The organism is Pseudomonas sp. W17 (assembly GCF_040268305.1).
Taxonomy (GTDB): Bacteria; Pseudomonadota; Gammaproteobacteria; order Pseudomonadales; family Pseudomonadaceae; genus Aquipseudomonas; species Aquipseudomonas protegens.
Map to the genome: position 1 here is coordinate 580,760 of NZ_CP158490.1, position 228,596 is coordinate 809,355.

Genomic DNA, 228,596 nt, shown 5'->3' on the forward strand with positions numbered 1-228,596 from the left:
ATGGCCATCACCTGTGGCAACGGCCCTGGTTCAGGGCTGTGGCACCAGATGCACCTCCACGCCGGCTTTCTCCAGGGCCGCCAGCAGATCCGGGCCGGGCTGGCGGTCGATCACCAGGCGGTCTATGCGCTCCAGCGGGAACACCTTGAACAGGCCGCGGCGTTCCAGCTTCGAGGAATCGGCGATCACCGTCAGCTGGCGGGCCTGGGCAATCATCGCGCGGGCCACTTCGGCTTCTTCGATGGAGAAGTCCATGGCGCCGTCTTCATTCAGCGCGCCAATGGTGATCACCGCGTGCTCGGCGTTGAAACGGGTGATCTGTTCCAGGGCCAGGGTGCCGACGTTCTGTGTCGAGTCGGGGCGATATTCACCACCGATCATGAACACCCGATTGCCCGACTCGCCAATGCAGCCGGCAATCGGCAGGGAGTTGGTGATCACCGTCAGGCGGGTGTGCTGCGCCAGTTCCCGAGCGAAGAACAGGGTGGTGGTGCCGGTATCGATGAAGATGCTGTCGCCCGCGCAGAACAGGCCGGCGGCGTAGCGGCCGATGGCGCGCTTCTCCTGGGCGTGTTCGTTCATGCGGGTCTGGAAGGTGTTTTCGTGCTCGCCGGTAGGGGGCAGGGCCGCGCCACCGTGGAACTTGGTGACCAGGCCGCTTTCCGCCAGGTCGCTGAGGTCGCGGCGGATGGTTTCCTGGGACGTGGCAGTGATGCGCGCCAGCTCTTCCACAGAAATCCGCTCCCGTTGCCGCAGGAGTTCGAGAATGTGCTGTCGTCGTTCGTTGGGGCGCATGGTGTTTTCCGTTTAGTGGTACTTCGCCACACAAATGGGCATTTTTTGTTACTTACGCACACTCCTGGTTCAGGAATGTGCTGATTCGGTCAAATTCGATGGAAAAGTTAAGCATTTACTTGCACGTTTCACAATGGCCCGCAGTCATGGGGTTGGCTCATGACCCACGGCAGGTCGGGCCAATGTTGCGAAGGTGTATTGACCGAAATATGGTTGTTTTAAAGTAAAAGCCACAACTAATACACATTGTGGCACGGGATGTGCCCTGTGTTTCATCACCTGGTTCATCGTTCTCCTTGGCGATGAGTGACCAGAGCTGGCCTCGACAAGAACTTCCCCGGCGGGGGAAACCTATAAATGACGCTCAGAGAGATGAACCCACATGGCTGAATTTGGAAACTACGTCATTTACCTGATCATGCTCGGCGCCGTGATCGGCGCCCTGTCATCCATCATCAAGCCCGAGAGCGGGCTGGGTAAGGAGTTCGTCAACGGTATCCACTCCATCGGCCCGGTGTTCCTGGCCCAGGCCGGGATCATGGTGGCGATTCCCTACCTGTCCCAGGGCATTTCCCACGCCCTGGGGCCGTTCTTCAACGCCCTGGGTTCGGATGTCTCCATCGCGGCGCTGTCGATCATTGCCGTGGACATGGGCGGCTACCAGCTGGCCAACGCCCTGACCGCCAACCGTGACCTGTGGATTACCGCAATGCTGGTGGGCTACACCTCCGGGGCGACCATCGTCTACCTGATCCCGGTGGGCCTGACCATGCTCGAGCGCAAGGACCACAAGTACCTGGCCCTGGGTGCCATGGCCGGGCTGATCAGCATTCCGTTCGCGGTGCTGATGTCGCTGCTGATCATCACCGCTACCCACTTGCCGGTGCGGGACATCGTTTCCACCAACTCCGAGGCGCTGTACTACCTGTCCCTGGGCTTCGTCGACATGCTCAAGCTGCTGGCGCCGCTGTTCGTGTTCTGCTTCCTGCTGGCGGCGGGGCTGCGCTACCGGCCGCAGATGATGGTCAGGGGCTTCCTGGTGTTCGGCAAGATCATGGACGCGGCGATCAAGCTGATCCTGGCCCTGAGCATCGTCGAGCACTTCACCAAGTTCTTCAGCATCAACTTCGGCGGCTGGGGCTTCGACCCGATGTTCGCCGACGAAAAGGAGCTGTTCCGGGCGATCGAGATCGCCGGCTACATCGGCATCATGCTCGCCGGTACCTTCCCCATCTGCTACCTGTTCCAGCGCTACTGCAAGAAGCCCATGGAGCTGCTGGGACGCCATCTGAACCTGTCCAGCACCGGTGCCGCGGGGTTCATCATGGTGTTTGCCAACATCATCGCCACCTTCCACCTGTTCAAGCACATGACCGCCCGCGACAAGGTGCTGTGCGTGGCCCTGGGGGTCTGCGCCCAGGCACTGATCGGCGACCACCTGGCCTTCACTGCGAACTTCCAGCCAAGCCTGATCCTGCCGATTCTGCTCGGCAAACTGTTTGGCGGCCTGCTGGCGGTGGCGATCGCCATCCGCATCTCGGTGCCAGCCGCCCAGCGCTATGAGCTGCAAGAGCAGGAACAGGCGGCCGCCTTTGCCCTGCAACCTGCGCGGGCCTGACGGCCCGCATCACCTATCACTGAAATCGAGGTAACGATGCGCAAGATTTTCCTGGCCTGCCCCTACAGCCATTCCGAGCCGGCCGTCATCAACGAGCGTTTTCTCCAATGCAACCAGGTCGCGGCGCAGATACTGGAAGCCGGCCATGCGGTGTTCAGCCAGGTGAGCATGTCCCACCCGATCAACCTGTGCCTGGCGGGCAAGGACAATGCCGCCATCGGCAAGCTCTGGGCGCCGGTGGATGCGCTGTACATGGCGATGATGGAGGAGCTGATCGTGCTCGACCTGCCGGGCTGGAAGGACAGCGGCGGGATCAAGCGCGAGATCGAGGTGTTCGAAACGTCCGGGCGGCGGGTCAGCCTGTGGTCGCAAGTCAGCCACGAGTTTGTCTGAAACCCTCCCCGTGCCCGTCGTCGCCTGCGCCGGGTACGGCCCGGCTCTGAACTGACGACAGCCTGCGCACAGGGTAAACTTGCCCCCCTGCGCAGGAGCAACCATGAACTATCGTCACGCCTTCCACGCCGGCAATCACGCCGACGTCTTCAAACACCTGACCCTGACCCGCCTCATCGCCCTGATGTCGCGCAAGGAGCAGCCGTTCGCCTACCTCGACAGCCACGCCGGTATCGGCCTGTATGACCTCAAGGGCGACCAGGCCACGCGCACCGGCGAGTACCTGGAAGGCATCGCCCGCCTGTGGGGCGACGAGGACCTGCCGGCGCTGACCGCCGATTACATGCAGGTGCTGCGCAAGATGAACCCCGATGGCGAGTTGCGTTACTACCCGGGCTCGCCGGAACTGGCTCGGCGCCTGACCCGTTCCCAGGATCGGGTGCTGCTCAACGAGAAACACCCGGAAGACGGCCTGCTGCTCAAGGACAACATGAAGGGTGACCGGCGGGTAGCGGTGCACCTGGGCGAGGGCTGGCACGTGGCCCGGGCCCTGCTGCCGGTGGCGGAAAAACGCGCGGTGATGCTCATCGACCCGCCTTTCGAGCAACTGGACGAGATGCAGCGCTGTGCGGCATCGCTGAAGGAAGCCATTGGCCGCATGCGCCAGACCGTGGCGGCCATCTGGTACCCGGTCAAGGACCAGCGCGCCCTGCGACGCTTCTACCAGGACCTGGCCGGTACCGGTGCGCCGAAGCTGCTGCGGGTGGAGTTGCTGGTGCATCCGCTGGACACGCCCAACAGCCTCAACGGCTCGGGCCTGGCGATCGCCAACCCGCCTTGGGGCCTGGAAGAGGAATTGCGCGAGTTGCTGCCCTGGCTGTCGAAGAAGCTCGGCCAGACCCAGGGCGGCTGGCAGATGGACTGGTTGATCGCAGAGTAAAGGGTCGCTGGCCAGCCAGCTCCTGCGCAAGGTTGCAGGAGCCGGCTGGCCGGCCCAAGGACTCAGATCGGGCAGGTCACGCCGGTGCCGCCGATCCCGCAATAGCCTTCAGGGTTCTTCGCCAGGTACTGCTGGTGGTAAGCCTCGGCGAAGTACACGGTCGGCGCTTCTTCGATTTCCGTGGTGATGGTGCCCAGGCCGGCCTTGGTCAGCTCCGCCTGGAACACGTCCCTGCTGTGCAGCGCCTGCTCCAGCTGGGTCGGATTGGTGGCGTAGATCACCGAGCGGTACTGGGTGCCGATATCATTGCCCTGGCGCATGCCCTGGGTCGGGTTGTGCAGCTCCCAGAACATTGCCAGCAGTTCTTTGTAGCTGACCTTGGCCTTGTCATACACCACGAGCACCACTTCGGTGTGGCCGGTTAAGCCCGAGCAGACCTCTTCATAGGTCGGGTTCGGGGTGAAGCCGCCGGCGTAACCGACCACGGTGCTGACCACGCCCTCGCGCTGCCAGAAGCGGCGTTCGGCGCCCCAGAAACAGCCCAGGCCGAAGATCGCGAAGTCGACGTCCTGGAAGAACGGGCCAAGCAGCGGGGTGTCTTCGAAGACAAAGTGCTTTTCAGGCAGAGTCATCGGGGTTTCGCGGCCAGGCAGAGCTTGTTCTTTGGTCGGTAGCACGTTTTTGTTCACCAGAATTTCCGAGCGCAGAACCATGATCAGTCCTCTCAGTCAGGGTGGGATCGAGTAATTAATCAGACACGCAGTTTGCCCAAGTGTTACAGCGCTGTCAGGCAATCGGGCCACGAGGATAACGCTTGAGCTTGGCAATTAGCTCGGAGCCGGGAATCGGCCGGTCGAACAGGTAGCCCTGGCCCACGTCGCAGCGGTGGCGGCGCAGGAAGGCCAGTTGCTCGGCGGTCTCGATGCCTTCGGCGACCACCTTGATCTTCAGGTTGTGGGCCATGGCGATCACCGCGGAGGTGATTTCCATGTCGTCCTGGTTGTCGGGGATCTCGTGGATGAAGCTGCGATCGATCTTGATGATATCGATGGGGAATTTCTTCAGGTAACTCAGGGACGAATAGCCGGTGCCGAAGTCGTCCATGGCCAGGGTCAGGCCGAGTTTTTTCAGTTGTTCCAGCTGCTGGTGGGTGTCGTCGGTGGCTTCCAGCAGCAGGCCCTCTGTTAGCTCAAGCTCCAGCAGCGAGGAGGGCAGCTGTTCTTCCTTGAGGATGCTGGCGATGGAGGCCACCAGGTCCGGGTCGGAAAACTGCTTGGGCGACAGGTTGATGGCCACGTGCAGGTTGCCCATGCCGGCGGCGGTCAGTTGCTTGCTCATGCGGCAGGCCTGGCGGGCGATCCACTTGCCGATGGGGATGATCAGGCCGGTTTCTTCCGCCACGCTGATGAACTGGTCGGGGCGGATCATGCCCTTTTCCGGATGGTTCCAGCGCAGCAGCGCCTCCATGCCCAGCAGGCGGCCGCTGCGCAGGCACAGCTTGGGCTGGTAGAACACGTCCAGCTCGTTCTGGGTCAGGGCGCGGCGCAGGTTGTTCTCGACGAACAGTTTGTAGCTGGCCTCGGCGTTCAGCGCCTCGGTGAACACCTGCACCTGGTGCTTGCCGTTGGCCTTGGCCTTGTGCAGGGCCAGGCCGGCGTTGCGCATCAGGGTCTGCGGGTCACGGCCGTGCAGCGGCGCACTGGCCAGGCCCACGGAGCCGGTGACGCTGATCAACTGGTTGTCGACGAACATCGGCTTGTCCAGGGTCATCAGCAACTGGCTGGCGATCTGTTGCCCGGTTTCCAGGTCGGTGTTGTCCAGCAGCACGGCGAATTCGTTGCTGGCGAAGCGCGCCAGGCTGCCGCTGGGGCTCAGGCTGTTGCGCAGGCGCCGGGCCAGGCTGATCAGCAGTTTGTCGCCGGTCTGGTGGCCGAGGCTGTCGTTGATCCGCTTGAAATTGTCGATGTCCACCAGCAGCAGGCTGATCGGGGTATCGCTGTCTCGGGCAAAGCGTTCATCGAGGTTGCGGATGAAGGCGGGGCGGTTGCCCAGGTTGGTCAGGTTGTCGGTGTAGGCCAGGCGCTCGATGCGCTGCTGGGCGAGCTTGGTCTGGGTGATGTCTTCATAGATGCCGATGTAGTGGGTCAGCTCGCGGTTGTCGCCATACACCTTGGAGATCGACAGCTGGCCCCAGTAAGGCTCCAGGTTCTTGCGCCGGCTTTTGAACTCGCCCTGCCAGCTGTTGCTCTTGGCCAGGCTGGACGGAGCGTCGAACAGCAGCTCGCTGAGGTTTTCCAGGGCCGGCAGTTCGGACAGGCGGTGGCCATGGACCTCTTCGGTGCTGTATTGGGTGATCGCCGTGAAGCTGGGGTTGACGTACTCCACCACGCCGTCGCAATTGACCAGCAGGAAGGCGTTGGCGCTCTGTTCCACGGCGCGCTGGAACAGGTGCAGGGCGCTGGTAGCGGCCCGCCGGTTGTGATTGTTGATGACCTGGGCGAACTGGTCTGCCAGTTCGCCGGCGAAGGCGATCTCGTCGGACTGCCAGGCCCGGGTCATGCCGGTCTGTTCCAGGCACAGCACCCCGACCACCTGGCCGTCGATGCGGATGCTGGCGTCGAGCATGGCGTTGACGTCCCGCGGGCGCAGGCTCTCGGCCATCTCCCGGGTTCGCGGGTCGCGCATGGCGTTCTGCGCGTCGATGGCGCGGCAGCTGTGCAGGGCTTCCAGGTAGTCGGGAAAGCTGCTGGCGTCGATGGGCTCCGGCATGCGGTATTCCTGGGGGCCGCGGTGATAGGCGGCAATCGGCACCAGTTGCTGGTCTTCCAGGTTCCAGATGCTGGCGCAGTCGATCTGGTAGATGTCGCAGGCGCTGCGGGTAATCAGTTCGGCAGCTTCCTTCAACGAATTGCCGGTGCTGTAGCGCTGGCGGGTCAGGAGCAGGATCAAATCCTGCTGCGCACGCACCCGTTCCAGGTGCTGCAATTGCTCCTGCTGGGCCCGCTGGTTGAGTTCCAGGGCGATCTGCAGGCGGGTGTTCTGGGTTTCCAGATCCAGTGCCGGCAGCGCCGAAGCATCGCTGAACAGCCCTTCGACCACCAACAGGTAGCCGCGCAGCAGGTGCCGGTTGTGCTGTTTGTAGGCTTCGCCCAGCTCGAGGATGCTCAAGGGCCCCTGGGCGGTGTGCAGGGTATAGCGGATCAGGTAATGGGAGCTGTTGCTCAGTTGCTGCTGGATGGTGTCGTGCAACTGATAGCGGGCTTCGGGCTCCATCAGGCTGGCATAGGGCGAGCCGACCAGGGCGCAGAGTTCGACGGCGGGCAGGCCGAACTGGCGTTCGCAATTGGGATCGAGAAACAGCAGCGCCCAGCTCGCTTCATTCAGCCGTTCGAAACGCAACATGCCGAGCCGCGAGGGCACAGGCAACTGCGTCACTACCTCGGCCGCCATACGGCTGGCGGCATCGGGTTGGCTTTTCATGGGGAAACTCGCTTCGAAATTGCTGATCGCGCCGGGCTCACGCCCTCTTTACTGTTGCCTGCGGCAAGGTTGCATCATGGCGCATCGACTGACAAGTAAGATGAAGGCTAAGTGCTATAAACCTGTATCGGCAGGCAGAAGGATTTCTGCAAAGTAACTTTTTTGCTGTTTAACGTCGTGCACTGACGGGCAATTGGCGACGTTTTTCTGGCAAAAAAAGCCCCGCCAAATTGACGGGGTTGAGGTACGAGCGTGGCGCTCGGAAAGCGTGCGCTACCGGCCCGCCCATGACAGGAGGGCCGGTACGCGGGTTACAGCAGAATGGTGCGGATGTCCGCCAGCAGGTCGCTCAGGCGCTTGGTGAAGCGTGCGGCGGCCGCGCCGTTGATCACACGGTGATCGTAGGACAGGGACAGTGGCAGCATCAGTTTCGGCTGGAAGGTCTTGCCGTCCCAGACTGGCTGGATGGTGGCCTTGGAAACACCGAGGATCGCCACTTCCGGCGCGTTGACGATCGGCGTGAAACCGGTGCCGCCAATGTGCCCGAGGCTGGAGATGGTGAAGCAGGCGCCTTGCATCTCGTCCGCGGAGAGCTTCTTGGTGCGGGCTTTTTCCGCCAGGGAAGCCGCCTCGGCCGCCAGTTGCAGCAGGCTCTTCTGGTCGACGTCCTTGATCACCGGTACCAGCAGGCCATCCGGAGTGTCCACGGCGAAGCCGATGTTCACGTACTTTTTGCGGATGATCGCCTTGCCGCTTGGCGCCAGGGAGCTGTTGAAGTCCGGCAGTTCCTTGAGCAGGTGGGCACAGGACTTGAGCAGCAGCGGCAGGATGGTCAGCTTGACGCCGGCCTTCTCGGCCACGGCCTTCTGTGCAACGCGGAAAGCTTCCAGCTCGGTGATGTCGGCCGAGTCGAACTGAGTCACGTGTGGCACGTTCAGCCAGCTGCGGTGCAGGTTGGCGGCGCCGGCCTGCATCAGGCGGGTCATCGGCACTTCTTCGATTTCACCGAAGCGGCTGAAGTCCACGACCGGAATCGGCGGGATGCCCGCGCCACCGGTTGCGCCGCCAGCAGCTGGCGCTTCCTTGGCCTTCTGCATCATGGCCTTGACGTAGACCTGCACGTCTTCTTTCAGGATGCGACCGTGCGGGCCGCTGGCGCCGACAGCGCTCAACTCGACGCCGAATTCACGGGCCAGTTGACGCACGGCCGGGCCGGCGTGAACTTTCGCGCCTGGCTTGGCAGGTGCGGCGGCCGGGGCGACAGCAGGTGCAGCGGCAGCCGGGGCAGCAGCGGCGGCTGGAGCCGGAGCGCTTGGCGCGGCAGCCGCAGCCGGAGCAGCAGCAGGCGCTGCGCCTTTGACTTTCAGCTTGAGGATCAGATCGCCGGTGCCGACTTCGTCGTCCAACTTGATGGAAACGCTTTCCACCACGCCAGCGGCAGGCGATGGAATTTCCATGCTCGCCTTGTCGGATTCCAGGGTAATCAGCGACTGGTCGGCTTCAACGCTGTCGCCAGCCTTGACCAGCACTTCGATGATCTTGGCCTTGCCGGCCGAACCGATGTCCGGAACGTGGATGTCCTGAACACTGTCAGCCACTGGAGCAGCCGGGGCTGCTGCAGGAGCAGGCGCAGCGGCAGCGGCTGGAGCCGCAGCCTGGGCCGGAGCGGCAGCAGGAGCCGCAGCACCCGCCACTTCCAGGTCCAGGATCAGGTCGCCGGTGCCGACTTCGTCGTTGAGCTTGACGCTGATGGCCTTGACCACGCCAGCGGCAGGCGACGGGATTTCCATGCTTGCCTTGTCGGATTCCAGGGTGATCAGCGATTGATCAGCCTCGACCTTGTCGCCGACCTTGACCTGGATCTCGATGATCTGGGCCTTGCCCGACGAACCGATGTCCGGCACGTGCACTTGCTGAACCGAAGCGGCAGCAGGGGCTGGGGCTGCGGCAGGAGCAGCCGCCGGTTTGGCTTCAGCTTTTGCCGCAGGAGCAGCCGCCGGGGCCGCAGTAGCGGCGCCCTCGACTTCCAGTTCGAGCAGTTCGTCGCCTTCTTTCAGACGGTCGCCCAGCTTCACCTTGAGGCTCTTGATGACGCCGGCTTTCGGGGCCGGCACTTCCATGCTGGCCTTGTCCGATTCCAGGGTCAGGATGCTCTGGTCGGCTTCGATACGGTCGCCGACCTTCACAAACAGTTCGATTACTTCACCTTCACCGCTGCCGATGTCAGGTACGCGAATGAGTTCGCTCACAGAAAGTCTCCTCAGCAGTCCAGTGGGTTGCGTTTTTCCGGGTTGATACCGAACTTGGTGATGGCTTCAGCCACGACCTTAGGTTCGATGTCACCACGGTCAGCCAAGGCTTCCAGGGCTGCCAACACCACGAAATGACGGTCTACTTCGAAGAAGTGACGCAGTTTCTTGCGGCTGTCGCTGCGGCCGAAACCGTCGGTGCCCAGGACTTTGAACTCCTTGGATGGGACCCACTGGCGGATCTGTTCGGCGAACAGCTTCATGTAGTCGGTGGAGGCGATGACCGGACCCTTGCGGCCGTTCAGGCACTCTTCGACGTAGCTCAGCTTCGGCTTCTGGCCAGGGTGCAGGCGGTTGCTGCGTTCCACGGCCAGGCCGTCGCGGCGCAGTTCGTTGAAGCTGGTCACGCTCCAGACGTCGGCAGCGACGTTGAACTCGTCACGCAGGATCTTCGCGGCTTCGCGAACTTCGCGCAGGATGGTGCCGGAGCCCATCAGTTGCACGTGGTGCGCGGCCTCGCGGGTGTCTTCTTCCAGCAGGTACATGCCCTTGATGATGCCTTCCTCGACACCGGCCGGCATGGCTGGCTGCTGGTAGGACTCGTTCATCACGGTGATGTAGTAGAAGACGTCCTGTTGCTCTTCGGTCATCTTCTTCATGCCGTCCTGGATGATCACCGCCAGCTCGTAGCCGTAGGTCGGATCAAAGGTGCGGCAGTTCGGGATGGTCCCGGCCAGCATGTGGCTGTGACCGTCTTCGTGCTGCAGGCCTTCCCCGTTGAGGGTGGTGCGCCCGGCAGTACCGCCGATCAGGAAGCCGCGGGTACGGCTGTCGCCGGCAGCCCAGGCCAGGTCGCCGATACGCTGGAAGCCGAACATCGAATAGAAGATGTAGAACGGCAGCATTGGCTGGTTGTGGCTGGAGTACGAAGTACCGGCAGCGATGAAGGAGCTCATGGCGCCCGCTTCGTTGATGCCTTCTTCGAGGATCTGGCCCTTCTTGTCTTCGCGGTAGAACATCACCTGGTCTTTATCGACTGGCTCGTAGAGCTGGCCGACGGAGGAGTAGATGCCTAACTGGCGGAACATGCCTTCCATACCGAAGGTACGGGCTTCGTCCGGGATGATCGGCACGATGCGCTGGCCGATTTCCTTGTCCTTGACCAGCTGCGCGAGGATCCGCACGAAGGCCATGGTGGTGGAGATTTCACGGTCGCCCGAGCCGTCGAGGATGGCCTTGAGGGTATCCAATGGCGGAGTCGGGACGCTGAAGCTCTTGGCGCGACGCTGCGGCACGAAACCGCCCAGTGCGGCACGACGCTCGCTCAGGTAGCGGGCTTCGGCGCTGCCTTCTTCTGGTTTGAAGAACGGCAGGTTCTCGATGTCGTCGTCTTTCACCGGAATGTCGAAACGGTCGCGGAACAGCTTCAGGCTGTCGACGTCGACTTTTTTGGTGTTGTGCGCGGTGTTCTTCGCTTCGCCGGCGCCGGTGCCATAACCCTTGATGGTCTTGGCCAGGATGACGGTCGGCTGCTCTTTGTGGTTGACCGCCTCGTGGTAGGCCGCATAGACCTTGTACGGGTCATGGCCGCCACGGTTGAGTTTCCAGATCTCGTCGTCGGACAGATCGGCAACCATCGCCTTGAGTTCAGGGGTGTTGAAGAAGTGCTCGCGGACGAACGCGCCGTCCTTGGCCTTGTAGTTCTGGTACTCGCCGTCGATGACTTCGTCCATGCGGCGCTGCAGGATGCCGTCGACGTCCTTGGCCAGCAGTGGGTCCCAGAAACGGCCCCAGACCACCTTGTTGACGTTCCACTGGGCGCCACGGAACACGCCTTCGAGTTCCTGGATGATCTTGCCGTTGCCGCGAACCGGGCCGTCGAGGCGCTGCAGGTTGCAGTTGATGACGAAGATCAGGTTGTCCAGCTTCTCGCGGCCGGCCAGGGAGATCGCGCCCAGGGATTCCGGCTCGTCGCACTCGCCGTCGCCCATGAAGCACCAGACTTTCTGTTTGCCGGCAGGGATGAAGCCACGGGCTTCCAGGTACTTCATGAAGCGCGCCTGGTAGATCGCCTGGATCGGGCCCAGACCCATGGAAACGGTCGGGAACTGCCAGAAGTCAGGCATCAGCCAAGGGTGCGGGTAGGACGACAGGCCATTGCCATCGACTTCCTGGCGGAAGTTGTTCATCTGGTCTTCGGTGATGCGGCCTTCCATGAACGCACGGGCGTAGACGCCAGGCGATGCGTGACCCTGGAAGTAGATCAGGTCGCCGCCGTGTTCGTCGGTCGGGGCCTGGAAGAAGTAGTTGAAGCCGATGTCATACAAGGTGGCGCTGGAGGCGAAGCTGGAGATGTGACCGCCCAGGTCAGAATCTTTCAGGTTCGTACGCATGACCATGGCCAACGCGTTCCAACGTACCAGCGAGCGAATGCGGCGTTCCATGAACAGGTCGCCAGGCATGCGTGCTTCGTGGGTGACGGGAATCGTGTTGCGGTACGGCGTGGTGATGGCGTAGGGCAGTTGCGAGCCGCTGCGGGTCGCGAGTTCGCCCATACGGGTCATCAGATAGTGAGCACGGTCTTCGCCTTCTTTGTCGAGAACCGATTCCAGGGCGTCCAGCCATTCCTGGGTTTCGACGGGATCGAGGTCTTGCATGGCTTGCTCCAGGGCGGAAAGGCTTCCAGAATCGGTTGCCTGAGTTTGCGACTGGCCTTGTGGGCAGACGATTATAAATTCTTGGATTGCCGGAGGTTGATCCGGCGGCGTGTAGTTTTACTACAAATCGTCGGCCATTTCAGCCTTTCGAATGTATATACGAGTAGTAAAACTACAGAAGAGCGGCTTATGGCCTCCTGCTGCGTTGTGAGAATAATCGTTACTGTTGGTCGGTGACTAACGGGAATAGGTAAAAAATTAATGCCGGCTGCCAAAAAAAACCTATTTTCAGCTATTTCTAACTTTTGTTCGACAGTCCATCAGGCGACCTGCCCGCGACATCCGTCCCCGCCCGCATTTTCCACGCCGATCAAGGATAGCCCATGAGCCTGCCCGCGCTTGCCCCCGTTCCCGCGATTCTCTTGCCATTGGTCAGCCGCGCAGAGCAGTCGTTGCGTGGCGCCGTCGCGGCCCTGGAAGGCGATCCCGGGTTGGCCGACTGGAGCGCCGAACGCTGGGCGGAGTTCGCCCGGGTGGGCGCCGCCAGCGACTTTGTCATTGAACAGAGCCTGCGTGACCCTTTGATGTTGCTGGAGCTGGTGCGCAGCGGCGAGCTGGACCGCCCATTCGCGCCTGGGGAGTTGTGCGCGCAAATCGCCGCCGCGGTGCGGGCGGCCGAGAGCGAGGATCAATTGGGGCGCGTGCTGCGGCGCCAGCGCACCCGTCAGCAGGTGCGGATCATCTGGCGCGACCTGACCCGCCAGGCGGATCTGGTGCAGACCTGCCGCGACCTTTCCGATCTGGCCGACGCCTGCATCGACCAGGCCTATCAATGGTTGTATCTGCGTCACACCCAGCAGTTCGGCGTGCCCACCGGCGGGCGCAGCGGCGAGCCGCAGCAGATGGTGATCCTCGGCATGGGAAAGCTGGGGGCGGTGGAACTCAACCTGTCGTCGGACATCGACCTGATCTTCGCCTACCCCGAAGGCGGCGAGACCGTCGGCGTCAAGCGGCCCCTGGATAATCAGGAGTTCTTCATCCGCCTCGGGCAGCGCCTGATCAAGGCCCTGGACCCGATGACCGTCGACGGGTTCGTGTTCCGCGTCGACATGCGCCTGCGGCCCTATGGTTCTGCCGGTGCCCTGGTGTTGAGCTTCAATGCGCTGGAGCAGTACTACCAGGATCAGGGGCGCGACTGGGAGCGCTACGCCATGATCAAGGCCCGGGTGGTGGCAGGGGATCAGGCCGCCGGTGCGCAGTTACTGGACATGCTGCGGCCTTTCGTCTATCGCCGTTACCTGGACTTTTCCGCCATCGAGGCGCTGCGCACCATGAAGCAGCTGATCCAGCAGGAAGTCCGGCGCAAGGGCATGGCCGACAATATCAAGCTGGGCTCGGGGGGGATCCGCGAGGTCGAGTTCATCGCCCAGGCTTTCCAGCTGATCCATGGCGGACGCGACCTGAGCCTGCAGCAGCGTCCTCTATTAAAGGTGCTGGGCACTCTGGAAGGGCAGGGCTACCTGCCGCCTGCCGTGATCAGCGAGCTGCGCGAAGGCTATGAGTTCCTGCGCTATACCGAGCACGCGATTCAGGCCATCGCCGATCGCCAGACGCAGATGCTTCCGGACAATCCCCAGGATCAGGCGCGGATCGCCTTCATGCTGGGCTTTGCCGATTGGAACGCCTTCCATGAACAGTTGATGCACTGGCGCGGCCGGGTAGATTGGCACTTCCGTCAGGTCATCGCCGACCCGGATGAGGATGAAGGCGCCGAAAGCGAAGTGGTGGTGGGTGGCGAATGGCTGCCGCTGTGGGAGGAAGCCCAGGACGAGGAGGCCGCCTGCCGCCAGTTGCAGGAGGGCGGCTTCGTCGATGCGCCCAAGGCCCTGCGAGCCCTGGCCGGTCTGCGGGGCAGCCCGCAGCTGCGTGCCATGCAACGCCTGGGACGCGAACGTCTGGATGCCTTTATTCCGCGGTTGCTGGCCCAGGCGGTGGAGCACGCCAATCCGGACCTGGTGCTGGAGCGAGTGCTGCCGCTGGTGGAAGCCGTGGCGCGGCGTTCGGCCTATCTGGTGCTGCTCACCGAGAACCCTGGGGCTCTACGTCGTCTGCTGACCTTATGCGCCGCCAGCCCGTGGATCGCCGAGCAAATCACCCGCTTCCCCCTGCTGCTGGATGAACTGCTCAACGAGGGGCGTCTGTTCAAGCCGCCCCTGGCGCCGGAACTGGCTGCCGAGTTGCGCGAGCGCCTGACGCGCATTCCCGAGGATGACCTGGAGCAGCAGATGGAAGCCCTGCGCCACTTCAAGCTGGCCCACCGCCTGCGAGTGGCCGCCTCGGAGATCGCCGGCAGCCTGCCTTTAATGAAAGTCAGCGATTACCTGACCTGGCTCGCCGAAGCGATCCTGGAGCAGGTGCTGGCCCTGGCCTGGCGCCAGACGGTGTCCAAGCATGGTGCACCGCTGCGTACCGATGGCACCTTGTGCGACCCGGGCTTCATCATTGTCGGTTACGGCAAGGTCGGCGGCATCGAGCTGGGCCACGGTTCCGACCTGGACCTGGTGTTCATCCATGATGGCGACCCCCAGGCGGAAACCGACGGGCCCAAACCCATAGACGGTGCGCAGTTCTTCACCCGGCTGGGGCAGCGCATCATTCACCTGCTGACCACCCAGACCAACTCCGGCCAGCTCTATGAGGTGGATATGCGCCTGCGGCCTTCCGGCGCTTCGGGGTTGCTGGTGAGTTCCCTGGGGGCCTTTGCCCGCTATCAGGAGAACGAGGCCTGGACCTGGGAGCACCAGGCGCTGGTGCGGGCGCGGGTGCTGGTGGGCAGCCAGGATGTGGGCCAGGCCTTTGAAAAGGTCAGGGCCGCGGTGCTGGGGAAAAAACGCGACCTGCCCAAGCTGCGCCAGGAAGTCAGCGAGATGCGGGCCAAGATGCGCGACAACCTGGGCAGCCGCCTGACCGCCGCCGGAACCGCAGCCAATGCCTTCGAAGCCACGGCGCCGTTCGACCTCAAGCAGGACGCCGGAGGTATCGTCGATATCGAATTTATGGTGCAATACGCGGCCCTGGCGTGGTCCGAAGAGCACCCGTCACTGCTGCGCTATACCGATAACATCCGCATCCTGGAAGGTCTGGAGCAAGTCGGGCTGATGCCCGCGAGCGATGCCAGCCTGCTGCGCGAGGTCTACAAGGCCTACCGTTCCGCGGCTCACCGGCAGGCGTTGCAGAATGAGGCCGGAATCATTACCGGTGATCAATTTGTGACCGAACGACGGGAAGTGTTACGAATTTGGCGTGAGCTGGGGCTAAGCTAAGCGGCCTGAGAAGGCCAACCATGTATTCGGCGGGCCTTGCCGGCTCGCCCAAACTGAACCGGCGGTGAAGGCCGCGGTGCTGGATTCTCGAGGCGGGGAGGCGTATGCCTCCCCGGTTCGTTTATGGAAACCACATGAATATTCTGATCGTTGGGCCCAGTTGGGTCGGTGACATGGTGATGGCGCAGACACTCTTCGAGTGCCTGAAACAGCGTCATCCACAATGCGAGATCGACGTGCTGGCCCCCGAGTGGAGCCGGCCGATCCTCGAACGCATGCCCCAGGTGCGTCGGGCCCTGAGCTTTCCCCTGGGCCATGGCGCCCTGGAACTGGCGACCCGCCGGCGGATCGGCAAGTCCCTGGCTGGCCAGTACGATCAGGCGATCCTGCTGCCCAACTCGCTGAAGTCGGCGCTGGTGCCGTTTTTTGCCGGCATTCCCAAGCGCACCGGCTGGCGCGGCGAGTTCCGCTACGGCCTGCTCAATGACGTGCGCAAGCTCGACAAAGAACGTTATCCGCTGATGATCGAGCGTTTCATGGCCCTGGCCTATGAGCCGGGGACCGAGCTGCCCAAGCCTTATCCGCGCCCGAGCCTGCAGATCGATCCGCAAAGCCGGGACGCGGCCCTGGCCAAGTTCGGCCTGAGCCTGGACCGCCCGGTGCTGGCACTGTGCCCGGGGGCGGAGTTCGGCGAAGCCAAGCGCTGGCCGTCCGAGCACTACGCCCAGGTCGCCGAGGCGAAGATCCGCGAAGGCTGGCAGGTCTGGCTGTTCGGCTCGAAGAATGACCATGCTGTGGGCGAAGAGATTCGCGGGCGGCTGATTCCCGGCCTGCGCGAGGAATCGAGCAACCTCAGTGGCGAAACGTCCCTGGCCGAGGCCATCGATCTGCTGTCCTGCGCCGACTCGGTGGTGTCCAACGATTCCGGGTTGATGCACGTGGCTGCGGCGCTCAATCGCCCGCTGGTGGCGGTGTACGGCTCCACTTCGCCGGGCTTCACCCCGCCCCTGGCCGATCGGGTCGAGGTAGTACGGCTGGGGATCGAATGCAGCCCGTGCTTTGACCGCACCTGCCGCTTCGGCCATTACAACTGCCTGCGCCAGTTGTTGCCGCAGCCGGTGAACGAAGCCCTGCAGCGGTTGCAGGGCACCGTGGTCGAGGTTCAATAAGTTGCGGGTACTGTTGATCAAGACCTCGTCCCTGGGGGATGTGATCCATGCATTGCCGGCGCTGACCGATGCCGCGCGAGCCATCCCCGGGATCAAGTTCGACTGGGTGGTGGAAGAAGGCTTTGCCGAAATTCCCACCTGGCATCCGGCGGTCGGCAAGGTGATACCGGTGGCGATCCGTCGCTGGCGCAAGAACATCTGGCAGACCATCAAGAGTGGCGAGTGGCGGCGCTTCAAGCAGAGCGTGCGCTCGACCAAGTACGACCTGGTGATCGATGCCCAGGGCCTGCTCAAGAGTGCCTGGCTGACGCGTTACGTGCGTGCCCCGGTGGCTGGGCTGGACAAGAACTCGGCCCGCGAGCCTCTGGCTTCACGCTTCTATTCCCGGCGCCTGGCGGTGGCCCGTGGGCAGCACGCGGTGGAGCGCGTGCGCCAACTGTTCGCCGTGGCCCTGGGCTACGACCTGCCCCAGGGCCTGGGCGACTATGGCCTGAACGTCGAAAAACTCGTGGAGTTGCCGCGCAAGAAGCCCTTCGTGCTGTTCCTGCATGGCACCACCTGGGACACCAAGCACTGGCCCGAGGCCTACTGGCGCGAGCTGACCGAACGCATGGGCATGCTCGGCGTCGAGGTCAAGCTGCCCTGGGGCAACCCCGCGGAAAAGGCTCGAGCCGAGCGCATCGCCAGCGGCCTGAAAAACGCCACGGTGCTGCCGAAGCTAAACCTGGCCGGGGTCGCCAAGGTGCTGGCCGATGCCCAGGCCTGCGTGGCCGTGGACACCGGGCTGGGCCACCTCGCCGCGGCACTGGATGTACCGACCATCTCACTGTTTGGGCCGACCAACCCGGGGCTGACCGGCGCCTATGGCCGGGTGCAGATCCACCTGGGCAGCAACTTCCCGTGCGCGCCGTGCCTGCAGAAGAAATGCACCTATCAGCCCACCGCTGTGGACCAGCAGCGTTATGACCTCAAACGCGAGTGGCCGCTGTGCTTCACTCGCCTGAATCCCGAGCGTGTCGCCAGCCGACTGAGCACCCTGTTACTGGCTGAGGAGCCGCGCTGATGCAATTGGCTTTTGTCCTTTATAAGTATTTCCCCTTCGGCGGCCTGCAGCGCGATTTCATGCGCATCGCCCTGGAGTGCCAGCGGCGCGGGCATCAGATCCGTGTCTACACCCTGATCTGGGAAGGCGATATCCCTCCCGGTTTCGAAGTGCTGGTGGCGCCGGTCAAGGCGCTGTTCAACCATCGTCGCAATGAAAAGCTCAGCGCCTGGATGGAGGCCGACCTGGCCAAGCGCCCGGTGGACCGGCTGGTGGGTTTCAACAAGATGCCGGGGCTGGACGTGTACTACGCCGCCGATGGCTGTTTCGAGGACAAGGCACAGAACCTGCGGCACTCCCTGTACCGGCGCTGGGGCCGTTACCGGCACTTTGCCGAGTACGAGCGCGCGGTGTTCGCCAAGGACGCCAAGACCGAGATCCTGATGATCTCCGAGGTCCAGCAGCCGCTGTTCATCAAGCACTACGACACCCCGCTGGAGCGCTTCCATCTGCTGCCGCCGGGGATCGCCCAGGACCGCCGGGCACCGGCCAACGCCGCCGAGATCCGGGCGGATTTTCGTCGCGAATTCAAGCTCAAGGATGACGACCTGCTGCTGGTGCAGATCGGTTCCGGGTTCAAGACCAAGGGTGTGGACCGCAGCCTCAAGGCCCTGGCGGCATTGCCCTCGGCGCTGAAAAAACGCACCCGGCTGTTTGTAATCGGCCAGGACGACCCCAAGGTATTCCAGGTACAAAGTGCTGCGCTGGGGTTGAGCGACCAGGTGCAGTTCATGAAGGGCCGCAGCGATATCCCGCGGTTCTTGCTGGGCGCCGACCTGCTGATTCACCCGGCCTACAACGAAAACACCGGCACCGTATTGCTGGAGGCCCTGGTGGCCGGCCTGCCGGTGCTGGTCAGCGCGGTCTGCGGTTATGCCCATTACATTGCCGAGGCCCAGAGCGGCCTGGTGCTGGATGAGCCGCTGGAACAGGCGCAGCTCAATCAATACCTCACCACCATGTTGACCGACGACGCTGCACGCGCGACCTGGAGCCGAAATGGCCTGGCGTTCGCCGAGACGGCCGACCTTTACAGCATGCCGCAGCACGCTGCGGATGTGATTCTGGCGGAGCAACACCGATGAAGTTGATGCTTGCCGAACCCTTCAAGAGCCTCTGGGCCGGACGCGATGCGTTCGACGCTGTCGAGGGCCTGAAGGGCCAGGTCTACCGTGAGCTGGAAGCGCGCCGTACCTTGCGTACGGAAGTCGACGGCCGCGGTTATTTCGTGAAGATCCATCGTGGGATCGGCTGGGGCGAGATCGTCAAGAACCTGGTCACCGCCAAACTGCCGGTGCTCGGCGCCGGCCAGGAATGGCGCGCCCTGGAGCGCCTGCATCAGGTGGGCGTGCCCACCATGACCGCCGTGGCCTACGGCGAGCGTGGGGCCAATCCGGCAGACCAGCATTCGTTCATCGTCACCGAGGAACTGGCGCCGACCGTCAGCCTCGAAGATTTCAGCATCGGCTGGGTCAAGCAGCCGCCGGCGCCTGCGCTCAAGCGCGCGCTGATCGCCGAAGTAGCGCGCATGACCGGCATGATGCATCGCGCCGGGGTCAACCACCGCGACTGCTATATCTGCCACTTCCTGCTGCACACCGATCGGCCTGTCACTCCCGAAGGGCTCAAGCTCTCGGTGATCGACCTGCACCGGGCCCAGACCCGGCCGAAGATCACTCAGCGCTGGCGCAACAAGGATCTGGCGGCGCTGTATTTCTCGGCCCTGGATATCGGCCTGACGCGCCGCGACAAGCTGCGCTTTCTCAAGGGCTACTTCCAGCAGCCGTTGCGGCAGATTCTGGCCGAGGAGGCCGCACTGCTGGCCTGGCTCGAAGGCAAGGCGGAAAAGCTCTACGCCCGCAAGCAACGGTACGGAGATGCACTCTGATGGCGAGCTGGAACCTGGACCCGGCCTATCAGGCGTTGGCGGAGGATTTCGGCAGTCTGGAAGCGGTGTTTGCCCTGCAGGGCGAGCACCTGACCCGGGATCCGTTGTCCGAAGTCATCCGCGTCGAGCGTGGTGGCGTCAACTATTACGTCAAGCGCTATACCGGCGCCGGCAAGAATCTGCGGCGCTACCTGGGCAAGCCCCGGGTCAAGTTCGAGTGGCAGAACCTCAAGCGCTTCGCCAAATGGGGCATTCCCACCGCCGATGTGGTGGCCTGGGGCCTGGAGCGTCGCTGCCTGGCCTATTCCCGGGGGGCGATGATCACCCGGGAGCTGCCGCGTACCGAGGATCTCTCGGTGCTGGCCGAACGCAACGACCCGCGTCTGCAGGACCGTCGTTGGGTGGATGGCGTCAGCCGTCAGTTGGCCGCTTACACCCGGGTCATGCATGACCACCGCTTTACCCACAATGATTTGAAGTGGCGCAACCTGCTGGTCGACGACCAGGACCGGTTGTACCTGATCGATTGCCCGAACGGCGATTTCTGGCGTGGTTTCTGGCTCAAGTACCGGATCACCAAGGACCTGGCCTGTCTGGATAAGGTGGCCAAATACCATCTGTCGGCCACCCAGCGCCTGCGTTTCTACCTGCAATACCGTCAGCGTGATCACTTGAGTGCCGCCGACAAGGAGCGTATTCGCCACGTGGTGAGATTTTTCGAGGGGCGTGAATGACTGATTTTCTGGCGTCCGAGGAGCGTGCGCTGCTGGAGCGCAATGGCCTCGGCACTTTCGACCAGCTCTGGGCCACCCAATTGGAAGCGGTGGATGAACCCAATACCGGTCGTGGCGGCAGCAGCAGTGTGTTTCGCCTGGATGTGGAAGGGCAGGGGTTCTACCTCAAGCGCCAGACCAACTACCTGACCCGGACCCTGCACCGGCCCTTTGGCGAGCCGAGTTTCGCCCGTGAATTTCGCAATATCCGCCGCTACCAGCAGTTGGGCATTCCGGCCTTGCAAGCGGTGTTCTTCGGTATGCGCAAGGTCGATGGCGAGTCCCGGGCGATCCTTGTGACCCGGGCCCTGGATGGCTGGGATGACCTGGATGCGCTGCTGTTGCAGTGGGACCGGCTCAGCGAGCATCAGCGGCAGGCGGTGCTCCAGGCTTGCGGGCAACTGGCCCGGCAGCTGCACGGCTTGCGCCAGGTGCATGGCTGTTTCTATCCCAAGCATATTTTCCTGCGGGCCGCGGGCGATGGGTATCAGGCGCAGTTGATCGACCTGGAAAAGACCCGGCCCCTGCTGTTTGGCCAGCGTGATCGGGTCAAGGATCTGGAACCCTTGCTGCGCCGGGCTGCGGTGTGGAGTAGCGATGAGGTGCGCAGCCTGCTGGCGGCCTATGTGGGCCAGCCTCAGGACAGCTCCCTGGTGGATGCCTGGGTGGCGCGGCTCAGTGCTCGGCGTAGCCACAAGGGGGCACGCTGATGCGCCTGTCCGAACTGAAGAACAGCGGGCGCAGCCCGACGCTGCCCTTGAGCCTTGAATTGGCGGACGCCGCCGGCCCGGCACAGTTGCAGTTGCTGAGCCTGTTGCGGGTGCTACCGGGGCAGCGTTACGTGGGGGCCGGGGTCTGGCGCGGGCGTCCGGTGCTGGCCAAGCTGCTGGTGGGCTCCAAGGCCGCTCGGCATTTCCAGCGAGAATTGCAGGGTGTGCGCCTGCTGGCAGGACAAGGGCTGACGACGCCCTTGCTGCTGGCGGACGGTTTGCAGGAAGGTGAGGGCGGCTGGCTGCTGTTCGAGTTACTGCAGGGCGCACAAAGCCTGGGCGACGCCTGGAAGCAAGTGGAAGCTCTGCCGGTGCTGGCCGACGAGCAGGCTGAGGTGCTGGCCGAGGCCCTCGGGGCTATTGGCCAGTTGCACGCCAAGGGCCTCTGGCAGTCGGACCTGCACCTGGACAATCTGCTGCGCCATGATGGCCGGCTGTATTTGATCGATGGGGCGGGGATCTGTGTCGAAGAGGCGGGCAAGCCCCTGTCCCGGCAGAAGGTCCTGGAGAACCTCGGGGTATTCTTCGCCCAGTTGCCCAAGAGCCTGGAGCCGTTCACCGAAGAGTTGCTGGTGCACTACCTGTTGAGCAACGCCGAACATGCCTTGCCCCTGGAAGCCCTGCAGAAGCAGGTGAACAAGGTCCGGGGCTGGCGCCTGCGGGACTTTCTCAACAAGGTCGGCCGCGAGTGCACGCTGTTCAGCGTGCAGCGCGGCCCGTTCGCCTTGCGCGCGATCCGCCGTGAGGAAGAGGCGGCGATGCTGCCGGTGCTGGAGCAGGCCGACGCCCTGCTGGATCAGGGCCATCTGTACAAGACCGGTGGCGCGGCCAGTGTGGGGCGGGTCGAGGTTGCGGGCCGGCCGCTGGTGATCAAGCGCTACAACATCAAGGGCTTTGCTCACTGGCTCAAGCGCTTTTGGCGCCCGAGCCGGGCCTGGCATTCCTGGCGCGAAGGCAATCGCCTGGCGTTCCTGGGCATTGCCACGCCCAAGCCTCTGGCCTTGCTGGAGCGGCGTTTCCTGTGGCTGCGGCGCAGCGCCTACCTGGTGACCGAGCATCTGCCAGGGCCGGACATCATCGAGCGCTTTGCACCCTTCGTGGACAGCGGGCAAGCCCCGGAGCCGGAATTGCTGGCGCTGGACCAGCTGTTTGCCGAGCTGATCAAGGAGCGCATCAGCCATGGTGACTTCAAGGGCCACAACCTGTTCTGGCAAGAGGGTCGCTGGGCGCTGATAGACCTCGACTCCATGTGCCAGCACTCCAGCCTGAGCAGCTTTGCCCCGGCTTATGCCCGTGATCGCGCGCGATTCATGCGCAATTGGCCACAAGACAGCAATTTGTATCAAGTGATTGACCAGCGCCTGCCCAAGACGGCCCAGGGCACCGAGGCCTGACCTGCGACCCATGGCCGCTGCCTGCGCCGCGGCCACGGCGCGCGGCGGGTGCCAACCCAGGCTTGGCGCTCGCCGCTAGAGGCTTGCACCTGCTTTTACGTTATAATCCCGCCCTTTCGTTGTTTCTCGCCCCTTGCGAGCACACTTCATTTTCAAGGCGCATCGCGCCCGCATGCAGACTAAACGAGGCTAGACCCCTGTGGCATTGACGATTCTTGGCCTGTCCGGCGCCCTTAGCCATGATCCTTCAGCGGCCCTGTATATCGACGGCAAGCTGATTGCCGCCGCTGAAGAAGAGCGTTTCGTGCGCGACAAACATGCAAAGAACCGCATGCCCTACGAGTCGGCGAAATTCTGCCTGGAGCAGGCCGGGATCAAGCCTTCCGACGTTGACGTAGTCGCGATTCCGTTTGCCCCGATCAGCCTCTTCGGCAAGGCTCGCTGGCACTACGCCAAGCGCTACTGGTACGCCCCGGACCGCGCCCTGGACGCGATCCTGATGGGTAACCGTCGCTACAAGCGCTACCGCAATAAGATCGTCTGGTGCCTGGAGCAGCTGGGCTTCGACCCGAAAAAGGTCAAGATCGAGCCGGTGGAACACCACCTGGCCCACGCCTCCAGTGCCTACCACTGCTCGGGCTTCAAGGAGAAGACCGCGATCCTCGGGATCGACGGCAAGGGTGAGTACGCCACCACCTTCTTCGGCTACGGCGAAAACGGCAAGATCCACAAGATCAAGGAATTCTTCGACCCGGACTCCCTGGGCGGCCTCTATGGCGCGATCACCGAGTTCCTCGGCTTCGAGATGCTCGACGGCGAGTTCAAGGTCATGGGCATGGCGCCGTACGGCGATGCCAGCAAATACGATTTCTCGCGCCTGGCCAGTTTTGAAAACGGCGAGCTGGTGATCAACACCGATTACGCCAACGTCATCGGCCTGCGTCGCTACAAAGAGAAGGGCAAGGGTTTCTACTTCTCGCCAAAACTCATCGAGTGGCTGGGTCCCAAGCGCGAAGGCGACATCGCCGACGAGCCGTACATCCACTACGCGGCGAGCATGCAGGCGCTGTTCGAGAAGCTGGCCCTGCAGATGATCGACCATTACCTGGGCGACATCCTCAAGGAAACCGGCAAGCTGGCCTTCGCCGGCGGCTGTGCGCTGAACGTCAAGCTGAACCAGAAGATCATTGCCCGTCCCGAGGTCAAGGAGCTGTTCGTGCAGCCGGCTTCCGGCGACGCCGGTACCGCCGTTGGTGCCGCGGCGTACGTTTCCCATGCCCGTGGGGTGCCGGTAGAGAAGATGGAGCATGTCTATCTCGGCCCGTCCTACAGCAATGAAGACGTGATCGCGGCCTGTGCCCGCCACCCGAACAAGCCAGCCTGGCGGCAGATCGACAACACCCCGGAGCGTATCGCCAAGATCATGGTGGATGGCAACCCGGTGGCATGGTTCCAGGGCCGCATGGAGTTCGGTCCGCGTGCCCTGGGCGGCCGTTCGATCATCGGTTGCCCGAGCGCCACTGGCGTGGCCGACCGGATCAACGAACAGATCAAGTTCCGCGAGCGCTGGAGGCCTTTCTGCCCGTCGATGCTCGACACCGTCGGCCCGCAGATGATCAAGGTCGATCACCCGGCGCCGTTCATGACCTTCACCTTCGAAGTGGCTGAAGAGTGGAAGACCCGGGTACCGGAAGTGGTCCACGAGGACGGCACGTCCCGGGCCCAGGTGCTCAAGCGCGAATACAACCCGCGCTACTACGACATGATGAAGGCCCTGGAAGTACTGACCGGCAACGGCGTGTCGCTGAACACCTCGTTGAACCGCCGTGGCGAACCGATGATCTGTTCGCCCACCGATGCCCTGAACATGTTCTACGGGTCCGACCTGCAGTACCTGATCATGGAAGACATTCTGGTGGTCAAAGACGGCGTGGACCCTTATGACACGCTCGGCTGAACGCCATGTGCTGCAGTTCTGCCACGGCTATGACGGGCCGTTCCTGGACTGTGCCCGGCAATACGCCAACCTGTTCGCGGGCAGCGGCTATCGAGTGACCACGGTGTTTCTCACCGGGGCCGCCGATGCCGATGTCGCCGCGGGCTGTGCGTCTGATGAAGTGCTGTTCATGGAATACAGCTCCAAGGCCATCCGCGGCCTGAAGCTGGGCGCCATCCGCGACCTGCGCAAGATCGCCGCGTCACGCAATTTCAGCTTCTGCATCGCTCACCGCTTCAAGCCGATCTATATCGCCTTGCTCGGTACCGGCTTGCCGGTGATCGGTGTCCATCATGCGTTTTCCGATTACAAGCGCGGCAGCCGCAAGCTCTTCGCCCAACTGTTCCGTAAGCGCCTGAGCCTGCTCGGGGTGTCCGATGCGGTGCGTGACGACATGCGTGCCTGCCTACCGAAATGGCCGGCGCAGCGCATTCAGACCCTGTACAACCGTATCGACCTTGAGGCACTGCAGGCCGAGCAACTGAGCGCTGCCCAGGCGCGCAGCGAGCTGGGCCTGTCCGCCGATGCCTGGATTGTCGGCAACGTCGGGCGCCTGCATCCGGACAAGGACCAGGCCACCTTGCTGCGTGGCTTTGCCGCGGCTTTGCCGCAATTGCCGCCGCACAGCCAACTGGCGATTCTCGGAACCGGGCGTCTGGAAAAAGACCTGAAGTCCCTGGCCCGCGAGCTGGGGATTGCCGATCGCGTGCTGTTCCTCGGGCAGGTGCCTCAGGCCCGACGCTATTTCCGCGCCTTCGATGTGTTTGCCTTGAGCTCCGACCACGAGCCTTTTGGCATGGTCCTGCTGGAGGCCATGGCCGCCGGCGTGCCGCTGCTGGCCACCGCCTGTGGCGGTGCCCGGGAAGTGGTCGAGGGGGTGGGCATCCTGTTCCCCCTGGGCGACGTTGAACATATGGCCCAGGGGCTTCAACATCTGGCCGCGATGGACGATCACCAGCGCCGGGTCTGTGCCGAGCTGATGCTCGATCGCCTGCGCGAGCGCTTCTCCGACCGTGCTGTACGCGACGTATTCTGGCGTTTGCCGCAAGTCACCGATCTGACCGCGAGGGGCTGATGCTCAATCGATTTCAAGGCTGGCGCGAACGTGGCTGGTCAGTCATTGACGCATCGACCTACGCCGATGCCTGGCAGCGGTTCGGTGGCAGTGTGGCAACCCATCCCCTGGTGGTGGAGCAGTTGGCGGACCTGGCGCAGATCCCGGTGCGCTACCTGGCCTGGGAACGCAACGGCCAATTACAGGCGGCCATTGCCACCTGGGGGCGCGACCTGGCGCTGTCCAAGGACGTGCTCAAGCGGGCCGGCAAGAAGGGCCTGTTCGATATCGGCAATGCCGAGCTGATCCTGCCCGCCGCTGCCGATGCTCAGGCGATGTTGCGTCATCGTGGGCGTTACCTGTCCGCATTGAACGAGGGGCGCCTGACCGGCCTCAAGCCCCAGGCTGAACAGCTGGCCATGGCCAGGACGCCGGAAGAGCTGTCGAAGAAGTTTCGTTACAACCAGCGTCGTGAGCTGCGCCTGCTGGAAGAGGCGGGCGGGGTTGTACGCCCGGTCAGTGATTTCAGCAGCCCCGAGCTGGCGGCGATCTACTGCGACCTGTTCCAGCGCCGCTGGGGCTTTGCCGCCACCGGTGCCGAACGTATGGCCGAGGTGCTGGAGCGCCTGCGCGAGCTGCTGATCGGTTCGGTGATCTTCCTCAACGACGCGCCGATTGCCGTGCAACTGATCTACCGGGTCGAAGCGCCGGAGTGGATCAGCGTCGAGTACGTGAACGGTGGGGTAGACCCCGAGACTCGTGAGTTCAGCCCCGGCAGCGTGCTGAGTTTTCTCAACACCCAGAGTGCCTGGGAACAGGCCCGTGCCCTGAACAAGCCACTGCGTTTCTCCTTCGGTCGTGCCGATCGTGAATACAAGGACCGTTGGTGCAATCCTGTGCCGGTTTTCCAGGTGTGAGTCAGCCCATGAGTCGCAAACAACAACTGCTCAAGCGCCACCGGCGCAATAAACGAATCGCTCTGTTGATCGGGCTGGTGCTGCTATTGGTGGTCGGCATCCTGGTGGCTTGGTGGGTGCCGGTATTGCTGGCGGTATTGGCCTGGCTGGCCCATGAAGCCTGGTTTGCCGATCATCTGTTCTATTCGCCCAAGGATGATTACTGCTACGACTTCGGCAGCGATGCCCAGCAGGCCGCTGTGCGCCTTGAAGCGGGGCGCCTGTTGCTGGAGGCGCCGCTGGCGCTGGCCGGGGATGAAACCCTGGTTTTGGGCGTGCACGTCAAGAGCTCGTGGCTGGGACGTTTTCTCGACCCGGCTGTTGAGGTGTCGGGCGGTCCGCTTGCCGATCGTCAGGTGTTCGAGCGCGGGGTCAATGGCCTGCGCTACCTCAACCTCAGCGGCGTGGCCAGTTCCCTGGTCAGTGGCGAGCTGAGGTTGCGCGGGCGCTTCTGTCGGCTCCGCATCCAGCCGCAACTGATGTTCTGGCGGGATCCCGACTACCGGCGCCAGCGGGTGATGGTGATCGCTCCCCATGCCGACGATGCCGAGTTGGCAGCCTTCGGTCTGTACAGCCAGGCCGACGAGGCCTGGATCGTGACCCTGACCGCAGGCGAAATCGAGGCTGAGCATTACCAGGCCATGGGCATGAACCCGGCAGAGGCGGCGCGGATCAAGGGGCGCTTGCGGGCCTGGGACAGTATTACTGTGCCGCGCTGGGCCGGGGTGCCTGAATCCCATTGTGTGCAGTTGGGCTATTTCTGCCTGCAGCTGCCTGCCATGCAGGCCTCCCCTGAACAGCCGCTGGCCTCTCGCGAGGCGCAACTGAGCGATACCCGCTTGTTCCGCCAGTTCAATCCATTCCCGCTGCCCGCCGACCAGGACGGGTTGCCGACCTGGAACAATCTCCTGGCCGACCTGCGCGAGCTGCTGCTCAAGGCGCGCCCTCAAGTAATAGTACTGCCGCACCCGACGCTGGACCCTCATCCCGACCACATCTGTGCTCGTGAGGCGGTCATGCAAGCCCTGGAAGGGCTGGCCTGGCAGCCGACCACTATCCTCGGCTACGCCAATCACCTGCATGACAACGACCGCTGGCCCATGGGGGATTCGGGCGCAGGCATTGCATTGCCGCCGGTGTTCGAGTCGACGGCGGTGTTGCGTCCCTGGTGCTTGTCACTGTCCCAGAGCGAGCAGTATGACAAGGCCATGGCCTTGGGCATGATGCATGACCTGCAACCGAAAATGCCGTTCAAGCGACGCCTGCGCAGGTCGATACAGTGGCTTATGGCCGGTAGGGTGCCTTCAGCGCTGGGGGAGAATGAGTTCTTTCGCAAGGCGGTCAGACGCCATGAGCTGTTCTGGCTATTGCAACAGCGATAAACCGACATAACCATGGGGGCGTTTTGTAGCCCCAATCCGACAGTGAGTCCTTTGTGATCAATCCTCGCCCGCGAATCTTGTTTCTCATGCCCTACTTCGGGCGTTGGCCATTCTGGATGCCGTTTTTTCTCGAAAGCTGCCGGCGGAATCCGGATATCGATTGGCTCTTTTTCAGCGACTGCGGGACCCCGGACAATCTGCCGCCGAACGTCAAGCTTGAAAGCATGAGCTTTGCGGAGTACTGCGCCTTGGCCTCCCGGCGCCTGGGCATCGATTTTGCGCCCAATGCTGCCTACAAGCTCTGTGATATCAGGCCCGCCATGGGGTACATCCATATTGATCGTCTGGAGGGCTACGACTTCTGGGCCTTCGGCGATATCGACCTGGTCTACGGTGACTTGCGGGCCTATTTCACCGCGGAGCGCCTGGCGAAGTACGACCTGTTTTCTACCCATGAACGGCGAGTCGCCGGGCACTTGTGCCTGATACGCAACAGCCCCCGTCAGCTTGAGCTGTTCCGCAAGATCAAGAACTGGCAGGTGCGCTTCACTGATCAGCAGCACCATGCACTGGATGAAGGAGCCTTCAGCCGGATTTTCCTCTGGCGCAAGAACTTTCCGGAACCGCTGTTCAAGCTGGTGGGCAAGTTCAATCCATGGCGCCGCCGCAGTGAGTTCACCGAGGCCTTCAGCACGCCGGGGGGCGTCATCAAGTGGCATGACGGCAGCCGTGATTTTCCGACATGCTGGTACTGGAAGGATGGGCATCTGACCAATGACCGCGACGGCGACCGCAGTTTCCCGTATTTCCACTTTGTGTGCTGGAAGCGCAATGAGTGGTCGCAGTTGCCGGAGCAGGATGCGCAGTCGCTCCAAGCCCTGGCCAGTGAGCCGTCCTGGATCATCGATGCTGCAGGTTTTCACCGGGGATAGTTATGAATCAGCGCTTCAAGGTCCTGCAGTTGCAGCCGGACTACAACGTCAAATCCCACGACTTCGCCGACCTCGCCGAGCAGATCGTCAAGGCCTTGCCGGCTGAGCGTTACGAAGTCACCGCAGCGTTCCTGCGGGGGCGCCCCGGGCCGAACGATCCGGTGAGTCGCGCCGCGCATTCGGTGTATTTCGAGTTTTCCGACAAATCCCTCAAGGGCATGCGCCTGCGGGCCATGTGGCGGTTGTATCAGTTTTGCCGCAAGGAACAGTTCGATGTGGTGATCTGCAACCGCTTCAAGCCGGTGAACATGATGCTGACCCTCAACCGCTGGTTGAAGGTGCCGTTGTGCATCGGAATTTCCCACGGTTTTGGTGAGTACGACCGGCTTTACCGCCGTCGCCAGACCCAGCGCCTGATCGACCGGCACTGGCGCTTTGTCGGTGTGTCCCCGGCCGTCAAGCAGTACCTGCTCGATTGCCAATGTGGTTTCACCGACCAGAATACCTGGGCGATCACCAACGCCATCGATATCGAACAGGCAGAGGCCTTGCAGCATTCCCGCGAGCGCTCCCGGGAGTTGCTGGGGCTGGCCCCCGATGTGCGGCTGATTGGAGCCTTGGGCCGCCTGGTGCCGGTCAAGGGTCATACCTATCTGCTGCAGGCCTTTGCTCAACTCAAGGACAAGTACCCGCAAACTCAGTTGGCAATCATTGGTGCCGGTCGTGAAGAAGCCAATCTGCGCGCTGAAATCGAGCGCCTGGGGCTGCAGGGCCGGGCTCACCTGCTGGGGTTCAAGGAGAACGCCCTGCAATACGTGCGGGCCTTCGATATCTGGACCATGCCATCGCTGGCCGAGGGGCTGGGCTTGGCTTTGCTTGAAGGCATGAGCGGGCAGTTGCCGGTGATCGCCTCGAACGTGCCGGCCATGCTGCCCCTGATTGAGGGGGCTGGCGGCCTGGCCGTGGAGCCGGCCAATGTATCGGCGCTGGTCACCGCGCTGGATGCCTATCTCGGGCTGTCCGACGAGGAACTGGCCGCCAAGGGCCAGCAGGCCTACGCCTATCTGCAGAAAGAACACGATATCGAGGTGTTCCGCGAGGAGTACCGGCAATTGATCGACTCCGGTTTGAGTCAAGCGGGCAAGAGGCAGTAATGGCAGACCAGCAACCTGTGGTGACGGTGATTATCGCCTCCTACAACCACGCGCCCTACATTGAGCAAAGCATTCTCAGTGTGCTCAATCAGACCTATCCGAACATCGAGCTGCTGGTGGTGGATGACGGCTCCAGCGATGACAGTGTCGAGCGTATCCGGCGCCTGCAGGAGCAGCATGGCTTCGACTTCCGGGTTCAGCAGAATCAGGGCCTGACCAACACTCTCAATGGTGCCATTGCACGGTCCAGGGGCAGCCTGATCGTGCCTTTCGGCTCCGACGACATCATGCTGCCCGAGCGCATTGCGACTCAGGTGGCCTACATGGATGGCAAGCCTGAGGTAGGGATCTGCGCGGGCAATATCGAGCTGATCGACAGCGACGGCAACCTGTTTCCCGAGAAGCGCCAGCGCCGTGACGTGCCGTTCCGGCGCCTGGACTTCGACGACATGTTCCTTGAGCGCAAGCCCTATCCACCGGCTCCGACCCTGATGATTCGTCGTGAGGCCCTGGAAAAGGTCGGCGGTTTCGATCCGAATATCCGTCTTGAAGACCTGCTGATCGAGTTGAAGATCACCCGGGCCGGCTATTTCATCGATGGCTTGAACGTGTTGATGGCGCGGTATCGCAAGCACGCCACCAACTCCTACAAGAACCACCGGTTCATGATCGACAACATCCTGCGTTCCTACGCCCTGTTCAGCGACCACCCGCTGTATGACGAGGTGCGCTACAAGTTCCTCAGTTCGATGTTCCTCAAAGTCTCCAATCGGGATCGCAAACTGGCACGCGAGCTGCTGGCACAGATTCCGTTCAAGGCCTGGAACAAGAAAACCTGGCGTGGATTGGGCCGCCTTTATTTTTCTCCACTGGAAAAAGACTGAAGAGACGCCGGAGCATGGGCTGGATTCAACGTTTTCTGGAGAAGCGCGCCAAGCGTGCGATCCGCAAGCTGCCGAAAATCGAGCGCGGCGTGGTGCGTTTCCAGCAGAGATATCCAGGTTACAGCATCGGGCGTGGCAGCTATGGCTTGCCCGAGGTGCATGACTGGCAGGAGGGCTCGACCCTGAGCATCGGGGCGTACTGCTCGATTGCCGAAGGGGTGCAGATATTCCTCGGTGGCCACCACCGAGCGGATTGGGTCACCACTTATCCCTTCCCGGCCATGCTGCCTCAGGCCGCGCACATCAGTGGCTACGCCGGGACCAATGGCGATGTCCGGGTGGGCAGTGATGTGTGGCTGTGTTCCAACAGCACGCTGTTATCCGGTGTGACCATTGGTCATGGTGCGATTGTCGCGGCGGGGGCGCTGGTCACCAAGGACGTCGAGCCTTATGCGGTGGTCGGTGGCAACCCGGCGCGTTTCCTGCGCTGGCGCTTTCCCGAGGAGCAGCGCCAGCAACTCTTGCAGAGTGCCTGGTGGGACTGGCCGGAGGCTGAGTTGCACGGGTTGGCCGACAAGCTCTGCAGCGATGATATTGACGGCTTCCTGGCCTACGCCCGGCAGCGCTCAGCCTGACCGCCCGCTGTTTAATCCCTTCCGAACCTGTTCCAGGCAGCTCTGTGTAGCTGTCATGGAACAGGTGCGTGCGCAGGGATCAGCGAGCCACCTGGTGCAGGTCATTCGCCGGTAGCTGCTTCAACAGTCCGGTGGCCAGGGGCATCGAGGTGCCCAGTGCGTAACCGGCCTGCAGTGCGTCCAGGTGCTCCAGGAACAGCCAGCCACAATCCTCGGCATAGCGCTGCATATGGCGCACATTGCGTTGGCGCAGCGATTTTCTCAGTGATGAGGGGTAGACCCGCAGGTCTGCAAGATCGATCAGCCCGAACTCGCCATTTTCCAGTACCAGCACATTGGCCAGGTGCAGTGAGCGGAAATACACCCCTTGCTCATGCAGATTGGCCATGAAGGCGCCAAAGCGCTTGATCAACTTGGAACGCTCGTCGCCAGAGCTGGCCAATTGCAGGCTCTGGCGCAGAGTCTGGCCGGGTAGCGGTTGGTAGCGGACGGCGTTGCTGCCGTCGGCAAGACGATACAGTCCGAGGATTTTCGGGGTGGTGATGCCCAGCTCGCGCAGTTGCTCGCTATTGGTGGCAAACCGCGCGGAGTAGGGGTTGAACCCTCCGGAGGTGTACCAGCGGCGAGGGCGAAACAGCTTGAGGAAGCTGCCGTCGTCAAGACGCAGGACCTTGGGGCCCAGGCCGTCGGCTTCGATAACCCGGGCATTGGCCATCAGCTTGTCGGCGTCGGCCTGGGTGAGCGACTCGACCCTGTGGCTGGGTGAGCGTCGCGCACGTTGGCTGATACACAGGGCAGCGATCAGGGCCAGGGGAATCCACAGCAGGAACCAGTGCTCTTTGGGGCGAGAGAGAATCCCGCCGCCTTCGGTCAGGCCTGCGCCAATGCCGAACATCAGCCAGGTCGAGGCCAGGATCAGTAGTGGTTCGGCCCGCAGTTGCCAGCTTTTGAACAGGGCCCAGGCCTGCATGAACAGCCACGGCAGAAGGCCGATGATGCCCACATAGTAGAGCACGCCCAGGGCGAAGTTATGGGGCTCTTGCAGCAGGAAACCGATGCCGGGGTCCAGGGACAGACTGGCGTTGTAGCCGTGGCCGATCCATGGGTGGTTGGCAATCTGTTCCAGGGCCAGGCGCCAGAGATCGAAACGCGAAGAGCTGCCCCGTTCCAGAAGCATCTGCGAGAACAGCGCAACGACGGCTATACCGCCTGCCAGCATGCCGCCCAGCAGCATCAGCGAACGACGGTTCCAACTAATGAAGCTCAGCCACAGTGCCGCCAGGGTCAATGCCACCAGAGGCGTTCTGGAGCCCGTGGCGATCAGTGCGGCGACCATGATGACCAGCGCCGGAACGCTCAGCCAGAGTATCTGGTAACGACGGCAGTTCATGCTCAGGCACAGCCAGTAGACACAGAAGAACCCAAAGACATGGGAGCTCAGCAATGGGTTGTCAAAGGCGCCCGCACCGATCATGCGCAGTTCGGGGGTGTGGTATCGAACGAAGACGTACAGGTTGAAGATCGAGGCGATGAGAGCAACGATCGCAGCACAAAAGACCAGCGGCTGTAGCACCTCGCCGCGGTAGCGAACCAGTAGCATGCAGCCGGCGAACAGCATCAGGGTGTGCAGAGGCGTCTTGATTTCCCCCAGCACGCTGTCCACCGGAGGGCTCCAGGCCAGGCTGACAATGGCCCAGGTGCAGAACAGCAACATGGCGATGAAGACAGGTTCGCGCAGAAGGGTTTTCAGTTCGCTGGGGCGAGTACACAGCGCGATCAGCGTCGGGATGCTGAACAGTCCGTAGTACAGCTTGTGCAATCCACTGCGCCCCGGAAGGAAGAACATCGCACAGAGAAGCAGTAGATAACCGATCGGCAGAATCCACAGGCAAATGAAATCGAATACTCGATTGGCCGTGTTGTGAAGGGCATTGGGTTGCATGCTTGAACGTTCATCCCGGAAGTTAAGCTGGCAATCATAACGACTTATGGCTGGCGATGTCGTTGGTCAGCTGAACAATCTCGGGCCTATGGGAGTGCCAGTACCGCGAACAAGCTGTGCTAAAGTCAGCCTCCTTTTTGACGACATTCGCGTGATATGACCGACTCCAGTCCTGACGCAAGCCCCTCGAGCTTGAAAATCTACTTCCGTCTGCTCGGCTATGTGCGGCCCTATATTGGTCTGTTTCTCATCAGCATCGTCGGGTTTCTGATCTTCGCTTCGACTCAGCCCATGCTCGGCTACATCCTCAAGTATTTCGTCGACGGCCTGTCCAACCCTCAGGCGGTGCTGTTTCCCGGTGTGCCTTATCTGCGCGACATGCAGTTGCTCCAAGCGGTGCCGCTGCTGATCGTGCTGATCGCTGCCTGGCAAGGCCTGGGCTCCTACCTGGGCAACTACTTCCTGGCCAAGGTATCCCTGGGGCTGGTGCACGATTTGCGGGTGCAACTGTTCAACAACCTGTTGACCCTGCCCAACCGTTACTTCGACAAGCACAACTCCGGGCACCTGATCTCGCGTATCACCTTCAACGTGACCATGGTCACGGGGGCGGCGACGGACGCGATCAAGGTGGTGATCCGCGAAGGCATGACCGTGATCTTCCTGTTCGGCTCGCTGTTGTGGATGAACTGGCGCCTGACCCTGGTGATGATCGCCATCCTGCCGCTGATCGCGGTCATGGTCCGCACCGCCAGCAAGAAATTCCGCAAGCAGAGCAAGAAGATCCAGGTGGCCATGGGTGATGTGACCCATGTTGCCTCGGAAACCATCCAGGGCTATCGCGTGGTTCGCAGCTTTGGCGGCGAGACCTATGAGCAGCAGCGTTTTCTTGCGGCCAGCCAGGGCAACACTGACAAGCAACTGCGCATGACCCGTACCGGCGCCATCTACACCCCACTGTTGCAACTGGTGATCTACAGCGCCATGGCGGTGCTGATGTTTCTGGTGCTGTATCTGCGCGGTGATGCTTCTGCCGGTGAAATGGTGGCCTATATCACCATGGCCGGTCTGCTGCCCAAGCCGATTCGCCAGCTGTCCGAAGTCAGCTCAACGATCCAGAAAGGCGTGGCGGGTGCGGAGAGCATCTTCGAGCAGTTGGACGTCGAGCCAGAGGTCGATCGCGGCACCGTCGAGCGCGCCAGCATCAATGGGCACCTGGAGGTGCGCAACCTGAGTTTCACCTACCCGGCAACCGAACGGCAGGTGCTCGATGACATCAGCTTCAGTATCGAGCCCGGGAAAATGGTGGCGCTGGTGGGGCGTTCCGGCAGTGGCAAGTCGACTCTGGCCAACCTGATTCCGCGGTTCTACCACCACGACAAGGGCCAGATTCTTCTGGATGGCACCGAGGTCGAAGACTTCCGCCTGCTGAACCTGCGTCGGCATATTGCTCAGGTTACCCAGCACGTCACCCTGTTCAGTGACACCGTGGCCAACAACATTGCCTACGGTGACCTGGCCGGTGCGCCGCGTGAGGACATCGAGAAGGCCGCCGCCGATGCCTATGCCATGGACTTCATTGCCCAGTTGCCCGAAGGCCTGGATACCCAGGTAGGGGAGAACGGCGTACTGCTTTCAGGTGGCCAGCGCCAGCGCCTGGCGATTGCCCGGGCCTTGCTGAAGAACGCCCCGCTGCTGATTCTCGACGAGGCCACTTCGGCCCTGGATACCGAATCCGAGCGGCACATCCAGGCCGCCCTGGACAAGGTCATGAAGGGCCGCACCACCCTGGTGATTGCCCACCGCCTGTCGACCATCGAGAAAGCCGACCTGATCCTGGTCATGGACCAGGGGCGGATTGTCGAGCGCGGCAGCCATGCCCAGTTGCTGGCACAGAACGGCTACTACTCGCGGTTGCATGCCATGGGCCTGGAAGAGCCCGCGCCCAGCGGAATCGCCTGACCTGTTCCGGGGAGCGAGCCGGCTCGCTCCCCGGGGCCTTGGTGTGCAAGGCACCTTGGCATCATTTGTAGCCGCTTCCTTACAGTCTTGACCAAGCCTAAATAATTCTGCGTTTCCCGCTTGTTATGGTTCCCGCCTGAATCTTTGAACAGATCGAGGGGGCCATCCCTCTCGCGTGGGTAGCAGAATGTTGCAACGCTTTGTGTGGAAGTTATTACCCAAGACCCAGCGCAATTTCCTGCTTGGGCGCCTGTCGGTGGTGGATCGCCAAGTGGTGAACAAGTCCATGTCGGCCAATGTGCGCTTTCCTGATGCCTTCTCCCGGCACTCCTGCCTGTTCATTCATGTCCCCAAGTGCGCGGGCAGCAGCATCTGTTCGGCATTGTTCGACGGTTGGATGCCCGGGCACCTGCCGTTGTACTGGTACGAGCAGCAGTTTCCCCAGGCCTTTTCCAGCAGCTTCAAGTTTGCTTTCGTGCGCGACCCCCTGGAGCGCGCCTACTCGGCCTACGCTTTCCTGCGGGGCAATCGCCTCGGCCGACGGGACCAGGCAGCCCAGGCGCTGGTAGGGCATTACCGCGACTTCGATGACTTTATCGGCCGCTGGCTGCACCCGGAAACCATCCACAAGCAGATGCACTTTGCTGCCCAGAGCGATTTTCTCACCGATTCCCTGGGCCGCCTGGCCCTGGATTTCGTCGGCTATCAGGAGCACCTGCAGCGAGATTTCCAACTGCTGTGCGAGCAGTTGCAGGTCCAGACCCGACTGCCCCATGTCAACAGCACCCAGCAGCGCCATAGCACCCCCGTCAGGGATATCTGTTCGGTACGCACCCGGCGCCTGGTGCGCCGGGTCTATCAACGCGACTACGAGATGCTCGGTTATGAATAAGCTTGCCTGTGTACCGCTGGAGTGCCCGCAAATCCGTCCCTACAGCCTGTCGTTGTCCACCGAGGCCCGGGCCGCTCTCAAGCAGCAGCAACCCTGCTGTCTTTGGCTGACCGGATTGTCGGGGGCCGGCAAGTCGACCCTGGCCAATCTGTTGGAGCTGCGGCTCAACGAGTTGGGTATGCACACCTTCGTCCTCGACGGTGACAACGTTCGCGGTGGCCTGTGCAGTGACCTGGGAATGGGGGCCGAGGCGCGCAAGGAGAATATCCGCCGCATGGCCGAGGTGGCGCGGTTGATGGTGGACGCCGGCCTGCTGGTCATAGTGTCGGCGATCTCGCCGTTTCGCGCCGAGCGCGATGCCGCCCGCGCGCTGTTCGGCCCGGGGGAATTCATCGAGGTGTACGTCAGTACACCTTTTGACACCTGTGCCCGGCGTGACCCCAAAGGGTTGTACCAGGCTGCGCTGGAGGGGCGGATCAAGGACTTCACCGGGCTCGACAGCCCCTATGAAGCGCCGTTGCAGGCCGATTGCGAGATCGACACGGCGACCGTGGCACTGCCGGAGGCGATCCGCCGCCTGCTGCAACTGCTGCCCCGTAAATAAGCGGCAAGAATTCTTCGTCGGCCCCATTCAAGGCATAGAACTAGGCGGCGCCAACCCTGTGTTAATATCGCGCCCCTGTTCATTTTGTATGTGGGATGCTCCATGAAGTTGTCCATGCCGCGATTCGATCAAGCCCCCGTCTTGGTGGTCGGCGATGTCATGCTCGACCGTTACTGGCATGGTGGTACCTCACGGATTTCCCCTGAGGCGCCAGTGCCGGTGGTCAAGGTCGAGCAAATCGAGGATCGCCCCGGCGGTGCCGCCAACGTTGCCCTGAACATCGCTGCCCTCGGCGCGCCGGCCTCCCTGGTGGGCGTGACCGGCGACGATGAAGCCGCCGACAGCCTGGCCAACAGCCTGCAAGGCGCGGGCGTGCGTGCGCTGTTCCAGCGCATCAAGCACCAGCCGACCATCGTCAAGCTGCGGGTCATGAGCCGTCACCAGCAGTTGTTGCGTATCGATTTCGAAGAACCCTTCGCCACCGACGCCCTGGCCCTGGCGGCCGAGGTCGATGCCCTGCTCGACGGGATCAAGGTGCTGGTGTTGTCCGACTACGGCAAGGGCGCGCTGCGCAATCACCAAGTGCTGATCGCCGCTGCGCGGGCCCGGGGCATTCCGGTGCTGGCGGACCCCAAGGGCAAGGATTTCTCCATCTACCGCGGCGCCAGCCTGATCACGCCGAACCTCAGCGAGTTCGAGACCATCGTCGGCGGCTGCGCCGACGAGCACGAACTGGTGAGCAAGGGCGCGCAGTTGATGCATGACCTGGAGCTGGGGGCGCTGCTGGTGACCCGTGGCGAACATGGCATGACCCTGTTGCGCCCCGACCACCCGGCCATGCACTTGCCAGCCCGGGCCCGGGAAGTGTTCGACGTTACCGGTGCCGGGGATACGGTGATCTCCACCCTGGCGGCCGCCATTGCCGCCGGCGAAGAGCTGCCCCACGCAGTGGGCCTGGCCAATCTGGCGGCCGGCATCGTGGTTGGCAAGCTGGGTACCGCCGCCATCAGTGCTCCCGAACTGCGCCGGGCGATCCAGCGCGAGGAAGGCTCCGAGCGCGGGGTGCTGAGCCTCGACCAGTTGTTGCTGGCCATCGATGATGCCCGAGCCCACAACGAGAAGATCGTCTTCACCAACGGCTGCTTTGACATCCTGCATGCCGGGCACGTGACCTACCTGGAACAGGCGCGAGCCCAGGGCGACCGGTTGATCGTGGCGATCAACGATGACGCTTCGGTCAGCCGCCTCAAGGGCCCTGGCCGTCCGATCAACAGTGTCGACCGGCGCATGGCGGTGCTGGCGGGGCTGGGGGCGGTGGACTGGGTGATCAGTTTCCCCGAAGGCACCCCGGAAAACCTCCTGTCCCAGGTTCGGCCGGACGTGCTGGTGAAGGGCGGTGACTATTCCATCGACCAGGTTGTAGGTGCCGATATAGTCGGTGCCTATGGCGGCACCGTTAAGGTGCTGGGGCTTGTGGAAAACAGCTCGACCACGGCTATCGTCGAGAAGATCCGCAAGACCGACAAGGCCGAGTAACGGCCTTGCGGTCCGCAAAAAAGGCGCCTGTTGCAGGCGCCTTTTTTTGCCTCAGCCCTGGCGCCGGGCGTTGCCGGGGACGATCTTGCGCAGGATCTGCCGGGCCCGGCCGGTCAGCCGCGATAGCTTCGACGCCTTTTGCGGTGGCTCCAGGCCCCGCTGCCTGAGCCAGTCCTTCCAGCGAATCCGCTCGTCACTCACCACCCAGCCTTCCTGCTGGGCGAAGCTTTCCGCCAGGTACAGGCCGCGGGTGCTGGCCGGATGCAACTGGTCTTTCTTCAGGGTGTAGAGCTCGGCGCAGGGCTCGCCGTTGTCCAGGGGCATCAGGTACAGGTCCGGGCGCTTGCGGTCCAGCCGTGCCACCAGTTGGTCGCCCTCCAGGCGCTCGTCGACGTGGAACAGGCTGAGGGACTTGGCTTCCCTCGGCACGTCCAGGCGCAGGTCGTAGATCAACTGCAGTGAGGCGGTGGGCAGGTGCACATAGGCCCGGGGACGCTCCAGCAACTGCAAATTGCCACAGCGCACCGGCAGCGCCGCCCCAGACAGCGGGGTCAGGCGAAAGGGCAGGGCCTCGCGATAGTGCAGGGCGCCGGCATAGGGTGCAGGCAGCCAGGTGTCGTTGAAGCGCCCACCGAGCCAGCCTTCGGGGGTTTCCAGCAGGCATTCCTCGGCAATTTCCTGGATCGCGGTATGCAGTGGCAGGTTGAGCTCGTGAGCCGGGACATAGCCGGAAATCAGCTTGAGCACTACATCGCCGCGATCCTGGCGGCGCTGGCGCACCAACACCCAGTAGTCGCGGTTCTGCCAGTGCAGGGTCAGGCGCACCGAGACCCCGAGGTTGGCCAGCTCCAGGGCGAAGCGCTGATTGTCGGCCACCGTCACCGCGCGTCGACGCTGCAGGGTCTGGGCGAAGTTCAGCGGCATTCCGACGCTCTGGTAGCTCAAGCCTTCGGGAGTCGCTTCGACGAACAGGGGCAGGGTCTTGAAGTTGCTGGGGTTCTTTCTAATGAGCGGTCGCGACATCTCGGCTCCTTCTTGCGTCGGGGTCGGCCGCGTCGGCGGCATCAGTTCTTGCCAAGGACCTGCGCCACAGTCGACACGTTATGGGCCAGGTGCAAGGGATTGATGGTCCCGACAATAGCACTGGCGACACCGGGCCGGTCAAACAGCAGCTCGAAGCTGGCCCGCACCGGATCGATGCCCGGGCTCAGGCAGACGTGGCCGCTGGCAAGCGCCTTTTTCACCAGGATGCCCTTGTGGTGAGCGGTAGCGTAGTCAATGACTGCCCGCTCGGCCTGTTCGTTCAGATTGTAGGTAACCATGGCGCAATCGCCTTGCTCCAGGGCCTTCAGGCCGCCGTCTACGGTCTTGCCGGAGAAGCCGAAGCCACGGATCTTGCCCTCCTGCTTGAGCTGCGCCAGGGCCTGGTAGACCTCGCACTGCTCGAGGATCGCCAGGTCGTTGCCGTCGGAATGCACCAGCACCAGGTCGATGAAGTCGGTTTCCAGGCGTTGCAGGCTGCGCTCCACGGACATCCGGGTATGGGCCGCGCTGAAATCGTGCCGCGACAGGCCATCGGCGAACTCTTCGCCGACCTTGCTGACAATCACCCATTCCTGGCGCTGGCCGCGCAGTAGCGGGCCCAGGCGCTCTTCGCTGCGGCCGTAGGCCGGAGCGGTGTCGATCAGGTTGATGCCCAGATCGCGGGTCAGCTTGAGCAGCATGCGGGCCTCCTGGTCGTCGGGGATCTGGAAGCCGTTGGGGTATTTCACGCCCTGGTCGCGGCCCAGTTTCACCGTGCCCAGACCCAGGGGCGACACCAGCAGGCCGGTGCTGCCCAAGGGGCGATGCAGATCGTGCAGGGTTGGCTGGCTCATGGCAGCAGTTGCTCCCAGGCTGGTTGCGCCAGGGGCGGCTTGGGCAGTTCGGGCAGGGCCTGGGCGGCGGCGGGGCGAATGCCGTCGCGCTCCAAGGCAGCCAGGACCCGGTCGGCGAAGTCCGGTGCCAGGGCCAGCTTGGTCGGCCAGCCCACCAGCAGGCGATCCTGCTCGGCGAGGAAGGCGTTGTCCGGGCGGGCCAGGCCCGACTGTGCCGGTTCGGCGCGGTCGACCCGCAGGGTGGCCCATTGCGCCTGGCTCAGGTCGATCCAGGGCAGCAGTTGCCCCAGTTCCTTCTGGGCTGCGGCAATCTGCGCTGCCGGTTCCCGGGCCACGCCCTCGGCTTCGGCAATATCGCCCCCCAGGTACCAGACCCACTGGCCGTCGGCGGCCGGGTGAGTGGTGACGGTGATCCGTGGTTTTGGCCCGCCGCCCAGGCAGTGGGCGTACAGCGGTTTCAGGCTCGGGCCCTTGACCAGCACCATGTGCAATGGTCGCAGTTGCATGGCGGGCTGGCTCAGGCCGGCCGCTTGCAGCAGCTCGGCATTGCCGGCTCCGGCGCTGAGGACAATGCGTTGCGCGCGGATTTCCCGGCCGTCGACCCGCAGGCCCAGCAGTTGGCCGTTCTCCAGCAGGGGCTCGATCTTCTGCCCGGCCAGCAGGCTGTCTCCCGCCAGGTGCGCGAGGCGCTCGATCAGGCTCGGCACATCCACTACCAGTTCGGCGAGGCGGTAAACCTTGCCCTTGAAACGCTTGTCCTGCAGGGCCGGGGGCAGTTGCTCGCCCTTGACCTGATCGACCCGCCCGCGTACCGCCTTGCTGGCGAAGAAGCTGGTGAGGTTGCCGGCCAGAGTGCCGGGGGACCAGAGGTAGTGGGCCTCGGACAGCAGGCGCACGCCGGACAGGTCCAGCTCGCCATTGCCCGCCAGGGCTTCGCGCCAGCGCCGTGGCATGTCGGCAATGGCCTCGGAGGCGCCAGTGAGGGCGCCGTGCAGGGCGTATTTGGCGCCGCCGTGGATGATCCCCTGGGATTTCACGCTCTGTCCGCCGCCGAGGCTGGCGCTTTCCACCAGCACGGTGGAAAAACCCAGGCGTTGCAGGCGAGCGTTGAGCCAGAGACCGGCGACGCCTGCGCCGACAATCAGCACATCGGTGGAAATAGCGGATGGCATGCAGCGACCTCGGTAAGTAAAACGAAGCCGCAAGTTTCAAGCCTCAGGCCTCAAGCTGCAAGCTTGGCGCTCACTCTGGCCGCTTGAGGCGTGTGGCGTGAGGCTGCTTTCTAGTGCCCGGCGGTTTTCGAGAACAACTGGATCACCACCACGCCGAGGACGATCAGCGCCATGCCCAGCATCGCCGGGATATCCAGCTTCTGGCCGTACAGAAACAGCGCGGCGATGCTCACCATGACGATGCCCATGCCGGCCCATACCGCGTAGGCCACGCCCACCGGCACCGTACGCACCACCAGGGTCAGCATCCAGAAGGCCACGCCGTAGCCGACGATGATCAATGCCAGGGGCAGCGGAGTGCTCAGGCCCTTGACCGCTTTCATTGAAACAGTGGCGATCACTTCCGCGCAGATGGCGATAGCCAGGTAGTAGTAAGCGTTCATGGGAGGGTTCCTCGGGGCTGGGACTGCTTTGTGAGGTCGGCATTCTAGAGAAAGTTCAGATGGGGTAAAGTCATTACCTATCTGGATGATAGATAGGTTGTGCCATGAACATGCAATGGAACCTGGAGCAGTTGCGCCTGTTTGTCGGGGTCGCCGAACTGCGTTCGTTTTCTGCCGTGGCCCGCCAGCAGCGCAAGGCGCAATCGGCCATCAGCAGTGCCATCGCCCAGCTGGAGGATGACCTGGGAGTCAGCCTGTTCGAACGCAGCAGTGGCCGCCAGCCAAGGCTGACGGAGGCGGGCAGCGCACTGTTGCAGGAAGCGCGGGAGATCCTGCGCCAGTGCGACCGCCTCAATGGCCGGGCGCTGGCCTTGATGCGCGGCCAGGAAGCGCGGTTGCGCCTGGCCCAGGACGAAGCGATGCCCTATCAGCCGGTGCTCGACAGCCTAGAGGCTTTGGCGGAACACTTTCCCAGCCTGGAGGTGCAACTGGCCAGCGGGGCCCAGGGCGACGTAGCGCGCAAACTGGTGGAGCGCCGGGCCGACCTGGGGTTGCTGTTTCATCATGAGCAGATGCCGGAAACTTTGGAGCGCCGGGCCCTGGGCAGTGTGGAGATGGTCACTGTCTGCGCCGTGGGGCATCCGCTGGCCCATGAAAAAAGGGTCAACCGCCAGTTGCTGGCGCTACACCGGCAGTTGCTCATCGCTCCGCAAGCCAGTGGCTACCCCGGTGGTGAGCAGGTCAGCCCCCAGGTCTGGCGGGCTGACAGCTTCTACGTCCTGGCCGAATGGCTGATGCGCGGGCTGGGCTGGGCCTGGCTGCCACGGCATGTGGTGCAGTACCCGGCCTATCAGAACCAGATGGTGGAGCTGGCCAGCCAATGGACGCCCCCGGCACTGGTGGTGGAACTGGCCTGGCGCCGTGACGAACCTCTGGGCCCCGCGGCGCACTGGCTGGCAGAACGTTTTGCCGTGCACCTGAAGGCGATCGGCTAAAAAACCGATAAACTCCGCCGCCATGAATAGAACTCTCTATACCGCATTGTTTTACCTGGGGCTGCCATTGGTAGCGATCCGCCTGTGGCTGCGCTCGCGCAAGGCGCCGGCTTATGCCAAGCGCATTGGCGAGCGTTTCTCTCTCGGCTTGCCGAGCATGCAACCCGGTGGCATCTGGGTGCATGCGGTGTCGGTGGGCGAGAGCATCGCTGCCGCGCCGATGATCCGGGCGCTGCTGGCGCGTTATCCACAGCTGCCGATTACCGTGACCTGCATGACTCCCACCGGCTCCGAGCGCATCCACGCGCTGTTTGCCAACGAGCCGCGGATCCAGCACTGCTACCTGCCCTACGACTTGCCTTGCGCCGCGGCGCGGTTTCTCGATCGGGTGCAGCCCAAGCTGGCGGTGATCATGGAAACCGAACTGTGGCCCAACCATATCGACCAGTGTGCCCGGCGCGGGATTCCGGTAGCCCTGGCCAATGCCCGGTTGTCCGAGCGTTCGGCCAAGGGCTATGGGCGTTTTGCTCGGCTGACCGCACCGATGCTGGCGCAGATGAGCCTGTTCGCGGTGCAGACCGAAGCCGAGGCCCAGCGTTTCCTCCGGCTTGGGGCCCGGCCAGAGACTGTGCAAGTGACCGGATCGATCAAGTTCGACCTGAGCATCGACCCGCAGTTGCTGCAGCGGGCCACTGAGCTGCGCCAGCAATGGCAGGCCATGGAGCGCCCGGTGTGGATCGCCGCGAGTACCCACGAGGGCGAAGACGCGGTGGTGCTCGATGCCCACCGGCAACTGCTGGGCAATTACCCCAATGCCTTGCTGATCCTGGTGCCGCGGCACCCGGAGCGCTTCGACTCGGTGCATGAGCTGTGCCGGCAGCAGGGTTTTGCCACGGTACGCCGTTCTGCAGCCGAGCCGGTGCTTGCCACCACCTCGGTACTGCTGGGGGACACCATGGGCGAATTGCTGTTCCTCTATGCCCTGGCCGACAGCGCCTTTGTCGGCGGCAGCCTGGTGCCCAACGGTGGGCACAACCTGCTGGAGCCGGCGGCCCTGGCCAAGCCGGTGATCAGCGGGCCGCATCTGTTCAATTTCCTGGAAATCGCCGCGATGCTGCGTGAGGCCGGAGCCTTGCAGGAAGTGGACGATGCCGAGGGGCTCGCGGTGGCGGTGCAGCGTCTGTTCGAGCTACCCCAGGATGCGCGCAAGATGGCCGATGCCGGGCTCAAGGTGCTCAAGGCCAACCAGGGCGCCTTGCAACGGCTGCTCGATGGCCTTGGCCGCCTCCTGGGCAGGCACTGATCGTCGCCTTCGGTAGCCGCTGTCGCATGGCCGTAAAAGGCCGTTACACCGCCGTGAAAAAGGCCACCCGCAAAGGTGGCCTTTTTCATGCTTGCGACCTTCAGGGGCGGGCCCTGAGCTGCTCCTGGGCGGCCTTGGCCAGATCTGGCGGCAGGAAGTCGCGATCCGGGTTGTAGTCGGCCTTGAGATAGCGCGACAGGTCCTGCAGGTCCCCCGGGTTGAGGGTGCCGGCCGCCTGTTTCAGGCGCAGGTTGTCGAGGATGTAGTCGTAGCGGCTGTTGTTGTAGTTGCGCACCGAGGTGTACAGCTGGCGCTGGGCGTCGAGCACATCGACGATATTGCGCGTGCCCACCTGGTAGCCGATCTCCGTGGCCTCCACTGCGCTCTGGTTGGAAATGATCGACTGGCGCCGGGCCTGGACCTGCTCGACATCGGTATTCACCGCGCGGTGCAGGTTGCGGGTGTTTTCCACCACCTGGCGGCGCAGGGATTCACGCTGTTGCTCGGTCTGGCTCAGGCGCGAGTAGGATTCGCGCACCTGGGAGCTGGTCAGGCCGCCGCTGTAGATCGGAATGTTCAGTTGCAGGCCGATGGAGCGCTGTTCGACGTCGCTGCCATAGCGCGTCAGCGGGTTGGGGTTGCTGAAGCCCAAAGCATCGTTGTCGCCTTTCTTGTACTGCGCCACTGCGTCCAGGGTCGGGGCATGCCCGGCCTTGCGCTGCTTGAGAGTTTCCTCAGCGGCGCTGACTGCGTAGTTGCTGGCCAGCAGGTTGAGGTTCTGCTTGGCGGCGGTGTCCACCCAGGCCTTGGCGTCGTTGGGGGTCGGCGCCAGCACTGGCAGGGTATGGACGATGCCCTGGATCGAGTTGTACTCGCGGTTGGTCAGGGTGATCAGGGCCTCGAAGGCATCATCCACCTGGCGCTGGGCAAGGATCCGGTTGGCCCGGGCGGTATCGTAGCTGGCCTGGGATTGCAGGACGTCGGTCTTGTCCGACAGGCCCACGTCGAAGCGTTCGTTGGATTGGTCCAACTGACGCTTGAAGGCCGCTTCCTCGGCCTTGGTCGAGGCCAGGTTGTCCTGGGCGCGCAACACCGCGAAGTAGTTTTCTGCGCTCTGCAGGATCAGGTTCTGCTCGGTGGCCGAGAGTTGCAGGGAAGCCTGTTCGTTGATGTCCTTGGCCGCCTGCAGCTGGAACCAGCGGTCGGCCCGGAACAGGGGCTGGGCCAGGGTCGCCTGGTAGACGTTACCGCTGCGGGTAGAGGTCATCGACGGTTCGTCGAACTTGGTGCGGGTGTTGTTCATGTCCGCGCCGGCCGAAAGGTTGGGCAGCAACCCGGCACGAGCCTGGGGCACCACTTCCTTCTGGGCACCGTACTGGGCGCGCGCAGCGGCCAGATCGGCGTTGTTGTCCACCGCTTCCTGGTAGACGCTGACCAGATCGGTCTTGGTGGTCAAAGGCGCTTCTGCTGCCCAGGCCATTCCATTGGACGCACAAGACACGGCAACAGCCAGTGAGAGTTTGCGCAGCATTCGGCGATCCCTAGAGTTGATATTACGGAGATAATCCAGGCGCCAAGGCTAAGGCGCGACCCACAGAGCGTCAAGGTTCGACACAGGGCAACGAGTGTAGATGCGCTGGGGGGTGGCAACAATCCTGCAATTACGCCATTCATCATGCTGATCGTACGGGGGGTTGGCGTTCTGCTGTGGCTTTGTCTAGACTGGCCCGGTTCTTGTCGGGGTGCCTTGCTATGAGGCTGAGATCGGATAATCCGGATCCCGTTGAACCTGATCAGGTTAGCGCCTGCGTAGGGAACAAGATTTCTCGTCACCCGGCGAGTCCTCTTGTGCTTCGTCCGGGATGTTGTTCGACAATCGAACACCCCTCGAGTACCAAGCACTGCACTCACTAGTTGCTTAGACAGGGTGCGTCCGTCCGTTACAGGTTCGCTCCGACAAAAATCCACTGCCTGGATGCTGTCTGGAGAGCCCGTGATGACTACAAAATTAAAAAACGCTAGCAACCTCAGTGAGTCGGCCCAAGTCGACCAACAATCGGTTCAGCCCTTTACCCGCTCGCAAAAAGTCTATGTCCAGGGTTCGCGCCCGGACATCCGCGTGCCCATGCGCGAAATCACCCTGGATGTGACCCCCACCGACTTCGGCGGCGAGATCAACGCCCCGGTGACCGTGTACGACACCTCCGGCCCCTACACCGATCCGAACGTGGTGATCGATGTGCGCAAGGGCCTGGGCGATGTGCGTTCGGCCTGGATCGAAGACCGTGGCGACACCGAGCGCCTGGCCGGCCTGAGCTCCAACTTCGGCCAGCAGCGCCTGGCCGACCCGGAGCTGACCAAGCTGCGCTTCGCCCACGTCAACAACCCGCGCCGGGCCAAGGCCGGGGCCAACGTCAGCCAGATGCACTACGCGCGCAAAGGCATCATCACCGCCGAGATGGAATACGTCGCCATCCGCGAAAACATGAAGCTGCAAGAGGCCCGTGCCGCCGGCTTGCTGAAGCAGCAACACGCCGGCCACAGCTTCGGCGCCAGCATCCCCAAGGAAATCACCGCCGAGTTCGTGCGTGAGGAAATCGCCCGTGGCCGCGCGATCATCCCGGCCAACATCAACCACGTCGAACTGGAACCGATGATCATCGGCCGCAACTTCCTGGTGAAGATCAACGGCAACATCGGCAACAGTGCCCTGGGTTCCTCGATCGAGGAAGAAGTGGCGAAACTGACCTGGGGCATCCGCTGGGGTTCGGACACGGTGATGGACCTGTCCACCGGCAAGCACATCCATGAAACCCGCGAGTGGATCATCCGCAACTCGCCGGTGCCGATCGGTACCGTACCGATCTACCAGGCCCTGGAAAAGGTCAACGGCGTGGCCGAGGACCTGACCTGGGAGCTGTTCCGCGACACCCTGATCGAGCAGGCCGAGCAGGGTGTGGACTACTTCACCATCCACGCAGGCGTCTTGCTGCGTTACGTGCCGCTGACCGCCAAGCGGGTCACCGGCATCGTGTCCCGGGGTGGCTCGATCATGGCCAAGTGGTGCCTGGCGCACCACAAGGAGAACTTCCTCTACACCCACTTCGACGAAATCTGCGAAATCATGAAGGCCTACGACGTCAGCTTCTCCCTGGGAGATGGCCTGCGCCCGGGGTCGATTGCCGACGCCAACGACGAAGCCCAGTTCGGCGAACTGGAGACCCTCGGCGAGCTGACCAAGATCGCCTGGAAGCATGACGTGCAGTGCATGATCGAAGGCCCGGGCCACGTGCCGATGCAGTTGATCAAGGAGAACATGGACAAGCAGCTGGAGTGCTGCGACGAGGCGCCGTTCTACACCCTCGGCCCGCTGACTACCGACATTGCCCCCGGCTACGACCACATCACCTCCGGTATCGGTGCGGCGATGATCGGCTGGTTCGGCTGCGCCATGCTCTGCTACGTCACGCCCAAGGAACACCTGGGCCTGCCGAACAAGGATGACGTGAAGACCGGGATCATCACCTACAAGATCGCCGCGCATGCTGCGGATCTGGCGAAAGGTCACCCGGGCGCGCAGATCCGCGACAACGCCTTGTCCAAGGCGCGTTTCGAGTTCCGCTGGGAAGACCAGTTCAACCTCGGCCTGGACCCGGACACCGCCCGTTCGTACCACGACGAGACCCTGCCCAAGGATTCGGCCAAGGTCGCGCATTTCTGCTCCATGTGCGGGCCGAAGTTCTGCTCGATGAAGATCACCCAGGAAGTGCGTGAGTACGCAGCCAACCAGCGTATCGAAGCGGTGGATGTGGATGTCGCCAAGGGCCTGGCGGAACAGGCCGAGCGCTTCAAGCAGGAAGGCAGCCAGCTGTACAAGAAAGTCTGACCCCTCTGTGCAGGAGCGGGCTTGCCCGCGAACCAGGCGCCGCGCTCTCGACAAGGTGGCGCTTTCGCCGGCAAGCCGGCTCCTGCAGACCCTATTCCTTCGAGATATCAACCTTGAGCAGTCCAATCAGTACCTACTCTCCCGATCTCGCGGTACCGGCCGACAAGCGCGTGTTTGGCGCCCGCGATCTGTTTTCCCTGTGGTTTTCCCTCGGTATCGGCCTGATGGTGCTGCAGACCGGCGCCTTGCTGGCGCCAGGCCTGGGGCTGGCCCATTCGCTGCTGGCGATCCTGCTCGGCACCGCGGTCGGCGTTCTGCTGCTGGCGGCGGTGGGGGTGATCGGCAGCGACACCGGCCTGTCGTCCATGGCTGCGCTCAAGCTCAGCCTGGGCCGGCGCGGCGCCAGCCTGCCGGCGCTGTTGAACCTGTTGCAACTGGTGGGCTGGGGCTCGTTTGAAATCATCGTCATGCGCGATGCCGCGAGCCTCCTGGGCAGCCGGGCCTTCAGCGAAGGCAGCCTGCTGGCCAACCCGTTGCTCTGGACCCTGTTTTTCGGTGCCCTGGCCACCTTGCTGGCGGTCAGCGGGCCCTTGACCTTCGTCCGGCAGATCCTGCGCAAATGGGGAATCTGGTTATTGTTGGCCGCCTGCCTGTGGCTGACCTGGAACCTCTTCGCCCGAGCCGACCTGGCGGCGCTCTGGGCCCAGGCCGGGGACGGCTCGATGCCGTTCGCCGTGGGCTTCGATATCGCCATCGCCATGCCCTTGTCCTGGTTGCCGCTGATCGCCGACTACTCGCGGTTCGGCAAGCGCGCCAAGAGCGTGTTCGGCGGCACGGCCCTGGGCTTTTTCATCGGCAATTTCTGGTTGATGAGCCTGGGCGTCGCCTACACCCTGGCCTTCGCTCCCAGTGGTGAAGTGAATGCCTTGCTGCTGGCGCTGGCCGGGGCCGGGCTGGGGATTCCGTTGCTGCTGATTCTGCTGGACGAGTCGGAGAATGCCTTTGCCGATATCCATTCGGCAGCGGTTTCCAGCGGCATCCTGCTGCGCCTCAAGGTCGAGCACCTGGCGCTGGCCATAGGCGTGCTCTGCACCCTGATCGCCTGCCTGGCGCCGTTGGCCCAGTACCAGAACTTCCTGTTGCTGATCGGCTCGGTATTCGCGCCGCTGTTTGGCGTGGTGCTGGTGGATCACTTCATCCTGCGTCGGCGCTCGGGGCAGAACCCGGCGTCAGCCTTGCGCTGGCCGGCGCTGCTGGCCTGGCTGGGTGGGGTGAGCACCTATCATCTGTTGGCCAATCTGTACCCGGATATCGGCGCAACCCTGCCGTCACTGGTGCTGGCAGGGCTGCTGCAATGGCTGTTGGGCCGGGCTTTCAGTTACCGCCAGGAAACAGCTCGGGCTTGAGCACGCCCTTGAGGCGGTCGTAAGGGATCTGCAGTTCGATGTGGCCCAAAACCTGCGGCGCGATGGTGGTGACGTCGTACTTGAGGGTCACGGCGTTACGGGTCAGCGCTACGTTCTGGGTCTTCTGGAAGGGCCAGGTCTTCACAAACTCGGCCTCGCGATCCAGGTGAGTGCTGATCAGCCAGTTGTTGTGGGCGACCCGCGCGGCCTTCCAGAACATCTCTTCCTGGCCGGGCAGGAGCATGTCCGCCAGGTTCAGGGCCTTGTGCTGCTGGCGTGAGTAGTTGACGAAGCCACGGCCCGGGGTGCCGTTGGCGGCGCCGGTGTCCAGGTAACTGGCCAGTTCGATGATCACCAGGCCGTCATGCTGCTCGCGTAGCTTGGATTGCAGGTACATGCCGTGGCGGTCCGGCGCGCTGCGCAGGAACTGCTCGCGATAGGCCGCAAGGCTGGCCGGCAGCGCAGCATCGGGGCTGGTGCGGGTCATTTGCAGCAGGCGCTTTTCAATGATGGCATCCAGCTTCGGTTCGGCGGGGAAGTGCACGGTGTCGAGGTTGACCAGCGGGCAGTCGGCGCCGCTGCAACCGGGCTTGAGTTGTTCGGACTTGTCCCGGGTGCTTTCCAGCGGGGTCATGTAGCTGGGTTGAAACAGGCTTTGGCAGGCACCCAGGGTCAGGGCGATACAGGCCACGGAGGCGATTTTGACAAGCGACATGGGCGTCCTTCATAAACCAGGGGGAGGCAAAAGTTACCGGCTTCGACTGCCTGCGAGGCAGTCGGTTCGCCACTAAGCTCAATAGAGGCAATTAGAGTAGGTTTAGCCCCTCGCCGTCTATCCCGCTGAGGGTAAAGGGGCTGCATGATCAGCTGCGAGCGCGTTAGGATGGCGCGAAGTCGAGGGGGATCCTCGGATTGAACACGCTGTACACGAGGATTGTTATGACTGACTTTGCCAACTCCACGCCGAGTGCCGTCGAGATTATCCGGCGCGAAAACTGTTTCCAGGGTTTCTACCGGCTCGATCGCCTGCAACTGCGTCATGAGCTGTTCGCCGGTGGCATGGGGCGTGAAATCAATCGTGAAGTCTTTGTCCGCCACGATGCGGTCTGCGTACTGCCGTACGACCCGCAGCGCGATGAGGTAGTGCTGATCGAACAGTTCCGCGTCGGTGCCATGGGCAAGACGGCTTCGCCCTGGCTGGTGGAACTGGTGGCCGGGCTGATCGACAAGGACGAGCAGCCGGAACAGGTTGCCCGCCGCGAGGCGCAGGAGGAAGCTGGCCTGGACATCTCGGCGCTGTGGCCGATGACCCAGTACTTCCCGTCGCCCGGTGGCAGCACCGAATTCGTCCATCTGTACCTGGGGCGTTGCGACAGCAGCGCCGCCGGTGGGCTGCATGGGCTGGAGGAAGAGGCGGAAGACATTCGGGTGTGCGTGATGGCCTATGAGGATGCTTTGCAGGCCATGCGCGACGGGCGGATTTGCAATGCCGCCAGCATCATTGCCTTGCAGTGGCTGGCGCTCAATCGCGCGGAAGTGAGGGGGTTATGGTCGTAAACAAGGTACGCGACCGCTATCGGGTGGATCTCGCGGGGCTGCAAGCTTCCTGCGAGGCCAACTACGCCCGGCTGATGCGACTGCTGCCCGACATGCGCAACCAGCCCGTGGCGCGGCGCATTGCCGTGACCCAGGGCGACCAGATGCTCGGCGTACTGGCCCTGGAGGTGGTACTGGCCTGCCCGTATACCACCACCTTGCAGGTGCGCCAGGAGCACAGCCTGCCCTGGCTGCCTGTGCCGCAGCTGGAAGTGCAGGTCTATCACGACGCGCGCATGGCGGAAGTCATCAGTGCGGAACATGCCCGGCGTTTTCGCAGCATCTATCCCTATCCCAATGCCTTCATGCACCAGCCTGATGAAAAGGCCCAGCTGAACGTGTTCCTCGGCGAGTGGCTGAGCCACTGCCTGGCCTGCGGCCACGAGTTCGAAGCCGTGCGCTAGATGTGAACTGGGTCCGCTTCCCAGGTTTCCTCTTTTTCACTTCCCCCAGCATAATTGCCCCCTTCTTCACGCTTTGTGATCTTGCTCCGGGAGAACGCCGTGCCAAGCGTATCCGCACTGACTGCTGCCGACCCCGTGTTGCTGGTGCAGCTGTCCGATAGCCATCTGTTTGCCGAGACGGACGGCACGCTTTTGGGCATGAACACCGCCGACAGCCTGCAACGGGTCATCGACCTGGTGTTGGCGCAGCAGCCACGGATCGACCTGATGCTGGCCACCGGCGACCTGTCCCAGGACGGCACGCTGGAGTCCTATCAACGCTTTCGCCAACTGACCCGGCAGATTGCCGCCCCAGGCCGCTGGCTGCCGGGCAACCACGACGAACCGCAGGTCATGGAGCAGGCCGCCAGCGGCAGTGACTTGCTGGACCCGGTGGTGGACATCGGCAACTGGCGCATCACTCTGCTGGACTCGGCGGTGCCGGGTTCGGTACCGGGTTATCTGCAGGATGAGCAGTTGCAACTGCTGACCCGCTCCCTGCGCGAAGCACCAGAGCGGCACCACCTGGTCTGCCTGCATCACCATCCGGTGTCCATCGATTGCGCCTGGATGGAGCCCATCGGCCTGCGCAATGCCCAGGCGCTGTTTGCCGTGATCGACGCTTTCCCCCAGGTGCGCGCTGTGCTCTGGGGGCATGTTCACCAGGAGATCGATCGCCTGCGGGGCGACGTGCGGCTATTGGCCTCACCTTCCACCTGCATCCAGTTCGAGCCCTTGAGCGACGACTTCAAGGTCGAGGAGCAGGTGCCGGGCTACCGTTGGTTGCGGCTGCTGCCCGATGGACGGCTGGAAACCGGCGTGCAGCGGGTCGAAGGCTATGAATTCACCATCGACTACGGTAGCGAAGGCTACTGAAGCGGCTGCGTAACCTGGCCCCATCCCTGTAAACTGCGGCTTTTGCCCAGGTGCACAGGGAGCTCGCATGTCCGGTTCGATCCTCTATATCCACGGCTTCAACAGTGCTCCGGCATCGACCAAGGCCTCCCAGTTGCGCCAGGTCATGGAGCAGCTCGGCCTGGCCGGGCAACTGCGGGTGCCGGCCCTGCATCACCATCCGCGCCAGGCCATTGGCCAGCTGGAACAGGCGATTGCCGAACTCGGTCGTCCATTGCTGGTCGGCAGCTCGCTCGGCGGCTACTATGCGACTCACCTTGCCGAGCGCTATGGTCTGAAGGCCCTGCTGATCAACCCTGCTGTCAGCCCGCACCGGATGTTCGACGGTTATCTGGGCACGCAGAAGAACCTGTACACCGACGAGACCTGGGAGCTGACCCACGACCATGTCGCGGCCCTGGCAGCGCTGGAAGTGGCGCCACCCCAGGACCCTGAGCGTTATCAGGTGTGGTTGCAGACCGGGGACGAGACGCTGGACTATCGCAGCGCCGAGCGCTACTACCGCGCCTGTGCCTTGCGCATACAGGCCGGCGGCGATCATAGTTTCCAAGGTTTTGCCGGACAATTGCCGGCGATGTTGAATTTTGCCGGCATCACTGCCGATCAGTACCAGGCGATCGACTTCACTGCACTGTGAGCCTTCGCCCCATATTCATTGAACGACTAACGACGAGAACCCATGGCCACTCCCAGCGCTAGCTCTTATAACGCAGACGCCATCGAAGTCCTCTCGGGACTCGACCCGGTGCGCAAACGCCCGGGCATGTACACCGACACCACGCGGCCCAACCATTTGGCCCAGGAAGTCATCGACAACAGCGTCGACGAAGCCCTGGCCGGCCATGCGAAGTCGATACAGGTCATCCTGCACGCCGACCATTCCCTGGAAGTGTCCGACGACGGCCGCGGCATGCCCGTGGACATCCACCCGGAAGAAGGCGTGTCCGGGATCGAGCTGATCCTCACCAAGCTCCACGCCGGCGGCAAGTTCTCCAACAAGAACTACCAGTTCTCCGGCGGTCTGCACGGGGTCGGCATCTCCGTGGTCAACGCCTTGTCGAACCAGGTACGGGTGCGGGTCAAGCGCGACGGCAACGAATACCAGATGACTTTCGCCGACGGCTACAAGGCCTCCGAGCTGGAAGTGGTCGGCACCGTGGGCAAGCGCAACACCGGCACCAGCGTGTACTTCGCTCCGGACCCAAAATACTTCGACTCGCCGAAATTCTCCGTCAGCCGTCTCAAGCACGTGCTCAAGGCCAAGGCCGTACTCTGCCCGGGGCTGCTGGTGAGCTTCGAGGACAAGTCCAGCGGCGAGAAGGTCGAGTGGCACTACGAAGATGGCCTGCGCTCCTACCTGGTGGATGCGGTCAGTGAATTCGAACGCCTGCCGGCCGAGCCGTTCTGCGGCAGCCTGGCAGGGAACAAGGAAGCGGTGGACTGGGCCCTGTTGTGGCTGCCCGAAGGCGGCGACAGCGTCCAGGAAAGCTACGTCAACCTGATCCCCACGGCCCAGGGCGGCACCCATGTCAACGGTCTGCGCCAGGGCCTGCTGGATGCCATGCGCGAGTTCTGCGAGTTCCGCAACCTGTTGCCCCGCGGCCTGAAGCTGGCCCCGGAAGACGTCTGGGAGCGCATTGCCTTTGTCCTGTCGATGAAAATGCAGGATGCGCAATTCTCCGGCCAGACCAAGGAGCGCCTGTCATCCCGCGAGGCGGCGGCGTTCGTTTCCGGTGTGGTCAAGGACGCCTTCAGCCTGTGGCTCAACGCCAACCCCGAGCTGGGCATGCAACTGGCGGAGCTGGCCATCAGCAACGCCGGGCGCCGCTTGAAGGCCAGCAAGAAGGTCGAGCGCAAGCGCATTACCCAGGGCCCGGCACTGCCAGGCAAGCTGGCGGACTGTGCCGGCCAGGACCCGATGCGCTCCGAGCTGTTCCTGGTGGAGGGTGACTCCGCCGGCGGTTCGGCCAAGCAGGCGCGGGACAAGGAGTTCCAGGCGATCCTGCCGTTGCGCGGCAAGATCCTCAACACCTGGGAAGTGGACGGCAGCGAGGTCCTGGCCAGCCAGGAAGTGCACAACATCGCCGTGGCCATCGGGGTCGATCCGGGCGCCGAGGACATGAGCCAGCTGCGCTACGGCAAGATCTGCATCCTCGCCGACGCCGACTCCGACGGCTTGCACATCGCTACCTTGCTGTGTGCCTTGTTCGTCCAGCATTTCCGTCCGCTGGTGGATGCCGGTCACGTCTACGTGGCCATGCCGCCGCTGTACCGCATCGACCTGGGCAAGGAGATCTACTACGCCCTGGATGAAGCCGAGCGCGACGGCATTCTCGACCGCCTGGTGGCCGAGAAGAAGCGCGGCAAGCCACAGGTCACCCGATTCAAGGGGCTGGGTGAAATGAACCCGCCGCAACTGCGCGAGACCACCATGGACCCGAACACCCGGCGCCTGGTGCAGTTGACCCTGGACGATGTCGAGGCCACCGCGGAAATCATGGACATGCTGCTGGCCAAGAAGCGCGCCGGTGATCGCAAGTCCTGGCTGGAGTCCAAGGGCAACCTGGCCGAGGTGCTGGCCTGATGCACAGAGGTTTTGCCCTGGCCCTGGCGCTATTGGCAACCTCGGTGGTGGCCGCGCCGGCGCCCGAACTGAAACTGCTGTCCGAGCATCCTGTGGAAGGCATGCGCGGCGGCAATCTGTCCGGGCTGGCGCTGTGTGGTCAGGAGCTCTGGACCGTCTCCGATCGCGACGACGAGCAGATCTACAGGCTCGATACCCGTAACCCTGTCTGGCAGGCCGAGACCGTCGGGATCGAGGTGCCTGCGGTGCCGGATTCCGGCTTGCCCTGGGGCTTGAAGGTGCGGACCTGGGCGGCGTCCTTCGTGCGTGGCGGCGACCTGGACTTCGAGGGCATCACCTGTGATGCCGCCGGCAACAAATATGTGGTCAGCGAAGCCCATGCCGCGATGCTGCAGGTTCCGGCGCAAGGCGCGCCGGCCTGGTTGAAGATTTCCCCGATCATGGTGCGCGAAGCCCGTGCCAGCGGCATGCTGCTGCACTTCAATGCCCTGTTCGAAGGGCTGGCGGTCAACCCTGCCGGGGATCGGATCTGGCTGGCGGCGGAACGTGAGCGGCGCGGGCTGCTGTTGATTAAGCGTGGCCAGACCACCTGGGACTGCGATGGCGGTTGCGTGCTGCTCAGTGAAGCAGGGGCGCTAATGCAGCCTGAGCAGGTGCCCAACGCCAAGGCCGTATCCCGTGACTTCGCCGACCTGTCGCTGTTCGACGGCAAGCTGTTCACCCTGGAGCGCAACGCCTATCAGATCTGTCGCCGGGACGCGCTGAGCGCCAAGGTCGAGCAGTGCTGGTCGTATGCTGGCGAAGCACTGGTGGAGCATCGGCGTTATCCACAGCCCTACGGGTTGGCGGAAGCCCTGGTGGTGGACGCCAAGGGCGCCTGGATTGGCCTGGACAACAACAACGGTGCTCGCGCCGACGGCGAGGCCCGACCGATCGTCTGGCGTTTTGCAGCTCCCGAAGGCGGCTGGAGTGCCAAGCCGTGAGCCAGCAACCGGGCAAGAGTGCCGGGCGGGTGATGCTGATCATGGCCTGGGCGGCGGCGCTGTTCCTGGCCACGCGGTTCTTTGCCGACTGGGAAGCGCACCAGGAGAACCCCAACACTGTCGTCAGTTCGCAACAACATGAGGGTTACATCGAAGTGCAACTGGCGGGCAATCGTCAGGGGCATTTCGTCGCCAGCGGCCATATCAACGGGCGGCTGGTGCAATTCATGCTCGACACCGGGGCCACCGATGTCTCGGTACCTGCGGATCTCGCTGAACGTCTGGGCCTAGAGCGCGGTGCGCCGGTCACCCTGAGCACGGCCAATGGGCGCAGCGAAGGTTATCGGACCCGTATCGAACTCCTGCAGCTGGGGGATATCGTGCTGCGGGACGTGGCCGCGCTGGTGGCGCCGGGGCTCGACGGCGACCAGGTTCTGCTGGGCATGAGCGCTTTGAAAAAACTTGAATTTACTCAGCGCGGCGGCAGCATGCTGCTGCGCCAGACTACGAACCAATGAGGCCCGCATGAGCGACTCCCTTGATCTCAGCCTGGATGGCGTAGAACGCCGGTCACTGGCTGACTTCACCGAAAATGCCTACCTCAACTACTCCATGTACGTGATCATGGACCGTGCTCTGCCGCATATCGGCGACGGCCTGAAACCGGTACAGCGGCGTATCGTCTACGCCATGAGTGAGCTGGGGCTGGATGCCGATTCCAAGCACAAGAAATCCGCGCGTACCGTGGGTGACGTGCTCGGCAAGTTCCACCCGCACGGCGATTCGGCCTGTTATGAGGCCATGGTGCTGATGGCCCAGCCGTTCAGCTACCGCTACACGCTGGTGGACGGCCAGGGCAACTGGGGTGCGCCGGACGATCCCAAGTCCTTCGCTGCCATGCGTTACACCGAGGCGCGCCTGTCGCGCTATTCCGAAGTGCTGCTCAGCGAACTGGGCCAGGGCACTGCGGACTGGGGGCCGAACTTCGACGGCACGCTGCAGGAGCCGCTGGTACTGCCGGCACGCCTGCCGAACATCCTGCTCAACGGCACCACCGGCATCGCCGTGGGCATGGCCACCGACGTGCCGCCGCACAACCTGCGGGAAGTGGCTTCGGCCTGCGTGCGCCTGCTGGATGAGCCCAAGGCCACGGTCGAGCAGCTCTGCGAGCATATCCAGGGGCCGGACTACCCCACCGAAGCCGAGATCATCACCCCGCGTGCCGACCTGCTGAAGATCTACGAAACCGGCCGTGGCTCGGTGCGCATGCGCGCCGTGTACCGGGTCGAGGACGGCGACATCATCGTCACCGCGCTGCCGCACCAGGTCTCCGGGGCCAAAGTGCTGGAACAGATCGCCGGCCAGATGCAGGCCAAGAAGCTGCCGATGGTGGCCGACCTGCGTGACGAGTCGGACCATGAGAACCCGTGCCGCATCGTGATCATCCCGCGCTCCAACCGGGTCGACGCCGATGAGTTGATGCAGCACCTGTTCGCCACCACCGAGCTGGAATCCACCTACCGGGTCAACATCAACATCATTGGCCTGGACGGCAAGCCGCAGTTGAAGAACCTGCGGGCCCTGCTGGTGGAGTGGCTGGAGTTCCGGGTCACCACCGTGCGTCGCCGGCTGCAGTTCCGCCTGGACAAGGTCGAGCGTCGCCTGCATCTGTTGGACGGTTTGCTGATTGCCTACCTCAACCTGGATGAAGTGATCCACATCATCCGTACCGAGGAGCATCCACGGGCCAAGCTGATCGAGCGTTTCGCCCTGAGCGAAATCCAGGCTGACTACATCCTCGACACGCGCCTGCGCCAATTGGCGCGTCTGGAAGAGATGAAGCTGCGGGCCGAACAGGATGAGTTGCTCAAGGAGCAGGCCAAGCTGCAAGCCTTGCTCAACAGCGAAGCCAAACTGAAGAAGCTGGTGCGCACCGAGTTGCTGCAAGACGCAGAAACCTACGGCGATGACCGTCGTTCGCCGATCGTCGCCCGGGCCGAGGCCAAGGCGCTGTCGGAAAACGAGCTGATGCCTACCGAGCCGGTGACTATCGTTCTGTCGGAAAAAGGCTGGGTGCGTTGCGCCAAGGGGCATGATATTGACGCCACTGGTCTGTCCTACAAGGCCGGCGATGGCTACAAGACCGCTGCGCCCGGGCGTTCCAACCAGTTCGCGGTGTTCATCGACTCCACCGGGCGCAGTTACTCGGTGGCGGCCCATACGCTGCCATCGGCCCGGGGTCAGGGCGAGCCGCTGACCGGCCGTCTGACGCCGCCGCCGGGTGCGACGTTCGAATGCGTGCTGCTGCCGGATGACGATGCCTTGTATGTGATCGCTTCTGACGCCGGCTACGGCTTCGTGGTCAAGGGCGAGGACCTGCAGGCCAAGAACAAGGCGGGCAAGGCGCTGTTGAGCCTGCCGAACAATGCCAAGGTGCTGGCGCCGCGGCCAGTGGCCGATCGCGAACAGAACTGGCTGGCTTCGGTGACCACCGAAGGGCGCTTGCTGGTGTTCAAGATCAGCGACCTGCCGCAGCTGGGCAAGGGCAAGGGCAACAAGATCATCGGCATTCCCGGTGAGCGCGTGGCCAGCCGCGAAGAGTACGTCACCGATATCGCGGTGCTGCCGGACGGCGCGACCCTGGTGCTGCAGGCTGGCAAGCGCACCTTGTCGCTGAAGGCTGACGATCTGGAGCACTACAAAGGTGAGCGCGGGCGCCGTGGCAACAAACTGCCTCGCGGCTTCCAGCGGGTGGATGCGTTGTTGGTAGAGCCTCTCAGTTAAGGGCGGGCTAGAGCGTTCGATCTGCGATTTAAGCGCAGGATCGACGCTACAACACTGGAGTCAGGGCGCATATTCACGGATGATATGCGCTTTCAAACGCTGGCGTGGCCGGGCGTTATTCAGGTTTTTTTGAGTATTTACACTGTGGCTAGCCTTGTGGCCGCCACCTGGATGGGATGATGACTGCTCTGCGCCTTCCTCTTGTTTTCTTGCTCGCCGGCGTTCTTGGCCTGGCGGGTTGCAGCGTACACCAGCCGGTGTCGCTGTATCAGCTGGACAGCGGAAGTCCAGCTCAGCCGGCCAGTGCCGGCATGTCGGTATTGCTTGGGCCGGTGCTGATCGCCGACTACCTGCAACGTGAAACCCTCCTGCAGCGTCAGGATGATGGCAGCCTGCAGGCCTCCACTGATGGTCGCTGGGCCGGCAGCCTGTCTTCGGACATCGACCAGTTGCTGTTGCGCCAGGTGGCCGGTCATCTCGACAGCCAGCGGGTTGTATTGGCTCCGGCCACCAGCGGCTTCACTCCGGATGTCCAGGTGCTGCTGTCGATCACTCGCCTGGATTCAGGCAAGTCGCAGCCGGCGGTGCTGGATGCGCAATGGCGCCTGATCGACCGTCGTGGCCAGGTGCGGGACAACCGCATCGTTCATCTGCAGGAGCAGCACGCGGGAACCACGGCGTCCCAGGTCCAGGCCCAGGGCGTGCTGTTGCAGCGTCTGGCGGAACAGTTGTCGGGTGCCCTCAAGCCTCTGGCCAATCAGCCGGCGGTGGCGGAGGTGCCACGCAAGGCGGCCCCGGCTCCTGCGCCCAAGCCTGCCGGGCAGGAAAAACAACCGAAGATCCCGATGGCCACGCCGATCCGCACGGATATGGAAGTGTTCAGGTTCTGAGTTGACACGCCGCGAGACAAGGCCCGCCCAACAGCGGGCCTTGTCGTTTCTGGCTCTGGCCAACGCAATCTTCTGTAGCCGCTGCCGAAGGCTGAGAGCGGGCCGCAGGCACGCAGCGATATCACCAGCGTTGAAGCCCCTGCGTGGCTTGTCGCAGGCTGCGCCAGCGGCTACATAAAGCTCATGAAAAAAGCCCGCACTGGGCGGGCTTCTTTTTGCGGGTCAGCCTTACAGCTTGGCCCGTGTTTCATGCATGCGTGCCAGTTGCCGCTCCAGCATCGACGGGTAGGGCTCCATCAGGCGTTCCACGCAGCAGGCACCTTCCGGGCTGGCGATCGGGCGAATACGTGCCCGCTGGCGCAGCAGCGGGTCGTCATTGACCTTGCGCTCCACCAGCAGCAGGTTGCGGCTGTGCTGGGACAGGGCCAGGGCATCCTGAGCGGTTTCGGTGAGCAGCAGGTCGATCTGGCTCAGGCCGAACAGTTCGTCGCCCAGGGTCAGGCCCAGTTGCAGTTGCAGGGTGATGCCGCTGTCCGCCACTTCGATCTGCAGGGCATGGCCCAGGGCGCGCAGCAACTCGCCGCAGCAGATGGCGTTGGTTAGGTAGTCGTCACCGCTGTCTTCGCTGTGGAACAGCATCAGCGTGCTGCCATCGTTCAGGGTATGCAGTTCGCTCTGGTACAGCGAGGCGGCCTGGTCGAGGCAATCGCGGTAGCGTTCCAGGAGTTCCATCAGGCGGGCGCGGGGCAGGCGTCGCAGTTGCTCCTGGGCACCGAGTTGCACCGCCAGTACCGCACTGTGCTGGGGCTGGGCCGGAACCTGTGGTTGCGGTTGTGGCTTGGCAGCAGGCGTCGATGAGCTGTCCCGCAGGTCGGCGAAGGGGTCTTCCTCGTCCAGTTCATCTTCTTCGGCGTGAACCAGATGCCGGGGTGCAGGCTTCAGGCCTGCTACCGGAGCGCTTTCGTCGAAGCTCGGGTCCCGCAGGTTGCGCACTTCGAATGCCGGCTCATCGTCCTCGTCGTCTTGTACTTCAGCCTCGGGCTGCGGTGCCGGTTCGGGTTTTTCCGGTACCAGGCGGGCATGCAGCTGACGCGCCAGATCGCCGATTTCGTCCTGGCGCTGGGTGGCGGGAGTGTGTTCATCCAGGTCACGCAGCCAGACTCGCAGTTGCAGCAGCGGAGTCGAGATGTGCCGCCCCAGGCGCAGGCTCAAGGCCAGGGCCAGGGCCAGCAGGATGGCGCTGAGGATGCCCATGCTTTGCAGGCTGATGGTCATCGGCTGCTGGAATTGCGCCATGTCCAGGCTGATTCGCAGGTTGCCCGCGGTCACGTCCTGGAAGGTGATCTTGGTCTGGTACACGCCTTCGGTTTCACCCAGCAGGCTGCTCTTGGGGCGCTGGCCGGCCTCGGCGAGGATGCGGTTGTCCACGCTGTAGATGGCCGCGTGGGCCACCAGCGGGTTCTTGGTCAGATTGTTGAGCAGGACGTTGAGGCTGAGGATGTCGTTGGACACCAGCAGCTCGGTGGCCGAGGTGGCGGTCTGGGTGGTCAGGCTCTGACCCAGGGCGTCGGCTTGTTCGTGCATGGCTTGCTTGAACTGCAGGCCCATCACGCCGGCATAGATCACCAGGGCCAGGGCGACCAGGATCACGTTATGGCTGGCAATGCGCAATGCAATCGGCACACGGCGGTGGCGCAGTGCACGGAAGATCAGCAGGAAGAAGTTATCGGTTTTAACTGGCGTGGGCCGGTTCACTGAGCTCGGCTCTTTTGTCCGTGAAGTTGACGCGCAGTATAGCGACAGGCCCTAGACCGGCAAAGCGCTGGCTGTGCCCGATGGTCACCGAAAGTGGGTAGAATGCGCTTTTTTTCCACCTCGGGGGTGCGCCTTGCGCGAAATTGTCCTGATAAACATCACCGGCGAAGATCGTCCCGGTCTGACTGCGGCCATTACCGGCGTTCTGGCCCAGGGTGGTGTGAACATTCTCGACATCGGTCAGGCGGTGATCCACGACACCTTGTCGTTCGGCATCCTGGTTGAAATTCCCAGCAACGAGCAGAGCTCGTCGGTGCTCAAGGACATCCTGTTCACCGCCTACAAGCTCGACCAGCAGGTGCGCTTCACGCCGGTGTCCGAGGAGGATTACCAGCAGTGGGTCGCCGGGCAGGGCAAGAAGCGTCATATCGTGACCCTGCTGACGCGCAAGGTGACCGCTGAACAGTTGCAGCGCGTGAGTTCCATCACCGCCAAGTACGGCCTGAACATCGACCATATCGATCGCCTGTCCGGGCGCATGCCCCTGGACATGCCTGCCGACCAGGGCAAGGGCTGCATCGAGTTCTCGGTACGTGGCGAAGCCGCCGATCCGCAAGCCCTGCGGGCCGAGTTCCTCAGCGTGGCCCAGGAGCTGAACGTCGATATCGCCTTCCAGGAAGACTCGCTGTTCCGCCGTAACCGGCGCCTGGCGGTGTTCGACATGGATTCGACGCTGATCGAGGCCGAAGTCATCGACGAGCTGGCCAAGGCGGCCGGTGTCGGCGATCGGGTCGCGGAAATCACCGAGCGGGCGATGGCCGGCGAGCTGGACTTCCGCGCCAGTTTCAAGGAGCGCCTGGCGTTGCTCAAGGGCCTGGACGTCAATGTGCTGGACGCCATCGGCGCCTCCCTGCGCCTGACCGAGGGCGCCGAAACCCTGTTCGCCGAACTCAAGCGCCTGGGCTACAAGACCGCGATCCTCTCCGGCGGCTTCACCTACTTTGCCAAGCAACTGCAAGCCAAGCTGGGTATCGACTACGTGTTCGCCAACGAGCTGGAAGTGGTGGACGGCAAGGTCACTGGCGTGGCGGTGGAGCCGATTGTCGACGCCCAGCGCAAGGCCGATCTGCTGCGTGAGCTGGCGCACAAGGAAGGCCTGCGCCTGGAGCAGACCATCGCTGTCGGCGATGGCGCCAACGATCTGCCGATGCTCGGCATTGCCGGCCTGGGCGTGGCATTCCGCGCCAAGCCGCTGGTCAAGCAGTCGGCCAAGCAGGCGATCTCGACCCTGGGCCTGGATGGCGTGCTGTACCTGCTGGGGTTCCGTGACCGCGACGGGCAGCTCTGAGCCGCCGGAAAATCCCCGCCCATAAAAAACGCCGCTGATCAGCGGCGTTTTTTATGTCCGGCATTCAGGCCTCAAGCCTTGGGCAGGCCCAGGCCCTGGCCCATCCGTACGGGCGAGCCGGCAGCCAGCTCTTCGGCCCACTGCACCTGGTCCGGGCCAAACAGCACGATGGCCGTGGAGCCCAGCTTGAAGCGGCCCATTTCGGCGCCTTTCTCCAGGTGGATCGGAGCGCGGGCGGCTTCGTCGTAGCGTACGGTCTTGAGTTCGCGCTTGGGCGGCGTTACCAGGCCGGCCCAGACGGTTTCGATCGAAGCGACGATCATCGCGCCCACCAGCACCAGCGCCATCGGACCGCGCTCGGTATCGAAGATGCACACCACGCGCTCGTTGCGTGCGAACAGCTCGGGTACGTTTTCAGCGGTAGTCTGGTTGACCGAGAAGATCCGGCCCGGCACATAGACCATTTCCCGCAGGGTGCCGGCCAGGGGCATGTGCACCCGGTGGTAGTCCTTGGGGGAGAGGTAGATGGTGGCAAAGTCGCCGCCCATGAACGGCTGTGCCAGGGCCGGGTCACCGCCCAGCAGTTCCAGCACGCTGTAGCTGTGGCCCTTGGCCTGGAACACCCGGCCGTGTTCGATCGGGCCCAGTTGGCTGACCGCGCCGTCGGCAGGGCTGAGCACCGCCCCCGGGGTCGGGTCCAGCGGCCGCGCTCCGTCTTTGAGGGCGCGGGTGAAGAAGGCGTTGAAGTGCTCGTAGGCGGTCACGTCCTCGACCTGGGCCTCGGACATATCCACTTGATACTGCTTGGCGAACCAGCGGGTGAAGGCATTCTTAAACCAGCGCACGCGGCACTCGGCAATGCAGCCGGCCAGGCGCGACAGCAGGTGATGAGGCAGCAGGTACTGGCTGATGATGAACAAACGCTTTTTCATTGGGTGTCCTTAAAAACCTTAAATCTCTACGGGCGTATCGGGATGATTGCCCCATTCGCCCCAGGAACCGGCGTAGCCCTTGACCCGTGGGTAGCCCAGCGCCTTGGCCACCAGATAGGTGAAGCCGGAGCGATGGTGGGTCTGGCAGTGGGTGATCACTTCTTTGTCTTTGCTGATGCCCAGGTCCGCAAGGATCTGTGGCATGTCGCGGCGGATGCGCAGGTGGCGTGCCTGATCCATGCCGGCGGTCCATTCGAAATTCACCGCGCCGGGGATATGCCCGCCCTTGGCTGCCAGGACTTTTTCGCCGGAGTACTCCAGCGGTCCGCGGGCGTCCCAGATCACCAGGTCCGCCGCGCCGAGACGGCTTTGCAGGTATTCGCGGGTGGCGGTGGGCTCGTCATGCAGGGCCAGCGCCACGGGGCCGCCGACCGCGGCCGGGACTTCGGTAGACACGGGCAGGCTTTCTGCCAACCAGGCCGGCAAGCCGCCGTCGAGGTAGTGGTAGCGGTGGTGGCCGATCACGTCCAGCAGCCAGATGAAGCGCCCGGCCCAGCCACCGCCTTCATCGTCGTAGACCACATAGACCGCGTCCGGGTTGTGCCCGAGTTCGCCGAACAGCGTTTCAAGCGTCGCTTGCGGAGGCAGCAGCCCGGGAGCCGGCGCCTGGCCCAGCTGAGTGCGCTTGGGGTCGATGAAGCGTGCCCCGGGAATATGCCCGGTGGCATAGCGGGCAGCGCTGGTCAGGTCGACCAGGATCAGTTCGCGGGCGTTCAGGCGGGCGAGCAGGTCGCTCGGTTCAATGACCAGCGGCAAGCCAGAGAAGTCAGACATGTCAGGTCCCCAGGGCGCAAAGGGAAGGATTGTAGCGCAAGCGTCATTGGCTGCGGTTGGTAAAGCTGTGCAAGGCTTTTTCGATGCACTGGGCGGTCTTGCCGAAGGCCTGGACGCTGATTTCCGAGAACGGCACGCCGCCCTGGTCGGCGATCGCCAGCATCAGTACCCGGCCATTGCACGACAGTGAGCGGATCAGCAGGTGTTCGCCGCGAAACAGCTGGCGCAGCGAGCTTGGCAGGTGAGGGGCGAACTGGGCCCGGTTGGCCGGGGTCAGGCGGATCTGCGCGGATTTTTCCAGCAGGCGTTGCAACAGCGGGCTCTGCTTGGCCTGCAAGGTCAGGCTGGCCGCTTCCCCGGGCAGGCCGTAAAGCTGCTGCACTCGCAGGTGGCTCAGGCTGCGATCGACCATCAGCAGCATGACCCGATGCATGCCGCACGCCGCCAGGGCATCCCGGGCAAAGCCGGTAAGGTGCACGGCGTTGGTAAAGGGGCTGGGGTCCAGCAACAGTTCGCCGCAGAGCTTGCGCCACTTGGCCAGTTCCAGTGCGGTGGGCGCCGGGGCTGGTTGCTCGCCGTGATGCAGGCGTCGGGCATCCCAGGGCCAGAGCAGGGCCTGGGCCGGGTGCCAGAGGTCGGGCTGGGTGTCGTTGCGGGCGCTTTGTACGGCCTGTTGGTGCAACTGTTGCTGGACCTGGTCCAGCGGGATCTGCAGATAAAGAGCGGTAAGGTTCTGCCAGCGCCGGCCATGGGGGCTGTTCCAGGACTGTTGCGCCGCCAGCGCCAGGCCGTTGGCCAGCAACACAGTGTTGGCCGGCTGGTTCAGCCAGCGCCGCAGGTCCGGTTCAGCGTCCAGGCGTTGTTGCTGGCGCAGCGGGTTGTCGCTGTCGCGGGCAATCAGCATGACCTTGGCCAGCAGGTGCTGCTCCTGGGTCAGCAGGCGATAGCCCTGCTGGACCCAGATCGGCAGGTGCCAGGCCAGGACCAGGGCCTGGCACATTTCCATCAGCCGCACTCCGAACAGTTGCAGTTCAACGTCGTGTGCGGATTCGTGCTTGTAGATGACCCGCAGTTCCCACTCTTCCAGCAGCTTGGGATAGACCAGGGCCATGGCCCACAGCGGCGAGAGAAACAGCAGGCTGCCCCAGTGGATGTCCTGCCAGAGTCGCGCCAGGCGTCCGGCAAAGAAGCCATTGGCTTGCTGGCTGGCGTGCTGGCTGATCAGCTGGAACTGGCGCAATGCCTGGGGGATCTGCTCTTCAGGCAGTGTCGGCAGTTGCTCGAGCAACTCCTCGGTACGCTTGAGGCCCAGGCGGTTGACCGCGATCTCCAGGTTTTCCGCCGGTTCGCTCATGCTGCCGTGGGAATGCCGGTTGGCTTCGCGGATCACGCTCAAGGCCAGTGCCGGGCTGTTTTGCATCAGATCGACAATCTCCCGCAGCGAGCTGCGGTTGTTGGCGATGGCGCGGCAGACCCGGTCATGGCTGGCCTGGGGCACCGGCAGGCGCACGCCATTGAGGAGCTTTACCCAGGCGTCGAGAGAGGCGGGCGGAGAATGTGGGACGCTGGTTTCATTAGACATGGTCGGGCGCAATCATCGTCTGCTGTGAACACGCCCAGAGCGGGCCAAACTGGCTTTTCGCCTTAACTGGCTATAGTCTGGCGCAGTTTTGCCGATAAGTAGAAGAAGAGTTTTAAGAACTTCCGAATATGACCTTGAACCCGACTCAATAAGTACTCCCCTACCTATGGCTAAAATTATCGGCATCATCGTCGTATTCGCGAGCGTGCTCGGCGGATACGTGCTTTCCCACGGCAAAATCGCGGCGCTGATCCAGCCTTTCGAAGTGCTGATCATCGGCGGCGCAGCCTTTGGCGCATTCCTCCAGGCCAACCCGGGCTATATGACGATGCACGTCGTCAAGAAATCCCTGGGCATGTTCAGCTCGCGCTTCACCCACACTTTCTACCTGGAAGTGCTGGGCCTGATCTACGAGATCCTCAACAAGAGTCGTCGCGAAGGCATGATGGCCATCGAAGGCGATATCGAGGACGCCGCGGCCAGCCCGATTTTCGCCAAGTACCCGGCGGTGCTCAAAGATGAACGCATGACCGCCTTCGTCTGTGACTATCTGCGCATCATGTCCTCCGGCAACATGGCTCCCCACGAGTTGGAAGGCCTGTTCGACATGGAGCTGTTCAGCCTCAAGGAAGACCTCGAGCATCCATCCCATGCGGTCAACGGGATTGCCGACGGCATGCCCGGTTTCGGTATCGTCGCGGCGGTATTGGGGATCGTGGTGACCATGGCCTCCCTGGGCGATGGCGACCAGAAGTCCATCGGTCTGCACGTAGGCGCGGCGCTGGTGGGTACCTTCTTCGGTATTCTCGCGGCCTATGGTTTCTTCGGCCCGCTGGCCCACTCCCTGGCCCACGACGCCAAGGAAGAACTGAACGTCTACGAAGCCATCAAGGCGTCGCTGGTGGCCTCGGCTTCCGGCATGCCGCCGTCCCTGGCCGTGGAGTTCGGGCGCAAGGTTCTGTACCCGGCGCACCGTCCTAGCTTCGCCGAGCTCGAACAAGCGGTTCGCGGTCGCTAAGTCATGGAAAATAATCAGCCGATTATCATCAAGCGCGTCAAGCGCTTCGCTGGCGGACATCACGGGGGCGCCTGGAAAATCGCCTTCGCCGACTTCGCCACGGCGATGATGGCGTTCTTCCTGGTGCTGTGGCTGCTGTCCACGGCCACCCCGGAACAGAAGATCGCCATCGCCGGTTACTTCAAGGACCCGATCGGCTTCTCGGAAAGCGGTACGCCCTACATCATCGACCTGGGCGGCTCCCCTGAGCTGGCGCCGGACAACACCCTCAACCCCGAGATCAAGTCCCAGCCACAACCGGACAAGGTCACGGTGGATGCCGACCAGGTGGAGGGCATGGCCGAGCAGGTCGAGCGCGAGCGTCTCGAGTTGCTGTTGCAAGAGTTGCAGAACAAGGTTGAAGAGAACCCGCAACTGCAGAAGTTCAAGGACCAGATCCTCTTCGAGATCACCCCGGACGGCCTGCGGATCCAGATCATGGACGCCGAGAACCGGCCTATGTTCGACTCTGGCAGTGCACGTCTGAAGCCGTATTTCGAAGACATCCTGCTGGCCATGGCCGACACCATCAAGACCGTGCCGAACAAGATCAGCATCAGCGGTCACACCGACGCCAAGCCCTATTCGGGCACTGGCGACTTCGGCAACTGGGAACTGTCGGCCAACCGGGCCAACGCTGCGCGTCGGGCGCTGGTGGCGGGTGGTTATCCTGATCCGCAAGTCGCGCGTGTGGTGGGCTTTGCTTCGTCGGCGCTATTCGATCGCAAGGACCCGTTCAACCCGGTCAACCGGCGTATCGATATCGTCGTGCTGACCAAGAAGGCCCAGCGTGCCATCGAGGGTGAGCAGACCGATCCCAATGCTCCGGTACCGACCCAGGGTAGCGGTGCTCCCGGTGAAGTACCGGGGGCGGCAGCCGACCCGAATGCCTTGCCGCCCGGTAGCGAACCGCTGCCGGCGCACGAGGTGCGTCAACGTATGAATATCTTCGAGGACGGTGTGTTGAAGATGGACGAGCAGGGTGCGGCGGGCCAGTCTTCGGCTCCGGCTCCGGCTCCCACTGCTCCGGTGACGCCGCCCGCTACGCCGGGCACGGCGAAGTGACAAACGACAAGGCCGCGAAGATCGCGGCCTTGTCGTATCTGGGTCAGGTCAATCAGTAGCTGTTGTCTGGCAGGCTGGCGAGGATCGAGCGGTAGCTGTTCATCCGTTGCTGCTGGATGCGTCCGTCTTCCAGGGCCTTGAGCAAGGCACAGCCCGGCTCGCGATCGTGCTTGCAATCGCGGAAGCGGCAGGTGCCCAGCAAGTCATTGAACTCGATGAACCCGGCCTCGACATCGGCGCGGCTGACATGGCCGAGGCCGAACTCACGGATACCGGGGGAGTCGATCAGCTCACCGCCACCGGGGAAGTGGAACAGGCGCGCGGTCGTGGTGGTGTGAGTGCCCTGGCCGGAGAACTCCGACAGCGGGCCGACGCGGGTTTCGACTTCCGGCAGCAGGCTGTTGACCAGGGACGACTTGCCTACCCCCGACTGGCCGACGAATACACTGATGCGCCCGTCCAGCAGGGCTTGCAACTGCTCCATGCCGTCGCCGTGATGAGCCGAGACCTCCAGCAGCGGGTAGCCCAGTTGGCGGTAGACCGCGAGCAGGGCGTTGAGCGCAGGGGCGTTGTGCTCATCGATCAGGTCGGCCTTGTTCAGCAGCAGCAACGGCCGGATTCCAGCATGCTCGGCGGCTACCAGGTAGCGGTCGATCAGGTTGGCGTGGGGCTCGGGCATGGGCGCAAACACGATCACGATCATGTCGACGTTGGCGGCCACCGGCTTGAGCTGGCCGCGGCTGTCCGGGCGGCACAGCTCGGTGCTGCGCGGCAGTTGCGCGACGATCACCCCGATGCCCTGGTTGCCGGCGCGCCAGACCACCTGGTCGCCGGTCACCAGGGCCGGCAGGTTGGCCCGCAGGTAGCAGCGGAACACCTGGCCGGCCGTTTCGCCTTCGCGAGCCTCGACTTCGACCTGGACGCCGAAGTGGGCGATGACCAGGCCGGTCTGTTCCGGGCCCAGGTCGCCACCTTCCAGCGCCTCGACGGCAGAGGACTCGCGTTTGGCGGCGCGGGCGGCGCGCTCACCCTGGATCTTTTCGATGCGCCAGTTTTGGCGGCGATTGAGCTGGCGTTTGGCCATTGGTGTTCCGTGTCGATAATTACGGCGGATAGGTAAAACGGCGGCGAGTTTAGCACGCCGGGCAGGCCCTCTAGGCTAAACTGCGCAACTACGCCGAGGAGCCCACCCATGCAAAACCCGCAGAACCTGATTTGGATCGACCTGGAAATGACCGGTCTGAACCCTGACACCGACGTCATCATCGAGATGGCCACCATTGTCACTGACAGCAACCTCAACACCTTGGCTGAAGGACCGGTCATCGCCATCCACCAGAGCGACGAGATCCTCGCCGGCATGGATGAATGGAACACCCGCCAGCACGGCGGTTCCGGTCTGACCCAGCGGGTTCGCGAAAGCCGCATCAGCATGGCCGAAGCCGAAGCCCAGACCATTGCCTTCCTGGAGCAGTGGGTGCCCAAGGGCAAATCGCCGATCTGCGGCAACAGCATCTGCCAGGACCGGCGCTTCCTGTACCGCCACATGAAGGCTCTGGAAAGCTACTTCCACTACCGCAACCTGGACGTCTCGACCCTCAAGGAACTGGCCGCCCGCTGGGCGCCGGACGTGCGCGACAGCTTCAAGAAAGGCAGCACCCACCTGGCCCTGGACGATATTCGCGAGTCTATTGCCGAGCTCCAGCACTACCGCAAGCACTTCATCAAGTTCTGACCCGCAGGCGTCGGCTTGCCGGCGAACGGGCGCCCGTTGCGACTCGGCGCCCGTACCCGCCCCCTTTTGGTGCCCGCTTCAACTGAGTAGACTGCGCGCCTTCCTGCAAGGACCGCCATCATGCTGTTGATGCTTTATCTGATTGCCATTACCGCCGAAGCCATGACCGGTGCCCTGTCTGCCGGCCGGCGCGGCATGGACTGGTTCGGTGTGGTGCTGATTGCCTGCGTCACCGCACTCGGCGGCGGTTCTGTGCGTGATGTGCTGCTGGGCCACTACCCGCTGACCTGGGTCAAGCACCCGGAATACCTGGTGCTGACCTCGGTGGCGGCATTGGTGACGATCTTCATCGCGCCCTTGATGCGTCACCTGCGCTCGCTGTTTCTGGTGCTCGACGCCGTGGGCCTGGTGGCCTTTACCCTGATCGGCTGCATGACTGCCCTGGAAATGGGCCACGGCATGCTGGTGGCTTCAGTCAGTGGGGTGATCACCGGGGTCTTTGGCGGCATCCTCAGGGACATCTTCTGCAACGATATCCCGCTGATCTTTCGCCGCGAGCTGTACGCCAGCGTGTCCTTCGCCGCGGCCTGGTGCTACATGCTGTGCATCTACCTGCAACTGCCCAGCGAGCAGTCGATCCTGGTCACCCTGTTCGGCGGCTTTCTATTGCGCTTGCTGGCGATCCGTTTTCACTGGGAAATGCCCAAGTTCGTCTACAACGACGAACACTGACGGTTGGCGTGCTGGTCCAGGGCCCATTGCACATGTTCGCGAACCAGTTCCGAGGGGTAGTCCTGGCGGGCCTTGAGGGCTTCCAGCACCGGAATGCTAGAGGGGGCGTTGCCCAGGCCCACCGCCAGGTTGCGTAGCCAGCGCTCGTAGCCGGCGCGGCGCAAGGGCGAACCTTCGGTATTGCTGAGGAATTTGTCCTCGTCCCACATGAACAGCTCTGCCAGTTCGGCATTGTCCAGGTTGTGCCGGGGCTTGAAGTCGCCCTCGGCCGTTGAGCGGGCGAAGCGATTCCAGGGGCAGACGATCTGGCAGTCATCGCAGCCGAATACCCGGTTGCCGATCAGCGGGCGCAGGTCTTCGGGGATGGCGCTTTTGAGCTCGATGGTCAGGTAGGAAATGCAGCGTCGGGCATCCAGCACATAGGGGCCGACGAAGGCGTTGGTCGGGCAGATGTCCAGGCAGGCGGTGCAGCGGCCGCAGTGCTCAGTGGCGTGGGGCGCGTCCACCGGCAGGGGCAGGTCGACGAACAGTTCGCTGAGGAAGAAGTAGCTGCCGGCTTTGCGATTCAGCACCAGGGTGTTCTTGCCGATCCAGCCGAGCCCGGCCTGTTCGGCGATGGCTTTTTCCAGCACCGGAGCGCTATCGACGAAGGCGCGGTAGCCAAAGGGGCCGATGGCTTGCTGGATGCGCTCGGCCAGTTGCTGTACGCGCTTGCGGATCAGCTTGTGATAATCGCGCCCCAGGGCATAGCGCGAAACATAGGCCTTGGAAGGCTGGGCCAGGCGCTGGGCCATCTGGGTGTCGCCGGGCAGGTAGTCCATGCGCAGCGAAACCACCCGCAGGGTGCCAGGCACCAACTGGTCGGGATGGGAGCGTTTGCTGCCATGGGCGCCCATGTATTCCATCTCGCCGTGGTAGCCGGCGGCGAGCCAGCGTTCCAGGTGCTGCTCATGCTCGGCCAGGTCCAGGCCGCTGATGCCGACTTGTTGAAAGCCCAGTTCGCGGCCCCAGTCCTTGATCGATTGGGCGAGAGCGGGAAGATCCTGGGTAATAGCGGGCATGAGGCGAGAGAAACCGGGGCTGAGGTGCGTATAATTCTGCCAGACATCGGAGCTCGAAGACGCATGCCGCAGACAAAACACCCTCTACCTGACGTTCAGTTGCTGACTTCTGGCCATTTGCCATATCTGAGTGGACGACTTCGCGATGCCCACAAGGGCCAGTTCGGCCACCTGTTGCTGATTGGAGGCGATCGAGGTTTTGCCGGCGCCGCCTTGCTGAGTGCGGAAAGTGCCTTGCGCAGTGGCGCGGGGCTGGTGTCCCTGGCGACCCGCAGTGAGCATGTGGCTGCCGCTGCGGCGCGCTTGCCGGAGGTCATGACCCAGGGCACTCATTCGGCCAACCAGTTGATGGGGTTGTTGGCTCGGGCCACGGTGCTGGTGGTCGGGCCGGGGTTGGGGCAGGGCGCCTGGGGGCGCAGCCTGCTGTCGGCGGCGGCCAATGCGCCGTTGCCCCAGGTGTGGGATGCCGATGCCTTGAACCTGCTGGCCGAGGGCGGGCTGCAACTGCCTGCCGCGAGTGTCATCACTCCCCATCCGGGAGAGGCGGCGCGGCTGCTGGGTATCTCCAGCGCCGAGGTGCAGGCGGATCGCCCTGCAGCGGCCCTGGCGCTGAGCAAAAAATACGCAGCGGTTGCAGTGCTCAAGGGGGCCGGTAGCCTGATCGCCACTGCCGATGGGCGGCTGGCCCGCTGTGACGCCGGGCATCCGGCGATGGCCACGGCAGGCTTGGGTGATGTGCTGGCTGGCCTGATCGGCGCCTTGCTGGCGCAAGGCTTGTCGGCATTCGATGCCGCCTGCCTGGCGGTCTGGTTGCATGCCAGCGCGGGCGAGCAGCAAGGCAAATTGGGCCGAGGGCTGGCGGCCAGTGATCTGATTCCAGCCATTCGTCAGTTGTTGGAGGAACAATCACCGTGTCTGAGTTAACCCTTTTTCTGGCCGACGAACAGGCCATGGTGGAATTTGGTGCACGTATTGCCCAGGTGACCCAAGGCGTGGGGGTGATCTTCCTCGAAGGCGACCTGGGGGCGGGCAAAACCACCTTGTCGCGAGGGATCATCCGTGGCCTGGGGCACGTGGGGGCAGTGAAGAGCCCGACCTTTACCCTGGTCGAACCGTACGAGATCGGCTTGGTGCGGGCTTTCCACTTCGACCTGTACCGTCTGGTGGATCCGGAAGAGCTGGAGTTCCTGGGGATTCGCGACTACTTCGAGGGCGATGCTCTGTGCCTGCTGGAGTGGCCCCAGCGTGGTGCAGGCTTTTTGCCAAAGCCTGACCTGACCATTACCATTACCCCGCATAACAATGGGCGTTCTGTGCATCTGTTGTCTCAAGGCTCGCGTGGCGAGTCCTGGTGTGCCGCTTTGGCGTTGGAATTCAAATAATTGATGGGGTTAGGTATGCGCATTCGCGCGTTGGTTGCTGTCGTAGGACTGTTGCTTACGGCATTGGCCGTCGATGCTGTGGCCGCTACACAGGTTCGCAGCGTCCGCCTGTGGCGGGCACCGGATAACACGCGACTGGTATTCGACCTGTCCGGCCCGGTTCAGCACAGCGTCTTTACCCTGACGGCCCCGGATCGTCTGGTGATCGATATCAATGGCGCGACCCTTGGCGGTCCGCTGAACGTCGCCACGGCCAATACACCGATTACCGCCATGCGCTCGGCACAGCGCACGCCCAGTGACCTGCGGGTGGTCATCGATCTGAAAAAGGCCGTCACGCCGAAAAGTTTCACCCTGGCGCCCAACGCTCAGTACGGCAATCGCCTGGTGGTCGATCTGTTCGACAACCCGGCTGACGCCGCGCCACCTGCTGCGCCGCCACCTACTGTGGCCACTGTCCCAGCAGTGCCCGTCACTCCGGCGGAGCCGGCGATCAAGCTGCCGCCAGCCCCGGCGGGCAAGCGCGACATCATTGTGGTGATCGATGCCGGCCACGGCGGCGAAGACCCGGGTGCCTCCGGCTCCCGCGGGCAGCATGAAAAAGACGTGGTGCTGGCCATTGCTCGCGAATTGCAGCGTCAGGTCAATGGCCTCAAGGGTTTCCGCGCCGAGCTGACCCGTACCGGCGACTACTTCATTCCATTGCGCGGTCGTACCGAGATCGCCCGCAAGAAGGGCGCCGACCTGTTCGTCTCGATCCATGCCGACGCTGCGCCTTCGGCCGCGGCCTTTGGCGCGTCGGTGTTTGCCTTGTCTGAACGTGGTGCCACGTCGGAAACCGCGCGCTGGCTGGCGGACAGCGAGAACCGTTCCGACCTGATCGGCGGGGCCGGCAACGTCAGCCTGGATGACAAGGACCGGATGCTGGCCGGGGTGCTGCTGGACCTGTCGATGACAGCGTCCCTGACCTCCAGTCTGAATGTCGGGCAGAAAGTCCTGAACAACATCGGCCGGGTGACTCCGTTGCACAAGCAGCGGGTGGAACAGGCCGGGTTCATGGTGCTCAAATCCCCGGATATTCCGTCGATCCTGGTGGAAACCGGCTTTATCTCCAACTCCAACGAGGCCTCGAAGCTGGCCACCGCCAGCCATCAGCAGGCCCTGGCGCGCTCCATCAGCAGCGGCGTGCGGCAGTTCTTCCAGCAGAACCCGCCACCGGGCACCTATATTGCCTGGCTGCGCGATTCCGGGAAGATCGCCCAGGGTCCGCGTGATCACCGGGTCAATCCAGGGGAAACCCTGGCCATGATCGCCGTGCGCTATCAGGTCTCCGCGGCCACGCTACGCAGTGCCAACAACCTGAAAAGCGATGAATTGAAAGTGGGGCAGGTGTTGACCATCCCCGGTACAGAACTGGCGGCCAAGGAATGAGTGAATCGGTAATCAGTAGCGCGCGCATCGAGCTGCTCAGCCCGCGCCTGGCCAACCAGATTGCCGCGGGCGAGGTGGTCGAGCGCCCGGCTTCGGTGATCAAGGAGCTGTTGGAAAACAGCCTGGACTCCGGCGCCAAGCGCATCGATGTGGATGTGGAGCAGGCCGGGGTCAAGCTGCTGCGGGTACGTGACGACGGTAGCGGCATTTCCTCTGACGACTTGCCGCTGGCCCTGGCCCGGCACGCCACCAGCAAGATCCGCGACCTGGAAGACCTGGAGCGGGTCATGAGCCTGGGGTTCCGCGGCGAGGCCCTGGCTTCCATCAGCTCCGTGGCGCGCCTGACCCTCACGTCCCGTACCCGGGATGCCGAGCAGGCCTGGCAGGTGGAAACCGAAGGCCGGGACATGGCACCAAGGGTGCAGCCGGCGGCGCACCCGGTAGGCACTTCGGTGGAAGTCCGCGACCTGTTCTTCAATACGCCGGCACGACGCAAGTTCCTCAAGGCGGAAAAGACCGAGTTCGATCACCTGCAGGAAGTGATCAAGCGCCTGGCCCTGGCGCGTTTCGACGTGGCCTTCCACTTGCGGCACAACGGCAAGAGCATCCTCAGCCTGCACGAGGCCAAGGACGACGCCGCTCGTGCCCGTCGTGTGGCGGCGGTGTGCGGTTCGGGCTTCCTGGAGCAGGCGTTGCCCATCGAGGTCGAGCGCAACGGCTTGCATCTGTGGGGCTGGGTGGGCTTGCCGACCTTCTCCCGCAGCCAGGCGGACCTGCAGTACTTCTACGTCAATGGTCGCGCGGTACGGGACAAGCTGGTGGCTCACGCGGTGCGCCAGGCTTATCGCGATGTTCTGTTCAACGGTCGACACCCGACCTTTGTACTGTTTTTCGAAGTCGACCCGTCGGTGGTCGACGTCAACGTGCACCCGACCAAGCACGAAGTGCGTTTCCGTGACGGGCGCATGGTGCACGACTTCCTTTATGGCACCTTGCACCGGGCCCTGGGTGATGTGCGGCCCGAGGATCAGTTGGCGGCGCCGGCGGCGGTCGCCGGCATCGTGCGCCCGACAGGTATCGAGGCCGGCGAGTTCGGGCCTCAGGGTGAGATGCGCCTGGCCGCGAATCTGGCTCTGGAGCAGCCCCAATCCCAGCCGAGCGTCAATGCGCCGGGCGCGGGAGGCGGCAGTGGCTATCAATATCAGTACACGCCACGGCCACAGCCAGTGTTGCCGGCCGCCGAGAGCCAGGGCGTGTACCGCGAGTTCTTTGCCCCGTTGCCGGGGGCGCCAGCGGCGGCTTTGCCGGACGGCCAGGAGGACATTCCGCCCCTGGGCTATGCCCTGGCCCAGCTCAAGGGGATCTACATCCTGGCGGAAAACGCCCTGGGTCTGGTGCTGGTGGACATGCACGCGGCTCACGAGCGGATCATGTACGAGCGCTTGAAAGTGGCCATGGCCAGCGAAGGCCTGAGCGGCCAGCCGCTGCTGGTACCGGAGTCGATTGCCGTCAGCCAGCGTGAGGCCGATTGCGCTGAAGAACACATGAGCTGGTTCCAGCGCCTGGGCTTCGAGCTGCAGCGCCTGGGCCCGGAATCCCTGGCTATCCGCCAGATCCCAGCATTGTTGAAGCAGGCGGAAGCCAATCGCCTGGTGCATGACGTACTGGCGGACCTGATGGAGTACGGCACCAGTGACCGGATCCAGGCTCACCTCAATGAGCTGCTCGGCACCATGGCCTGCCACGGCGCGATCCGCGCCAATCGACGCCTGGCGCTGCCGGAAATGAACGCCTTGCTGCGGGACATGGAAAACACCGAGCGCAGCGGCCAATGCAACCACGGTCGACCGACCTGGACCCAAATGGGTCTGGACGATCTGGACAAACTCTTTCTGCGCGGCCGTTGATGACCCAGCTTCCTCCAGCGATTTTCCTGATGGGCCCGACTGCTGCGGGCAAGACCGATCTGGCCATCGAACTGACCAAGGTGCTGCCTTGCGAGCTGATCAGTGTCGACTCGGCGTTGGTCTACCGCGGCATGGACATTGGCACCGCGAAGCCTTCCAGGGAACTGCTGGCGCAGTTTCCCCATCGCCTGATCGATATTCTCGACCCTGCCGAGAGCTACTCGGCGGCGGATTTCCGTACCGATGCGCTGGCGGCCATGGCCGATATCACCGCCCGGGGCAAGATCCCGCTGTTGGTGGGCGGCACCATGCTGTATTACAAGGCGCTGCTTGAAGGCCTGGCGGACATGCCCGCGGCGGATCCGCAGGTACGTGCCGAGCTGGAGGAGGAGGCTGCACGCCTTGGCTGGCAGGCCCTGCACGACCAGCTGGCGGCGGTGGACCCCGAGTCGGCGGCGCGGATCCACCCCAACGACCCCCAACGTCTGACCCGGGCACTTGAGGTCTATCGGGTCAGTGGCCTGACAATGACCGCCCATCGCCAGCGTCAATTGGCGCAAAGTACTGAAGCAGGCGCATCTGGACGCAGTCAATTGCCCTATACTGTCGCCAATCTGGCCATCGCTCCGGCGAATCGCCAGGTACTGCACCAGCGTATTGCACAAAGATTCACACAAATGTTGGAACAGGGATTCATTGACGAGGTCGTAGCTCTGCGTTCCAGAAGTGACCTGCATGCCGGGTTGCCGTCTATACGTGCAGTGGGCTACCGCCAAGTCTGGGATCATCTGGATGGCAAGCTGACGTCAGCCGAAATGCAGGAGCGGGGCATCATTGCCACGCGCCAATTGGCGAAACGCCAGTTCACCTGGTTACGTAGTTGGGCTGACCTGCAATGGTTGGACAGCCTGGATTGCGACAATCTGCCACGCGCCTTGAAATACTTGGGGACGATCTCCATATTGAGCTGAGTCCTTGCAATTGCCGTCTATCCTTGCGGGTGTGACGGCTTTGGCCATCTGTTTTCTGATTTTTATTATTGATCCTTAAAGGAGTGCGGCACATGTCAAAAGGGCATTCGCTACAAGACCCTTACTTGAATACATTGCGTAAAGAGAAGGTTGGGGTTTCCATTTATCTGGTCAACGGGATCAAGCTGCAAGGTACGATCGAGTCTTTCGACCAGTTCGTCATCCTGCTGAAGAACACCGTCAGCCAAATGGTTTACAAGCACGCTATCTCGACAGTGGTTCCAGTTCGCCCGATTCGCCTGCCTAGCGCTTCCGAATCCGAACAGGGTGACGCTGAGCCAGGTAACGCCTGATAGGAGTCTCCTTTGTTCTTTGAGCGCCACGGTGGTGGTGAACGGGCCATTCTCGTTCACTTGGATGGTCAGGACCCTGAGGCGCGCGAAGATCCGCAGGAGTTTCAGGAGCTGGCATTATCGGCCGGCGCCGAGACCGTCGCGTTTGTTAGCGTGCCGCGTCATCGGCCAACCGCCAAATACCTGGTTGGCAGCGGCAAGGTCGAGGAGTTACGCGACCTGGTCAAAGCCGAACAGGTAGACCTGGTGATTTTCAATCACATCCTCACACCCAGTCAGGAACGTAACCTCGAACGTGTATTCGAGTGTCGCGTGATCGACCGCACGGGTCTGATTCTCGATATCTTCGCTCAGCGCGCGCGCACCCATGAAGGCAAGCTCCAGGTTGAACTGGCCCAGCTTGAGCACATGAGCACCCGTCTGGTTCGTGGCTGGACTCACCTTGAACGGCAGAAAGGCGGTATCGGTCTGCGCGGGCCCGGTGAAACCCAGTTGGAAACCGACCGGCGCCTGTTGCGAGTGCGTCTGCGGCAGATCAAGGCGCGCCTGGAGAAGGTTCGCAGCCAGCGTGAGCAGGCCCGTCGTGGCCGCAAGCGTGCGGATATCCCTTCAGTGTCCCTGGTGGGCTACACCAACGCCGGCAAGTCCACGCTGTTCAATGCGGTCACTGCGTCCGATGTTTTCGCTGCCGACCAATTGTTCGCCACCCTCGACCCCACCCTGCGCCGGCTTGAGCTGGACGACCTGGGGCCGATTGTGCTGGCCGATACCGTGGGGTTCATCCGCCACCTGCCGCACAAGTTGGTGGAGGCGTTTCGGGCTACCCTCGAAGAATCGAGCAACTCCGATTTGCTGCTGCATGTGATCGATGCCCATGAGCCCGAGCGCATGGCGCAGATCGAGCAGGTGATGGTGGTGCTGGGGGAGATCGGGGCTCAAGACTTGCCGATCCTGGAGGTCTATAACAAACTCGATTTGCTCGAGGGTGTGGAGCCGCAGATCCAGCGCGACCCCGACGGCAAGCCACAGCGGGTCTGGCTGTCGGCCCGTGATGGCCAGGGGCTGGATCTGCTCAAGCAGGCCATCGCCGAGCTGCTGGGTGAAGATTTGTTTGTAGGCACCTTGCGCTTGCCTCAGCGTTTTGCTCGACTGCGAGCACAGTTTTTCCAGTTGAACGCTGTGCAGAAAGAAGATCACGACGACGAAGGTGTCAGCCTGCTTGCTGTTCGCCTGCCACGGGCCGAGTTGAACCGGCTGGTCAGTCGCGAAGGCATGCAGCCGTCGGAATTCATCGAGCAACACACTTTGCAATAAAAGCCTGGGCAAGCGGTTGTGCCGCTGTAGCAGGCATTCTGTAGCATTGGTCGGCGCGCCGTGGGTGCGTCTTTGCTTTATCAGATGGAGAGCGCTATGGCTTGGAATGAGCCGGGTGGCAACTCGAATAATCAGGACCCTTGGGGTGGTAAGCGCCGCAATAATGGCGATCGCAAGGGGCCACCAGATCTCGACGAGGCCTTCCGTAAGCTGCAGGAAAGCCTGAATGGGTTGTTCGGTGGTGGTAAGAAACGTGGTGATGACGGCGGTAGTTCCGGCAAGGGCGGTGGTTTCGGCCTGCTGGGTATCGGTCTTGTCGTGCTGGCTGCCGTGTGGCTGTACAGCGCGGTGTATGTAGTAGACGAGCAGGAGCAGGCCGTAGTGCTGCGCTTCGGCAAATACTACGAAACCGTCGGCCCGGGTCTGAACATCTACTTCCCGCCGATCGATCGCAAGTACATGGAAAACGTCACGCGTGAGCGTGCCTACACCAAGCAGGGCCAGATGCTCACCGAGGACGAGAACATCGTCGAAGTGCCGCTGACCGTGCAGTACAAGATCAGCAACCTGCAGGATTTCGTGCTGAACGTCGATCAGCCGGAAATCAGCCTGCAGCATGCGACCGACAGCGCCCTGCGCCACGTGGTGGGTTCCACCGCAATGGACCAGGTGCTGACCGAAGGTCGTGAATTGATGGCCAGTGAGATCAAGGAGCGTCTGCAACGCTTCCTGGACAACTATCGCACCGGTATCACCGTGACCCAGGTGAACGTACAGAGCGCAGCGGCACCGCGTGAAGTACAGGAAGCCTTCGATGACGTGATCCGTGCCCGTGAAGATGAACAGCGTTCGCGCAACCAGGCTGAAACCTATGCCAACGGCGTCGTGCCGGAAGCCCGTGGTCAGGCCCAGCGCATCCTCGAGGATGCCAACGGTTACCGTGACGAAGTGGTATCCCGGGCCAAGGGTGAGGCAGATCGCTTCACCAAACTGGTTGCCGAGTACCGCAAGGCTCCTGAGGTCACTCGTCAGCGCCTGTACCTGGACACCATGCAGGAAGTCTTCAGCAACACCAGCAAGGTGTTGGTGACTGGCAGCAAGGGCGGGCAGAACAATCTGCTCTATCTGCCGCTGGACAAGATGATCGACAGTGGTCGTAGCGGCAGTGCTCCGGTAACGGGCGCAGCGTCGGCGGCCAGCAATGAAGCGAATGCGCGCGCGGCGGCTGACCATATGCAGCAACAGCAGCAGACGCGTTCTAGGGAGACTCGCTGATGAGCAATAAATCGCTGATCGCCCTGATCGTGGGCGTTGTCGTGGCGGTGGTTGCCTGGAACAGCTTCTACATCGTCGCTCAGACCGAGCGTGCGGTGTTGCTGCAGTTCGGTCGTGTGGTTCAGGCGGATGTCCAGCCTGGCCTGCATGTGAAAGTGCCCTACGTGAACCAGGTGCGTAAGTTCGACGCACGCCTGATGACCCTGGATGCACCGACGCAGCGCTTCCTGACCCTGGAAAAGAAAGCCGTGATGGTGGATGCCTACGCCAAGTGGCGGGTGAAGGATGCCGAGCGTTTCTACACCGCGACTTCCGGCCTCAAGCAGATTGCCGACGAGCGTCTTTCCCGTCGCCTGGAGTCGGGCCTGCGTGACCAGTTCGGTAAGCGCACCCTGCACGAAGTGGTTTCCGGTGAGCGTGACGCGCTGATGGCGGATATCACGGCTTCGCTGAACAAGATGGCGGAAAAGGAGCTGGGTATCGAAGTGGTCGATGTCCGGGTCAAGGCCATCGACTTGCCCAAGGAAGTGAACCGCAGCGTGTTCGAGCGCATGAGCACCGAGCGTGAGCGTGAGGCTCGCGAGCACCGGGCCAAGGGTAACGAACTGGCGGAAGGCATCCGTGCCGATGCCGATCGTCAGCGTCGCGTGCTGTTGGCTGAGGCCTATCGGGAGTCTGAAGAGGCTCGCGGTGACGGTGATGCCCAGGCAGCGGCGATCTATGCCAAGGCCTACGGCCAGGACCAGGAGTTCTACGCGTTCTACCGTAGCCTGCGTGCCTACCGTGAAAGCTTCGCGAACAAATCCGACGTCATGGTTCTGGACCCAAGCAGCGACTTCTTCCACTACCTGGAAAAGTCCAAGCCTTGATCAGGCCCTGACCCTGGAGCACCCCGCCGGGCGGCTAAAACGCCTCGCGGGGTGATCCTTTGGGAAAACGGGTGTATGATGCGGCAGCCGGGAAATTCCCGGCTTTTTTGCGTCTGCATCTTTGATTGGCCGTGGCTCGTTCAAGAGTCCGGCAAGATTTTTCGAGGAAAATGGTCTGTACAGCTGATTCCTGGCTGCCTGTCCGGCTGAGCTCGCGTCGGATGCGACTGTTTTCTGCTTCACTCTAAGGCTGGCCCCAGGCTTGCCGCCCGGACCATAGGGGAATGGCGTAATGGCAACGGTAGACCGCTGGCTGCTGCCAGATGGCATCGAAGAAGTATTGCCGCCGGAAGCGGCGCGCATCGAAGTGGCGCGTCGTCAGGTGTTGGATCTGTTTCAGAGTTGGGGTTACGAGTTCGTCGTCACTCCCCATATCGAATACCTGGAATCCCTGTTGACAGGTGCAGGCCAGGATCTGGATCTGCGTACCTTCAAGGTCATCGACCCGCAGTCGGGCCGGCAGATGGGGTTTCGGGCCGACATCACGCCGCAGGTGGCGCGTATTGATGCCCACACCCTGCGCCGCGAAGGGCCGAGCCGCCTGTGCTACGCCGGCAGTGTGCTGCATGCGCAGCCGCGTGCCTTGTCGTCCTCGCGCAGCCCGATCCAGCTGGGGGCCGAGTTGTATGGTGATGCCAGCCCGAGCAGCGACGTTGAAGTCATCAGCCTGATGCTGGCCATGCTGCAACTGGCCGACGTGCCCGATGTGCACATGGATCTGGGACATGTTGGCATCTACCGTGGCCTGGCACAGGCCGCCGGCTTGTCCGGTGCTGTTGAACAGCAACTGTTCGATGCCCTGCAACGCAAGGCGATCGACGAGGTCATCAGCCTGACGGAAGGCCTGCCGGCCGACCTGGCGGACATGCTGCGCTCCCTGGTGGACCTGTGCGGCAGCCGCGAAGTGCTGGGCGATGCCCGCCGTCGCCTGGCCGGTGCGCCGACGTCTGTGCTGCTGGCGCTGGATGAATTGCTGACCATTGCCGAGCGCCTGTCCGTGCGGTTCCCGGACTTGCCGCTGTATTTCGACCTTGGCGAGTTGCGCGGCTATCACTACCACACCGGTGTGGTGTTCGCGGTATTTGTTCCAGGCGTGGGCCAATCCATCGCCCAGGGCGGGCGCTACGATGACATCGGCGCGGATTTCGGGCGTGCCCGTCCCGCGACTGGTTTCTCCACCGATTTGAAAACCCTGGTGACCCTGGGGCGTGCTGAAGTCGAGCTACCGTCTGGCGGTATCTGGATGCCAGACAACACTGACGCGGCACTCTGGCAGACCGTCTGCCGCTTGCGCAGTGAGGGTCAGCGTGTGGTTCAGGCCTTGCCTGGGCAGCCTTTGGCCGCCGCCCGTGAAGCGGACTGCGACCGGCAATTGATTCAGCAGAATGGGCTTTGGCAAGTATTGCCGCTGGCTTCTTGAGTTTTCCTGCCGGCGGCTGCCGGCACCAAGTTTGCGCGAATGAGGACAAGTGTTATGGGTAAGAATGTCGTAGTCCTGGGCACCCAATGGGGTGATGAGGGCAAAGGCAAGATCGTTGATCTGCTGACCGAACATGCCGCCGCCGTAGTGCGCTACCAGGGTGGCCACAACGCTGGCCACACCCTGGTGATCGACGGTGAGAAGACCGTCCTGCACCTGATTCCGTCCGGTGTGCTGCGCGAAGGCGTGCAGTGCCTGATCGGTAACGGTGTGGTGGTAGCTCCGGATGCCTTGATGCGTGAAATCGTCAAGCTGGAAGAGAAGGGTGTGCCGGTGCGCGAGCGCCTGCGTATCAGCCCGTCCTGCCCGCTGATCCTGTCCTATCACGTGGCCCTGGACCAGGCCCGCGAGAAAGCCCGTGGCGAGCAGAAGATCGGTACCACCGGCCGCGGCATCGGCCCGGCTTACGAAGACAAGGTTGCACGTCGTGGCCTGCGCATCGGCGATCTGTTCCACCGCGAGCGTTTCGCCGCCAAGCTGGGCGAGCTGCTGGACTACCACAACTTCGTTCTGGTGAATTACTACAAAGAGCCGGCCATCGACTTCCAGAAGACCCTGGACGAGTGCATGGAGTACGCCGAACTGCTCAAGCCGATGATGCTCGACGTGACTGCCGAGCTGCACCAGTTGCGCCGCGCCGGCAAGGACATCATGTTCGAAGGCGCCCAGGGTTCGTTGCTGGACATCGACCACGGCACCTACCCGTACGTCACCAGCTCCAACACCACTGCTGGTGGTATCGCCACCGGTTCGGGCGTGGGTCCGATGTACCTGGACTACATCCTGGGCATCACCAAGGCCTATACCACTCGCGTAGGCTCGGGCCCGTTCCCGACCGAGCTGTTCGACGACATCGGCGCTTTCCTGGCCAAGCGTGGTCATGAGTTCGGCGCCACCACCGGCCGCGCTCGTCGCTGCGGCTGGTTCGATGCCGTGATCCTGCGTCGCGCCATCGACGTCAACAGCATCTCGGGCCTGTGCCTGACCAAGCTGGACGTTCTGGACGGCCTGGAAACCATCAATATCTGTGTCGGCTACAAGAACCAGGATGGTGCAGTCATCGACGCGCCAACCGACGCCGACAGCTACATCGGCCTGGAGCCGGTGTACGAGCAGATGCCGGGCTGGAGCGAGTCGACCCTGGGTGCCAAGACCCTGGAAGAGCTGCCTGCCGCCGCCCAGGCCTACATCAAGCGCATCGAAGAGTTGGTCGGCGCGCCGATCGACATTATTTCGACAGGCCCGGACCGCAACGAGACCATCGTTCTGCGTCATCCGTTCGCTTGATAACTCGTTGATGTAAAAAACAAAGGGCCCTTAATCGGGCCCTTTGTCGTTTCTGCCTGCCACGCGGCACGACCCTTGCTGTGAAATCCACTTCTAGAGTGCCATCAGAATAATGGCGTCAAAAGTAGAGGGATTTCCTGTGTCGGCCGTTCTCTCACTGTTACAAAGCCGTTTACTACGGCCTGTGTTCGTTACTCTCGGTATCGCCCTTTTGGTGCAAGTGCTGGTAGCGGTTGCCCTGACTCGGAGCACAGTGACCGCACTCGAGGCGGATCTGGCTTCGCGCCTGGGCGGCGACAGCCAGAAATTGGCTGGCGAGCTCGAGCAGGCGGGCAAAGAAGTCACCTCCAGTCTGGAGAGTCTTTCCAGCAGTACCCGCCAACGCCTCACGGCCGGCCTGTCTTCGCGTCTCAAGGAAGAACAGGTACAGCTGCGTGCGGCGCTGGAGAAGGACCTGAAGGACTCTGCCAATGACATGGCTCAGTTGCTGGCCTCCGTGGCGCCTCGCGCCATGTGGGACAGTGATGTGCCGACCTTGTCCGAGTTCGCCCGACGGGCTCAGCGCAACCCCAATGTGTTGTTCGTGGTTTATGACGATGCGGCGGGAGAGCACCTGACCCGCTACCTGAATCGTGAAAACCCGATCAACAAGGCGCTGCTGGAAAAGGGCAAGGGCGACCGGGCGCTGGACAAAGTCCTGGATGCAGCGAAGAACGATCCTTCGGTGTACTACCTTGAAGCCTCGATCAATCCCAATGGCGTGGAAATCGGCAAGGTGCTGATGGGAGTCTCCACCGCGTCGGTGGAGGCCGATATCGCCGCCCTGGATCAGCGTTTCAGTGCCTTGATTGCCAGCAGCGATCAGTTGGTTGGCGACAGCCTCAAGGGAGCTTCTGCCGACAGCTCGGCGGCCATGCGCTCGCGCTTGCAGTCGGCCCAGGGTACGGCGGCACAGATGCAGGCCAATACCGCGAGCACGGTGCAGGAGGCGGCGGCCACCTTGCGCTGGCAGATCGGCGTCGGCCTGGCGCTGGTTGGCCTGGCCCTGCTGCTGTTGCTGGCAGTGGTGCTGGGGCGTCGCGTGGTGAGCAAGCTGCATTTGCTGATCGCTGCGCTCAATGACCTGGCAGCGGGCGAAGGTGACCTGACCAAGCGTGTGCCGCTCAACAGCAATGATGAGATTGGCGACATGGCCTCGGCGGTGAATCGCTTTGTGGATAAGTTGCAGCCCATCGTGCGGGAAGCGGGGGATGTGGCCCAGCGCACAGGCGTCGAGATCGGCGCCATGAGCCAGCGTAATGCCGGGGCTGATGCCGCAGCCGAAGCGCAGCGTGATGAGGTGGCAGAGAGCCTGCGAGCGTTGTCGCAGATGGCCGATGAAGCCCAGGCGGAAAGCCAGGCGATGCAGGCCGCACTGCAGCAGGTGGTGGAGATTCGTCAGGCGACGGACGAGACTACCCGCACCTCCGAGCAGGTCGGCAGCCTGATCGAGGCGCTGGCGGGGCAAGTGGATACCGGGGCCAAGGTGATCGAGCGCCTGGCCCAGCAGAGCGAGCAGATCGAGGTGGTGCTGACGGTGATCCATGGCATTGCCGAGCAAACCAACCTGCTGGCATTGAACGCTGCGATCGAGGCCGCGCGCGCCGGCGAGACCGGGCGCGGATTTGCCGTGGTGGCGGATGAGGTGCGGGCCCTGGCCAGCAAGACGCAAAGCTCCACTGGCGATATCCAGGCCCATATCGGTGCCCTGCAGCAGGGCGCGCGGGAGGCCGTAGCGGCTATCGGTCAGGCCGGGCGTCAGGCCAGCGAGGGCTTGCTGGTGCTGCGCGACAGTGCTCGCCTGCAACAATCGGTGCAGTCTTCGGTAGAGCAGGTGCACGCCGCGATTGGCCTGGCCACCCAGGCTGCGGCCCATCAGGCGCAGGGCGCGCAGGCGGTGCGTGGGCGGGTGGAAACCATCCATGCCCAGGCCGAGCGGGCGGCTCAGGCCGTGGTAGAAACCACCGCCAGCGGCAAGGTACTGGACAGCCTGGCGGCGCAGCTCAAGGCCAGCCTCGGTCAGTTCCGCGCCTGATGCCTGGCCGGCAAGCTGGCTCCTGCCACCTTACTGCAGGAGCCGGCTTGCCACCTCTCAGCGACTCAAATACATCCGCGTTGTCAGCAGATAGACCGGTAGCCCTGACACCAGTATCAACAGCGCCGCATAAGGTGCCGCCGCTGCAAACTCCACATTCGCCGTATGCGCCCACACTTCTGTGGCCAGGGTGTTGAGCCCGGTTGGGCTGAGCAGCAGGGTCGCTGTCAGTTCCTTCATCGCATCCAGAAAGACCAGGGCGAAAGCCGCGCCCAGCGCCGGGAAGATGATCGGCAGGGTCACTCGGCAAAAGGCGCTGAACGACGATGCGCCGAGGGTTCTTGCTGCTTCTTCCAGCTGTGGCGCGGCCTTGTTCAGCGCGGTACGGATCGGCGCCTGGGCCAGGGGCAGGAACAGCAGGGCATAGGCAATCAGCAGCAGCGCCGAGGTCTGGTACAGCACCGGCACATAGTGCAGCGCGAAATACACCAGGGTCAGGGCGATCACCAGCCCTGGCAGGGCATGCAGCAGATAGGGCAGGCGCTCTGCCCAGATGGCCAGGCGCCCCTTGTAGCGCACCACCAGCAGGCCCACCGGCACTGCCAGCACCAGACACAGGCCGGCGCCGCCCAGGGACAGGGCCAGTGAAGACAGCAATGCTTCGCTGATTGCCGCGACGGGGAAGGCTGCCGATGAACCGACGGCCAGCCAATAGGCAAGCATGCCCAGGGGGACACCGCTGCCGATCAGCGCCAGCATCAGGCAGTAAAGCTGTCCGCCGATGCTCCAGCGCCCCAGGCGTACCTGTTCGGCGTGCCTGGCTGCGCCCTGGCCGGTGCGTACATGGCGGCCCTTGCCACGGACGCGCAGTTCCAGCCCCAGCAGCAGCAGGCACAGCGCCAGCAACACGGCCGACAGCATGGCGGCGTTGGCATTGCTGAACTCCAGCTCGAATTGCTGGTAGATGGCGGTGGTGAAGGTCTGCAGGCCGATGATCGACAGGGCGCCGAACTCCACCAGCATATGCAGGGCAATCAGCAGCGAGCCGGCCAGCAATGAAGGCCAGAGCAAGGGCAGGGTTATCTTGAAGAACACGCCCCAGCGATTTTGCCCCAGGGTCCGCGCCGATTCCTCCAGGGAGGGGTCGAGATTACGCAGGGTGGCCGCCACCGGCAGGAACACCAGCGGGTATTTGGACAGGGTCATCACCAGGATCGCGCCGCCCAGTCCTTCGAACCCGGCGCTCAGGGATACCCAAGTGAAGCTGCTGACAAAGGCCGGTACGGCGAAGGGCAAGCACAGCACCACGCCCCAGATCCGCCTTCCCGGCAAATCGCTGCGTTCCAGCAGCCAGGCCAGGGACAGGCCGAGCACGGCGCAGGCAAGGGTCACGCCGAGCATCAGCAGCAGGGTATTGCTCAGCAGGCGCAACACATAGGGGCGCCACAGCAGGTGCAGGGCTTCAGCCCAGCCGGCCTGCCAGGCCTTGAGGCCGACATATAACAGTGGCAACAGGCTCAGGCAGACCAGTAGCAGGACTGGCAGCAGTAGCCAGATTGAAGGCCGCTTGCGCCTCGGCACAAAGGTGGTGCGCAAGGCGGAAGCGGATGGCGATGGATTCATCAGTTCAGGCCGACGTCACGTTCCAGGTCCAGGGCTTCCTCGGCATTGCCGAGATCGGCTGGGGTCACCTTCGGGGCTTCCAGTTCATTGAAGGGCTTGAGTCCGCGATCGGACTGCATGCCTTTATGCAGCGGGTACTCGGCCGTGGTCTGGGTAATCACCCGCTGGCCCTCTTCGCTGGCCATGTAGGCCAGAAGCTGCTGGGCCTCTTTCGGATGTTTGCTGGACTTGAGTACGGCTGCGCTGGACACGGTGATCAGGCCGCCGACGTCGCCGCCCGTGAAGTAGTGCAGTTTCGAGTCGAGCTGGCCTTTTTCCCGTTGCAGGGCAAACCAGTAGTAGTTGTTCACCAGGACCGTGGCCACTTCGCCGTTTTCCACGGCTTTGAGGGCCACCATGTTATTGCTGTAGACCTTGCCGAAAGCCCGTAGGCCGGTCAGCCATTCTTCGGCAGCATCCCTGCCGTGCATCTTGATGATGGCCACGGCCTGTTCCTGAAAAGCGCCGCTGGTGGGCACGAAGCCAACCTTGCCTTGCCACTGCGGCTGTGAGAATTCCATCACCGACTGGGGCAGGTCTTTTTCGTCGATCAGTTTCGGGTTGAAGGCGACGACTCGTACGCGCGCGGTGACACCGATCCAGGTGCCGTTGCCCGCAACATATTCCTTGGGCAGCACGGCCAGGGTCGTGGCGTCGGTCTGGGCCAGCAGGCCCTGTTCGCCGAGTTTGTTCAGGGGAGGGGATTCTTCGGTGTAGATCACATCAGCGGGGGAGCGGTCGCCTTCTTCGACAACCTGGCTGGCCAGTTGATTGCTGCTGCCCTTGCGGACATTGACATGGATGCCGGTCTTGGCTTCGAAAGCCTTGGCTACCGCGTCGCCGACTTCCTTGTGCTGACCGTTGTACAGGGTCAGGGAAACCGGATCGGCTGCCTGGGTGGAGGGGGATGCCAGGGTCAGCCCCAGCAAAGTGATGGTCAAGCCACGCAGAAGGGATGTTGGAAGGAGGGTATTTCTGAACATCATTCGCAGGTTTCCTCACTGTAGTGCCGCAAAAACTTGTAACAATCATAAACGATATCGTTTCTCATGTGCGCTTTGCGGATGCGGAGGAAGGCGATGGTGCGGGGAAATATCAGAAGGCTGAAACGCAAAAACCCGCTTTCGCGGGTTTTTGTGAGACTTGAAAGCGATGCTCTCAAGTTTTGAATTGGTGCCCAGAAGAAGACTCGAACTTCCACGACCTTGCGGTCACCAGCACCTGAAGCTGGCGTGTCTACCAATTTCACCATCTGGGCAATATCGACGTTGTCGCCGTGTCGATGGAGCGCACTATACGGACAGCGTTTTGATCTGTAAACCCCTGTTTTGGTTTTATTAAATCAAACACTTAGAATGCAAAAACCCGCTTTCGCGGGTTTTTGTTCGAGCCTTGAAACTGATCTAATCTCAAGCTCTTGAATTGGTGCCCAGAAGAAGACTCGAACTTCCACGGCCTTGCGGCCACCAGCACCTGAAGCTGGCGTGTCTACCAATTTCACCATCTGGGCAGTATCGCTGACGTCTCCGTCGTCGATGGCGCGCACTATACGGAGGCTCTTTTGAGCTGTAAACCCCAGATTTCAAAAAAGATTGAAAAAAACTCTCCGGCGGTATGCGTGACGATGTTTCTGAGGTGATGGCGAGGATTATTCCTAGGTTGTCTGAGCCTGAAATTTCCCGTTTCAATACGCGTATGCCAAACTAACCCGCATATAGACAAGGTGAAATTTATCTAATGGCCGATTGGCAGTCCCTCGATCCCGAGGCCGCTCGTGAAGCGGAAAAATACGAAAACCCTATTCCTAGCCGCGAACTCATCCTTCAGCATCTTGCTGACCGGGGTTCGCCTGCTAGTCGCGAGCAGTTGGTAGAAGAGTTCGGTCTGACCACGGAAGACCAGCTGGAAGCCCTGCGCCGCCGCCTGCGCGCCATGGAGCGCGACGCTCAACTGATCTATACCCGCCGCGGCACTTATGCGCCGGTGGACAAGCTCGACCTGATTCTCGGCCGTATCAGCGGTCACCGTGACGGCTTCGGCTTCCTGGTGCCGGATGACGGCAGCGACGACCTGTTCATGAGCCCGGCGCAAATGCGTCTGGTATTCGATGGCGACCGCGCCCTGGCCCGGGTTTCCGGCCTGGATCGCCGCGGCCGTCGCGAAGGCGTGATCGTCGAAGTGGTGTCCCGTGCCCACGAAAGCATCGTCGGTCGCTACTTCGAAGAAGGTGGTATCGGTTTCGTGGTGGCAGACAACCCGAAGATCCAGCAGGAAGTGCTGGTAACGCCGGGGCGCAATGCCAATGCCAAGATCGGTCAGTTCGTCGAAGTGAAGATCACTCACTGGCCGACGCCGCGCTTCCAGCCGCAAGGCGATGTGGTGGAAGTGGTGGGCAACTACATGGCACCGGGCATGGAAATCGACGTTGCCCTGCGCACCTACGATATTCCTCATGTCTGGCCAGAGGCGGTGCTCAAGGAAGCCGGCAAGCTCAAGCCCGAAGTGGAAGAGAAGGACAAAGAGAAGCGCATCGACCTGCGTGATCTGCCTTTCGTCACCATCGACGGCGAAGATGCCCGCGACTTCGACGACGCTGTTTTCTGCGAAGCCAAGCCCGGCAAGCTGCGCCTGTTCGGTGGTGGCTGGAAGCTGTATGTGGCGATTGCCGACGTCTCCAGTTACGTGAAGATCGGTTCGGCTCTGGATGCCGAAGCCCAGGTGCGCGGCAACTCGGTGTACTTCCCCGAGCGGGTGATCCCGATGCTGCCCGAGCAACTGTCCAACGGCCTGTGCTCGCTGAACCCGAAAGTCGATCGCCTGGCCATGGTTTGCGAGATGACCATCTCCAAGTCCGGCGAGATGACCGATTACCAGTTCTACGAAGCGGTGATCCACTCCAAGGCGCGTCTGACCTACAACAAGGTCAGCACCATGCTCGAGCAGCCGAAAACCAGCGAAGCCAAACAGTTGCGCGGTGAATACGGCGATGTCCTGCCGCACCTGAAGCAGCTGTATGCGCTGTACAAGGTCTTGCTGGGGGCTCGCCATACCCGGGGCGCCATCGACTTCGAGACCCAGGAAACCCGGATCATCTTCGGTTCCGAGCGCAAGATCGCCGAAATTCGTCCGACTACCCGCAATGATGCGCACAAGCTGATCGAGGAATGCATGCTGGCGGCCAACGTGGCCACCGCCGAGTTCCTCAAGAAGCACGAGATTCCGGCCCTGTACCGGGTGCACGATGGTCCGCCGCCGGAGCGTTTGGAAAAACTGCGCGCCTTCCTCGGCGAGCTGGGCCTATCCCTGCATAAGGGCAAGGATGGTCCGACGCCGAAGGACTACCAGGCATTGCTGGAAACCATCAAGGACCGTCCGGATTACCACCTGATCCAGACCGTGATGCTGCGCTCCCTGAGCCAGGCGGTGTACAGCGCTGATAACCAGGGCCACTTCGGCCTGAATTACGAAGCCTATACCCACTTCACCTCGCCGATCCGTCGCTACCCGGACCTGTTGACCCATCGGGCCATCCGCAGCGTCATCCACTCCAAGCAGGACACGCCGCACGTGCGCCGCGCCGGGGCGATGACCATTCCGAAGGCGCGTATCTATCCGTACGACGAAGCGACCCTGGAGCAGCTCGGCGAGCAGTGCTCGATGAGCGAGCGCCGTGCCGATGAGGCCACGCGGGACGTAGTGAACTGGCTCAAGTGCGAGTTCATGAAGGATCGTGTGGGCGAGTCCTTCCCGGGTGTGATCACCGCGGTGACCGGTTTCGGCCTGTTCGTCGAGTTGACCGACATCTACGTCGAGGGCCTGGTGCACGTCACCGCCTTGCCGGGGGACTACTACCACTTCGACCCTGTGCATCACCGCCTGGCGGGCGAGCGCACCGGTCGCAGCTTCCGCCTGGGCGATACTGTGGAAGTGCGGGTCATGCGCGTCGACCTGGACGAGCGCAAGATCGATTTCGAAATGGCCGAGAAGACCATCAACGCACCGATCGGCCGCAAGAAGCGTGGCGCCGCGGACGCACCTGCCAGCAAGGTCGTGGAAGAGCCGGCTCCAGCCAAGGCGGGGCGTCGCAGCTCCGCCAAGGAAAAGGCGGTCGAGGCTTATCGTCCAAGCGACGCTGCAGCGAAAAACGCCGAAGTGCGCAAAAGCCGTGAAATGAAGCGGGCGCTGCTGGCCGAAGCCAAGGGCGGTGGTAAAGCGACGTCTGCGGGAAAGTCCGGTAAGCCGGCGCCCTCGCGCGCTGGCGAAAAGCCCGCCAAGCCGAGCAAACATCGTAAAGGTCCGCCCAAGGCGGGCTCCGCTTCCGGCGCTAAAAGCGGCGGGGCGCGCAAACCTAAGGCCAAGTCATGAGTCAGTTGGAAAAGATCTACGGTGTGCATGCCGTAGAAGCGTTGCTGCGTCACCATCCCAAGCGGGTCAAGCAGATCTGGTTGGCTGAAGGGCGCAGTGATCCACGGGTTCAGGTGCTGGTGGACCTGGCTGCGCAGAACCGTGTTTCGGTTGGCCAGGCCGAGCGTCGTGAGATGGACGCATGGGTTGAAGGCGTGCACCAGGGCGTAGTGGCGGAAGTCAGCCCGAGCCAGGTGTGGGGCGAGGCCATGCTCGACGAGCTGCTGGACCGTACCGAAGGCGCGCCGTTGCTGCTGGTGCTGGACGGTGTGACCGACCCGCATAACCTCGGGGCCTGCCTGCGTACTGCCGATGCGGCCGGTGCCCTGGCAGTGCTGGTGCCCAAGGACAAGTCGGCGACCCTGACTCCGACCGTGCGCAAAGTGGCCTGCGGCGCCGCCGAAGTGATTCCGCTGGTAGCCGTGACCAACCTGGCCCGCACCCTGGAGAAGCTCCAGCAGCGTGGGCTGTGGATCGTCGGCACCGCCGGCGAGGCCGAACAGGAACTGTACGACCAGGACCTGACCGGGCCGACCATCATCATCATGGGGGCCGAAGGCAAGGGCATGCGTCGCCTGACCCGCGAGCACTGCGATTACCTGGTACGCCTGCCGATGGCCGGCAGCGTCAGCAGCCTCAACGTCTCCGTGGCCACTGGCGTATGCCTGTTCGAAGCCATGCGCCAGCGCGGTGCCAAGGCCAAGGCCGGCGCCAAGAAAGCCTGACTCGCAGTTGCAGGAGCCGGCTTGCCGGCGAGGCGCGTGCTGCCGTCCATCGTCGGCACGCCGGCTCCCGCAGGTGGTTGTTCAAATAATCACCAATTGCCTTGCGCCGCTGTTCCCCCTTCTCTACAATTGCGCCCCTTGCCGTGACGGCAGGCGCATATGTGCCTACTACCAGGCAAGACACACCAGTGTCATTCACTCCTTGTCTGACCGCTTATAGGCGGCAGGCTACAACCCGTAAGGAGCATTCATGCGTCATTACGAAATCATCTTTTTGGTCCACCCGGATCAAAGCGAGCAAGTCGGCGGCATGGTTGAGCGTTACACCAAGCTGATCGAAGAAGACGGCGGCAAAATCCACCGTCTGGAAGACTGGGGCCGTCGTCAACTGGCCTACGCAATCAACAATGTTCACAAGGCTCACTACGTGATGCTGAACGTTGAGTGCACCGGTAAAGCCCTGGCTGAGCTGGAAGACAACTTCCGTTACAACGATGCTGTGATCCGTAACCTGGTCATCCGTCGCGAAGAAGCCATCACTGGCCAATCCGAGATGCTCAAGGCTGAAGAAAACCGCAGTGAGCGCCGTGAGCGTCGTGACCGTCCTGAGCATGCTGACAGCGCCGATGGCGATGACAGCGACAACAGCGACGCCAGCGATAACGCTGACGAGTAATCCACGGACCTTTTGAGGAGCCAATTACATGGCACGTTTCTTCCGTCGTCGTAAATTCTGCCGCTTCACCGCTGAAGACGTGAAAGAGATCGATTACAAAGATCTCAACACTCTGAAAGCCTACGTATCCGAGACCGGCAAAATCGTTCCAAGCCGCATCACCGGTACCAAAGCTCGTTATCAGCGTCAGCTGGCCACCGCTATCAAGCGCGCCCGCTTCCTGGCCCTGCTGGCCTACACCGACAGCCACGGCCGCTGAGATCGGGCAGTCGACAAGTAGTAAGGGATTGAATGCATGCGCGCCTTAGCTGAGTTCATCATGCGCGGTCGTATGCAGGCCACTCTGGTAGTGGCTGGCTGTTCGGCATTGCCGTTGTTGTATTGGTTGGGTGCTGCCGCCGGGAGCCTGGTGCTTCTGCGGCGCGGATTGAAGGATGCCCTTGGCGTCCTCGCTCTGGGAGTGCTGCCAGCTTTGCTCTGGTGGCTGACGTTCGATGACCCGCGGGCACTTCTGGTGCTGCTGGGTTCTTCGAGTCTTGCGTTGGTTTTGCGCGCAAGCGAGTCCTGGAGCCGCGTGCTGCTGGTCAGCATAGCGATGGGGTTGGTGTTTGCTGGAGTCCTGGGTGCGGCTTTCCGCCCTCAGATCGAAGCGCTGTCACAGGAATTGATAAAAATCCTGCCGATGGCCTTGGGTGAGGTCTACCAGCAGCTATCGGTTGAAGAGCGAGCTCGTCTTGCCACGCTGATTGCCCCGATCCTGACCGGCCTGATAGCGGCCCTGTTGCAAGCCATCAGCGTGCTGAGCCTGATTCTTGGGCGTTACTGGCAGGCTGTGTTGTATAACCCGGGTGGTTTTGGTCGCGAGTTTCGCGCCATCAGAATCCCTCTTGGGCCAGCGATGTTGCTGCTGGCGTGCATGCTGGTGGGGCCGAACTTCGGACCTCAACTGGCCATGCTGACGCCGATGTGCAGTGTCCCGCTGGCTTTTGCCGGGCTGGCCCTGATTCACGGGCTGGTGGCACAAGGGCGACTGGCCAGGTTCTGGCTGGTGGGGTTGTACGTCACGCTGTTGCCGTTCATGCAGCTGATCTATCCGTTGCTCGTGGTCCTGGCCATTGTCGACAGTCTGGTTGATTTTCGCGGTCGTTTGGCGCCGAAAGACGCTGATAACGGCTCTGCGAACGGTGAAGGTTAAAAGTTAAGAGGTTATTACCAAATGGAACTGATCCTGCTGGAAAAAATCGCCAACCTGGGCAACCTGGGCGATAAGGTAAACGTTAAGGCTGGTTACGGCCGTAACTACCTGCTGCCTTTCGGCAAAGCCACCGCTGCTACCGCTGCCAACCTGGCTGCGTTCGAAGCGCGTCGTGCCGAGCTGGAAAAACTGGCTGCAGAGAAGAAGGCTTCTGCCGAAACTCGCGCTGCGCAACTGGCTGAGCTGGAAGTGACCATCACTGCCACCGCCGGTGACGAAGGCAAGCTGTTCGGTTCGATCGGCACCCACGACATCGCTGATGCACTGACCGCCTCGGGCGTTGAAGTGGCAAAAAGCGAAGTTCGTCTGCCGAACGGCACCATCCGCAACGTAGGTGAATTCGACGTAGCCGTGCACCTGCACGCTGAAGTTGAAGCAACCGTACGCGTTGTCGTGGTGGCTGCTTAAGCAGTACCAAATCGTCTGGCACCTTGTGTGGCTGACGGTTAACATCGGGCACGATCCTGTTTACAGGTCGTGCCCTTTGTCTTTCTGCTGATCCTGATTTTCACCCCCGAATTCCAAGTGGCCATGAACGATATCTCCGCTCCCGAGCAATACGATCTGCAAACCGCTGCCCTGAAGGTGCCGCCGCACTCCATCGAGGCCGAACAGGCCGTGCTCGGTGGTCTGATGTTGGACAACAACGCCTGGGAACGTGTGTTGGATCAAGTGTCCGACGGCGATTTCTACCGGCATGACCACCGTTTGATCTTCCGCGCCATTGCCAAGCTGGCCGACCAGAACATGCCCATCGACGTGGTCACCCTGTCCGAGCAACTGGACAAGGAAGGCCAGACTTCGCAGGTCGGCGGCCTGGGCTACCTGGGTGAACTGGCGAAGAACACTCCGTCGGTGGCCAACATCAAGGCCTATGCGCAGATCGTTCGTCAGCGGGCCACCCTGCGTCAGCTGATCGGCATCAGCACCGAGATCGCCGACAGTGCCTTCAACCCGGAAGGGCGCACCGCCGAAGAGATTCTCGACGAGGCCGAGCGGCAGATCTTCCAGATCGCCGAAGCGCGGCCCAAGACCGGCGGCCCGGTGGGGGTCAACGAACTGCTGACCAAGGCCATCGACCGCATCGATACCCTGTTCAACACGGACAACGCCATCACCGGCCTGTCCACCGGCTATACCGATCTCGACGAGAAGACCAGCGGCCTGCAGCCGGCCGACTTGATCATCGTCGCCGGCCGTCCGTCCATGGGTAAGACCACCTTCGCTATGAACCTGGTGGAGAACGCGGTACTGCGCAGCGACAAGGCGGTGCTGGTGTACTCCCTGGAGATGCCAGGTGAATCGCTGATCATGCGTATGCTCTCCTCGCTGGGCCGCATCGACCAGACCAAGGTCCGTTCCGGCCAGCTGGAAGACGACGACTGGCCACGCCTGACCTCGGCGGTCAACCTGCTCAACGACCGCAAGCTGTTCATCGACGACACCGCGGGCATCAGCCCCTCGGAGATGCGTGCGCGGACCCGGCGCCTGGTGCGTGAGCACGGCGATATCGCCCTGATCATGATCGACTACCTGCAGCTCATGCAGATTCCAGGCTCCAGCGGCGACAACCGGACCAACGAGATTTCCGAGATTTCCCGGTCCCTGAAAGCCCTGGCCAAGGAGTTCAACTGCCCGGTAGTGGCCCTGTCCCAGCTCAACCGCTCCCTGGAACAACGTCCCAACAAGCGCCCGGTGAACTCCGACTTGCGGGAATCCGGAGCGATCGAGCAGGACGCCGACGTGATCATGTTCGTCTACCGGGACGAGGTGTATCACCCGGAAACCGAGCACAAGGGCATTGCCGAGATCATCATCGGCAAGCAGCGGAACGGCCCCATCGGCTTTATCCGCCTGGCGTTCATCGGCAAGTACACCCGCTTCGAGAACCTCGCCCCGGGCAGCTACAACTTCGACGACGACGAATAACGGCGCCAGCCATGGTGGTGCTCTGGTGGGGCAGCGTGCTCCCGCTGGAGCACGCAGCGGCCCCAAGGCCGGTCGGCGCCTTGCTCCAGATATATTGTCGCCACCGACTCTGCGCCTGCTGCGCAGGCGAGCGGGAGTAAACGCCCTCGCCACGGGTCGCGTGACGTGACAATGAATTCCGACCCTTTTGGTCGGAATTGGTTATTTTTTGTGCTATATTCCGCGCCCGCGAATTTTCCTGTGAATCAACGCGTCCCTATCCAAGCCAACACCGGTCATCGACATGCAAGCAGCCAAGCCGTTATTTGACTATCCCAAGTACTGGGCCGAATGTTTCGGGCCAGCACCATTCCTGCCCATGAGCAGGGAGGAGATGGATCAGCTCGGCTGGGATTCCTGCGACATCATCATCGTCACCGGTGATGCCTACGTCGATCACCCGTCGTTCGGCATGGCGATCATCGGTCGGCTGCTGGAGTCCCAGGGCTTTCGCGTCGGGATCATCGCCCAGCCCAACTGGCAGTCCAAAGACGACTTCATGAAGCTCGGCGAGCCGAACCTGTTCTTCGGTGTCGCTGCCGGCAACATGGACTCGATGATCAACCGCTACACCGCCGACAAGAAAATCCGCTCCGACGACGCCTACACCCCCGGTGGCCTGGCGGGCAAACGCCCGGATCGTGCGAGCCTGGTCTATAGCCAGCGCTGCAAGGAAGCCTACAAGCACGTGCCCATCGTTCTCGGCGGCATTGAAGCGTCCCTGCGCCGCATCGCCCACTACGACTACTGGCAGGACCGGGTACGCAACTCGATCCTGATCGACGCCAGCGCCGACATCCTGCTGTACGGCAACGCCGAGCGAGCCATCGTCGAAGTGGCCCAGCGCCTGTCCTACGGCCACAAGATCGAAGACATCACCGACGTGCGCGGCACCGCCTTCATCCGCCGCGACACGCCCAAGGACTGGTACGAAGTGGACTCCACCCGTATCGACCGCCCGGGCAAGATCGACAAGATCATCAACCCCTACGTCAATACCCAGGACACCCAGGCCTGCGCCATCGAGCAGGAAAAGGGCCCGGTGGACGATCCCCAGGAAGCCAAGGTGGTGCAGATCCTTGCCAGCCCGCGCATGACCCGGGACAAGACCGTGATCCGCCTGCCGTCCATGGAGAAGGTGCGCAACGACCCGGTCCTGTACGCCCATGCCAACCGCGTGCTGCACCTGGAAACCAATCCGGGCAACGCCCGCGCCCTGGTGCAGAAGCATGGCGAAGTGGACGTGTGGTTCAACCCGCCGCCCATTCCCATGACCACCGAGGAAATGGACTACGTGTTCGGCATGCCTTATCAGCGCATTCCGCACCCGGCCTATGGCAAGGAAAAGATCCCGGCCTACGACATGATCCGCTTCTCGGTGAACATCATGCGCGGCTGCTTCGGCGGTTGTACTTTCTGCTCCATCACCGAGCACGAAGGGCGGATCATCCAGAACCGTTCTGAAGAGTCGATCATTCGCGAGATCGAAGAAATTCGCGACAAGGTCCCAGGTTTTACCGGGGTCATTTCCGACCTCGGCGGCCCGACCGCGAACATGTACCGCATCGCCTGCAAGAGCCCGGAAATCGAATCCGCGTGCCGCAAGCCGTCCTGCGTGTTCCCGGGTATCTGTCCGAACCTGAACACCGACCATTCGTCGCTGATCCAGCTGTATCGCAGCGCCCGTGCCTTGCCCGGGGTGAAGAAGATCCTCATCGCCTCCGGCCTGCGCTACGACCTGGCCGTGGAATCGCCGGAGTACGTCAAGGAGCTGGTGACCCACCACGTGGGCGGCTACTTGAAGATCGCCCCGGAACACACCGAGGAAGGTCCGCTCAATCAGATGATGAAGCCGGGTATCGGCACCTACGACCGCTTCAAGCGGATGTTCGAGAAATACTCCAAGGAAGCGGGCAAGGAGCAGTACCTGATTCCGTACTTCATCGCCGCCCACCCGGGCACCACCGATGAAGACATGATGAACCTGGCCCTGTGGCTCAAGGGCAACGGCTTTCGCGCGGACCAGGTACAGGCGTTCTACCCGTCGCCGATGGCCACGGCCACGGCCATGTACCACTCGGGTAAGAACCCGCTGCGCAAGGTCACCTACAAGAGCGACGGCGTGACCATCGTCAAGAGCGAGGAGCAGCGCCGCCTGCACAAGGCGTTCCTGCGCTACCACGATCCGAAGGGTTGGCCGATGCTGCGCGAGGCTCTGCTGCGCATGGGTCGTGGCGACCTGATCGGTCCGGGCAAGAACCAGTTGATTCCGACCCACCAGCCGGCTACCGACAGCTACCAAAGTGCCCGTCGCAAGAATTCGACACCGGCCGGCAGCCACAAGGTGGCCAAGGAAACCAAGATCCTTACCCAGCACACCGGGCTACCTCCTCGCGGCAGCGACGGCGGCAATGCCTGGGACAAGCGCGAACAGGCCAAGGCTGCGGCGTTTGCCCGCAACAAGCAGGCAGCCAAGGAGCGCGCCGATGCGGCCAAAGGCAAGGGCAAGAAGCCGACCCGCAAGCCGGTAGTACCGCGCTAACACCCACCGCAAGACGCCAGCCACGGAGCTGGCGTTTTGCTTTTAGGGTGATGGGTTTTCTTGCCTGCGCGGGTTCCCATATGCCTGGTCATCGGGCGCCGTCTGGCACATTTATGTGCAACGGCCTGCACAGGGATACACCGGTTGCGCGGTTTTGGTGCTGTACTGCCCAGGGTCGCTGAACAACCCCATGGACTTGCGCGCTGGCATAAGTCTTGCGCAGGTTCTCCCACCGTTCAGGCTCGCAGGAGGCACGCCGTGTCGATTCATGTCGCATTGCACCATGTCACGCACTATCGCTACGACCGCGCCGTCGAACTGGGCCCGCAGATCGTTCGCTTGCGCCCGGCGGCCCACAGTCGCACGCGAATTCTTTCCTATGCGCTGAAGGTTCAGCCCGAGCAGCATTTCATCAATTGGCAGCAGGACCCGCAGGGCAATTACCTGGCGCGTCTGGTGTTCCCGGAAAAAGCCAGCGAGCTGCGGATCGAAGTCGACCTGTTGGCGGAAATGGCGGTGTTCAACCCGTTCGATTTCTTCCTCGAGCCCTACGCCGAGCAGATTCCCTTCGCTTATGCCGCCGATGAACAGCGCGAGCTGGCGCCCTACCTGGAAACCCTGCCCCTGACGCCGAGGTTCCAGGCTTACCTGGGCGCCATTTCGCGCTCACCGCTGCCGGCGGTGGATTTCCTGGTGGGCCTGAACCAGCGGTTGAGTGCCGACATCGCCTACCTGATCCGCATGGAGCCCGGGGTGCAGACTCCGGAGCAGACCCTGCTCAACGCCTCCGGCTCCTGTCGGGACTCGGCCTGGCTGCTGGTGCAATTGCTGCGCAACCTGGGGTTGGCGGCGCGCTTTGTCTCCGGCTACCTGATCCAGCTGACGGCGGACGTCAAATCCCTGGATGGCCCCTCCGGCACCGAGGTGGACTTCACCGACCTGCATGCCTGGTGCGAGGTGTACCTGCCGGGCGCCGGCTGGATCGGCCTGGATGCCACGTCCGGGCTGTTCGCCGGGGAAGGGCATATTCCCCTGGCCTGCAGCCCCGACCCCTCTTCAGCGGCGCCCATCACCGGGCTGGTGGAACCCTGCGAATGTGAATTCAGCCATGAGATGAGTGTGGAGCGCATCTGGGAAGCGCCCCGGGTGACCAAGCCCTACACCGACGAGCAATGGCTGGCGATCCAGGCCCTGGGCCGGCAGATCGATGTCGACTTGCTGGAGGCGGATGTGCGCCTGACCATGGGCGGCGAACCGACTTTCGTCGCCATCGACGATCCCGATGGCCCGGAGTGGAACACAGCAGCCTTGGGGGCGAACAAGCGCCGCCTGGCCGGCGAGCTGTTCCAGCGCCTGCGCCAGCACTATGCGCCCCAGGGCCTGGTCCACTTCGGCCAGGGCAAGTGGTACCCGGGAGAGCAACTGCCGCGCTGGTCGCTGAATTGCCACTGGCGTCGCGACGGTGTTCCGGTGTGGCGCAACAACGCGCTGATTGCCGACGAGCATGAAGATTACGCCGCCGATGCGCTGTTGGCCGGACGTTTTCTGGCCAGTGTCGCCGAGCGTCTGAAGCTGCCTGCGCGTTTTGTGTTTCCCGCCTACGAGGACAATTTCTACTACCTGTGGCGCGAAGGCAGCCTGCCGCTGAATGTCAGCGCCGAGGATTCGCGGCTGGAGGATGCCCTGGAGCGGGAGCGCCTGCGCAAGGTTTTCCGCCAGGGGCTGGACAAGGTCATCGGCCAGGTCCTGCCCTTGGCCCGTACCGCCAAGGGCGACCAGTGGCAGAGCGGGCGCTGGTACCTGCGCGATAGCCATTGTCGGCTGGTGCCGGGTGATTCGCCCCTGGGCTATCGCTTGCCCCTGGCGTCCCAGCCCTGGGTGACGGCGGCGGAGTATCCGTTCATTCATGCCACCGATCCGAACCAGGATTTTCCCGAACTGGCAGGCGCGGCTCAGCTGGCAGCGATTGATGAGCCGGCTGTGGCGGACGAGCGGGTGCCCCAGGTGGACGAGTCTGCCGACTGGCTGACCCGTACCGCGCTCTGCGCCGAGGCGCGCGAGGGGCGGTTGTACCTGTTCATGCCGCCCCTGGAGCGTCTGGAGGATTATCTGCAACTGGTCAGCGTGATCGAGGCCACGGCCGAGGAGCTGCGCTGCCCGGTCTTGCTGGAGGGCTACGAGCCGCCGGCGGACCCGCGCCTGTGCAACTTCCGGGTGACCCCGGACCCGGGGGTGATTGAAGTCAACGTGCAGCCCTCGGTCAGTTGGGACGAGTTGGTGGAGCGCACCGAGTTTCTCTATGAGCAGGCCCGGCAGACGCGCCTGACCAGCGAGAAGTTCATGATCGATGGGCGCCACACCGGCACCGGCGGCGGCAACCATTTTGTCCTTGGCGGAGCCACCCCGGCCGACTCGCCGTTCCTGCGGCGCCCCGACCTGCTGCGCAGCCTGATCAGTTACTGGCACAACCACCCGTCGCTGTCCTACCTGTTTTCCGGGTTGTTCATCGGCCCCACGTCCCAGGCACCGAGGGTCGACGAGGCACGCAATGACGCGCTGTACGAGCTGGAGATTGCCTTCGCGCAGATGCCGGCTCCCGGCCAGGAGTGCGCGCCCTGGTTGGTGGACCGCCTGCTGCGCAACCTGCTGATCGATGTCACCGGCAACGCCCATCGCGCCGAGTTCTGCATCGACAAGCTGTATTCGCCGGATGGCGCCACCGGGCGCCTTGGCCTGCTGGAGCTGCGGGCCTTTGAAATGCCGCCCCATGCGCGCATGAGCCTGGCCCAGCAGTTGCTGCTGCGGGCGCTGGTGGCGCGCTTCTGGCGCGAGCCTTACGCGCCGGCCCGGTTGGCGCGCTGGGGCACCGAACTGCACGATCGTTTTCTGTTGCCGCACTTTATCGAACAGGATTTCGCTGATGTATTGGTGGAGCTGAATGCCGCCGGCTACCCGCTGCGGGCCGAATGGTTTGCCGCGCACCTGGAGTTCCGCTTTCCCAAGGTCGGCGATTACGCCGTCAGTGGCATCGAGCTGGAACTGCGCCAGGCCCTGGAGCCCTGGCATGTGCTGGGGGAGGAGGGCGCGGCGGGCGGTACGGTGCGTTATGTCGACTCTTCCCTGGAGCGCCTGCAGGTCAAGGTCGGCGGCCTGGTACCCGAGCGCCACGTGCTGACCTGCAATGGCGTGGCGCTGCCCCTTCATCCCACCGGGCGGGTCGGCGAGTTTGTCGCCGGGGTACGTTACCGCGCCTGGCAACCGGCCAACTGCCTGCAACCCACTATCCCGGTGCATGCACCGCTGGTGTTCGACCTGCTGGATACCTGGATGCAGCGCTCCCTGGGCGGCTGCCAATACCATGTGGCTCACCCCGGCGGGCGCAATTACGCCAGCCTGCCGGTGAATGCCAACGAGGCGGAAAGCCGGCGCATGGCGCGCTTCTTCCGCCTGGGCCATAGCCCGGGAAGCCTGGAGGTGCCGCCAGTGGTGATCAATGCCGAGTTGCCGCTGAGCCTGGATTTGCGACGTTTCTAATCCACCTGCGACGCCTGTGAGATAGCCATATCCGGGCGTCATGGCGGTGCGTTAATCTGACTTTCCCTGCCGTCTGCCGAGTGTTCCATGCCTGACTTGCTAGACCGTTACCCGCTGACGGCGGGTACCTACCACGAGTTGCTGGATGACCAGGGCCAGGTTCGGGCGCACTGGCAGCGGCTGCTGGAACAGTTGCAGCGCAGCAGCCCCGGGCAACTGGCCCAGCGCCAGGCGCTGCTGACCCGGCAGATCCACGAGAACGGCGTCACCTACAACGTCTATGCCGACCCCAAGGGCGCCGACCGGCCCTGGGAACTGGACCTGTTGCCCCATGTGATCGCGGCGGATGAATGGCAGTTGCTGTCCACCGGAATCGCCCAGCGCGCTCGCCTGCTCAATGCCGTGCTGGCGGATTTGTATGGCCCGCAGCGGTTGATCCGCGAAGGGCTGTTGCCGGCGGAACTGGTGTTCGGCCACAACAATTTCCTCTGGCCGTGCCAGGGCATCTGCCCGCCGGAACAGACCTTCCTGCACCTGTATGCCGTGGACCTGGCACGCAGCCCGGACGGGCGCTGGTGGGTCACCGCCGACCGTACCCAGGCGCCCTCCGGGGCCGGCTATGCCCTGGAGAACCGCATGAGCGTGTCCCGGGCGTTCCCCGACCTGTACCGCGACCTGCAAGTGCAGCACCTGGCCGGGTTCTTCCGCACCCTGCAGGAAACCCTGGCCCGCCAGGCACCCCGGGACAGCGAAGCGCCGCTGGTGGTGCTGCTGACGCCAGGGCGGTTCAACGAGAGCTATTTCGAGCACCTGTACCTGGCGCGACAGCTTGGCTACCCGCTGGTGGAGGGCGGCGACCTGACCGTGCGTGATGCCACGGTGTACCTCAAGACTCTCAGCGGCCTGCGCCGGGTGCACGCCATCATGCGTCGTCTGGACGACGATTTCTGCGATCCGCTGGAGTTGCGTACCGACTCGGCCCTGGGGGTTCCCGGGCTGCTGGACGCGGTGCGCCAGGGCCGGGTGCTGGTGGCCAACGCCCTGGGCAGCGGGGTGCTGGAGTCCCCCGGCCTGCTGGGCTTCCTGCCGAGGATCAGCCAGTTTCTGCTGGGCGAGGAACTGCTTCTGCCGTCCATCGCTACCTGGTGGTGCGGCGAGGCCCCGGTGCTGCAGCAGGCCCTGGAAAAACTCCCGGATCTGCTGGTCAAGCCGGCCTTCGCTTCCCAGAGCTTCACGCCGGTGCTGGGCCGCGACCTGGACCCCGAGCAACGTCGGCGATTGGCTGAGCGCATGCGGGCGCGGCCCTATGCCTATGTCGCCCAGGAATTGCCGCAACTGTCCCAGGCGCCGGTCTGGCAGGCCGAGAACGGGCAGTTGCAGCCCCGTGCCATCGGCATGCGGGTGTATGCGGTGGCCAGCGAGGACGGCTACCGGGTGCTGCCCGGAGGCCTGACCCGGGTCGCTTCCCAGGCCGGTGCCGAAGTGGTGTCGATGCAGCGCGGTGGCGCCAGCAAGGACACCTGGGTGCTGGGGGAGCGGGCGCCCAGCGGCGAGCAGTGGAAGGCCCAGCGCACCATCGGCGTGTATGACCTGGTGCGCCGCGATCCCTACCTGCCGTCGCGGGTGGTGGAAAACCTGTTCTGGTTCGGCCGTTATTGCGAGCGCTGTGACGACAGTGCGCGGCTGCTGCGGATCATGCTGGCGCGCTATGTCGACGGCGATGACCCGCAAGCCTTGCTGGCCGCGGTGGACCTGGGAGAAAGCCTGATGCTGCTGCCGGATGAGGGCGAGCTGCCCGAGCGCCTGCTGGCGGCCCTGTTGGGTGAGGACTGGTCCTTCAGCTTGCGCTCCAACCTGCAACGCTTGCAGTGGGCGGCTTCCCAGGTACGCGGCAAGCTGTCCCGGGAAAACTGGCAGGCCCTGGTGGAGCTGCAGCGCGAGGCCCAGGAGCTGGACACTCCGGAGCCGGATTTCGCCGAACTGCTGGATTTTCTCAACCGCCTGGTGATGTCCCTGGCGGCGCTCTCCGGGTTCGCCCTAGACGACATGACCCGCGACGAAGGCTGGCGCTTCCTGATGATCGGCCGGCGCATCGAGCGCCTGCAGTTCCTCAGCAGCAGCCTCGCGGCCTTCCTGCGGGGCACCGCGGCCTTCGATCAGGCCGGCCTGGACTGGCTGCTGGAACTGGGTAACAGCAGCATCACCTACCGGTCGCGCTACCTGGCGGTGGCGCAGTTGATTCCGGTCCTTGACCTGTTGCTGCTGGATGAACAGAACCCCCACGCCGTGTTGTTTCAGCTCAAGCTGGTGACCCGCACCCTCAAGCGCCTCAACGATGATTTCGGCGTGCCCCGCGAGCTGGCGCTGCCGCGGCTGGTGGAGCGCCTGGCGCATTTCGACCTGGGCTGCCTGGAGAACTCGCTGTTCGGCGAGGCCAGTGTGCGCGCCGCAGTGGAGGGCCTGGCGGACCTGCTGCAGGAGATCGCCGAGGTCAGCGGGCAGGTTTCGGACCGCCTGGCGCTGCGGCATTTCGCCCATGTGGATGATGTCAGCCAACAAACGGTGTCGGTCTGATGAGCGCGCGCTACCAGGTGTTCCACGACACCCACTACCGCTACGACAGCCCGGTGTCCCTGGCCCAGCAACTGGCGCACCTGTGGCCCCGGGCCTGTGCCTGGCAACTGTGCAGCGAGCGGCAATTGCTGATCAGCCCCGACCCTACCAGCCGTCGTGACGAGCAGGATGTATTCGGCAACCCGCTGACCCGCCTGGCCTTCGAGCGGCCCCATGACGAATTGCTGGTCAATGCCCAGCTCAGTGTCGAGGTGCTGGAGCGGCCGGCGCTGGATTTTGCCGCGTCACTGCCCTGGGATGCCGCCCGCGGCGCCCTGGCCTATAGCGGCCAGTCCTTGTCCGAGGCGTTGCTGGAAGCCTGTCGCTACCGTTTCGAATCGCCTTATGTGCATCTGAAGCAGAGTTTTGTCGAGTTCTGCGCCAGTTGCTTCGTACCGGGGCGGCCGCTGTTGCAGGGCGCCCAGGCGTTGATGGAGAAGATCTTCAGTGAGTTCACTTTCGACGCCGAAGCCACCCAGGTGGCGACGCCGCTGGTGGAGGTGCTGGAACGTCGGCGCGGGGTGTGCCAGGACTTCGCCCACCTGATGCTGGCCTGCCTGCGCTCGCGAGGGCTGGCGGCGCGCTATGTCAGTGGCTACCTGCTGACCCAGCCACCGCCGGGGCAGCCGCGGCTGATCGGCGCCGATGCTTCCCATGCCTGGGTTTCAGTGTTTTGCCCGGTGCTGGGCTGGGTGGATTTCGACCCGACCAACAACGTGCAGCCGGCGCTGGAGCACATCACCCTGGCCTGGGGCCGGGATTTTTCCGATGTGTCGCCGTTGCGTGGGGTGATTCTGGGAGGGGGCAGCCATGACCCGGATGTTCGGGTCACCGTCATGCCTCTGGCATGACACTGCCATTTCCGACCTTGCAGGAGCCGGCTTGCCAGCGATGGGGCCTGCGGATATTGCGTAGGGCTGGAGAGCGCTTTCGCTGGCCAGCCAGCTCCTACGGGGCAGGTCAGGCCTGGGGGGCCTCGGGCTCGGCGTCGTCGACGCTCACTTCACCTTCTGCATCCGGGTTCAGTGCGCTGGTTTCTTCAGCGGCGGCTTTCTTGCGTTGCAGCTTTTCCTCTTTCTTCTGTTCCTTGGCCAAGTCACGTTGACGTTTGGCGAAGGAGTAGTTGGGTTTGGCCATGGGCGATCCTCTGGGGTCGAAGGTGAGGTTGAGCGGCGCGTATTCTGCCTGTTATCGGGCCTGGGTGGTTAGCTGGGTTTGCGCTCGGCCCATTTGTCCGGGACCGTCGGTTGCCAGGCGTCCAGCGCATCCAGCAGGCCGGCCGGCGACTCGCTCATTTGCAGCATGTCACGGTGCGGGGCACGGACGAAGCCTTCGCCGACGATATGATCGAGAAAACCGCTGAGTTTTTCGTAGAAGCCATTCACTTCCAGCAGGCCGAGCGGCTTGTGGTGGTAGCCCAACTGGCCCCAGGTCCAGACTTCGAATAGTTCTTCCAGGGTTCCCAGGCCGCCGGGCAGGGCGATGAAGGCGTCGCTGAGCTCGGCCATGCGCGCCTTGCGGGCGTGCATGCCGTCCACCACTTCCAGGCGGGTCAGGCCGCGATGGCCGATTTCCTTGTCCTTCAGGCTTTGCGGAATGATCCCGATGACTTCGCCCCCGGCCGCCAGGGCCGCGTCGGCGACGATGCCCATCAGCCCTACCGCGCCGCCGCCATACACCAGGGTCAGCTTGCGCTCGGCGATGGCCCGACCCAAGGCCTGGGCGGCTTCACGATAGAGAGGGTTGGCGCCGGTGCTGGCGCCACAGAATACACAGACAGAAGTTAACGACATGCCTTACTCCGAGGTCATTGATGGCCTCAGAGTAAAGGCTCGCCGGCCTCGCTCCAAGTATTAAACCTCCCGTTGCGGGGTTTCATGGGTACCGCTGGCGCCACAGGCGTAGGCGGCGAGCAAGCTGCGAAACAGGCTGTTCAACGGCATGAGGGTGACTCCGATCAGGGACGATGGCGTGATTCTAGAAGCGTGCCATGCCGCTGGCCGGTTGATTGTCTTGATCAGGTCGATAGCAGAGAGTTGTATACAATTTTTTGATGCAAATCATAGGAACTTGCGAGAAATTCAGGCAGTCTTCCGTCCCATGGATTCAGATGGATTTTGTTAACCCTGCCTTGGAGATTCACCATGTTTGCCAAACTCGTTGCGGTATCCCTGTTGACACTGGCCAGCAGCCAACTGATGGCCGCCGAATGCAAGGTCGATGTCGACTCTACCGACCAGATGTCCTTCAACACTAAGGAAATCACCATCGACAAGAGCTGCAAGACCTTCACTGTGAACCTGACCCACTCCGGCAGCCTGCCGAAGAACGTCATGGGCCACAACTGGGTACTGAGCAAGACCGCAGACATGGCTGGCATCGCCACCGACGGCATGGCCGCCGGTATCGACAAGAGCTACCTGAAGGAAGGCGACACCCGCGTCATCGCCCACACCAAGATCATCGGTGCCGGCGAGAAAGATTCGGTGACCTTCGACGTATCGAAGCTGACCGCTGGCGAAAGCTACCAGTTCTTCTGCTCGTTCCCAGGCCACAACTCGATGATGAAAGGCGCTGTGGTCCTGAAGTAAGCATCAGGCCCGGCTGCAACAAGAAAGCGCCCCCAGGGGCGCTTTTTTTGTGTGCATCCGTAGGAGCGAGGCGGGTCATGGGGCGAACGGCATGACACGCTTGTGGTGGGTCTTGCGGTAGGTGTAACAGATGATCTTGAAGGCTTCCTCGCGCACCGGCTGGCCGTGCAGGAAGGCGTCGATCTCGGCGTAGGTGACGCCATGGGACGCTTCGTCCGGCTTGCCCGGGGACAGGTCTTCAAGGTCGGCGGTCGGCACTTTTTCCACCAGGGATTCGGGCGCGCCGAAATAGCGGGCAATGGAACGCACTTGGTTCTTCACCAGGCCGCTCAGGGGCGCCAGGTCGCAGGCGCCGTCACCGAACTTGGTGAAGAAGCCCATCACCGCTTCGGCGGCGTGGTCGGTGCCGATCACCAGGCCGTGGGCGGCGCCGGCGATGGTGTACTGGGCGACCATGCGCATCCGCGCCTTGGTGTTGCCGAGGACGAAGTCCCGGGACACCGCGTGCTGCCCTTCGAAGGCCGCCACTTCGTTGGCCAGGGCCTTGACCGCCGGGCCGATGTTCACCGTGTGGCGTTCGTCGGGGTTGATGAAATCCACCGAGGCCTGGGCGTCGTGTTCGTCGAACTGGGTTTCATAGGGCAGGCGCACCGCGATGAAGCGGTAGCTGTCGTCACCGCTGCGTTCGCGCAGTTCACGCATCGCGCGCTGGGCCAGCAGGCCGGCGGTTAGTGAGTCGACACCGCCGCTGATGCCTAGGACCAGGGACTTGAGCCCGGAATTGACCAGGCAGTCCTGGATGAAGCGGATGCGCCGGGCGATTTCTGCCTCAAGGGCGGCGTGGTCGGGAAAAGGTGCTTGGACCTTGAGCTGCTGCGCAATCTCACGCTGTACGGCTTGCATGATTCACTCCTTGCCAGGTTGGGCAGGTACTTGGAAAACGTGGCGCAAGTAAGCGACGAAGTTCGGATCCTTGCAATGGGTCTTGCCCGCTTCATCGGAGATCTTGGCGACGGGCTGGCCATTGCAGGCAGCCATTTTAAGCACGATGCTCATCGGCTCGACACCGGGAATGTCACAGGTCAGGTTGGTGCCGATGCCGAAGCTGACATTGATCCGCCCTCGCAGCGCACGGAATATTTCCAGGGCGCGCGGCAGGCTCAGGCTGTCGGAGAACACCAGGGTCTTGCTCATCGGATCGATGCCCAGCTTGTGGTAGTGGGCGATGGCCTTTTCTGCCCAGAGGATCGGGTCGCCGGAGTCGTGGCGCAGGCCGTCGAACAGCTTGGCGAAGAACAGGTCGAAATCGCCGAGGAAGGCATCGGTGGTGATGCAATCCGTCAGGGCGATGCCCAGCAAGCCACGGTATTCGCGGACCCAGCAGTCGAGGGCGGCGATCTGGCTGTCGATCAGCCGCGGCCCCAGTTGCTGGTGGGCCATGATCCATTCGTGGGCCATGGTGCCCAGGGGTTTCATGTTCAGTTCCCGGGACAGGTGCACGTTGCTGGTGCCGACAAAACGTCCGGGGAAATCGTGCTTGAGCACGTTCACTACTTCTTCCTGGACCCGGTAGGAAAAGCGTCGGCGGGTGCCGAAATCCGCCACTTGCAGCTCGGAAAGTTCTTCGCTGCTGGCGTTGGCGGTCAGCCAGTCGAACTTGCGGTACAGCTGCTCGCGGGCCTGGACCAGCTGGATCTCGCGATAGCGGTAGCGGTTGCGCACCTCGCTGATGATGGCCAGCATCGGCACTTCGAACAGGATCACGTGCAGCCAGGGGCCTCGCAGGCGGATAAACAGCTCGCCGTCCTCGATGCCGGTATGCACGTAGCGCAGGTTGAAGCGAAACAGCCCGAGAAAGCGCAGGAAATCCGGCTTGAGAAAGCTGATGCGTTCGAGAAAGCCCAACTGGTCGGCGCTCAGGCTCAGTTCCGCCAGGCGCTCGAACTGGTAGCGGATCTCTGCCAGATAGGGCCGCAGGTCCTCGCTGTTACGGCAACGAAACTCCCATTCCACCTCGACGTTGGGGTAGTTGTGCAGCACCGCCTGCATCATGGTCAGTTTGTAGAAGTCGGTGTCGAGCAGGTTCTGCACGATGCGATCGGCAAACACACTCTCGCTCATAACGGGAATCTCCATGCTGGCCGCGACGGACAAGTGCGGTATTCAGCTCTTTCAATGAAGGCGCTAGTGGCGCATAGACGCGCAGCGCTTTGCCAGTGTTTTTTGTGGCGGGCCATTCTCCGGCCGTAGGAGCTGGCTTGCCAGCGAACGGATCTTCAGTCTTGAGCAGGGCTCAAGGGACCCATCGCCGGCAAGCCGGCTCTTACGGGCGGGGGGCGTCGTTGTGTTCGAGCATCCAGCGCACGAAGTCCCGGACCTTGGGCACTTCCGCCGAGTGTTCGGGGTAGGCCAGGTAATAGGCGTCCTGGCTGGGCATGGCGTATTCCCAGGCGATCACCAGCTTGCCTTCAGCCAGTTCTTCTTCCACCAGAAAACGTGGCAGCAGGGCGACCCCGCAGCCGACCTGGGCCGCACGGATGCACATATAGAAGGTTTCGAAGCGTGGGCCGTGGTAGCTGTGCTCGGTCTGGTAGCCCTGTTGGTCGAACCATTCGTGCCAGCCCTGGGGCCGTGAAGCGTTCTGCAACAGCACCAGTTCAGTGAGTTGCCTGGGGTCGGTCAAGGGCTCGGCGGGCAGGCTGTCGGGGGCGCAGACCGCCACCAGCTCTTCGCTGAACAGCTTCAGGCTCTCGGTGCCGGGGCGTGAACCCTGGCCAAAGTAGAAGGCCAGGTCGGCATGGCCCTGGAGCAGTTCGTCAGGCTCTTGCTCATTGCACAGGTCCAGGTGGATGTGCGGGTGGCGCAGTCGCCAGCCCTTGAGGCGCGGTACCAGCCAGCGGGCGCCAAAAGTGTAAGGCGTGGAGACTCGTAGGACTTCGGTCTCGCCGCCGTAGGAACGCAGGTAATGGGTAGACATCTCCACCTGGGTGAGGATCTTGCGCACCTCCACCAGGTACAGGTCGCCGGCCGGAGTCAGTTGCAAGCGCCGCCGTACCCGACGAAACAGCAGGTGTTGCAGCAGCTCTTCCAGTTGCGCCACTTGCTTGCTCACCGCGCTCTGGGTCAGGTTGAGCTCTTCGGCCGCACGGGTGAAGCTCAGGTGCCGGGTCACGGCCTCGAAGCACTGCAGGGCGGTGATCGACGGCAAGTAGCGTTTGTTGAGCATGGGTGGTCCTTGTTCTTATGGGTGCCAGCGAGCGGCTCAGCATGAATAAACGGAATGATATCTCGCTTAAAGGTCGTTTGTTGGCAAGTCTCGGGCCAGCTACAACTACTAGCCTTGATGGCCGTCGCAGCGGCCTGGTTCTTTCGCTTTCATCTGTAAGGAGTAACCCCATGGTTGCCGCATTGCTTGATCGTCTGGGTGTCAACCCGGCCCTGTACCAGTCGGGCACCCAGCCTGTGCATTCGCCCATCGACGGCAGCCGGATCGCCGCGGTGAACTGGCAGGGCGCCGCCGAGGTGGAGCAGCAGGTCAGTCGCGCAGAGCATGCATTCGCCCTGTGGCGCAAGGTGCCGGCACCCCGTCGCGGCGAGCTGGTGCGGCAATTCGGTGAGGTGCTGCGCGAGTACAAGGCCGACCTGGGGGAGCTGGTGTCCTGGGAAGCCGGCAAGATCACCCAGGAAGGCCTGGGGGAAGTGCAGGAAATGATCGACATCTGCGACTTCGCCGTCGGCCTGTCGCGCCAGCTCTACGGCCTGACCATCGCCTCCGAGCGCCCGGGCCATCACATGCGTGAAACCTGGCATCCCCTGGGGGTTGTCGGGGTGATCAGCGCCTTCAACTTCCCGGTAGCGGTCTGGGCCTGGAACACCACCCTGGCGCTGGTCTGCGGCAACCCGGTGATCTGGAAACCCTCGGAAAAGACCCCGCTCACCGCCCTGGCCTGCCAGGCGCTGCTGGAGCGCGTGTTGAAGAACTTCCAGCATGCGCCCGAATACCTGAGCCAGGTGATCATCGGCGGCCGTGATGCCGGTGCCGCCCTGGTGGACGATCCGCGGGTGGCCCTGATCAGCGCCACCGGCAGTACCCGCATGGGCCGTGAAGTGGCGCCGAAAGTGGCCGCACGCTTTGCCCGCAGCATTCTCGAACTGGGTGGCAACAACGCCATGATCCTTGGCCCGAGCGCCGACCTGGACATGGCTGTGCGCGCCATCCTGTTCAGCGCCGTCGGCACCGCCGGCCAGCGTTGCACCACCTTGCGCCGTTTGATTGCCCACGAGTCGGTGAAAGAGGAAATCGTCACCCGTCTCAAGGCGGCCTATTCCAAGGTGCGCATCGGCCACCCTCTGCAAGGCAACCTGATCGGCCCGCTGATCGACAAGCACAGTTTCGAGGCCATGCAGGATGCCCTGGAGCAGGCTCTGAGCGAGGGCGGCCGGGTCTTCGGCGGCCAGCGCCAGTTGCAGGACCAGTTCCCCAACGCCTACTACGTGTCGCCGGCCATCGTCGAAATGCCCGAGCAGAGCGAGGTGGTGTGCAGCGAAACCTTCGCGCCGATCCTCTATGTGATCGGCTACAACGACTTCGAAGAAGCGCTGCGCCTGAACAACGCCGTGCCTCAGGGCCTGTCGTCCTGCATCTTCACCACCGACGTGCGTGAAGCCGAGCAGTTCATGTCGGCGGTGGGCAGCGACTGCGGCATCGCCAACGTCAACATCGGCCCCAGCGGCGCAGAGATCGGCGGCGCCTTCGGCGGCGAGAAGGAAACCGGTGGCGGTCGCGAATCCGGCTCCGATGCCTGGCGCGGCTACATGCGGCGCCAGACCAACACCGTCAACTACTCCCGGGAGCTGCCGCTGGCCCAGGGCATCACCTTCGATTGAGTCTTTTCGCGAGCAAGCTCGCTCCTACGGGGAGGTGTGTAGGAGCCAGCTTGCTGGCGAACAGCGGCAAGTGCGTTTCAGCGTCTGTGGTTCGTTGATTTCGGAGTCTGGCAATGGCGCTACAAGAACAATGTCTGTGGGAAACACTCACCCCGCAACGGCCTGACAGAGCGCCGCTCAAGGGCGAGCTGACGGCGGATGTGTGCATCATCGGCGCCGGCTTCACCGGGCTGTCGGCCGCCGTGCATTTGCTGGAGCAGGGCAAGCGGGTCTGTGTGGTCGAAGCCCACCGCGCGGGGCACGGCGGTTCAGGGCGCAACGTCGGGCTGGTGAACGCCGGCATGTGGATCCCGCCGGACGAGATCGAGGCCGGTTTCGGCGAGCAGGTGGGCAGCCAGCTCAACCGCATGCTCGGCGCGGCGCCGTCATTGGTGTTCAGCCTGGTGGACAAGTACCACATCGATTGCCAGCTGCGCCGCGAAGGCACTTTGCACATGGCCCACAACGCCCGGGGCGAGGCCGATCTGCGCAGCCGTGAAGAACAGTGGAAACGTCGCGGGGCCCCCGTGGAGTTGCTGAGCGGCGCGGCGTGCGAGGCGGCCACCGGCACTCGCAAGATTGCCGCGGCCCTGCTCGACCGGCGGGCGGGAACCCTCAACCCCATGGCTTACGTCAGCGGCCTGGCCAGGGCGGCGACGGAATTGGGCGGGCGTCTGTTCGACCATTCCCCGGTCACCCGCCTGGAGCGCCAGGGCCAGCGCTGGTCGGTGCAGACCGAGCAGGGCTCGGTGCTGGCCGAGCAGGTGGTGATCGCCTCCAACGCCTACACCGAAGGCGACTGGACCGAGCTGCGGCGCAACTTCTTCCCCGGCTACTACTACCAGGTGGCTTCCGCGCCCCTGACCGAAGAAGCGGCCCGGCAGATCCTGCCCGGGGGCCAGGGCTCCTGGGATACCCGACAGGTGCTCAGCAGCATCCGACGGGATGCCGAGGGCCGCCTGTTGCTGGGCAGCCTGGGCAATGGCAGCCAGAAGCCCTTGTGGTTCCTCAAGGCCTGGGCCGACCGCGTACAGCAGCATTACTTCCCGTACCTCAAGCCGGTGGAGTGGGAATGCACCTGGACCGGCTGCATCGCCTTCACCCCCGACCACCTGATGCGCCTGTTCGAGCCGGCCCCGGGCCTGGTGGCTGTCACCGGTTACAACGGCCGGGGCGTGACCACCGGAACCGTGGTGGGCAAGGCCTTCGCCGACTACCTGTGCAACGGCGACCCCCAGGCCCTGCCGATCCCCTTCGCAGCCATGCAGCCCCTGGCCGGCGTGGGCTTGCGCAGTTGCCTGTACGAAGCCGGCTTCTCCCTCTACCACGCGGGCCAGTGCCTGCGAATTGTGATCTGAACAAGGAAATAGTGGGCGGCCGACGACGCTTTTCGATGCAGCGACTAGCCTGTAATGGTGCGGCTCGTAGCAGTCTCGCACCAGCAGTGTGCAGTTCGGTGACGCGAGCTGTTACAGCAGGGTTGCACGTTGAATTGTGTCGCGGTTGCAATGATGGCACGCATGGGTTGCGCCCATTAAAAAGCAGGGTTTTACCTTCCGCGGTTTAGACGGTTGCACGCCCAATAAAAAAGGGCTCGAAACAGTCGAAATAACAATAAGACAGCGACTTTTTTCAGAATAAAAAACCACTGGCACGGCGCTTGCTCTGAGCAACCTTAGTGAAGTCGCAGTGCCAACTAAAAAAACCTTGGAGCACCACCTCATGTCCCAGACGTTTTACAAGAAAGGCTTTCTGGCCCTCGCAGTGGCAACTGCGCTGGGTGTTTCTGCGTTTGCTCAAGCCGACCTGAAGATCGGTGTAGCGGGTCCCATGACAGGCGCCAACGCGGCATTTGGCGAGCAGTACATGAAGGGTGCACAGGCAGCGGCTGACGAGATCAACGCCAAGGGCGGGGTCAACGGCGAGAAGATCGTCCTGGTCAAGGGCGATGACGCCTGTGAACCCAAGCAGGCGGTGGCAGTGGCCAACCGCCTGGTGGACCAGGACAAGGTGGCCGGCGTGGTCGGGCACTTCTGCTCCTCGTCGACCATTCCGGCTTCCGAGGTGTACAGCGACGCCGGTGTGATTGCCATCACCCCGGGCTCCACCAACCCCCAGGTCACCGAGCGTGGCCTCTCCGCGATGTTCCGTATGTGCGGGCGTGACGACCAGCAGGGCATCGTCGCCGGTGACTACATCATCGATGTGCTCAAGGGCAAGAAAGTCGTGGTGCTGCACGACAAGGACACCTACGGCCAGGGCCTGGCGGATGCCACCAAGGCACAGTTGACCAAGCGCGGCGTGACCCCGGTGCTGTACGAGGGCCTGACCCGTGGCGAGAAAGACTTCAGCGCCGTGGTGACCAAGATCCGCGCCGCCGGCGCCGACGTGGTGTACTTCGGCGGCCTGCATCCGGAAGCCGGTCCGCTGGTACGCCAACTGCGCGAGCAGGGCCTGAAGGACGTCAAGTTCATGTCCGACGACGGCATCGTTACCGACGAATTGGTGACCACCGCCGGTGGCCCGCAATACGTTGACGGCGTGTACATGACCTTCGGCGCCGACCCGCGCCTGCTGCCGGACAGCAAGGCCGTGGTGGATGCCTTCCGCAAGGCCGGCACCGAGCCAGAGGGCTATACCCTGTACGCTTATGCCTCGATCCAGGCCCTGGCGGCCGGCTTCGGCGGCGCCAAGTCCAACAAGGGCGAAGATGCGGCCAAATGGCTCAAGGCCAATCCGGTGAAAACCGTGATGGGCGAGAAGTCCTGGGACGCCAAGGGTGACCTCAAGGTTTCCGACTACGTGGTCTATCAGTGGGACAAGGACGGCAAGTACCACCAGCTGGAAAAACAGAAGTGACATGAGTCCGAACGGGCCGGTACCACCCCCTGGTACCGGTCCCTGCTCGTGCAGTACTTGCCTTTTCTCGTAGAGCTGCACAACGGACGTGTTGCGCAGACGGGTGATCCCTGTCCGGCGTCGACGGCCTGTGCAGTCTCTCAAGTCCGTGAGATTGCGTTATGGATGGTATTTTCCTGCAGCAACTGATCAATGGGCTGACCCTCGGGTCCGTCTACGGTCTGATCGCCATCGGCTACACAATGGTCTATGGCATCATCGGCATGATCAACTTCGCCCACGGCGAGGTTTACATGATTTCCGCCTACCTCGCGGCAATCAGTCTGGCTCTGCTGGCCTATTTCGGCATTGAATCCTTCCCGCTACTCATTCTCGGCACGCTGATCTTCACCGTCGTGGTGACGGGGATCTATGGCTGGGTCATCGAGCGCGTGGCCTACAAACCCCTGCGCAACTCCACCCGCCTGGCGCCGCTGATCAGCGCCATCGGCATTTCGCTGATCCTGCAGAACTACGCGCAGATCAGCCAGGGCGCCAAGCAGCAAGGGGTTCCGACCCTGCTGGCCGGGGCCTGGAAAGTCGATATCGGCACAGGCTTCGTGCAGCTCACCTACACCAAGATCTTCATCCTGGTGGCGGCGTTCGCCGGCATGGCGCTGCTCACCTACATCATCAAGTACACCAAGCTCGGGCGTATGTGCCGGGCCACCCAGCAAGACCGCAAGATGGCCTCGATCCTCGGCATCAACACCGACCGGGTGATCTCCTACGTGTTCGTCATCGGCGCGGCCATGGCGGCCCTGGCCGGGGTGCTGATCACCATGAACTACGGCACGTTCGACTTCTATGCCGGCTTCGTCATCGGCATCAAGGCGTTCACCGCGGCGGTACTCGGCGGCATCGGCTCGCTGCCTGGGGCGATGCTCGGCGGGATCATCCTCGGCATCTCCGAGTCGCTGTTCTCCGGCTTGATCAACTCCGACTACAAAGACGTGTTCAGTTTCTCGCTGCTGGTGCTGATCCTGATCTTCCGTCCCCAAGGCCTGCTGGGTCGCCCACTCGTGGCGAAGGTGTAAGTATGTCTGCTGCCAATAAACCGATTGATATCAAAAAGAGCGTCATCGACGCCGTACTGGCCGGGCTGATCTCGCTGATCGTGTTCGGCCCCATCGTGGGCGTGGTGCTCGATGGCTACAGTTTCAACCTGGAGCCGACCCGGGTCGCCTGGCTGGTGGCGATCGTCATGGCCGGCCGTCTGGCCCTGAGCCTGTTCCTGCAAACCCCCAAGGGCCTGAAGATTCTCCAGGGCTTCGAAAGCACCGGCTCCGGGGTGCATGTGCTGGCGCCGGACTACAAGTCGCGCCTGCGCTGGATCATTCCGGCCCTGATCGTGATCGCCATCGTGTTCCCGTTCTTCGCCAACAAGTACCTGCTGACCGTGGTCATCCTCGGGTTGATCTACGTACTACTGGGCCTGGGGCTGAACATCGTGGTGGGGCTGGCGGGCCTGCTGGACCTGGGCTACGTGGCGTTCTACGCCATCGGCGCCTATGGCCTGGCCCTGGGTTACCAGTACCTGGGCCTGGGCTTCTGGAGCGTGCTGCCCCTGGCGGCGATTGCCGCGGCGCTGGCGGGGTGCATATTGGGCTTCCCGGTGTTGAGGATGCACGGCGACTACCTGGCCATCGTGACCCTGGGCTTCGGCGAGATCATCCGCCTGGTGCTCAATAACTGGCTGTCCTTCACCGGTGGCCCCAACGGCATGCCGGTGCCGTCGCCGACTTTCCTGGGCCTGGAGTTCGGCCGCAAGGCCAAGGACGGCGGGGTGCCGTTTCATGAGTTCTTCGGCCTGGAATACAACCCCAACCTGAAATTCCTGTTCATCTACATCGTGCTGTTCCTGGTGGTGCTGCTGGTGCTCTACATCAAGCACCGGCTGACCCGCATGCCCGTGGGGCGGGCCTGGGAAGCCCTGCGTGAAGACGAGATCGCCTGCCGCGCCATGGGCCTGAACCATGTGCTGGTCAAACTCTCGGCCTTCACCATCGGTGCTTCCACCGCCGGCCTGGCCGGGGTGTTCTTCGCCAGCTACCAGGGCTTCGTCAACCCGTCGTCGTTCACCTTCTTCGAATCGGCGCTGATCCTGGCCATCGTGGTGCTGGGGGGCATGGGCTCGACGGTGGGCGTGGTGATCGCGGCCTTCGTGCTGACTGTGGCGCCGGAGTTGCTGCGCAGCTTCTCCGAGTACCGGGTGCTGCTGTTCGGCATTCTCATGGTGTTGATGATGATCTGGCGACCGCGAGGGCTGATCCGCATCAGCCGTACTGGCGTCACTCCACGCAAAGGTGCTCTGACTGAGGGGAACGCGCCATGAGCGAATACATTCTTTCGGTCGAAAACCTGATGATGCACTTCGGTGGCATCAAGGCCCTCAGCGACGTCAGCCTGAAGGTCAAGCGCAACTCGATCTTCGCCCTGATCGGCCCCAACGGCGCCGGCAAGACCACGGTGTTCAACTGCCTGACCGGCTTCTACAAGGCCTCCGGCGGGCGCATCGAGCTCAATACCCGGGGCCGGCAGACCAACGTCATCAAGCTCCTGGGCGAGCCCTTTCGCGCCACCGACTTCGTCTCGCCGAAAAGCTTCGCCAGCCGCCTGTACTACAAGATGTTCGGCGGCACCCACCTGGTGAACCGCGCCGGGCTGGCGCGGACCTTCCAGAACATTCGCCTGTTCAAGGAAATGTCCGTGGTGGAAAACCTGCTGGTGGCCCAGCACATGTGGGTCAACCGCAACCTGCTGGCGGGCATCCTCAACACCAAGGGCTACCGCAAGGCGGAAAGCGCCGCCCTGGACCATGCCTTCTACTGGCTGGAGGTGGTGGACCTGGTGGACTGCGCCAACCGCCTTGCCGGCGAGCTGTCCTACGGCCAGCAACGGCGCCTGGAGATCGCACGGGCCATGTGCACCCGGCCGCAGATCATCTGCCTCGACGAGCCGGCCGCCGGCCTCAACCCCCAGGAAACCGAGGCGCTGAGCGCAATGATCCGGCTGCTGCGCGACGAGCACGACCTGACCGTGGTGCTGATCGAACACGACATGGGCATGGTGATGAGTATTTCCGACCACATCGTGGTGCTCGACCACGGCAACGTGATCGCCGAGGGCGGCCCGGAGGCGATCCGCAATGATCCGAAAGTGATTGCCGCCTACCTGGGTGCCGACGAAGAGGAACTGGCATGACTCAACCTATCCTCGAACTCAAGGACCTGGACGTGTACTACGGCCCGATCCAGGCCCTGAAGAAAGTCTCGCTGCACATCAACGAAGGGGAAACCGTGAGCCTGATCGGCTCCAACGGCGCCGGCAAGTCGACCCTGCTGATGTCGATTTTCGGCCAGCCCCGGGCGGAGTCCGGGCAGATTCTCTATCGCGGCGTGGACATCACCCACAAGTCGTCCCACTACATCGCCTCCAACGGCATCGCCCAGTCCCCGGAAGGGCGCCGGGTGTTCCCCGACATGACCGTGGAGGAAAACCTGCTGATGGGCACCATCCCCATTGGCGACAAGTACGCCAATGAGGACATGCAGCGCATGTTCGAGCTGTTTCCCCGGCTCAAGGAACGGCGTACCCAGCGGGCCATGACCATGTCTGGCGGCGAGCAGCAGATGCTGGCCATTGCCCGGGCATTGATGAGCCGGCCCAAGTTGCTGCTGCTGGATGAGCCGAGCCTGGGCCTGGCGCCGATCGTGGTGAAGCAGATCTTCGCCACCTTGAGGGAGTTGGCGGCCACCGGCATGACCATCTTCCTGGTGGAGCAGAACGCCAACCACGCGCTGAAGCTCTCGGACCGCGCCTACGTGATGGTCAACGGCGAGATCCGCCTGAGCGGCACCGGCAAGGAACTGCTGGTCAACGAGGAGGTGCGCAACGCTTACCTGGGCGGCCACTGACCGTCCGCTCTGTGGATAAAGCATGCCCCGCCGGCCCGCGCCGCCGGGGCATTGTTATGCCCACCCCATCCCGTCCTCCCCTGTAGGCGCTGGCTTGCCAGCGAAGGGGGCCGCCTGACCGCCTTTCTGATTTCACCGAGCGCCGACTGGCGCTTTGCGCCTGCACCAAGCCTGTGTCCGGTAATTGTGGAAAACATTCCTGGCAAGCTGCTTTAACGCGGCATAAAGACGCTGCAAACAGTTGTTTTTCCACTGTTTTGACTTGTCCCCGTTTGCTGTGGAGCGGGCTGTGGGTAACGTGGGTGTAGCTGGCTGCAGGCCTTTAACCACGTGGCTTGCAGGCGATTGGTTGTTTTTTGATCGGTGCTTTTTATGGGAGCTGAAGGTGCGCTTGTCAACCTTTTTATTGTCGCAGCTGTACCTGGAAAAGGGTTGGGATAAGCCTGTGGATAAGTCTGTGATTAAACTCTGGAAAGACGGCTCTGAGCGGCGTAGTTACTGGCCTCTGGCCTTGTCAACCTTGACCGTGCGGTCATCTTTGCCCGGGCCGGCTGCATGGACCCGCGGTCCGGGTCAAGCAAAAAACTTCTGCTGGACCCGCGCAGGCCCTGTGGATAGCGGCTTTCAGCCCTTTGCACTTGCCCCCAAAGACTGTGGACCGGCCTGTGGATAAGGTGCGTGCACATGGCTGCAGGCCATGTAACCCGTGGCTTGGCGCCTGGTGAGTGTTTTTTGTACAGCGAGCATCGGGCGCGCTCACCGCTTGCGGCTCTTTACGGCCAACGGCGCGGTTGCCGGTAGGAGCCGGCCCGGGCATGCTGCGAAGCGTTTTTTATCGAAACGGCGGCTCGCCACCCAGCAAGGAGAACACCATGACTTCCACACTGTTCATTACGGGCGCGACTTCCGGTTTTGGCGAAGCCTGCGCCCGGCGCTTTGCCGCAGCCGGCTGGTCCCTGGTACTGACCGGCCGTCGCGAGGAGCGCCTCAGCGCCCTGTGCGCGGAGCTGTCCAAACAGACCGAGGTGCATGGCCTGGTGCTCGATGTGCGCGACCGCAAGGCCATGGAAGAGGCCATCGCCCAGTTGCCGCCTTCGTTCAGCAAGCTGCGCGGGCTGATCAACAACGCCGGCCTGGCCCTGGGCGTGGACCCGGCGCCCAAGTGCGACCTGGATGACTGGGACACCATGGTCGACACCAACATCAAGGGCCTGATGTACAGCACCCGCCTGCTGCTGCCACGGTTGATCGCCCATGGCCGCGGCGCAGGCATCGTCAACCTGGGCTCCATCGCCGGCAACTACCCGTACCCGGGCAGCCACGTCTATGGCGCGAGCAAGGCCTTCGTCAAACAGTTCTCCCTGAACCTGCGCTGCGACCTGCAGGGCACCGGCGTGCGCGTCACCAACATCGAGCCGGGGTTGTGCGAAAGCGAGTTCTCCCTGGTGCGCTTCGCCGGTGACCAGGCACGCTACGACGCCACCTACGCCGGGGCCGAGCCGATCCAGCCCGAGGACATCGCCGACACCATTTTCTGGGTGCTCAATACCCCGGCACACGTCAACATCAACAGCCTGGAGCTGATGCCTGTGAGCCAGACCTGGGCCGGTTTCGCCATCGAACGCAACGCCAAGTCATGAGCCTCCTGTAGCCGCTGCCGCAGGCTGCGACAGGGCCGCAGGGCCCTCCGGCGCCCGCAAGATCTTGCGCCTCCTGCGGAGGCGGTCGCAGCCTCGCCATCGCTCGGCAGCGGCTACAGTTGTACTCGGATACACATAAGCTGATTCGTTTCAGCTTGTGGTCAGCCCTGACAGGTTAGAATTCCCGCCAGAAATTTCGCCGCTGCCTCACACGAGGCGGCGTTTTTGAAGTTCGATAGGAGGAATTGTGAGTAACCGAGGTGAGCAGGCTCTGCTCAAACAATCGACCGTACTGATGTTCGCCGTGGCGATCGCCGGTATCGTCACGGGTTTTGTTTCTGGCGCCCAATCCATCTTGTTCGATGGATTTTTTTCGCTGATCGCCACCTTCATCAAGGTCCTGATGCTGATCACCGCCAAGCTGATCGCCAAGGAAAGCAACCACCGTTTCCAGTTCGGCTTCTGGCACCTGGAACCCATGGTGCTGCTGATTGAAGGCAGCTTCCTGATGCTCATCGCCATCTACGCCTTCCTCAATGGGGTGTTCGGCATCATCAACGGTGGCCGCGAGGTCGAGCTGGGGCTGGTGATTTTCTATGCGGCGTTTTTCGCCGTGGCGGAGTTCGCCTACTTCTTCTACGTGCGACGGCGTAACCGCAAGCTCAAGTCGTCGCTGATCCAGTTCGACAACATCAGCTGGCTGGTGGACGCGATGCTCTCGGTGGGGCTGCTGGTGAGCTTCATCATCGCCTTGCTGCTCAAGCAGTACGGGCACGGCCAGTGGGCGGTGTATGTCGACCCGGCGATCCTGATCCTGCTGGCCCTGAGCATGTTGCCGCCGGCGCTGAAGATCCTGCGCCCGGCCCTGCGTGATGTGCTGGGGATCGCCCCGGACCAGTTGGACGAAAAGGTCCGCAATGTGATGGAGCAGGCCAAGGCTGCCCATGGTTTCGACGACTACATCAGCTACGTGCAGAAGCACGGTCGGGCGCGGTTCATCGAGATCCATATCGTCTTGCCGGCGCACTATCCGCTGCAGGATGTGGCGACTCTGGACCGCTTGCGCGAGGAGATTTCCAGCCAGTTGGGAGAGGCCGACGCAGCACGCTGGCTGACCATCAGCTTTACCGGGGATCGCAAGTGGATCGCTTGATGGGCGGCGCCTGTTTCGCCGGCAAGCCGGCTCCTACAACACCGCGTAGGAGCCGGCTTGCCGGGGAAGGGCCTCAGGCAAAATATTCCGCCAGCCCGCGATAGCAGGTCGCCAGGTGATAAGGCGTGGTCGAGGGCATATCCTGCCGGCTGACCGCGCCGCTGGCATCCAGGCATTCATTCCAGCCCCCTGCATGCAGGAAATGCGCTTGCAGCGCCTTTAGCTGACGCAGCAAGGGCGCCTGGCCAGCCGGGCGCAAGGTCAGGGCACGCAGGTATTCGGCCTGGGCCCAGATACGCTGGGTGGCGTCCTTGACGCCGGCCCGGGGCGGTAGTTCGAGCGTGGCGCAGACGGCGCCGCTCTCGGGCTCGACTCCCAGTTGCTCGGTGAAGGCGAAGGCTCGTTCCACGGAAGAGTGCAGGGCGCTGCCGCGCAGTAACTGTGACGAGGCCAGCAGGAAGTACCACTCGAACTGGTGCCCCGGCTCGAACCAGTTATCCACAGCTCCCAGGGGCTTCTCCATCATCACCCCGTGCTGCGGGTCGATGAACTGCTGCTGCATGGCCTGGCACAGTTCCAGCAACGCGGCTTGCACCGCAGCGTCCTCGCGTACGGCCAGGATCGCGAGAAAGGCTTCGGCCAGGTGCATCAGTGGATTCTGCAGCGGCCCCGAACCCAATATGCACCAGTCCTCGGCGAGGCTGGCTTCGTAGAGCCCGTCGCCGCGGGCGAAGCGCTGGGCTACCACTTCCAGGGCGGCGTTGAGCACCGACTCCACCAGCGGCTCGCGGACCTTGGCCCAGTAGTGAGCGCAGGCGAAGAGGATGAAGGCGTGGGTGTAGAGGTCCTTGCGCCTATCCAGCGGCGCGCCTTCGGGGTCGATGCTGTAGAACCAGCCGCCGTGCTCGGCGTCGTGAAAGTGCCGCTGCAGCGAGCGGAACAGCGCGGCGGCGCGCTCCTGGGCAAAGGGCGCGGCGGCATCGCCGATCAATTGGGAGAACAGATACAACTGCCGGGCACAGGCCATGGCTCGATAGCGCTGCGGCGGCAGCGGCCGATGCTCGGCGTCCAGCGCCTCATAGGGCAGCGCCAACTGCGGATTCCAGCCCGGGCCTTGCCACAGCGGCACTATCACCTTGTGGAAATGCTGCTGCATGGCGTTGAACAGAGCGCTCGATTCAGGCGAGGTGGCGGAGCGGGATACATCGGGCATTGGCTGGCGTCGTCACGGCAGTTTTGAATGCGCGACATGTTACCAGAGAAGCCCCACAAGGCGGCTTGCCCGCCGAGTACGACCTGCTGGCAGGAGCTGGCTTGCCAGCGAAGGCGGCCCAAAGATCACCTCAGTCTTGCAGGAGCTGGCTTGCCTGCGAACGCGGCCCGCAAGACCGCCTTCGCCGGCACGCCGGCTCCTGCAGATGAAGCAGGGATCAGCCTGCCAGCAACCACACGCCCGTAGCGGCCGAGGCCGCACCGGCCAGGCGCACCAGCGGCGCTGCCGCCTGAGGCAGTACCCGTACCACGGCATAGCCGGCGGCATGCAGGGCCGCAGTGGCCGCCACAAAACCGGCGGCATAGGCCCAAGGGCTGGACATGTCCGGCAGTTCCAGGCCGTGGGCCACGCCATGGAACAGGGCAAACAGCGCGGTGGCGGCAATCGCCAGGCTCAGGGGCGGGCGCACGGCCAGGGCCACGGCCAGGCCCAGGGCCAATACCGAGGCGGCGATGCCGCTTTCCAGGGCCGGCAACTCCAGGCCCTCGAAGCCCAGCACACCACCGATCAGCATGGTGCCGACGAAGGTGCAAGGCAGCGCCCAGCGCGCGGCGCCTTGCTGCTGGGCGGCCCACAGGCCGACAGCGAGCATGGCCAGCAGGTGGTCGAGGCCGCTGATGGGGTGGCTGATACCGGCCATCAGGCCGTTGTCGCCATGGCCCGGGTGGGCGAAGGCCAGGGCCGGGGTCAGCAGCAGGGCCAGGGCCCCGAGGATGCGTTTTAGGGTCATGGAGTGGCTTTCCTTGTTGAGCGGATTGGGGTCGGGGATCAGGCAGCGGTGAGCAGGCCCTGGCGTTCGATGAAGGTGATGATGTCCGCCAGGCCCTGGCCGGTTTTCTGGTTGCTGAAGACGAACGGCTTGCCGCCGCGCATGCGCTGGGTATCGCTGTTCATCATCTCCAGGGAGGCTCCCACCAGCGGCGCCAGGTCGATCTTGTTGATCACCAGCAGGTCGGATTTGCAGATGCCCGGACCGCCCTTGCGCGGCAGCTTGTCACCGGCGGAAACGTCGATCACATAGATGGTCAGATCGGAGAGTTCGGGGCTGAAGGTGGCCGAGAGGTTGTCGCCGCCGGACTCCACCAGGATCAGGTCGAGCCCGGGAAAGCGCCGGTTCAACTGGTCCACCGCTTCCAGATTGATCGAGGCGTCTTCGCGGATCGCGGTGTGCGGGCAGCCGCCGGTTTCCACGCCGATGATCCGTTCCGGCGCCAGGGCCTCATTGCGTACCAGGAAGTCGGCGTCTTCGCGGGTGTAGATATCGTTGGTCACCACCGCCAGGTTGTAGCGCTCGCGCAGGGCCAGGCACAGGGCCAGGGTCAGGGCGGTTTTACCGGAGCCCACCGGGCCGCCGATGCCGACGCGCAGAGGTTGTGCGTTCATGAGTTTCTCCTAGGAACGGAACAGGCGGCTGTATTGGCGCTCGTGGGCCATGCTCGCCAGGGACAGGCCGAAAGCGGCGCTGCCATGATGGTTGGGGTCAAGGTTCGCGGCGTGGTGCTGGGCTTGCTGCAACAGTGGCAGCAGCTCGCTGGTCAGGCGCTGGGCGGCCTGCTGGCCCAGGGGCAGGGTCTTCATCAGCACCGCCAGCTGGTTCTCCAGCCAGCTCCACAGCCAGGCGGCCAGGGCGTCCGCTGGGCTGATGCGCCAGGCCCGTGCCGCCAGGGCCCAGCCCAGGGCCAGGTGTGGTTCGTCCTGGTGCGCCAGCAGTTCCCTGGCATCGCTGTCCAGTTCCGGCAAACCCTCCAGCAGTTGCTTGAGGGAATAACCCATCTGCCGGCTTTCCTGGTAAAGCTCGCGGGTTTCGCGGCTGGCCCGATGTTCCTCGCTCAACTGCTGCAAGCGGGCCCAGTCCTGGTCGGCTGCGGCCTGGCAGTGGGCGAGCAGCAGCGGTGCTTCGAAGCGTGCCAGGTTCAGCAGCAGTTGATCGCTGATCCAGCGGCGGGCGCTGGCCTGATCATTTACCCGCTGCTGCTCCACGGCCATTTCCAGGCCCTGGGAATAGCTGTAGCCGCCAATCGGCAACTGCGGGCTGGCCAGGCGCAGCAGGGCCCAGGCCGGGTTCATGGGCGGACGCCGAACTGGTGCAGGCGCGGCGGATAGTTGAAGTCTTCATCGCCGTGGCGCGAATGATGGTGGCCGCCGCCATAGGCGCCATGCTCGGGCTGGAACGGTGCCTCAAGGGGCGCGGTGCTGGCCCCCAGCTGTTCGAGCATGGCCTTGAGCACATAGTCGTCCAGCAGGCGCAGCCAGCCGTCACCCACCTGCAGGGCCACGTGGCGGTTGCCCAGGTGATAGGCGGCGCGGGTCAGTTCGAAGGCGTTGCGGCAGGTGACGTGCAGCAGGGCTTCCGGGCGGGCGCAGACCTTGACGATGCGCCCGTCCTCGGCCTCCAGGAACTCCCCATCGTGCAGCGGTGGCTGGCCCCGCTCCAGAAACAGGCCGACGTCTTCACCGGCGGCACTGAAACAGCGCAGGCGGCTTTTGCTGCGGGCCTCGTAAGTCAGGTGCAGTTCGGCGGACCAGGTGGCTTGGGGGGCGGTTCTGCGGTGGATCACCAGCATCGGAAAGCTTCCAGCTATGAGCGATGCACAAGCCAGAGCAAGGGCCTTGCCAATCACTCGGTGGAGAGGGAAAACCCTTTCTCGATGCCGGAACTGCGCCTGAAAAAGGGGCAAAACCTTGTTTCATCTTGTTACAAATTGATGCGCTGAGCTGATTTATAGCACTGAGTTGGTGCGCGGGAAATGTTTTTGCTGCAATCCGGTGCCCGGCGGGCGGGCAGGCGCAAACGCGTAGCCCAGAGCGGGGCGCATAGTGTGAAGGGGGAGCGGTGCGGGCGAGTTACTCGGTGCTGCCCAGGCCTTGCCAGTGCTTGAGGCCGATGAAGATGAAGCGCAGTTGCTGGGTGATCTTGGCCTGGGGCGTGAGGTGTTCGGGCAGGGCCTGGGCCGGGGGATCAATGATGTCGGGCAGGGTGGCGAACACGCTTTTGACGATCAGGTCGGCCATGACGCTGAGATCGGCAGCGTCCAGGTGCTGGAGCTTGGGCATCAGGGTGAGGTCGGCGGCGAGGTCCGAACTGATGTTCTCGCGCAAGGTGGCGATGGCCTGGCGAACCGGCAGCGAGCCGCCGTACTGCTCTCGGGCCAGAAACAGGAACTGCGAGCGCTTGGCTTCCACCACATCGAGGAAGATGCGTACCGAGGCATCGATGATGCCGCCCATGACGAATTCATTGTGGCGCACCAGGCGGATGGTTTCGCGAAAGGTCTGGCCGACTTCGCTGACCAGTTCCAGGCCCAGTTGGTCCATATCGCTGAAGTGCCGGTAGAAACCGGTAGGCACGATACCCGCGGCTTTCGCCACTTCCCGCAGGCTCAGGCTGCCAAACCCACGGCCACACTCCATCAGGTGCCGGGCGGCATCCATCAGGGCGTTGCGGGTCTGTTGCTTCTGTTCGGCGCGGGGCAGCATCGGCGGGGCGTTCTTTGCTCAATGGGAGCGGCGCACTCTAGCAAATCAACTTTGCCGGAGTCGAACTGCTGTCAGAGACAGGAGGGAGAGGCAGGGGGAAAAATGCAGCTGCTATAAAAGTCAAAGCCCGATCCAGGGATCGGGCTTTTTTCCAGGGCCATCATGGCCTCAGCTCGCAGCTTGATGACGTTCGGCCAGGCGATCAGCACCGCCTTCGGCAACGGTCTGACCTTGAGGTGTACGGCTGTAGCCATCTTCCACCAGGCCTTTCTCTTCCAGGCGATCACGGCCGCCTTCAGCTACGTTTTGACCTTGTGGGGTGCGGTCGTAGCCATCTTCGGCGACGTTCTGGCCTTGAGGTGTACGGTCGTAGCCATCTTCGGCAACGTTCTGGCCTTGAGGGGTGCGATCATAGCCGTCTTCGGCAACGCTCTGGCCTTGTGGAGTACGGTCATAACCGTCGGCAGCGACTTTGTTGCGTTCGATCAGGCGATCCGAACCGCCTTCGGCCAGGGTCTGGGTGAACACGCTGTGGCTGGCCTTGACCTGTGGGGTGGCTTGTTCAGCGGCTGGCAGGGCGAAGGCGTTGGCAGCCAGAACAGATAAGGCGAGGCTCAGTAAAAGTTGGCGTTTCATGATGGGTTGCTCCTTGGTAGGGCGATAAATTGGGTACGGAGCTAATGTTACCGCCGCTAAATCGATATAAAAGTTCATAAACACAATGGTAATAATCAACGGAATTGATTGTTTGCCGCGAAGGCTCTAGCTCGGGCGTTAACGCCGATTGCTTTTGCACCAGGGTGGGTATTTTCGACTCACTGCCGCTTCAGGGAGGGGCGGTTCGAGGTAACACAAAGCTGTCCGAGTGATCAGGAATGCAGGTTTTTTCAGCGGATCGGGTAGCCGGATTAAACCTGCGCAGGCTTTGTCAGTCGTAGTTTTCATGGCCGGTGATTTTTCCATCGGCAGTTCATCGATGCGTCGTGGTTGGGCGCTCAGTTGTCTTCAGGAGCCTCGTGCAATGACGCGCACTCGTAAAATTCTCGCCTGGTCCATCACTGGCCTGATCCTGCTACTGGCGGTGCTGGTACTGGTGATCGCGTTCTTCGATTGGAACCGGATCAAACCCACGCTCAATGCCAAGGTCTCCGAGGAGTTGCACCGGCCTTTCGCGATCAATGGCGATTTGTCGGTGGTCTGGCAACGCGAACCTGACGAAGGTGGCTGGCGGGCCTGGGTGCCCTGGCCCCACGTGGTGGCCCAGGACCTGACCCTGGGCAACCCGGACTGGTCCAAGGCGCCGCAGATGGTCAGCCTCAAGCGGGTCGAGCTGCGCATTTCGCCTCTGGCCCTGCTGGCGCAACGAGTGAGCATTCCGCGCATCGACCTCACCGAGCCCGACGCCGCGTTGCAGCGCCTGGCCGACGGGCGCGCCAACTGGACTTTCAAGTTCGACCCCAAGGACCCGAACGCCGAACCGTCCAACTGGACGGTGGACATCGGTGCCATCGGTTTCGACAAGGGCCACGTGACCCTCGATGACCAGAGCCTGAAGACCCAGCTGGACCTGCAGGTGGAACTGCTCGGCAAGCCGATCCCGTTCAGCGATATCGTCGGTGAAAGTGAAGCGAAGAAGGTGGCCGAGAAAGGCGCCGAGGCCCAGGCCTATGCCTTCGCCCTCAAGGTCAAGGGCCAGTATCACGGGCAGAAGCTCGCCGGCACCGGCAAGATCGGCGGCCTGCTGGCCTTGCAGGATTCCCGCAAGCCGTTTCCGCTGCAGGCCCAGGCGCAGATCGGCGACACCAAGGTGGAGCTGCGCGGCAGCCTGACCGACCCGCTGAACCTCGGCGCCCTGGACCTGCGCCTGAAGCTGGCGGGCACCAGCCTGGGCAACCTCTACCCGCTGACCGGAGTGACCCTGCCGGATTCGCCGCCCTATTCCACCGACGGCCACCTGACCGCCAAGCTGCACGATCCGGCGGGCGCGACCTTCAGTTACCAGGACTTCAACGGCAAGATCGGCGACAGCGACATCCACGGCAACCTGACCTACGTGGCCAGCCAGCCACGGCCCAAGCTCAGTGGCGCGCTGGTGTCCAACCAGTTGCTGATGAGCGACCTGGCGCCGCTGATCGGCGCCGACTCCAACGCCAAGCAGAAGGCCCGGGGCGGCGAGAGCAAGCAGCCGGCGGACAAGGTGCTGCCGGTGGAAGAGTTCCGCACCGAGCGCTGGCGGGACATGGACGCCGATGTGGAGTTCACCGGCAAGCGCATCGTCCACAGCGCCGAGCTGCCGTTCACCGATCTGTACACCCACCTGGTGCTCAACGACGGCCAGCTCAGCCTGGAGCCCCTGCGCTTCGGCGTGGCCGGCGGCAAGCTCGATGCCCAGATCCGCCTCAACGGCCACACCACGCCGCTGGAGGGCCGGGCCAGGCTGACGGCGCGCAATTTCAAGCTCAAGCAACTGTTCCCCACCTTCGAACCGATGAAGACCAGCTTTGGCGAGCTCAATGGCGATGCCGACATCGCCGGTCGCGGCAACTCGGTGGCGGCCCTGCTGGGCAGTGCCAACGGTGACCTGAAGATGCTGATCAACGATGGCGCCATCAGCCGCAGCCTGATGGAAATCGCCGGGCTCAACGTCGGCAACTATGTGGTCGGCAAGATGTTTGGCGACAAGGAAGTGAAGATCAATTGCGCAGCGGCCGACTTCGGCATCAAGAGCGGCCTGGCGACTTCCCGGCTGTTCGTCTTCGACACCGAGAACGCCATCATCTACATCGATGGCACCGCCAATATGGCCAGCGAGCAACTGGACCTGACCATCACTCCGGAATCCAAGGGCCTGCGCCTGTTCTCCCTGCGCTCGCCGCTTTATGTACAGGGCAAGTTCATCCAGCCCAGTGCCGGGGTCAAGGCCGTGCCCCTGGTACTGCGCGGTGCCGGCATGGTGGCCCTGGGGGTGATCGCCGGGCCGGCGGCGGGCCTGCTGGCGCTGGTGGCGCCCAGCGGCGATGAGCCCAACCAGTGCGCGCCGCTGTTGCAGCAGATGCGCTCGGGCAAGGCACCGGTGACGGTGAAACCGACTCATTAAGGGCCAGTGCGCGCGGCCAGAAAAAAGCCCGCCGCTGCAGGCAGGGCGGGCTTGGGGGAGAGGGCGTTACAGGTCGTTGAGGATGTCTGCCATGTCGTCGGCGTGTTCTTCTTCCTGGGCCAGGATCTCTTCGAACAGGCGGCGGGTGGTGGGGTCCTTGTCACCGATGTACTGGATGATCTCGCGGTAGCTGTCGACCGCGATGCGCTCCGCCACCAGGTCCTCGTAGACCATTTCCTTCAAGGTGTTGCCGGCCACGTACTGGGCATGGGAGTGCTTGGACAGCAGGTCGGGGTTGAACTCCGGTTCGCCACCGAGCTGGACGATGCGCTCGGCCAGTTTGTCGGCGTGCTCGGCTTCCTGGGTGGCGTGTTCGAGGAACTCGCTGGCGGCGACGCTGGCCTTGATCCCGTTGGCCATGAAGTAGTGGCGCTTGTAGCGCAACACACACACCAGCTCGGTGGCCAGCGACTCGTTGAGCAGGCGCAGTATCTCCTCGCGATCGGCGTTGTAGCCCTCGGTCACGGCTCCGTTTTCCACGTGTTGGCGGGCCCGTTCGCGCAGGGTGTTCACATCAGACAAATGCATGTCGCTCATCTCGATCTCCTGGAGGCTAATCCGATTTACGCCAGGCTCTGTTGGCCTGATCGCTACCTTGGTTGTGAGTCGCGGCGGCGGCAAAAAGTTTTATCGGATGTGCCCGGCGGTCAACTGCGTGCCAGTGGCGGGTGCCCGGCCAGCAATGATTCCTGCTGCAGCCATTGAAGGAAGGCGCGCACCGGCGGATGGCGCTCGCGGCCGGGCACGCACAGGGCGCTGTAACCGGCGCCGTCCACCTGGACTTCGGGTCGGTAGGGCTGCAGCAGGCCGCTGGCCACGCTCTGGGACACCAGTATGTCGCTGGCCAGGACCAGGCCCTGGCCGGCAATGGCCGCTTGCAGGGCGTACTGTTCCTCGTCGTAGGAGCGGATCAGCGGCGCGTCATCGAACCAGCTTTCCCCGGCCTGGGCGCACCAGGCCTGCCAACCGTCGGCATACAGCCGGGAGTTGCGCCAGTGCACGCTGATCAGGGTCGGTGCCTGCTGGCGGGCCAGGGCCACCTGCTGGGGCGAGCCGTAGACTGCGAAACGTTCGTCGAACAGGCACAGGCCGTGCAGGTCCAGGTAGCCCTCCTGGCTGTAGCGGATCGCCACGTCGATGCTGGCGTCCTGTTGCAGGTCCACCACCTCGCATTGGGTATCCAGGCGCAGGCTGATGCCGGGGTGCCGGGCATAGAAGTGCCCCAGCCGCGGCACCAGCCACAGGGCGGCAAAGGCCGCGGTGGTGGAAACGGTCAGTTGGGCATTGCTGGGCGTGGGCCGCAGCGTATCGACACTCTGGGTCACCTCCAAAAGAGCACTGTGCAAGCTGTGAAACAAGCGCTGGCCGGGCTCGGTCAGGCGCACCTGGCGCGGCAGTCGTTCGAACAGCGCCACCCCCAGCCAGTGCTCCAGGCTGCGGATCTGGTGCGACACCGCGGTGGGCGTCACCGACAGGTCCTCGGCGGCGGCCTTGAAACTCAGCAGGCGCGCGGCGGACTCGAAAGTGCGCAGGGCGGTGAGGGGCAGGTGGGCGAACATCGAGTGCTCCATGGCTGAGATAAATTCATCTGGAAGAAATTCTGTTCATTTGTTGCAGTGCAGCTGTGCTCTTAGCTTTAGCGCGGACCGGCCTTGGTTTCAAGGCCGCCATCAGCAACCCGTCTGAGGCAGATGAGATGAGTACAGTTCTTGCGATCCACGGTAGCCCACGGGGCGAGCGTTCCCACAGCCGGCGCCTGGCCGACGCCTTCCTCCAGGCCTGGCAAGCGGCCAATCCCCAGGGGCGGTTGACCCGGCGCGAGGTTGGCCGGGGTGCCTTGCCCCACGTCAGCGAAGCCTTTATCGCCGCCGCGTTTTATCCACAGCCCGAGGCGCGGCCGCTGTCGATGCAGGCCGACCTAGCCCTGAGCGACGAACTGGTGGCGGAGTTGCTTGGCCATCAGCGCCTGGTGATCTCGGCGCCAATGCACAACTTCAGCGTGCCCAGCGGGATCAAGGCCTGGGTCGATCACATCGTGCGCCTGGGGCTGACCTTCAACACCCTGCAGGACAACGGCGTGGCCCAGTACCAGCCTCTGGTGCAGGGCAAGAAGGTGTTGATCGTTACCAGCCGCGGCGGGGGCGGCTTTGGCCCGGGGGGCGAGCATGAAGCGATGAACCACGCGGACCGCTGGTTGCGCACGGCCCTGGGTTTTATCGGTATCGAAGACGTCACCGTGGTTGCGGCGGAGGGCGAGGAGTCGGCGCCCGAGCGTTTCGCGCAGTCCTGTGGCGAAGCCCAGCAGCGCCTGCTGGCCCTAGCGCAGAGTTTCTGAGGGGGAGGCGCCATGGCCTGGATGTTCCTGCTGCTGGCGGCGGCCTTCGAGGTCACGTTCGCCATGGGCATGAAGTACGCCGAGGGCTTTACCCGGCCCTGGCCGTCGCTGCTGACGGTGGTCGCGGCGGTGGGCGGGATCTGTTTCCTGACCCTGGCCATGCGCGAGTTGCCGGTGAGCGTGGCCTACCCGATCTGGACCGCCATCGGTTCCCTGGGCACGGTGCTGCTGGGCTGCCTGCTGCTGGGAGAAAGCCTGACGGCGGTCAAGCTGGTGTCGGTGGGGCTGATCGTGGCGGGGGTGGCCGGGCTGAAGTAGCTGCCGGGAGAAACGGGCTGTCACCGGTTTGTCGCCAAAGCGTCATGGGGGCTGACGACGGCCCCGGTTATGGTCTAGCTTTCAGCCAGCCCCGCTGCCTTCGCACAAGGATGTCGCCGCATGTCCCAAGAGCTTGCCACCCGTTACCCCCTGGTCCTGGTGCCCGGCATGCTCGGCTTTGTCCGCCTGCTGCTGTACCCCTATTGGTACGGGATCATTCCGGCCTTGCGCCGCGGCGGGGCGCAGGTGATCGCGGTGCAGGTCTCGCCGCTCAATTCCAGCGAGGTGCGCGGTGAGCAGTTGCTGGCGCAGATCCAGCGGATCATGGCCGAGACCGGCGCCGCCCGAGTCAACCTGATCGGCCACAGCCAGGGCGCGCTCACCGCGCGCTACGCCGCCGCCAAGCGCCCGGACTGGGTGGCCTCGGTAACGTCGGTGGCGGGGCCCAACCATGGCTCCGAGCTGGCGGATTATCTGCAACGGCATTCACCCGCCCATAGCCTGCGGGGGCGAGTGCTGAGCCTGCTGCTGAGGGGGATTTCAAGCCTGATGCGGTTGCTGGAAACCGGCTATCGCGGACCGAAGCAGCCGGTGGATATCCATGCTTCGCACCAGTCCCTGACCACCGAGGGCGTGGCCCTGTTCAACCGCCAGTACCCCCAGGGGTTGCCGCAGGAATGGGGCGGGCAAGGGCCGGCGCAGGTCGACGGTGTGCACTACTACTCCTGGTCCGGCATTTTGCAGCCGGGCAAGACCAACCGCGGGCGTAACCTGTTCGACGGCACCAACCGCAGTTGCCGGCTGTTCGCCCGCACCTTCGTCCGTGAAGCCGGCCAGTGCGACGGTATGGTGGGGCGCTACAGCTCGCACCTGGGGCAGGTCATTGGCGATGATTACCCGCTGGACCATTTCGATATCGTCAATCAGTCCCTGGGGCTGGTGGGCAAGGGCGCTGAGCCGATCCGCCTGTTCGTCGAACATGCCCGGCGCCTCAAGGCCGCCGGCCTCTGATCTCAGCGTTGCCCGGCAGAAGCCGGCTTGCCGGCGAGCGGTCCCAGCACGGTGGTCCAGCGTTCCGAGAGAATCACCCCGCCCAAGGTCAGCAAGCCACCCACCAAATGGAACCAGGCCAACTGCTCATGCAGCACCACTGCCGCAATCAGCGCCGTGATCAACGGCAGCAGATTGAAAAACAGCGTGGTCCGGCTTGGCCCCAGGCGCACCACCGCCTGCATCCAGGCCAAGGGCGCGAGCATCGAAGCCAACAGGCAGGCATAGAGCACCAGCGGAATGTTCTGCAGAGTCGGGCCTACCTTCGGCGAAGCCAGGAACAACGGTAGCAGCACCACGACCGCCACCAGCACCTGCAGATACAACAGCACCAGCGGCGGCAGGCGCAGCTGCCATTTCTTCAGTAGGGTGCTGTAGATGGCGTAGGCCAGGGTGGCCACCAGCATCATCGCGTCCCCCAGGTTGACCCCGTGTTGCAGCAGCGCGGCCAGGCTGCCGGAGGACACCACCACCAGCACCCCGGCGAAGGACAGCACGGCGCCCACCAGGGCTCCGGCAGTCAGGCGCTGGCCCAGGGCCGCGATGGCCATGGCCAGGGACATCAGCGGCATCAGCGAAAGGATGATGCCCATGTTGGTGGCCGAGGTCAGGCTGGCGGCGAAGTAGGCCAGGCTCTGGTACACCGCCATGCCCAGCACGCCGAGAATGGCGATGCGCCAGAGGTTGGGGCGGACCTCCGGCCAGTGCTTGATCACCGGCTTGAGCATGAAGGGGGTGAACAGCAGGCCCGCCAGCAACCAGCGATAGAAGCCGATCTCCGCGGGAAAGATCGCGCCCACGGCGAGTTTGTTGATCACGGTATTGCCGGCCCAGATAAAGATGGCCAGCAGTGGATAAGCGTATTGCATGGAGACAACCAGACAGTTGATGAAGGCTGATTATCCTCTTGTCCGGATCAATGCCTATACTGCGAACCGGACAACCCGCCCCGACATCCGGACAGCATGAGCAAAAAACACATCGATCTCCTGGATTTCCACGGACTGCCCGCGCCGGTGTACTTCCGCTATGCCGACTTCGCCGCCCACAGCCATGCCCTGGAGCATCGCCACCCCTGGGGCTGCCTGGAGTATTCGGCCCACGGCGTGATGCACATGGAGATTGCCGGCCAGCGTTTCATGTCGCCGCCGCAATATGCGGTGTGGGTGCCGCCACAGACGCCCCACAGTTTCTACACCGCGCAGCCGATCAACTACCGCGCCGTACTGCTGGCCCCGGAGCTGTGTGCCGAGTTGCCGGCCGCGGGCAGTACCCTGGCCATCAGCGAGATCCTCAAGGCGATCCTCAAGGACTTCGCCGCCCGTGACGTGCAGATCCCCGAGGGTGAGGCCGACCAGCGCCTGGCCCAGGTGCTGCTGGACCAGTTGCGCCAGGCGCCGGTGCATACCTGTTACCTGCCCTACGCCAGCAGCCCCGACCTGCTGCGGGTGCTCCAGGCCCTGCAGGCCGAACCGGGCAACAACCAGCCTTTGGCCCACTGGGCGGGGCTGGCCCATGTCAGCGAGCGGACCCTGGCCCGGCAGTTTGTGCGCGAATTGGGCATGAGTTTTGGCGAATGGCGCCAGCGCCAGCGTTTCCTGGCCTCCATCGAGGCCCTGGAGAGCTCGCGCAGCATCCAGGAAATCGCCTTCGACATGGGCTACAGCAGCGCCTCGGCGTTTATCGCGATGTTCCAGCGCCAGGCTGGCAGCACGCCGGAGCAGTATCGCCGGGCCGGCCTGCAGAACAGGTGAAGGTGTAACAGGCTTTGTCTACACTGCGCTGGAGGCCGTGCCCGTCGGTGCGGTGACAAGGAGAAAACTCCATGAAGATGTTGCGTATTCCGTTGTTGATGGTGGGCCTGCTGCTGTGCTCCCAGGGTTTTGCCGCCACCGCCCAGCAGAACAAGATGACCACCTGCAATGCCGAGGCCACCGCCAAGACCCTAAAGGGCGATGAGCGCAAAGCCTTCATGAGCACTTGCCTCAAGGCGGCCCCGGCAGCTGCGGCTACCCCGTCCACGCCTCAGGAAAGAATGAAGACCTGCAACGCCACGGCCACCACCCAGGCGCTCAAGGGCGATGCGCGCAAGGCGTTCATGAGTGATTGCCTGAAGAAGAAATGAGCCTGAATCGATGGGGCTGAGGTATCGCGCGCTACAAAACCTTGGCCTGCATCGGTTTTTTCAGAGTTTCGCAGCACGTAAACCATTAGCTTTCAATGAGATAGGTCTGACAGCTACCGCTCGTCGCTTTTTTGTTATGTAATTTTTTTTACATTTACACTTTGTTCCCTTCGAAAACAGGTGCCGGGACGCACCACGCGGACGTTTGGCCAGCCAAAATCCGTGATTCTAGGGAATGGAAAGCATGTCGCGTTTTGGCTTGTTCAGGCCTGTAGTAGCGTTTTGTGCTTTGTCTGCTTCGCTCGCGCTCAGTGCCGCGCCGCTGCAGACGCCGGGTGATCGCGACCTGATTCGGGATCGCCAGCAGCAGTTGCTGCAAGAGCAGCAGAAGCGCCTCGACGAACTCCAGCAACTCCCCGGCAAGACCTTGCCCCCCGAGCCTGCCCCGCAACCGGGCGAGCAGCGCTGCTTCACCATCAAGACCGTGATTCTCAAGGGTGCCGATCATCTTTCCGCCGCCGATCGCGAGCGCCTGGTGGCGCCCTATCGCGACCAGTGCCTGTCGGTGACGCAGATCAACACCCTGCTCAAGGCCATCACCCATCACTACCTGCAGCAGGGCTATGTCACCACCCGGGCCTACCTGCCGGCCCAGGAACTGGCCTCGGGGCAACTGACCATCGTGGTGGTCGAAGGCCGCCTGGAGAGCCTGGACAGTTCCGCCCTGGCCAGCTCGCGGGAACTGGCCATGGCCTTTCCCGGCACCACCGGCGAGGTGCTCAACCTGCGGGAGCTGGAGCAACTGGTGGACCAGCTGACTCGCCTGCCTTCGCGCCAGGTGGAACTGGAACTGGCCCCGGGAGAGAAACTGGGTGACAGCCGTGTCGGGCTCAAGGGCCAGCGTCTGAAACCCTGGCGGGTATCGGCCACCCGCAACAACAGCGGCGACAAGAGCACCGGCGAGCAGCAGGCCGGCCTCGGCCTGGACTGGGACAGCCCCCTGGGCCTGGCAGACCAGCTCAGCCTGCGGGCCAACCAGGACACGGTCAGTGACCGCTGGCGCCACTCCGACAACCAGAGCCTGTTCTACAGCCTGCCCTGGGGCTGGTGGACCCTCAGTTATTCCTACAGCCAGAGCTACTACCGCACCCGCAATGACAGCACCGGCTTCGACTTCACCATGGACGGCGAAAGCAAGAACCAGCAGTTGCGCGCCGAACGGGTGCTGCACCGCGACAACCTGAGCAAGACCGGCATGAGCCTGGGCCTGAGCCAGTTGCGCACGCGCAACTACATCGATGACAACCTGATCGACGTGTCCAGCAACCGCATCACCGAAAGCCAGCTGGGCTTTAACCATGGGCGGCGCATCGGCAATGCCCTGGTCAACGCCGACATTGGCTGGCAGCAGGGCATCGGCGCCCTGGATGCCCAGGGCAGCGGCAATCCCCATGGCAGCGAGCCAGTGGCCCGTTACAACAAATACAGCCTGACCCTGAGCTACCTGCAGCCCTTTCGCCTGTGGAACGAAAACTTCAGCTTCGACAGCCTGGCCACCGGGCAGCGCAGCGAGGACGTGCTCTTCAGCCCCCAGCGTATCAGCCTCGGCGGCCTCAACTCGGTGCGTGGCTTCCAGGACCAGACCCTGTCCGGCAACAGCGGCGGCTACTGGCGCAACCAACTGCGCTGGCGCCGTGCGGTGACCTGGCCGGCGTTGCAGCCTTTTGTCCAGGAATACGGCATGGCCTTTGCGTATGACGTGGGGGTGATCAAGGGCGATCGCTACAACCATGATGCCCGCGGCCGCATGAGCGGCAATGCCCTGGAACTCAATGCCCGCGGCCAGTACCTGGCTGCATCCGTCAGCTTCGCACGCTCCCTGGAGCGACCGGCAATTATCGAGAGGCGAGAGCACCCGGTGTACTTCCGGGTAGACCTGTTCTTCTGACTCGCCCGCAACGTTATTGAATGGATGATTCGCACATGGACGTTCGCAAGCCTTTTGCCCAATGCATTGCCCTGTCGTTGTCGGGGATCCTGTTTCTCAACCCGATCGTCAGCGTGGCCGCAGGCCTGGCCCTGGACCCGGCCGCGGGGGGCAACGCCACCATCGGCGCGGCCGGCAATGGCGTACCCATCGTCAACATCAATGCCGCCAACGGCGCCGGCTTGTCCCACAACAAGTTCAGCGAATACAACGTCGGCAGCAACGGCCTGATCCTCAATAACGGTACCGGCTCGACCCAGAACACTCAGCTGGGCGGCTACATCATGGGCAACCCCAACCTCAAGGGGCAGGCGGCCCAGGTCATTCTCAACGAAGTCACCGGCAGCAATCGCAGTAAGCTGGCGGGCTATACCGAAGTGGCCGGGCAGTCGGCCCGGGTGATCGTCGCCAACCCCCATGGCATCACCTGCAACGGCTGCGGCTTCATCAACACCCCACGGGCCACCCTGACCACCGGCAAGCCGGTGATCGAAGGGCAGAAACTCGATCGCTTCCAGGTCGATGGCGGCGACATCAGCATCGAAGGCGCCGGCCTCAACGCCAGCAACATCGACCAGTTCGACCTGATCACCCGCAGTACCAAGCTCAATGCCGACCTGTACGCCAAGAAGCTCAACGTCATCACCGGGCGCAACGACGTCAAGGCCGATGATCTGAGCGTCACGGCCCGGGATGCCGACGCCAGCGCCAAGCCGGAACTGGCCATCGACAGCTCGGCCCTGGGCGGCATGTACGCCGGGGCGATCCGCCTGGTGGGCACGGAAAAGGGCGTGGGGGTGAACATGTCCGGGGAAATGGCGGCCAGCACCGGTGATATCCAGATCGACGCCAACGGCAAGGTCACGGTCGCCGGCATGGGCGCCAACCAGGCCATCGCCATCAAGGCCCAGAGCATCGAGCTCAAGGGCAAGGCCTACGCCGGTACCGAGGCGACCCTGCAGGCTGCCGAGCAGATCCAGGTGCAGACCAGCCTGGCGGCCCGGGACCGGGTCCAGGTGGTAGACGCCGCGCAGGTAGTCAACCACGGCATCATCGAAGCCGGAGTCAACACCGACAACAGCCGCAACGATCACGGTGAGGTCAAGCTGACCGCCGGCACCCTGGAGAACCACGGCAACGTACTGGCCAGCCGCAACCTGGAGCTGACCGCGCGCCAGGCCCTGAACAACCAGAACGGGGTGATTCAAGGGCCCAAGGTCGAGGTCAAGACCGCGCGCCTGGTCAACCAGGGCGCACAGGCCCGGGTGCTGGCACAGCACGAGCTGGTGCTGACCACCCCGGCCATCGCCAACCTGGGCGGCCTGATCCGCTTTGGCGACCAGCAGGCCGCGACGCTCACTCTGGATAGCCTGAACAACAACGGCGGGCGCCTGGAAGTGGCGGGCGCCGACCTGACCCTCAAGGCCCGCGAAGTGAGCAACCAGAAAGGCTCGATGATTGCCGACCGGGTAGAGATCAGCGCCGGGCGGTTGGACAACCAGCAGGGCCTGATCGGGGCCAGCCAGGGCAGCGCCACCTTCAAGGTCAGCGAGCAGTTGAACAACAATGGTGGCCAGCTCCAGGCCCAGACCCTGCTGGAAACCCAGGGCGCAGAGTTGCTCAACCAGGGCGGCAAGCTGCTGGCCGACCAGATCAAGATCACTGGCACGCGCCTGGACAACAGCCAGAAGGGCCTGGTCAGCGCCGAGAAGGGCGAGTTGCAGGTGAACCTCGCCCAGGACCTGATCAATGCGGGTGGCAAGCTCCAGGCCACATCGCTGCTCAGCCTCAAGTCCGCCAGCGTGGATAACCGCGCTGGCACCCTGGTTGCTCCGCAGCTGACCCTCACCAGCAGTGGCAAGCTCGACAACCAGGGCGGCACGGTGGATGCCACCGGGCTTGAGCTGCACACCGCGGACATCGACAACCAGGGCGGCCTGCTGCAAGGCAAGGACAACCTGCTGCTGGAAGCCCGGGACCTGGCCAACAACCAGGGCCAGGTGATCGGCAACGTACTGACTGCCAACCTCGACAGCCTCAGCCAGAACCAGGGCGGGGTACTCAGCGCCGAAGCCGGCCAGCTGACCCTGACGGTCAAGCAGCATCTGAACAACGCCCTGGGCCATTTGCAGGCCAAGAACGGCGATGTGCAGATCGGCTCCGGCAGCCTGAACAACCAGGGCGGCGTGGTGGTGGGCAATCAATTGCTGCTGACCAACAACGGCCTTTTGGACAACCGTGGCGGGCAACTGGTGGGCGACCGCCTGAGCCTGAGCACCCAGCGCCTGGACAACCAGGGCGCAGGCCTGCTGGCGGCGGGCAGCGACGGCTTGCTGCTGACCTTGACTGCCGACGGCGCCACCCCGGGGCAGTTGCTCAACAGCCAGGGGCGCCTGCAAAGCGACGGGCATCTGCAAGTCAACGGCGGCCAACTGAACAACAGTGGCGGGGTGATCCTCGGCGAGAGCGTCGGGATCAACGCCGCGGGCCTGGACAACAGCGCCAGGGGCGCAGTGGTGGCCAAGACCGGGGGGCTGCATGTGGCCCTCAACAACGGCGTATTGAACAACAGCGCCGGGGTCATCGACGCCGGTGACCAGGCACTCAAGGTCACCCAGCTGGCCCGTCTCGACAACCAGGGCGGCACCCTCAAGGGCAAGCACCTGGAGGTCGATGGCGGCGCGCTGGACAACCGCCAGGGGCAACTGCTCGCTGGCAGCGATGGCCTGAACATGGTGGCCGGGGGCCTGAACAACGCCGAAGGGATGATCCTGGCCCAGGGCGGCCATGGTGAAGTCACCCTGGGCCAGGGCAGCCTGGACAACCGTGGCGGCACCCTGCAGGGCGCGACCCTGGCGGTGACGGCCGGGGCTGTGGATAACAGTGCCCTGAACGGCAAGGCCGGCTTGATCAGCAGCCAGGCCGGCAACCTGAAACTGGTGGTGGATCGCCTCACCAACCAGGCAGGCAAGCTCTACGCCAACGGCCTGCTCAGCGCGTCCGGACAGACCCTGGACAACCGCTGGGGCGGCGAAATCAGCGCCCAGCAGTTGGACCTGACCACCGCGGCCAACCTCTACAACCAGGGCGGCCTGGTGGAGTCGGCCGGCTCGCTGCTGCTGGTGGGCGGCAACCTGGACAACAGCGCCGGCGGGCGAATCCGCGCCGTAGGCGGGGAGCAAAGCCGGATCAGCCTGGGTGGCAGCCTGTACAACCAGGGCGGTAGCCTGGCCCTGGGCTCCAACGCCTTCAGCCTGAATGCGGGCAACCTGAACAACGTCGGCGGCAGCATCGAGCACGCTGGCAACGGCCTGTTCAAACTCGACCTGGGCGGGCTCTCGGGCCTCCAGGGGCGCATCACCGGCCTGGGCCGGGGCGACTGGGACATCGGCTGGGTGGACCGCAGCGGGCTGATGCAGCTCAACGGCGCCCTGGACCTGAGCACCGGTGGCGATCTCAACCTCAGTGCCGGCGACCGTATCGCCAGCGCCAGCGGCCTGCGGGTGGGCGCCGCAACCCTGAACAACGCCGGGGAACTGGCCACTGACGGCTACCTGACCCTGGACCTGGGCGGCAACCTGAACAACAGCGGCCTGCTGTCCTCCCGAGGCAAGCTCACGGTGGGCGCCAGCGACCTCAACCAGAACGGCGGTCGTATCGCCAGCGGCGGCGACACCGAGCTGAACCTGCGCGGCACCCTGGACAACCTGGGCCGGCTGATCGCCAGCCAGAACCTCTACGTGTCGGCGGGGCAGATCAACAACCGCGGCACCCTGGGCGCCCTGGGGCAGATGCAGCTGCGCTCCAGCAACGGCATCACCACCTCGGCCGACACCCTGATCTACAGCGGCGGCGACATGCTCCTGCGGGGCAACGGCCTGGCCAACAGCTACGGCGACATCTACAGCGCCGGCAACCTCAGCTTCGCCGCCCTCGACGGGGGCCGCGCGGCCCTGCTGAGCAACCGCTCCGGAACCATCGAAAGCGAGGGCGACATGAGCCTCAACGTGGCGTTGCTGCAAAACGCCATGGACCAGTACCAGGTCGGCGAAACCATCACCCAGCGCAATATCGTGATCAACTGCACCGACTGTTCCGGCGATTACCACACCGCCACTTACATCGTTAACACCACCTACGAAGGCACTATGGGCGAGCACTCCGCTGGCGCCCGCCTGGTGTCCAACCGTGACCTGACCATCAATGCCGATACGGTGGAAAACGACCAGAGCCTGATCGCCGCCAACCGCGATGTCTCCATCACCGCCAACAACCTGTACAACCGGGGCCTGACCCTGAACAAACGGGTCGAGAGCATCAGCTATTTCCTGCACGGGGTTTCCCAGGGCGCGTTCCGCGCCGCCGAGCGCGCCACCATCGCCTGGAACGCCGCCAACGCCAATCGCGCGCCGGGCCAGCAGGACCCTCTGCCGACCGTGGTGACCCAGTACCCGATCTACGAACCCGCCAGCCACACGGTGATCACCCCGGGCTCCCAGACCGCCTACGCCTCCACCCTGCAGGCCGGCCAGCGCCTGCACCTGCAGGTCAGTGGCACCCTTGAAAACGGCGTGCAGAGCGAACAGACCCGCGCCCAGCTCACGGGGCAGACGCTACAGAACAACCTGACCCAGGTCGGTGGCCAGGTGATCACGGTCAACGCCCAGAGCTCCGCGGCGGCCAACCAAGTGGCCAAGGATGTGCAACGCATCGAGAAGATCGGCGCCGACGGCACCACCCAGGTCAGCTTCGTCCCGGTGGATTTCTCCGGCGTGCCGTTCGCCGCCGTGGACCCGACCTCGCTGTCGAGCTTCCGCGTGCCTCAGGGCGAGTACGGCCTGTTCGTCAAGAGCCAGAACCCCCAGGGCCGCTACCTGATCGAGACCAATCCGACCTTCACCGACCTGTCGCGCTTCATGAGCTCGGACTACATGCTCGGCCACCTCAACTACAACACCGACCAGACCTGGCGCCGCCTGGGCGACGGCCTGTACGAGACCCGGCTGATTCGCGACGCAGTGCTGGCCCAGACCGGCCAGCGCTTCCTGGCGGCCGGGCTGACCAGCGACTACGACCAGTACCGCTACCTGATGGACAACGCCATCGCTTCCAAGGACCAGTTGAACCTGAGCATCGGCGTGTCCCTGACCCCGGCCCAGGTGGCCTCGCTGACCCATGACATCGTGTGGATGGAAACCCGCGAAGTGCAGGGTGAGAAAGTGCTGGTGCCGGTGCTCTACCTGGCCCAGGCGGAAACCCGCAACCTGCGCGGCGGCAGCCTGGTGCAGGGGCGCGACATGACCCTGATCGCCGGCGGCGACCTGAGCAACGTCGGTACCCTGCGGGCCAGCAACGACCTGAGCGTGAATGCTGGCGGCAGCCTCTACCAGGGCGGCCTGATCGAGGCCAACGATCGGGTCAGCCTGATGGCCCAGGACAGCGTGCGCAACGCACTGGCCGGGGAAATCCGCGGCAACCAGGTCAGCGTCACCTCGATCAAGGGCGACATCATCAACGACCGCACCGCAGTGGCCGTCGGCTACGGCTCGGGCAATCGCACCATACTCGACCAGGGCAGCCAGATCACCGCGCGCCAGCAGCTGGACCTCAGCGCCGGTCGCGACCTGACCAACCTCGGCCAGCTCGCCAGTGCCGGCGATGCCAAGCTCAGCGCCGGTCGCGATATCGACCTGCTGGCGGTGCAGGACCACACCTTCACCCAGAGCGCGATCCGTCGCGGCCTGGTGACCAACGACACGGTGCAGACCCTGGGCTCCAGCGTGACCACCGGCGGCAACCTGGAACTCAATGCCGGGCGCGACCTGGCGGTGGTAGCGAGCCAGGTCAGCGCCGGCAACGACCTGTCCCTCAATGCCAAGCGCGACATCGTCATCGCCTCGGCCCAGGACGAGCAATCCTCGACCTTCTACCAGAAGAAGAAAGGTTCCTGGGGCAAGAGCAAGACCACCCGCAGCGCCGATTCCTCCACCACCAACGTGGCCTCCGAGATCAGCGCCGGGCACGACCTGATGGTCAACGTCAGCCAGGACAAGGATGGCCGTATCAGCCTCAACGGCGGACGCGACGTCACCGTGGTCGGCAGCCAGCTCAAGGCCGGCAACGACCTGCTGGTGGGCGCTACCCGGGACGTCAGCCTGGTCTCGGCCCAGGAGCAGCAGGACAGCGCCTACAGCCAGAAGAAGAAAGGCAGCTTCGGCCTGAGCAAGAGCGGCAACAGCCGCACCTCCAGCAGCACCACCCAGGTGGGCAGCGAGCTGAGTGCCGGTAATGACGCCGTGGTGATCGCCGGGACCAACGTCAACCTCTCGGCCAGTTCCATCGAAGCCAAGCGCGATGCCGAAGTGCGTGCCGGTCTGGTGGACAAGAATGGCGATATCAACCTGATGGATGCCGCCAACACTTCCAGCAGCCAGAGCGACAAGTACAAGAGCAAGGTCGGGCTCTCCAGTTCCGGCGGTTTCATCTCGGTCGCTTCGGGGAAAAAATCCGGGCAGGAGCACCTGCAGAGCCAGAGTGTCGGTAGTGTGGTCAGCGCCGGACGCGACACCACCCTGCAAGCCGCACGTGACGTCAACATGATCGGCAGCACGGCAGCGGCAGTGCACGACCTCAAGGTCGGCGCCGGGCGCGATGTGAATGTCCTGGCCGGCAGCAATAGCCAGGATCAGAGCCACTGGAAATCGGAGAAACACACCGGCTTGTCCCTGTCCAGCGATCGCAACGGCGTCACCGCGTTCCTCGGCCATGAAAGCCTCAAGGAAAAATCCCGCAACGCCCAGGAAACGGTGGCGCCGAGCCAGTTGCTGGCCGGGCAGGATGCGACCATCAAGGCCGGACGTGACCTGACCCTGGAAGGCTCGCGGGTGGACGCCAAGCGTGATGTCAACCTGCAGGCCGGGCACGACATCAACATTGACGCCGGCAAGGAAACCAGCATCGAGGAACGCAGCAAAAGTCGTGATCGCAATGGTCTGACGGTCAATGTCAGCCACAACTTCGGCAACACCATGGATGCCCTCAAGGGCACGGGCAAGGGCGAGGACGGGGTCAGCAAGACCTCCAGCGTGCTGAGCACCGTGGATGCCATCAACCAGTTCACTTCGGGGCCAACCGCCGCCACCCACCTGGGCTCGGCCAGCCAGTCCACCAGTTCGCGCCAGGAGACCCACGGCAACAGCCCGAGCAGCCTGGGAGCGGGACGCGATATCAGCGCCGTGGCCGGCAATGACATCAGCATTCGTGGCGGGTATTTCGATGCCGGGCGCGATATCTCCATGGTGGGCCGCGACATCATCGTCGATGTTGCCCGTGGTTCGGTTGCTGAAGAGAGCAAGAGCAGCCGTAGCCAGGGCGGGATCAACGGTCAGAGTGGCGGCGGTAGTGCCCGGGCAGGGATCGGCGGGAGCAACGGTACCTCCAGCGAGCAGATGAGCCAGGGAACCAGTACGCCGTCGGTGCTGCTGGCCGGACGTGACGTCAGCCTGGAAGCCCGCGACAATCTGACCTTGGTGGGCACTCAGGTGCAGAGCGGGCGCGATATCGATCTCAGCGCGGGCAAGGATCTGACCATTCGCGCTGCAGAGAACGATTCCAGCAGTGAATCCAAGCGCCACAGTGGCGGCGGTGAAGTGGGGCTGGCCCTGGGGGGCAAGGACTTTGTCTCGGTCTACGCCAGTGTCGACATGGGCAAGGGCAAGTTGGAGCGTGAAGGGCAGGCGCAACAGAACGCGCATCTGGTAGCGGGTGATCAACTGCGCTTCAGCAGCGGCAAGGACACCACCATTGCCGGCGCCACCCTGCGCGGTGGTGAGGTCATCGGCCGGGTTGGCGGTGACCTGACGGTGTCCTCGGTGCCGGATACCGGCAAGGCCAGCGGCAAGCAGATGGACGCCAGCGTCACCGTGAGCATTGGCCTGGCTGGCGGAGGCAGCGTCAGCGGCTCCTTGGGCCTGGGCAAGACCACCGGCAAGACCAACTGGGTCCAGGAGCAGACCAGCATCACCGGCCAGAACGGCGTGGATATCCGCACCGAGAAGCACACCCAACTCGACGGTGCACTGCTCGCGGCAGACAACGGCAAGCTCAAGCTTGATACCGGTACCCTGGGTTTTCGTGATATCGCCGGCGAGGACAAGGAGCACAGCTACTACTTGAATGCTGGGGGAACCTTCGGTTGGGGTGGCGATGGGGCCAAGTCCACGGGCGGCAAGGACGTGGCCTTCACCACCGACAAGAGCCTGGAAGGTCGGGGCAAGACCGGCAGTTCCGGCTGGAGCGTCAGCGGCTATGACTACCGCAAGGAGCGTGAGCAGGAAGTGCGCGCCACAGTGGGCGCGGGCACCATCACCGTGCGCAACGACGCCAAGACTGGCGTCGACTCCACTGCGGGCCTGAACCGCGATGTGTCCCAGGCCTATGAAATCACCAAGGACAAGGAAAAGCGTACCGACCTGTATGTCTCGCAGTCGTCCCTGGAGTCGGTGAACCACCCGATTCAGACCCTGAACCAGTGGAAGGAGGGGATGAAGAACTATGGCAAGAATACCTCGGGCCTCTTCACCCAGTTTGGCGATCTGAGCAAGGCGGCGGACCAGGTAGTGGCCGACAACCCGTCGTTGCTGCCGCTGGCCTGGATTCCTGGGCTCCTGGAAACCGTGCTCGACAAGGCTGGCAAGTACACCGGTGGCGTCATGCCCGGCGTCGAGAACCATGGCGGCCTGATCACCCAGGTGCCGGCCTTGATCACGGGCGACATGCGCTTCTATCGGGTCGAGACCAAGTACCAGTACGAGGCCGACGGCAAGACTATCAAGGTGGATCCCGTGTCCGGCAAACCGATGATCGAGAACGTGCAGAAGCTGATGGAGATCGAGCGTCCCGATGGTGATGGTGCAGTGTTCACCAACGGCATCCAGAACTCGCTGATGGCGGCATTGGTCAACGGTGCGATGCAGACCGGCTCCGATTCCTTCATGCAGGCCTACAACCCCGAGCACGGGATTCTCGGCGACTTGGTCGAGTCACTGTGGGATGTGGCGCTGGGCGGGACGGTGCGCTCTGGTAACGCCCAGCAGTTGCACGATTTCTTCCAGGCCGGGATCAAGGATGAGTACAAGCTGGACGTTGCTGGCCACAGCCAGGGCGGCCTGTTGACCTACCGGGCGATTTCCGGCCTGGATTTCAACCTCAATGGCCAGGTCGGGAGCATCCAGTTGTCGGGCGCCCCAGTGGGTTCCAAGAGCTTCTTTGAAGCCGCCGATGCCGCCGGATTCGATATCGGCAACGGCGCCTTCTTCCAGGTCAACCGTCCGGGGTCGAAGACCTTCTTCGGCATGTTGCCGGTCACCGATACCGTGTCGGATCTGCTGGGGCAGAACTTCACGCACTCGTCCGACCCGGTGGCTCGTTTCTTCGGTTCGCTGGCGACCAGCACCTCGTTGATGGGAGTGGATAGCCCGCACTCGAACTACCTGTGTGTCGCCAAGGGCATGTGCGGTGATGCGCCCAATGCACTGCAGGACCAGTTCAAGAAGAATCCCCGGTACATTGAACCTACGTTCATCGATGCCAATGGCAAGGACACTATCCGCAGATGAGGGGGAGCCCAAGTGTGGTGGTGGGGCTGGCATTGCTGCTCGGGGGATGCCTGAACCTCCCCGCCAAGCCGCAGGAGCGACGCACCGAGCAGCGCATGTTGTGTAGCGAAGGGGCCAAGCGGGTGACCTTGCCCCAGCGTTTCTCCTTCGACCTGCCTGAACCGTTCCGGCACACAGAATGCGGTACGCTCATGGGCGGTTTCTACTACGACAGAATCAGCGACAGCCTGTCTGTCGCTACCGAGGGGACCTTCGCCTATGGCGATGTCCAGGTATCGGCGTCTTCGCTGTACATGAAGGTCAGCAGCTTTCTCGACGGTGAGGGTTATGGGCTGATGTATCCCCGGGACGCCTTTCTCCAGGGCAAGCTGGCTGCATTGGCTTTGCCCGGCAGTGGTGCCAAACCCCGTGAAGTGGATTGGGTCACCCGGGGTGGCTACCAGTGCCTGCGCTTCTATGAGCACTGGCAGGGGGCTGCAGTGGGGCTCTGGGAGGATGAGGTCAGGTATTGGTGCTGGGAAGGGGAAAGCGGCCTGACTCAACCGTTCTATGTACATGCCGGGCAACGTCTGGCGTTGGGCGCCAAGGGTTACGATCTGGATCGGACCTTTATCCTGCCGTTCTTTGCCAGCTTGCAGATCAAGCGTCTGGCACCTTCGGCTCTGGCCCAGGCACAAAACCGGCTCCAGGCTGCTTGTGCCCGCGGCAAGGCCCGTTATGACCGGGGAAGCGCCTGGGGCAGCGACTATCCCGACAAGCGCCTGACCCTAACCCGCCTGCACTACTGCGGCTACGACGTGCCGCTGCCCGACCTTTCGGCACCGGCGCCCGGGGCCAAAGCCGACTGAACCTTCGCCTGTCACAACACTCCAGTACCCTGTAAGCCCGCGTCCTTAAGGCGCTTGCCACTATTCCTCAGGGGTGAAGGCTGGCAGACTGCCGGTCTTTTCCCCGCTGTCTGTCTTGAGGCTATATGCCAGCGTTTTCACAGCGTCATCTGTTGTTCATCAGTTGGATCATCATTTTCGGTGGCCTGTTGCTGGCCTTGCCCCTGCGTCTGCTGCCCAGCCTGCTGGCCGGGTTGCTGGTGTTCGAGCTGGTCAACATGCTCACCCCGCAACTGCAGCGGCTGATCGAAGGGCGGCGTGCGCGCTGGCTGGCGGTGGCCTTGCTGGGCACCCTGGTGGTCAGCCTGCTGACCCTGCTGTTCGCTGGAGCCATCAGCTTCCTGTTGCATGAAGCGGAGAACCCGGGTGCCTCGCTGGGCAAGTTCATGGTGGTGGTGGACAAGGCCCGGGGCCAGTTGCCGCCGTTCCTCGATTCCTACCTGCCGGCCAGCGCCGCCGAGTTCCAGGCCGCCATCGGCGCCTGGGCCAGCAAGCACCTGAGCGAGTTGCAACTGGTAGGCAAGGACGCGGCGCACATGTTCGTGACCCTGCTGATCGGCATGGTCCTGGGGGCGATCATTGCCCTGCAGCGGGTCCCCGACCTGACCAAGCGCAAGCCTCTGGCGGCGGCGCTGTTCGACCGTCTGCACCTGCTGGTCCAGGCGTTTCGCAACATCGTCTTCGCCCAGATCAAGATCTCCCTGCTCAACACCTTCTTCACCGGGATCTTCCTGGCGCTGATCCTGCCGCTGTTCGGGGTCAAGCTGCCGCTGACCAAGACCCTGATCGTGCTGACCTTCCTGCTGGGCCTGCTGCCGGTGATCGGCAACCTGATTTCCAACACACTGATCACCATCGTCGGCCTGTCGCTGTCGATCTGGGTGGCGGTGGCGGCGCTGGGCTACCTGATCTTTATCCACAAGCTGGAATACTTCCTCAACGCGCGGATCGTTGGCGGGCAGATCAGTGCCAAGTCCTGGGAGCTGCTGCTGGCGATGCTGGTGTTCGAGGCCGCCTTCGGCCTGCCCGGGGTGGTGGCGGGGCCGATCTATTACGCGTACCTGAAGAGCGAGTTGAAGCTGGCGGGATTGGTGTGAATCTTGTTCGCCGGCCCGCCGGCTCCTACAGAACCTTGTAGGAGCCGGCGGGCCGGCGAAGCTGTTTCAGCCGTAACGCTTCTTGGCCTCGATGGCCAGGCCGCTGCCGATGCTACCGAAGATATTGCCTTCCACATGCCGGGCATTGGGCAGCATCGCCGCCACGCTCTGGCGCAGCGCCGGAATGCCGCTGGAACCACCGGTGAAGAACACCGTATCGACCTGGCCCACACCGACATTGGCGTCGCTCAGCAACTGGGTGACGCTGGTGCGGATGCGCTCCAGCAAACCGTCGATGGAGGATTCGAACAGGGCCCGGGTCAGGTCCACGCTGAGGTCGCGCTCGATTCGGTCCAGGGCCACCAGGCGGTTCTCTGCGTGGGTCAGCTGGATCTTGGTCTCTTCAACGATCATGGCCAGCCAGTGCCCGGCGCGCTGTTCGATCAGCTTGAACAGGCGGTCGATGCCGCCGGTGTCCTCGATGTCATAGCGCATGCTGCCCAGGGCCAGCTGGGATTTCTGCGAGTACACCGAGTTGATGGTGTGCCAGGTCGCCAGGTTCATGTGGTGGCTGGTGGGCATGTAGGCGCCGCTCTTCATCCGGCTGCCGTAGCCGAACAGCGGCATCACGCCCTGGAGGCTCAGTTGCTTGTCGAAGTCGGTACCGCCCACGTGCACGCCGCCGGTGGCGAGGATGTCGTCGTGGCGGTTATCGACGCCACGGCGCTCGGGGGACAGGCGCACCAGGGAGAAGTCCGAGGTACCACCGCCGATGTCGACGATCAGCACCAGCTCTTCGCGCTCGATGGTGGATTCGTAGTCGAAGGCCGCGGCGATGGGTTCGTACTGGAAGGACACGTGCTTGAAGCCGATCTTGCGGGCCACTTCCACCAGGGTATCTTCGGCTTCCTGGTCGGCGGCGGCGTCGTCATCGACGAAGAACACCGGGCGCCCCAGCACCACCTGTTCGAATTCCCGACCGGCGGCGGCTTCGGCGCGGCTCTTCAACTGGCCGATGAACAGCCCCAAGAGGTCCTTGAACGGCATGGCAGTACCCAGCACGCTGGTGTCGTGCTTGATCAGCTTGGAACCCAGCAGGCTTTTCAGCGAGCGCATCAGCCGGCCTTCGTAGCCTTCCAGGTATTCGTGCAACGCCAGGCGGCCGTACACCGGACGGCGTTCCTCGATATTGAAGAATACCACCGAAGGCAGGGTGATCTTGTCGTCCTCCAGGGTGATCAGCGTCTCCTCGCCGGGGCGCAGCCAGCCGACGGTGGAGTTGGAGGTACCGAAGTCAATGCCGCAGGCACGGGCCGGGGTGGCGTTGTTCATGTCTTTGGATCCGGTGAAAAAAACGGCCGCGCAGCGTACGCCAGTCCTCGCGCCTTGCAAAGGCCGACTATCTGCTAAATCACCCCCTGTCGTGCCTTGAAAGACTATCCTTTACCCCCAAACTTGCAGGCATGGGCCGCGCAGCCACCCGGGATCACAAGATCCGCCCGAGGCTGCCGATAAACTTCTGATGCGCCGTTCAGTCAGAGAATTGAGATTGATCAATTCTCATGCTGCCAGACCGAGCATGCTGTGCTGCACGCCGCGCGACTTTGATAACGGATGGTGATTCCCTCGATGGACTTCAAAGACTATTACAAGATTCTCGGCGTGGAGCCGACAGCGGACGACAAGGCGATCAAGGCCGCCTATCGCAAGCTGGCGCGCAAGTACCACCCCGACGTCAGTAAGGAAAAGGATGCCGAGGCCAAGTTCAAGGACGCCTCGGAAGCCTATGAAGCGCTGAAAAGCGCCGACAAGCGCGCCGAGTACGATGACCTGCGCAAGTACGGCCAGCATGGCCAGCCCTTCCAGGGCCCGCCGGGCTGGCAGAGCCGTGGCGGTTTTGGCGGCGGCGAGGACGGTGGCGATTTCTCGGACTTCTTCAGTTCGATCTTTGGTAACCGGGGGCCAGGATTCGGCGGCCCGGAGCAGCGCCGCAGCAGCGGTCGTCGTGGACAGGATGTGGAAATGGAACTGCCGATCTTTCTTGAAGAAACCCTGTCCACCGAGTCGAAGAAGATCAGCTTCCAGGTGCCGCAGTACAACGCCAATGGACAACACGTCAGCAACACCAGCAAGAGCCTGAACGTGAAGATTCCGGCAGGTGTCACCGACGGCGAGCGCATCCGCCTCAAGGGCCAGGGCGCGCCCGGCGTGGGCGGCGGCGCGAATGGCGACCTGTACCTGACCATTCGCTTCGCGCCGCATCCCAAGTTCGATGTCGAAGGCGAGAACCTGATCATCACCCTGCCACTGGCCCCCTGGGAGCTGGCGCTGGGGACCGAGGTCGCGGTACCGACCCTGACCGGCAAGATCAACCTCAAGGTTCCGGCCGGCAGCCAGAATGGCCAGCGCATGCGCGCCAAGGGCCATGGCCTGCTGAACAAGGCCGGCCAGCGCGGCTACCTGTTCGTGCAACTCAAGGCGGTCATGCCCAAGCAGGCGGGCGACGACGTCAAGGCCTTGTGGCAGGAGCTGGCGAAGAAGGCAGCGTTCGACCCCCGGGAAAATTTCTGATTCGACACTAGGAGGCGCTGATCATGAGCACCCTGATCGTTCAGCTGGACATGGAAGAGTTCTGTGAAGTGGCCGACCTGTCGGCGGCCTACGTGATCGAAATCGTCGAGCACGGCATCCTCGAACCTCAGGGCCGGGCGCCCAAGGACTGGCGCTTCAACGACTATGAGCTGTCCCTGGCCAAGCGCGCGGCGAAGTTGCGCCGCGACCTGGACCTGGAATGGGAAGGCGTGGCCCTGGCCCTGGACCTGCTGGACGAAGTGCGGCAACTGCGCGCCGAGAACCAGATGCTCAAACAGCGCCTGGGCCGCCTGCTGGTGGACTGAGGGTGTGTAGGCCTGTAGCCGCTGCCGAGCGCTAGCGAGGCTGCGACCGGGCGCGCAGCGCCCGTATAACCAGGCGACTGCGGTGTGTCAGGAAAACGCGGGTTGCGAGGACTGCGTCCTCGTTCGCAGCTTCGCTGGCGCTCAGCAGCGGCTACAAAACGATACAAACGCACTAGCGGTTACAAAGTGCCTCAGGCACTGGCGCGGGAGACGCGCGGCAGGACCACGGTGAAGGTGGTGCCATCGCTGGCGTTGGAGCTGACTTCGATGCTGCCCTGGTGGGCAACCACCACTTCCTTGACGATGAACAGCCCCAGGCCAAGGCTGGTGCTGGGGTTGCCCAGTTCTTCGTCGACGCTGCGCACCAACGGGTCGAACAGGGTGCCCAGGGCCTCCGGGGGGATCGGCGTGCCGTAGTTGTGCACGGTCAACAGCACCTGTTCCGCGCCTCCGGTGATGGTCACGGTCACGGTGCGGCGGTTGTTGCCGTGCTGCAGGGCGTTGCCGATCAGGTTCTGCAGCATCTGCTCGATGCGCCCGCGGTCCCAGATGCCATGGCTGTCGCCCTCGAAGCTCATCAGCGGGGTGCAATCGGGCTGCCCGGCGCAGGCTTCGTCCATGGCCGCCTTGGCCGCGCTGGCCAGGTCCATGGGCGCAGGTTCGATGGGCAGGCTGCTGCCCAGGCGGCTGCGCACGAACTCCAGCAGGTCGCTGACCATGGCGCCCATGTGCCGGGTGCCGCTCTTGATACGTGAAACGAAGGCCTGGGCGTCGCCGTCCAGGGCGACTTTGCGTGCCAGCATTTCAGTGGACATGCTCACTGCCTGCAACGGCGCCCGCAGGTCGTGGCCAAGAATTGCCAGGAAGATATCCCGCGAGCGGCTGACCTGTTCGGCATAGGCTGCGGTGGACTCGGCCAGGGCTTCATCAATGGCTTCGTTGAAACGGATCATGTCCTGCAGGTAGGCCAGGTCCGGTGTCTGCAGGCTGGCCACCCACAGGCGGATCACGCAGGCTCGCAGGTGGCGGAATTCCGAGGTCATCTGCACCAGGTCGAACCCCACGTGATGGCGCAGCTCGCCATGGCTGGCGGCCGCGGCATCCAGGCTGGGGGTTTTTTCCGGGCCTTCGCCCTTGGCCTTGGCCCGTTGTTCCCCGGGGCTCTGGGCGGTGCACATATCCCGGGCGGCGGCCAGCAGGATGGAGCGCGCGTGGTCACGCAGGTCCGTGCGGGTCAGGGAGTCCTGAGCGAGGCTCCTGGCAAATTGTTCCCATTCATCAACGATTCGATCAACGTGCTGCACGATAAAATCGGACAGGCGCATAGCCGGGCACCTTACTGGGCAGTGAGTGGAAAACCGAGACGCATCTTAGCGCCTAATCGAACATTTCAGCAGCCACTCTGCCCAGTGGTGGGCCAGCCCTAGAACAGGAAGTAGCGCTGGGCCATGGGCAGTACGTCCGCCGGTTCGCACCACAGCAGCACGCCATCAGCCTTGACCTGATAGGTCTGCGGGTCGACTTCGATATCCGGCAGGTAGTCGTTGTGGATCAGGTCGGTTTTCTGCACGTTGCGACAGCCCTTGACCACGGCGATGCGTTTTTTCAGCCCCAACTGCTCCGGCACCCCGGCCTCCAGTGCCGCCTGGCTGATGAAGGTCAGGCTGGTGGCGTGACGGCTGCCGCCGAAGCTGGCGAACATCGGCCGGTAGTGCACCGGCTGCGGGGTCGGGATCGAGGCGTTGGCGTCGCCCATCAGGCTGGCGGCAATGGCCCCGCCCTTGAGGATCAGGGTCGGCTTGACCCCGAAGAACGCCGGGCGCCAGAGCACCAGGTCGGCCCACTTGCCCACTTCGACGGAGCCCACCTCATGGCTGATGCCGTGGGTGATCGCCGGGTTGATGGTGTACTTGGCAATGTAGCGCTTGACCCGGAAGTTGCTGTTGCCCGGGCCATCCCCCGGCAGCGGGCCGCGCTGCTTGTGCATCTTGTCGGCGGTCTGCCAGGTGCGGGTCACCACTTCGCCGACCCGGCCCATGGCCTGGCTGTCGGAGCTGATCATGGAGAAGGCCCCGAGGTCGTGGAGGATGTCCTCGGCGGCAATGGTCTCCCGGCGGATGCGGCTTTCGGCGAAGGCCACGTCCTCGGCGATGCTCGGGTCCAGGTGATGGCAGACCATCAGCATGTCCAGGTGTTCGTCGATGGTGTTGCGGGTGAAGGGCCGGGTCGGGTTGGTGGAGCTGGGCAGCACGTTGGCCAGGCCGCAGGCCTTGATGATGTCCGGGGCATGGCCGCCGCCGGCGCCTTCGGTGTGGTAGGTATGGATGGTGCGGCCCTTGAAGGCGCCCAGGGTGGTTTCGACGAAGCCCGATTCATTGAGGGTGTCGGTGTGGATCGCCACCTGCACGTCGTACTCATCGGCCACGCTCAGGCAGTTGTCGATGCTGGCCGGGGTGCTGCCCCAGTCCTCGTGCAGCTTGAGGCCGATGGCCCCGGCCTTGACCTGTTCGATCAGCGGCTCGGGCAGGCTGGCGTTGCCCTTGCCGGTAAAGCCGATGTTCATGGCGAAGGCGTCCGCCGCCTGGAGCATGCGCGCCATGTGCCAGGGCCCGGAGGTGCAGGTGGTGGCGTTGGTCCCGGTGGCAGGTCCCGTGCCGCCACCGATCATGGTGGTGACGCCGCTCATCAGCGCCTCTTCGATCTGCTGCGGGCAGATGAAGTGGATATGGGTGTCGATGCCGCCGGCGGTGAGGATCATGCCCTCACCGGCGATGACCTCGGTGCTGGCGCCGATGGCGATGTTCACGTCGGGCTGGATATCCGGATTGCCGGCCTTGCCGATGGCGGCGATGCGCCCGTCCTTGAGGCCGACGTCGGCCTTGACGATGCCCCAGTGGTCGATGATCAGGGCGTTGGTGATCAGGGTGTCCACCACCTCGGCGGCCAGCAACTGGCTCTGGCCCATACCGTCACGGATCACCTTGCCGCCGCCGAACTTCACTTCTTCACCGTAGGTGGTGAAATCCTTCTCCACTTCGATCCACAGCTCGGTGTCGGCCAGCCGCACCTTGTCGCCCACGGTGGGGCCGAACATGTCGGCGTAGGCTTCACGGGAAATCTTCATCGCAGCTCCTTACAAAAACAGGTCTTGCAGGAGCCGGCTTGCCGGCGAAGGGGCCCGAAAGACCGCATTCGCCGGCAAGCTGGCTCCTACGTGCGTAGGGTCGAGGGATCAGAGGTCGCCCATGATCCGCCCGGCGAAGCCGAATACCCGGCGCTTGCCGGCCAGTTCCACCAGTTCCACTTCCCGGGTCTGGCCCGGTTCGAAGCGCACCGCGGTGCCGGCGGCGATGTTCAGGCGCATGCCGCGGCTGGCGGCTCGGTCGAAGGTCAAGGCGTCGTTGGTTTCGAAGAAGTGGTAGTGGGAGCCGACCTGGATTGGCCGGTCGCCGCTGTTGGATACGTTCAGGCGCAGGGTGCGGCGCCCGGCGTTGAGTTCGATCTCGCCGGGCTGGATCTGGTATTGGCCAGGAATCATAGGGGTTGTCCCAGGGTCTTGAAGTAGATGGCGGTGGCGGTATAGGTGCCGTCCGGGCTCTGGCAGTAGTTGGGCAGTTCGCCGACCCGGGTATAGCCCAGGGCGCGGTAGAACTCTTCCGCCGCGGAGCCGGCCTCGGTGTCCAGGTACAGCAGCCCGCGCTTGTGCTGGCGGGCGGCCTGTTCCAGGGCATTCATCAACTGCTGGCCCAGGCCGCGGCGGCGGGCGCTGTGCAGGACCTGGAGCTTCTGCACCTCGGCGCGGTTGCGCCCGTTGGCTTTCATGCACAGGGCCAGTTGCACGCTGGCCAGGACTTTCTCGTCGCGTACCACCACCCACAACAGCAGGCTGCCGTCCTCGACCCCGGCCTGCACGCTGCTGAGGTAGCTGCGGGCCTGGCTGTCGTCGAGATCGGCCATGAAGCCGATGGACGCACCATGCTGCACCGAGTCCAGCAGCAACTCGATCAGTCCCTGACGGTAATGGGCAAAGCTTTCTCCATGGACCAGGCGCAGTTGGGCGGCGTTCATCGAGATTTCACTCCTTGTGCGGGGCGGGCGGTTGCGCCCCGGGGTTGAGAATCAGCTGCATGAAGGTCAGGTCCAGCCAGCGCCCGAACTTGGTGCCCACCTGAGGCATCTGCCCGGTGCTGATGAAGCCCAGGCGCTCATGCAGACGGACCGAGGCGCTGTTGCCGCTCTCGATGGCGGCCACCATCACGTGCTTGCCACAGCCCCGGGCGCGCTCCAGCAGCACCGCCATCAACTGCGGGCCCAGGCCGTTGCCGCGCTGGTCGCTGCGCACATAGACCGAATGTTCCACGGTGTGGCGGAAGCCGTCGAAAGGCCGCCAGTCGCCGAAGGAAGCGTAGCCGAGCACCTGCTCCTCGGCGTTGATGATCACCAGGATCGGATAGCCCTGGGCCTGGCGTGCGCTGAACCAGGCCTGGCGGTTGCCCAGGTCTACCGGTTGCTCGTTCCAGATCGCCGTGGTGTTGAGCACAGCGTCGTTGTAGATGTCGCGGATCGCCGGCAGGTCGGCATGCAGGGCATCGCGGATGCGATAGGTCATGGCACGGCCTCAGGCAATGGGTTGGTGAACGGTGACCAGCTTGGTGCCGTCGGGAAAGGTGGCCTCCACCTGGATGTCCGGGATCATCTCCGGGATGCCTTCCATCACCTGCTCGCGGCTGAGCAGGGTGGTGCCGTAGTGCATCAGTTCGGCCACGGTTTGCCCGTCCCGGGCGCCTTCGAGCAGCGCCGCGGAGATATAGGCCATGGTTTCCGGGTAGTTGAGCTTGAGGCCGCGGGCCAGTCGCCGCTCGGCCACCAGGCCGGCGGTGAAGATCAGCAGCTTGTCTTTTTCGCGTGGGGTCAGATCCATCGTGGTCAATCCGTTGTCAGGCAGTAGAAAAAGGTGCAGTGGAAAAGGGCATGGGGGTCAGGTGTTCCAGATTCTGGGTGGCCTGGCTTCGCGGCCCAGCAGTGCCGGGCGCAGCAGGCGCCACAGCTCGATCAGCCAGGCCCGGGCCTGCAGAGCTTCGCTGGCCAGGCAGCGGGCCACCAGCAGGCCCGGCAGTTGGCTCAGGTCGCCGCGTACCGGGTGTGCCAGGGCGCGGCAGCGTTCCAGCAGTTCGCCGTCGATTTCACCGGTCACCAGCAAGGTGGCGAACACCGGTTGGCCATCCAGGCCAATGGGTGAGTCCAGCAGGCCGTCGCCACCGCCGATGCGCTGGCGTTCATGCCACAGCGGCCGGCCGTCGCGGTACAGGTCCAGGTGGGCCTGGAAATGGCCCTGCTCGAACCGCTCGCCACTGGCCGGGCGCCCCAGGGCAATGATGTCCCAGTAGAACAGCCGGGCATCGCCCTGCAATTCGATGCGGGTCGTGAGCTCGGCCTGGGCAGCGCTGAAGACGATGGTTTCCTGGGGCAGCCACTCCAGGGTCGCGCCCGGCGCTACCTGCAGGTTCAGGGTCTGGCTGGCCGGGCCGGTGGCGCGATACCACTTGGCCGCCCCGGGGCTGGTCAACTGGGCCCAGGCCCCGCTGTCGACCCGGGCGCTGATGGCCAGCCGGTCACTGCCGGCAATGCCGCCGGGCGGGTGGACGATGATGTGCTGGCAAACCTCGGGGCCTTCGGCATATAGGTGCTTCTGCACCCGCAGCGGGCCCAGGTGGCGGCGCAGCACCGGGCGCGTGGTGGCACCGCAACGGGCATAGGCCAGCTCCAGTTCGGCGTGCCAGCTGGGAGTGAACAGGGCGGTGGCGGCAGGTAGGTTCATGCTGGGTCGTTATCGTTAGGAGGCTACAGATTAGATCGTAACCAGGCCGCGTACACCCTCGGCCTGCATATTTTCGCCGCGGCCCTGCTGGATGATTTCCCCCCTGGACATCACCAGGTACTGGTCGGCCAGTTCGGCGGCAAAGTCGTAGAACTGCTCCACCAGCAGGATCGCCATGTCGCCCCGGGCCGCGAGCTTGCTGATCACCGCGCCGATCTCCTTGATCACCGAGGGCTGGATGCCTTCGGTGGGCTCATCGAGGATCAGCAGGCGCGGGCGGCTGGCCAGGGCCCGGCCGATGGCCAGTTGTTGCTGCTGACCGCCGGAGAGGTCGCCACCCCGGCGCTGCTTCATCTGCAACAGCACCGGGAACAGTTCGTAGATGAAGGCCGGCACTTCCTTGGCCTGGGAGCCGGGGAAGCGGGACAGGCCCATCAGCAGGTTTTCCTCCACGGTCAGGCGGCCGAAGATTTCCCGGCCCTGGGGCACGTAGGCGATCCCGGCGTGGACGCGCTGATGGGGCTTGTAGCCGGTGATGCTCCGGCCCTCCCAGTTGACCGCGCCCTCCTTGGCCGGCAGCAGGCCCATCAGGCACTTGAGCAGGGTGGTCTTGCCCACGCCGTTACGCCCCAGCAGGCAGGTGACTTCGCCGATCCGGGCCTCGAAGCTCAGGCCGCGCAGGATGTGGCTACCGCCGTAGTACTGGTGCAACTGGTCGACTTGGAGCATGGTCGGGTACTCGAATTTTGTGGGAATTGCGGTGCGGTCCTCGCTGACAAGCCAGCTCCTGCGGGAGGGGTAGGAGCCGGCTTGCCGGCGAACGGCGGTTGCGCTAACGGCCGAGGTAAACCTCAATCACCCGTTCGTTTTCCTGCACCTGTTCCAGGGAGCCTTCGGCCAGCACACTGCCCTGGTGCAGCACGGTGACGTGGTCGGCAATCGAGCCGACAAAGCCCATGTCGTGCTCCACCACCATCAGCGAGTGCTTGCCCGCCAGGGTCTTGAACAGCTCGGCGGTGAACTCGGTCTCGGCGTCGGTCATGCCCGCCACCGGTTCGTCCAGCAACAGCAGTTGCGGGTCCTGCATCAGCAGCATGCCGATCTCCAGAAACTGCTTCTGGCCGTGGGACAGCAGGCCGGCCTGGCGCCGGGCCGAAGCCGTCAGGCGAATGGTCTCCAGCACCTGGGCGATGCGGTCCTGCTGTTCTGTGCTCAAGCGTGCCCCGAGGCTGGCCCATACCGACTTGTCGGTCTTCTGCGCCAGCTCCAGGTTCTCGAACACGCTCAGGGCCTCGAACACCGTGGGCTTCTGGAACTTGCGGCCGATCCCGGCCTGGGCGATCTGCACTTCGCTCATCAGGGTCAGGTCCAGGGTTTCGCCGAACCAGGCCTTGCCCCGGGAGGGGCGGGTCTTGCCGGTGATCACGTCCATCAAGGTGGTCTTGCCGGCGCCGTTGGGGCCGATGATGCAGCGCAGCTCGCCGACGCCGATGTACAGGTTGAGGTCGTTGAGGGCCTTGAAACCATCGAAGCTGACGCTGATGTCCTCCAGGGTCAGGATGGTGCCGTGGCGGGTGTTGAGGCCCTTGCCGGCGGCGTGGCCAAGGCCGATGGCGTCGCGGCTGGTGCCGGCGTCCTTGTTGGTGTCGAGAATGGGTTCGAGCATGAAGTCCGCCGTTGCTGTGACTCTCATTGTTCACCTCGTTTGTTCAGCAGGCCGATCACGCCCTTGGGCAGGTACAGGGTCACGACGATGAACAGCGCACCGAGGAAGAACAGCCAGTATTCGGGAAAGGCCACGGTGAACCAGCTCTTCATGCCGTTGACCACCCCGGCCCCCAGCAGCGGGCCGATCAGCGTGCCGCGCCCGCCCAGGGCGACCCACACGGCGGCCTCGATGGAGTTGGTGGGGGACATTTCGCTGGGGTTGATGATGCCCACCTGGGGCACGTACAGGGCCCCGGCCAGGCCGCACAGCACGGCGCTCAGGACCCAGACGAAAAGCTTGAAGCCGCGCGGGTCGTAGCCGCAGAACATCAGGCGGTTCTCGGCATCGCGCAGGGCCGTCAGCACCCGGCCGAACTTGCTCCGGGCCAGGCGCCAGCCCAGGTACAGGCTGCCCACCAGCAGCGCCACCGTGGCCAGGAACAGCACCGCCCGAGTGCCCGGTTCGGTGATGCCGAAGCCCAGGATGCTGCGGAAGTTGGTAAAGCCGTTGTTGCCGCCAAAGCCGGTCTCGTTGCGAAAGAACAGCAGCATCCCGGCGAAGGTCAGGGCCTGGGTCATGATCGAGAAGTACACGCCCTTGATCCGCGAGCGGAAGGCGAAGAAGCCGAACACCAGGGCCAGCAGACCCGGGGCCAGCACCACCAGGCACAAGGCCCAGAGGAAATGCTCGGTGCCGGCCCAGTACCAGGGCAGTTCGCTCCAGGAAAGGAAGGTCATGAAGGCCGGCAGGCCATCCCCGGCGGCCTGGCGCATCAGGTACATGCCCATGGCGTAGCCGCCCAGGGCGAAGAACAGGCCGTGGCCCAGGGACAGCAGCCCGGCGTAGCCCCAGACCAGGTCCAGGGCCAGGGCGACGATGGCGTAGCAGAGGATCTTGCCCACCAGGGTCAGGGTGTAGGCCGAGACGTGCAGCGGGTTGTCCGCCGGTAGCAGCGACAGCAGCGGCAGGGCCAGCAGCACCAGGAGCAGCAACGCCCCGACGGTGATCGTGACCCTGGGCCCGGCTTTCTGGGTGGCGGTAATGAGCAGTGGTTGATTCATCAGTCGATCACCCGTCCTTTCAGTGCGAAGAGTCCCTGCGGGCGTTTCTGGATAAACAGAATGATCAGCGCAAGGATCAGGATCTTGCCGAGCACGGCGCCAATCTGCGGTTCGAGGATCTTGTTCGCCACCCCCAGGCCGAAGGCCGCCAGCACGCTGCCGGCCAGTTGCCCGACCCCGCCGAGTACCACCACCAGGAACGAGTCGATGATGTAGCTCTGGCCCAGGTCCGGGCCGACGTTGCCGATCTGGCTCAGGGCCACGCCGCCCAGGCCCGCAATGCCTGAGCCGAGGCCGAAGGCGAGCATGTCCACGCGCCCGGTGGGCACGCCGCAGCAGGCGGCCATGTTGCGGTTCTGGGTCACCGCGCGCACGTTCAGGCCCAGGCGGGTCTTGTTCAGCAGCAGCCAGGTGAGCACCACGACAAACAGCGCGAAGGCGATGATCACGATGCGGTTGTAGGGCAGTACCAGGTTGGGCAGCACCTGGATGCCGCCGGACAGCCAGGCCGGGTTCGCCACTTCGACGTTCTGCGCGCCGAACAGCAGGCGCACCAGCTGGATCAGCATCAGGCTGATGCCCCAGGTGGCCAGCAGTGTTTCCAGGGGCCGGCCGTAGAGGTGGCGGATCACCGTGCGCTCCAGGGCCATGCCGATCCCGGCGGTGACGAAAAACGCCACCGGCAGCGCCAGCAGTGGGTAGTACTCGATGGCTTGCGGGGCGTAGCGCTGGAACAGCAACTGCACCACATAGGTGGCGTAGGCGCCGAGCATCAGCATCTCGCCGTGGGCCATGTTGATCACCCCCAGCAGGCCGAAGGTGATGGCCAGGCCCAGGGCCGCCAGCAGCAGGATCGAGCCCAGGGACAGGCCGCTGAAGGCCTGGCCCAGCACTTCGCCCACCAGCAGCTTGCGCTTGACCTGGGCCAGGCTAGTTTCGGCCGCGGTGCGCACCGCGGCATCGGCTTCGACCCCGGGTTCGAGCAGGCCTTCGAGACGGGTGCGGGCCAGCGGGTCGCCGGTTTCCCCCAGCAGGCGCACGGCGGCCAGGCGCACCGCCGGGTCGCTGTCCACCAGTTGCAGGTTGGCCAGGGCCAGGCTCAGGGCATCGTGCACGTCCGGGGCTTGCTCGGCGGCCAGTCGGGCATCGAGGAATTTCAGTTGCGCCGGCTTGGCGCTTTTCTGCAGTTGGCGGGCGGCGGCCAGACGGCTATTGGCGTCGCTGGCGAGCAACTGGTGGCTGGCCAGGGCGCTGTCGATCAGGCCCCGCAGGCGGTTGTTCAGGCGCAGGGTTCTGCTTTCGCCGGCGATGTTCAACTGGCCCTGCTGCAGGGCGTTGAGCAGTTCCAGGCGCGCCGGGTCGGGCTGCGCGGCCCAGGTTTCCAGAAGCCGGGCCTGCTCGCCGGAGTTGCCGGCGACGAAGTCTTCGGCATCCCCGGCCTGGGCCGTCCATGGCAGTAACAACAGGCCGGCGAGGATCAAACGGTAGAGGGCAGTGGGCATATCGGTGTCCTTGAAAGCGCCCGGATAACCTGTAGGAGCGAGCTTGCTCGCGATCCGCGCAGCGGCCAGCCGGGCGGTTTTCGTTGCAGGTCCTGCGGACCTCGTCGCGAGCAAGCTCGCTCCTACGGGGAAGGCGTCAGGTTCGGATCAGTTGCTCTTGACCGCGTAGTCCGGCTTCTTGTCGTTGCCCGGGATGAACGGGCTCCAGGGCTGGGCACGGATCGGGCCTTCGGTCTGCCAGACCACGTTGAACTGACCGTCGGGCTGGATCTCGCCGATCATCACCGGCTTGTGCAGATGGTGATTGGTCTTGTCCATGGTCAGGGTGTAGCCCGAAGGGGCGGCGAAGGTCTGCCCGGCCAGGGCCTCGCGAACCTTGTCGACATCGGTGGACTTGGCTTTCTCCACCGCCTGGGCCCACATGTGGATGCCGACGTAGGTGGCTTCCATCGGGTCGTTGGTCACCGCCTTGTCCGCGCCCGGCAGGTTCTTGGCCTTGGCGTAGGCTTTCCAGGCGGCGACGAACTTCTGGTTCACCGGGTTATCCACCGATTCGAAGTAGTTCCAGGCCGCGAGGTTGCCCACCAGGGGCTTGGTGTCGATGCCGCGCAGTTCTTCCTCGCCCACCGAGAAGGCCACCACCGGCACGTCGGTGGCTTTCAGGCCCTGGTTGGCCAGTTCCTTGTAGAAGGGCACGTTGGAGTCACCGTTGACCGTGGAGATCACCGCAGTCTTGCCTCCGGCGGAGAACTTCTTGATGTTGGCGACGATGGTTTGATAGTCGCTGTGGCCGAACGGGGTGTAGACCTCTTCGATGTCCTTGTCGGCCACGCCCTTGGAGTGCAGGAACGAACGCAGGATCTTGTTGGTGGTGCGCGGGTAGACGTAGTCGGTGCCCAGGAGGAAGAAGCGCTTGGCGCTGCCGCCGTCCTCGCTCATCAGGTATTCCACCGCCGGGATCGCCTGCTGGTTCGGTGCGGCGCCGGTGTAGAAGACGTTGGGCGACATCTCTTCGCCTTCGTACTGCACCGGGTAGAACAGCAGGCCGTTGAGCTCCTCGAACACCGGCAGCACCGACTTGCGCGACACCGAGGTCCAGCAGCCGAATACCACCGCCACCTTGTCCTGGGTCAGCAACTGGCGGCCCTTCTCGGCGAACAGCGGCCAGTTCGAGGCCGGGTCCACCACCACCGGCTCCAGCAGCTTGCCGTTGACCCCGCCCTTGGCGTTGATTTCGTCGATGGTCATCAACGCCATGTCCTTGAGGGACGTTTCGGAGATCGCCATGGTGCCCGACAGCGAGTGCAGGATCCCCACCTTGATGGTTTCGGCGGCCTGGACGGTCCAGGTCATGCCCATCGCGGCAATGCTTGCCGTGAGAGTGAAAGCCTTGAGCAAACTACGACGCTTCATTGTGCGATCTCCATGAACTCTTGATTTTTCAGGTGGTAGATGCGGACTGCTGAAGGGCTGTTTTGCAAGGGGTGTGCCGAGTCGGCGCAAGGCATGAAAACGTCGCTTTAACGGCGCGGGCGGGGGAGGTGATGCCCCAAGACGAGGCTTGGGCCAGGGGCTGGTGCACCGGGGTGCGTCATTGTGGTGCTGCCGCTGGGCGGCAGCCGTGGCCTGGGGGTGGCTTCAATTCACGCCCGGGAAGGAATCGACATATTTGATGGTGAAGTCGGGAAAGGAGTCGACGATCTGGATCTTGTAGTCGGGAAAACTGTTGACGATCTACCACTTGCCCGGCGCGTCGGCGAAGGAGTTGACCTGCTTCACCTTCAGGTCGGGAAAGGAGTTCACCACCTTGACCTTGTAGTCGGGGAAGCTGTTGACGATCTGGATGTTGCCGTAGATTTTCGAAACGTCGACAGAGGTGCCGGCCTGGGCGCCAAGGGCTGTGCCGAGCAGCAAGGCCAAGAATGCGGTTCTGAACATGAGACTCATCCTGAGAGATCCAAGCGCGCGATCTTAAAGCAAGGGCGACGATTGTAGGCGCTGGCTTGCCAGCGAAGAGGCCCTCGAACCTGGCACAAGGCTCACGAGCGCCTTCGCCGGCAAGCCGGCTCCTGCCGGGGAGGTCAGCGGCGGCGCATCAGGCCGATGAAGAACACCCCGCCGATGGCCGCGGTGGCCACGCCGATGGGCAGGTCCTCGGGGGCGATCAGGGTGCGCGCAGCCACATCCACCCAGACCAGGAACACGCTGCCCAGCAGTACGCACACCGGCAGCAGCCGGCGGTGTTCGGCGCCCACCAGGCGCCGGGCAATGTGCGGCACCATCAGCCCGACAAAACCGATGGAGCCGCTGATGGACACCAGCACTCCGGTCATCAGCGAGGCAATCAGGAATACCTTCAGGCGCACATTGCGCGCGTTCAGGCCCAGGGTCACGGCGGTCTGCTCGCCGGCCATCAGGGCGTTCAGCGGGCGCGCCATGCCCAGCAGCAACACCAGCCCCAGCAGCACGCTGGCGGCGGGGATCGCCAGCAGTTCCCAGCGCGCCAGGCCCAGGCCGCCGAGCATCCAGAACATCACTGCGGAGCTGGCGCGGTGGTCGCCCATGAACAGCAGCAGGTTGGCCGCGGCCATCATCACGAACGACACCGCCACCCCGCACAGCAACAGCCGGTCGCTGTCGAGGCGGCCGTTGCGGGCGGCGATCCCCAGCACCAGCGCCATGCTCAGCAGGGCGCCGACAAAGGCCGCCAGGGGCAGGGTCAAAAGCCCGATAACCTGGCCCAGGTGCAGCACCACGATCACCGCGCCGAGGGTGGCGCCGGAGGTCACCCCCAGCAGGTGCGGGTCGGCCAGCGGGTTGCGGGTCACCGCCTGCAGCACCGCGCCGATCAGTGCCAGCCCGGCACCCACCAGGGCCCCCAGGAGCATGCGCGGCACGCGGATCAGCCAGACGATGTGCTCCTGGCCCGGGCTCCAGTCCACAACGCCCAGGCCCAGGGCCTTGTGCAACAGAATGCGCCCCACCACCTCCACCGGCACCCGCGCCGGGCCAAAGCCCAGGGACACCACGCAGGACGCCAGCAGCAGGGCGCCCAGGGCCATCAACAGTGCGGCATAGCGGGGACTGGTCATTCGCCGTGGAAACCCTTGGCCAGGGTTTCCACCGCCAGCACGTTGTCGATGCCCGGCGTGGCCTGCACATAGGGGATGACGATGAAGCGCTGGTTCTTGATCGCATCGACTCCTTGCAGGGCCTTGTTGTTCAGCAGGAACTGCTGCTTCTGCTCGGCGCTGACTTCGCTGTAGTCGACGATCACGATCACCTGCGGGTTGCGCTCGACCACGGTTTCCCAGTTGACCCGGGTCCAGCTGGCGTCGACGTCATCGAGGATATTGCGGCCGCCGGCCGCGTCGATCAGCGCCTGGGGCATGCCCAGGCGGCCCGAGGTCATGGCCCGGTCTTCGCCGCTGTCATAGAGGAATACCCGCGGCTTGTCCCTGGGCAGGTCCTTCTGTACCTGGGCCACCTGCTCCTGCATCCGGGCGATCAGGGCGTTGGCGCGATCCTGCACGTCGAAGATCCGCCCGAGGTTACGCAGGTCGGTGTAGGTGTCCTCTAGGCTGGCGGCCGGGCGCTTCATCACGAAGGCGCAGGACTCGGTCAGTTCGTAGACGTTGATCCCCAGCGGCGCCAGGGTCTGTGGCGTGAGGTCGCCGCCCACGCGCATGCCGTAGTCCCAGCCGGCGAAGAAGAAGTCGACGTTGGCATTGAGCAGGGTTTCCACCGACGGATACTTGGCCGCCAGTTCCGGCAGGCCGTCGAGCAGGGCGCTCATTTGCGGGGTCACGGCCTTCCAGCCGCTGATCCCGCTGTAGCCCACCATGCGTGGCTTGAGCCCCAGGGCGAGCATCATCTGGGTCATGTTGATGTCATGGCTGAGGGCGTGTTGCGGCGCTTGCTTGAAGGTCACTTCGCGGTTGCAGCTGGTGATGGTCAGCGGGTAATGGGTGGCCTCGGCGAAGGCCTGGGTGGCCCCCAGTGACAGGGCCAGGAGCAGGCTGGAGCGAAGCAGGGAGCGCAAGGTCATGGTTGGGTGATCCAGGTGATTCGTGGGTAGCCGGACAGGGGATGGGCGTCGATCAGCGCCTCGACGCCGAAGACGTTGCGCAGCAACTCGACGGTGAGCACCTCGCCGGGCGTGCCGCTGGCGACGATGCGCCCGTGGTCGAGGACATACAGGCGGTCGCAGAAGGCTGCGGCCAGGTTCAGGTCGTGGATGCTCGCCAGGGTACCGATGCCCAGGCGCTTGACCCGCTGCAGCAACTCCAGCTGGTAGCGCGGGTCGAGGTGGTTGGTGGGCTCGTCGAGGATCAGCAACTGGGGTTGCTGGGCCAAAGCGCGGGCCAGGATCACCCGCTGTTTCTCACCGCCGGACAGGGTGGCGAAGGCGTGGTCCTCGAAGCCCAGCAGGCCCACCGACTCCAGGGCCTCGCGGGCGATGCGCCGGTCGTCCTGGGTGTCGCCGTCGAACAGGCCCTTGTGCGGGGTGCGGCCCATGGCGACCACCTCTTCCACGGTCAGGCCGAAGGCGTCGGGAAACTCCTGGAGGACCACGGCGATGCGTTGCGCGCACCAGCGCGGCGACTGTTTCCACACGTTGTGATGGGCCAGTAACACCTCGCCCTGCTGCGGCTTGCTGAAGCGATAGGCGCAGCGCAGCAGGCTGGTCTTGCCGCTGCCGTTGGGCCCGATCAGGCCGACGAACTCGCCGGCCGCCACCTGCAGGCTGGCCTCACGCAGTTGGAACTGGTGGTGGCAGTGGCCCTGGCCCAGGGGTGTCCAGGCCAGGTTGGTGAGGTTCAGCGAGGTCATGCCGTATCCGTGTGGTCCCCGCGCGGTGGCCGCAGGTGAGGTTAAAAGGTGTAGTCAGCGGTGACGAAGAACGAGCGCGGCTCGCCGAGTATCCATTGCTGGCCGTCATTGTATTGGCTTTGCGCGTACTGGCGGTCAAACAGGTTGTTCAATTGCAGGCCCAGGGTGGTGCTGGGCAAGGCTTTCCATGACAGCGCCGCATCCACCACGGTGTAGCTGGGCAACTGATTCCGGTTGGCCATGTCGGCGTAGCGTGCGTCTACATAGCGCACTCCGGCGCCGGCCCGCAGGTCATCGTCGAGGGCCTTGCTCAGCCACAGGTTGGCGGTGCGGCGTGGCACGTCCACCGGGCGCTTGCCGTCGCGGGAGACCTGCACGCCGTCGACGTCCTGCTGGAAGTCGTCGTACCGGGCGCGAACGATGGCGGCGTTGGCCTGCAGTTGCCAGGCGCGGGGCAGTTGCAGGTCCAGGCTGGCTTCCAGGCCGTTGGAGGATTGCTGGCCCACCTGCTGTTTCAGGTCCGGGTCGCCCGGGACATCGGTCAGCAGCTTCTTCTTGACGATATGGTAGGCCGCCAGGGTCCATTCGCCACGCTGGTCCCAGAACATCTGCTTGAGGCCGATCTCGGTCTGCCTGGCACTGGAGAGGTCGAATTGCTGCTGGCTCTTGCTCAGGGAAATCAGCCCGCCGACACCGTCGGTGCTGGTGGAGTATTGGCCATAGAGGGAGGTGTCCGGGGTCACCGCAAACACCAGCCCGGCCTTCCAGTTGTTACCGGTCAGGGTCTTGTCGCTTCGGCTGTCGTCCTTCAAGTCATCGCGATCAATATGCACGTAGTCGCGGCGTACACCGGTCACCAGGGACCAGCGCTCGCTGAGCTGCAGGCGGTTTTCGGCGAACACCGACATCTGCCTGGTGGTGGTCTTGAATTGATCGCGGTAAGGGCTGTTGCTGGCGAAGTCGCCCGGGGCCGGATGGTACAGATCCACCGGCTGACCGTTGCTCACGCTGTCTGTGAAGGGCGAGTTGCTCTTCATGTGGAAGCGGATGCGGTTGTAGTCGACGCCGGTCAGGGTCTGGCTGTCGAGGCCCAGCAGCGAGTGCTTGAAGGTGAAGGTCTGACGGTCACCGAGCTGTTCCTGCTGGTGGCCGATACCGTAGTTGCCGCTGCGGGTCAGTTGCCGGTCCAGGGTGTTGAAGTTGTAGTTCTCGGCGTTCTGCCAACGGCGCTGGGCCTTGAGGTAATACAGCTCGTTGCTGGCACTGATCTGGTCGGAAATCTGCCATTGGCTGGTCAGGCGGGTCCACTGGTCGTTGTAGTGCTGCTGGTCGTTGCGCACGTTGTAGTTCTTGTCCCGCAGGCTTTTGTGGAAACGCCCGTCGATCAGCGGCGTGCCGAAGTAGTTCATCGGGTTCTGGTCGCCGTAGTCGTGGGCCAGGGTAAAGGCCAGGTCATCACGGGCCTGCCAGCGCAGGGCAGCGCTGACGAAGTCGCCGGAGGAATCGCCCCGGTCGATCCAGCCGTTGCTGCGCTCGCGGTTGAGGTTGAGCCGGTAGCTCAGGGTGTCGCTCAGGGAACCGCCGCTGTCCAGGGCCTGCTGCTGGCGATCGAAGGAGCCGTAGCCCAGGCGCAGGTGGTTTTCGATTTCGCCGCTGAACGGCTTTTTCGGAACGGTGTTGATCACCGCACCGGTGGCGCCTTCGCCGTACAGCACCGAGGCCGGGCCGCGGAGCACGTCGACCCGCTCCACCGCCCAGGTGTCCACCGGGAAGGTCACGGTGCCCATGCCGGTGTACATGCGGTTGCCGTCATACAGCTGCATCACCGAGCTCTGCCCGGTAAAGCCCCGTGCCGACAGCGAGGTGCCGCCGTCGCCCGGGGTGCCGGTGCGGCTGATGCCGGCGCTGCGCGATACCGCGTCCTGGATGCTCCGATCGCCCCGGGCGCGGATTCGATCGCCGCTCAGGCTGTCGGTGCTGGCCGGGGTTTCCAGGGCGCTCAGGCCCAGGCGCGAACCGGCGCTGGTGGGGGTGGCCAGGCTGATGCTGTCGTCGGCTTCGCTGGCAGCGGCGGAGATGGTGCCGGTGGGCAGGGTCAGGGCGGAGTCGTCGGCCTGGGCCGGGGAAGTCAGGGCCATCAGGCAGAGGCTGGGCAGCAAGTACTTGTTCATCGGGACGGTGAATCACTTCTTCGAGAGGGTTGCCCGCAGTGGGGGCTGCGGGCAGGGATCTTACACTTTAGTGTTATAAAGTAACATTATAACTGTGCACGGCTAAAGCGCCGAGATTCTACAGAGCCCTCTGGAACGCGCATCTCGGCTGATTCATGTTGAAGATGAAGCAGATTCAGGCCCACGGTTGAAGCGTGAGAGCAGCAGGCGATCGAGCAGCCACACCACAATCAGCGAGGCCCCGACCAAAGGAAACGCCAGGGCCAGCAGCGCCATGATCAACATCGCGGTTTTCCATTTCGGCAGGTCGTGGCGCAGTGGGGGCACGCCGAGTCGGCCCTGGGGCCGTCGTTGCCACCACATGATGAGACCACTCACGGCGCCGAGCAGGATCATCAGGCACACCACCAGCACCAGGATCTGGTTGAAGCGCCCGAACATCTTGCCTTCGTGCAGCATCACTCCCAGCTCGGTGGCCCGGGCCACGTTGCTGTAGTCCTTCCAGCGCACATCGGCGAGCACCTGGCCGGTGTATTGGTCGACATGCAGGGTGGCATCGTTGCGTGGGTCGTCGGCGAACACCGCGATGGTGAACACGCCCGTGGCAGTGCTCGGCAGAGTGATGCTGTAGCCCGCCTCGACCTGGCGCTGGCGAGCGATATCCTGCACCGCTTGCAGGCTGATGGACGGCGCTGCCGGCGCCGCGTCCGCGGCGTTGTGGGCCATGTGCTCGGCGTGGTCGCCGGACATCGGCATCGGGGTGTTTTCCAGGGCCCAGGGCACGGTCTGGCGCGTGGCGCTGTTGAGCTCCCGGGCCTGCTGGTCGGAGGTCGGCACGTTGTTCCACATGGCCACCGGGAAGCGGTTCCACAGGTCGGCGTACTGCTTGCCCCAGAAGCCGGTCCAGGTCATGCCGCTGAGCAGCATCAGCAGCAGGAAGGCCGAGCCCCAGAAACCCAGCACACCGTGCAGGTCACGCCAGAACAGGCGGCCGCGGGCACTCCAGCGTGGCCAGAGTACCCCGGCCGAAGACTTGCCCCGCGGCCACCACAGGTACAGGCCCGAGACCACCAGGACAATGCCCCAGCTCGCGGCCAGTTCCACCAGCCGGTCACCGACGGTGCCGATCATCAGCTCGCCGTGAATGGCCCGGGCCACGGCCTGCAGGTTGGCCTTGGCATCCTGCTCGCCGAGCACGTCACCGTGGTAGGGGTCGATGAACACGTTGAGTTCGTGGCCGGCATCCTGCACCACGAACTGCGCGCTGCGCTCGGCATCCACAGCGGGCAGGTACTGCTTGATATGGCCCTGGGGGTAGGCGGCCTGAACCCGTTGCAACAGCTCATCGGCGCTGAGGCTGTGGTGGGCGGCAGGCACCTTGAGCAGGCTGGGGTACATCAGCGGGTCCAGCTGCGGTTTGAACAGGTAGACGATGCCGGTCAGGGCCAGCATCACCATGAAGGGGGCGACGAACAGCCCGGCGTAGAAATGCCAGCGCCAGGCCAGGTTGTAGAAAGACACTTTGGGTCGGTTCATCGGGGAAGGCTCCGCAGGGCTGTGGATCTTTTCTTATGGGGGCTGTTCGCCGGCAAGCCGGCTCCAGCGACGAGGAGACGGCGTGCCGGCGAAGGGGCATCAGAAATTCAGGTCAACCTTGGTCCAGAGCGTGCGCCCCGGTTCCTTGATGGCTTGCGGGTCCGTCGCCGGGTAGCCGAAGCCGGCATTGCCCGCCAGGTTCAGGTGCTCGGCGTAGGCCTTGCCGAACAGGTTGTCGACCCCGGTGCTGAGCTTGAGGTTCTTGGTCACCCGGTAGGCGCCGTTGAGGGAGAACACGCCGAAGCCGCCGCTCTTGCCGAAGTCCTTGCCGACCACGTTGCCCTTGTTCAGGTCCACCCGGTTCTGCGCGGCGACAACGCGCCACAAGGCCCCGGCGCTCCAGTCGTCCTCGCTGTAGGTCAGGCCCAGGCGCGCGTCCAGCGGCGGCATCTGTGGCAGGGCCTTGCCGTCGCTGCTGTTCTTGCCCCAGGCGTAGGCCAGGGTCGCGTCGGCTTTCCAGTTGGAGGTCAGCTTGTAGGCCGCGCCCAGTTCGCCGCCCATGATCCGTGCGTCGATGTTCTCGGCCCGAGAGGTGCTCATGCCCATCATCTTCGAGTTGTAGTCGAAGAGGATGTAGTCGCGCACCTGGCCGATGTAGCCCGAGGCCCAGGCTTCCAGGTCTTCACCCTGGTACTGCAGGCCGAAGTCGAGCTGGGTGGTCTTTTCCGGCTTGATCGAATCGAAGGCGTTCACCGAGCCGGCCGGGCCCATTTTCGGCGAGAACAGCTCCCAGTAGTCGGGGAAGCGCTGGGTGTGGCCAAGGCCGACGTAAAGCGTGGTCGGGCTGTCGGCCAGGTCATGCTCGTAGCGCACGAAGCCGCTGGGCAGGGTATCGGCCCGGGTGTCGCCGGCGGTGGGGTTGGGGCGGGTCATCATTCCCGAGCCGATGCTTGGCCGGTAGTCCTTGGCCGAGGCGCGGTCCAGGCGCGCGCCGGTGATCATCCGGTCACGCTCGGCGGCGTACCAGGTCAGCTCGCCGAAGGCTCCGTAGTTGTGGAAGTCGGCGTCCTTGGTACGGGGCAGTTGCTTGTAGGTGTCGACGCCGCTGCTGGCGCGGTTGCGGTGTTCGTTGGTCTGGGCGTCCAGGCCGCCGATCAGTTGCAGGTCGGCCCAGCGCCAGGTGGCCTTGATCCGCGCCCCGAGGGTGCGACGGTCGACGTTGGAGGCCATGGGGCCGGCCATCATTCCGGTGCCGGATGGGGTGCGCAGGCTGTAGTTGTCCATCACGTGGTCGGCGTAGTTGTAGTAGACCTGGGCCTCGACCTTGTCCAGCACCTCGCCAAGGTTGGACTTCTCGAAACGCAGGCCCAGGCTTTCGCGCTTGAATTGCGAGCCGTCCATGCCGCGCCCGGCGTAGCGGGCTTCGCCATCGCCCTTGCCGGCGGTGAGTTCCAGCAGGGTGTCGGCGTCCGGGGTCCAGCCCAGGGCCACGTCACCGTTCCACTTGTCGTAGCGCGAGGCCACGGTGTCATTGTTGCCGTCGCGGTAGTCGTCGGCGTGGGCGGTGTTGCCGATCACCCGCACATAACCCAGGGGGCCACCGGCAGCGGCATCCAGGGTCTTGTCGAAGCGCCCGTTGGAGCCGGCCAGCAGGCTGGCATTGACCCGGGTGCCGAGTTCGCCGAAATGTTCCGGTTCGCGCTCGAAAAGCACCGTGCCGGCCGAGGCGCCCGGGCCCCAGAGTACGGTCTGCGGGCCCTTTATCACGGTCAGCCGGTCGTAGGTTTCCGGAGAGATGTAAGAGGTCGGCGCGTCCATGCGGCCCGGGCAGGCGCCGAGCATCATGCCGCCGTTGGTGAGGATGTTCAGCCGCGAGCCGAACATGCCCCGCAGCACCGGGTCGCCGTTGGTGCCGCCGTTGCGTACCAGGGCAAAGCCGGGAATGGTCTTGAGGTAGTCGCCGCCGTCACTGGCCGGCACCGGCTGGCGCGGGTCCTTGGGGTTGGTGACCACGGTCAGGGGCGAGCTGGGGGCGATGGCGGTGATCACCGTCGGGCTCAGTTCGGTGCTGTGCCGGGAGTGGTCCGTTGTGGCATCGTCGGCCAGCGCCAGGGGCGTCAGCAGAGCGCCGCAGAGGACCGCGAGGGCGCGGTTGAAGTGCTGGCGCGCAGGGTTCAGGGCGAAGGTCTTGAGTGGCTGGGCAACGCCCAGGCGAGAGTCGGCAGAAAACATAGATGTTCCATCGTTCGGTCTTGAATGACACGGCCGCGAGTACGCGTCTGTCGCGCTGACAGCCGGCCGTGTGAGATGAGCTGAAGACTCAGGCGAGGAACGGTGGGGCGCGGGTCAGGGCGCCGGGGAACACGGTCTGCCGGGCGTGGCCCAGGCGCGTGGCGGGGATCAGGAAATACGGTGTGGGCGGCGTGAACAGAGCGGCGAACGACAGCGCCGAAGGCAGTGCCGGGCAATTGAACAGCAGGCTGCAATAGCCGCATTTTTCCCAGAGCACATGCTCTTCGCCCTGGGATCTGCCCTTTTGTGCGTGGTGCGGGCTTTCACCGTGGCAGCCGGGCGCAGCGTCGCCCATGTCCATGGAAACGGACATGTTCATCGGCATCGCGTGATCCATCGGCATCGACTGGGAAATCAGCGGGCCGATAAAGATCATCAGCATGGCGAACAGGCTGATCCAGCTGCCGCGGCGGACTCCAGACGAGTCGCGGCGCGGCACGGACCGCCTGCGGCCAGGCGCGTGCGGGGCGTTCACGGTGAGGGCCGGTCAGTGCTTACTGGGCGTGCATATGCCCTTGCATGGCGTCCGGCGCCTGCTTCTGCACCGCCACTTCGACCGTGACGTCACCGGCTTTTTCAAAGTGCAGGGTCAGCGGGAAACGCTTGCCGTCGGTGAGCAGGCTGCGGTCTTTGAGCTCCAGCAGCATCACGTGGTAGCCCATGGGGGCGAAGGTCGCCTCGCCACCGGCGGGCACCGCCACCTTGGCCACTTGTTGCATCTTCATCATGTCGCCTTGCTTGACGTGCTCGTGCAGCTCGGCCTTGCCGGCGATCGGCGAGTCGACGCTGAGCAGGGTGTCGGCGTTCTTGCCCGGGTTGTGCACCACGAAGTACGCGGCCACGGTGGGCGCGTTCGGCGGCAGTTCCTGAGACCAGGGATGAGCGATCTGCAGGTCACCGGCCTTGTAGTCGTGGGCGGTGGCGAAACAGGCAGGCAGCAGCAGTGCGGCCAGCAGCAGGGATTGCTTGACCAGGGATGGTTTGAACATGTGAGTTCTCCAGAACGATTCAAAGACGCAGATCACTTGCGAAAGGGAATCATGCCAGAGGCGGGGCACCGGGGTTCAGGCTGGGCCATTGCTGGCGCAGGGTGAGCCGTTCTACCTGCGGTTGCGGTGCGCCCGGCTGGACTGCGAAGCGGGTGAAGGACAGCTGGGGAACGTGCCCGGGCAAGGCCACCAGCGGCGGCGAGCCGGAGCAGCACCAGCAGTGCTGCATGGTGGAATGGTCGTCGTTCTGCGGCGCTTGCTGGTCGAGCTTGCCCAGGGAAATGGCCACCAGCTTGGTGCCGCTGGAGGAGCAGAAGCTGCCCCACAGCAGTTGCTCGTCCAGCCCCGAATCGCTGCGCGGCATGGCTCCGGAAAGCGGCATGGCAAGCATGTTGAACAGCACTGCGAAGCAGGCGATCCAGGCAAATGCGAGCCGTTGTCGGGACATGGGGACGATCCGTCGGTTGAGCGATCAGGCGGGTATTTAGCCTGATCGCTGTGGATAAGTAAAAAAGCAGCGTATGCGGTGTGGTGTCGCAGTGCCAGTTCAGGCCAGGCTGACGTGAAGCTTGAGTCCCAGTGCCTTCATGACCTTGATGATAGTCGCGAACTCGGGATTGCCCTGGCTGCCCAGGGACTTGTACAGGCTTTCGCGGCCCAGGCCGGTGTCACGGGCGACCTGGGTCATGCCGCGGGCGCGGGCGATGTCGTTGAGTGCGGCGCGGATCAGCACGCCGTCGCCGGTGTCTTCCTCGAAGCAGGCGTCGAGGTAGGCCACCATGTCTTCAGGGGTCTTGAGGTACTCCGCCGCGTCGAAGCGGGTCACTGGGGTGCGCATGTTTCAGCCCTCGCTCTTGAGGTCATGGGCCAGTTGCCTGGCGCGTTGGATATCGCGTCTCTGGGTGCTCTTGTCACCGCCGATCAGCAACAGGTAGATCACAGTGTCCCGGCGCGAGAAATACACCCGGTAGCCGGGGCCGCGATGGATGTGCATTTCATAGACACCTTCGCCCACGGGTTCGCAGTCGCCGAAACGGCCCAGTTGCGCCGCCCTGATCCGGGCCAGCACGCGGGTTTTCCCTGGGGATCTTTTAGGCGTAGCAGCCAGTGGGTAAACGCCTGAGTCTGCTCAAAGACGAACATGGCGACTGTATTCCTTGGGATACTGTCTGGCAAGTCATTTGCCAAACTGAAATCGATTGGTGCGACGACCGGCCATTGATGAACCGGTCGCCACTGAATCGTTCCAAGGAGGCTAAAGCACTGTCTTATCGATCGCTGCCAGGGGAATCCCAAGAGTCTGTGGGGCTTGGCGTCTTTGTCTGTCAGGCGTGAGGCAGCTGCCCCAGGGCGCTCAGTACCTCGGCTACGCTGGCAAATTGGCGGTCGACCTCGGGCAGCTCGGGACGCTTGAGCACCAGCACCGGTATGCCCCGCTCGCGGGCCACTTCCAGTTTGGGTTCGGTGGCGCTGCTGCCGCTGTTCTTGCTGATCAGCACGTCGATCTGCCGGCGCACGAACAGCGCCCGTTCGTCCTCGATCAGGAACGGCCCGCGGGCCCCGATCACTTCACAGCGCGGGTTGCCCGGGTAGGCGTCCAGGGCGCGTAGGGTCCAGAACTGGCCGGCCGGAATTTCTTCCAGATGCTGCAAGGGTTCGCGACCCAGAGTGAACAAGGGTCGCTTGAAGGGTTCCAGGGCCTGCACCAAGTGCGGCCAATCCGTGATCTCGCGCCAGTCATCCCCGGGCTGCGGTTGCCACGCCGGACGCCGCAAGGCCCAGCAGGCAATCCCGGTCAGTTGCGCGGCAGCCTGTGCATTGGCGCTGATCTGTGCCGCGTAAGGGTGGGTGGCATCCAGCAGCAGGCCGATGCGCTCTTCGCGGATAAAGCGTGCCAGCCCCTCGGCACCTCCATAGCCGCCGACTCGTACCTGGCAGTTCAGGTCGGTGGGCACCCGGCCTACTCCGGCCAGGCTGTAGATATGTGTTGGGCCCAGGGTGCGGGCAATGGCCAAGGCCTCGGTGACCCCGCCCAGCAGCAGGATACGGCTCATTGGAAACCTCCGGCGTGGCCGACGATGCCGCCTTGGCGGTCGATGGCAAAGACCTCAACCTGGACCTGGGGCGGCACCACGCTGCGGGCGAAATCCAGGGCGTGCTGGCATACCGCATCGCCCAGGGCGACCCCCGCGGCGCTGGCCATGGCCAGCGCCTGCTGGCTGGTATTGGCCTCGCGGATGGCCTGTTGCAGCGCCGGATCGGCACCCGCATCGGCGGCCCATTGCGCCAGTTGCGGCAGGTCGATACTGGAGTGGCGGCTGTGCAAGTCCATGTGCCCGGCGGCCAGCTTGCTGATCTTGCCGAAGCCGCCGCACAGGCTGAGTTTATCCACCGGTACTTTGCGCAAGTGCTTGAGCACCGCGCCGACGAAGTCGCCCATTTCGATCAGGGCGATTTCCGGTAACTGGTAGACCCGGCGCATGGTGTCTTCGCTGGCGTTGCCGGTGCAGGCGGCGATGTGCAGGTAGCCATTGGTCTTGGCCACGTCGATGCCTTGGTGAATCGAGGCGATGTAGGCGGCGCAGGAGAAGGGCCGGACAATGCCGCTGGTGCCCAGGATCGACAGCCCGCCAAGAATCCCCAGGCGCGGGTTCATGGTTTTCAGGGCCAGTTCCGCTCCGCCCTCGACGTTCACCGTGACCTCGAAACCGCCGGGGTAGGCCCGTTCCTCGGCGAGTCGTTGCAGGTGCTCGCCGATCATCCGGCGCGGTACGGGATTGATCGCCGGCTCGCCCACCGCCAGCACCAGGCCGGGGCGGGTCACGGTGCCGACACCCTGGCCGGCGACGAAGCGAATGCCCGGTTCAGGGGTCAGGCGCACCCGGGAGTACAGCAGGGCGCCGTGGGTCACGTCCGGATCGTCGCCGGCGTCCTTGATAGTGCCGGCTTCGGCGCCGTCGGCGGTGTGGCGGCAGAATTCCAGGCGCATCTGCACCTGCTTGCCCTTGGGCAGGATGATCTGCACCGCGTCGGCATTGCAGCCCTCGAGCAGCAGGCGCGCGGCGGCCAGGCTGGTGGCGGTGGCGCAGCTGCCGGTGGTCAGGCCACTGCGCAGGGGCGCGGGCTGTTCCGCTGTTTCTTCACGCATGCCCCAGCCCTCGCAGGGGCGAGCTTGCTCGCCAAGGGCGCACGTCGGTCTCTTGGGCGGACGTATTCGCGAGCAAGCCCGCACCTGCAAGGTTCACGGCAGGTCCCGGGGCTTGTGCAGGTCCAGCAGGGTGATCGGCAGGGCCTGGCGCCAGGTGTCGAACTCTCCCAGTGGCTGGGCCTGGGCGATGTGGATGCGGGTCAGCTCGCCGCCGTGGCGTTCTCGCCAGTCCATCAGGGTCATTTCGCTTTGCAGGGTCACGGCATTGGCCACCAGGCGCCCGCCGGGCTTGAGTTGTTCCCAGCAGGCCTGCAGCACGCCTTCGCGGGTCACGCCGCCACCGATGAAGATCGCATCCGGACGCTCCAGCCCGGCCAGTGCCTGGGGCGCGCGGCCGCGTATCAGTTGCAGCCCGGGCACGCCGAGTACCTCGCGGTTGTGTTCGATCAATTGCTGGCGGCCGTCGTCGGCCTCGATGGCCAGGGCGCGGCAGCTGGGGTGGGTACGCATCCACTCGATGCCGATGGAGCCGCTGCCGGCGCCCACGTCCCAGAGCAGCTCGCCGGGCACCGGTGCCAGGCGCGCCAGGGTCATGGCCCGCACGTCGCGCTTGGTCAACTGGCCGTCGTGGCGAAAGGCCGAGTCCGGCAGGCCGGCGAGCCGCGACAGGCGCGGGGTGCTGGCTTCGGCCAGGCATTCGATGGCCAGCAGGTTGAGGTCGGCGATTGCCGGGTCGGCCCAGTCATTGGCGGTGCCGTCGATGCGCCGCTCCAGGGGGCCGCCCAGGTGTTCCAGCACGCTGATCCGGCTCGGGCCGAAACCGCGCTCGCGCAGCAGGCCGGCGATGGCGGCCGGGCTGTGGCCGTCATTGCTCAGCACCAGCAGGCGTACCCCGCCGGACAGTTGGGCGCTGAGTGCGCTGATCGGCCGCGCGACCACAGAGAGCGTGATCACCTCCTGCAAAGGCCAGCCCAGGCGCGCAGCCGCCAGGGAATAGGACGAAGGGAAGGACAGTACCTGGATTTCCTCTGCGGGCAGCTGCCGCGCCAGGCTGGCGCCGACGCCGAACAGCATGGGGTCACCGCTGGCCAGGACGCAGACTGCAGCACCACGCTGGCTCAGCACCGGCTCCAGGGAAAACGGGCTGGGCCACAGCTGGCGCTGGCCACGGATGCAGGGTGGCAGCAGGTCCAGCTGGCGTTGGGCGCCGACGATCTTTGATGCGCCCAGCAGGGCATGCCGGGCATTTCTGCCCAGGCCCTTGAAGCCGTCTTCACCGATTCCCACTACTGTCAGCCAGGGCGACATCTCTATTCCTCGAACGCAAAACCTGTTGTTCCGACAGGCAGGCTTTTCATGCCTTCGGACAAAGCAGGCATAATACCGCGCCTTCGCTGACGAAGCGCTTTTCCCACACGGCCGGTCACCCCCTTGAACGAACGCTCGATGTCCACTGCCATCCGCCCCTCGGCCTGCCCGGGGTTGCTGCGCATCGTCCCGGCGCTGGACGGTGGCATCTGCCGGATCAAGCTGGCTGGCGGCGTCATCAGCGCGGAGCAGGCCGTGGCAGTGGCCGAGGCGGCGCAGGCTTACGCGGGGGGCGTGATCGAGGCCACCAACCGCGCCAACCTGCAGATTCGCGGCATCGGCCCGGAGCATCAGGCACTGATCGCCGCACTGCTGGCTGCCGGGCTTGGGCCGACTACTGCCGCCGGTGACGATGTGCGCAACCTGATGCTCAGCCCCTGCGCCGGGATCGATCGGCAGTGCTTGATGGATACCCGGCCCCTGGCCGCGCAGATCCTCGACACCTTGCAGGGCCATCCGCGCTTTCACCAACTGTCGGCCAAGTTCGCCGTACAGCTCGACGGTGGCGAAGCCCTGGCCATGCTCGAACATCACCATGACCTGTGGCTGTCGGCCCTTGAGCGCGACGGCCAGGGGCTGCTGGCGTTCGGGCTGGCTGGCTGCCCGGTGGATGAACCCCTGGCGGCGGTGGCGCAGGACCAGGGCCACGAGCTGCTGGTGGCCGTGCTGGAGCTGTTTCTCGACCTGGCGCGGCCGGAACAGACGCGCATGCGTCACCTGCTGATGGACATGTCGCGGGAGGATTTCCTCGCTCAACTGGAGCCCCGCCTGAGCCGGCCGCTGTTGAATATCGGTGGCTGGCGGCGTCAGGCCAGTGTCGCTGGACTGCATATCGGTACTTATCCACAGGCTGCGCCCGGGCAGGTTTATGTTGGCGCGGGCACGCCCCTGGGGCGGCTCGATCCGGCCATGCTCAAGGGCGCGGCGCAATTGGCCCGACAGTACGGTGACGCCAGCCTGCGCCTGACCCCCTGGCAGAGCCTGCTGCTGCCCTCGATCGCCGCGGCGGATGCGCCGGCGGCCACTGCCGCCCTGGAGCAACTGGGCCTACTGTGCAGCCCGCAACAGGCCTTGGCTCACTTGATTGCCTGCACCGGTTCCAGTGGTTGCGGCAAGGCCCTGGCCGACACCAAAAGCGACGCCCTGCAACTGGCAGGGCTGCTCCAGCGCCATGGTCGCCAACTGGATGTGCACCTGTCCGCCTGCCCGCGTTCCTGCGCCGCCGCTCATGTGGCGCCGGCCACCCTGCTGGCGGTGGCCCCAGGGCGCTATGACTTGTATTTGCGCGATGCAGCGCAGCCGGGTTTCGGCACGCTGCACGCACGCAACCTTTCTATTGAAGCGGCAGAGGCATTGCTCGATGCCCGCCCACGGAGCAACCTTGATGCTTGATTACATCCGCGACGGTCAGGAGATCTATCGCAACTCCTTCGCGATCATTCGCGAAGAAGCCCGGCTGGAGCGCATTCCCGCCGACCTGGAGAAACTCGCCGTGCGGGTGATCCATGCCTGCGGCATGGTCGAGGCCGTCGACGGCCTGCAGTTTTCCGAGGGCGCCGGCAAGGCCGGGCGCGATGCCCTGGCGGCCGGTGCGCCGATTCTCTGCGATGCGCGCATGGTTTCCGAGGGTATTACCCGGGCCCGCTTGCCGGCCAACAACCAGGTGATCTGCACCCTGCGCGACGACAGCGTGCCAGAGCTGGCTCGGGAGCTGGGCAACACCCGTTCCGCTGCGGCCCTGGAACTGTGGCGCCCGCACCTGGAAGGCAGCGTGGTGGTGATCGGCAACGCGCCCACCGCTTTGTTCTACCTGCTGGAAATGCTCGATGCGGGCGCGCCGAAACCGGCGCTGATCCTCGGCTTCCCAGTGGGCTTTGTCGGCGCCGCCGAATCCAAGGCGATGCTCGCCGCCGACAGCCGCGGGGTGCCCTTCGTGATCATGCAGGGCCGCCTGGGCGGCAGCGCCATGGCGGCGGCTGCGGTCAATGCCCTGGCCACGGAGGTCGAATGATGCAGCAGCCCGGACGTTTGATCGGCCTTGGCGTGGGCCCCGGTGATCCGGAACTGATTACCGTCAAAGCCCTGCGCCTGCTGCGCGAATCACCGGTGGTGGCCTACTTCGTGGCCAAGGGCAAGAAGGGCAACGCCTTCGGCATCATCGAAGGGCACCTGCAACAGGCCCAGACCCTGTTGCCCCTGGTGTACCCGGTCACCACCGAAGTGCTGCCGGCACCGCTGTCCTACGAACAAGTGATCAGCGACTTCTACGACAGCGCCAGCGAGGAGCTGGCGCAGCACCTGGACGCCGGCCGCGACGTGGCGGTGATCTGCGAAGGCGACCCGTTCTTCTACGGCTCCTACATGTACCTGCACGACCGGTTGGCCGAGCGTTACCAGGCCGAAGTGGTGCCGGGGGTGTGCTCGATGCTGGGCGGCGCTTCGGTGCTGGGCGCGCCCCTGGTGTATCGCAACCAGAGCCTGTCGGTGCTTTCCGGGGTGCTGCCCCATGAGGAACTCAAGCGTCGCCTGGCGGACGCCGATGCGGCGGTGGTGATGAAGCTGGGGCGCAACTTCCCCAAGGTGCGCCAGGTCCTGGAAGAACTGGGGCTGGCGCGGCGTGCGCTGTACGTCGAGCGCGCCACCATGGCCAACCAGAAGATCGTGCCGCTGGATGACGTGGAGCCGATGTCCTCGCCGTACTTCTCGCTGATCATCGTTCCCGGCGAAAGGTGGCAAGGCTGATGGCCCGTTCAACTCCGGCCATCGTCATCCTTGGCCAAGGCAGCCTCGACACCGCGCGGCAGATCCAGCGGCTGTATCCCGACTCGTTGATCCACGGTCTGGCGGAACGGGTCGAAGGCGCCGACCGGGTCTACCACGAATTCGGCGCGACCCTGCGCCAGCTCTATCAACAGGACACGCCGATCATCGCCCTGTGTGCGGCCGGCATCGTGATCCGCACCCTGGCGCCGCTGCTGCTGGAAAAAGGCGCCGAACCGCCGGTTCTGGCCGTGGCCGAAGACGGCAGCGCCGTGGTGCCGCTGCTGGGCGGCCTTGGCGGGGTCAATGGCATGGCCCGGGAAATTGCCGCGGGGCTCGGAGTCGCGGCCGCCATCACCACCAGCGGTGAACTGCGCTTCGGCACCTGCCTGCTCAACCCGCCCAGTGGCTATGCTCTGGGTGACCTGGAGCTGGGCAAGCGGTTCGTCTCCGACCTGCTGGGTGGCGAAAGCGTGCGCATCGAAGGCGCAGCACCCTGGCTGGCCGCAGCGAAGCTGCCCGAGGATGATCAGGCCCGCCTGACCATCCGGGTCGGTTCAGCCGAGCGCGAGCCCGTGGCCAATGAACTGTTGATCTACCCCCGCAGCGTGCTGGTTGCCTGCCGTGGGCAGCGACTGGCCGGCGAAGCTGATAGCGACCTGGCCACCCACATCCGCCAGGCTTTGCATCAGGCGCGCATCGCGGTGCAGTCGGTGGCGTGCCTGCTGGCCGCTGACCGCGACATGGCCGACCGTGCCCTGCACCAGGCAGCGGCGCAACTGGGCGTACCGTTGCGTTTCCTGCCGGCCGCCGACAGTGTCGCCGAACTGGCGCAACAGGCCGTGCCGCAATTGCTGCCGCCGCTGAAGGTCGGCGAGGACATCGCCATTGCTGTGGCCAGCCAGCCCCTGGACCCGGAGCAGATTGGCCGCCCCCGTGGGCGCCTTGCCGTGATCGGCCTCGGCCCTGGCGCCGCCGAGCTGATGGTGCCGGCAGTGAAAGCCGAACTGGCCCGGGCCAACGACATTCTCGGTTATGAAACCTACGTGCGCATGGCCGGTCCGTTTCGCGCCGACCAGGTGATGCACTGCACCGATAACCGCGAAGAGATGCAGCGCGCCCGTCACGCCTTCGAGCTGGCGGCCCAGGGCCGTTCGGTGGTGGTGGTGTCGTCCGGCGACCCGGGAGTATTCGCCATGGCCGCGGCGGTGCTCGAAGCCCTGCACGAATCCAGCGACCCGGCCTGGCACAGCGTCGATCTGGAGATCCTCCCGGGCGTCTCCGCCTCCCTGGCCACCGCAGCCCAGGCCGGTGCACCCCTGGGCCATGATTTCTGTGTGCTGTCGCTGTCGGACAACCTCAAGCCCTGGGACATCATCGAGAAGCGCCTGGACCTCGCCTCCCAGGCGGATCTGGCCCTGGCCTTCTACAACCCGATTTCCCGCTCGCGGCCCTGGCAACTGGGCCGGGCCCTGGAGATCGTGCGCCAGCACCGTACGCCGCAAACCCCTGTGGTGTTGGGGCGCGACATTGGCCGCCCGGGCCAGACCCTGCGGGTCATCACCCTGGGCGAGCTGACCCCGGAGCAGGTGGACATGCGCACCATGGTGTTGGTGGGCTCCTCCACCACCTGCGTCTTCCCCCGGGCGGAAGGTGGCGAGTGGGTCTACACGCCGCGTTGGTACGGCAATAAACCCCTGTAGGAGCCGGCTTGCCGGCGAAGGCGTCGTTCAGGGCCGTGCAAGGTTCAAGGGCCTCTTCGCCGGCAAGCCGGCTCCTACGAGTCGCTGGGTTCGGCGGTCAGCAGCCAGGTGATGAATTCGAAGAAGCCGGCCCATCTGGCGGGGATGCGGCCGGCGACGAAAGCTTCCCAGTCGCCCAGGTCGAAATCCCAGACGCCGCCGCTGTCCTTGTCCAGCAAGTAGCCGCCTTCGCCTTGCAATGAGGTGAAGGCCACAAAGTTCTCTGGCAGCTCCCAGACCTCATGGATGAACTCGGTGCCCATGCGAACTTCCTCGCCGGGCCCGGCAATGTCGAGGAGCACTTCGTCGCTGGCGCGGCTGCTGAAATCGGCGGGGTGGCAGGCCAGGTAGATCTGCGCGAACTCGCTGTCCGGGGCAATGCCCAGGGCTTCCAGCGCCAGGGTGACCTCGGCGTTTTCAGGAAGCGGGCGGTAGCGGGGCTGGGCTTCGATCAGGGCAATCAGTGGCGCTGGAATCATGCCGGGTACTCGGTGGCGCGTGGCCATTTGTCCAGCGGCAGATGGTTCATGTCGCGGGTGAATTGTTCCCGGGCCTGGCCCAGGGTTTTATGGTTCGGCCCACTCGGCACATCCAGCGCTTCGCTGCCGTCGTCTTCCCAGTGGCACAGGTCGCAGATCTCGTATTCGCCTCGTGCGCCCAGGGTCAGGTAGCCGCAGCAGGGGCAGGCCTCCAGGCACTCGATGTTCGCGCTGACGGTGTAGTCACCCAGCCCGGCTTCACGCAGGCAGCGCCTCAGGTACAGGTGGCTGACGCCGCGATATTCGGCGCGCAGGGCGATCAGCAGCAGCGCGTCGTAGCGTGGGTCTTGCACCTCTTGCGGGGGCTCCGGTTGGGTCAGGATCTGTTGTTGCAGGCTGGGTGCAAGTGCCGCGAATTCAAGGTCGTCGCTGTCTATTCCCCACCAGTTCAGGAGGTGGGAGAAGCGCGCGGCGGCGTCCAGGCCGGGCAACCTGTGGCGGCTCAGAAGGTCGATGGCTGCGTTGGCGGTGAGTTTTTCCATGGGGGCTCGGCTTTTCGAGGGGGCGGTTCAGGGCCAGGTCAGGATCAATTGGTCAGGGCGCTGAATGGGTATTCGTACGCTGACCCCGGAGGTCGATTCGCCATGGAGGTACTGGTCCTGGATCTCTACCCGGTAGAAGGGGTTGGTGTCGCGCAGGGCAATCAGCCAGATCAGTGCATCCGAGCCTTTTTCCTGCAAGGCCAGGAAGCCATCGCCGCCGTAGCCTGCCGTCTCCCCACCCCGGGCATAGAACGACTGTGGACCGTCGGTGCACAAGCCCAGGGTGGTGACGAAGTCAGGCTCATCCTGTTGGGGATAGTCCAGGGCCGGCATCCAGACGTTGTTGATCAGCCGGGGATGTTCATAGGGCAGGTCGAACAGGCAGTAGAACCCGCTGCCGAGGACCAGGGTGTTTTCCCGAGGGAAACACCCGGCCTGCCATTGTTCCTGAATGAAAGCGGCATCGGCGCTGTAGGGCATTGGGTGGTTCCTGCTCCTGCTGGAAGGGGGGCTACAGGTTCGAGACCTGGCGAAAACCGGAGTTGTAGGCGCATTGCCCGGCGTACTCGGGGCGTGCATCACAGGCCTTGAGGCAACCCTGGACGCCCTTGGGAAAGCGCGCCTCCACCGACATCGCGAAACCGTAGGTCGGCGTCGTCACCGCAAAGCTGCTGTTGCAGGCCACTTGCGTGCTGTAGGTGAAGGTCATGGCCTCGCGCCGGCCGTTGTGGGCGAAGGCCACCTCGAAGCTGTCGAGGCTGTTCCAGCCCGACAGCGGCAGCACTACAAAACGGTAGCGGGTGCTGTCCAGGCGTTGGCCGATGACCCGCAGGTTCTTGCTCGATGAGTCGGCCTTGGGCGAAGGGTAGGGCAGGGCCAGCAGCGCCCGCGGGTCACCCACCACGCCCAGTTCGAAGCCGATACCTTTTTGGTAGAAGGGTATCTCCAGGGCCGGTGCGCCCTCGATCTTCACGTACTGGCTGGATGCATAGGGGCCGCGGGTTTCAGGCTTGTAGTCCGGCGCTTTGGCGAAGCTGACTTCAAGCTCCAGCACCGCGTCTGAGGCCTTGGCGTGCTCGGTGCGTATATCGCTGGGTTGCTCGCTGCCATGGCTGGCGCAACCGGCCAGCACCATGGCCGTAGTCAGTTGCAGCAGCTGTCGGGCGGGCCATGGACGTAGAACGGTCATCACTCAATGCTCCTTCTTCAGCGGGCTGGAGTTCAGGCCCAGCCCCTTGAGCTGCCAGCTTCCCTGCACCTGCTGCCAGCTGAACTGGCGGCCGACCCAGTCCACCTGCAAGGCGTGATGCAGGCGGCTCTGGTCAATGCGCCGGCCTTCGTCCAGGGCCTTTCGCGCGCGGTCGCCGGCTTGGTTGAACAGGGGCCAGAGCTGGCTCAGGTTCAGCTCCTTGCTGATCGGCAACTGGGCATACACGCCCTGTTCCGCCGAACTGAGCAGCAGCCCTTCCTTGCCGAGGAACGCAGCACTGCTGTTGTCCGGCGACACCGACACCAGCATGGCGTAGTGGGAGAACCCCCAGCCGGGCAGCCGCTCGTCGAACCACAGCACTTGCCCGGTGGAGGGCACCAGGGCCCGCGCGCCCTCGGGAAACAGCAGCAGGTCGCTGCGTCCGGGTTGCGGCTGGCCCCAGTCGGGTTCGCTCTTGCTCTTGACCGGGCTGAGGACGCGGGCCAGGGGCGTGTCGTTCTGCACGGCGATCAGTACCGTGCCGACGCCCATCCATTCGATGGTGGTGGCCAGCAGTACCGGTTGCCCGCCCCGGGTCGCCCCGGTGGGTTTTACCTCGGTGATCTGCCAGGCGTTCAGCGGCCGATAGAGCTGGCCCTTGTAGGTGATTTCCCGGGGGCTGCTGCCGTCCCGACGGTGGTACACCTTGAAGTCGCCAAAGCGCTCAATGGATTCACTGGTCTTGTTCAGCCAGGCCTCGAGCTTGGCCTGGGGCGATTCGCCAGCCAGTGCCGGGAGGGGCATGAGCAGGAGCCCGGCCAGCAGGCAGGCCAGGCCGCGCCCGATCTGCGCAAGGCACAGGGCGCGCGCGGCGGCGGGGCCCGTGCCAGTGGGTCGTTGAAGAGTCTGCATTCCGTTGCCTGTCGCTTGATGGGAGGGTGGCCGGGGCCCTAAGGGACCAGGTAGCCCCTGACCCCGGTGAAGATGATCTGCGCCGCCAGGGCGCAGACGAACAGTCCCATCAACCGGCTGACGATCTGCAAGCCCTGGTCGCCGAGGATGCGTTCGATGCGGTTGGACAGGTACAGCACCACCCCCACGGTGAGGCTGGCCAGGGCGATGCTGAGGATGGCGGTGAGCTTGTCGTCCCAGTGCGGCTGGCTGACGCCCATCACCAGCAGGGCGCCGATGGTGCCCGGGCCCACGGTCAGGGGAATGGTCAGCGGGACTATGGTCACGTCCTGCTGCACGTTGTCGGTCTGCACCGCCGATTTGCCCTGGGCCATGCCCAGGGCAGAGATGAACAGCACGCTGCCGGCGCCGATGCGGAAAGCGTCCACGGTGATGCCGAACACGCCGAAGATCACCCGGCCGAACAGGTACAGCAGGATGCTGGAGACCAGGGTCGCCAGGGCCACTTTCCAGGCCAGGCGCCGGCGCTCCTTGAGCGAATAGCCGCGGGTCAGGCTGATGAAGCACGAGAGCACGAAGAAGGGGCTGTAGAGCACCAGCATCTTCAGGTAAACGCTGAACAGCACGTGGAGCATGGTGGGAGCTCACGACTAAAGGAGGGCGAGCGAGAGTTTAACAGGCGCCGCAGAGCCTGTCGGCTCAACTGGTGTGCGCGGTGCTGCGCTCGCGCAGGTCGCGCTGGGTCACCCAGTGTTCCACCAGTTCCCGCAGTTGCGAGAGCTCCACGGGCTTGGCCATGTGCCCGTCCATGCCGGCCTGGCGCGCGCGCTCCTTGTGCTCGGCGAGGATGTGCGCGGTGAGCGCCACTACCGGGGTGCGTACCCGCTGGTTGCCGACTTCCCAGGCGCGCAGTTGCTGGGTGGCGGAGAAGCCGTCGAGCACCGGCATTTCGCAATCCATCAGTACCAGGTCGTAGCGGTTGGCTTTCATTGCCTGCAAGGCTTCCTCGCCGTTGCTGGCGGTATCGGGCTGCAGGTTGAGCTTGCCGAGCATGCCGCGGATGACCTTGGTGGAAATGCTGTTGTCCTCGGCCACCAGGATGCGGAAGTCGCTGGGCACGGTGACTGGCGCCGGGGCTTGGGCAGCGTGCGCCGGCTGGTTGTAGGGGGCGGCGGGGGCCTTGTCGCGCTGATTGAGTTCGTCCGCCAGGGTGGTCTTGAGGGTGTAGCCGGCCACTGGCTTGGCGAGGATGCGCTTGATCCCGGCATTACGTGCAATCACCTTGCTCGGCGCATTGCTGATGCCGGTGAGCATGATCAGCAGAATGTCGTGGTTCAGGCTCGGGTCTTCCTTGATCTTCGCCGCCAGTTGCATGCCGGTCATGCCGGGCATGTTCTGGTCCAGCAATACCACGTCGAAGTAGTCCCGCAGGTGCGCCTTGGTGCGTAGCAGGGCCAGGGCTTCCTTGCCCGATGGTACGGCGCTGACGTTCAGGCCCCAGGCACTGCACTGCTGTACCAGCACCTTGCGGCAGGTGTCGTTGTCGTCCACCACCAGTACCCGCGCGCCCTGCAGGGGGCCGTCGAGGTCGGCGGTCGGATGTTCCAGGCGCTCGGCATCCAGGGGCAGGGTCAGCCACAGGGTGCTGCCCTGGTTGGTGCCGCTCTTGATGCCGAACTCGCCATGCATCAGCAGGATCAGTTGACGGGCGATCACCAGCCCCAGGTTGCCCCCCAGGCGGGTGGTGGCGAGGAAGTTCTTGCTGTGCAGCTCGGTGTGCAGCAGGGCTTCGCGCTCTTCGGCCTCCATCGGCTGGCCGCTGTCCTGCACGGCGATGCGCAAGCGCGGTTTGCTGCTGCGCTCGTCGAGGGCGACGACGATCAGCACTTCGCCTTCATCGGTCTTTTTCAGGGCATTTTCCAACAGGCTCAGCAGGGCCTGGCGCAGGCGTGTCGGGTCACCGCTGATGACCCGTGGCACCTGGGGCTGGATGAAACTGATCAGCTCGACGTTCTGCTGTTCGGCCTTGGCCCGGAAGATGCTCAGGCAGTCTTCGATCAGGGCGTTGAGGTCGAACTGCACATCGTCCAGTTCGATCTGCCCGGACTCCAGCTTGGAGATGTCGAGGATCTCGTTGATCAGGGTCAGCAGCTCGTTGCCGGCACTGTGGATGGTCTGCACGTAATCGCGCTGCTTGACCGACAGCGGGGTGCCCAGCAGCAGCTCGGTCATGCCCAGCACGCCGTTCATCGGGGTGCGGATCTCGTGGCTGATCTTGGCCAGGAACTCGGCCTTGGCATTGACCTCGGCGGTGCTGGCGGCCAGGTCGCGGCTGACGCTGAAGCGGTTCTCGGTGATGTTGCGCTGGCGCTCGCCCAGGGCAATGCTCATCAGCAGCCCGGCGATGCACACCACGCTCAAGAGGGTGACGATCAGGCCTTGCGGGGCTACCAGGGTCAGCCCCAGCAGGGCCGGCAGGATCACCAGGGTGCCGAGGTTGAAGATCACCATGGCGGCGACGAACAGGCGCGCCGGGCGATAGCCCTTGTGCCAGTGATAGCCGCCGACGAACAGCATGCTCAGGCCGGCCAGGGCCACCAGACCGTAGGTGATGATGTTCAGAGGCAGGGTATCGACGAACAGCAGCAACAGGCCGAACAGGCTGATCAGCAGGATGTTGCCCAGCAGCAGGCGGTTCAGTGGATGGGCGCCCAGGGGGGCGAAAAAGCGGTAGGCGAACATCATCCCGCAGGGCGCGGTCAGCAGCAGGGCGATATAGGCCCCCGGCGTCTGCAGGGCTTCCCAGGCCGGGAGCCAGGGCCCGAACAGGTTCAGCAGCATCAGCAGGCTGAGGGTCAGCAGCCCTTCGCAGGCTGCCAGCCACAGGCTGCTGCGCGAACGGGTGTAGGCGAAGCGGGTGAGGTTGTGCAGGATCAGCATCGCCAGGCAGCCGAAGAGCAGGCCGTAGATAAGCGTCTGGCTCTGGTCGGCCGCACCCATCACCGCCGATTGCAGGGTGATGAAGGGGCGCAGCTCGTGTTCGGACACCAGGCGTACATAGACGTCCAGTGGCTTGGCGCTTTGCGGCAGCGGCAGCATGAAGTCGCTGCTGGGCAGGGGCTTTTGCGCCTGCGACTGGCCGGAGCCGGTGTTCACTTGCTCGATCAGCTTGTCGCCTTCGAGCACGTAGAGGTTCAGGTGGGACAGGTCGGGGGCGAAGATCCGCAGGATCTGCTCATGGGTTCCCGGTTGCAGCTTGAAGCGTAGCCACAGGGCGCCATCGGGCTCGGCTGCGGTGAGCTTGTCCAGCTCGATCGGGCTGAACTGGTTGGTGTAGCGCGGGGAGCGGATGTCACTGAGCTGCAGGTCGGCCTGTTCGTCGAGCAAAACCGCCCAGCCACTGCCTTGAGCGGCCAGGGCCGGGTTCAAGCAGAGCAGGGTCAGCAAGGTGACGGTGAAGCCTAGGGCAATCCTGAGCCAGCGCACGGCGAAATCCCTTCGTTGGTTGATGCCTGATTATAACTATGCGCGGCGTAATGACCGCACGGCAAGGGCGTGTGCCCTTGCCGGGGTCAACGACAGCCTTACTCCTGGCCGCGCTCGCGGGCAATGGCGCGGTAGCCGATGTCCTTGCGGTAGAAGCAGCCCTGCCAGTCGATCTCGGCCGCCAGGCGGTAGGCCTGTTGCTGAGCCGCGTCGACGCTGTCACCCATGGCGGTAGCGCACAGTACCCGGCCGCCGGAGGTCACGACCTGGCCATCCTTGAGTGCGGTACCGGCGTGGAACACCTTGCCTTCCAGTGCTGCCGCGGCGTCCAGGCCAGTGATGGCTGCGCCCTTGGCGTAGTCACCAGGATAGCCGCCTGCCGCCAGAACGATACCCAGGCTCGGGCGTGGGTCCCACTGCGCTTCGACCTTGTCCAGGGCCTGGGCCAGGGCGGCTTCCACCAGCAGCACCAGGCTCGATTGCAGGCGCAGCATCACCGGTTGGGTTTCCGGGTCGCCGAAGCGGCAGTTGAACTCGATGACTTTCGGGTTGCCGGCCTTGTCGATCATCAGCCCGGCATAGAGGAAGCCGGTGTAGACGTTGCCTTCCTCGGCCATGCCGCGCACGGTGGGCCAGATCACCAGATCCATCACCCGCTGGTGCACTTCTGAAGTGACCACCGGTGCCGGGGAGTAGGCGCCCATGCCACCGGTATTGGGGCCAGTGTCGCCGTCGCCGACGCGCTTGTGGTCCTGGCTGGTGGCCATGGGCAGCACGTTCTTGCCGTCGACCATGACGATAAAGCTGGCTTCCTCGCCGTCGAGGAACTCCTCGATCACCACGCGGGAACCGGCGTCGCCGAAGGCATTGCCGGCCAGCATGTCGCGCACCGCTTCCTCGGCTTCGGCCAGGGTCATGGCCACGATCACGCCTTTGCCGGCGGCCAGGCCGTCGGCCTTGATCACGATCGGGGCGCCTTTTTCACGCAGGTAAGCCAGGGCCGGCTCGATCTCGGTGAAGTTCTGATAGTCGGCAGTAGGGATCTTGTGGCGGGCGAGGAAATCCTTGGTGAAGGCTTTCGAACCTTCCAGCTGCGCAGCACCGGCCGTCGGGCCGAAGCAGTCCAGGCCACGGGAGCGGAACAGGTCGACCACGCCAGCCACCAGCGGCACTTCCGGGCCGACGATGGTCAGGGACACATTCTTCTCGGCAAAGTCTGCAAGCTGCTCCAGGGCCAGGACGTCGATGGCGACGTTCTCGCACTTGGCCTCGATGGCGGTGCCGGCGTTGCCTGGGGCGACGAACACTTTCTGAACCCGTGGGTCCTGAGCGACTTTCCAGGCCAGAGCGTGTTCACGACCGCCGCTACCAATGATCAGTACATTCATTTCAAAAACCTCGGATGACGCTAATTCTGTTTTGGAACCTGAAGAGCTGGATGCCTCAGGAGGTTGCAATGACAGTGGTAGATGCAAGGCGGAGCCCACCTCGATGAGCGCAGTTGCCTGTTGGCAATGAGCATCATCGAGGTGGGCTCCAACGCAGCAGATGCCGGTGTCAGTGCGACCGTTGTCGTATCAGTGACGGAAGTGGCGCATGCCGGTGAACACCATGGCAATGCCCGCTTCGTCGGCAGCGGCAATCACTTCGTTGTCACGCATCGAGCCGCCGGGCTGGATCACTGCGGTGATGCCGACCTTGGCGGCGTTGTCCAGGCCGTCGCGGAACGGGAAGAACGCATCGGAGGCCATGACCGAACCGGCGACTTGCAAGCCGGCGTGCTCGGCCTTGATGGCGGCGATTCTCGCGGAGTTCACTCGGCTCATCTGGCCGGCGCCGACACCGATGGTCTGGCGGTTCTTGGCGTAGACGATGGCGTTGGACTTGACGTACTTGGCGACTTTCCAGGCGAAGATCAGGTCGTTGATCTCTTGCTCGGTCGGGGCGCGCTTGGTCACGACTTTCAGGTCATCGGCACTGATCATGCCGATGTCGCGGCTCTGCACCAGCAGGCCGCCGTTGACGCGCTTGTAATCCCAGGCCGCAGCGCGCTCAGCCGACCACTGGCCGCAGGCCAGCAGGCGCACGTTGGCCTTGGCAGCGACAATGGCGCGGGCTTCTTCGCTGACGCTCGGGGCAATGATCACTTCGACGAACTGACGCTCGACGATGGCCTTGGCGGTGGCTGCATCCAGCTCGCGGTTGAAGGCGATGATGCCGCCGAAGGCCGATTCGGTGTCGGTGGCGTAGGCCAGTTCGTACGCCTGGCGGATACCGCCTTCAGCGTCCGGGCTGACCGCCACGCCGCACGGGTTGGCGTGCTTGACGATGACGCAGGCCGGCTTGACGAAGCTCTTCACGCATTCCAGCGCGGCGTCGGTGTCGGCCACGTTGTTGTAGGACAGCTCTTTGCCTTGCAGTTGGGTCGCGGTGGCGATGCCGACTTCAGCAGGTTTGGCCTCAACGTAGAACGCCGCGCTCTGGTGCGGGTTCTCGCCGTAGCGCATTTCCTGGGCCTTGATGAATTGGCTGTTGAAGGTGCGCGGGAATTCGCTGCGACCTTCTGTGCCGAGGGTTTCGGCGGCCTGGTTCACGGTGCCCATGTAGTTGGCGATCATGCCGTCGTACGCAGCGGTGTGTTCGAAGGCCTTGAGCATCAGGTCGAAGCGCTGGGCGTAAGTCAGGCCACCGGCCTTGAGGCTTTCCAGGACGCCGGCGTAGTCGCTGGCATTGACCACGATGGCCACGTCCTTATGGTTCTTGGCCGCCGAGCGGACCATGGTCGGGCCGCCGATGTCGATGTTCTCGATGGCGGTCGGCAGGTCGCAGCCCGGCTTGTTGATGGTGGCTTCGAACGGGTAGAGGTTGACCGCGACCAGGTCGATCGGCTTGATCCCGTGCTCGTTCATGATGGCGTCGTCAATGCCGCGACGGCCGAGGATACCGCCGTGGATTTTCGGGTGCAGGGTCTTCACCCGGCCATCCATCATTTCCGCGAAACCGGTGTAATCCGCGACTTCCACTGCGGACACGCCGTTGTCCTGCAGCAGTTTGAAGGTCCCGCCGGTGGAGAGGATCTCCACACCAAGGGCTTCCAGCTCCTTGGCGAATTCGAGGATCCCGGTCTTGTCGGAAACACTGATCAAGGCGCGGCGGATCGGCAGGCGGGTAGTCTGGTCGGTCATCTCAATTTCCATCAAAAGCAAAGGAGTCAGCAAAAAAGGCGACCGTTTTTTACGCGGGCGCCTTTCTGGTTTGATTGAATGCTTACAGCAAATCGTACTGCTTGAGTTTCTTGCGCAGGGTACCGCGGTTCAGACCCAGGAGTTCGCTGGCCTTGGTCTGGTTGCCCTTGACGTAGTTCATCACGCTTTCGAGCAACGGAGCCTCGACTTCGGAGAGCACCAGGTTGTACACGTCCGTGACGGCAGCGCCCTCAAGGTGGGCGAAATAATTGTGCAGCGCCTTCTCGACACTCCCGCGAAGGGTCTGGCCTTCTTCGCTGGGTGTATTGAGGTGCTGTTTCAAATTCACGTTGTCGCTCACGGGTGTTGTTCCACTCACTAAAGTCTCGGTCATCATCGTCATGCGGCCACCCCCTCTCCGTCCCCTGTTTCCAGGCTCTTGTAACGTCCGGCAAAGAACTCACGAACGTTGGCGCATTGTGCTTCCGTATCTTCCAAACGATTGAAGTGGGCGCGAAACTCCCTGGCGCCCGGCAGGGTTGCGAGATACCAGCCCACATGCTTGCGCGCAATGCGTACGCCCATGACATCTCCATAGAAGGCATGCAGCGCGGCCAGGTGCTCTAGCAGAATACGTTCCACCTCGAACAGCTCCGGTGCCGGGAGGGTTTCACCGGTACTGAGGAAGTGTTCGATCTCACGAAAAATCCATGGCCGCCCCTGGGCGGCCCGGCCGATCAACAGCCCGTCGGCGCCGGTGGCGTGCAACACCCGCCGGGCCTTTTCCGGCGAGTCGATATCGCCATTGGCAAAGACCGGGATCGACACCGCCTGCTTGATCGCGGCAATGGTGTCGTACTCGGCTTCACCGGTGTACAGGTCGGCCCGGGTCCGACCATGGACCGCCAGTGCCGTGATGCCGGCCTGCTCGGCGATCTTCGCCACCGTCAGGCCGTTCTTGTTCTCCCGGTCCCAGCCGGTGCGGATCTTCAGGGTGACCGGTACATCCACAGCGGCCACTACTGCCTGGAGAATCTCGTTGACCAGGGCTTCGTCCTTCAGCAACGCGGAGCCGGCGGCCTTGTTGCAGACCTTCTTGGCCGGGCAACCCATGTTGATATCAATAATCTGTGCGCCCAACTCGACGTTGGCGCGGGCGGCGTCTGCCAGCATCTGTGCATCACCCCCGGCAATCTGCACCGAGCGGGGCTCGGGATCGCCTTCGTGGATCATGCGCAACCGCGATTTGCGGCTGTTCCACAAGCTCATGTCGCTGGTGACCATTTCCGAGACTACAAGGCCCGCGCCCAATTGCTTGCAAAGCTGACGAAAGGGCTGGTCTGTAACCCCCGCCATCGGGGCGAGAATCAAACCGTTGTGCACTGTATATGGGCCGATGCGTACCGCCGACATAGGACTTCCCTGTTGTGGGGCCGGATCATGAGAGTTCGAAAAAGGGTTGGCATGATACCCGCTCTCGATGACCGGATAAAGGCTGAATTGGATAAAATCTGAACAGTTCTTCTGTAGCGTCCTGGGAGCAATCCAGGCGAAACAGTCATAAAACTGTCGTTAATCCAGAGTCGTCCGTGAACTTGTGCAGCCGATTCACTCAGGCGAGTGGAAACTCAGACTGTAGTTCACCGCTTTCGGGCCGGGGTCAAGAATATCCAGGGCGATGTGAATCGGGGTCTGCGGCGGCATTTCCGCCGCATCCTGCAAGTCACCGCCCAGGTATTCCCCGGGCTTGAAGCTGCGGCTGGCGATCAGGTGGCCGTTGAGGTCGGCGAAGCGCAGCTCAAGCAGCGGGAAGGGTTGGGAGAAGGGCGCGCGGTTATAGATGATGGCGTCCACCACCAGGGCGCCGCTGAATTCCGGATGGCTGCGTACCACCAGGTTGCTGCTCTTGATCCGGGCGATGTCGACCCGGGAAGGTACCGTGCAGCCGAATTCCGGGCACAGTTGCTGGAACCAGGGACGGTACTGGTCCTGGCGGGCCAGCTCATCAAAGTGATAGGCGACGTATTGTCCCACCAGGCCGCCGGCGGCCAGCAGGATCAGCAGCAGCCAGAGCAGGCGCTTGCCCCAGGGCGAGCGGCGCTTCTGCCAGTCGAGGTGGAGCGGGTCGTCCACCAGGTCCAGCAGCACCTCTTCCTTGACCCCGGGCTCGTTGCGCTCGCGGCGCTTCTTGCCGGAGACGGCGGGCTCGTCGTCCTGGTCTTCCGGGTTGGCAGGCGAGTGAGGTTCCAGGTCATCGTCCAGGCGCAACCTGGGCGCCTGGGGTTCGTCGTCCAGGTCCGCGAGGTTGAACGACAGCGACGGTTCGGTGCGGCTGGGCTTGGGTGGTTCGGCGCTGGGTTCGGCGTCGTCCGGTTGCACCTTGGGGGGCGAAGGCTCGCTGTCGTCCCGTTCGGCGGCGCTGCCGAACAGTTCGTCCGGCCAGTGCGCCTCGTCGGCGTCCTGGGTATCGCGCCGGGCGCTGAGGCTGCCTTCCTTGTGCTCGCGTTCCTGGCCAAAGGCCTTGGCTGGCTGGATTTCGCGCTGTTCGAGCTTGGCCAGTTCCTCATCGAGGTCCAGGTGATCCAGGTCCATCTCGGCGGCCGACCATTGCTTCTGGCTGATGGCGCGCTGAGGAGCGGCAGGGGCCGCGGGGGGTGGCAGATCCGGTGCCGCCGGTGCCGGCGCCACGGTCGCTGCGGGAGCAGCCGGTGGCGCTACGGGTTTGGCAGCGGCTTTCGAGGTGGCAGCTTCCTTGGCCGCGCGTTGCTCGAGCAACTGCCGTGCGGCGTTGAACACCTGCAGGCAGGAGCCACAGCGAACCACTCCACGGGCCACGCTCAACTGGGCGTGGCTGACGCGGAAGCGGGTTTGGCAATGCGGGCACTGGGTGACGAAACTGTCGGTCATGCGGCCATCCGGATTATGCAGGCGGCCATTCTAGCGCCGACGGCCGGTGATGCGCACCCAGCCATCAAGGGTGGCGATCGGGTCCAGATCGAAGTCCTGGGCATAAGCCGCGGCGACTTCCTCGCCCTGTTCGGCAAGGATGCCGGAAAGCGCCAGGCGCCCGCCGGACTTGACCAGCCCCGAAAGCTGCGGCGCCAGGGCCACCAGTGGCCCGGCCAGGATGTTGGCCACCAGTACATCGGCCTGCACCTGGGGCAGCTGCTCGGGCAGGTAGAGCGGGAACAGCTCGTCGGCAATGCCGTTGCGCCCGGCATTGTCACGGGAGGCTTCCAGGGCTTGCACGTCGATGTCGGTGCCCACCGCCTGTTTGGCACCCAGCAACAGGGCGGCAATGGCCAGGATCCCCGAGCCGCAGCCGAAGTCCAGCACGTTGCAGTCTTTCAGGTCCTGGCCGTCCAGCCATTCCAGGCACAGGGCGGTGGTCGGGTGGGTGCCGGTGCCGAAGGCCAGGCCCGGGTCCAGCAGCAGGTTCACTGCCTCGGGCTCCGGCGCGGCGTGCCAGCTGGGAACGATCCACAGGCGCTGGCCGAAACGCATGGGCTGGAAGTTGTCCATCCAGCTGCGCTCCCAATCCTGGTCTTCGATGACTTCGCTGTGATGCTCGGGCAGCGGGCCGCCGGTCAGCAGCTCCATGTGGGCGAGTACGCTGGCGGCTTCGGTGCCGCCCTCGAACAGGGCCAGCAGATGGGTGTGGGACCAGAGTGGGGTGGTGTTCAGTTCAGGTTCGAAGATCGGCTGATCCTCGGCGTCCATGAAGGTGACCGAGACGGCACCGACTTCAAGAAAAGCGTCTTCGTAGGTTTCGGCTTGTTCTGGGCTGATGGCGAGACGGACTTGCAGCCAAGGCATGGCGGGCACCTTTGAAAATATGTGATGTGCAGCCTAGTGGGCCGCGAGAAGCGCGCAAGTTTACGCGAGACGCCCCTTGGGAGCGAGGGGGATGCCCTGTGCTTGGTCGCAAGGACGGTTGATCAGGGAATGGCCGCTGCGCGGTTCGCGAGCAGGCTCGCTCCTGCGGGGCGGCGGATACGACAAGGCCGCTCGAAAGCGGCCTTGTCGGTGTGGCGGGTGCCGATCAGTGTTGCTCGGCCAGCTTGTGCTCGAGGTAGTGAATGTTCACGCCCCCTTTGCAGAAGCCTTCGTCACGGGTCAGGTCGCGGTGCAGCGGGATGTTGGTCTTGATCCCGTCGACGACGATTTCGTCCAGCGCATTGCGCATGCGCGCCATGGCTTCGTCACGGGTGGCCCCGTAGGTGATCAGCTTGCCGATCAACGAATCGTAGTTCGGTGGAACCGCGTAGCCGCTGTACAGGTGCGAGTCGACGCGCACGCCGTTGCCGCCCGGGGCATGGAAATGCTTGACCGTGCCTGGGCTTGGCATGAAGGTTTTCGGGTCTTCGGCGTTGATCCGGCATTCCAGCGCGTGGCCGCGGATCACGACGTCGTCCTGGGTGAACGACAGCTTGTTGCCGGCGGCAATGCTGAGCATTTCCTTGACGATGTCGATACCGGTCACCATTTCCGATACCGGGTGCTCTACCTGCACGCGAGTGTTCATCTCGATGAAGTAGAAGCGGCCGTTCTCGTAGAGGAACTCGAACGTGCCGGCGCCACGGTAGCCGATGTCGATGCACGCCTTGACGCAGCGGGCGAAGACTTCCTGGCGGGCGGTCTCGTCGATGCCCGGTGCCGGCGCTTCTTCGAGGACCTTCTGGTGCCGACGCTGCAGCGAGCAGTCGCGGTCGCCCAGGTGGATGGCATTGCCCTGGCCGTCGGACAGCACCTGGACTTCCACGTGACGTGGGTTGGTCAGGAACTTCTCCAGGTAGACCATCGGGTTGCCGAACGCCGCGCCGGCTTCGGAGCGGGTCAGCTTCGCCGAGGCGATCAGGTCTTCTTCCTTGTGCACCACGCGCATGCCGCGACCACCACCGCCACCGGCGGCCTTGATGATCACCGGGTAGCCGACTTCACGGCCGATGCGCAGGGCGGTTTCCTCGTCTTCCGGCAGCGGGCCGTCGGAACCTGGAACCGTCGGTACGCCGGCAGCGATCATGGCGTGCTTGGCGGAAACCTTGTCGCCCATCAGGCGGATGGTCTCGGCTTTCGGGCCGATGAAGGCGAAGCCGGAGTTTTCCACCTGTTCGGCGAAGTCGGCGTTTTCCGCGAGGAAGCCGTAGCCAGGGTGGATCGCCGTGGCGCCAGTGACTTCAGCGGCCGCGATGATGGCCGGGATGTGCAGGTAGGACTGCGCGGCTTGCGCAGGGCCGATGCATACCGATTCGTCCGCCAGGCCCAGGTGCATCAGCTCCTTGTCGGCCTTGGAGTAGACGGCTACGGTCTTGATCCCCATTTCCTTGCAGGCACGCAGGATCCGCAGGGCGATTTCGCCGCGGTTGGCGATCAGGACTTTTTCCAACTTCGCAGGCTTCAACATCAAAGACTCTCCGCGGTTCAAACGATGGTGAACAGCGGTTGGTCGTACTCAACCGGCTGGCCGTCTTCGACAAGAATGGACTCGATCACACCGCTGGTTTCAGCTTCGATGTGGTTCATCATCTTCATTGCTTCGACGATGCACAGGGTGTCGCCCTTCTTCACGCTCTGGCCGACTTCAACGAAGGCTGGCGAGGTAGGCGAAGACTTGCGGTAGAAAGTACCGACCATTGGCGAACGGGCCACGGTGCCGTTCAGCGCGGGTGCGGCCGGTGCTGCAGGAGCGGCGGCAGCAGCAGGAGCGGCAGCGGCAGGCGCAGCCACTGGAGCGGCAACCGGAGCCGGTGCGTAGTACTGCTGGGCTGGAGTCTTGCTGTGGCGGCTGATGCGTACGGACTCTTCGCCTTCCTTGATCTCCAGCTCGTCGATGCCGGACTCTTCCAGCAGTTCGATCAGTTTCTTAACTTTACGGATATCCATGAATCATCAACTCCCAAGGGTCGGTCAGGGGCGTTTATCGCTTGTCGTTCAAGCGTTTGCCTGACGTTCAAGCTGTTCTAGGGCGGCCTCCAGGGCCAGTCGGTAACCGCTGGCGCCAAGGCCGCAGATCACTCCCACCGCAACATCGGAGAAGTAGGAGTGATGACGGAAAGGTTCGCGTTTGTGCACGTTGGACAAATGCACTTCGATGAATGGGATGCTCACCGCCAGCAGCGCGTCACGTAATGCGACGCTTGTATGCGTAAAAGCTGCTGGATTGATCAAAATGAAATCCACGCCTTCATCGCGGGCGGCATGGATGCGCTCGATCAATTCGTACTCGGCATTGCTCTGCAGGTACTGCAGATGGTGCCCGGCATCACGGGCCCGTTGCTCCAGGTCCTGATTGATCTGGGCCAGGGTAGTTGCACCGTAGACCCCCGGTTCACGGGTGCCGAGCAGGTTCAGGTTGGGTCCGTGAAGAACCAGTAGGGTGGCCATCGGTTGTTCCTTGTTATCGGGGGCTGTTGTCAGAACCCGGCGACTATGCCGGAAAGACTTTATGACTGTCCAGTTCTCTGCAATAGCCAGCACGATGACCGATGTTTGCGCAAAATATGTGACCGACAGATTAAATCCGGTCATTTGCCCTCAAGAAGGGGGGCGTGCTTCTTGTCGCCCGTTTCGTCGCTGATGGCGGCGGGTTGTGGTTTGCGCGCCCGTTTCAGAGCCTAGACGCGGAACGCTTGGACTGCCGTATGCAATTGCCCGCCCAGGTCCAGCAGGTTTTCGCCCTGGGCCCGGCCTTCGCCGATGCGCAGCAGGTTGTCGCCACCCAACTGGTGGATGCGTTCGCTGTGATCGCGGATTTCGCTCACCGCGCCGCTCTGCTGGGCAGTGACATCGGCAATCCGCACGGCGGTATCGGCGATGGTCTGGATCGCCCCGACGATTTCGTCCAGGGCGCCATCGGCGGCCTGGGCCTGGCCGGCGGTGGCCTCGGCGTGCTCGACCTGGGCGCGCATGCCTTGTACCGATTGCTGGGCGGCGGCCTGCAGGCCGGCGATCAGGGTCTGGATCTGCGCGGTGGCCCCGGCGGTGCGCTGGGCCAGGGAGCGTACTTCTTCGGCAACCACGGCAAAACCGCGGCCCATTTCCCCGGCGCGAGCGGCTTCGATGGCGGCGTTGAGGGCCAGCAGGTTGGTCTGGTCGGCGATGGAGCGGATCACCGTCAGCACGCCGCCGATGGTGGCGGATTCCTGCGCCAGGTGTTCGATCATCTGTGCGTTGCCCTGGACTTCCCCGACAAGGGCGTGCAGCCCGGTGAGGCTCAGGCCTATGACTTTCTGCCCCTGCTGCACTGCGAGGCCAGCACTGCGGCTGGCGTCAGCGGCCTGGCTGGCGTCCCCGGCGACCTGCTGGATGGTGGCTTCCAGTTCGCCCAGGGCATCGCGGATCTGTGCGGTGTCGCCGGCCTGGCGCTCGGCGCCGCTGTGCAGGCCGCTGCTCAGGTCGGCCAGGGCACGGCTGCTGCCGGCCACTTGTTCGGCGTTCTGGCGGATGGTGCCCACCAGGTCCACCAGGTAGGCCCGCAGGCGGTTCAGGGATTCCTCGATGTCATGCAGTTCGCGGTTGGTCTTGCCCAGCTGGATCGGTCGGCTGAAGTCGCCTTCGGCCCAGGTCGACAGCGCCGGGGCGAGGTTGGTCAGAACCCGGGCCAGCTTGCGCTGCAAGGTGTCGATCACCAGGGCGATCAACAGGATCAGGCCGATCATCAGCCCCTGCATCAGCCGCACTTCGCCCTGGATCTGCCCGTGCTGGGCCCGTACCGCCGGTTCCAGCTCGGCGATGGCCTGGCGCACGGCATTGATCTTCAGCAGGGTTGCGGCGCTCAGGTCGGCGCGCTTCTGGATCTGCTCGCGGGTGCGTTGCAGTTCTGCCGGATAGCGGCTGAGCAAGCTGTTGAGTTCACGCTTGAAGCCTATGCCGGCATCTTCGGCGGCGGCTTTCTCGGTGTTTTCCAGGCCCATCATGGCGGCGAAATCATCGGTGCCCGATTCGCTGCTGGCGGCCACGCCCAATAAAGGCAGGGCTTCGAGCCGATCGGCCTGGGCGCGGATGCTGCTCACTTCCCGTTCCACATCGGCGGCCAGCTCGCTGCGGCCACTGCTCACCAGCTTGTCCCGGGCCAGGGAGAGCTTGCCCAGGTGCTGGGAGGCGGTGAGCAACAAAGGCAGGTAGTTCGCCGCTTCCGCGCTCTTGGCCCCGCTGGCGTACTGGCTGAGCTGCTCCAGGTTGGCGCCCAGCTCGCGTTCGGCCTGCAACAGCAGGGCCTGGGGATCGCCTGCCAGCTTGCCGGCGGCCAGCAGGTCGGTCTTGCTGAAGTCGTCGAGGCTGGCCAGGCTCGGGCGCAGGCTTTGCGCCAGCGGTGGCGGCAGTTCGCCCAGCTCGCCCTGCAGGGTTTCCAGGGCCTGGGCCGCGCTGCTCAGGCGCAGGGCATCGCCGCTGGCCAGGTAGTCTTCGATATTGCGCGCCACCTGGTTCTGAAACTGCTGGGACAGCCCCAGGTAGCGCTCCATCAATAGATAGGGGCGTTCCAGGGCCCGTTGCGACCACCAGAGCGTCGCCCCCAGGGCGAGGCAAACGGCAACGAGCAGCAGGGTATTGAGATTGGTCAGCAGCTTCAGGCGCATCGGGGCTCTACCAACGGCTTAAATGGTAAGCGCCTGAATTTATTGCGTTTGTATTACAAGGTTATGACCGAATCGGTGGATTCGGATGAAAAGATGGCACTTTGACTTGATCGCGCGGCCTGGACCCGATTGCGCCCGCCATGCTTGGCTCGATACAGGGCTTCGTCGGCCTGGCTGGCCATCATCAGGCTGTCGGAATCCTCCTGCATTTCCACCACCCCGGCGCTGAAGGTGCACCACAGGTCCTGGGGCTGGGCCGGGTAGTGGATCTCGGCAAAGCGCTGGCGGATTTCGTCCAGAACCTTGCACGCGGCGTCCTGGTCGGTGTCGGGCATGACAATGGCAAATTCTTCGCCGCCGTAGCGGCCGATGAAGTCGGTCTTGCGCAGGCGCTGTTTGAGAAACAGCGCCAGGCTCTTGATCACCCGGTCGCCCATGGGGTGGCCGTGGCTGTCGTTGACCCGCTTGAAGTGGTCGATATCCAGCATGGCGAAGCTCAGCGGCTTGCCCTCGCGACGGGCGCGGAAACTGCAGTCTTCCAGCAGTTGCAGGATATGTGTGTGGTTGTACAGGCCGGTGAGGCTGTCGCGGACCATCCGCGCCTTGAGGTTGCGCGCCCGGGCCGCGCGGTTGCGCACGGTGGTGATCAGGTGCCGGGGCTTGATCGGCTTGGTGAGAAAGTCGTCGCCGCCTTCGCTCATGGCGTCCAGCTGCTTGTCCAGGTCGTCCTCGGCGGACAGGTAGATGATCGGCACGCTGACGTAGCGGTCGTTGTGGCGGATTACCTTGGCCAGCTCGGTGCCGGTGCAGGCCGGCATGTACATGTCGAGAATGATCAGGTCAGGCTGGAAGTCCGCCAGCTCGGCCATGGCCTGGATCGGTTCGATCAGGGTGCGGGTGACGATCCCGGCGCTGTTGAGCAGGCGCTCGGTGTGCAGCGCCTGGGCCCGGGAGTCGTCGATGATCAGCACCTTATAGGGTTCGTACTGGGCGACGCAGGTCAGTACTTCGATTTTTTCCAGCAGGCTGGAGGCTTCCAGGGTGCCGGTGAGGAATTCCTGGCCGCCGGCGCGCACTGCGGCCAGGCGCGTCGGGGTGTCGGTTTCATGCAGGCTGAAGAACAGCAGCGGGAGTTTCTGCTCCAGGCCGACCTGGGCCTCGGCGGCCAGGGTCAGGCCCATGCCGGCACCGCAGAAATCCACATCGATGACGATGGCCGCCGGCAGGCGTTCGACCATGGACGAACGAAAGGCCGGAATGCTGTCCAGGGACTGGGCGCTGAGGCCGAAGAATTCCAGCTGCTTGGCCAGGCGCTCGGCCCGGTCGTGGTCCTGCAGCATCACGTAGATCGGCTTGCGCAGGGGCGGCAGGAAGGTCTGTTCCAGTTGGTCGCCGTGGCGCAGCCCGGTGCGCGACAGGCGCTGCATCAGGCGGTTGAGGTCGGTGATCAGGTTGCTACTGAGGCGGCCACGGTTGGCGTCCACCGCTTCCAGGGACTGGCTGATGCTGCGGGCCAGCTGGGTATGTTCGGGTTGTTCGAAACGTTCGGCGAAGCGCAGCAGGCGCAGGTTGGCCTCGCACAGCTCCGACATGTCGGTGGTCGACCATTCGCTACGTTGCAGACGCTGCCATATCTCAAGAATCTGACGTGCCTGATGAATTACCCGCTGGGCAAAGTGGTGCTTGAGGCGCTCACGGCTGGGGTCTTCTGGCTCGGTCATATCCTGACTACTAGTTAGGGTGCATGCTGAGATCGACTGGTGGCTCTATGCTAGCACCACTTTTGTGTCCCATGAGTGTCGTACGTCAATAATGTGCAAAGCGACGTTATTCAGTTCCTGACCGACTGGTCGCGTAGGCTCCGGACTGTGCTTCATTTATAGTGGCCAGCTGATTCGCAATCATTGCGCGGCGCGCATTTGCCGGAAGATTTATCCCGTCAAGGCAAGGCACGATGGAGTAGGGTTGTGGTCGAACCGATGAACTCAAGTGATTGAAAGGACATAGCCATGCTGGATTGGAAGAATCGCGCAGGCAGCGCGCCGGATCGTGCTGCCGAACCCAAGTCGGCGACACGCAGCTATTTCGGTGGCCTGCTGTTCAGTCGTGCCCTGGCCACCTTGCTGGGCCTGTATCTGCTGGTCACCGGTGCCCTGGGCTGGTACTGGAGCCAGGAGCCGGCGCTGTTCCCGGTCCAGCAGAACGCCCAGATCGCCGCCGAGAAGGAAGGCCGACAGATGGTGGTGGGCTACACCACCGTGGAAACCCTGAAGACCGTGGTCGGCACCCTGCTGGACAAGCCGGGTGGCTACATTTCCAACGACCGTTTTCCACCAGGGCTGTGGATGGACAACATGCCGAGCTGGGAATACGGCGTGCTGGTCCAGGTCCGCGACCTGACCCGTGCCCTGCGCAAGGACTTCGCCCGTTCCCAGTCGCAGTCCGCCGAAGACGCCGACCTGGCCAAGGCCGAGCCGCGCTTCAACTTCGACAACAAGAGCTGGATTCTGCCGTCCAGCGAATCGGAGTACCAGGAAGGCATCAACTCCCTGAGCCGCTACCAGGCGCGTCTGTCCGATCCGAACCAGAAGACCGCGCAGTTCTATGCCCGCGCCGACAACCTCAACAACTGGCTGGGTGACGTTGGCACGCGCCTGGGCTCGCTGTCCCAGCGCCTGTCGGCCAGTGTCGGCCGGGTCAAGCTCAATACTGCTCTGAAGACCGAAGTGCCGGCCCCGGGCCAGGGCCCGCAGGTCGATGAAGAAGTGGTGGAAACCCCGTGGATGCAGATCGACAACGTATTCTACGAAGCCCGTGGCCAGGCCTGGGCGCTGTCGCACCTGCTGCGGGCCATCGAGGTGGACTTCGCCGATGTGCTGGCGAAGAAGAACGCCACCGTCAGCGTGCGCCAGATCATTCGCGAACTGGAAGCGTCCCAGGAGCCGGTCTGGAGCCCGATGATTCTCAATGGCAGCGGCTTCGGCGTGCTGGCCAACCACTCGCTGGTGATGGCCAACTATATTTCCCGGGCCAACGCGGCGGTCATCGACTTGCGTCAATTGCTCAATCAAGGCTGATCCATGGTCGCAACCGACAAAGAGGCGGCCCACCGCGCCGCCTCCGATGCAGAACAGATTGCCTGGGTCGATGGTGAAGACCAGTTGCTGGGTGCCATGGTCCGTTCCGAGTTGCGCGAGCGCGGCCTGATCGGGCGTGGCACCTACATCATGCTGTTCAACTCCGCCGGTGAGCTGTGCGTGCACCGGCGAACCCTGAGCAAGGCCATCTACCCGGGCTACTGGGACGTCGCCGCCGGCGGCATGGTCCTGGCCAGCGAGAGCTACGCGGAGTCGGCTGCCCGGGAACTGGAGGAGGAGCTGGGGGTGAGCGGGGTGGAGCTGGTCGCCCACGATCATTTCTTCTTCGAGGACACCGGCAACCGCCTCTGGTGCTCGGCGTTCTGTGCGGTGTGGGACGGCCCGCTGCGATTGCAGCCGGAAGAAGTCCTGGAAGCGCACTTCATGCCACTGGATCAGGTGCTGCGGGAAATCCACGAAAAGCCCTATTGCCCGGACTCCCTGGCTGCCCTGCAGCGCTATCTGGCACGGCGTCGCTAAAGTTGCATAAATTGGCGCTGATTGGCTCTTAGCAACCGGGCTTTTTGCCGTTACACTGCGCGACTTTTCAAGCTGAACCAGGCTGCCCTGGTTCAGTAGCGCTGCCCCTGCCTGAGTGGGGCTTCGCGGTCGATGGCACCGCTATGTGCTTCGACCAGTCTTTGTCCTCCCAAGAGGATTGCCGGTGGCCAAAAAAGCCGCATCCTTCGCCGCCCTTGGTGGCCTGGTATTTTCCACCGACGCAGGTCGACATTGCCCGGACTGTAGCCAGCCGGTAGCCGCCTGTATCTGCAAACAAACCGTGATCCCGGCCGGCGACGGCATTGCCCGCGTGCGCCGCGAAAGCAAGGGCCGTGGCGGCAAGACGGTGACCACCATCACCGGCGTGCCCCTGGCCGAAGATGCCCTCAAGGAGCTGGCCACGACGCTGAAGAAACGCTGTGGTACCGGCGGCGCCCTGAAAGACGGCGTCATCGAAATCCAGGGCGACCATGTCGAGCTACTCTTGGCGGAACTGGTCAAGCACGGTTTCAAGGCGAAGAAGTCCGGCGGCTAGCAGCCTCTGTGAAAACCACCTGTGACTGGACCCTGTCTTGATTCGCTCAGGACACCGGCGTCGTCTCCATGGTTTTCACAGAGCCTGTTCATGAACGGTTTCTAAACTCGGCACGGCGGGCGCGGTCTATTGCGCTTGCAGGCTAATCGTCATTTTCATTCTTTAGACTGCGCCAGCCCTGGAGTGGGGCGGCGCTCTATGACTTCTTTATAGGGGACTTCGATGTCCGTACGACGCACACGTAAAGACGATGGCAGCCAATGGACAGTTGCGGACAGCCGCAGTGTCTACGGGATTCGCCATTGGGGGGCCGGGTATTTCGCGATCAATGACGCCGGTCGCGTCGAAGTTCGTCCGAACGGCCCGAGCAGCTTGCCCATCGATCTGTTCGAGCAGGTCGAGGAGCTGCGCAAGAGCGGCTTGTCCCTGCCGTTGCTGGTGCGCTTCCCGGACATCCTCCAGGACCGCGTGCGCCAGCTGACCGGTGCCTTCGATGCCAACATCGGGCGCCTGGAATACCAGAGCAAGTACACCGCGCTGTACCCGATCAAGGTCAACCAGCAAGAAGCGGTGATCGAGAACATCATCGCTACCCAGAATGTTTCCATCGGCCTGGAAGCCGGCTCCAAGCCGGAGCTGCTGGCGGTCCTGGCCCTGGCGCCCAAGGGCGGCACCATTGTCTGCAACGGCTACAAGGATCGCGAGTTCATCCGCCTGGCGCTGATGGGCCAGAAGCTGGGCCACAACGTGTTCATCGTCATCGAGAAAGAGTCCGAAGTGGGCCTGGTGATCGAGGAAGCGGCCTCCCTCAAGGTCAAGCCACAGGTGGGCCTGCGGGTGCGCCTGTCGTCCCTGGCGTCGAGCAAGTGGGCCGACACCGGTGGTGAAAAGTCCAAGTTCGGCCTGTCGGCGGCGCAACTGCTGTCGGTGGTGGAGCGTTTCCGCGCCGCCGGCCTGGACCAGGGCATCCGCCTGCTGCACTTCCACATGGGCTCGCAGATCGCCAACCTGGCGGACTACCAGCACGGCTTCAAGGAAGCGATCCGCTACTACGGCGAGTTGCGCAACCTCGGCCTGCCGGTGGACCACATCGACGTCGGCGGCGGCCTGGGTGTGGACTACGACGGCACCCACTCGCGCAACGCCAGCTCGATCAACTACGACATGGACGACTACGCCGGCGTGGTGGTGGGCATGCTCAAGGAATTCTGCGACGCGCAGAACCTGCCGCACCCGCACATCTTCTCCGAGAGCGGCCGCTCCCTGACCGCCCACCACGCCATGCTGGTGGTGCAGGTCACCGACGTCGAGAAACACAACGACGACGTGCCGAAGATCGAAAACAAGGAAGAGCTGCCGGAAACCGTGCAATGGCTGGTGGACCTGCTGGGCCCGACTGACATTGAAATGGTCACCGAAACCTACTGGCGAGCCACTCACTACATGAGCGACGTGGCCGCCCAGTACGCCGACGGCAAGCTGACCCTGGCCGAGAAAGCCCTGGCCGAGCAGTGCTACTTCGCCGTATGCCGGCGCCTGCACAACTCGCTCAAGGCGCGCCAGCGTTCCCACCGCCAGGTGCTGGACGAACTCAACGACAAGCTGGCCGACAAGTACATCTGCAACTTCTCGGTATTCCAGAGCCTGCCGGACACCTGGGCCATCGGCCAGGTCCTGCCGATCCTGCCGCTGCACCGCCTCGACGAAGAGCCGCTGCGCCGCGCGGTGCTGCAGGACCTGACCTGCGACTCCGACGGCAAGATCAAGCAGTACGTCGACGAGCAGAGCATCGAGACCAGCCTGCCGGTACACGGCCTCAACGAGGGCGAGGACTACCTGCTGGGGATCTTCCTGGTGGGCGCCTACCAGGAAATCCTTGGTGACATGCACAACCTGTTCGGTGACACCGACTCGGTGAACATCTACCAGCGGGCCAATGGCAGCGTGTACCACGCCGGGATCGAGACCCACGACACCATCGAAGACATGCTGCGCTACGTGCACCTGTCGCCGGAGGAGTTGATGACCCACTACCGCGACAAGGTGGCCAGCGCCAAGATCAGCGCCGCCGAGCGTACCCAGTTCCTTGACGCATTGCGCCTGGGCCTGACCCGTTCGTCCTACCTGTCTTCCTGACAGCCCCGGCGAACCCTGGAAACCCACCGCTTGCGGTGGGTTTTTTTTGCCCGCAATTCAGGCTGTGCGGCCTGCGGGCACGAGGTTCAGCGAGCCTCGGCGAACCAGCGGTCGCGGCGCTGCAGGTGCCAGGCGAAGGCGCCCAGGGTCAGGCTGCGCAGGAACATGAACAGCAGGAACGTCAGCCACAGGCCGTGGTTGCCCAGGCCTTGCAGCGCCCAGGCAAAAGGCAGCAGCAGGAGCACGGTCAGCAACATGCCGTTGCGCATTTCCCGGGCCCGGGTGGCGCCGATGAACAGGCCGTCCAGCAGGTAGCTCCAGACCGCAATCAACGGCAGTACGGCGAGGTAGGGCAGGTAGGTAAAGGCGGTCTGGCGCACGTCGGGAATATCGGTCTGCATTTCGATGAACAGGTGGCCGCCCAGCAGGAACAGCACGGCGAACCCCAGGCTGGCCAGCAGCGACCAGCCACCGGCTACCACCAGCGAGCGGCGCAGGGCCGGGCGGTCATGGGCGCCGATGGCGTGGCCGCACAGGGCCTCCACTGCGTGGGCCAGGCCATCCAGGGCATGGGCGGTAAGCAGCAGGCCGTTGAGCAGCAGGGCATTGGCCGCCACTGTGGCATCGCCCAGACGGGCGCCTTGCACGGTGATCAGGAAGAACACCGATTGCAGGGCCAGGCTGCGGATGAAAATGTCACGATTGACCGCCAGCAGCGGGCGCCAGCTCTGCCAGCGGCGCAATGCCGCCCAGGCGATTTGCCCCGGATAGGCCCGCAGAGCCGGCCGGGTCATGGCCAGGCCGACCAGCGCGCCGCTCCATTCGGCGATCACCGAAGCCCGGGCCGAGCCCACCACGCCCCAGTCCAGGCCGAGGACGAACCAAAGATTGAGGGCGATGTTCAGCATGTTGGTGCTGAGCAGGATGGCCAGCGGTGCCCGGGCGTTCTGGGTACCGAGAAACCAGCCCACCAGGGCGAAGCTGGCCAGGGCCGCGGGCAGGCCCAGCAGGCGGGTGTGGAAAAAGCTCCGGGTCATCTGGTCCAGCTCCGCCGAGGGCTGCATCAGGTGCAGCGCCGCGCCGCTCAGGGGCACGCCTATGGCGCCCAGCAGCAGCGCCAGCCCCATGGCCAGTATCAAGCCCTGGAGCAGGATCTGTCGCAGCGCCGCCCCGTCGCCGCGCCCGGCGGCCTGGGCGGCGAAGCCGGTGGCGCCCATGCGCAGGAAGCCCATGGCCCAGGCCAGGAAGGTATAGAGGCTGGCACCGACCGCCACGGCGCCCAGCTGGTGGGCGTGGGGCAGGTGGCCGATCACCGTGCTGTCCACCAGCGCTACCAGGGGCACGGAAATGTTCGACAGGATCATCGGCGCGGCCAGGGCCCAGACGCGGCGATGGGTGGGGCGGTGACGCCAATCGGAAATCAGGGGGGGCATGCAGGCTCCTTGCGAGAGCGGGCATTGTACCCGGCGCCCGCGGGCGCCGGGGGTTAGTGCGGGGGGATCAGTGGATGATCCAGCTCAGCAGCCAGAGGCCGAGCACCAGCCAGATGATGCCGAGGATGATCGAGGCTCGCATGAAGGCGCGGATCGCCGAGTACAGGAACATCAGGCCGATGATCAGGGCAATGATGCTGACGATCGAGGTGTCCATGCCCAGAGCGCGGGACAGGCCGTCGACAAAGTTGCCCCCGGCGTGGGTCAGGGTATTGAACAACCCGCTGAGCAGGTCGACGATAAAGCGGATCACCGAGCCGATGGCCTGGCCGAGCCATTCGAAGAAACTTTCTACCTGCATGTGCGCGTCCTGATGAAAGATGGGCCGAGTGCCCGAGCTCAAGCTTGGGCCATGAACACCCGTGGCGAGTTCCCTGTTAAGCATAGAAGCTGTCGGGGGTTGCGCATTCTGGAGGAGCCGGCTTGCCGGCGAAAGCGCTCTTGCGTCCCACGTCCATCCCCCGGAAGCTATACGCCTTCAGGAGACCCCGATGAACCTAGAGCAACTGACCCAACGCCTGCACGCCATTCGTGACCGCAACGATTGGCGGCAATTTCACAGCCCGAAGAACCTGGCCATGGCCGCCAGCGTCGAAATGGCCGAGCTGGTGGAAATCTTCCAGTGGCTGAGCGAGGACCAGTCGCGGCAACTGCCAGCAGACAAGCTGGCCCATGCCGGCCAGGAAGTGGGGGATATCGTCCTCTACCTGCTGTTGCTGTGCAGCGAGCTGGGGTTGGACATGGACCAGGTGGTACGCAGCAAGCTGGCGGACAGCGAACGGCGGTTCTGCTCATGAGCGACCGGCATTTCGATCAGTTGGCGACCCGTTTCGCCGAGAAGATCTATGGCGGTGCCAAAGGCGCGATCCGCCTGGCGGTGCTCCAGGCCGATCTCAAGGAAGCGCTGCCCGAGCGACCACTGCGGGTGCTGGATATCGGCGCCGGGCTGGGGCACATGTCCTTGTGGCTGGCCGAGCGCGGGCACCAGGTCACCCTGGCCGAGCCCGCCGCGCCCATGCTTGAAGGCGCCCGGCAGCGCTTTGCCGAAGCCGGGCAGCAGGCCACCTTCATCCAGGCGCCCTGGCAGGAACTGCTGGGGCAACTGACCGAACCCTACGACCTGGTGCTGTGCCACGCGGTGCTGGAATGGCTGGCCGAACCCCACGCGATCCTGCCGGTGCTGCATCAGTTGACCGCCGCCGATGGCTGGCTGTCCCTGGCCTTCTACAACCGCGATGCACTGGTTTACCGCAACCTGCTCAAGGGCCATTTCCGCAAGATGCGCAAGAATGACATGGCCGGCGAGAAACAGAGCCTGACCCCGCAACAGCCCCTTGATCCTCGCGAGCTGGCGGCGCAACTTGAGGGCCTGTGGCGAGTCGAAAGCCAGAGCGGAGTGCGGGTTTTCCACGATTACATGCCGGTGGAGTTCCAGGCCCGTGCCGAGCTGACGGATCTGCTGGAAATGGAGCTGGCTCACCGTCGACACCCAAGTTTCGCCGGGCTTGGGCGTTATCTGCATTGGCTGTGCCGGCCGGTCTAACGGAGTGTGCAATGAAACACCGCCTGGGTCTGATCCTCCTGTGTTCGGGGCTTGCCGCCTGTCAGGGCAGCAACCCCTATGTCGCCAGCTCCAACCCGCTGCCGCCGGCCCCGCCGCAAGCTGCGGGCACCTTTGACCGCAGCGCCTACCCGGCGCCGCAACGGGACTATGGCCGCTACCGCAACTGGGCCTGGCTCAATGGTCGCCTGCCCAGCGGTTCGGCCTGGGCCGACTCGGCGCAGATTGCCGAGGCGGTCAGCAATGCCTTGGATCAGCAGGGTTTGCGCCCTGTGCATGACAACCGGCCGGCGGACCTGTGGGTCAGCGCCGACCTGCACCTGGAAAAGCGCCTGCGCCAGGTCCAGGACGACTACGGGTATGGCGGTTACGGCGGCTATAACCGTTATGGCCCGGGCTACGGCATGTACGGCAGCGTGCCGGTGGTGCGCACCTACGAGGTGGAAGTGGTGGTGGTGCGGGTCAATCTGTATGACGGCGCCAGCGGCCAGCCGGTCTGGAGCGCCAGCGCCGAAACCAGCAGCCGCGGCAGCCTCGGCGAGCGGGCCGATGCCTTGCGTGAGGCGGTGCAAAAGGCAATGGCGGCCTATCCTCCCAGTTAGGATCGCCACCGGTTTTTGTCTTCAAGCGGAGAAACAGCATGTTCCATCGAATCGCTCTACTGGTGTGTGCCGCCTTGCTCAGTGCCTGCGCCGCCAACCAGGTCAATCATGACTTCGACGCCAGCCGGGACTTTGGCGCCTACCGCAGTTGGAACTGGAAAGAACCCGCCCTGCAATACCGGCCGGATGATCCACGGATCAAGAGCGACTTGACCGAACAGCGCATCCGCCAGGCGGTGGCCGAGCAACTGGACCAGCGCGGCCTGCGTCCGGCCCAGGGTGGTGCCCGGGCCGACCTGAATGTGCAGGCGTACCTGATCGTCGAGGACCGCCAGCAGCAGGTCACCACCAACTATGGCGGCGGTTGGGGCGGCCCGTGGAATGGCTACTGGGGCGGGCCGATGTACAACGAAACCCGCAACATCACCTATAAGGTGGCAACCATCCAGATCGACCTGCTGGACGGCAAGGACGGCAAGCTGGTGTGGCGCGGCAGCGACGAGCAGATGCTCAGCAGCTCGCCCAACCCGGCAGATCGCAGCGCCGCGGTCCGCACCACGGTGACGCGTATCCTGCAGAACTACCCGCCCCACTGAAACCTTCGACCGGGCAGGGCGGCACAGGCGTGTGGCCTTGCCTGCTGCCGCCAGTCCGGCGACCCCGCGCCCCGGCCGGCGCCTGCCACGGCCTTTGACTACACTGCTTTCATCGATGGAGATAGCGCTCGGCTGCGAGCCGGTAAAGGAGTGCCCCGATGTCTCCCCTGAAGCGGTTTTACGGCCCGGCTCGTCAGCGCGGGGCCATTGGCCTGATGGCGGCGGTGACCTTCGGCCTGGCGTTGTTGCTGATGTTGCTGGTAGTGGACAGCGGTCGGCTCTACATGGAACAGCGCAAGTTGCAACGGGTGGCGGACAACGCCGCGCTGGAGGCCGTCAGCCGTGGCGGCACCTGCCAGGCCGGCCTGACGGCCGCCGCCTACGCCGGCCAGAACGCCACCCGCAACGGCTTCACCGTAGCCACCGGCAGTAGCCTGAGCACTTCCTGCGGTTCCCTGACCACCGGGGCCAACGGCCTGCGGACCTTCACTGCCAACCCTGCACAAGCGGTGGCGATACGGGTGATCGCCACCCATACCGTGCCCATCAGCGTGGCATCGGGGGTGGCGGCCCTGTTCACACCGGGGCCGATCAACCTCACCACCCAGCTCAGCGCCACGGCCGTGGCTGCTGCGCCGACGCCCACCGTGGCGCAGTTGAGCATTCGCAGCACCCTGGGCACCGTCAGTACCGCGCAATCGAGCATTCTCAACCCACTGGTGGGCGGGATGCTGGGGGGCAGCCTGAGCCTCAGCGCGGTGGGCTGGAACGGTTTGCTCAACACCAACATCAACCTGCTGAGCTACCTCAACCAACTGGCGATCAATCTGGGGGTGGCCGCTGGCAATTACACCCAGTTGCTCAACACCACCACCAGCGTGACGCAACTGATCCAGGCGGCGATCACCGTGGTCCAGGCCAATGGCGCCACCGCCGACATCCTGACCGCCCTGGGCAACCTGCAGGTTGCCGCGATCAATGCCGCGCCCTTGAAACTGGGAGATATCCTGCAGTTGCAGACCGGCCTGCCCAGCACCGCCCTGGATGCCAACCTGCAACTGTTCCAGCTGTTGCAGGCGGTGATCCAGTTGTCCAACAGCAACAGCGCGGTGGCGGCGACCTTGCCGATCAATGTGCTGGGGCTGGCCAATATCACGGTGCAGGCCAAGGTCATCGAGCCGCCGCAGTTGTCGGCCATCGGCAATCCGGCGCTGGCCAAGGCCGATCCCATGGGCGCCAACCGGATCTATGTACGCACTGCGCAGGTACGGACCCTAGTGCGGGTCAATCTGTCCCTGCCGCTGGTTTCCGGGTTGAGCACCGCGGTGGGCAACCTGGTGGCGCCGCTGACCCCGGTGTTGAACAGCCTGCTGAGCCTGAACCTGGTGGCGACGCTGGGTTCGGCGTTATGCCTGCTGGGGGCGGGGTGCGAACAGCTATACCCGGCCATCGCCTCCTCATCGGAGATCGACCTGAGCCTGGACGCGGGGGGCGCGATTGCCTATGTCACCGACTACAGCTGCCCGGTGAACAACAGGGGGACCAAGAGCCTGACCGCCCATGCCATCAGTTCCATCGCCGACTTGAAGGTCGGCCAGATCGACCCGGCCAATGCCTTTTCGTCTGCCGCCGAGCCCGTGGTGAAGCCGTTGCCGCTGGTGGACCTGGGCATACGCACCTGCTACCAGTTCCTGGTCCTGCCGGGGCGTTGCGACCCGGTGGTGCACTACGCGGGCGGCGGCATCGCGGTGATGGTCAACACCAGCGTGGCGCAGAATACCCAGGACCTGGTGTTCTCCAGCTCGGCGTCGCCGTTTCCGATACCGCCCAACGTCAACCAGACCCCGACTTACCAGACGGCGGCCCCGACCACGAACATCGTCAACAGCCTGGCGGGCACCCTGGCCGGCATCAACCTGATCGTCTACAAGCCGGTCAACAACAACCCGCTGGGGGCCATTGTCACGGGGCTGGCTTCGGCCATCAGCGGGGTCAGCAACCTGCTCACGCCGTTGATCACCGGGCTCCTGAGCCCGCTGCTGGACCCTCTGCTGAACAACCTGCTGTCGGGGCTGGGGATCAACCTGATGGACGTGGAAGTAGGGGCCAACCTCACCTGCGGGCAGACCGGCAAAGCCTACCTGGTGATCTGATCTGCCTCGGCGATCGGCAGTTCGATGCAGAAGCGCGCGCCGTCCTGGCTGTTGCTGACGCTCAGGCGGCCCCCCATGTTCTGCACGATGCCATAGCTCACCGACAGCCCGAGCCCGGTGCCGATGCCCACCGGCTTGGTGGTGAAGAACGGCTCGAAGATCCGCTCCAGCAGGCGCGGGTCGATGCCGCCACCATTGTCCTCGACCCACAGGCGCACCCACTGCTCGTCGCGCTGGCCGTACACGGCGATCCAGGGTTTGAAGTCGTGCTGCTTTTCCTGTTTGCCCAGCAGGGCGTCCCGGGCATTGACCAGCAGGTTGATCAATACCTGCTCCAACTGGTCGACAAACCCCAGCACCTGGACCTCGAACCCCAGCTCGCTGATCCGCAACTCCAGCCCCTTGCCTCGCATGCCTTCGGCCAGCAGCGAGAGGGTGCCTTCGATGGCGTGGGCCGGGTTGAACGGCTGCTGTTCCACTTCCGAGCGCCGGCCGAACACCCGCATGTGGTCCACCACCCGGGCCGCACGCTGGACCTGGGCGTCGATGCGCTTGAGCTTGTCGGTGAGGTAGTCGATCTGCACGTCGCCATTGCCCAGGCGCTTGAGCACGTTGACGATGGCCATGCGCATCACGTTGAGCGGCTGGTTGATCTCGTGGGCAAGCCCGGTGGCCATTTCCCCCAGGGTGGCCATTTTCGCGCTTTGCGTGAGCTGCTGCTGGGCGCGCCGGACTTCGGTGTTGTCGCGGCCCACGGCCTGGATTTCCAGCAGTTGCCCTTGTTCATCGAACACTCCGCGATCCGACCACACCCACCAGGCATGTTCGCGCCCGGGCAATTGCAGGTTGATCTCGGCGGTGCTCACGGGATATTCCGGGCTCAACAGCTTGAGCCGGCGCTCGAAGCCTTCACGCTGTTCGGCGGAGAGCCACTGCCCCAGGTTGCTGCCCGGCAGTTCCTCAGGGGCGCATTCCAGGTAGGCCGCCAGCGGCCGGTTGCCAAAGGTCAGGGTCAGGTCCGGGCGATAGCGGCAAATCATCGCCGGCGAATCTTCCACCAGGATCCGATAGCGCTCTTCGCTCTGGCGCACCTGCTCGGCGGCCAGGGTTGCCTCGGTGACGTCCAGCCACAGGCCGACGGCTTCCACCGGCAACCCCAGGTCGTCGCGCAGCAGCTTGGCTTCGTCCAGCACCCAGTGGTATGCACCGTGGCGATCGCGCAGCCGATAGCGGGTATGCACACTGCCTTCGCGCAGCAACTGGCGGCAGCGCTGGAAATACAGGTCGCGGTCGTCGGGGTGCACCCACTCCGCCAGGGGCCGCGCCGTGCAGTCCGCCAGGCTCCAGCCCAGCAGGGGTTGCAGGCTGGCGCTGAAAAAGCTCGGCTGCAAGGCGCCTTCCTGGTAATGCTGGACGTAGATCACCGCCGGTGAACTGGCGATCAGGTTGTCCAGCCGGGCATGGGCGGCGGCGGCCTGCTGCTGTTGGTTCTTGATGTCGCTGATGTCCAGCATGAAACCCACCAGGCGTTGGCTTTCCCCTCGGCCCAGGGCCTGGCCCTGCAAGCGATACCAGCGCTGGGGGGCGCTGGGGTCGGGCTCGTGCAGGCGCACATTGAGCAGCAGCGGCTTGCCCAGTTTCAGTTCCTGCAGGCGGCTGCTGAGTTCGCCGCGGTCGGCGGAATGAATCAGTTCCAGCCAGGCCTGCACGCTCAGGCGGCCGCCATCCTCGGGCAGGTGCAGGCTGGCGGCCAGGCGGCTGGCCAGCAGTATTTCGGCGGTGTCCGGGCACAGCTCCCACCAGCCGGCGCCCAGCAGCCCTTGGAGGGCCTCCAGGCGTTCCAGGTGCAGGTGATGGCGATGCTCCCGCAGGCGACTGAGCAAGGGCCCGGCCAGGGCTGCGGCGAGCATCAGCCAGTCGCGATCCAGCAGGTACGGGGCATGCTGCTGGACCGCGTAGCAGCCGCACAAGAGCCAGGCGGCGACGCCGTGATCATCCCGGTACGGCACCAGGAAGCCTTCGCGATGGCCGAAGATACCTTGCAGCCGCGGGTGTTCGTTGAGGCCCTGGATCTGGTTCAGGTGCTGAGGGGTGTTGCCGCTCAGGCTGTCCAGGCCGGCCCCCAGGGCCTGGCCTTCCTGCCACAGGCGCGGGGCGTCATGGGCGCTGTAGCAGCTGTGGATCACCCAGCCCTGCTCCTGCTCGTCGAGCAGGGCCAGGCCGAGACAGGGAATGTGCCAATAGCGGGCCAGGTCGGTGAGTTGGTCGTGGAGCACGTCCGGCAGGCGGGTCAGGTTGCACAGGCGCAACTGTTCGCTGGCCTGGGCGGCAAACACCCGGCACTGCTCGCGCCCCAGGGCCTGTTGCCGCTGCTGGACCAGGTCGCCGATATCCAGCAGTTGCAGGTGCCATTCCTGCCCCCAGCGCTGGACCCAGCCGCGCAGGTGCAGGGGCTGGCCGCCGGCGCCGCGCAGGTCCAGGTCCAGCACCTGGCCGCTCCAGTCGGCAGGGCCGCCCTCAAGGGCCAGGACGCTGCCGGGCAATACGTAGTCCAGCAGGAGCGGTGGCTCGCGGGAGGGGGGCAGCTGGATCAGGCTGTGGCGCAGCGGGCCGTGGCTGGTGAGGATGCGCCCCTGTTGATCGAGCACCAGTTGCAGGCCCACCGCCTGGGGCGGCAGCGGGCTGTGCGGCTGTGCGGCGGGAAGCGCCTGGCGGCCCAGTAGACGTCCGAGCAGCTTGTCGCCAGAGGTCAAAATTGCAGACTCGAGCTAGCGGTCAGGGAGGTGGGCAGGCTGGGTACCGGGCCGATTCCTGGCAGCACCAGCCGCGGCAGCACCTGGTTCAGCTTGCTGGTGGGGTAGTTCACCGAGACCGTCAGCACCCCGGCGCTGTACACCGCGCTGTAGTCGGTGGCGGCGAAGTTGAAGGGCGGGGGAATCCACTGAGTCTGGGTCTGCACCACGCTGTTGGCGAGGTTCTGCACCGTGGTGGCGTAGTTCGGGGTATTGGGGTCGACCATCACCGCGCGACGCACCGCTTCGGCAGTGGCCTGGTGGAACGACTGCATCATCAGCAGCGGCAGGCTGTAGCTGACAAGACCGTAGAACACCGCGAAAAAGATCACGAACACCGCGGCGAATTCGATCGCCACAGCGCCTTTCTGCTTTCTAGGGAGGCCCGGTTTCATGAGTGCGTCTACCCTGACAACCACTATGTCCATTGAGCATAGGACCATTCCGGCAAAAGGGACCGTTCTGGCTGATGCATTTCTGGGTTTTGTGGGTCTGGTTGGCAATCTGTGCGCTGCAGGATTTGCGTCAGCGGCATATTGCCAATGGCTTGACTCTTGGCGCCGCGCTCTTGGCGACGGTCTACCTGCTGTGGAACGGCACCACCTGGCTGGGGGCCGGCGCGAGCCAGGGCGGTTGGGCGTTGTTGCTGGCGTTGCTGTTCACCTTGCCCGGCTACGCCAGCGGACGAATGGGCGCCGGCGACGTCAAGTTGATGGCGGCCCTGGGGCTGGCCTCCGGCCCTCTGTATCTGCTGGGGACGTTCATCGCCGCCGGTCTGTGCAGCCTGCTTTGGCTGCTTGTGCTCAGGCTCTGGCCCCAGCAGAAACAAGCACTTGATACCCCCGTGGCAGGGCGCGCTGGGAGGGGGTCAAAAAAATACCCTTTTGCCCCCTTTGTCCTGGCTGGAATGGTCTTAACTGTGAGCGTGATCCACTAGTCGCCGGACCCATTAATGCTATGTACATAGTCGGAAAGTAGGTCTAGGTTTTAAGTCGTGGCTGCCCGGATCATGCGTGGCAGCACAGGAGTGGCCAATCGGCGATTGGCCCGCACGGAGTAGCACGTGAACAAGCTCACCTCACAGATGAAGGTGCTCGTGGTCGACGATCAGCCCCTGATTGTCGAAGAGCTTTGCGAGTTCCTCGAAAGCAGCGGTTACCGTTGTGTCCCTTGCGAATCCAGCCGCCAGGCGCTGGAGTGCTTCAACAGGGACCCGGAAATTTCCCTGGTGCTCTGCGATCTGCACATGCCCGATATGGACGGCATTCAGCTGGTCCAGGAACTGCAACGGATGGCCGGCAAGCAGCGGGTATTCGAAGCCATCATGCTCACCGGGCAGTCGGACAAGCAGGATGTGATCAAGGCCCTGCGCGCCGGCATCGCCGACTACTACCAGAAGCCCATCGACCTGGACGAACTCCTCGAAGGCCTGCAGCGTCAGGAGGTCGCCTTGCAGGAACGGCAGAAGAACCTGCACCTGGGGCACCTCAACCAGAAGCTGCAGTTTCTTTCCGAATCCATCGATGATCTGTACCAGGACCTGGACAAGGTCCGGCGCAGCCCGGCTACCAGCCGCAGCGAAGAGCCCCGGGGCGAAGGCGCCGGCGAAGGGGATGCCATCGAGATCCCGGCCATCTTCAACCAGCTGTCGCCACGGCAACTGGATGTGGCCCGACTGGTGGGCAAGGGCCAGACCAACTACCAGATTGCCTGCGAGCTGGGGATCACCGAAAACACCGTCAAGCTGTATGTCTCCCAGGTACTGCGTCTGACCCACATGCATAACCGCACACAGCTGGCCCTGGCCCTGTCACCGAGCAATTCCGGGCTGCGCCAGCGGGTGACTGCCCACTGAGCCTGCGGCGGCGAGCCGTTCGCCGCCGGTTGCGGGCTTTCCCCTACTTGGTTTCCACCTTGCCGCCGGCGTCCGGGTCGTACAGGTCCGGGATCTCGTATTTGTATTTCTTCAGCCAGCGCTGCAGCGCCAGTTCGCGTTCGGTGGGCGTGGCCGTCTGAGGCTGTGGGGAGGACGCCAGGTTGCGGTTCTGCAACAGTAGCCAGGCTTCGGTTTCCTGTTGCTGGGGCGAAGCAGGGCCGGCCTCGATGGCCTGGGTGGCCAGGGGCAGCGCCAGCAGGGCAGTGCAATAGAACATCGGCAGTTTCATCATCAGCGCTCCTTGGCGGGTGCGGCGTCTGGCTGCAAGGTGGTAGCGCCACTGGCGACCTGGGTCACCTTGGCGCGCGGGGCGGTCGGGGCCTTGAGCTCCTCGGCGCGGGCCTGGGCCTGGGCGAACTGCTGCGGGTTCAGGCTCGCCTGGCTGACCACTTGCGCGGCCTGCTGCCAGTTGTCCTGGTAGAGCAACAGGGTCACCAGGTTGATGGCCGCCAGGGGCTCGGACTGTTTGAGCTCGATGGCGGTGAGGAACTCGAAGCGCGCATCCTCGATGCGCAACTGGTTGAGGTAGACCACCCCCAGGTCATTGCGGATTCTTTCATTGGTCGGCGCCAGGCGCGCGGCCCGTTGCAGGTGCGCCTGGGCCTGGCCGTTGTCGCCCCTGGCCGCCGCCAACTGCCCCAGGCCGTGCTCGCCTTCGGCCGCCAGGCACGAGCCCAGCAGGCTGCGGTACAAGGGTTCGGCCTCACTGCGGCCCAGCAACCGATAGACTCGCGCCTTGCGTACGCGCACCTCGGCGAGGTTGTCCGGCAGGTTCTGCAGGTTGGCCAGGCTGGCGTGCAGCTTGCCATTGGTGGCCATTTCGTCGGCGAGGTTCATTGCCAGTTCCTGCTCGGAGCTGAGCTTGGCGCAACTGCTGGAGTTGGTCAGGGCCGCCCAGGGCGTCTGGCTGTTGCTGGCGCACCCTCCGAGCAGCAACAGGCTGGCAACGACAATCATGGTTTTCATCAGGTTCCCTCTTAAGAAGCGAAGGCCCGGGCGATGGCGGTGAAGCCTGGCCCGGCCAGCACGATCAACAGGGCGGGGAAGAGAAACAGCATCATCACCACCGACATTTTTGCGGACATTTTCGAGATGTATTCCTGCAGGCGCGTCAGGCGCCGGTCGTCCAGCAGTTGCTTGAGCGCCTGCAGCGATTTCATAGCCCCGCCGCCCTGCAGGATCAGTTGCTGGAGAATCACGCAGGTGTCGGTGAACTCGTCCACCGCCAGCAGGGTGGCGGTCTGGTTGAGTTCATGGCCCAGCTCCAGCCCCGAGTCGACACGGGCCAGGATCAGGCGCAGTTCGTGGGTCAGTTCCGGCAGCAGCTTTTGCGCTTCGCTGCTCAGTACGCGCAACGCCTGTTCCACTGCCATGCCCGACTCGAACAGGATGCGCAGCAGGGGAATGAAGGTCGAGATCTCCAGGGCGATGTGCTTCTGCCGGCGCTTGGCGGCGTAGGCCAGCGCGCGCTTGGGCAGCAGGTAGCCGGCACCGAGTGCCAGCATGGGTACCAGCCACTTGCTCTGGGCCTGGGGAAAGGCCACTTCCTGGATGAAGATCACCAGGCACACGGCCAGCACCGGTGTGGCGATCTGGCTGGCGGCGAACAGTGAGCGCTCTCTGGCGCGGCGCCAGCCCAGACGGTTGAGCAGGGTCTGGGTTTCACTGTCCATGCTCACCGCGCGCTGCCCGAAGCGGCTGTCGCCCAGCAGTCGCAGCCAGTTGCCCAGGCGGCTGTCGCGGGTCATGTTGCCCTGCAAGCGCTGGGCGATCTGGCGCTCGCGCCGGCGCTGTTCCAGCACACCGTTGCCAAGCAGCAGCAACGCTCCGAGAAACATCAGTACAGCGGCCAGAACCAGCATTTCAGATGCTCCTCAACATGCGCCAAAGGGCCAGGCAGCCGAAGATCTGCAGGCACACCGCGGTGATCAGCATTTTCTGCCCCGCGGAGTCGTGCCACATGCCCAGCATGTAGCCCGGGTTGGTCAGCATGAAGTAGCCCACCAGCAACAGCGGCAGGGTTCCCAGGACCCAGGCGGTCATGCGGGTTTCCCCGGTCATCGCGCTCAGTTGCCGCGCCCCTTGCTCGCGCTCGCGGATCAGCTTGATCAGGTTTTCCAGCAACTCGCTGGCGTTGCCGCCGTAGCGATGATTGACCTTCAGGCCCAGGGCGAACATGCGCAGTTCGTCCTGCTCGTAGAACTCGGCAAAATCGCTGACCGCGTCCGGCAGGTTGACCCCCAGTTGCACGTTGCGCTGGATGCGGCCCATGGCGTTCTTCAGCGGGTCGTTGCTGGCCTCGATGGCACCCAGCACGGCGTCCGCCAGGGTACGCCCGGACTTCAGGCTGCGCACGCTGTGATCGAGCAAGGCCGGCAGTTGTTCGATCATGCGCTTGAGCCGGCGCTGATACAGCCAGGCGATATACAGCCGCAGCAGCAGGGGTGGCAGGAGGATGCCGCCCAACAGGCCGAGCCAGCTCGCCAGCACATAGGCCAGCAGCATCAGCACCACCCACACCGCCAGCCACAGGCCCAGGCGCTCGCTGGGCTGGCCCTGGCCGGCCCGGGCGAACGCGCGCTCCAGGCCACCCCAGGAGGTGCGTTGTGGCGTCAGGTCGGGCTGCCCTTCGGCCAGGCGGTTGAGCACTCGTTCCCGCTCGGTCTTGCGCACGCCGTGGTAGAACAGCCAGCCGGAAAGCCCCAGCAGAAGCAGGCAGATCAAGGTAAACAGCAGACCGATCATGGGCCACCTCGCCGGTTCAATTGACGCCCAGCCCGCTTTCGCGGCGCAGTTTGTCACCCGCAGGGTTCATCGCCTCGCGCAGGAAGCCGAAGCCGGTCCGACGATCCAGGCGGAACAGGGTATTGGTGACGTAGATGTCGTCACGTATGCCCACCACTTCCACGACTTCGCTGACGCAACGCCGGCCATCAGGCATGCGGGTCAACTGGATCACCACATCCAGGGCGGCGCAGATCATCTGCCGCAGGGTGCGCTCGGCGATCTGGCGGCCGGTCAGGCCCACCAGGGTTTCCAGGCGCAGCAGGGCATCCTGGGCATTGTTGGCGTGCACAGTACTCATGGAGCCGTCGTGGCCGGTGTTCATTGCGGTCAGCACGTCCAGTACTTCCACACCACGGATCTCGCCGAGGATGATCCGGTCCGGACGCATCCGCAGGGCGTTGCGGATCAGGTCGCTGGCCTTCACCTCGCCGTGCCCCTCGGCATTGGGCGGGCGGGTTTCCAGGCGGACCACGTGGGGGTGGCCCAGCTGCAGTTCGGCCACATCCTCGATGGTGACCAGCCGTTCATGGGGGTTGATCAACTGGCTGAGGATGTTCAGCAGGGTGGTCTTGCCGGTGCCGGTGCCGCCGCTGATCAGGATGTTGCAGCGCTTGCCCACCGCTTCCTGGATGAATTCGAAGATCGCCAGGTCGATGGTCTGCATGGCAATCAGGTCGCTGCTCTTGAGCATGTCCTTGCGAAACTTTCGAATCGACAGGCAGGGCCCGTCCAGGGCGATGGGCGGGATGATCGCGTTGACCCGGCTGCCGTCCGGCAGGCGCGCATCGACCATCGGCGAGGACTCGTCGAGGCGCCGGCCCAGGGGCGCGAGAATCCGCTGCATCACCCGCTCCACATGGTGGGCGTCGATGAAGCGCAGGTCGCTCTGGTGCAGCACGCCTTCACGTTCGACGAACACCCGGTGCGGGCCGTTCACCAGGATCTCGGTCACCGCCGGATCGCGCAACAGCACTTCCAGGGGGCCGAAGCCGGTCAGTTCGTCGACGATCTCTTCGGCCAGCCGCTCCATTTCATAGCGCGAGATCGCCAGGTGCATGCGCGCGATGTACTCCGCCACCTTGTCGGTGACGAATTGCGAGAGGTTCTGCCGGGAGCTTTCCAGCAGGTTTTTCCCCGACTCTTCGATGGCATCGATGATGTAGCGATGCAGCACCAGCTTCAGGCCTTCGTGGTCGCTATTGCCGGCGCCTGCGCGGGGTGGGGCGCCAAAGAGTTTTTCGCCGCTCATCTGCCCCCCATGATGCGATTGAGCCAGCCGGCCTTGGGCTTGGGCAGGCCCTGGGAGCGTTTCGCCAGCCGCTCGCCCAGGGTACGCAGGCTTTGGGTCAGGGCCTCGCGCGGGGCCAGTTCGAACAGGGTAACGCCCTGGTTCTTGGCGTTCAGGCGCACCTCGGGGCTGTAGGCCAGCACCGCAATCACCTCCAGGCCGAAGGTCTTGCCCAGGGTTTCGGAATCCGGTGCCACGGTGCGCAGGTAGCGGTCGACCAGCAAGCGCGCATGCTCGAGTTTCATGCCTTTTTCACGCCAGTGATTGAGTACGGCCAGGTTGCGCCGGCAGTCGAGCACGTTCTGGTCGGTGCACCACAGCAGCTTGTCGCAATGGCTGACGAAGGTACGCAGGGCCTCGCTGTCCGGCTGGCCGACAAGGTTCACCACAATGTGCTGGAAGTGCTGGCGCAAGGCACTGAGGAGCATGTACAGCTCCGCCGCGCTGGTGTGCTCCAGAGGCGCGTCGTGGCTGGCGTAGGCGAGGATCCGCAGGCCCGCCTCGGCGCTGGTGAAGGCGCTGTCGATCAGTGTGGCATCCAGGCGCCGCAGGTGGCGCAGGGCGTCGCCGAAGTGGAACGAGCTTTCCAGGCCCAGCAGCGCCAGGCTGTCGCCCCGGGGCAGGCCCAGGTCCAGCAGCAGTGTCTGCTGGCCACTCTTCTGCACCACCAGCGCCAAGTGGCTGGCCAGGAGGGCGCCGTCGCTATCGCCCTGGGCGCCATAGAGCACGGTCAGGCCGCCCAGTTGCGTGTTGGGTGTCACTGCCGGCAGGCGTTTGCTTAGACGGCGGACCAGCCCGGCGACTTCACTGGAGCGCGAGCCGTAGGCGACGAAGTCGCGGGCGCCGGCGCGCATGGCATTGAGCACCAGCTGGTTGTCCATGCCATCACCGAGGGCGACGATCGCCAGCATCGGCTTGGCCTCCAGGGCGCCTTCGATCATGGCGGCCTGGGCCACCACGTGTTCGCGATCGAGGCCGACGAACACCAGGTTGGCGAAGGTCACATCCACCAGTGCCAGCAGCTCGTCGAGACTGCCATCGGCACCCACGACCTGGCCCAGGGGCGCCAGGGCGCCTTGCAGCCACTCCAGGTCGGTGCTGTTGCGGGTGATGGCGAGAAACGTTTGGCTCAGGTCCTGGTTCATTGCGACAACCCGCTGCGCTTGTCGAAGTTGCCGTTCTCGAGGAAGAACATGCGGTAGAAGTTCGGGTCGTAGTTGCGCAGCCGTTCGCCGGGCAGGGCCGGCAGCTTGGCGTCGGCGGCCAGGGGCTGGACCAGGTGCGGGGTCACTACCATCAGCAGTTCACGCTCTTCGCGATTGATCGTGGTGTCGCGAAAGAAGGCTCCGAGCACCGGAATGTCCCCCAGCCCTGGAAACTTGTTCACTTGAGAGCTGTTGTTGGTGCTGATCAGGCCGCTGATGACGAAGCTTTCGCCGTCGGCCAGGGAAATGCTGGTATCGGTGCGGCGGATGGTCAGCGCCGGGACTCGGGTCCCGGCAATGGTCACGGCGTTGCTGTAGTCCAGTTCGCTGACCTCCGGGGCAACCTTAAGGGAGATACGCCCGCGATCGACGATGGTGGGCGTGAGGGTCAGGCGGATACCGAACTCCTTGTATTCGATGGTCACGCTGTTGCTGCCGGTGCTGGGCACCGGGATGGGGATTTCGCCCCCGGCCAGGAAGCTTGCGCTCTGGCCGCTGAGGGCCACCAGGGACGGGCGGGCCAGGGTGTAGGCGAAGCCGCTGCCTTCCAGGGCGTTGATCAGGGTCAGCACCCGACCGTTGCCGAAGCCGATGTTGAAGGTGCCGTTGTCCAGCGGGATGTTGGTCCGGCGGCCGCCGAAGGTCGGGGTCACGCTGCCGGAGGTGCCACTGGTAACGGGGGCGGTGCCGGGCGCGCCGAACAGGAAGTTGTGTCCGCGGCCGAAGATGGAAACGCTGGCCTCCTTGAGCTTGGTGCGGCTGACTTCGACAAAGCGGATGTCGGTCTGCACCTGGCTGGGCAGCAGTGGATCGTCACTGGCCCGCAGGCGGCCGGTGCTCATGTCGGCGGTGGCCCGGCCCTGGACAAATACCATGCTCTGGCGTGGGGTACTGGCGCAGGTGGTCCAGACCATCAGGCTGGTGGCGCCGGGCGCCATGCCGGTGAGCAGGAAGGCTCTGTTGCCGGTGGTCTGGACGTCCGCGATCTTGGGGTCGCCCACCGCCAGGCGGGTGATGGCCACCGGAGATTGCAGTTCCTGCTGCAAGCCTTCGCCGATCTCCAGCACTGCGGGCAACGGTGCCAGGTTCGAACAGCCTGCCACCGCCGCAGCCAGGGCCTGGGTGCAGAGCAGCGGGCCCAGGCTCAGGGTCAGCAGTGCGGAGAACAGTGGCATGGAACGACTGCGCATGTAGTGCATCCTTGCTCAATCAGGGAGTTTGTTGAGTGACTTGGTTGCCCCGGATCACTTCCACCGCCGACCGTGCGGCGCCACCTTGGGCGGCCGGTGCGCGCGGGGCGCTGCCCAGGGCAAGTTGAGTGAACTGGAACAGGTTGCTGTTGGCGGCATCGAGGTGCTCGCTGGCTTCTTCGTTGCCGGCCCAGTAATGGGCCAGGCGCTGTTCCTCGCTGCTGCGCACGGCCAGGCGCAGCACACCGACCTGGGTGGCGAGCATCAGCCGGCTCAAGAGTTGTTCGGGGACGGCCAGGACCACCGTGCGCGCATTCAGCCGGCGCTGGTCCTGCTTGAGCTTTTCTTCGTTGCTCAACCCGGGGGAGGCGGGCTGCCCGTCATTGGCCAGGCCCAGCTGTTCGCCCACAGCCAGCACGCGCATGGCGGGCACGGCGATCTGTGCCGACTGCTGCGGGTTGCTGGTGTCCTGGCGTAGGAACAGCACGACATCGACATAGTCCCCTGGGCTCAGTTGTCCGGCGGCGCCGATCACTTCGTCGACCGCGACCGCCAGGGCTCGTTCGTCGCTGTGAATCATCCGCGCCAGGGCGCCGCCGGTACTGAAGCTCTGCTCATTGAGCCAGGTGCCGGCATTCAACTGCCGCCAAGGTGTGCGGCCCACCGCCTGGCTGATGGCGCTGAGGCTGCCGGCCGGCGCGGTGCGCAGTTTTTCCAGCGCCAGATCGGTGGCGGCGAGGGGCACGAAGGGCGGCACATCGCGCACCAGCACGACCACTGGTTGGCGGGTCTGGTCTTCTGCGCTGGTGGTGGCTGGTTCGACGACACTGGGCGCCACGGGTTGAACCGGTGGTGCTGGTTCGGGTTTACGACTGAGTACCAGGCCCCAGTAACCGAAAAACACCGCACCTACCAGAAGAAGTCCGGCCAGACCCATGGTGAGGCGACTGTTCATGAAGGCTCTCCCTTTCCTGCTGCACTACCAGCCCGTGATTCCAAACGAGTTAATTTCGCAATCAGGCAGCTATGAACATGCAACTATTTCGCTATGTGAAGGTAGTAGAGCTAGGACGAAATGCCATTAACTCACCCAAAAATAGCTAACAAAGGTATGAGTCTGTCCACATGGGCAGGTTTTTTGGCGCCTACCTTCCAATTAATACTTAATGACTAATCAGTTCTTACAGTTGCTGGGCCGGCCTTTGTTGACAATGCTCAGGTTGCACCGGGGAATTTGCCCGGTGCTGTTCCAACGGCGCCTTGCGGCGCAAGGAGAGCTAGGATGATTTTTCAATACTTGTTGCTCAGGGCGCGCCAGTTTTTTGACCGCACCGAAGGCGCATCCGCCATCGAGTACGCCATTGTCGTGGCCATGGTGGCCGTTGTGGTCGTGGCGTTCGTCACCCCACTGGGTGATCGTGTTCTGGCCATTTTCAACAACATCCTGACTAACCTCGGAGGCGGCACCGTCACCCGTCCTAACCCTTGAGCATGGAGTGGCCCAGCTGAGCAGCCTCTGGGTTGTGATCGCCCGACTTTCCAGCCATCCGGGTCTCGTGCAGGCCTGCGGTTTGCCTAACCAAAGGCCTGCTGGTGATTGAGGGCCGCCCGGCCGGCTGTGCATTGGCTGCGTTCACCCACTTGCATGAAGTTCACACCAGGGTACCGTCCATGACTTCCCCATCCTCACGTCAGCAACTTCTTCTGGTCGATGACGAAGAGGATGCATTGCTGGAACTTGCCGAACTGCTCGAAGGCGAGGGCTTCTGCTGTTTCACTGCCACCTCGGTGAAGCTGGCCCTGGACCACCTCACCCGGCATCCGGATATCGCCCTGGTAATCACTGACCTGCGCATGCCCGAGGAAAGCGGCCTATCGCTGATCAAGCGCCTGCGTGAGCACACCGCGCGCCAGCACCTGCCGGTGATCGTCATGTCGGGGCATGCCGACATGGATGACGTCAGCGACCTGCTGCGGCTGCAGGTCCTGGACCTGTTTCGCAAGCCGATCTACCACGTGCGCCTGCTGGAAACCCTCAACAATCTGTTTCCCGAACCCCGGCTGCATGTCGTTGGCCCCTGACCCCAGGGTTTGGCCGGTGCTGTCCTGGCGGCAAAAAAAGACCCGCTCGAAAGCGGGTCTCAGTCATCCGGATGTTCAAAGTTGATAGCTGAAGCTCAAGGTATAGCGTGGCTTGCGGTTGTAGGTGTCGAGGGCTTCATCGGACATCGGCTTGGCCGCTTCCAGGGCGATGTTGTAGTGCTTGGCATCACCGAAACGCAAACCGACCGCGGCGGATGACAGGCTGCTGCCCCTGACCGGCAACTGGTTGAACCAGGTCTTGGAGCGGTCCAGCACCACATAGGGCTGCAGCACACGCACCCAGGGCCCCTCGCGGTTGA

General features: G+C 63.9%; 195 protein-coding genes, 2 tRNA genes, 2 pseudogenes and 1 riboswitch (1 of these 200 cut by a window edge). Of the genes and pseudogenes, 103 read left to right on the forward strand and 96 right to left on the reverse strand.

Features of this window, described 5'->3' with window-relative positions; genetic code table 11:
- Positions 1–30: 30 nt before the first annotated feature.
- The gene (locus ABCR88_RS02595; RefSeq protein ID WP_236203959.1) at positions 31–795 is read right to left on the reverse strand and encodes a DeoR/GlpR family DNA-binding transcription regulator; all 765 of its coding nucleotides are present in this window, start codon (positions 793–795) and stop codon (positions 31–33) included.
- Between the two features lie 382 nt (positions 796–1,177).
- Here ABCR88_RS02595 and eutH point away from each other — a divergent pair, with 382 nt between their 5' ends.
- The 3 genes from eutH (at position 1,178) to rlmJ (ending at position 3,746) form a co-directional block, all read left to right on the forward strand.
- Complete coding sequence (gene eutH, locus ABCR88_RS02600; RefSeq protein ID WP_011058876.1) at positions 1,178–2,413, forward strand: ethanolamine utilization protein EutH; 1,236 nt, start codon at positions 1,178–1,180, stop codon at positions 2,411–2,413.
- A 36-nt stretch (positions 2,414–2,449) separates the two neighbouring features.
- Positions 2,450–2,806 (forward strand): DUF1937 family protein, encoded by a 357-nt coding sequence (locus ABCR88_RS02605; protein WP_011058877.1) that lies wholly within the window; start codon positions 2,450–2,452, stop codon positions 2,804–2,806.
- Between the two features lie 103 nt (positions 2,807–2,909).
- Positions 2,910–3,746, forward strand: coding sequence for a 23S rRNA (adenine(2030)-N(6))-methyltransferase RlmJ (gene rlmJ / locus ABCR88_RS02610; RefSeq protein ID WP_041115394.1), 837 nt, complete (start codon positions 2,910–2,912; stop codon positions 3,744–3,746).
- Between the two features lie 62 nt (positions 3,747–3,808).
- On the opposite strand, the gene msrA is transcribed toward rlmJ, so the two are convergent.
- From msrA to aceE, 4 genes are all read right to left on the reverse strand, one after another.
- Positions 3,809–4,459, reverse strand: a complete 651-nt coding sequence (gene msrA / locus ABCR88_RS02615) for a peptide-methionine (S)-S-oxide reductase MsrA (protein ID WP_041115396.1) — start codon at positions 4,457–4,459, stop codon at positions 3,809–3,811.
- 73 nt (positions 4,460–4,532) lie between these two features.
- Positions 4,533–7,226, reverse strand: coding sequence for a GGDEF and EAL domain-containing protein (locus ABCR88_RS02620; protein WP_041115398.1), 2,694 nt, complete (start codon positions 7,224–7,226; stop codon positions 4,533–4,535).
- Between the two features lie 311 nt (positions 7,227–7,537).
- The gene (gene aceF, locus ABCR88_RS02625; protein WP_350404090.1) at positions 7,538–9,475 is read right to left on the reverse strand and encodes a dihydrolipoyllysine-residue acetyltransferase; all 1,938 of its coding nucleotides are present in this window, start codon (positions 9,473–9,475) and stop codon (positions 7,538–7,540) included.
- An 11-nt stretch (positions 9,476–9,486) separates the two neighbouring features.
- A complete protein-coding gene (aceE, locus tag ABCR88_RS02630; RefSeq protein ID WP_011058882.1) occupies positions 9,487–12,132 on the reverse strand; it encodes a pyruvate dehydrogenase (acetyl-transferring), homodimeric type in 2,646 nt (881 codons plus the stop codon).
- A 383-nt stretch (positions 12,133–12,515) separates the two neighbouring features.
- Between aceE and glnE the strand changes: the two genes are divergently transcribed.
- From glnE to ABCR88_RS02710, 16 genes are all read left to right on the forward strand, one after another.
- Positions 12,516–15,455, forward strand: a complete 2,940-nt coding sequence (glnE, locus tag ABCR88_RS02635; RefSeq protein WP_041115402.1) for a bifunctional [glutamate--ammonia ligase]-adenylyl-L-tyrosine phosphorylase/[glutamate--ammonia-ligase] adenylyltransferase — start codon at positions 12,516–12,518, stop codon at positions 15,453–15,455.
- 134 nt (positions 15,456–15,589) lie between these two features.
- The gene (waaF, locus tag ABCR88_RS02640) at positions 15,590–16,624 is read left to right on the forward strand and encodes a lipopolysaccharide heptosyltransferase II (protein WP_041751920.1); all 1,035 of its coding nucleotides are present in this window, start codon (positions 15,590–15,592) and stop codon (positions 16,622–16,624) included.
- Between the two features lies 1 nt (position 16,625).
- Entirely contained in the window at positions 16,626–17,687 is a 1,062-nt protein-coding gene (gene waaC, locus ABCR88_RS02645) for a lipopolysaccharide heptosyltransferase I (RefSeq protein WP_011058885.1), read from the forward strand.
- Entirely contained in the window at positions 17,687–18,811 is a 1,125-nt protein-coding gene (locus tag ABCR88_RS02650; protein WP_194237400.1) for a glycosyltransferase family 4 protein, read from the forward strand. The genes waaC and ABCR88_RS02650 overlap by 1 nt, the downstream gene beginning before the upstream one ends.
- The gene (rfaP, locus tag ABCR88_RS02655) at positions 18,808–19,614 is read left to right on the forward strand and encodes a lipopolysaccharide core heptose(I) kinase RfaP (protein ID WP_011058887.1); all 807 of its coding nucleotides are present in this window, start codon (positions 18,808–18,810) and stop codon (positions 19,612–19,614) included. Before ABCR88_RS02650 ends, rfaP begins: the two co-directional genes overlap by 4 nt.
- The gene (locus ABCR88_RS02660) at positions 19,614–20,348 is read left to right on the forward strand and encodes a lipopolysaccharide kinase InaA family protein (RefSeq protein WP_011058888.1); all 735 of its coding nucleotides are present in this window, start codon (positions 19,614–19,616) and stop codon (positions 20,346–20,348) included. Before rfaP ends, ABCR88_RS02660 begins: the two co-directional genes overlap by 1 nt.
- Positions 20,345–21,097, forward strand: a complete 753-nt coding sequence (locus ABCR88_RS02665; RefSeq protein WP_232644014.1) for a lipopolysaccharide kinase InaA family protein — start codon at positions 20,345–20,347, stop codon at positions 21,095–21,097. The genes ABCR88_RS02660 and ABCR88_RS02665 overlap by 4 nt, the downstream gene beginning before the upstream one ends.
- Entirely contained in the window at positions 21,097–22,551 is a 1,455-nt protein-coding gene (locus ABCR88_RS02670) for a lipopolysaccharide kinase InaA family protein (RefSeq protein ID WP_236185770.1), read from the forward strand. Before ABCR88_RS02665 ends, ABCR88_RS02670 begins: the two co-directional genes overlap by 1 nt.
- A gap of 199 nt (positions 22,552–22,750) precedes the next feature.
- Positions 22,751–24,508, forward strand: coding sequence for a carbamoyltransferase (locus tag ABCR88_RS02675; RefSeq protein WP_015633912.1), 1,758 nt, complete (start codon positions 22,751–22,753; stop codon positions 24,506–24,508).
- Complete coding sequence (locus ABCR88_RS02680) at positions 24,492–25,622, forward strand: glycosyltransferase (RefSeq protein ID WP_011058892.1); 1,131 nt, start codon at positions 24,492–24,494, stop codon at positions 25,620–25,622. Before ABCR88_RS02675 ends, ABCR88_RS02680 begins: the two co-directional genes overlap by 17 nt.
- Positions 25,622–26,518, forward strand: a complete 897-nt coding sequence (locus ABCR88_RS02685; RefSeq protein ID WP_232644017.1) for an antimicrobial resistance protein Mig-14 — start codon at positions 25,622–25,624, stop codon at positions 26,516–26,518. The genes ABCR88_RS02680 and ABCR88_RS02685 overlap by 1 nt, the downstream gene beginning before the upstream one ends.
- A gap of 8 nt (positions 26,519–26,526) precedes the next feature.
- Entirely contained in the window at positions 26,527–27,939 is a 1,413-nt protein-coding gene (locus tag ABCR88_RS02690) for a PIG-L family deacetylase (RefSeq protein ID WP_232644018.1), read from the forward strand.
- 53 nt (positions 27,940–27,992) lie between these two features.
- Positions 27,993–28,871 (forward strand): DUF6625 family protein, encoded by an 879-nt coding sequence (locus ABCR88_RS02695; protein WP_350404092.1) that lies wholly within the window; start codon positions 27,993–27,995, stop codon positions 28,869–28,871.
- A gap of 2 nt (positions 28,872–28,873) precedes the next feature.
- Entirely contained in the window at positions 28,874–30,025 is a 1,152-nt protein-coding gene (locus ABCR88_RS02700) for a glycosyltransferase (protein ID WP_232644019.1), read from the forward strand.
- Positions 30,025–30,909 (forward strand): glycosyltransferase, encoded by an 885-nt coding sequence (locus ABCR88_RS02705; protein WP_015633916.1) that lies wholly within the window; start codon positions 30,025–30,027, stop codon positions 30,907–30,909. Before ABCR88_RS02700 ends, ABCR88_RS02705 begins: the two co-directional genes overlap by 1 nt.
- 14 nt (positions 30,910–30,923) lie before the next feature.
- Positions 30,924–31,544 carry a CatB-related O-acetyltransferase gene (locus tag ABCR88_RS02710; RefSeq protein WP_011058898.1) on the forward strand — a complete coding sequence of 207 codons (621 nt, stop codon included), beginning with the start codon at positions 30,924–30,926 and terminating at the stop codon, positions 31,542–31,544.
- 79 nt (positions 31,545–31,623) lie between these two features.
- On the opposite strand, the gene ABCR88_RS02715 is transcribed toward ABCR88_RS02710, so the two are convergent.
- Positions 31,624–33,486, reverse strand: a complete 1,863-nt coding sequence (locus ABCR88_RS02715) for an O-antigen ligase family protein (protein WP_041115422.1) — start codon at positions 33,484–33,486, stop codon at positions 31,624–31,626.
- Positions 33,487–33,642: 156 nt separating this feature from the next.
- Between ABCR88_RS02715 and msbA the strand changes: the two genes are divergently transcribed.
- From msbA to hldE, 4 genes are all read left to right on the forward strand, one after another.
- Positions 33,643–35,448 carry a lipid A export permease/ATP-binding protein MsbA gene (gene msbA / locus ABCR88_RS02720; protein ID WP_041115424.1) on the forward strand — a complete coding sequence of 602 codons (1,806 nt, stop codon included), beginning with the start codon at positions 33,643–33,645 and terminating at the stop codon, positions 35,446–35,448.
- Between the two features lie 187 nt (positions 35,449–35,635).
- The gene (locus ABCR88_RS02725) at positions 35,636–36,340 is read left to right on the forward strand and encodes a sulfotransferase family 2 domain-containing protein (protein WP_015633918.1); all 705 of its coding nucleotides are present in this window, start codon (positions 35,636–35,638) and stop codon (positions 36,338–36,340) included.
- Positions 36,333–36,944, forward strand: a complete 612-nt coding sequence (gene cysC, locus ABCR88_RS02730) for an adenylyl-sulfate kinase (protein ID WP_015633919.1) — start codon at positions 36,333–36,335, stop codon at positions 36,942–36,944. The genes ABCR88_RS02725 and cysC overlap by 8 nt, the downstream gene beginning before the upstream one ends.
- Positions 36,945–37,046: 102 nt before the next feature.
- Positions 37,047–38,480 (forward strand): bifunctional D-glycero-beta-D-manno-heptose-7-phosphate kinase/D-glycero-beta-D-manno-heptose 1-phosphate adenylyltransferase HldE, encoded by a 1,434-nt coding sequence (gene hldE, locus ABCR88_RS02735; RefSeq protein ID WP_011058903.1) that lies wholly within the window; start codon positions 37,047–37,049, stop codon positions 38,478–38,480.
- Positions 38,481–38,531: 51 nt separating this feature from the next.
- Here hldE and ABCR88_RS02740 read toward each other — a convergent pair whose 3' ends face one another.
- The 4 genes from ABCR88_RS02740 to ABCR88_RS02755 all read right to left on the reverse strand — a co-directional run bounded on the left by ABCR88_RS02740 (position 38,532) and on the right by ABCR88_RS02755 (position 41,972).
- Positions 38,532–39,503: a hypothetical protein gene (locus tag ABCR88_RS02740; protein ID WP_011058904.1), complete on the reverse strand. Its 972-nt coding sequence runs from the start codon at positions 39,501–39,503 to the stop codon at positions 38,532–38,534.
- A gap of 41 nt (positions 39,504–39,544) precedes the next feature.
- Entirely contained in the window at positions 39,545–40,357 is an 813-nt protein-coding gene (locus tag ABCR88_RS02745) for an aldo/keto reductase (RefSeq protein ID WP_015633920.1), read from the reverse strand.
- Positions 40,354–41,529, reverse strand: coding sequence for an FAD-dependent oxidoreductase (locus ABCR88_RS02750; protein WP_077933258.1), 1,176 nt, complete (start codon positions 41,527–41,529; stop codon positions 40,354–40,356). Before ABCR88_RS02750 ends, ABCR88_RS02745 begins: the two co-directional genes overlap by 4 nt.
- Positions 41,530–41,639: 110 nt before the next feature.
- Entirely contained in the window at positions 41,640–41,972 is a 333-nt protein-coding gene (locus ABCR88_RS02755; RefSeq protein ID WP_011058907.1) for a multidrug efflux SMR transporter, read from the reverse strand.
- Positions 41,973–42,082: 110 nt separating this feature from the next.
- Between ABCR88_RS02755 and ABCR88_RS02760 the strand changes: the two genes are divergently transcribed.
- Together ABCR88_RS02760 and waaA are read left to right on the forward strand one after the other, a co-directional pair.
- Positions 42,083–42,967, forward strand: a complete 885-nt coding sequence (locus tag ABCR88_RS02760) for a LysR family transcriptional regulator (protein ID WP_015633922.1) — start codon at positions 42,083–42,085, stop codon at positions 42,965–42,967.
- 22 nt (positions 42,968–42,989) lie between these two features.
- On the forward strand, positions 42,990–44,270 hold the full coding sequence (waaA, locus tag ABCR88_RS02765) for a lipid IV(A) 3-deoxy-D-manno-octulosonic acid transferase (protein WP_011058909.1): 1,281 nt from the start codon (positions 42,990–42,992) through the stop codon (positions 44,268–44,270).
- Positions 44,271–44,370: 100 nt separating this feature from the next.
- On the opposite strand, the gene ABCR88_RS02770 is transcribed toward waaA, so the two are convergent.
- Entirely contained in the window at positions 44,371–45,801 is a 1,431-nt protein-coding gene (locus ABCR88_RS02770; RefSeq protein WP_011058910.1) for a TolC family outer membrane protein, read from the reverse strand.
- Between the two features lie 197 nt (positions 45,802–45,998).
- Positions 45,999–46,103: riboswitch (TPP riboswitch) on the forward strand.
- 163 nt (positions 46,104–46,266) lie between these two features.
- On the opposite strand from ABCR88_RS02770, the gene thiC reads away from it, so the two are divergent.
- Together thiC and cytX are read left to right on the forward strand one after the other, a co-directional pair.
- Positions 46,267–48,156, forward strand: a complete 1,890-nt coding sequence (thiC, locus tag ABCR88_RS02775) for a phosphomethylpyrimidine synthase ThiC (protein ID WP_015633923.1) — start codon at positions 46,267–46,269, stop codon at positions 48,154–48,156.
- Between the two features lie 113 nt (positions 48,157–48,269).
- On the forward strand, positions 48,270–49,562 hold the full coding sequence (gene cytX, locus ABCR88_RS02780; protein ID WP_019093041.1) for a putative hydroxymethylpyrimidine transporter CytX: 1,293 nt from the start codon (positions 48,270–48,272) through the stop codon (positions 49,560–49,562).
- Here the strand turns inward: cytX and ABCR88_RS02785 are convergent.
- Complete coding sequence (locus ABCR88_RS02785) at positions 49,531–50,277, reverse strand: RsiV family protein (protein ID WP_350404094.1); 747 nt, start codon at positions 50,275–50,277, stop codon at positions 49,531–49,533. The two genes, cytX and ABCR88_RS02785, sit on opposite strands and share 32 nt — an antisense overlap.
- 224 nt (positions 50,278–50,501) lie before the next feature.
- Between ABCR88_RS02785 and ABCR88_RS02790 the strand changes: the two genes are divergently transcribed.
- The 9 genes from ABCR88_RS02790 to ABCR88_RS02830 all read left to right on the forward strand — a co-directional run bounded on the left by ABCR88_RS02790 (position 50,502) and on the right by ABCR88_RS02830 (position 59,757).
- Complete coding sequence (locus tag ABCR88_RS02790) at positions 50,502–51,119, forward strand: NUDIX domain-containing protein (protein ID WP_011058914.1); 618 nt, start codon at positions 50,502–50,504, stop codon at positions 51,117–51,119.
- Entirely contained in the window at positions 51,110–51,562 is a 453-nt protein-coding gene (locus ABCR88_RS02795; protein ID WP_011058915.1) for a DUF1249 domain-containing protein, read from the forward strand. Before ABCR88_RS02790 ends, ABCR88_RS02795 begins: the two co-directional genes overlap by 10 nt.
- A gap of 99 nt (positions 51,563–51,661) precedes the next feature.
- A complete protein-coding gene (gene cpdA / locus ABCR88_RS02800; protein ID WP_041115433.1) occupies positions 51,662–52,477 on the forward strand; it encodes a 3',5'-cyclic-AMP phosphodiesterase in 816 nt (271 codons plus the stop codon).
- Between the two features lie 67 nt (positions 52,478–52,544).
- Positions 52,545–53,153 carry a YqiA/YcfP family alpha/beta fold hydrolase gene (locus ABCR88_RS02805; protein WP_015633927.1) on the forward strand — a complete coding sequence of 203 codons (609 nt, stop codon included), beginning with the start codon at positions 52,545–52,547 and terminating at the stop codon, positions 53,151–53,153.
- A 42-nt stretch (positions 53,154–53,195) separates the two neighbouring features.
- Positions 53,196–55,100 (forward strand): DNA topoisomerase IV subunit B, encoded by a 1,905-nt coding sequence (parE, locus tag ABCR88_RS02810; protein ID WP_041115437.1) that lies wholly within the window; start codon positions 53,196–53,198, stop codon positions 55,098–55,100.
- Positions 55,100–56,083: an esterase-like activity of phytase family protein gene (locus ABCR88_RS02815; RefSeq protein ID WP_041115439.1), complete on the forward strand. Its 984-nt coding sequence runs from the start codon at positions 55,100–55,102 to the stop codon at positions 56,081–56,083. The genes parE and ABCR88_RS02815 overlap by 1 nt, the downstream gene beginning before the upstream one ends.
- A complete protein-coding gene (locus tag ABCR88_RS02820; protein WP_041115441.1) occupies positions 56,080–56,601 on the forward strand; it encodes a TIGR02281 family clan AA aspartic protease in 522 nt (173 codons plus the stop codon). The genes ABCR88_RS02815 and ABCR88_RS02820 overlap by 4 nt, the downstream gene beginning before the upstream one ends.
- A gap of 7 nt (positions 56,602–56,608) precedes the next feature.
- Complete coding sequence (gene parC, locus ABCR88_RS02825; RefSeq protein WP_011058921.1) at positions 56,609–58,867, forward strand: DNA topoisomerase IV subunit A; 2,259 nt, start codon at positions 56,609–56,611, stop codon at positions 58,865–58,867.
- A gap of 179 nt (positions 58,868–59,046) precedes the next feature.
- Entirely contained in the window at positions 59,047–59,757 is a 711-nt protein-coding gene (locus ABCR88_RS02830) for an ABC-type transport auxiliary lipoprotein family protein (protein ID WP_041115443.1), read from the forward strand.
- A gap of 228 nt (positions 59,758–59,985) precedes the next feature.
- Here ABCR88_RS02830 and ABCR88_RS02835 read toward each other — a convergent pair whose 3' ends face one another.
- The gene (locus ABCR88_RS02835) at positions 59,986–61,512 is read right to left on the reverse strand and encodes an AhpA/YtjB family protein (RefSeq protein ID WP_015633930.1); all 1,527 of its coding nucleotides are present in this window, start codon (positions 61,510–61,512) and stop codon (positions 59,986–59,988) included.
- 133 nt (positions 61,513–61,645) lie between these two features.
- Between ABCR88_RS02835 and serB the strand changes: the two genes are divergently transcribed.
- Complete coding sequence (gene serB / locus ABCR88_RS02840; protein WP_011058924.1) at positions 61,646–62,860, forward strand: phosphoserine phosphatase SerB; 1,215 nt, start codon at positions 61,646–61,648, stop codon at positions 62,858–62,860.
- A gap of 71 nt (positions 62,861–62,931) precedes the next feature.
- On the opposite strand, the gene asd is transcribed toward serB, so the two are convergent.
- The 3 genes from asd to ABCR88_RS02855 are packed head-to-tail and all read right to left on the reverse strand — an operon-like array spanning position 62,932 to position 66,208.
- Positions 62,932–63,792 carry an archaetidylserine decarboxylase gene (gene asd, locus ABCR88_RS02845; RefSeq protein ID WP_041115445.1) on the reverse strand — a complete coding sequence of 287 codons (861 nt, stop codon included), beginning with the start codon at positions 63,790–63,792 and terminating at the stop codon, positions 62,932–62,934.
- Positions 63,793–63,810: 18 nt separating this feature from the next.
- On the reverse strand, positions 63,811–64,626 hold the full coding sequence (rhdA, locus tag ABCR88_RS02850; RefSeq protein ID WP_041115447.1) for a thiosulfate sulfurtransferase: 816 nt from the start codon (positions 64,624–64,626) through the stop codon (positions 63,811–63,813).
- 43 nt (positions 64,627–64,669) lie between these two features.
- Positions 64,670–66,208: an HDOD domain-containing protein gene (locus ABCR88_RS02855; protein WP_041115449.1), complete on the reverse strand. Its 1,539-nt coding sequence runs from the start codon at positions 66,206–66,208 to the stop codon at positions 64,670–64,672.
- A gap of 166 nt (positions 66,209–66,374) precedes the next feature.
- Here ABCR88_RS02855 and motA point away from each other — a divergent pair, with 166 nt between their 5' ends.
- Both motA and motB read left to right on the forward strand, forming a co-directional pair.
- Positions 66,375–67,226 (forward strand): flagellar motor stator protein MotA, encoded by an 852-nt coding sequence (motA, locus tag ABCR88_RS02860; protein WP_011058928.1) that lies wholly within the window; start codon positions 66,375–66,377, stop codon positions 67,224–67,226.
- 3 nt (positions 67,227–67,229) lie between these two features.
- Complete coding sequence (motB, locus tag ABCR88_RS02865; protein WP_065364882.1) at positions 67,230–68,330, forward strand: flagellar motor protein MotB; 1,101 nt, start codon at positions 67,230–67,232, stop codon at positions 68,328–68,330.
- Between the two features lie 52 nt (positions 68,331–68,382).
- Here motB and rsgA read toward each other — a convergent pair whose 3' ends face one another.
- The gene (gene rsgA / locus ABCR88_RS02870; protein WP_053148766.1) at positions 68,383–69,414 is read right to left on the reverse strand and encodes a small ribosomal subunit biogenesis GTPase RsgA; all 1,032 of its coding nucleotides are present in this window, start codon (positions 69,412–69,414) and stop codon (positions 68,383–68,385) included.
- A 108-nt stretch (positions 69,415–69,522) separates the two neighbouring features.
- Here rsgA and orn point away from each other — a divergent pair, with 108 nt between their 5' ends.
- A complete protein-coding gene (gene orn / locus ABCR88_RS02875; protein ID WP_011058931.1) occupies positions 69,523–70,065 on the forward strand; it encodes an oligoribonuclease in 543 nt (180 codons plus the stop codon).
- A gap of 117 nt (positions 70,066–70,182) precedes the next feature.
- Positions 70,183–70,797: a trimeric intracellular cation channel family protein gene (locus tag ABCR88_RS02880; protein WP_169893104.1), complete on the forward strand. Its 615-nt coding sequence runs from the start codon at positions 70,183–70,185 to the stop codon at positions 70,795–70,797.
- Here the strand turns inward: ABCR88_RS02880 and queG are convergent.
- Complete coding sequence (gene queG / locus ABCR88_RS02885; protein ID WP_011058933.1) at positions 70,779–71,858, reverse strand: tRNA epoxyqueuosine(34) reductase QueG; 1,080 nt, start codon at positions 71,856–71,858, stop codon at positions 70,779–70,781. The genes ABCR88_RS02880 and queG overlap by 19 nt on opposite strands.
- 63 nt (positions 71,859–71,921) lie before the next feature.
- Here queG and ABCR88_RS02890 point away from each other — a divergent pair, with 63 nt between their 5' ends.
- The 12 genes from ABCR88_RS02890 (at position 71,922) to ABCR88_RS02945 (ending at position 86,261) form a co-directional block, all read left to right on the forward strand.
- Positions 71,922–72,782 carry an NAD(P)H-hydrate dehydratase gene (locus tag ABCR88_RS02890; RefSeq protein WP_015633936.1) on the forward strand — a complete coding sequence of 287 codons (861 nt, stop codon included), beginning with the start codon at positions 71,922–71,924 and terminating at the stop codon, positions 72,780–72,782.
- Positions 72,770–73,240: a tRNA (adenosine(37)-N6)-threonylcarbamoyltransferase complex ATPase subunit type 1 TsaE gene (gene tsaE, locus ABCR88_RS02895; RefSeq protein WP_236185746.1), complete on the forward strand. Its 471-nt coding sequence runs from the start codon at positions 72,770–72,772 to the stop codon at positions 73,238–73,240. The genes ABCR88_RS02890 and tsaE overlap by 13 nt, the downstream gene beginning before the upstream one ends.
- A 3-nt stretch (positions 73,241–73,243) precedes the next feature.
- Positions 73,244–74,671: an N-acetylmuramoyl-L-alanine amidase gene (locus ABCR88_RS02900; RefSeq protein ID WP_198409248.1), complete on the forward strand. Its 1,428-nt coding sequence runs from the start codon at positions 73,244–73,246 to the stop codon at positions 74,669–74,671.
- Entirely contained in the window at positions 74,668–76,578 is a 1,911-nt protein-coding gene (mutL, locus tag ABCR88_RS02905) for a DNA mismatch repair endonuclease MutL (RefSeq protein ID WP_236185744.1), read from the forward strand. Before ABCR88_RS02900 ends, mutL begins: the two co-directional genes overlap by 4 nt.
- The gene (gene miaA / locus ABCR88_RS02910) at positions 76,578–77,549 is read left to right on the forward strand and encodes a tRNA (adenosine(37)-N6)-dimethylallyltransferase MiaA (RefSeq protein ID WP_011058938.1); all 972 of its coding nucleotides are present in this window, start codon (positions 76,578–76,580) and stop codon (positions 77,547–77,549) included. The genes mutL and miaA overlap by 1 nt, the downstream gene beginning before the upstream one ends.
- A 92-nt stretch (positions 77,550–77,641) precedes the next feature.
- Positions 77,642–77,902: an RNA chaperone Hfq gene (gene hfq, locus ABCR88_RS02915; RefSeq protein ID WP_007921378.1), complete on the forward strand. Its 261-nt coding sequence runs from the start codon at positions 77,642–77,644 to the stop codon at positions 77,900–77,902.
- Positions 77,903–77,914: 12 nt separating this feature from the next.
- The gene (gene hflX, locus ABCR88_RS02920; protein WP_011058939.1) at positions 77,915–79,216 is read left to right on the forward strand and encodes a ribosome rescue GTPase HflX; all 1,302 of its coding nucleotides are present in this window, start codon (positions 77,915–77,917) and stop codon (positions 79,214–79,216) included.
- A gap of 96 nt (positions 79,217–79,312) precedes the next feature.
- Entirely contained in the window at positions 79,313–80,491 is a 1,179-nt protein-coding gene (hflK, locus tag ABCR88_RS02925; RefSeq protein WP_011058940.1) for an FtsH protease activity modulator HflK, read from the forward strand.
- The gene (hflC, locus tag ABCR88_RS02930) at positions 80,491–81,360 is read left to right on the forward strand and encodes a protease modulator HflC (RefSeq protein WP_011058941.1); all 870 of its coding nucleotides are present in this window, start codon (positions 80,491–80,493) and stop codon (positions 81,358–81,360) included. The genes hflK and hflC overlap by 1 nt, the downstream gene beginning before the upstream one ends.
- A gap of 292 nt (positions 81,361–81,652) precedes the next feature.
- Positions 81,653–82,840 (forward strand): ATP phosphoribosyltransferase regulatory subunit, encoded by a 1,188-nt coding sequence (locus ABCR88_RS02935; protein WP_011058942.1) that lies wholly within the window; start codon positions 81,653–81,655, stop codon positions 82,838–82,840.
- 54 nt (positions 82,841–82,894) lie between these two features.
- Complete coding sequence (locus ABCR88_RS02940) at positions 82,895–84,187, forward strand: adenylosuccinate synthase (RefSeq protein WP_011058943.1); 1,293 nt, start codon at positions 82,895–82,897, stop codon at positions 84,185–84,187.
- 139 nt (positions 84,188–84,326) lie between these two features.
- Positions 84,327–86,261 (forward strand): methyl-accepting chemotaxis protein, encoded by a 1,935-nt coding sequence (locus tag ABCR88_RS02945; RefSeq protein ID WP_011058944.1) that lies wholly within the window; start codon positions 84,327–84,329, stop codon positions 86,259–86,261.
- Between the two features lie 57 nt (positions 86,262–86,318).
- Here ABCR88_RS02945 and ABCR88_RS02950 read toward each other — a convergent pair whose 3' ends face one another.
- The 4 genes from ABCR88_RS02950 to ABCR88_RS02965 form a co-directional block, all read right to left on the reverse strand.
- Positions 86,319–87,884 (reverse strand): iron ABC transporter permease, encoded by a 1,566-nt coding sequence (locus ABCR88_RS02950; RefSeq protein WP_011058945.1) that lies wholly within the window; start codon positions 87,882–87,884, stop codon positions 86,319–86,321.
- Positions 87,884–88,909: an extracellular solute-binding protein gene (locus ABCR88_RS02955; protein WP_337154676.1), complete on the reverse strand. Its 1,026-nt coding sequence runs from the start codon at positions 88,907–88,909 to the stop codon at positions 87,884–87,886. The genes ABCR88_RS02950 and ABCR88_RS02955 overlap by 1 nt, the downstream gene beginning before the upstream one ends.
- 185 nt (positions 88,910–89,094) lie before the next feature.
- A tRNA-Leu gene (locus ABCR88_RS02960) sits at positions 89,095–89,181 on the reverse strand.
- Positions 89,182–89,346: 165 nt separating this feature from the next.
- Positions 89,347–89,433, reverse strand: a tRNA-Leu gene (locus ABCR88_RS02965).
- A 227-nt stretch (positions 89,434–89,660) separates the two neighbouring features.
- On the opposite strand from ABCR88_RS02965, the gene rnr reads away from it, so the two are divergent.
- From rnr to ABCR88_RS03020, 11 genes are all read left to right on the forward strand, one after another.
- A complete protein-coding gene (gene rnr / locus ABCR88_RS02970) occupies positions 89,661–92,288 on the forward strand; it encodes a ribonuclease R (RefSeq protein WP_011058947.1) in 2,628 nt (875 codons plus the stop codon).
- Positions 92,285–93,052: a 23S rRNA (guanosine(2251)-2'-O)-methyltransferase RlmB gene (gene rlmB / locus ABCR88_RS02975; RefSeq protein WP_015633942.1), complete on the forward strand. Its 768-nt coding sequence runs from the start codon at positions 92,285–92,287 to the stop codon at positions 93,050–93,052. Before rnr ends, rlmB begins: the two co-directional genes overlap by 4 nt.
- A gap of 250 nt (positions 93,053–93,302) precedes the next feature.
- The gene (gene rpsF / locus ABCR88_RS02980) at positions 93,303–93,728 is read left to right on the forward strand and encodes a 30S ribosomal protein S6 (RefSeq protein WP_011058949.1); all 426 of its coding nucleotides are present in this window, start codon (positions 93,303–93,305) and stop codon (positions 93,726–93,728) included.
- Between the two features lie 28 nt (positions 93,729–93,756).
- Positions 93,757–93,987: a 30S ribosomal protein S18 gene (rpsR, locus tag ABCR88_RS02985; RefSeq protein ID WP_002551829.1), complete on the forward strand. Its 231-nt coding sequence runs from the start codon at positions 93,757–93,759 to the stop codon at positions 93,985–93,987.
- A gap of 36 nt (positions 93,988–94,023) precedes the next feature.
- A complete protein-coding gene (locus tag ABCR88_RS02990) occupies positions 94,024–94,923 on the forward strand; it encodes a hypothetical protein (protein WP_011058950.1) in 900 nt (299 codons plus the stop codon).
- A 21-nt stretch (positions 94,924–94,944) separates the two neighbouring features.
- Positions 94,945–95,391 (forward strand): 50S ribosomal protein L9, encoded by a 447-nt coding sequence (gene rplI / locus ABCR88_RS02995; RefSeq protein WP_007921484.1) that lies wholly within the window; start codon positions 94,945–94,947, stop codon positions 95,389–95,391.
- 123 nt (positions 95,392–95,514) lie between these two features.
- Complete coding sequence (gene dnaB, locus ABCR88_RS03000) at positions 95,515–96,912, forward strand: replicative DNA helicase (RefSeq protein WP_007921486.1); 1,398 nt, start codon at positions 95,515–95,517, stop codon at positions 96,910–96,912.
- Between the two features lie 283 nt (positions 96,913–97,195).
- Positions 97,196–99,493: a YgiQ family radical SAM protein gene (locus ABCR88_RS03005; protein ID WP_011058952.1), complete on the forward strand. Its 2,298-nt coding sequence runs from the start codon at positions 97,196–97,198 to the stop codon at positions 99,491–99,493.
- 258 nt (positions 99,494–99,751) lie between these two features.
- Positions 99,752–103,027 (forward strand): transglutaminase family protein, encoded by a 3,276-nt coding sequence (locus tag ABCR88_RS03010; protein ID WP_350404097.1) that lies wholly within the window; start codon positions 99,752–99,754, stop codon positions 103,025–103,027.
- 87 nt (positions 103,028–103,114) lie between these two features.
- Positions 103,115–105,601: a circularly permuted type 2 ATP-grasp protein gene (locus ABCR88_RS03015; RefSeq protein WP_041115468.1), complete on the forward strand. Its 2,487-nt coding sequence runs from the start codon at positions 103,115–103,117 to the stop codon at positions 105,599–105,601.
- Positions 105,601–106,491 carry a transglutaminase family protein gene (locus ABCR88_RS03020; RefSeq protein ID WP_041115470.1) on the forward strand — a complete coding sequence of 297 codons (891 nt, stop codon included), beginning with the start codon at positions 105,601–105,603 and terminating at the stop codon, positions 106,489–106,491. Before ABCR88_RS03015 ends, ABCR88_RS03020 begins: the two co-directional genes overlap by 1 nt.
- Before the next feature lie 109 nt (positions 106,492–106,600).
- On the opposite strand, the gene ABCR88_RS03025 is transcribed toward ABCR88_RS03020, so the two are convergent.
- Positions 106,601–106,777, reverse strand: coding sequence for a hypothetical protein (locus tag ABCR88_RS03025; protein ID WP_011058958.1), 177 nt, complete (start codon positions 106,775–106,777; stop codon positions 106,601–106,603).
- Positions 106,778–106,845: 68 nt separating this feature from the next.
- On the reverse strand, positions 106,846–107,433 hold the full coding sequence (locus ABCR88_RS03030; RefSeq protein ID WP_041115472.1) for a TIGR00730 family Rossman fold protein: 588 nt from the start codon (positions 107,431–107,433) through the stop codon (positions 106,846–106,848).
- Between the two features lie 351 nt (positions 107,434–107,784).
- On the opposite strand from ABCR88_RS03030, the gene azu reads away from it, so the two are divergent.
- Positions 107,785–108,231 carry an azurin gene (gene azu / locus ABCR88_RS03035; protein WP_011058960.1) on the forward strand — a complete coding sequence of 149 codons (447 nt, stop codon included), beginning with the start codon at positions 107,785–107,787 and terminating at the stop codon, positions 108,229–108,231.
- Between the two features lie 75 nt (positions 108,232–108,306).
- Here azu and nadE read toward each other — a convergent pair whose 3' ends face one another.
- The 3 genes from nadE to ABCR88_RS03050 all read right to left on the reverse strand — a co-directional run bounded on the left by nadE (position 108,307) and on the right by ABCR88_RS03050 (position 111,457).
- Positions 108,307–109,134 (reverse strand): ammonia-dependent NAD(+) synthetase, encoded by an 828-nt coding sequence (gene nadE / locus ABCR88_RS03040; RefSeq protein WP_350404098.1) that lies wholly within the window; start codon positions 109,132–109,134, stop codon positions 108,307–108,309.
- A gap of 3 nt (positions 109,135–109,137) precedes the next feature.
- The gene (gene pncB, locus ABCR88_RS03045; RefSeq protein ID WP_015633947.1) at positions 109,138–110,352 is read right to left on the reverse strand and encodes a nicotinate phosphoribosyltransferase; all 1,215 of its coding nucleotides are present in this window, start codon (positions 110,350–110,352) and stop codon (positions 109,138–109,140) included.
- A gap of 202 nt (positions 110,353–110,554) precedes the next feature.
- Entirely contained in the window at positions 110,555–111,457 is a 903-nt protein-coding gene (locus ABCR88_RS03050; RefSeq protein ID WP_041115476.1) for a LysR family transcriptional regulator, read from the reverse strand.
- A 170-nt stretch (positions 111,458–111,627) separates the two neighbouring features.
- Here ABCR88_RS03050 and ABCR88_RS03055 point away from each other — a divergent pair, with 170 nt between their 5' ends.
- From ABCR88_RS03055 to ABCR88_RS03095, 9 genes are all read left to right on the forward strand, one after another.
- Positions 111,628–113,118: an aldehyde dehydrogenase family protein gene (locus ABCR88_RS03055; protein ID WP_350404099.1), complete on the forward strand. Its 1,491-nt coding sequence runs from the start codon at positions 111,628–111,630 to the stop codon at positions 113,116–113,118.
- Between the two features lie 113 nt (positions 113,119–113,231).
- On the forward strand, positions 113,232–114,515 hold the full coding sequence (locus tag ABCR88_RS03060; RefSeq protein WP_065364889.1) for an FAD-binding oxidoreductase: 1,284 nt from the start codon (positions 113,232–113,234) through the stop codon (positions 114,513–114,515).
- A gap of 364 nt (positions 114,516–114,879) precedes the next feature.
- Positions 114,880–116,016, forward strand: a complete 1,137-nt coding sequence (locus ABCR88_RS03065) for a branched-chain amino acid ABC transporter substrate-binding protein (protein ID WP_011058966.1) — start codon at positions 114,880–114,882, stop codon at positions 116,014–116,016.
- A 161-nt stretch (positions 116,017–116,177) separates the two neighbouring features.
- Entirely contained in the window at positions 116,178–117,092 is a 915-nt protein-coding gene (locus tag ABCR88_RS03070) for a branched-chain amino acid ABC transporter permease (protein WP_011058967.1), read from the forward strand.
- A 2-nt stretch (positions 117,093–117,094) separates the two neighbouring features.
- Entirely contained in the window at positions 117,095–118,390 is a 1,296-nt protein-coding gene (gene livM / locus ABCR88_RS03075; RefSeq protein ID WP_236185729.1) for a high-affinity branched-chain amino acid ABC transporter permease LivM, read from the forward strand.
- The gene (locus ABCR88_RS03080; RefSeq protein ID WP_011058969.1) at positions 118,387–119,259 is read left to right on the forward strand and encodes an ATP-binding cassette domain-containing protein; all 873 of its coding nucleotides are present in this window, start codon (positions 118,387–118,389) and stop codon (positions 119,257–119,259) included. The genes livM and ABCR88_RS03080 overlap by 4 nt, the downstream gene beginning before the upstream one ends.
- Positions 119,256–119,972, forward strand: a complete 717-nt coding sequence (locus ABCR88_RS03085) for an ABC transporter ATP-binding protein (RefSeq protein WP_011058970.1) — start codon at positions 119,256–119,258, stop codon at positions 119,970–119,972. Before ABCR88_RS03080 ends, ABCR88_RS03085 begins: the two co-directional genes overlap by 4 nt.
- An 872-nt stretch (positions 119,973–120,844) precedes the next feature.
- On the forward strand, positions 120,845–121,612 hold the full coding sequence (locus ABCR88_RS03090) for an SDR family oxidoreductase (protein WP_041115482.1): 768 nt from the start codon (positions 120,845–120,847) through the stop codon (positions 121,610–121,612).
- Between the two features lie 247 nt (positions 121,613–121,859).
- Positions 121,860–122,765, forward strand: a complete 906-nt coding sequence (locus ABCR88_RS03095; RefSeq protein ID WP_011058972.1) for a cation diffusion facilitator family transporter — start codon at positions 121,860–121,862, stop codon at positions 122,763–122,765.
- A gap of 73 nt (positions 122,766–122,838) precedes the next feature.
- On the opposite strand, the gene ABCR88_RS03100 is transcribed toward ABCR88_RS03095, so the two are convergent.
- The 7 genes from ABCR88_RS03100 to ABCR88_RS03130 all read right to left on the reverse strand — a co-directional run bounded on the left by ABCR88_RS03100 (position 122,839) and on the right by ABCR88_RS03130 (position 128,151).
- Positions 122,839–123,978, reverse strand: coding sequence for an AGE family epimerase/isomerase (locus ABCR88_RS03100; RefSeq protein ID WP_350404101.1), 1,140 nt, complete (start codon positions 123,976–123,978; stop codon positions 122,839–122,841).
- A 217-nt stretch (positions 123,979–124,195) separates the two neighbouring features.
- A complete protein-coding gene (locus tag ABCR88_RS03105) occupies positions 124,196–124,768 on the reverse strand; it encodes a HupE/UreJ family protein (protein WP_015633953.1) in 573 nt (190 codons plus the stop codon).
- A 38-nt stretch (positions 124,769–124,806) separates the two neighbouring features.
- Positions 124,807–125,421, reverse strand: coding sequence for an urease accessory protein UreG (gene ureG, locus ABCR88_RS03110; protein WP_350404102.1), 615 nt, complete (start codon positions 125,419–125,421; stop codon positions 124,807–124,809).
- Between the two features lie 9 nt (positions 125,422–125,430).
- The gene (locus ABCR88_RS03115) at positions 125,431–126,105 is read right to left on the reverse strand and encodes an urease accessory protein UreF (RefSeq protein ID WP_350404103.1); all 675 of its coding nucleotides are present in this window, start codon (positions 126,103–126,105) and stop codon (positions 125,431–125,433) included.
- Positions 126,102–126,602, reverse strand: coding sequence for an urease accessory protein UreE (gene ureE / locus ABCR88_RS03120; protein ID WP_015633955.1), 501 nt, complete (start codon positions 126,600–126,602; stop codon positions 126,102–126,104). Before ureE ends, ABCR88_RS03115 begins: the two co-directional genes overlap by 4 nt.
- Positions 126,603–126,882: 280 nt before the next feature.
- Positions 126,883–127,515, reverse strand: coding sequence for a TetR family transcriptional regulator (locus ABCR88_RS03125; RefSeq protein WP_011058978.1), 633 nt, complete (start codon positions 127,513–127,515; stop codon positions 126,883–126,885).
- A 168-nt stretch (positions 127,516–127,683) separates the two neighbouring features.
- Positions 127,684–128,151 carry a hypothetical protein gene (locus ABCR88_RS03130; RefSeq protein WP_011058979.1) on the reverse strand — a complete coding sequence of 156 codons (468 nt, stop codon included), beginning with the start codon at positions 128,149–128,151 and terminating at the stop codon, positions 127,684–127,686.
- A gap of 385 nt (positions 128,152–128,536) precedes the next feature.
- On the opposite strand from ABCR88_RS03130, the gene ABCR88_RS03135 reads away from it, so the two are divergent.
- On the forward strand, positions 128,537–130,612 hold the full coding sequence (locus ABCR88_RS03135; protein WP_015633956.1) for an AsmA family protein: 2,076 nt from the start codon (positions 128,537–128,539) through the stop codon (positions 130,610–130,612).
- A 66-nt stretch (positions 130,613–130,678) separates the two neighbouring features.
- Here ABCR88_RS03135 and ABCR88_RS03140 read toward each other — a convergent pair whose 3' ends face one another.
- Entirely contained in the window at positions 130,679–131,209 is a 531-nt protein-coding gene (locus ABCR88_RS03140; RefSeq protein ID WP_015633957.1) for a ferritin-like domain-containing protein, read from the reverse strand.
- Between the two features lie 110 nt (positions 131,210–131,319).
- A complete protein-coding gene (locus tag ABCR88_RS03145) occupies positions 131,320–132,231 on the reverse strand; it encodes a LysR substrate-binding domain-containing protein (RefSeq protein ID WP_041115642.1) in 912 nt (303 codons plus the stop codon).
- A gap of 137 nt (positions 132,232–132,368) precedes the next feature.
- On the opposite strand from ABCR88_RS03145, the gene ABCR88_RS03150 reads away from it, so the two are divergent.
- The 3 genes from ABCR88_RS03150 (at position 132,369) to ABCR88_RS03160 (ending at position 134,336) form a co-directional block, all read left to right on the forward strand.
- Positions 132,369–133,007: an NAD(P)H-dependent oxidoreductase gene (locus ABCR88_RS03150; protein WP_041115644.1), complete on the forward strand. Its 639-nt coding sequence runs from the start codon at positions 132,369–132,371 to the stop codon at positions 133,005–133,007.
- A gap of 12 nt (positions 133,008–133,019) precedes the next feature.
- Positions 133,020–133,325 (forward strand): multidrug efflux SMR transporter, encoded by a 306-nt coding sequence (locus tag ABCR88_RS03155; RefSeq protein ID WP_041115646.1) that lies wholly within the window; start codon positions 133,020–133,022, stop codon positions 133,323–133,325.
- Between the two features lie 120 nt (positions 133,326–133,445).
- Positions 133,446–134,336 (forward strand): triacylglycerol lipase, encoded by an 891-nt coding sequence (locus ABCR88_RS03160; protein WP_019094041.1) that lies wholly within the window; start codon positions 133,446–133,448, stop codon positions 134,334–134,336.
- Between the two features lie 2 nt (positions 134,337–134,338).
- Here the strand turns inward: ABCR88_RS03160 and ABCR88_RS03165 are convergent, their stop codons facing one another.
- Positions 134,339–135,244 (reverse strand): DMT family transporter, encoded by a 906-nt coding sequence (locus tag ABCR88_RS03165; RefSeq protein ID WP_011058986.1) that lies wholly within the window; start codon positions 135,242–135,244, stop codon positions 134,339–134,341.
- Between the two features lie 96 nt (positions 135,245–135,340).
- Here ABCR88_RS03165 and ABCR88_RS03170 point away from each other — a divergent pair, with 96 nt between their 5' ends.
- The 6 genes from ABCR88_RS03170 (at position 135,341) to ABCR88_RS03195 (ending at position 150,088) form a co-directional block, all read left to right on the forward strand.
- The gene (locus ABCR88_RS03170) at positions 135,341–136,129 is read left to right on the forward strand and encodes a helix-turn-helix domain-containing protein (RefSeq protein ID WP_041115648.1); all 789 of its coding nucleotides are present in this window, start codon (positions 135,341–135,343) and stop codon (positions 136,127–136,129) included.
- A 71-nt stretch (positions 136,130–136,200) separates the two neighbouring features.
- The gene (locus ABCR88_RS03175) at positions 136,201–136,500 is read left to right on the forward strand and encodes a PsiF family protein (protein WP_011058988.1); all 300 of its coding nucleotides are present in this window, start codon (positions 136,201–136,203) and stop codon (positions 136,498–136,500) included.
- Positions 136,501–136,744: 244 nt separating this feature from the next.
- Complete coding sequence (locus tag ABCR88_RS03180; RefSeq protein WP_041120529.1) at positions 136,745–138,448, forward strand: ShlB/FhaC/HecB family hemolysin secretion/activation protein; 1,704 nt, start codon at positions 136,745–136,747, stop codon at positions 138,446–138,448.
- A gap of 35 nt (positions 138,449–138,483) precedes the next feature.
- Entirely contained in the window at positions 138,484–148,104 is a 9,621-nt protein-coding gene (locus ABCR88_RS03185; RefSeq protein ID WP_350404105.1) for a hemagglutinin repeat-containing protein, read from the forward strand.
- Positions 148,101–148,952: a hypothetical protein gene (locus ABCR88_RS03190; RefSeq protein ID WP_026020080.1), complete on the forward strand. Its 852-nt coding sequence runs from the start codon at positions 148,101–148,103 to the stop codon at positions 148,950–148,952. Before ABCR88_RS03185 ends, ABCR88_RS03190 begins: the two co-directional genes overlap by 4 nt.
- Before the next feature lie 125 nt (positions 148,953–149,077).
- Positions 149,078–150,088, forward strand: a complete 1,011-nt coding sequence (locus tag ABCR88_RS03195; protein ID WP_011058994.1) for a membrane protein — start codon at positions 149,078–149,080, stop codon at positions 150,086–150,088.
- Between the two features lie 66 nt (positions 150,089–150,154).
- On the opposite strand, the gene ABCR88_RS03200 is transcribed toward ABCR88_RS03195, so the two are convergent.
- Positions 150,155–151,420, reverse strand: coding sequence for an Hsp70 family protein (locus ABCR88_RS03200; RefSeq protein ID WP_350404107.1), 1,266 nt, complete (start codon positions 151,418–151,420; stop codon positions 150,155–150,157).
- 297 nt (positions 151,421–151,717) lie between these two features.
- Here ABCR88_RS03200 and ABCR88_RS03205 point away from each other — a divergent pair, with 297 nt between their 5' ends.
- The gene (locus tag ABCR88_RS03205; protein ID WP_011058996.1) at positions 151,718–152,659 is read left to right on the forward strand and encodes a DnaJ C-terminal domain-containing protein; all 942 of its coding nucleotides are present in this window, start codon (positions 151,718–151,720) and stop codon (positions 152,657–152,659) included.
- 23 nt (positions 152,660–152,682) lie between these two features.
- Complete coding sequence (locus ABCR88_RS03210; RefSeq protein WP_011058997.1) at positions 152,683–152,985, forward strand: chaperone modulator CbpM; 303 nt, start codon at positions 152,683–152,685, stop codon at positions 152,983–152,985.
- Between the two features lie 191 nt (positions 152,986–153,176).
- Here the strand turns inward: ABCR88_RS03210 and ABCR88_RS03215 are convergent, their stop codons facing one another.
- The 27 genes and pseudogenes from ABCR88_RS03215 to ABCR88_RS03345 form a co-directional block, all read right to left on the reverse strand.
- Positions 153,177–154,310, reverse strand: a complete 1,134-nt coding sequence (locus tag ABCR88_RS03215) for a HAMP domain-containing sensor histidine kinase (protein ID WP_011058998.1) — start codon at positions 154,308–154,310, stop codon at positions 153,177–153,179.
- Positions 154,311–154,408: 98 nt separating this feature from the next.
- The gene (gene ureC, locus ABCR88_RS03220) at positions 154,409–156,109 is read right to left on the reverse strand and encodes an urease subunit alpha (protein ID WP_011058999.1); all 1,701 of its coding nucleotides are present in this window, start codon (positions 156,107–156,109) and stop codon (positions 154,409–154,411) included.
- A gap of 108 nt (positions 156,110–156,217) precedes the next feature.
- Positions 156,218–156,523 carry an urease subunit beta gene (locus tag ABCR88_RS03225; protein ID WP_011059000.1) on the reverse strand — a complete coding sequence of 102 codons (306 nt, stop codon included), beginning with the start codon at positions 156,521–156,523 and terminating at the stop codon, positions 156,218–156,220.
- On the reverse strand, positions 156,520–157,053 hold the full coding sequence (locus ABCR88_RS03230; protein WP_011059001.1) for a GNAT family N-acetyltransferase: 534 nt from the start codon (positions 157,051–157,053) through the stop codon (positions 156,520–156,522). The genes ABCR88_RS03225 and ABCR88_RS03230 overlap by 4 nt, the downstream gene beginning before the upstream one ends.
- A gap of 7 nt (positions 157,054–157,060) precedes the next feature.
- The gene (locus ABCR88_RS03235) at positions 157,061–157,594 is read right to left on the reverse strand and encodes a GNAT family N-acetyltransferase (RefSeq protein WP_011059002.1); all 534 of its coding nucleotides are present in this window, start codon (positions 157,592–157,594) and stop codon (positions 157,061–157,063) included.
- A gap of 9 nt (positions 157,595–157,603) precedes the next feature.
- On the reverse strand, positions 157,604–157,906 hold the full coding sequence (ureA, locus tag ABCR88_RS03240; protein WP_011059003.1) for an urease subunit gamma: 303 nt from the start codon (positions 157,904–157,906) through the stop codon (positions 157,604–157,606).
- 57 nt (positions 157,907–157,963) lie between these two features.
- Positions 157,964–158,803 carry an urease accessory protein UreD gene (locus tag ABCR88_RS03245; RefSeq protein ID WP_350404109.1) on the reverse strand — a complete coding sequence of 280 codons (840 nt, stop codon included), beginning with the start codon at positions 158,801–158,803 and terminating at the stop codon, positions 157,964–157,966.
- A 30-nt stretch (positions 158,804–158,833) separates the two neighbouring features.
- Positions 158,834–159,532: an urea ABC transporter ATP-binding subunit UrtE gene (urtE, locus tag ABCR88_RS03250; protein WP_350404110.1), complete on the reverse strand. Its 699-nt coding sequence runs from the start codon at positions 159,530–159,532 to the stop codon at positions 158,834–158,836.
- Between the two features lie 103 nt (positions 159,533–159,635).
- Positions 159,636–160,496 carry an urea ABC transporter ATP-binding protein UrtD gene (gene urtD, locus ABCR88_RS03255; protein WP_232644054.1) on the reverse strand — a complete coding sequence of 287 codons (861 nt, stop codon included), beginning with the start codon at positions 160,494–160,496 and terminating at the stop codon, positions 159,636–159,638.
- Complete coding sequence (urtC, locus tag ABCR88_RS03260; RefSeq protein WP_350404111.1) at positions 160,493–161,572, reverse strand: urea ABC transporter permease subunit UrtC; 1,080 nt, start codon at positions 161,570–161,572, stop codon at positions 160,493–160,495. Before urtC ends, urtD begins: the two co-directional genes overlap by 4 nt.
- On the reverse strand, positions 161,572–163,074 hold the full coding sequence (urtB, locus tag ABCR88_RS03265) for an urea ABC transporter permease subunit UrtB (protein WP_011059008.1): 1,503 nt from the start codon (positions 163,072–163,074) through the stop codon (positions 161,572–161,574). Before urtB ends, urtC begins: the two co-directional genes overlap by 1 nt.
- A gap of 147 nt (positions 163,075–163,221) precedes the next feature.
- Complete coding sequence (urtA, locus tag ABCR88_RS03270; RefSeq protein ID WP_019094029.1) at positions 163,222–164,487, reverse strand: urea ABC transporter substrate-binding protein; 1,266 nt, start codon at positions 164,485–164,487, stop codon at positions 163,222–163,224.
- Between the two features lie 225 nt (positions 164,488–164,712).
- Positions 164,713–165,012, reverse strand: a pseudogene (locus ABCR88_RS03275) (hypothetical protein).
- A gap of 143 nt (positions 165,013–165,155) precedes the next feature.
- Entirely contained in the window at positions 165,156–166,166 is a 1,011-nt protein-coding gene (locus ABCR88_RS03280; protein ID WP_011059011.1) for an iron ABC transporter permease, read from the reverse strand.
- Positions 166,163–167,122, reverse strand: a complete 960-nt coding sequence (locus ABCR88_RS03285; RefSeq protein WP_236185708.1) for an ABC transporter substrate-binding protein — start codon at positions 167,120–167,122, stop codon at positions 166,163–166,165. Before ABCR88_RS03285 ends, ABCR88_RS03280 begins: the two co-directional genes overlap by 4 nt.
- Entirely contained in the window at positions 167,119–167,907 is a 789-nt protein-coding gene (locus ABCR88_RS03290; RefSeq protein ID WP_041115668.1) for an ABC transporter ATP-binding protein, read from the reverse strand. Before ABCR88_RS03290 ends, ABCR88_RS03285 begins: the two co-directional genes overlap by 4 nt.
- 41 nt (positions 167,908–167,948) lie before the next feature.
- The gene (locus ABCR88_RS03295; protein WP_041115670.1) at positions 167,949–170,078 is read right to left on the reverse strand and encodes a TonB-dependent receptor; all 2,130 of its coding nucleotides are present in this window, start codon (positions 170,076–170,078) and stop codon (positions 167,949–167,951) included.
- A gap of 153 nt (positions 170,079–170,231) precedes the next feature.
- Positions 170,232–171,614 (reverse strand): PepSY domain-containing protein, encoded by a 1,383-nt coding sequence (locus ABCR88_RS03300; protein ID WP_350023556.1) that lies wholly within the window; start codon positions 171,612–171,614, stop codon positions 170,232–170,234.
- Between the two features lie 99 nt (positions 171,615–171,713).
- Complete coding sequence (locus ABCR88_RS03305; RefSeq protein WP_350404114.1) at positions 171,714–173,846, reverse strand: TonB-dependent copper receptor; 2,133 nt, start codon at positions 173,844–173,846, stop codon at positions 171,714–171,716.
- A gap of 88 nt (positions 173,847–173,934) precedes the next feature.
- Positions 173,935–174,345 carry a DUF2946 domain-containing protein gene (locus ABCR88_RS03310; RefSeq protein ID WP_065364904.1) on the reverse strand — a complete coding sequence of 137 codons (411 nt, stop codon included), beginning with the start codon at positions 174,343–174,345 and terminating at the stop codon, positions 173,935–173,937.
- Between the two features lie 55 nt (positions 174,346–174,400).
- Positions 174,401–174,895, reverse strand: a complete 495-nt coding sequence (locus tag ABCR88_RS03315) for a copper chaperone PCu(A)C (RefSeq protein ID WP_236185701.1) — start codon at positions 174,893–174,895, stop codon at positions 174,401–174,403.
- A 49-nt stretch (positions 174,896–174,944) separates the two neighbouring features.
- Positions 174,945–175,343 carry a DUF2946 domain-containing protein gene (locus ABCR88_RS03320; protein ID WP_236185699.1) on the reverse strand — a complete coding sequence of 133 codons (399 nt, stop codon included), beginning with the start codon at positions 175,341–175,343 and terminating at the stop codon, positions 174,945–174,947.
- 99 nt (positions 175,344–175,442) lie between these two features.
- Entirely contained in the window at positions 175,443–175,733 is a 291-nt protein-coding gene (locus tag ABCR88_RS03325; RefSeq protein WP_041115682.1) for an addiction module antidote protein, read from the reverse strand.
- 3 nt (positions 175,734–175,736) lie between these two features.
- Positions 175,737–176,038: pseudogene (locus ABCR88_RS03330) on the reverse strand (type II toxin-antitoxin system RelE/ParE family toxin).
- A gap of 182 nt (positions 176,039–176,220) precedes the next feature.
- Positions 176,221–176,949: a cobalt-precorrin-6A reductase gene (locus ABCR88_RS03335; protein ID WP_183000715.1), complete on the reverse strand. Its 729-nt coding sequence runs from the start codon at positions 176,947–176,949 to the stop codon at positions 176,221–176,223.
- Complete coding sequence (locus ABCR88_RS03340) at positions 176,946–178,043, reverse strand: cobalt-precorrin-5B (C(1))-methyltransferase (protein ID WP_236185697.1); 1,098 nt, start codon at positions 178,041–178,043, stop codon at positions 176,946–176,948. Before ABCR88_RS03340 ends, ABCR88_RS03335 begins: the two co-directional genes overlap by 4 nt.
- A gap of 93 nt (positions 178,044–178,136) precedes the next feature.
- Positions 178,137–179,351 (reverse strand): bifunctional cobalt-precorrin-7 (C(5))-methyltransferase/cobalt-precorrin-6B (C(15))-methyltransferase, encoded by a 1,215-nt coding sequence (locus tag ABCR88_RS03345; RefSeq protein ID WP_011059024.1) that lies wholly within the window; start codon positions 179,349–179,351, stop codon positions 178,137–178,139.
- Positions 179,352–179,489: 138 nt separating this feature from the next.
- On the opposite strand from ABCR88_RS03345, the gene cobG reads away from it, so the two are divergent.
- The 4 genes from cobG to cobJ are packed head-to-tail and all read left to right on the forward strand — an operon-like array spanning position 179,490 to position 183,874.
- Complete coding sequence (cobG, locus tag ABCR88_RS03350) at positions 179,490–180,803, forward strand: precorrin-3B synthase (RefSeq protein ID WP_041115692.1); 1,314 nt, start codon at positions 179,490–179,492, stop codon at positions 180,801–180,803.
- A complete protein-coding gene (locus tag ABCR88_RS03355; protein WP_053148848.1) occupies positions 180,796–181,422 on the forward strand; it encodes a precorrin-8X methylmutase in 627 nt (208 codons plus the stop codon). The genes cobG and ABCR88_RS03355 overlap by 8 nt, the downstream gene beginning before the upstream one ends.
- A complete protein-coding gene (locus ABCR88_RS03360; RefSeq protein WP_015633986.1) occupies positions 181,422–182,153 on the forward strand; it encodes a precorrin-2 C(20)-methyltransferase in 732 nt (243 codons plus the stop codon). The genes ABCR88_RS03355 and ABCR88_RS03360 overlap by 1 nt, the downstream gene beginning before the upstream one ends.
- Positions 182,153–183,874, forward strand: a complete 1,722-nt coding sequence (cobJ, locus tag ABCR88_RS03365; RefSeq protein ID WP_047283740.1) for a precorrin-3B C(17)-methyltransferase — start codon at positions 182,153–182,155, stop codon at positions 183,872–183,874. The genes ABCR88_RS03360 and cobJ overlap by 1 nt, the downstream gene beginning before the upstream one ends.
- Positions 183,875–183,948: 74 nt before the next feature.
- Here the strand turns inward: cobJ and ABCR88_RS03370 are convergent, their stop codons facing one another.
- From ABCR88_RS03370 to gcbA, 18 genes are all read right to left on the reverse strand, one after another.
- The gene (locus ABCR88_RS03370; RefSeq protein WP_337154711.1) at positions 183,949–184,392 is read right to left on the reverse strand and encodes an SMI1/KNR4 family protein; all 444 of its coding nucleotides are present in this window, start codon (positions 184,390–184,392) and stop codon (positions 183,949–183,951) included.
- Positions 184,389–184,934: a CPCC family cysteine-rich protein gene (locus ABCR88_RS03375; RefSeq protein WP_041115700.1), complete on the reverse strand. Its 546-nt coding sequence runs from the start codon at positions 184,932–184,934 to the stop codon at positions 184,389–184,391. Before ABCR88_RS03375 ends, ABCR88_RS03370 begins: the two co-directional genes overlap by 4 nt.
- Before the next feature lie 27 nt (positions 184,935–184,961).
- The gene (locus ABCR88_RS03380) at positions 184,962–185,414 is read right to left on the reverse strand and encodes a hypothetical protein (RefSeq protein WP_350404117.1); all 453 of its coding nucleotides are present in this window, start codon (positions 185,412–185,414) and stop codon (positions 184,962–184,964) included.
- Positions 185,415–185,445: 31 nt separating this feature from the next.
- Complete coding sequence (locus tag ABCR88_RS03385) at positions 185,446–186,123, reverse strand: hypothetical protein (protein WP_011059031.1); 678 nt, start codon at positions 186,121–186,123, stop codon at positions 185,446–185,448.
- Between the two features lie 3 nt (positions 186,124–186,126).
- Complete coding sequence (locus ABCR88_RS03390; protein WP_350404118.1) at positions 186,127–187,035, reverse strand: hypothetical protein; 909 nt, start codon at positions 187,033–187,035, stop codon at positions 186,127–186,129.
- 38 nt (positions 187,036–187,073) lie between these two features.
- A complete protein-coding gene (locus ABCR88_RS03395; RefSeq protein WP_011059033.1) occupies positions 187,074–187,670 on the reverse strand; it encodes a MarC family protein in 597 nt (198 codons plus the stop codon).
- Positions 187,671–187,734: 64 nt separating this feature from the next.
- Positions 187,735–190,521 (reverse strand): hybrid sensor histidine kinase/response regulator, encoded by a 2,787-nt coding sequence (locus tag ABCR88_RS03400; protein ID WP_041115707.1) that lies wholly within the window; start codon positions 190,519–190,521, stop codon positions 187,735–187,737.
- Positions 190,522–190,619: 98 nt separating this feature from the next.
- Positions 190,620–191,909, reverse strand: coding sequence for a phosphoribosylamine--glycine ligase (gene purD, locus ABCR88_RS03405; protein WP_041115709.1), 1,290 nt, complete (start codon positions 191,907–191,909; stop codon positions 190,620–190,622).
- 189 nt (positions 191,910–192,098) lie between these two features.
- Complete coding sequence (purH, locus tag ABCR88_RS03410; RefSeq protein ID WP_350404119.1) at positions 192,099–193,706, reverse strand: bifunctional phosphoribosylaminoimidazolecarboxamide formyltransferase/IMP cyclohydrolase; 1,608 nt, start codon at positions 193,704–193,706, stop codon at positions 192,099–192,101.
- Positions 193,707–193,788: 82 nt separating this feature from the next.
- Positions 193,789–194,109 carry a DNA-binding transcriptional regulator Fis gene (gene fis / locus ABCR88_RS03415; RefSeq protein ID WP_003186237.1) on the reverse strand — a complete coding sequence of 107 codons (321 nt, stop codon included), beginning with the start codon at positions 194,107–194,109 and terminating at the stop codon, positions 193,789–193,791.
- The gene (gene dusB, locus ABCR88_RS03420) at positions 194,106–195,119 is read right to left on the reverse strand and encodes a tRNA dihydrouridine synthase DusB (protein ID WP_011059037.1); all 1,014 of its coding nucleotides are present in this window, start codon (positions 195,117–195,119) and stop codon (positions 194,106–194,108) included. The genes fis and dusB overlap by 4 nt, the downstream gene beginning before the upstream one ends.
- Before the next feature lie 195 nt (positions 195,120–195,314).
- Positions 195,315–196,613 carry a DUF3426 domain-containing protein gene (locus ABCR88_RS03425; protein ID WP_283991131.1) on the reverse strand — a complete coding sequence of 433 codons (1,299 nt, stop codon included), beginning with the start codon at positions 196,611–196,613 and terminating at the stop codon, positions 195,315–195,317.
- 30 nt (positions 196,614–196,643) lie between these two features.
- The gene (prmA, locus tag ABCR88_RS03430; RefSeq protein ID WP_011059039.1) at positions 196,644–197,522 is read right to left on the reverse strand and encodes a 50S ribosomal protein L11 methyltransferase; all 879 of its coding nucleotides are present in this window, start codon (positions 197,520–197,522) and stop codon (positions 196,644–196,646) included.
- A gap of 226 nt (positions 197,523–197,748) precedes the next feature.
- On the reverse strand, positions 197,749–199,110 hold the full coding sequence (gene accC, locus ABCR88_RS03435) for an acetyl-CoA carboxylase biotin carboxylase subunit (protein WP_015633996.1): 1,362 nt from the start codon (positions 199,108–199,110) through the stop codon (positions 197,749–197,751).
- A 17-nt stretch (positions 199,111–199,127) separates the two neighbouring features.
- Positions 199,128–199,589 carry an acetyl-CoA carboxylase biotin carboxyl carrier protein gene (gene accB / locus ABCR88_RS03440; protein ID WP_015633997.1) on the reverse strand — a complete coding sequence of 154 codons (462 nt, stop codon included), beginning with the start codon at positions 199,587–199,589 and terminating at the stop codon, positions 199,128–199,130.
- A 48-nt stretch (positions 199,590–199,637) separates the two neighbouring features.
- A complete protein-coding gene (gene aroQ, locus ABCR88_RS03445; protein ID WP_011059042.1) occupies positions 199,638–200,090 on the reverse strand; it encodes a type II 3-dehydroquinate dehydratase in 453 nt (150 codons plus the stop codon).
- Between the two features lie 230 nt (positions 200,091–200,320).
- Positions 200,321–202,282 carry a methyl-accepting chemotaxis protein gene (locus tag ABCR88_RS03450; RefSeq protein WP_350404121.1) on the reverse strand — a complete coding sequence of 654 codons (1,962 nt, stop codon included), beginning with the start codon at positions 202,280–202,282 and terminating at the stop codon, positions 200,321–200,323.
- A 53-nt stretch (positions 202,283–202,335) separates the two neighbouring features.
- Positions 202,336–204,003, reverse strand: coding sequence for a diguanylate cyclase GcbA (gene gcbA / locus ABCR88_RS03455; protein ID WP_015634000.1), 1,668 nt, complete (start codon positions 204,001–204,003; stop codon positions 202,336–202,338).
- Between the two features lie 288 nt (positions 204,004–204,291).
- Between gcbA and ABCR88_RS03460 the strand changes: the two genes are divergently transcribed.
- From ABCR88_RS03460 to speA, 4 genes are all read left to right on the forward strand, one after another.
- Positions 204,292–205,359 (forward strand): DUF2333 family protein, encoded by a 1,068-nt coding sequence (locus ABCR88_RS03460; RefSeq protein WP_011059045.1) that lies wholly within the window; start codon positions 204,292–204,294, stop codon positions 205,357–205,359.
- 3 nt (positions 205,360–205,362) lie between these two features.
- Positions 205,363–205,899 carry an NUDIX hydrolase gene (locus ABCR88_RS03465; RefSeq protein ID WP_011059046.1) on the forward strand — a complete coding sequence of 179 codons (537 nt, stop codon included), beginning with the start codon at positions 205,363–205,365 and terminating at the stop codon, positions 205,897–205,899.
- 184 nt (positions 205,900–206,083) lie between these two features.
- Positions 206,084–206,455 carry a translation initiation factor Sui1 gene (locus ABCR88_RS03470; RefSeq protein WP_015634001.1) on the forward strand — a complete coding sequence of 124 codons (372 nt, stop codon included), beginning with the start codon at positions 206,084–206,086 and terminating at the stop codon, positions 206,453–206,455.
- A gap of 222 nt (positions 206,456–206,677) precedes the next feature.
- Positions 206,678–208,591 carry an arginine decarboxylase gene (speA, locus tag ABCR88_RS03475; protein WP_053148866.1) on the forward strand — a complete coding sequence of 638 codons (1,914 nt, stop codon included), beginning with the start codon at positions 206,678–206,680 and terminating at the stop codon, positions 208,589–208,591.
- Between the two features lie 86 nt (positions 208,592–208,677).
- Here speA and ABCR88_RS03480 read toward each other — a convergent pair whose 3' ends face one another.
- Both ABCR88_RS03480 and ABCR88_RS03485 read right to left on the reverse strand, forming a co-directional pair.
- Complete coding sequence (locus tag ABCR88_RS03480) at positions 208,678–210,024, reverse strand: MATE family efflux transporter (RefSeq protein WP_041115728.1); 1,347 nt, start codon at positions 210,022–210,024, stop codon at positions 208,678–208,680.
- 67 nt (positions 210,025–210,091) lie between these two features.
- On the reverse strand, positions 210,092–210,385 hold the full coding sequence (locus tag ABCR88_RS03485) for a hypothetical protein (protein ID WP_011059050.1): 294 nt from the start codon (positions 210,383–210,385) through the stop codon (positions 210,092–210,094).
- Positions 210,386–210,575: 190 nt separating this feature from the next.
- Between ABCR88_RS03485 and ABCR88_RS03490 the strand changes: the two genes are divergently transcribed.
- The 5 genes from ABCR88_RS03490 to ABCR88_RS03510 all read left to right on the forward strand — a co-directional run bounded on the left by ABCR88_RS03490 (position 210,576) and on the right by ABCR88_RS03510 (position 214,996).
- On the forward strand, positions 210,576–210,881 hold the full coding sequence (locus ABCR88_RS03490; RefSeq protein ID WP_011059051.1) for a MazG-like family protein: 306 nt from the start codon (positions 210,576–210,578) through the stop codon (positions 210,879–210,881).
- Positions 210,878–211,627: a methyltransferase domain-containing protein gene (locus ABCR88_RS03495; protein WP_350404123.1), complete on the forward strand. Its 750-nt coding sequence runs from the start codon at positions 210,878–210,880 to the stop codon at positions 211,625–211,627. Before ABCR88_RS03490 ends, ABCR88_RS03495 begins: the two co-directional genes overlap by 4 nt.
- An 11-nt stretch (positions 211,628–211,638) precedes the next feature.
- A complete protein-coding gene (locus tag ABCR88_RS03500) occupies positions 211,639–212,247 on the forward strand; it encodes a DUF4136 domain-containing protein (protein WP_041115730.1) in 609 nt (202 codons plus the stop codon).
- A 38-nt stretch (positions 212,248–212,285) separates the two neighbouring features.
- Positions 212,286–212,843, forward strand: a complete 558-nt coding sequence (locus ABCR88_RS03505) for a DUF4136 domain-containing protein (protein WP_053156174.1) — start codon at positions 212,286–212,288, stop codon at positions 212,841–212,843.
- A gap of 158 nt (positions 212,844–213,001) precedes the next feature.
- Positions 213,002–214,996, forward strand: a complete 1,995-nt coding sequence (locus ABCR88_RS03510; RefSeq protein WP_350404124.1) for a pilus assembly protein TadG-related protein — start codon at positions 213,002–213,004, stop codon at positions 214,994–214,996.
- Here the strand turns inward: ABCR88_RS03510 and ABCR88_RS03515 are convergent.
- Both ABCR88_RS03515 and ABCR88_RS03520 read right to left on the reverse strand, forming a co-directional pair.
- A complete protein-coding gene (locus tag ABCR88_RS03515; RefSeq protein WP_350404126.1) occupies positions 214,981–217,749 on the reverse strand; it encodes an ATP-binding protein in 2,769 nt (922 codons plus the stop codon). The genes ABCR88_RS03510 and ABCR88_RS03515 overlap by 16 nt on opposite strands.
- Positions 217,746–218,183 carry a TadE/TadG family type IV pilus assembly protein gene (locus ABCR88_RS03520; RefSeq protein ID WP_015634006.1) on the reverse strand — a complete coding sequence of 146 codons (438 nt, stop codon included), beginning with the start codon at positions 218,181–218,183 and terminating at the stop codon, positions 217,746–217,748. Before ABCR88_RS03520 ends, ABCR88_RS03515 begins: the two co-directional genes overlap by 4 nt.
- Positions 218,184–218,257: 74 nt before the next feature.
- On the opposite strand from ABCR88_RS03520, the gene ABCR88_RS03525 reads away from it, so the two are divergent.
- Together ABCR88_RS03525 and ABCR88_RS03530 are read left to right on the forward strand one after the other, a co-directional pair.
- The gene (locus ABCR88_RS03525; RefSeq protein WP_015634007.1) at positions 218,258–218,725 is read left to right on the forward strand and encodes a prepilin peptidase; all 468 of its coding nucleotides are present in this window, start codon (positions 218,258–218,260) and stop codon (positions 218,723–218,725) included.
- A gap of 126 nt (positions 218,726–218,851) precedes the next feature.
- Positions 218,852–219,643, forward strand: a complete 792-nt coding sequence (locus ABCR88_RS03530) for a response regulator transcription factor (RefSeq protein WP_047283763.1) — start codon at positions 218,852–218,854, stop codon at positions 219,641–219,643.
- A 43-nt stretch (positions 219,644–219,686) separates the two neighbouring features.
- Here ABCR88_RS03530 and ABCR88_RS03535 read toward each other — a convergent pair whose 3' ends face one another.
- From ABCR88_RS03535 to cpaB, 8 genes are read right to left on the reverse strand one after another with little or no spacing between them, the layout of a single operon-like run.
- Complete coding sequence (locus tag ABCR88_RS03535) at positions 219,687–219,956, reverse strand: DUF3613 domain-containing protein (RefSeq protein ID WP_232644083.1); 270 nt, start codon at positions 219,954–219,956, stop codon at positions 219,687–219,689.
- The gene (locus ABCR88_RS03540) at positions 219,956–220,690 is read right to left on the reverse strand and encodes a tetratricopeptide repeat protein (protein WP_350404129.1); all 735 of its coding nucleotides are present in this window, start codon (positions 220,688–220,690) and stop codon (positions 219,956–219,958) included. The genes ABCR88_RS03535 and ABCR88_RS03540 overlap by 1 nt, the downstream gene beginning before the upstream one ends.
- An 11-nt stretch (positions 220,691–220,701) precedes the next feature.
- A complete protein-coding gene (locus tag ABCR88_RS03545) occupies positions 220,702–221,586 on the reverse strand; it encodes a type II secretion system F family protein (RefSeq protein WP_232644085.1) in 885 nt (294 codons plus the stop codon).
- Between the two features lies 1 nt (position 221,587).
- Positions 221,588–222,469, reverse strand: a complete 882-nt coding sequence (locus tag ABCR88_RS03550; protein ID WP_350404131.1) for a type II secretion system F family protein — start codon at positions 222,467–222,469, stop codon at positions 221,588–221,590.
- 16 nt (positions 222,470–222,485) lie between these two features.
- Positions 222,486–223,760: a CpaF family protein gene (locus ABCR88_RS03555; protein ID WP_011059064.1), complete on the reverse strand. Its 1,275-nt coding sequence runs from the start codon at positions 223,758–223,760 to the stop codon at positions 222,486–222,488.
- Positions 223,757–224,944: a pilus assembly protein gene (locus tag ABCR88_RS03560; RefSeq protein ID WP_232644087.1), complete on the reverse strand. Its 1,188-nt coding sequence runs from the start codon at positions 224,942–224,944 to the stop codon at positions 223,757–223,759. The genes ABCR88_RS03555 and ABCR88_RS03560 overlap by 4 nt, the downstream gene beginning before the upstream one ends.
- A complete protein-coding gene (locus ABCR88_RS03565) occupies positions 224,941–226,194 on the reverse strand; it encodes a type II and III secretion system protein family protein (protein ID WP_350404133.1) in 1,254 nt (417 codons plus the stop codon). Before ABCR88_RS03565 ends, ABCR88_RS03560 begins: the two co-directional genes overlap by 4 nt.
- Before the next feature lie 19 nt (positions 226,195–226,213).
- The gene (gene cpaB, locus ABCR88_RS03570; RefSeq protein WP_236185670.1) at positions 226,214–227,149 is read right to left on the reverse strand and encodes a Flp pilus assembly protein CpaB; all 936 of its coding nucleotides are present in this window, start codon (positions 227,147–227,149) and stop codon (positions 226,214–226,216) included.
- A gap of 327 nt (positions 227,150–227,476) precedes the next feature.
- Between cpaB and ABCR88_RS03575 the strand changes: the two genes are divergently transcribed.
- Entirely contained in the window at positions 227,477–227,683 is a 207-nt protein-coding gene (locus tag ABCR88_RS03575) for a Flp family type IVb pilin (RefSeq protein ID WP_041115747.1), read from the forward strand.
- 182 nt (positions 227,684–227,865) lie between these two features.
- A complete protein-coding gene (locus ABCR88_RS03580; RefSeq protein WP_015634016.1) occupies positions 227,866–228,276 on the forward strand; it encodes a response regulator in 411 nt (136 codons plus the stop codon).
- A gap of 75 nt (positions 228,277–228,351) precedes the next feature.
- On the opposite strand, the gene ABCR88_RS03585 is transcribed toward ABCR88_RS03580, so the two are convergent.
- A protein-coding gene (locus ABCR88_RS03585) for a POTRA domain-containing protein (RefSeq protein WP_041115749.1) crosses the window boundary here: on the reverse strand, positions 228,352–228,596 show its 3' portion. Its footprint extends 1,432 nt past the window's final position; the window shows 245 of its 1,677 coding nt (coding positions 1,433–1,677); its start codon lies off the right edge, out of view; the stop codon is at positions 228,352–228,354.

What these genes read in the sequence shown, in the direction of transcription:
- ABCR88_RS03115 (WP_350404103.1), bottom strand. Translation starts at nt 126,105, where the DNA reads ATGAACCCGGCCTGGGCCCTGCTGCGCCTGGCCAGCCCGCAGTTGCCG.
- ABCR88_RS03140 (WP_015633957.1), bottom strand. Translation starts at nt 131,209, where the DNA reads ATGAGCGACATGCATTTGTCTGATGTGAACACCCTGCGCGAACGGGCC.
- ABCR88_RS03230 (WP_011059001.1), bottom strand. Translation starts at nt 157,053, where the DNA reads ATGAACGCCGCCCAACTGCGCCTGGTCCATGGAGAAAGCTTTGCCCAT.
- glnE (WP_041115402.1), top strand. Translation starts at nt 12,516, where the DNA reads ATGAGCCTGCCCGCGCTTGCCCCCGTTCCCGCGATTCTCTTGCCATTG.
- ABCR88_RS03170 (WP_041115648.1), top strand. Translation starts at nt 135,341, where the DNA reads ATGAGCAAAAAACACATCGATCTCCTGGATTTCCACGGACTGCCCGCG.
- ABCR88_RS02760 (WP_015633922.1), top strand. Translation starts at nt 42,083, where the DNA reads ATGCAATGGAACCTGGAGCAGTTGCGCCTGTTTGTCGGGGTCGCCGAA.
- ABCR88_RS03490 (WP_011059051.1), top strand. Translation starts at nt 210,576, where the DNA reads ATGAACCTAGAGCAACTGACCCAACGCCTGCACGCCATTCGTGACCGC.
- hflC (WP_011058941.1), top strand. Translation starts at nt 80,491, where the DNA reads ATGAGCAATAAATCGCTGATCGCCCTGATCGTGGGCGTTGTCGTGGCG.
- ABCR88_RS03205 (WP_011058996.1), top strand. Translation starts at nt 151,718, where the DNA reads ATGGACTTCAAAGACTATTACAAGATTCTCGGCGTGGAGCCGACAGCG.
- ABCR88_RS03540 (WP_350404129.1), bottom strand. Translation starts at nt 220,690, where the DNA reads ATGAAAACCATGATTGTCGTTGCCAGCCTGTTGCTGCTCGGAGGGTGC.
- ABCR88_RS03245 (WP_350404109.1), bottom strand. Translation starts at nt 158,803, where the DNA reads ATGAACCTACCTGCCGCCACCGCCCTGTTCACTCCCAGCTGGCACGCC.
- ABCR88_RS03315 (WP_236185701.1), bottom strand. Translation starts at nt 174,895, where the DNA reads ATGTTCAAACCATCCCTGGTCAAGCAATCCCTGCTGCTGGCCGCACTG.
- ABCR88_RS02815 (WP_041115439.1), top strand. Translation starts at nt 55,100, where the DNA reads ATGCACAGAGGTTTTGCCCTGGCCCTGGCGCTATTGGCAACCTCGGTG.
- rfaP (WP_011058887.1), top strand. Translation starts at nt 18,808, where the DNA reads ATGAAGTTGATGCTTGCCGAACCCTTCAAGAGCCTCTGGGCCGGACGC.
- ABCR88_RS03215 (WP_011058998.1), bottom strand. Translation starts at nt 154,310, where the DNA reads ATGCGCCTGTCCGATTTTATCGTGCAGCACGTTGATCGAATCGTTGAT.
- ABCR88_RS03480 (WP_041115728.1), bottom strand. Translation starts at nt 210,024, where the DNA reads ATGCCCCCCCTGATTTCCGATTGGCGTCACCGCCCCACCCATCGCCGC.
- ABCR88_RS02950 (WP_011058945.1), bottom strand. Translation starts at nt 87,884, where the DNA reads ATGAATCCATCGCCATCCGCTTCCGCCTTGCGCACCACCTTTGTGCCG.
- purD (WP_041115709.1), bottom strand. Translation starts at nt 191,909, where the DNA reads ATGAATGTACTGATCATTGGTAGCGGCGGTCGTGAACACGCTCTGGCC.
- ureA (WP_011059003.1), bottom strand. Translation starts at nt 157,906, where the DNA reads ATGGATCTGACCCCACGCGAAAAAGACAAGCTGCTGATCTTCACCGCC.
- ABCR88_RS03050 (WP_041115476.1), bottom strand. Translation starts at nt 111,457, where the DNA reads ATGCTCAACAAACGCTACTTGCCGTCGATCACCGCCCTGCAGTGCTTC.
- ABCR88_RS02680 (WP_011058892.1), top strand. Translation starts at nt 24,492, where the DNA reads ATGACACGCTCGGCTGAACGCCATGTGCTGCAGTTCTGCCACGGCTAT.
- ABCR88_RS03560 (WP_232644087.1), bottom strand. Translation starts at nt 224,944, where the DNA reads ATGAACCAGGACCTGAGCCAAACGTTTCTCGCCATCACCCGCAACAGC.
- ABCR88_RS03055 (WP_350404099.1), top strand. Translation starts at nt 111,628, where the DNA reads ATGGTTGCCGCATTGCTTGATCGTCTGGGTGTCAACCCGGCCCTGTAC.
- ABCR88_RS03550 (WP_350404131.1), bottom strand. Translation starts at nt 222,469, where the DNA reads ATGATCGGTCTGCTGTTTACCTTGATCTGCCTGCTTCTGCTGGGGCTT.
- ABCR88_RS02705 (WP_015633916.1), top strand. Translation starts at nt 30,025, where the DNA reads ATGGCAGACCAGCAACCTGTGGTGACGGTGATTATCGCCTCCTACAAC.
- ABCR88_RS03065 (WP_011058966.1), top strand. Translation starts at nt 114,880, where the DNA reads ATGTCCCAGACGTTTTACAAGAAAGGCTTTCTGGCCCTCGCAGTGGCA.
- ABCR88_RS03545 (WP_232644085.1), bottom strand. Translation starts at nt 221,586, where the DNA reads ATGCTGGTTCTGGCCGCTGTACTGATGTTTCTCGGAGCGTTGCTGCTG.
- purH (WP_350404119.1), bottom strand. Translation starts at nt 193,706, where the DNA reads ATGACCGACCAGACTACCCGCCTGCCGATCCGCCGCGCCTTGATCAGT.
- accC (WP_015633996.1), bottom strand. Translation starts at nt 199,110, where the DNA reads ATGTTGAAGCCTGCGAAGTTGGAAAAAGTCCTGATCGCCAACCGCGGC.
- ABCR88_RS03100 (WP_350404101.1), bottom strand. Translation starts at nt 123,978, where the DNA reads ATGCCCGATGTATCCCGCTCCGCCACCTCGCCTGAATCGAGCGCTCTG.
- ABCR88_RS03285 (WP_236185708.1), bottom strand. Translation starts at nt 167,122, where the DNA reads ATGACCTTGCGCTCCCTGCTTCGCTCCAGCCTGCTCCTGGCCCTGTCA.
- ABCR88_RS03450 (WP_350404121.1), bottom strand. Translation starts at nt 202,282, where the DNA reads ATGCGCCTGAAGCTGCTGACCAATCTCAATACCCTGCTGCTCGTTGCC.
- ABCR88_RS02900 (WP_198409248.1), top strand. Translation starts at nt 73,244, where the DNA reads ATGGGGTTAGGTATGCGCATTCGCGCGTTGGTTGCTGTCGTAGGACTG.
- ureE (WP_015633955.1), bottom strand. Translation starts at nt 126,602, where the DNA reads ATGCTGGTGATCCACCGCAGAACCGCCCCCCAAGCCACCTGGTCCGCC.
- rplI (WP_007921484.1), top strand. Translation starts at nt 94,945, where the DNA reads ATGGAACTGATCCTGCTGGAAAAAATCGCCAACCTGGGCAACCTGGGC.
- ABCR88_RS03080 (WP_011058969.1), top strand. Translation starts at nt 118,387, where the DNA reads ATGAGCGAATACATTCTTTCGGTCGAAAACCTGATGATGCACTTCGGT.
- ABCR88_RS03235 (WP_011059002.1), bottom strand. Translation starts at nt 157,594, where the DNA reads ATGACCTATCGCATCCGCGATGCCCTGCATGCCGACCTGCCGGCGATC.
- ABCR88_RS03005 (WP_011058952.1), top strand. Translation starts at nt 97,196, where the DNA reads ATGCAAGCAGCCAAGCCGTTATTTGACTATCCCAAGTACTGGGCCGAA.
- urtE (WP_350404110.1), bottom strand. Translation starts at nt 159,532, where the DNA reads ATGCTCCAAGTCGACCAGTTGCACCAGTACTACGGCGGTAGCCACATC.
- ABCR88_RS03575 (WP_041115747.1), top strand. Translation starts at nt 227,477, where the DNA reads ATGATTTTTCAATACTTGTTGCTCAGGGCGCGCCAGTTTTTTGACCGC.
- orn (WP_011058931.1), top strand. Translation starts at nt 69,523, where the DNA reads ATGCAAAACCCGCAGAACCTGATTTGGATCGACCTGGAAATGACCGGT.
- rpsF (WP_011058949.1), top strand. Translation starts at nt 93,303, where the DNA reads ATGCGTCATTACGAAATCATCTTTTTGGTCCACCCGGATCAAAGCGAG.
- ABCR88_RS02715 (WP_041115422.1), bottom strand. Translation starts at nt 33,486, where the DNA reads ATGCAACCCAATGCCCTTCACAACACGGCCAATCGAGTATTCGATTTC.
- urtA (WP_019094029.1), bottom strand. Translation starts at nt 164,487, where the DNA reads ATGAAGCGTCGTAGTTTGCTCAAGGCTTTCACTCTCACGGCAAGCATT.
- rsgA (WP_053148766.1), bottom strand. Translation starts at nt 69,414, where the DNA reads ATGGCCAAACGCCAGCTCAATCGCCGCCAAAACTGGCGCATCGAAAAG.
- ABCR88_RS03320 (WP_236185699.1), bottom strand. Translation starts at nt 175,343, where the DNA reads ATGTCCCGACAACGGCTCGCATTTGCCTGGATCGCCTGCTTCGCAGTG.
- ABCR88_RS03105 (WP_015633953.1), bottom strand. Translation starts at nt 124,768, where the DNA reads ATGACCCTAAAACGCATCCTCGGGGCCCTGGCCCTGCTGCTGACCCCG.
- thiC (WP_015633923.1), top strand. Translation starts at nt 46,267, where the DNA reads ATGACTACAAAATTAAAAAACGCTAGCAACCTCAGTGAGTCGGCCCAA.
- ABCR88_RS03395 (WP_011059033.1), bottom strand. Translation starts at nt 187,670, where the DNA reads ATGCTCCACGTGCTGTTCAGCGTTTACCTGAAGATGCTGGTGCTCTAC.
- ABCR88_RS03355 (WP_053148848.1), top strand. Translation starts at nt 180,796, where the DNA reads ATGCTTGATTACATCCGCGACGGTCAGGAGATCTATCGCAACTCCTTC.
- ABCR88_RS03090 (WP_041115482.1), top strand. Translation starts at nt 120,845, where the DNA reads ATGACTTCCACACTGTTCATTACGGGCGCGACTTCCGGTTTTGGCGAA.
- ABCR88_RS03345 (WP_011059024.1), bottom strand. Translation starts at nt 179,351, where the DNA reads ATGTCGCCCTGGCTGACAGTAGTGGGAATCGGTGAAGACGGCTTCAAG.
- ureC (WP_011058999.1), bottom strand. Translation starts at nt 156,109, where the DNA reads ATGAAGATTTCCCGTGAAGCCTACGCCGACATGTTCGGCCCCACCGTG.
- urtC (WP_350404111.1), bottom strand. Translation starts at nt 161,572, where the DNA reads ATGAATCAACCACTGCTCATTACCGCCACCCAGAAAGCCGGGCCCAGG.
- rlmJ (WP_041115394.1), top strand. Translation starts at nt 2,910, where the DNA reads ATGAACTATCGTCACGCCTTCCACGCCGGCAATCACGCCGACGTCTTC.
- msrA (WP_041115396.1), bottom strand. Translation starts at nt 4,459, where the DNA reads ATGGTTCTGCGCTCGGAAATTCTGGTGAACAAAAACGTGCTACCGACC.
- parE (WP_041115437.1), top strand. Translation starts at nt 53,196, where the DNA reads ATGGCCACTCCCAGCGCTAGCTCTTATAACGCAGACGCCATCGAAGTC.
- ABCR88_RS02660 (WP_011058888.1), top strand. Translation starts at nt 19,614, where the DNA reads ATGGCGAGCTGGAACCTGGACCCGGCCTATCAGGCGTTGGCGGAGGAT.
- ABCR88_RS03555 (WP_011059064.1), bottom strand. Translation starts at nt 223,760, where the DNA reads ATGAGCGGCGAAAAACTCTTTGGCGCCCCACCCCGCGCAGGCGCCGGC.
- ABCR88_RS02755 (WP_011058907.1), bottom strand. Translation starts at nt 41,972, where the DNA reads ATGAACGCTTACTACTACCTGGCTATCGCCATCTGCGCGGAAGTGATC.
- ABCR88_RS03180 (WP_041120529.1), top strand. Translation starts at nt 136,745, where the DNA reads ATGTCGCGTTTTGGCTTGTTCAGGCCTGTAGTAGCGTTTTGTGCTTTG.
- cobJ (WP_047283740.1), top strand. Translation starts at nt 182,153, where the DNA reads ATGGCCCGTTCAACTCCGGCCATCGTCATCCTTGGCCAAGGCAGCCTC.
- fis (WP_003186237.1), bottom strand. Translation starts at nt 194,109, where the DNA reads ATGACGATGATGACCGAGACTTTAGTGAGTGGAACAACACCCGTGAGC.
- ABCR88_RS03020 (WP_041115470.1), top strand. Translation starts at nt 105,601, where the DNA reads ATGAGCGCGCGCTACCAGGTGTTCCACGACACCCACTACCGCTACGAC.
- ABCR88_RS02595 (WP_236203959.1), bottom strand. Translation starts at nt 795, where the DNA reads ATGCGCCCCAACGAACGACGACAGCACATTCTCGAACTCCTGCGGCAA.
- ABCR88_RS03385 (WP_011059031.1), bottom strand. Translation starts at nt 186,123, where the DNA reads ATGACCGTTCTACGTCCATGGCCCGCCCGACAGCTGCTGCAACTGACT.
- ABCR88_RS03015 (WP_041115468.1), top strand. Translation starts at nt 103,115, where the DNA reads ATGCCTGACTTGCTAGACCGTTACCCGCTGACGGCGGGTACCTACCAC.
- ABCR88_RS03145 (WP_041115642.1), bottom strand. Translation starts at nt 132,231, where the DNA reads ATGTTCGCCCACCTGCCCCTCACCGCCCTGCGCACTTTCGAGTCCGCC.
- miaA (WP_011058938.1), top strand. Translation starts at nt 76,578, where the DNA reads ATGACCCAGCTTCCTCCAGCGATTTTCCTGATGGGCCCGACTGCTGCG.
- waaF (WP_041751920.1), top strand. Translation starts at nt 15,590, where the DNA reads ATGAATATTCTGATCGTTGGGCCCAGTTGGGTCGGTGACATGGTGATG.
- mutL (WP_236185744.1), top strand. Translation starts at nt 74,668, where the DNA reads ATGAGTGAATCGGTAATCAGTAGCGCGCGCATCGAGCTGCTCAGCCCG.
- ABCR88_RS02670 (WP_236185770.1), top strand. Translation starts at nt 21,097, where the DNA reads ATGCGCCTGTCCGAACTGAAGAACAGCGGGCGCAGCCCGACGCTGCCC.
- speA (WP_053148866.1), top strand. Translation starts at nt 206,678, where the DNA reads ATGTCCGTACGACGCACACGTAAAGACGATGGCAGCCAATGGACAGTT.
- msbA (WP_041115424.1), top strand. Translation starts at nt 33,643, where the DNA reads ATGACCGACTCCAGTCCTGACGCAAGCCCCTCGAGCTTGAAAATCTAC.
- ABCR88_RS03335 (WP_183000715.1), bottom strand. Translation starts at nt 176,949, where the DNA reads ATGAGCCGTATCCTGCTGCTGGGCGGGGTCACCGAGGCCTTGGCCATT.
- asd (WP_041115445.1), bottom strand. Translation starts at nt 63,792, where the DNA reads ATGAAAAAGCGTTTGTTCATCATCAGCCAGTACCTGCTGCCTCATCAC.
- ABCR88_RS03495 (WP_350404123.1), top strand. Translation starts at nt 210,878, where the DNA reads ATGAGCGACCGGCATTTCGATCAGTTGGCGACCCGTTTCGCCGAGAAG.
- ABCR88_RS03500 (WP_041115730.1), top strand. Translation starts at nt 211,639, where the DNA reads ATGAAACACCGCCTGGGTCTGATCCTCCTGTGTTCGGGGCTTGCCGCC.
- livM (WP_236185729.1), top strand. Translation starts at nt 117,095, where the DNA reads ATGTCTGCTGCCAATAAACCGATTGATATCAAAAAGAGCGTCATCGAC.
- waaA (WP_011058909.1), top strand. Translation starts at nt 42,990, where the DNA reads ATGAATAGAACTCTCTATACCGCATTGTTTTACCTGGGGCTGCCATTG.
- ABCR88_RS02790 (WP_011058914.1), top strand. Translation starts at nt 50,502, where the DNA reads ATGACTGACTTTGCCAACTCCACGCCGAGTGCCGTCGAGATTATCCGG.
- ABCR88_RS03165 (WP_011058986.1), bottom strand. Translation starts at nt 135,244, where the DNA reads ATGCAATACGCTTATCCACTGCTGGCCATCTTTATCTGGGCCGGCAAT.
- ABCR88_RS03060 (WP_065364889.1), top strand. Translation starts at nt 113,232, where the DNA reads ATGGCGCTACAAGAACAATGTCTGTGGGAAACACTCACCCCGCAACGG.
- ABCR88_RS02805 (WP_015633927.1), top strand. Translation starts at nt 52,545, where the DNA reads ATGTCCGGTTCGATCCTCTATATCCACGGCTTCAACAGTGCTCCGGCA.
- ABCR88_RS03380 (WP_350404117.1), bottom strand. Translation starts at nt 185,414, where the DNA reads ATGCCCTACAGCGCCGATGCCGCTTTCATTCAGGAACAATGGCAGGCC.
- cobG (WP_041115692.1), top strand. Translation starts at nt 179,490, where the DNA reads ATGTCCACTGCCATCCGCCCCTCGGCCTGCCCGGGGTTGCTGCGCATC.
- parC (WP_011058921.1), top strand. Translation starts at nt 56,609, where the DNA reads ATGAGCGACTCCCTTGATCTCAGCCTGGATGGCGTAGAACGCCGGTCA.
- ABCR88_RS02650 (WP_194237400.1), top strand. Translation starts at nt 17,687, where the DNA reads ATGCAATTGGCTTTTGTCCTTTATAAGTATTTCCCCTTCGGCGGCCTG.
- cysC (WP_015633919.1), top strand. Translation starts at nt 36,333, where the DNA reads ATGAATAAGCTTGCCTGTGTACCGCTGGAGTGCCCGCAAATCCGTCCC.
- ABCR88_RS02605 (WP_011058877.1), top strand. Translation starts at nt 2,450, where the DNA reads ATGCGCAAGATTTTCCTGGCCTGCCCCTACAGCCATTCCGAGCCGGCC.
- ABCR88_RS02940 (WP_011058943.1), top strand. Translation starts at nt 82,895, where the DNA reads ATGGGTAAGAATGTCGTAGTCCTGGGCACCCAATGGGGTGATGAGGGC.
- eutH (WP_011058876.1), top strand. Translation starts at nt 1,178, where the DNA reads ATGGCTGAATTTGGAAACTACGTCATTTACCTGATCATGCTCGGCGCC.
- ABCR88_RS03565 (WP_350404133.1), bottom strand. Translation starts at nt 226,194, where the DNA reads ATGCGCAGTCGTTCCATGCCACTGTTCTCCGCACTGCTGACCCTGAGC.
- ABCR88_RS03155 (WP_041115646.1), top strand. Translation starts at nt 133,020, where the DNA reads ATGGCCTGGATGTTCCTGCTGCTGGCGGCGGCCTTCGAGGTCACGTTC.
- rnr (WP_011058947.1), top strand. Translation starts at nt 89,661, where the DNA reads ATGGCCGATTGGCAGTCCCTCGATCCCGAGGCCGCTCGTGAAGCGGAA.
- ABCR88_RS02830 (WP_041115443.1), top strand. Translation starts at nt 59,047, where the DNA reads ATGACTGCTCTGCGCCTTCCTCTTGTTTTCTTGCTCGCCGGCGTTCTT.
- ABCR88_RS02935 (WP_011058942.1), top strand. Translation starts at nt 81,653, where the DNA reads ATGGCAACGGTAGACCGCTGGCTGCTGCCAGATGGCATCGAAGAAGTA.
- ABCR88_RS02955 (WP_337154676.1), bottom strand. Translation starts at nt 88,909, where the DNA reads ATGATGTTCAGAAATACCCTCCTTCCAACATCCCTTCTGCGTGGCTTG.
- ABCR88_RS02700 (WP_232644019.1), top strand. Translation starts at nt 28,874, where the DNA reads ATGAATCAGCGCTTCAAGGTCCTGCAGTTGCAGCCGGACTACAACGTC.
- ABCR88_RS03460 (WP_011059045.1), top strand. Translation starts at nt 204,292, where the DNA reads ATGCTGGATTGGAAGAATCGCGCAGGCAGCGCGCCGGATCGTGCTGCC.
- ABCR88_RS03200 (WP_350404107.1), bottom strand. Translation starts at nt 151,420, where the DNA reads ATGAACAACGCCACCCCGGCCCGTGCCTGCGGCATTGACTTCGGTACC.
- ABCR88_RS02785 (WP_350404094.1), bottom strand. Translation starts at nt 50,277, where the DNA reads ATGTCGCTTGTCAAAATCGCCTCCGTGGCCTGTATCGCCCTGACCCTG.
- ureG (WP_350404102.1), bottom strand. Translation starts at nt 125,421, where the DNA reads ATGAACGCACAACCTCTGCGCGTCGGCATCGGCGGCCCGGTGGGCTCC.
- ABCR88_RS02890 (WP_015633936.1), top strand. Translation starts at nt 71,922, where the DNA reads ATGCCGCAGACAAAACACCCTCTACCTGACGTTCAGTTGCTGACTTCT.
- ABCR88_RS02725 (WP_015633918.1), top strand. Translation starts at nt 35,636, where the DNA reads ATGTTGCAACGCTTTGTGTGGAAGTTATTACCCAAGACCCAGCGCAAT.
- dnaB (WP_007921486.1), top strand. Translation starts at nt 95,515, where the DNA reads ATGAACGATATCTCCGCTCCCGAGCAATACGATCTGCAAACCGCTGCC.
- aceE (WP_011058882.1), bottom strand. Translation starts at nt 12,132, where the DNA reads ATGCAAGACCTCGATCCCGTCGAAACCCAGGAATGGCTGGACGCCCTG.
- hflK (WP_011058940.1), top strand. Translation starts at nt 79,313, where the DNA reads ATGGCTTGGAATGAGCCGGGTGGCAACTCGAATAATCAGGACCCTTGG.
- ABCR88_RS03135 (WP_015633956.1), top strand. Translation starts at nt 128,537, where the DNA reads ATGACGCGCACTCGTAAAATTCTCGCCTGGTCCATCACTGGCCTGATC.
- ABCR88_RS03360 (WP_015633986.1), top strand. Translation starts at nt 181,422, where the DNA reads ATGCAGCAGCCCGGACGTTTGATCGGCCTTGGCGTGGGCCCCGGTGAT.
- ABCR88_RS03280 (WP_011059011.1), bottom strand. Translation starts at nt 166,166, where the DNA reads ATGACCAGTCCCCGCTATGCCGCACTGTTGATGGCCCTGGGCGCCCTG.
- ABCR88_RS03580 (WP_015634016.1), top strand. Translation starts at nt 227,866, where the DNA reads ATGACTTCCCCATCCTCACGTCAGCAACTTCTTCTGGTCGATGACGAA.
- azu (WP_011058960.1), top strand. Translation starts at nt 107,785, where the DNA reads ATGTTTGCCAAACTCGTTGCGGTATCCCTGTTGACACTGGCCAGCAGC.
- ABCR88_RS03175 (WP_011058988.1), top strand. Translation starts at nt 136,201, where the DNA reads ATGAAGATGTTGCGTATTCCGTTGTTGATGGTGGGCCTGCTGCTGTGC.
- ABCR88_RS03375 (WP_041115700.1), bottom strand. Translation starts at nt 184,934, where the DNA reads ATGGAAAAACTCACCGCCAACGCAGCCATCGACCTTCTGAGCCGCCAC.
- ABCR88_RS03325 (WP_041115682.1), bottom strand. Translation starts at nt 175,733, where the DNA reads ATGCGCACCCCAGTGACCCGCTTCGACGCGGCGGAGTACCTCAAGACC.
- ABCR88_RS02665 (WP_232644014.1), top strand. Translation starts at nt 20,345, where the DNA reads ATGACTGATTTTCTGGCGTCCGAGGAGCGTGCGCTGCTGGAGCGCAAT.
- ABCR88_RS03195 (WP_011058994.1), top strand. Translation starts at nt 149,078, where the DNA reads ATGCCAGCGTTTTCACAGCGTCATCTGTTGTTCATCAGTTGGATCATC.
- ABCR88_RS03160 (WP_019094041.1), top strand. Translation starts at nt 133,446, where the DNA reads ATGTCCCAAGAGCTTGCCACCCGTTACCCCCTGGTCCTGGTGCCCGGC.
- ABCR88_RS03465 (WP_011059046.1), top strand. Translation starts at nt 205,363, where the DNA reads ATGGTCGCAACCGACAAAGAGGCGGCCCACCGCGCCGCCTCCGATGCA.
- motA (WP_011058928.1), top strand. Translation starts at nt 66,375, where the DNA reads ATGGCTAAAATTATCGGCATCATCGTCGTATTCGCGAGCGTGCTCGGC.
- urtD (WP_232644054.1), bottom strand. Translation starts at nt 160,496, where the DNA reads ATGAGAGTCACAGCAACGGCGGACTTCATGCTCGAACCCATTCTCGAC.
- ABCR88_RS03425 (WP_283991131.1), bottom strand. Translation starts at nt 196,613, where the DNA reads ATGACCGACAGTTTCGTCACCCAGTGCCCGCATTGCCAAACCCGCTTC.
- ABCR88_RS03030 (WP_041115472.1), bottom strand. Translation starts at nt 107,433, where the DNA reads ATGTCGTTAACTTCTGTCTGTGTATTCTGTGGCGCCAGCACCGGCGCC.
- ABCR88_RS03300 (WP_350023556.1), bottom strand. Translation starts at nt 171,614, where the DNA reads ATGAACCGACCCAAAGTGTCTTTCTACAACCTGGCCTGGCGCTGGCAT.
- ABCR88_RS02855 (WP_041115449.1), bottom strand. Translation starts at nt 66,208, where the DNA reads ATGTCTAATGAAACCAGCGTCCCACATTCTCCGCCCGCCTCTCTCGAC.
- ABCR88_RS03485 (WP_011059050.1), bottom strand. Translation starts at nt 210,385, where the DNA reads ATGCAGGTAGAAAGTTTCTTCGAATGGCTCGGCCAGGCCATCGGCTCG.
- dusB (WP_011059037.1), bottom strand. Translation starts at nt 195,119, where the DNA reads ATGTCGGCGGTACGCATCGGCCCATATACAGTGCACAACGGTTTGATT.
- ABCR88_RS02620 (WP_041115398.1), bottom strand. Translation starts at nt 7,226, where the DNA reads ATGAAAAGCCAACCCGATGCCGCCAGCCGTATGGCGGCCGAGGTAGTG.
- ABCR88_RS02750 (WP_077933258.1), bottom strand. Translation starts at nt 41,529, where the DNA reads ATGCCATCCGCTATTTCCACCGATGTGCTGATTGTCGGCGCAGGCGTC.
- ABCR88_RS03185 (WP_350404105.1), top strand. Translation starts at nt 138,484, where the DNA reads ATGGACGTTCGCAAGCCTTTTGCCCAATGCATTGCCCTGTCGTTGTCG.
- ABCR88_RS03130 (WP_011058979.1), bottom strand. Translation starts at nt 128,151, where the DNA reads ATGAAACGCCAACTTTTACTGAGCCTCGCCTTATCTGTTCTGGCTGCC.
- ABCR88_RS02745 (WP_015633920.1), bottom strand. Translation starts at nt 40,357, where the DNA reads ATGAGCCAGCCAACCCTGCACGATCTGCATCGCCCCTTGGGCAGCACC.
- ABCR88_RS03210 (WP_011058997.1), top strand. Translation starts at nt 152,683, where the DNA reads ATGAGCACCCTGATCGTTCAGCTGGACATGGAAGAGTTCTGTGAAGTG.
- urtB (WP_011059008.1), bottom strand. Translation starts at nt 163,074, where the DNA reads ATGCCCACTGCCCTCTACCGTTTGATCCTCGCCGGCCTGTTGTTACTG.
- ABCR88_RS02770 (WP_011058910.1), bottom strand. Translation starts at nt 45,801, where the DNA reads ATGCTGCGCAAACTCTCACTGGCTGTTGCCGTGTCTTGTGCGTCCAAT.
- gcbA (WP_015634000.1), bottom strand. Translation starts at nt 204,003, where the DNA reads ATGACCGAGCCAGAAGACCCCAGCCGTGAGCGCCTCAAGCACCACTTT.
- ABCR88_RS02990 (WP_011058950.1), top strand. Translation starts at nt 94,024, where the DNA reads ATGCGCGCCTTAGCTGAGTTCATCATGCGCGGTCGTATGCAGGCCACT.
- ABCR88_RS03025 (WP_011058958.1), bottom strand. Translation starts at nt 106,777, where the DNA reads ATGGCCAAACCCAACTACTCCTTCGCCAAACGTCAACGTGACTTGGCC.
- rlmB (WP_015633942.1), top strand. Translation starts at nt 92,285, where the DNA reads ATGAGTCAGTTGGAAAAGATCTACGGTGTGCATGCCGTAGAAGCGTTG.
- motB (WP_065364882.1), top strand. Translation starts at nt 67,230, where the DNA reads ATGGAAAATAATCAGCCGATTATCATCAAGCGCGTCAAGCGCTTCGCT.
- ABCR88_RS03190 (WP_026020080.1), top strand. Translation starts at nt 148,101, where the DNA reads ATGAGGGGGAGCCCAAGTGTGGTGGTGGGGCTGGCATTGCTGCTCGGG.
- prmA (WP_011059039.1), bottom strand. Translation starts at nt 197,522, where the DNA reads ATGCCTTGGCTGCAAGTCCGTCTCGCCATCAGCCCAGAACAAGCCGAA.
- nadE (WP_350404098.1), bottom strand. Translation starts at nt 109,134, where the DNA reads ATGCAAGCCGTACAGCGTGAGATTGCGCAGCAGCTCAAGGTCCAAGCA.
- accB (WP_015633997.1), bottom strand. Translation starts at nt 199,589, where the DNA reads ATGGATATCCGTAAAGTTAAGAAACTGATCGAACTGCTGGAAGAGTCC.
- rhdA (WP_041115447.1), bottom strand. Translation starts at nt 64,626, where the DNA reads ATGTCTGACTTCTCTGGCTTGCCGCTGGTCATTGAACCGAGCGACCTG.
- ABCR88_RS02685 (WP_232644017.1), top strand. Translation starts at nt 25,622, where the DNA reads ATGCTCAATCGATTTCAAGGCTGGCGCGAACGTGGCTGGTCAGTCATT.
- ABCR88_RS03070 (WP_011058967.1), top strand. Translation starts at nt 116,178, where the DNA reads ATGGATGGTATTTTCCTGCAGCAACTGATCAATGGGCTGACCCTCGGG.
- ABCR88_RS02795 (WP_011058915.1), top strand. Translation starts at nt 51,110, where the DNA reads ATGGTCGTAAACAAGGTACGCGACCGCTATCGGGTGGATCTCGCGGGG.
- ABCR88_RS03295 (WP_041115670.1), bottom strand. Translation starts at nt 170,078, where the DNA reads ATGAACAAGTACTTGCTGCCCAGCCTCTGCCTGATGGCCCTGACTTCC.
- ABCR88_RS03150 (WP_041115644.1), top strand. Translation starts at nt 132,369, where the DNA reads ATGAGTACAGTTCTTGCGATCCACGGTAGCCCACGGGGCGAGCGTTCC.
- ABCR88_RS03290 (WP_041115668.1), bottom strand. Translation starts at nt 167,907, where the DNA reads ATGACCTCGCTGAACCTCACCAACCTGGCCTGGACACCCCTGGGCCAG.
- ABCR88_RS02690 (WP_232644018.1), top strand. Translation starts at nt 26,527, where the DNA reads ATGAGTCGCAAACAACAACTGCTCAAGCGCCACCGGCGCAATAAACGA.
- ABCR88_RS03535 (WP_232644083.1), bottom strand. Translation starts at nt 219,956, where the DNA reads ATGATGAAACTGCCGATGTTCTATTGCACTGCCCTGCTGGCGCTGCCC.
- ABCR88_RS02740 (WP_011058904.1), bottom strand. Translation starts at nt 39,503, where the DNA reads ATGTCGCGACCGCTCATTAGAAAGAACCCCAGCAACTTCAAGACCCTG.
- ABCR88_RS03085 (WP_011058970.1), top strand. Translation starts at nt 119,256, where the DNA reads ATGACTCAACCTATCCTCGAACTCAAGGACCTGGACGTGTACTACGGC.
- hldE (WP_011058903.1), top strand. Translation starts at nt 37,047, where the DNA reads ATGAAGTTGTCCATGCCGCGATTCGATCAAGCCCCCGTCTTGGTGGTC.
- rpsR (WP_002551829.1), top strand. Translation starts at nt 93,757, where the DNA reads ATGGCACGTTTCTTCCGTCGTCGTAAATTCTGCCGCTTCACCGCTGAA.
- ABCR88_RS02710 (WP_011058898.1), top strand. Translation starts at nt 30,924, where the DNA reads ATGGGCTGGATTCAACGTTTTCTGGAGAAGCGCGCCAAGCGTGCGATC.
- queG (WP_011058933.1), bottom strand. Translation starts at nt 71,858, where the DNA reads ATGCCCGCTATTACCCAGGATCTTCCCGCTCTCGCCCAATCGATCAAG.
- ABCR88_RS03305 (WP_350404114.1), bottom strand. Translation starts at nt 173,846, where the DNA reads ATGTTTTCTGCCGACTCTCGCCTGGGCGTTGCCCAGCCACTCAAGACC.
- ABCR88_RS03390 (WP_350404118.1), bottom strand. Translation starts at nt 187,035, where the DNA reads ATGCAGACTCTTCAACGACCCACTGGCACGGGCCCCGCCGCCGCGCGC.
- pncB (WP_015633947.1), bottom strand. Translation starts at nt 110,352, where the DNA reads ATGAGCGAGAGTGTGTTTGCCGATCGCATCGTGCAGAACCTGCTCGAC.
- aroQ (WP_011059042.1), bottom strand. Translation starts at nt 200,090, where the DNA reads ATGGCCACCCTACTGGTTCTTCACGGACCCAACCTGAACCTGCTCGGC.
- hfq (WP_007921378.1), top strand. Translation starts at nt 77,642, where the DNA reads ATGTCAAAAGGGCATTCGCTACAAGACCCTTACTTGAATACATTGCGT.
- ABCR88_RS03225 (WP_011059000.1), bottom strand. Translation starts at nt 156,523, where the DNA reads ATGATTCCTGGCCAATACCAGATCCAGCCCGGCGAGATCGAACTCAAC.
- ABCR88_RS03520 (WP_015634006.1), bottom strand. Translation starts at nt 218,183, where the DNA reads ATGAAACCGGGCCTCCCTAGAAAGCAGAAAGGCGCTGTGGCGATCGAA.
- ABCR88_RS03370 (WP_337154711.1), bottom strand. Translation starts at nt 184,392, where the DNA reads ATGATTCCAGCGCCACTGATTGCCCTGATCGAAGCCCAGCCCCGCTAC.
- ABCR88_RS03125 (WP_011058978.1), bottom strand. Translation starts at nt 127,515, where the DNA reads ATGCTGCCCCGCGCCGAACAGAAGCAACAGACCCGCAACGCCCTGATG.
- cpaB (WP_236185670.1), bottom strand. Translation starts at nt 227,149, where the DNA reads ATGAACAGTCGCCTCACCATGGGTCTGGCCGGACTTCTTCTGGTAGGT.
- ABCR88_RS03510 (WP_350404124.1), top strand. Translation starts at nt 213,002, where the DNA reads ATGTCTCCCCTGAAGCGGTTTTACGGCCCGGCTCGTCAGCGCGGGGCC.
- ABCR88_RS03340 (WP_236185697.1), bottom strand. Translation starts at nt 178,043, where the DNA reads ATGCGTGAAGAAACAGCGGAACAGCCCGCGCCCCTGCGCAGTGGCCTG.
- ABCR88_RS03525 (WP_015634007.1), top strand. Translation starts at nt 218,258, where the DNA reads ATGCATTTCTGGGTTTTGTGGGTCTGGTTGGCAATCTGTGCGCTGCAG.
- ABCR88_RS03505 (WP_053156174.1), top strand. Translation starts at nt 212,286, where the DNA reads ATGTTCCATCGAATCGCTCTACTGGTGTGTGCCGCCTTGCTCAGTGCC.